The 178,765-nt window shown below is 58.8% G+C and carries 148 protein-coding genes, 3 tRNA genes, 1 rRNA gene and 4 pseudogenes; 80 read left to right on the top strand and 76 right to left on the bottom strand.

All coding sequences use genetic code 11. The features are described from left to right. Together JMA46_RS02860 and JMA46_RS02855 are read right to left on the bottom strand one after the other, a co-directional pair. Positions 1-1,123: ribosomal RNA gene (locus JMA46_RS02860) — 16S ribosomal RNA — on the bottom strand; the annotation flags it as partial. A 1,027-nt stretch (positions 1,124-2,150) separates the two neighbouring features. After that, positions 2,151-2,233 (bottom strand) — tRNA-Leu (locus JMA46_RS02855). A 406-nt stretch (positions 2,234-2,639) separates the two neighbouring features. Here JMA46_RS02855 and JMA46_RS02850 point away from each other — a divergent pair. The 7 genes from JMA46_RS02850 (at position 2,640) to pknB (ending at position 12,254) form a co-directional block, all read left to right on the top strand. Then, on the top strand, positions 2,640-3,461 hold the full coding sequence (locus tag JMA46_RS02850; protein ID WP_207343776.1) for a DUF3662 and FHA domain-containing protein: 822 nt from the start codon (positions 2,640-2,642) through the stop codon (positions 3,459-3,461). Beyond that, a complete protein-coding gene (locus JMA46_RS02845; RefSeq protein WP_207343775.1) occupies positions 3,458-3,943 on the top strand; it encodes an FHA domain-containing protein in 486 nt (161 codons plus the stop codon). Before JMA46_RS02850 ends, JMA46_RS02845 begins: the two co-directional genes overlap by 4 nt. A 2-nt stretch (positions 3,944-3,945) precedes the next feature. Next, a complete protein-coding gene (locus JMA46_RS02840) occupies positions 3,946-5,610 on the top strand; it encodes a PP2C family serine/threonine-protein phosphatase (RefSeq protein ID WP_207343774.1) in 1,665 nt (554 codons plus the stop codon). After that, positions 5,607-7,001, top strand: coding sequence for an FtsW/RodA/SpoVE family cell cycle protein (locus JMA46_RS02835; RefSeq protein ID WP_207343773.1), 1,395 nt, complete (start codon positions 5,607-5,609; stop codon positions 6,999-7,001). Before JMA46_RS02840 ends, JMA46_RS02835 begins: the two co-directional genes overlap by 4 nt. Next, positions 6,998-8,452, top strand: a complete 1,455-nt coding sequence (locus JMA46_RS02830; protein ID WP_207343772.1) for a penicillin-binding transpeptidase domain-containing protein — start codon at positions 6,998-7,000, stop codon at positions 8,450-8,452. Before JMA46_RS02835 ends, JMA46_RS02830 begins: the two co-directional genes overlap by 4 nt. Beyond that, complete coding sequence (locus JMA46_RS02825; protein WP_207343771.1) at positions 8,449-10,248, top strand: protein kinase; 1,800 nt, start codon at positions 8,449-8,451, stop codon at positions 10,246-10,248. Before JMA46_RS02830 ends, JMA46_RS02825 begins: the two co-directional genes overlap by 4 nt. A 71-nt stretch (positions 10,249-10,319) precedes the next feature. After that, positions 10,320-12,254 (top strand): Stk1 family PASTA domain-containing Ser/Thr kinase, encoded by a 1,935-nt coding sequence (pknB, locus tag JMA46_RS02820; RefSeq protein ID WP_207343770.1) that lies wholly within the window; start codon positions 10,320-10,322, stop codon positions 12,252-12,254. 29 nt (positions 12,255-12,283) lie between these two features. Here pknB and JMA46_RS02815 read toward each other — a convergent pair whose 3' ends face one another. Genes JMA46_RS02815 through JMA46_RS02805 form a run of 3 tightly spaced genes read right to left on the bottom strand, consistent with a single transcriptional unit; the run spans position 12,284 to position 13,798 of the window. Continuing rightward, a complete protein-coding gene (locus tag JMA46_RS02815; protein ID WP_207343769.1) occupies positions 12,284-12,922 on the bottom strand; it encodes a gamma-glutamyl-gamma-aminobutyrate hydrolase family protein in 639 nt (212 codons plus the stop codon). Between the two features lies 1 nt (position 12,923). Next, positions 12,924-13,088, bottom strand: coding sequence for a hypothetical protein (locus JMA46_RS02810; protein WP_207343768.1), 165 nt, complete (start codon positions 13,086-13,088; stop codon positions 12,924-12,926). Positions 13,089-13,090: 2 nt separating this feature from the next. Further along, positions 13,091-13,798, bottom strand: a complete 708-nt coding sequence (locus JMA46_RS02805; protein ID WP_247646993.1) for a class E sortase — start codon at positions 13,796-13,798, stop codon at positions 13,091-13,093. A gap of 332 nt (positions 13,799-14,130) precedes the next feature. Between JMA46_RS02805 and JMA46_RS02800 the strand changes: the two genes are divergently transcribed. Further along, positions 14,131-14,385 (top strand): cell division protein CrgA, encoded by a 255-nt coding sequence (locus JMA46_RS02800; RefSeq protein ID WP_207343791.1) that lies wholly within the window; start codon positions 14,131-14,133, stop codon positions 14,383-14,385. Between the two features lie 2 nt (positions 14,386-14,387). Here JMA46_RS02800 and JMA46_RS02795 read toward each other — a convergent pair whose 3' ends face one another. The 4 genes from JMA46_RS02795 to JMA46_RS02780 form a co-directional block, all read right to left on the bottom strand. Then, the gene (locus JMA46_RS02795; RefSeq protein WP_207343766.1) at positions 14,388-14,660 is read right to left on the bottom strand and encodes a hypothetical protein; all 273 of its coding nucleotides are present in this window, start codon (positions 14,658-14,660) and stop codon (positions 14,388-14,390) included. After that, positions 14,653-15,681 carry a DUF5979 domain-containing protein gene (locus tag JMA46_RS02790; protein WP_207343765.1) on the bottom strand — a complete coding sequence of 343 codons (1,029 nt, stop codon included), beginning with the start codon at positions 15,679-15,681 and terminating at the stop codon, positions 14,653-14,655. Before JMA46_RS02790 ends, JMA46_RS02795 begins: the two co-directional genes overlap by 8 nt. Positions 15,682-15,940: 259 nt before the next feature. Continuing rightward, entirely contained in the window at positions 15,941-18,598 is a 2,658-nt protein-coding gene (locus JMA46_RS02785; RefSeq protein WP_207343764.1) for a LuxR C-terminal-related transcriptional regulator, read from the bottom strand. Positions 18,599-18,760: 162 nt separating this feature from the next. Further along, positions 18,761-19,372, bottom strand: a complete 612-nt coding sequence (locus tag JMA46_RS02780; RefSeq protein ID WP_207343763.1) for a GrpB family protein — start codon at positions 19,370-19,372, stop codon at positions 18,761-18,763. A gap of 578 nt (positions 19,373-19,950) precedes the next feature. Here JMA46_RS02780 and JMA46_RS02775 point away from each other — a divergent pair. Further along, complete coding sequence (locus tag JMA46_RS02775; RefSeq protein WP_207343762.1) at positions 19,951-20,502, top strand: flavin reductase family protein; 552 nt, start codon at positions 19,951-19,953, stop codon at positions 20,500-20,502. Between the two features lie 84 nt (positions 20,503-20,586). Here JMA46_RS02775 and JMA46_RS02770 read toward each other — a convergent pair whose 3' ends face one another. Further along, positions 20,587-21,288, bottom strand: coding sequence for a rhomboid family intramembrane serine protease (locus tag JMA46_RS02770; RefSeq protein ID WP_348770033.1), 702 nt, complete (start codon positions 21,286-21,288; stop codon positions 20,587-20,589). Between the two features lie 254 nt (positions 21,289-21,542). Continuing rightward, entirely contained in the window at positions 21,543-22,085 is a 543-nt protein-coding gene (locus JMA46_RS02765) for a peptidylprolyl isomerase (protein WP_207343760.1), read from the bottom strand. A gap of 110 nt (positions 22,086-22,195) precedes the next feature. Between JMA46_RS02765 and JMA46_RS02760 the strand changes: the two genes are divergently transcribed. After that, the gene (locus tag JMA46_RS02760) at positions 22,196-23,251 is read left to right on the top strand and encodes a hypothetical protein (protein WP_207343759.1); all 1,056 of its coding nucleotides are present in this window, start codon (positions 22,196-22,198) and stop codon (positions 23,249-23,251) included. A gap of 111 nt (positions 23,252-23,362) precedes the next feature. Here the strand turns inward: JMA46_RS02760 and JMA46_RS02755 are convergent, their stop codons facing one another. The 12 genes from JMA46_RS02755 to dnaA all read right to left on the bottom strand — a co-directional run bounded on the left by JMA46_RS02755 (position 23,363) and on the right by dnaA (position 36,345). Then, complete coding sequence (locus JMA46_RS02755; RefSeq protein ID WP_207343758.1) at positions 23,363-24,229, bottom strand: EamA family transporter; 867 nt, start codon at positions 24,227-24,229, stop codon at positions 23,363-23,365. Positions 24,230-24,305: 76 nt separating this feature from the next. Next, positions 24,306-24,381, bottom strand: a tRNA-Ala gene (locus JMA46_RS02750). 40 nt (positions 24,382-24,421) lie between these two features. Continuing rightward, positions 24,422-24,541 carry a DLW-39 family protein gene (locus JMA46_RS17030; RefSeq protein WP_348770032.1) on the bottom strand — a complete coding sequence of 40 codons (120 nt, stop codon included), beginning with the start codon at positions 24,539-24,541 and terminating at the stop codon, positions 24,422-24,424. A gap of 36 nt (positions 24,542-24,577) precedes the next feature. Next, a tRNA-Ile gene (locus JMA46_RS02745) sits at positions 24,578-24,651 on the bottom strand. A 139-nt stretch (positions 24,652-24,790) separates the two neighbouring features. After that, positions 24,791-25,372, bottom strand: coding sequence for a DUF3566 domain-containing protein (locus JMA46_RS17025; RefSeq protein ID WP_207343757.1), 582 nt, complete (start codon positions 25,370-25,372; stop codon positions 24,791-24,793). Next, complete coding sequence (gyrA, locus tag JMA46_RS02735) at positions 25,369-28,014, bottom strand: DNA gyrase subunit A (protein WP_207343756.1); 2,646 nt, start codon at positions 28,012-28,014, stop codon at positions 25,369-25,371. The genes JMA46_RS17025 and gyrA overlap by 4 nt, the downstream gene beginning before the upstream one ends. A gap of 69 nt (positions 28,015-28,083) precedes the next feature. After that, complete coding sequence (gyrB, locus tag JMA46_RS02730) at positions 28,084-30,180, bottom strand: DNA topoisomerase (ATP-hydrolyzing) subunit B (RefSeq protein ID WP_207343755.1); 2,097 nt, start codon at positions 30,178-30,180, stop codon at positions 28,084-28,086. A gap of 327 nt (positions 30,181-30,507) precedes the next feature. Continuing rightward, the gene (locus JMA46_RS02725) at positions 30,508-31,008 is read right to left on the bottom strand and encodes a DciA family protein (RefSeq protein ID WP_348770034.1); all 501 of its coding nucleotides are present in this window, start codon (positions 31,006-31,008) and stop codon (positions 30,508-30,510) included. A gap of 82 nt (positions 31,009-31,090) precedes the next feature. Next, positions 31,091-32,320 (bottom strand): DNA replication/repair protein RecF, encoded by a 1,230-nt coding sequence (gene recF, locus JMA46_RS02720; RefSeq protein WP_207343753.1) that lies wholly within the window; start codon positions 32,318-32,320, stop codon positions 31,091-31,093. Positions 32,321-32,341: 21 nt separating this feature from the next. Then, entirely contained in the window at positions 32,342-33,229 is an 888-nt protein-coding gene (gene gnd, locus JMA46_RS02715) for a phosphogluconate dehydrogenase (NAD(+)-dependent, decarboxylating) (RefSeq protein WP_207343752.1), read from the bottom strand. Positions 33,230-33,298: 69 nt separating this feature from the next. Continuing rightward, positions 33,299-34,423 (bottom strand): DNA polymerase III subunit beta, encoded by a 1,125-nt coding sequence (gene dnaN / locus JMA46_RS02710; RefSeq protein ID WP_207343751.1) that lies wholly within the window; start codon positions 34,421-34,423, stop codon positions 33,299-33,301. A gap of 455 nt (positions 34,424-34,878) precedes the next feature. Beyond that, positions 34,879-36,345, bottom strand: a complete 1,467-nt coding sequence (gene dnaA, locus JMA46_RS02705) for a chromosomal replication initiator protein DnaA (protein ID WP_207343750.1) — start codon at positions 36,343-36,345, stop codon at positions 34,879-34,881. A gap of 563 nt (positions 36,346-36,908) precedes the next feature. On the opposite strand from dnaA, the gene rpmH reads away from it, so the two are divergent. From rpmH to istB, 10 genes are all read left to right on the top strand, one after another. Next, the gene (gene rpmH, locus JMA46_RS02700) at positions 36,909-37,046 is read left to right on the top strand and encodes a 50S ribosomal protein L34 (protein ID WP_044569795.1); all 138 of its coding nucleotides are present in this window, start codon (positions 36,909-36,911) and stop codon (positions 37,044-37,046) included. A gap of 55 nt (positions 37,047-37,101) precedes the next feature. Then, entirely contained in the window at positions 37,102-37,521 is a 420-nt protein-coding gene (rnpA, locus tag JMA46_RS02695) for a ribonuclease P protein component (RefSeq protein ID WP_207343749.1), read from the top strand. Continuing rightward, entirely contained in the window at positions 37,518-37,913 is a 396-nt protein-coding gene (gene yidD, locus JMA46_RS02690) for a membrane protein insertion efficiency factor YidD (protein ID WP_207343748.1), read from the top strand. Before rnpA ends, yidD begins: the two co-directional genes overlap by 4 nt. An 18-nt stretch (positions 37,914-37,931) precedes the next feature. After that, positions 37,932-38,897 carry a membrane protein insertase YidC gene (yidC, locus tag JMA46_RS02685; protein WP_207343747.1) on the top strand — a complete coding sequence of 322 codons (966 nt, stop codon included), beginning with the start codon at positions 37,932-37,934 and terminating at the stop codon, positions 38,895-38,897. Further along, a complete protein-coding gene (locus tag JMA46_RS02680) occupies positions 38,897-39,424 on the top strand; it encodes a R3H domain-containing nucleic acid-binding protein (protein ID WP_207343746.1) in 528 nt (175 codons plus the stop codon). Before yidC ends, JMA46_RS02680 begins: the two co-directional genes overlap by 1 nt. Before the next feature lie 85 nt (positions 39,425-39,509). Beyond that, the gene (gene rsmG / locus JMA46_RS02675) at positions 39,510-40,142 is read left to right on the top strand and encodes a 16S rRNA (guanine(527)-N(7))-methyltransferase RsmG (protein WP_207343745.1); all 633 of its coding nucleotides are present in this window, start codon (positions 39,510-39,512) and stop codon (positions 40,140-40,142) included. Positions 40,143-40,222: 80 nt separating this feature from the next. Then, entirely contained in the window at positions 40,223-41,278 is a 1,056-nt protein-coding gene (locus JMA46_RS02670; protein ID WP_348770031.1) for a ParA family protein, read from the top strand. An 88-nt stretch (positions 41,279-41,366) separates the two neighbouring features. Beyond that, positions 41,367-42,380: a ParB/RepB/Spo0J family partition protein gene (locus JMA46_RS02665; protein WP_207343744.1), complete on the top strand. Its 1,014-nt coding sequence runs from the start codon at positions 41,367-41,369 to the stop codon at positions 42,378-42,380. A gap of 4,034 nt (positions 42,381-46,414) precedes the next feature. Then, a complete protein-coding gene (istA, locus tag JMA46_RS02660; RefSeq protein ID WP_348770030.1) occupies positions 46,415-47,929 on the top strand; it encodes an IS21 family transposase in 1,515 nt (504 codons plus the stop codon). After that, positions 47,926-48,702 (top strand): IS21-like element helper ATPase IstB, encoded by a 777-nt coding sequence (gene istB, locus JMA46_RS02655; protein WP_348770029.1) that lies wholly within the window; start codon positions 47,926-47,928, stop codon positions 48,700-48,702. Before istA ends, istB begins: the two co-directional genes overlap by 4 nt. 1,677 nt (positions 48,703-50,379) lie before the next feature. Here istB and JMA46_RS17070 read toward each other — a convergent pair. The 10 genes and pseudogenes from JMA46_RS17070 to JMA46_RS02600 all read right to left on the bottom strand — a co-directional run. Further along, positions 50,380-51,113, bottom strand: a pseudogene (locus JMA46_RS17070) (transposase); the annotation flags it as partial. Between the two features lie 34 nt (positions 51,114-51,147). Then, the gene (locus tag JMA46_RS02640) at positions 51,148-53,664 is read right to left on the bottom strand and encodes a site-specific integrase (RefSeq protein ID WP_207343741.1); all 2,517 of its coding nucleotides are present in this window, start codon (positions 53,662-53,664) and stop codon (positions 51,148-51,150) included. After that, complete coding sequence (locus tag JMA46_RS02635; RefSeq protein ID WP_207343740.1) at positions 53,664-54,923, bottom strand: site-specific integrase; 1,260 nt, start codon at positions 54,921-54,923, stop codon at positions 53,664-53,666. The genes JMA46_RS02640 and JMA46_RS02635 overlap by 1 nt, the downstream gene beginning before the upstream one ends. A gap of 76 nt (positions 54,924-54,999) precedes the next feature. Next, positions 55,000-55,315 (bottom strand): annotated as a pseudogene (locus JMA46_RS02630) (transposase); the annotation flags it as partial. A gap of 724 nt (positions 55,316-56,039) precedes the next feature. Next, positions 56,040-56,318 carry a hypothetical protein gene (locus tag JMA46_RS02625; protein ID WP_207343739.1) on the bottom strand — a complete coding sequence of 93 codons (279 nt, stop codon included), beginning with the start codon at positions 56,316-56,318 and terminating at the stop codon, positions 56,040-56,042. 1,224 nt (positions 56,319-57,542) lie between these two features. Further along, on the bottom strand, positions 57,543-57,869 hold the full coding sequence (trxA, locus tag JMA46_RS02620) for a thioredoxin (RefSeq protein ID WP_207343738.1): 327 nt from the start codon (positions 57,867-57,869) through the stop codon (positions 57,543-57,545). Positions 57,870-57,885: 16 nt separating this feature from the next. Next, positions 57,886-58,842 (bottom strand): thioredoxin-disulfide reductase, encoded by a 957-nt coding sequence (trxB, locus tag JMA46_RS02615; protein ID WP_207343737.1) that lies wholly within the window; start codon positions 58,840-58,842, stop codon positions 57,886-57,888. A gap of 124 nt (positions 58,843-58,966) precedes the next feature. Beyond that, positions 58,967-60,418, bottom strand: coding sequence for a hypothetical protein (locus JMA46_RS02610; protein WP_207343736.1), 1,452 nt, complete (start codon positions 60,416-60,418; stop codon positions 58,967-58,969). A gap of 176 nt (positions 60,419-60,594) precedes the next feature. After that, positions 60,595-62,421: a lipid II flippase MurJ gene (locus tag JMA46_RS02605; protein WP_247646975.1), complete on the bottom strand. Its 1,827-nt coding sequence runs from the start codon at positions 62,419-62,421 to the stop codon at positions 60,595-60,597. A gap of 70 nt (positions 62,422-62,491) precedes the next feature. Then, positions 62,492-63,031 (bottom strand): NUDIX hydrolase, encoded by a 540-nt coding sequence (locus JMA46_RS02600; RefSeq protein ID WP_207343735.1) that lies wholly within the window; start codon positions 63,029-63,031, stop codon positions 62,492-62,494. 130 nt (positions 63,032-63,161) lie between these two features. On the opposite strand from JMA46_RS02600, the gene JMA46_RS02595 reads away from it, so the two are divergent. The 4 genes from JMA46_RS02595 (at position 63,162) to JMA46_RS02580 (ending at position 68,268) form a co-directional block, all read left to right on the top strand. Beyond that, complete coding sequence (locus JMA46_RS02595; RefSeq protein ID WP_207343734.1) at positions 63,162-64,604, top strand: CCA tRNA nucleotidyltransferase; 1,443 nt, start codon at positions 63,162-63,164, stop codon at positions 64,602-64,604. Between the two features lie 41 nt (positions 64,605-64,645). Further along, on the top strand, positions 64,646-65,269 hold the full coding sequence (locus tag JMA46_RS02590; protein ID WP_207343733.1) for a histidine phosphatase family protein: 624 nt from the start codon (positions 64,646-64,648) through the stop codon (positions 65,267-65,269). Between the two features lie 67 nt (positions 65,270-65,336). Next, positions 65,337-66,818 carry a glycosyltransferase 87 family protein gene (locus JMA46_RS02585; RefSeq protein WP_207343732.1) on the top strand — a complete coding sequence of 494 codons (1,482 nt, stop codon included), beginning with the start codon at positions 65,337-65,339 and terminating at the stop codon, positions 66,816-66,818. A 1-nt stretch (position 66,819) separates the two neighbouring features. Next, complete coding sequence (locus JMA46_RS02580; protein ID WP_207343731.1) at positions 66,820-68,268, top strand: NAD(P)/FAD-dependent oxidoreductase; 1,449 nt, start codon at positions 66,820-66,822, stop codon at positions 68,266-68,268. An 84-nt stretch (positions 68,269-68,352) separates the two neighbouring features. On the opposite strand, the gene JMA46_RS02575 is transcribed toward JMA46_RS02580, so the two are convergent. The 3 genes from JMA46_RS02575 to JMA46_RS02565 form a co-directional block, all read right to left on the bottom strand. Continuing rightward, positions 68,353-68,736, bottom strand: a complete 384-nt coding sequence (locus JMA46_RS02575) for an META domain-containing protein (RefSeq protein WP_207343730.1) — start codon at positions 68,734-68,736, stop codon at positions 68,353-68,355. 133 nt (positions 68,737-68,869) lie between these two features. Further along, positions 68,870-69,574, bottom strand: a complete 705-nt coding sequence (locus JMA46_RS02570; RefSeq protein WP_207343729.1) for an ABC transporter ATP-binding protein — start codon at positions 69,572-69,574, stop codon at positions 68,870-68,872. A gap of 69 nt (positions 69,575-69,643) precedes the next feature. Continuing rightward, complete coding sequence (locus JMA46_RS02565; RefSeq protein WP_207343728.1) at positions 69,644-70,774, bottom strand: ABC transporter permease; 1,131 nt, start codon at positions 70,772-70,774, stop codon at positions 69,644-69,646. Between the two features lie 185 nt (positions 70,775-70,959). On the opposite strand from JMA46_RS02565, the gene JMA46_RS02560 reads away from it, so the two are divergent. From JMA46_RS02560 to JMA46_RS02510, 11 genes are all read left to right on the top strand, one after another. Beyond that, on the top strand, positions 70,960-72,249 hold the full coding sequence (locus JMA46_RS02560; protein WP_207343727.1) for a sensor histidine kinase: 1,290 nt from the start codon (positions 70,960-70,962) through the stop codon (positions 72,247-72,249). After that, positions 72,246-72,896: a response regulator transcription factor gene (locus JMA46_RS02555; RefSeq protein WP_207343726.1), complete on the top strand. Its 651-nt coding sequence runs from the start codon at positions 72,246-72,248 to the stop codon at positions 72,894-72,896. The genes JMA46_RS02560 and JMA46_RS02555 overlap by 4 nt, the downstream gene beginning before the upstream one ends. Before the next feature lie 182 nt (positions 72,897-73,078). Continuing rightward, a complete protein-coding gene (locus tag JMA46_RS02550) occupies positions 73,079-74,365 on the top strand; it encodes a C40 family peptidase (protein WP_247646974.1) in 1,287 nt (428 codons plus the stop codon). Positions 74,366-74,911: 546 nt separating this feature from the next. Then, on the top strand, positions 74,912-79,786 hold the full coding sequence (locus tag JMA46_RS02545; RefSeq protein WP_207343725.1) for an NPCBM/NEW2 domain-containing protein: 4,875 nt from the start codon (positions 74,912-74,914) through the stop codon (positions 79,784-79,786). Between the two features lie 180 nt (positions 79,787-79,966). Beyond that, complete coding sequence (locus tag JMA46_RS02540) at positions 79,967-81,649, top strand: ATP-binding cassette domain-containing protein (RefSeq protein WP_207343724.1); 1,683 nt, start codon at positions 79,967-79,969, stop codon at positions 81,647-81,649. A gap of 48 nt (positions 81,650-81,697) precedes the next feature. Next, positions 81,698-82,897: an MFS transporter gene (locus JMA46_RS02535; protein WP_207343723.1), complete on the top strand. Its 1,200-nt coding sequence runs from the start codon at positions 81,698-81,700 to the stop codon at positions 82,895-82,897. Positions 82,898-83,132: 235 nt separating this feature from the next. Next, positions 83,133-84,086 (top strand): ATP-binding cassette domain-containing protein, encoded by a 954-nt coding sequence (locus JMA46_RS02530; RefSeq protein ID WP_207343722.1) that lies wholly within the window; start codon positions 83,133-83,135, stop codon positions 84,084-84,086. Further along, positions 84,083-84,994, top strand: a complete 912-nt coding sequence (locus JMA46_RS02525; RefSeq protein WP_207343721.1) for an ABC transporter permease subunit — start codon at positions 84,083-84,085, stop codon at positions 84,992-84,994. Before JMA46_RS02530 ends, JMA46_RS02525 begins: the two co-directional genes overlap by 4 nt. Positions 84,995-85,029: 35 nt before the next feature. Beyond that, the gene (locus JMA46_RS02520; RefSeq protein ID WP_207343720.1) at positions 85,030-86,334 is read left to right on the top strand and encodes a histidine kinase; all 1,305 of its coding nucleotides are present in this window, start codon (positions 85,030-85,032) and stop codon (positions 86,332-86,334) included. A gap of 22 nt (positions 86,335-86,356) precedes the next feature. Continuing rightward, positions 86,357-87,055 carry a response regulator transcription factor gene (locus JMA46_RS02515; RefSeq protein ID WP_207343719.1) on the top strand — a complete coding sequence of 233 codons (699 nt, stop codon included), beginning with the start codon at positions 86,357-86,359 and terminating at the stop codon, positions 87,053-87,055. 22 nt (positions 87,056-87,077) lie between these two features. Further along, a complete protein-coding gene (locus JMA46_RS02510; RefSeq protein ID WP_207343718.1) occupies positions 87,078-88,373 on the top strand; it encodes a M18 family aminopeptidase in 1,296 nt (431 codons plus the stop codon). 15 nt (positions 88,374-88,388) lie between these two features. On the opposite strand, the gene JMA46_RS02505 is transcribed toward JMA46_RS02510, so the two are convergent. Beyond that, complete coding sequence (locus tag JMA46_RS02505) at positions 88,389-89,039, bottom strand: DUF1345 domain-containing protein (protein ID WP_247646973.1); 651 nt, start codon at positions 89,037-89,039, stop codon at positions 88,389-88,391. Between the two features lie 7 nt (positions 89,040-89,046). Further along, positions 89,047-92,718 carry a TM0106 family RecB-like putative nuclease gene (locus tag JMA46_RS02500; RefSeq protein WP_207343717.1) on the bottom strand — a complete coding sequence of 1,224 codons (3,672 nt, stop codon included), beginning with the start codon at positions 92,716-92,718 and terminating at the stop codon, positions 89,047-89,049. A 110-nt stretch (positions 92,719-92,828) separates the two neighbouring features. Between JMA46_RS02500 and JMA46_RS02495 the strand changes: the two genes are divergently transcribed. Next, positions 92,829-94,301: a TIGR01777 family oxidoreductase gene (locus tag JMA46_RS02495; protein ID WP_207343716.1), complete on the top strand. Its 1,473-nt coding sequence runs from the start codon at positions 92,829-92,831 to the stop codon at positions 94,299-94,301. Positions 94,302-94,859: 558 nt separating this feature from the next. Here the strand turns inward: JMA46_RS02495 and JMA46_RS02490 are convergent. Together JMA46_RS02490 and JMA46_RS02485 are read right to left on the bottom strand one after the other, a co-directional pair. Next, complete coding sequence (locus JMA46_RS02490) at positions 94,860-95,168, bottom strand: hypothetical protein (RefSeq protein WP_207343715.1); 309 nt, start codon at positions 95,166-95,168, stop codon at positions 94,860-94,862. Between the two features lie 154 nt (positions 95,169-95,322). Further along, positions 95,323-96,630: an MFS transporter gene (locus tag JMA46_RS02485; protein ID WP_207343714.1), complete on the bottom strand. Its 1,308-nt coding sequence runs from the start codon at positions 96,628-96,630 to the stop codon at positions 95,323-95,325. A gap of 115 nt (positions 96,631-96,745) precedes the next feature. Here JMA46_RS02485 and JMA46_RS02480 point away from each other — a divergent pair, with 115 nt between their 5' ends. Beyond that, positions 96,746-97,951: an aminotransferase class I/II-fold pyridoxal phosphate-dependent enzyme gene (locus JMA46_RS02480; protein WP_207343713.1), complete on the top strand. Its 1,206-nt coding sequence runs from the start codon at positions 96,746-96,748 to the stop codon at positions 97,949-97,951. Positions 97,952-97,985: 34 nt separating this feature from the next. Here the strand turns inward: JMA46_RS02480 and JMA46_RS02475 are convergent, their stop codons facing one another. The 14 genes from JMA46_RS02475 to JMA46_RS02410 all read right to left on the bottom strand — a co-directional run bounded on the left by JMA46_RS02475 (position 97,986) and on the right by JMA46_RS02410 (position 110,995). Next, positions 97,986-98,288, bottom strand: a complete 303-nt coding sequence (locus tag JMA46_RS02475; protein WP_348770027.1) for a hypothetical protein — start codon at positions 98,286-98,288, stop codon at positions 97,986-97,988. 173 nt (positions 98,289-98,461) lie between these two features. After that, positions 98,462-99,511, bottom strand: a complete 1,050-nt coding sequence (locus JMA46_RS02470; protein WP_207343711.1) for a DUF1524 domain-containing protein — start codon at positions 99,509-99,511, stop codon at positions 98,462-98,464. A 257-nt stretch (positions 99,512-99,768) separates the two neighbouring features. Further along, entirely contained in the window at positions 99,769-100,575 is an 807-nt protein-coding gene (locus tag JMA46_RS02465) for an HAD family hydrolase (protein WP_207343710.1), read from the bottom strand. Beyond that, positions 100,572-101,741 (bottom strand): cysteine protease StiP family protein, encoded by a 1,170-nt coding sequence (locus JMA46_RS02460; RefSeq protein WP_207343709.1) that lies wholly within the window; start codon positions 101,739-101,741, stop codon positions 100,572-100,574. The genes JMA46_RS02465 and JMA46_RS02460 overlap by 4 nt, the downstream gene beginning before the upstream one ends. Continuing rightward, positions 101,738-103,219, bottom strand: a complete 1,482-nt coding sequence (locus tag JMA46_RS02455) for a phosphoribosyltransferase domain-containing protein (RefSeq protein ID WP_207343708.1) — start codon at positions 103,217-103,219, stop codon at positions 101,738-101,740. Before JMA46_RS02455 ends, JMA46_RS02460 begins: the two co-directional genes overlap by 4 nt. After that, positions 103,216-104,409, bottom strand: coding sequence for an HpcH/HpaI aldolase/citrate lyase family protein (locus JMA46_RS02450; protein ID WP_207343707.1), 1,194 nt, complete (start codon positions 104,407-104,409; stop codon positions 103,216-103,218). The genes JMA46_RS02455 and JMA46_RS02450 overlap by 4 nt, the downstream gene beginning before the upstream one ends. 54 nt (positions 104,410-104,463) lie before the next feature. Beyond that, positions 104,464-105,363, bottom strand: a complete 900-nt coding sequence (locus JMA46_RS02445; RefSeq protein ID WP_207343706.1) for a hypothetical protein — start codon at positions 105,361-105,363, stop codon at positions 104,464-104,466. 9 nt (positions 105,364-105,372) lie between these two features. Then, on the bottom strand, positions 105,373-105,924 hold the full coding sequence (locus JMA46_RS02440) for a TerD family protein (RefSeq protein ID WP_207343705.1): 552 nt from the start codon (positions 105,922-105,924) through the stop codon (positions 105,373-105,375). Beyond that, a complete protein-coding gene (locus tag JMA46_RS02435; RefSeq protein WP_207343704.1) occupies positions 105,912-106,469 on the bottom strand; it encodes a hypothetical protein in 558 nt (185 codons plus the stop codon). The genes JMA46_RS02440 and JMA46_RS02435 overlap by 13 nt, the downstream gene beginning before the upstream one ends. 48 nt (positions 106,470-106,517) lie before the next feature. Beyond that, a complete protein-coding gene (locus tag JMA46_RS02430; RefSeq protein WP_207343703.1) occupies positions 106,518-107,711 on the bottom strand; it encodes a toxic anion resistance protein in 1,194 nt (397 codons plus the stop codon). Positions 107,712-107,875: 164 nt separating this feature from the next. Continuing rightward, positions 107,876-108,457 (bottom strand): TerD family protein, encoded by a 582-nt coding sequence (locus JMA46_RS02425; RefSeq protein WP_207343702.1) that lies wholly within the window; start codon positions 108,455-108,457, stop codon positions 107,876-107,878. Positions 108,458-108,565: 108 nt separating this feature from the next. Next, positions 108,566-109,147 (bottom strand): TerD family protein, encoded by a 582-nt coding sequence (locus JMA46_RS02420; protein ID WP_207343701.1) that lies wholly within the window; start codon positions 109,145-109,147, stop codon positions 108,566-108,568. Positions 109,148-109,221: 74 nt separating this feature from the next. Next, positions 109,222-109,815, bottom strand: coding sequence for a TerD family protein (locus tag JMA46_RS02415; protein ID WP_207343700.1), 594 nt, complete (start codon positions 109,813-109,815; stop codon positions 109,222-109,224). Between the two features lie 61 nt (positions 109,816-109,876). Continuing rightward, positions 109,877-110,995 carry a DUF475 domain-containing protein gene (locus JMA46_RS02410; protein WP_207343699.1) on the bottom strand — a complete coding sequence of 373 codons (1,119 nt, stop codon included), beginning with the start codon at positions 110,993-110,995 and terminating at the stop codon, positions 109,877-109,879. 297 nt (positions 110,996-111,292) lie between these two features. On the opposite strand from JMA46_RS02410, the gene JMA46_RS02405 reads away from it, so the two are divergent. Continuing rightward, a complete protein-coding gene (locus JMA46_RS02405; RefSeq protein WP_207343698.1) occupies positions 111,293-112,408 on the top strand; it encodes a type I restriction enzyme HsdR N-terminal domain-containing protein in 1,116 nt (371 codons plus the stop codon). A 9-nt stretch (positions 112,409-112,417) separates the two neighbouring features. After that, positions 112,418-113,452: an adenosine deaminase gene (locus JMA46_RS02400; protein WP_207343697.1), complete on the top strand. Its 1,035-nt coding sequence runs from the start codon at positions 112,418-112,420 to the stop codon at positions 113,450-113,452. A 109-nt stretch (positions 113,453-113,561) separates the two neighbouring features. On the opposite strand, the gene JMA46_RS02395 is transcribed toward JMA46_RS02400, so the two are convergent. Beyond that, the gene (locus JMA46_RS02395; protein ID WP_207343696.1) at positions 113,562-114,320 is read right to left on the bottom strand and encodes an SDR family oxidoreductase; all 759 of its coding nucleotides are present in this window, start codon (positions 114,318-114,320) and stop codon (positions 113,562-113,564) included. Continuing rightward, positions 114,321-115,205, bottom strand: coding sequence for a fumarylacetoacetate hydrolase family protein (locus JMA46_RS02390; RefSeq protein ID WP_207343695.1), 885 nt, complete (start codon positions 115,203-115,205; stop codon positions 114,321-114,323). A gap of 208 nt (positions 115,206-115,413) precedes the next feature. Between JMA46_RS02390 and JMA46_RS02385 the strand changes: the two genes are divergently transcribed. From JMA46_RS02385 to JMA46_RS02350, 8 genes are all read left to right on the top strand, one after another. Beyond that, the gene (locus JMA46_RS02385) at positions 115,414-116,769 is read left to right on the top strand and encodes an enolase C-terminal domain-like protein (protein ID WP_207343694.1); all 1,356 of its coding nucleotides are present in this window, start codon (positions 115,414-115,416) and stop codon (positions 116,767-116,769) included. Between the two features lie 4 nt (positions 116,770-116,773). Then, positions 116,774-118,081, top strand: coding sequence for an alpha-L-fucosidase (locus tag JMA46_RS02380; protein ID WP_207343693.1), 1,308 nt, complete (start codon positions 116,774-116,776; stop codon positions 118,079-118,081). Beyond that, the gene (locus JMA46_RS02375; RefSeq protein WP_207343692.1) at positions 118,078-118,392 is read left to right on the top strand and encodes an L-rhamnose mutarotase; all 315 of its coding nucleotides are present in this window, start codon (positions 118,078-118,080) and stop codon (positions 118,390-118,392) included. Before JMA46_RS02380 ends, JMA46_RS02375 begins: the two co-directional genes overlap by 4 nt. After that, on the top strand, positions 118,389-119,357 hold the full coding sequence (locus JMA46_RS02370; protein WP_207343691.1) for an aldo/keto reductase: 969 nt from the start codon (positions 118,389-118,391) through the stop codon (positions 119,355-119,357). The genes JMA46_RS02375 and JMA46_RS02370 overlap by 4 nt, the downstream gene beginning before the upstream one ends. Further along, a complete protein-coding gene (locus JMA46_RS02365; protein ID WP_207343690.1) occupies positions 119,350-120,252 on the top strand; it encodes an amidohydrolase family protein in 903 nt (300 codons plus the stop codon). Before JMA46_RS02370 ends, JMA46_RS02365 begins: the two co-directional genes overlap by 8 nt. 218 nt (positions 120,253-120,470) lie before the next feature. Beyond that, the gene (locus JMA46_RS02360; protein ID WP_207343689.1) at positions 120,471-122,036 is read left to right on the top strand and encodes a sugar ABC transporter ATP-binding protein; all 1,566 of its coding nucleotides are present in this window, start codon (positions 120,471-120,473) and stop codon (positions 122,034-122,036) included. Beyond that, complete coding sequence (locus JMA46_RS02355; RefSeq protein ID WP_207343688.1) at positions 122,036-123,058, top strand: ABC transporter permease; 1,023 nt, start codon at positions 122,036-122,038, stop codon at positions 123,056-123,058. Before JMA46_RS02360 ends, JMA46_RS02355 begins: the two co-directional genes overlap by 1 nt. A 64-nt stretch (positions 123,059-123,122) precedes the next feature. Continuing rightward, a complete protein-coding gene (locus tag JMA46_RS02350; protein ID WP_207343687.1) occupies positions 123,123-124,106 on the top strand; it encodes an ABC transporter substrate-binding protein in 984 nt (327 codons plus the stop codon). A gap of 153 nt (positions 124,107-124,259) precedes the next feature. On the opposite strand, the gene JMA46_RS02345 is transcribed toward JMA46_RS02350, so the two are convergent. After that, positions 124,260-124,931 (bottom strand): FadR/GntR family transcriptional regulator, encoded by a 672-nt coding sequence (locus tag JMA46_RS02345; protein ID WP_207343686.1) that lies wholly within the window; start codon positions 124,929-124,931, stop codon positions 124,260-124,262. A gap of 175 nt (positions 124,932-125,106) precedes the next feature. Beyond that, entirely contained in the window at positions 125,107-129,345 is a 4,239-nt protein-coding gene (locus tag JMA46_RS02340) for an alpha-L-fucosidase (protein WP_207343685.1), read from the bottom strand. 315 nt (positions 129,346-129,660) lie between these two features. Between JMA46_RS02340 and JMA46_RS02335 the strand changes: the two genes are divergently transcribed. From JMA46_RS02335 to JMA46_RS02320, 4 genes are all read left to right on the top strand, one after another. After that, complete coding sequence (locus tag JMA46_RS02335; protein ID WP_207343684.1) at positions 129,661-130,458, top strand: (Fe-S)-binding protein; 798 nt, start codon at positions 129,661-129,663, stop codon at positions 130,456-130,458. Continuing rightward, positions 130,455-131,999: a LutB/LldF family L-lactate oxidation iron-sulfur protein gene (locus JMA46_RS02330; RefSeq protein WP_207343683.1), complete on the top strand. Its 1,545-nt coding sequence runs from the start codon at positions 130,455-130,457 to the stop codon at positions 131,997-131,999. Before JMA46_RS02335 ends, JMA46_RS02330 begins: the two co-directional genes overlap by 4 nt. After that, positions 131,996-132,631 carry an LUD domain-containing protein gene (locus JMA46_RS02325; RefSeq protein WP_207343682.1) on the top strand — a complete coding sequence of 212 codons (636 nt, stop codon included), beginning with the start codon at positions 131,996-131,998 and terminating at the stop codon, positions 132,629-132,631. Before JMA46_RS02330 ends, JMA46_RS02325 begins: the two co-directional genes overlap by 4 nt. Before the next feature lie 141 nt (positions 132,632-132,772). Further along, the gene (locus JMA46_RS02320) at positions 132,773-133,282 is read left to right on the top strand and encodes a DinB family protein (protein WP_207343681.1); all 510 of its coding nucleotides are present in this window, start codon (positions 132,773-132,775) and stop codon (positions 133,280-133,282) included. 16 nt (positions 133,283-133,298) lie between these two features. Here JMA46_RS02320 and JMA46_RS02315 read toward each other — a convergent pair whose 3' ends face one another. Beyond that, on the bottom strand, positions 133,299-134,780 hold the full coding sequence (locus JMA46_RS02315; RefSeq protein ID WP_348770026.1) for an MFS transporter: 1,482 nt from the start codon (positions 134,778-134,780) through the stop codon (positions 133,299-133,301). 73 nt (positions 134,781-134,853) lie between these two features. On the opposite strand from JMA46_RS02315, the gene JMA46_RS02310 reads away from it, so the two are divergent. Together JMA46_RS02310 and fdhA are read left to right on the top strand one after the other, a co-directional pair. Then, the gene (locus JMA46_RS02310; RefSeq protein WP_207343680.1) at positions 134,854-135,333 is read left to right on the top strand and encodes a MarR family winged helix-turn-helix transcriptional regulator; all 480 of its coding nucleotides are present in this window, start codon (positions 134,854-134,856) and stop codon (positions 135,331-135,333) included. 190 nt (positions 135,334-135,523) lie between these two features. Further along, positions 135,524-136,735 (top strand): formaldehyde dehydrogenase, glutathione-independent, encoded by a 1,212-nt coding sequence (gene fdhA / locus JMA46_RS02305; RefSeq protein WP_207343679.1) that lies wholly within the window; start codon positions 135,524-135,526, stop codon positions 136,733-136,735. Positions 136,736-136,797: 62 nt separating this feature from the next. On the opposite strand, the gene JMA46_RS02300 is transcribed toward fdhA, so the two are convergent. From JMA46_RS02300 to JMA46_RS02290, 3 genes are all read right to left on the bottom strand, one after another. Next, on the bottom strand, positions 136,798-138,210 hold the full coding sequence (locus tag JMA46_RS02300; RefSeq protein ID WP_247646972.1) for a stealth conserved region 3 domain-containing protein: 1,413 nt from the start codon (positions 138,208-138,210) through the stop codon (positions 136,798-136,800). Positions 138,211-138,497: 287 nt separating this feature from the next. Next, complete coding sequence (locus JMA46_RS02295) at positions 138,498-138,920, bottom strand: hypothetical protein (protein ID WP_207343678.1); 423 nt, start codon at positions 138,918-138,920, stop codon at positions 138,498-138,500. A gap of 64 nt (positions 138,921-138,984) precedes the next feature. Further along, complete coding sequence (locus JMA46_RS02290; RefSeq protein WP_348770025.1) at positions 138,985-139,680, bottom strand: TetR/AcrR family transcriptional regulator; 696 nt, start codon at positions 139,678-139,680, stop codon at positions 138,985-138,987. 145 nt (positions 139,681-139,825) lie between these two features. Between JMA46_RS02290 and JMA46_RS02285 the strand changes: the two genes are divergently transcribed. The 3 genes from JMA46_RS02285 (at position 139,826) to JMA46_RS02275 (ending at position 143,851) form a co-directional block, all read left to right on the top strand. Beyond that, positions 139,826-141,211 (top strand): NAD(P)/FAD-dependent oxidoreductase, encoded by a 1,386-nt coding sequence (locus JMA46_RS02285; RefSeq protein WP_207343677.1) that lies wholly within the window; start codon positions 139,826-139,828, stop codon positions 141,209-141,211. Between the two features lie 178 nt (positions 141,212-141,389). Further along, positions 141,390-142,322, top strand: coding sequence for a universal stress protein (locus JMA46_RS02280; protein WP_207343676.1), 933 nt, complete (start codon positions 141,390-141,392; stop codon positions 142,320-142,322). Beyond that, positions 142,319-143,851 carry an APC family permease gene (locus tag JMA46_RS02275; protein WP_207343675.1) on the top strand — a complete coding sequence of 511 codons (1,533 nt, stop codon included), beginning with the start codon at positions 142,319-142,321 and terminating at the stop codon, positions 143,849-143,851. The genes JMA46_RS02280 and JMA46_RS02275 overlap by 4 nt, the downstream gene beginning before the upstream one ends. 97 nt (positions 143,852-143,948) lie before the next feature. On the opposite strand, the gene JMA46_RS02270 is transcribed toward JMA46_RS02275, so the two are convergent. Next, the gene (locus JMA46_RS02270) at positions 143,949-144,311 is read right to left on the bottom strand and encodes a DUF5997 family protein (protein WP_207343780.1); all 363 of its coding nucleotides are present in this window, start codon (positions 144,309-144,311) and stop codon (positions 143,949-143,951) included. A 72-nt stretch (positions 144,312-144,383) separates the two neighbouring features. Between JMA46_RS02270 and JMA46_RS02265 the strand changes: the two genes are divergently transcribed. After that, positions 144,384-145,217: a substrate-binding domain-containing protein gene (locus JMA46_RS02265; protein WP_207343674.1), complete on the top strand. Its 834-nt coding sequence runs from the start codon at positions 144,384-144,386 to the stop codon at positions 145,215-145,217. 101 nt (positions 145,218-145,318) lie between these two features. Here the strand turns inward: JMA46_RS02265 and JMA46_RS02260 are convergent, their stop codons facing one another. Next, positions 145,319-145,585, bottom strand: coding sequence for a hypothetical protein (locus JMA46_RS02260; RefSeq protein WP_207343673.1), 267 nt, complete (start codon positions 145,583-145,585; stop codon positions 145,319-145,321). A 301-nt stretch (positions 145,586-145,886) separates the two neighbouring features. Here JMA46_RS02260 and JMA46_RS02255 point away from each other — a divergent pair, with 301 nt between their 5' ends. From JMA46_RS02255 to JMA46_RS02240, 4 genes are all read left to right on the top strand, one after another. Then, entirely contained in the window at positions 145,887-146,906 is a 1,020-nt protein-coding gene (locus JMA46_RS02255; protein WP_207343672.1) for a proline racemase family protein, read from the top strand. A gap of 250 nt (positions 146,907-147,156) precedes the next feature. After that, positions 147,157-148,272 carry a histidine kinase gene (locus JMA46_RS17565; RefSeq protein ID WP_207343671.1) on the top strand — a complete coding sequence of 372 codons (1,116 nt, stop codon included), beginning with the start codon at positions 147,157-147,159 and terminating at the stop codon, positions 148,270-148,272. A 401-nt stretch (positions 148,273-148,673) separates the two neighbouring features. Further along, positions 148,674-149,342, top strand: coding sequence for a response regulator transcription factor (locus JMA46_RS02245; protein ID WP_207343670.1), 669 nt, complete (start codon positions 148,674-148,676; stop codon positions 149,340-149,342). A gap of 154 nt (positions 149,343-149,496) precedes the next feature. After that, positions 149,497-149,694 (top strand): hypothetical protein, encoded by a 198-nt coding sequence (locus JMA46_RS02240; protein ID WP_207343669.1) that lies wholly within the window; start codon positions 149,497-149,499, stop codon positions 149,692-149,694. Between the two features lie 64 nt (positions 149,695-149,758). Here JMA46_RS02240 and JMA46_RS02235 read toward each other — a convergent pair whose 3' ends face one another. Continuing rightward, a complete protein-coding gene (locus tag JMA46_RS02235) occupies positions 149,759-150,862 on the bottom strand; it encodes a (p)ppGpp synthetase (RefSeq protein ID WP_207343668.1) in 1,104 nt (367 codons plus the stop codon). A 385-nt stretch (positions 150,863-151,247) separates the two neighbouring features. Between JMA46_RS02235 and JMA46_RS02230 the strand changes: the two genes are divergently transcribed. From JMA46_RS02230 to JMA46_RS02210, 5 genes are all read left to right on the top strand, one after another. After that, a complete protein-coding gene (locus JMA46_RS02230; RefSeq protein ID WP_207343667.1) occupies positions 151,248-152,186 on the top strand; it encodes a carbohydrate kinase in 939 nt (312 codons plus the stop codon). A 71-nt stretch (positions 152,187-152,257) separates the two neighbouring features. Continuing rightward, positions 152,258-152,797, top strand: coding sequence for a YbhB/YbcL family Raf kinase inhibitor-like protein (locus JMA46_RS02225; protein WP_207343666.1), 540 nt, complete (start codon positions 152,258-152,260; stop codon positions 152,795-152,797). A gap of 177 nt (positions 152,798-152,974) precedes the next feature. Beyond that, on the top strand, positions 152,975-153,784 hold the full coding sequence (locus JMA46_RS02220) for an HAD family hydrolase (protein WP_207343779.1): 810 nt from the start codon (positions 152,975-152,977) through the stop codon (positions 153,782-153,784). Next, positions 153,781-154,590: a glycerophosphodiester phosphodiesterase gene (locus tag JMA46_RS02215; protein ID WP_207343665.1), complete on the top strand. Its 810-nt coding sequence runs from the start codon at positions 153,781-153,783 to the stop codon at positions 154,588-154,590. The genes JMA46_RS02220 and JMA46_RS02215 overlap by 4 nt, the downstream gene beginning before the upstream one ends. 39 nt (positions 154,591-154,629) lie before the next feature. Further along, positions 154,630-155,745 carry a glycerate kinase gene (locus JMA46_RS02210; protein WP_207343664.1) on the top strand — a complete coding sequence of 372 codons (1,116 nt, stop codon included), beginning with the start codon at positions 154,630-154,632 and terminating at the stop codon, positions 155,743-155,745. A 42-nt stretch (positions 155,746-155,787) separates the two neighbouring features. Here JMA46_RS02210 and JMA46_RS02205 read toward each other — a convergent pair whose 3' ends face one another. Then, positions 155,788-157,110, bottom strand: a complete 1,323-nt coding sequence (locus JMA46_RS02205) for a solute carrier family 23 protein (RefSeq protein ID WP_207343663.1) — start codon at positions 157,108-157,110, stop codon at positions 155,788-155,790. Between the two features lie 69 nt (positions 157,111-157,179). Continuing rightward, positions 157,180-157,491, bottom strand: coding sequence for a metalloregulator ArsR/SmtB family transcription factor (locus JMA46_RS02200; RefSeq protein ID WP_207343662.1), 312 nt, complete (start codon positions 157,489-157,491; stop codon positions 157,180-157,182). Between the two features lie 53 nt (positions 157,492-157,544). Here JMA46_RS02200 and JMA46_RS02195 point away from each other — a divergent pair, with 53 nt between their 5' ends. Continuing rightward, on the top strand, positions 157,545-158,474 hold the full coding sequence (locus JMA46_RS02195) for a cation diffusion facilitator family transporter (RefSeq protein WP_207343661.1): 930 nt from the start codon (positions 157,545-157,547) through the stop codon (positions 158,472-158,474). A gap of 139 nt (positions 158,475-158,613) precedes the next feature. Here the strand turns inward: JMA46_RS02195 and pgm are convergent, their stop codons facing one another. Further along, positions 158,614-160,257, bottom strand: a complete 1,644-nt coding sequence (gene pgm, locus JMA46_RS02190) for a phosphoglucomutase (alpha-D-glucose-1,6-bisphosphate-dependent) (protein WP_207343660.1) — start codon at positions 160,255-160,257, stop codon at positions 158,614-158,616. 142 nt (positions 160,258-160,399) lie between these two features. Between pgm and JMA46_RS02185 the strand changes: the two genes are divergently transcribed. Then, the gene (locus tag JMA46_RS02185) at positions 160,400-160,957 is read left to right on the top strand and encodes a DUF4190 domain-containing protein (RefSeq protein WP_207343659.1); all 558 of its coding nucleotides are present in this window, start codon (positions 160,400-160,402) and stop codon (positions 160,955-160,957) included. A 93-nt stretch (positions 160,958-161,050) separates the two neighbouring features. Here JMA46_RS02185 and JMA46_RS02180 read toward each other — a convergent pair. Continuing rightward, positions 161,051-162,447, bottom strand: a pseudogene (locus JMA46_RS02180) (oligopeptide:H+ symporter). Between the two features lie 238 nt (positions 162,448-162,685). Between JMA46_RS02180 and JMA46_RS02175 the strand changes: the two are divergent. From JMA46_RS02175 to JMA46_RS02165, 3 genes are all read left to right on the top strand, one after another. Continuing rightward, the gene (locus tag JMA46_RS02175; protein WP_207343658.1) at positions 162,686-163,012 is read left to right on the top strand and encodes a rhodanese-like domain-containing protein; all 327 of its coding nucleotides are present in this window, start codon (positions 162,686-162,688) and stop codon (positions 163,010-163,012) included. Between the two features lie 31 nt (positions 163,013-163,043). Continuing rightward, positions 163,044-163,985 (top strand): prephenate dehydratase, encoded by a 942-nt coding sequence (gene pheA, locus JMA46_RS02170; protein ID WP_207343657.1) that lies wholly within the window; start codon positions 163,044-163,046, stop codon positions 163,983-163,985. 146 nt (positions 163,986-164,131) lie between these two features. Continuing rightward, positions 164,132-164,305, top strand: coding sequence for a hypothetical protein (locus JMA46_RS02165; RefSeq protein ID WP_207343656.1), 174 nt, complete (start codon positions 164,132-164,134; stop codon positions 164,303-164,305). A gap of 27 nt (positions 164,306-164,332) precedes the next feature. Here JMA46_RS02165 and JMA46_RS02160 read toward each other — a convergent pair whose 3' ends face one another. Beyond that, positions 164,333-165,400 (bottom strand): diacylglycerol kinase family protein, encoded by a 1,068-nt coding sequence (locus JMA46_RS02160; RefSeq protein WP_207343655.1) that lies wholly within the window; start codon positions 165,398-165,400, stop codon positions 164,333-164,335. Between the two features lie 51 nt (positions 165,401-165,451). Here JMA46_RS02160 and serS point away from each other — a divergent pair, with 51 nt between their 5' ends. Continuing rightward, positions 165,452-166,729 carry a serine--tRNA ligase gene (gene serS, locus JMA46_RS02155; RefSeq protein ID WP_207343654.1) on the top strand — a complete coding sequence of 426 codons (1,278 nt, stop codon included), beginning with the start codon at positions 165,452-165,454 and terminating at the stop codon, positions 166,727-166,729. Between the two features lie 87 nt (positions 166,730-166,816). Next, positions 166,817-167,662: an HAD family hydrolase gene (locus tag JMA46_RS02150; protein WP_207343653.1), complete on the top strand. Its 846-nt coding sequence runs from the start codon at positions 166,817-166,819 to the stop codon at positions 167,660-167,662. A 367-nt stretch (positions 167,663-168,029) separates the two neighbouring features. On the opposite strand, the gene JMA46_RS02145 is transcribed toward JMA46_RS02150, so the two are convergent. Continuing rightward, entirely contained in the window at positions 168,030-168,509 is a 480-nt protein-coding gene (locus JMA46_RS02145; RefSeq protein WP_207343652.1) for a DUF1772 domain-containing protein, read from the bottom strand. A gap of 31 nt (positions 168,510-168,540) precedes the next feature. Further along, positions 168,541-169,011 carry a helix-turn-helix domain-containing protein gene (locus JMA46_RS02140; protein WP_247646977.1) on the bottom strand — a complete coding sequence of 157 codons (471 nt, stop codon included), beginning with the start codon at positions 169,009-169,011 and terminating at the stop codon, positions 168,541-168,543. A 423-nt stretch (positions 169,012-169,434) separates the two neighbouring features. Between JMA46_RS02140 and JMA46_RS17060 the strand changes: the two are divergent. The 3 genes and pseudogenes from JMA46_RS17060 to JMA46_RS02130 all read left to right on the top strand — a co-directional run. Then, a pseudogene (locus tag JMA46_RS17060) lies at positions 169,435-169,719 on the top strand (transposase); the annotation flags it as partial. A gap of 79 nt (positions 169,720-169,798) precedes the next feature. After that, complete coding sequence (locus JMA46_RS02135) at positions 169,799-170,623, top strand: IS3 family transposase (RefSeq protein WP_348770024.1); 825 nt, start codon at positions 169,799-169,801, stop codon at positions 170,621-170,623. A 203-nt stretch (positions 170,624-170,826) separates the two neighbouring features. After that, entirely contained in the window at positions 170,827-171,132 is a 306-nt protein-coding gene (locus JMA46_RS02130) for a hypothetical protein (RefSeq protein ID WP_207343651.1), read from the top strand. A gap of 783 nt (positions 171,133-171,915) precedes the next feature. Here JMA46_RS02130 and JMA46_RS02125 read toward each other — a convergent pair. Together JMA46_RS02125 and JMA46_RS02120 are read right to left on the bottom strand one after the other, a co-directional pair. After that, positions 171,916-172,254: a hypothetical protein gene (locus tag JMA46_RS02125; RefSeq protein WP_207343650.1), complete on the bottom strand. Its 339-nt coding sequence runs from the start codon at positions 172,252-172,254 to the stop codon at positions 171,916-171,918. Positions 172,255-172,323: 69 nt separating this feature from the next. Continuing rightward, positions 172,324-172,524, bottom strand: a complete 201-nt coding sequence (locus JMA46_RS02120) for a hypothetical protein (RefSeq protein ID WP_207343649.1) — start codon at positions 172,522-172,524, stop codon at positions 172,324-172,326. A gap of 346 nt (positions 172,525-172,870) precedes the next feature. On the opposite strand from JMA46_RS02120, the gene JMA46_RS02115 reads away from it, so the two are divergent. The 3 genes from JMA46_RS02115 to JMA46_RS02105 all read left to right on the top strand — a co-directional run bounded on the left by JMA46_RS02115 (position 172,871) and on the right by JMA46_RS02105 (position 174,004). Next, positions 172,871-173,143 carry a hypothetical protein gene (locus JMA46_RS02115; protein ID WP_207343648.1) on the top strand — a complete coding sequence of 91 codons (273 nt, stop codon included), beginning with the start codon at positions 172,871-172,873 and terminating at the stop codon, positions 173,141-173,143. A 182-nt stretch (positions 173,144-173,325) separates the two neighbouring features. Next, positions 173,326-173,628 (top strand): DUF4193 family protein, encoded by a 303-nt coding sequence (locus JMA46_RS02110; protein WP_207343647.1) that lies wholly within the window; start codon positions 173,326-173,328, stop codon positions 173,626-173,628. Further along, positions 173,618-174,004 (top strand): hypothetical protein, encoded by a 387-nt coding sequence (locus JMA46_RS02105; RefSeq protein ID WP_348770023.1) that lies wholly within the window; start codon positions 173,618-173,620, stop codon positions 174,002-174,004. Before JMA46_RS02110 ends, JMA46_RS02105 begins: the two co-directional genes overlap by 11 nt. 349 nt (positions 174,005-174,353) lie before the next feature. Here JMA46_RS02105 and JMA46_RS02100 read toward each other — a convergent pair whose 3' ends face one another. After that, the gene (locus tag JMA46_RS02100) at positions 174,354-174,734 is read right to left on the bottom strand and encodes a TraR/DksA C4-type zinc finger protein (protein WP_207343646.1); all 381 of its coding nucleotides are present in this window, start codon (positions 174,732-174,734) and stop codon (positions 174,354-174,356) included. An 806-nt stretch (positions 174,735-175,540) separates the two neighbouring features. On the opposite strand from JMA46_RS02100, the gene JMA46_RS02095 reads away from it, so the two are divergent. Then, the gene (locus JMA46_RS02095) at positions 175,541-175,993 is read left to right on the top strand and encodes an SRPBCC family protein (protein WP_207343645.1); all 453 of its coding nucleotides are present in this window, start codon (positions 175,541-175,543) and stop codon (positions 175,991-175,993) included. A gap of 1,985 nt (positions 175,994-177,978) precedes the next feature. On the opposite strand, the gene JMA46_RS02090 is transcribed toward JMA46_RS02095, so the two are convergent. Next, complete coding sequence (locus tag JMA46_RS02090; RefSeq protein WP_207343644.1) at positions 177,979-178,539, bottom strand: nucleotide-binding protein; 561 nt, start codon at positions 178,537-178,539, stop codon at positions 177,979-177,981. Positions 178,540-178,765 lie beyond the last annotated feature (226 nt).

Genomic DNA, 178,765 nt, shown 5'->3' with positions numbered 1-178,765 from the left:
ACGTGCTGGCAACATAGAACGAGGGTTGCGCTCGTTGCGGGACTTAACCCAACATCTCACGACACGAGCTGACGACAACCATGCACCACCTGTAAACCGACCGCAAGCGGGGCGCTTGTTTCCAAGCGTTTCCAGTTCATGTCAAGCCTTGGTAAGGTTCTTCGCGTTGCATCGAATTAATCCGCATGCTCCGCCGCTTGTGCGGGCCCCCGTCAATTCCTTTGAGTTTTAGCCTTGCGGCCGTACTCCCCAGGCGGGGCACTTAATGCGTTAGCTACGGCGCGGAAAACGTGGAATGTCCCCCACACCTAGTGCCCAACGTTTACGGCATGGACTACCAGGGTATCTAATCCTGTTCGCTCCCCATGCTTTCGCTCCTCAGCGTCAGTTAATGCCCAGAGACCTGCCTTCGCCATCGGTGTTCCTCCTGATATCTGCGCATTTCACCGCTACACCAGGAATTCCAGTCTCCCCTACATCACTCTAGTCTGCCCGTACCCACCGCAGATCCGGGGTTGAGCCCCGGACTTTCACGGCAGACGCGACAAACCGCCTACGAGCTCTTTACGCCCAATAATTCCGGATAACGCTTGCGCCCTACGTATTACCGCGGCTGCTGGCACGTAGTTAGCCGGCGCTTCTTCTGCAAGTACCCTCAACCAGCTAAACACTGGCCTTGTTCCCTACTGAAAGAGGTTTACAACCCGAAGGCCGTCATCCCTCACGCGGCGTCGCTGCATCAGGCTTTCGCCCATTGTGCAATATTCCCCACTGCTGCCTCCCGTAGGAGTCTGGGCCGTGTCTCAGTCCCAGTGTGGCCGGTCACCCTCTCAGGCCGGCTACCCGTCGTCGCCTTGGTGAGCCATTACCTCACCAACAAGCTGATAGGCCGCGAGTCCATCCAAAACCAATAAATCTTTCAACCAACCACCATGCGGTGAAAAGTCAATATCCAGTATTAGACCCCGTTTCCAAGGCTTATCCCAGAGTTAAGGGCAGGTTACTCACGTGTTACTCACCCGTTCGCCACTAATCCCCCCACAAGTGAGGTTCATCGTTCGACTTGCATGTGTTAAGCACGCCGCCAGCGTTCATCCTGAGCCAGGATCAAACTCTCCGTTAATAACTAAACAAACAGACACACGACAACACACCGGAAAAAGATGATGAAGCCATGCACTAAATTCGAAACCAGCTAAACGATCATGCATCACCACAGGGGCGGCAACACACAACCAAATAACCAATCCATATAAATAAATTGGTATCAATAAAACTTGGCACACTATTGAGTTCTCAAACAACAACCACACCCAGCCACACACCACCAACAAACAAGCAAAACAACACTCATCCATCAACAACGATCAGCACCGGGGCAACTTCACAAGCCTAGACCAACCAGCCACACAATGCAAACCCACTCTTCAGCGAACCACACCACACAACCACCAGAAAAACAACCAAAACAACAGCCATCAATCCCGCTAAACCCGCCGCCCCTCATCAGGACAACTCGATAAACAATACACACCAAAACAACAACACCCAAATCCACAACCCCCACCATCCGAAAGCCGAATCGGGGGGTGACTATTTTTCGCGCCGTGCTAGACAGCTTCGTTAGCCACGTATTGGGTCACAGCCGCGGCGCAAAGTCCAGTAGTTGCCCAGACAAGCACTGCGGCGAAGATCCAGGTTAGGACCCATGTATTCGAATGCCTCTAGACGGCGGGTTGGCAATAACCAGCGCCAACCAGGTGGAGACGAGAAATGCTGCTCCGACCAATGCCGGTGTGTACTTGTTCGCCAGTTTGCGGACAAAACTCTCCAAAAGCATCAGCGCCATCGTGAACACAACGATCACAGTGATGAAGCCATCGAAGCCTAAACTGAACCTGGGCAGGATTTGGGCCGCCAGAATAATCGCTACGGCCGAACTAGCAAGCTGAACCCCTACACCGATCAGAATTGTTCCCCATGCTTGGATCCCATGCCGCTGAACTGTTGTATATATGGGTACGTGTAGATAGGTATGGGGAAACTGGTGTCACAACGCAATCAACCCCGTGGCGAGCCAGAGGCCTGTGACAGGAAAACAAAAGATCCCCGGCAGAACCATTGGTTCTACCGGGGATCTCTATAAAACGTGCGCGAGGGGGGATTTGAACCCCCACGCCCTTTCGGACACTGGCACCTGAAGCCAGCGCGTCTGCCGTTCCGCCACTCGCGCGTTTTCTACTCTTGACACTGAAAGGCCGAAGTAATGTCGTCTCTCAGTGGAACAGCGAGATCAAGCATATAGGACACTTGACCGAATTACCTAAACGACCTCTCCCCCTCCGCCTTTCCCAGCCCTCTTTGAGCCACCAAAGGGACCCATTCCCTTGATTTTCCGCTGATTCTGAGGTTACCAAGCCGCTCCTGTCCGTGTCCTGCCACGGTGGGAAATTTGCCACATCGAGACCATCCAACAGGTATATTCGAAGGCTGCGGCAGTAGTATCGAGCATAGGTAGAGTTGTGCGCGACGCGGACGACACTGAATCCACGCCCATTGCAGTGCAGTACTTCCATAGGTTTCGAAGGCAATCCACCAGCACCATCACCATCCGGCAGCACCTAAGGAGAGGAGAGTAGATGGGTTTGTTTGACAACGTTGAAAAAGGCATTGAAAAGGCAGTCCGTGGCGCCTTCTCGCTAGGTTCCAAAACAGTGCAGCCTGTGGAGCTCGCCAGTTCCCTGCGGAGGGAACTGGACGACAAGGCAATGACCTTGGACGCCGGACGCACTCTGGCACCTAATGTTTTCAACATTCAACTTGGCGATGCTGACTTTGAGCGTGCCGAAGCATGGGGGGTGACGTTGGCGGAAGAACTCTGCGACGTCGTCATCAACCACTCACGCAGCCAAGGCTACGTACTGCAGGGCCCTGTGCGTGTTTTCTTCAATCATCACGCAGACCTTCGCCCAGGACATTTTAACGTTCTTTCTTCCACCGAGAAAGAAAAGGGTGGAACCCCGCAGGACACCCAGAGCCCGCCGCAGACGCCAGCGCGCCCCAGCCAAAGCCCGAGCGTTGCGCAGGCACCTCCCGCCCCGCCGGCGCCTGTCTACAAACGCCAGCCCGCGCCGTCGTTTACCCCGCCTGCCCCGCAAGGCCAGCCCGTCCTGGACATAGCGGGCCAGCGCTACTCACTCAATGCCTCCTCCATCATTTTGGGAAGGTCCTCGGAAGCCGACATCTTGATCGATGACACCGGGGTTTCACGCAAACACCTGGAAATCCGCACTGAGGATGGAACTACTACCGCTATTGACCTTGGCTCCACCAACGGCAGCTACGTGGATGGGCATCGGGTGCAGGGTGCGGTCGCGCTGCATGATGGATCGAACATCACCATGGGACGCACACAGATAACCTTCCGCGTCCTCCCGGCCCGAGGCGGTGGCAGACGATGAACGATCTAAGTCTCCTGGTCACCATTTTCCGCTTCGGCTTCCTTGTCTTGATGTGGATCATGGTCTTTAGCGTTGTGGCTGCCATGCGCCGCGATCTAGTGATCGGCAGCAAGGCGAAGGTGGGAGCCCCCACTGCCCGGCAAGCGCGCAAACACCCTGAACTGGTCGAAGACGCTCCGCCAGCCAAGCAGCAGGCTCGCCAGCTGGTTGTGACAGAAGGCCCATTGGAAGGCACCACTTTGGAGCTTACTGGCACACCTATTTTGTTGGGACGCGCACAAGAAGCCACATTGGTACTCGAGGACGACTACGCTTCGGGCCGACATGCGCGGCTGTTCCCGCAAGGCACCCGTTGGTTTATTGAAGATTTGGGCTCCACAAATGGAACATTCCTCGGTGGTGCGGCGTTGACCCGTGCGCTTCCCGTGGAACTCGGGGTTCCAGTGCGGATCGGCAAAACGGTCATCGAATTGAGGCCGTAAACATGGCCGAATACCCGCTAATTCTGCGCTATGCCGCCAGATCCCATGTGGGCATGGTCAGGGCCAAAAATGACGATTCCGCCTACGCGGGGAAGTATTTGGCCGTTGTTGCCGATGGTATGGGCGGGCACGCGGGCGGGGATGTAGCAAGTGCTTCCACGGTTCTTGACTTGGTGCATTTGGACCACAACCGTCATAACGGCGACGCCGGCACGCACCTCGCGGATGAAATCCAGACGGCAAATTCACTGCTTTCCGAGCTGGTGCATGTCAACCCGAAACTAGCCGGCATGGGCACCACGGTGACAGCTCTGCTGCTCTCCGGCAGCCGTCTCGCCTACGCCCACATTGGGGATTCCCGCGCATATCGACTCAAGGACGGCGTCTTTGAGCAGATGAGCACGGACCACACTTTTGTTCAACGCATGATCGATGAGGGTCGCATGACCGAGGCTGAGGCCGAAGTTCACCCTCATAAAAACGTTCTCATGCGCGTCCTTGGCGATGTTGACGCCTCACCTGAACTTGATTTGAAGCACTTCGACGCCAGCCCTGGCGAACGTTGGTTGCTTTGCTCTGATGGGCTGAACTTTGTGCGCCATCAAATGATAGAAGAAGTCATTCGGCACACCAAGTCATTAGCCACGGCCGCGGATACACTCATTGACCTAACTCTCGCTGCAGGCTCTCCGGACAATGTGAGCGTGGTGATTTTCGACATCGTTGAAGCCAACCCTGAACATACCCGCACCGCCGCTTTGGATACCGTCCAAGTCACTCCGCCCGCAGCTGGTGATTCTGATCGGCAGGAACAGCACACCGCACCTTCTGCAGCTTCCGTCGCTCAGACTGAACACTCCGCCGGGGTGCCCTTAGGGCGGGAACCGTCGGGTGATGCGGCTGTCAGCGCCGGTGACGAAGATGTGGCCCTCGGTTCGGAGGACTCCGGCTCCGATGCTCTTGACGCCAACATCCGTGAGGCAGCAGTCCAGAAAGTATTGGCAGCACGGTCGCATGAGTTGGTGGGCGCAGCGCTCACAGCCAACGCTGAGGGCAAAATTCCGCTCTTGCCACGTCATCCCGCTGCACAGCGCGCTGCCACGGTACTCACGCACAAAACTGAAACGCCGGCAGCCCTGGCGGAGGAAACTGAAGAGTCACTTCCAAGAATGCGCCACAGGCCCCTCGTGCTTTCAATCCTTGGCGTGCTGACTGCCCTGGTGATTGTGGCGGGCTCCTGGGCCGCATACGCATGGACCCAAACTCAGTTCTTTGTGGGGGTCGCGCATGGAAATGTGACCATCTTCAAGGGAGTGTCTCAGTCACTGGGTCCCATTTCACTCTCGCATGTTTACCATGAAACCGCCGTTATGGTCTCTTCACTGCCTGACTATTCACAGCAATTGGTTACAGCAACCATGCCTGCTTCCACTCTCAGCGATGCTGAGCAGATCATCAGTGACCTGCAATTGGGTACCGGGACTAGTCTTCCCCCGTGCGATCTCGTCACAACTTCTCCGAGCAACGGCCCCACAAGCTCCAGCCCACCGACGAGTACCTCCTCGGCAGCCACAACCGCGCCCGAACCCGTATCGAGCCCCCCGGTTGGTGGCAGCACGACTAAGCAAACAGCACCGCCGACTTGCATTCCCCGAGGTGGATCTTGAGCCAGCTAATGACCATCGCCAAGCCGCGCCGTAACACTGAACTACTTCTGTTATTGTTGGCGCTGGTCATGTCCGGCATGGCAAACGCCTTGGTCAACTTGAATCTAGGCCGCAGCTTCGACAACGACTTTTACACGCAGATAGCCATTCTGACCGGGCTGTCCCTTGCTTTCCATGTAGTTTTACGTTTCAAGGCAAAGTATGCCGATCCGGTAATGTTACCGGTAGTGGTGGCCCTGAATGGTTTGGGACTCGCTGTCATCCATCGCCTCGACATCGCTTCCGGGGACAATGCCGGAACGCGGCAATGGATGTGGACGAGCCTTGCAGCCATCGCAGCCATCGCAGTGATCTGGCTCCTGCGTGACCATCGCATTCTGCGCCGCTACACCTACATCTCGCTTCTAGTATCCGTAATTTTGCTGATTCTTCCTCTTGTTCCCGGCATCAGTGCCGGCAATGTCAACGGTGCCACAGTCTGGATTGCCATAGGCCCGTTCACTTTCCAACCAGGTGAGATCGCTAAGATTACGCTCGCTATATTCTTCGCCGGGTATCTATCTTCCAACCGGGACCTGATCCTTTTGGCTGGCAAGAAGATTGGCCCACTCCAGTTGCCACGTGCCAAAGACCTTGCCCCGATGATCGTGGCGTGGCTGGCCAGCGTTGGGGTGCTGGTTTTCCAGCGGGACCTCGGCACGTCCATCCTCTTCTTTGGCTTGTTCATGGTCATGATCTACGTGGCCACTAGCCGCATCAGCTGGATCTTTATCGGTTTGGCACTTATGGCAGTCGGTGGAGTTGCTGCCTACCAGCTGTTCCCCCATGTGACCCGGCGGATCGATGTATGGGTTCACGCTTTGGATCCTGAGTACATCGGCGCCGCTGGCGGCTCCTACCAGGTCGTTGAGGGACTGTTTGGCCTTGCAAACGGCGGACTGTTGGGGACCGGTTTCGGCCAGGGGTCACCGGACAATGTGCCCCTGGCCAATAGTGACATGATCATCGCCAGCATAGGGGAGGAATTGGGCCTTGTGGGCTTGTTTGCCGTGCTGTGCCTTTACGCCCTGTTCATTGCCCGCGGTTTCCGCGCGGCTCTAGGCACGCGGGATGCCTTTGGCAAGCTGCTGGCTGTAGGACTCGCGTTCGCTTTTGCCCTGCAATGCTTTGTGATCATCGGCGGCGTCACCCGGCTCATCCCGTTGACCGGCCTCACCACCCCCTTCCTGGCTGCTGGTGGTTCGTCGCTCTTGGCGAATTGGATAATCTTGGCGTTGCTGCTAAAAATTTCCGACGCAGCGCGGCACCCCATTGATCTCTCTCCCACGTCCGTACCCCATGAAAACCCACCCAACCTAGAGTCAACGCAGAAGGAGGTGCCCGCACCATGAACCAAGCAATCCGCAATTCCTGGATCGTGGCCATCACCTTGTTTGCACTGCTCTTTGGCTCTATTTCGTATGTGCAGTTCTTTGCCGTCGATTCGCTTAACGCCAATCCCAACAACAACAGGCAATTGCAGATGAACTTCTGCAGCAACCGCGGGCCGATCCTTGTTGGCGGGCAAGCCATTGCAGAATCTGTTGCGACGAACACTGATTGCAAGTTCCAACGCAAGTACAACGAGCCACTGCTTTATGCAGGTCTGACCGGATTTTTCAGCAAGTTTTCTGGACAGTACGGCCTTGAATTCGCCATGCGCGATGAACTTACCGGCACTTCCGACGGCGCTTTGTTCGAACGGATTGCCCAAGTCTTCACCGGAACACAGCCCCAGGGCCGTTCTGTTGAACTGACAATCGATCCGGCGATTCAAAAGCTGGCCTATGACTTGATCCCGGATAATATTGGCGGCTCCATCGTGGCGATGAACCCTAAGACTGGCGCCATCATTGCCATGGTCTCAAAGCCTTCCTACGACACCAATCTGCTGGCTACCCACGACAAGACCGCCTTCGATGCCGCGATGGCCAATCTTGTGGGCGTCCCCGGCATCAATCTGTTCGGTTCCTCCGCGTACAGGAAGTCCTATGCGCCAGGCTCTGTCTTCAAAATCATTGATACGGCCGCAGCGCTGGAGTCTGGAAAATACAATAAAGACAGCATTCTGCCGAACCCGGCACAGCTTTCTTTCCCTGGCATGACCTACACCCTGCCTAACTACGCCTATGGCCAGTGCTACACGCAAGACAAGGCTTCCTTCGCCTTTGCCTTGGAAAACTCGTGCAACACTCCTTTTGCCAGCATCGCCTTGGACTTGGGGCAGGATGCCATTACAGCTACGGCGGAGAAGTTTGGATTCAATGATTCGTCGCTGACGATTCCCTCCGGAGTTGAGACCAGTCGTTTCCCCGGCAGTCAGGGTAAATTGGATGCCGCAGCCCTTGCGCAGAGTGCAATCGGCCAGCGAGATGTTCTGAGCACCCCCCTTCAAATTGCCATGATGACAGCTGCCATTGCCAACGGGGGCCAGCAAATGGCACCCAATCTGGTGAAGACCGTTCGTACTCCGGATCTCAAGACTGTCTCCAGCCTCACTCCCCGCGTCCTGCGTCAATCCACTTCGCCGGAAGTTGCGGCCCAAATTACTGATTGGATGGTCAGTGTGGTTAGCAACGGAATCGCCTCGGCCGCAGCCGTTCCAGGCGTTGATGTGGCTGGCAAAACTGGAACCGCTGAGCTGGGAGATGGATTGAACAACTCATGGTTTACCGGATTTGCGCCAGCAAACGACCCGGAGGTGGTAGTCACTATTGTTATGCCAAATGTTGATGTAGCCACCGGAGCACAACTAACAAGTCCCAATGCAAGCAAACTCTTCAAGGCGGTGTTGAAAAAGTGAGGCCTACTTCTGGTATCACCTTAGGCGGCAGGTTCCAACTCACATCACGCATTGCCATTGGCGGCATGGGTGAAGTTTGGAGGGCGCAGGACCTGATCCTGGGCCGCATAGTCGCCATCAAAATTCTCAAGGATGAATACACCGGAGATCCGGGTTTCCGGGCAAGGTTCCGGGCAGAAGCCAAGCACACGGCGCTACTCAACCATGAGGGTATCGCCAACGTGTTTGACTACGGCGAAGAAGACGGCTCCGCATACCTGGTCATGGAACTTGTCCCGGGAGAGCCGCTTTCAACGCTCATTGAGCGTGAGCATGTTCTCACTCCCGACTGGACGTTGTCCATGATCGCCCAAACAGCACGCGCCCTTGCAGTTGCCCATGCACAGGGACTTGTGCACCGTGACGTCAAACCCGGCAACCTACTCATCACCCCTGAAGACAAGGTTAAGATCACCGACTTCGGCATTGCACGCCTTGCCGACCAGGTTCCATTAACCCAAACTGGTCAAGTCATGGGCACCGCCCAATATCTGGCCCCGGAACAAGCCACGGGACAGGTAGCTACAGGATCCAGTGACATATATTCATTGGGCATCATAGGTTATGAGTGCATCACCGGACACCGCCCGTTCTCGGGTGAGTCACAGATCGCCATTGCCCTGGCCCAAGTCAATGATGCGCCGCCTCCGCTACCTGACACGTTGCCCACTCCGGTACGTGCTTTGTTGATGTCCATGTTGGCCAAGGATCCCGCGACCCGACCCGCGAATGCCATGAAGCTGGCCGAGGCCGCCGAAGCCATCCGTGCTGGTGATATCAAAACCGCCCATGCAGCAGTGCCTGGCATGCTGCTCTTTGAGGCAAGCACAGGTCCCATCACCGCACCCGTCGATGTCAACGCTACAGCGCCCACAACAGTGGTGCGCAGCATTACCGAACCTACAACCACCGCGCTCCCCACCATAGGCGACGAGGCCGAACCAGCAGTACCTACCCGCGCGGAACTATTCGGTGCAGGGCGTGGTTGGGATGCAGAAGATGACGAACAAGCATTGGCACTCGATGAGGACCCACCCGGGAATGAGGCTGCCTCTAAGGGCCGCAGCCCCTGGACTTGGCCACTTATTGCCCTGCTTGTGCTGTTGGTTTTTGCCGTAGGTGCCCTGCTGTTGCAGAACAGCGGGTTCTTTGGCGGTACACCAGCAGCCACCCAGACTCAGTCCCCAACAGTCGCCAGCGCAAGCCCTCCTCCCACGACGGCGTCCATGTCACCCACGCCTACTCCGGAACAGCCCACCTCGCAAGCCCCTACCACCGTCACGGTCAATCGCGACGGCCTGGTAGGCCAGCAATTTGCCAACGCTGAATCCGAGCTGAAGGGCTTGGGGCTTTCGGTGAACCGCATTGACGCACCTAGTGCAACAATAGCTTCGGGCATCGTTACCGAAGTCAGTCCCACAGGCACCGTGGATCTCGGGAGCACCATTAACGTCACAGTATCCTCCGGGCCCGAGAAGACGGCCGTACCGTCCTCGGCAGGCCAGGATGGCAATACCTATGATCAAGCGTTGGTGGCAGCAGGCTTCATACCAGCACGTGTCGAGGAACCCTCGATGACAGTCGCAAAGGGAACTGTCATTCGTACCGATCCAACTGCTGGGACCAAGGCTGAAACAGGCTCAGTGGTCACTTATTACGTCTCCACGGGCCCGGCAGCTGAACCAACAGCCGCAACACCACCGCCGGTGACTGTACCACCGGCAGCTGTACCTCCGGCCGCGAAACAAATCCCGTAACACCATCCTCTTCGAACCAAGCAATTCCTCCACCCGTCCCATCCCGAAACTGAAAGGACCCTTTGGTGCCAATGAGTGTTCCACGCGTCCTTAGCGACAGGTACGAAATTGGGGAGCTGCTTGGCCGCGGTGGCATGGCTGACGTCTTCAAGGGCCAGGACACGCGCCTAGGACGTGCGGTGGCCATCAAGATGCTGCGTTCCGATGTTGCCCGCGATTCACAGCTGCAGGCCCGGTTCCGTCGCGAAGCACAGGCCGTAGCCGGACTCAACAACCCGTTCATTGTGGCCGTCTATGACACCGGTGAACACGTCGTCTCAAACCAAGGCCACGACAGCGCACACATCCCTTACATCGTCATGGAATACGTCCATGGCAAGACGCTGCGGGACTTGATCCGCAGCAAGGACCTCAGTGTGGACCAAGCCATTGACTACACGTTGGGAGTGCTTTCAGCTCTCGACTACAGCCACCGTTCGGGCATTGTCCACCGCGATATTAAGCCAGCGAATGTGATGGTCACCGAGGATGACCGCGGAGTTCTGGGACAGGTCAAGGTGATGGACTTTGGCATTGCCAGGACCATTTCCGACTCAGCCGCCACCATGACGCAGACTCAGACGGTCATGGGGACGGCACAGTATCTTTCTCCGGAGCAGGCCCGTGGTGAGAGTGTTGACGCGCGCAGCGATCTGTACTCAGCCGCCTGCCTGCTGTATGAAATGCTGGCTGGCCGCCCTCCCTTCACCGGTGATTCTCCCGTTTCCGTGGCCTACCAGCATGTGCGCGAGGTCCCACTGGCACCCAGCCTCTACAACCCCGAACTTTCCCCTGCCCTTGATGCGCTCCTGCTGCGCGCACTTCAAAAGGACAGAAACCACCGTTTCCAGGACGCGTCCTCTTTCCGCCGTGCCCTGCGTGCGGCCCGCACCGGTGTCATGCCGGCGCCTTTCGAATCGGCCCCCAGCGCCTCGGCCGCCACCCCCATTCCTGCACGGCCTGCCTCATCCGGCGCGGCGGAGCCTACCGGTCATGTGCAGCTAATGCACGACGGCGGCCCTTCCACCCGCGCCATGGCGAAAGTGCTCGCAGGGGGCGCGTTGACAACCAACGACGGTGTGAGCGAGGAGGCTGAGGATCTTTCTACGTCAGTAAAGCGACGCCGCCGGGCGTGGATGGTAACTCTCTTTGTGTTGTTGGCGATCATTCTTGGCGGTGGCGCGGTGGTGGGTTACAACATGCTCAATACCCGTCCAGTGGCTGTGCAGCAAGTAGCCATCCCGTCTCTAGCCGGAGTTGGTCAGGACGAGGCAATGACTCAATTGCGCAACTTGGACTTGGAACCACATGGCACCGAGGAATACTCAAAGTCCATGGCAGCGGGTGAAGTGATCCGTACGCAGCCGGGCTCGGGCGTGTCGGTCAACCCTGGTTCAGCGATCGATGTCTTTATTTCCAAAGGACCCTCGGAAGTGACCATTCCCAAGGACCTGGCCGGAAAAACCGAAGCAGAAGTCCGGGCTGATCTGGGCAAACTGAACTTGACCGTCAATACGAATGTCATGGTCAACGACGGTTCAATTCCAGCCACCTTCGTTGTCACAACGGATCCGGCCCCTGGGAAGACCGTCGCCGTGAACTCGACCATTACATTGAAGATCTCCACCGGGCAGGTCGTGATGCCCTCCCTGTTTGACTTGAGCACCGACCCCACAAAAGTCAAGGAAGCTGTAACAGCTGAGCTCAAAAAGCATTCACCGTACTTGGAAGTGAAATTTGACGAAGTGGAGAACCCCGTCGTTACTCCTGGGATGGTGACAAACCAGTCGGTTCCTGCGGGCCAGGACGTTGCCCAGCACACGACAGTAGTAGTGACCCTGGCCAAGGCCCCGGCACCTGCTGAGCCGACACCCACCCCGACGCCGAAACCCAGCACGACACCGACTCCCATCAAGACGGCGCCTCCCTCGCCGAAGCCAACACCCGAGGCCACACCAGCGCCGTAGTCGGAGGGTTCCCCTCCGAAGTACCCGAGTCAGCTTTTGATAAGGGGACTCAACGTTGCGGCTTTGGCGGCCGCACCGGCCAGGCCCATCGATTCAAGCCAGTTCCCGAGCATGATGTAACCGCCCTCGGTGAGCACAGATTCCGGGTGGAACTGTACCCCACACAGCGGCGCAGTCTTGTGCGCCAAACCCATGATCACGCCGTCGGCCGTTTCAGCCGTCACTTCAAGGACATCAGGAATGGTTGAAGGGACGGCCGCCAGTGAGTGGTAGCGGGTGGCCGTGACCGGACTGGGCAGTCCCGCAAACACGCTGGTGCCGTGGTGCAGGACTTCGCTGGTCTTGCCGTGCATCAGCTGCTCCGCATGCGTGACGACGCCGCCATAGGCTTCAGCCAGTGCCTGATGGCCCAGACAGACACCCAGCATGGGCTTCGCGTGCTCCCCGCACCACTTGATCAACTCGATGCACACGCCAGCCTCGGCGGGGGTGCCGGGGCCGGGGGAGATGAGGACGCCGTCGCGCGCGGCAGCAAGTTCAATGGCCTCGGCCAGCGTGACGTCATCGTTGCGCACAACCGTGGTTTCGGCGCCAAGTTGCTGCAGGTAGCCCACAAGTGTGTAAACAAAGCTGTCGTAGTTGTCGATAACAAGAATCCGCACGGACATGTCAGACTCCACCGCCGATCGTCGAATCGTTCAAGGGATTGAATTGGGAGAGCCAAGGGAACACGAACTGCATCAACACCAGCACGGCTGCCACCAGAAAAAGGACGGCCATGATGATGCGGAACCACAAGGGCCCCGGGAGATTTCTAAAGATCCAGCCGTACATGCTCAGCCTTTCTGGTTTGCTGCAACTTGGGCAGCGATAGCGGCAGGTGGGCCGGCACTGGCCGGCTGCCACGACTCGAGCACGGAGTAGGCAATAATGCGTTCTTCAGCGCCAAAGCGCGGGTTGCAGCTGGTCATCGTCAGGAAGCGCTCCGTGGGGGTGGCATCGGGCTGCGTGGGAACCGGCAAGAGCACATCTGCGCGGTTGGGCAACACAATTTGGTTGTTGCGGAATACGTAGGTGTAGTAGCCGTCCTTGGTTTGGATGTAGATCTTGTCCCCCGGAACCAAGGTGTGGATGGCGTCCAAAACTGCGCCGTGGGTTTGTCTGTGGCCGGCGATGGCAAAGTTTCCAACACCACCTGGCATCGTTGAACTGTCATACCGGCCCAGTCCTAGCGTGTCCAACTGTGCTGGCCCAACACCTTCCACGAGCGGCCGGCTGTAAGTTTCGCCAAACCGGGGGATGTAGGCGACGCCGAAAACGCTGCCGGGGACCAACGGCGCAGCCATTACCAGGGGCGGACCGAAATCGCTGGGAGCATCCACAGGTGGCGGAGTCAGCGGCCCTTGAAAGTCTTGGGCAAATTGAGAGACAGCCGCTTGCTGCGCTGAATTTGCTTCAATATTTGTCCACCAGAGTTCCCACACCACAAACAGCAACAATATTACGCCGCAGGTAATGAGAAGTTCACCGACCACTTGAACCAACGTGCGGAAAACCCCCTGTTTGGGACGTTGCTCGCGTTGACGGCGTGCCTCCCGCTTGCGATGTTGGCGCACCTTCTCATTTTCGGAGAGTAACTCGTCAACACGCACAGCTGTTTCCACATGGCCGGGTGATTGAACCACGTGGGTCTCCTGACTGCCGTTGGGCGGTTGTGTCATGCAATCTGCGGCTGCACTAAATACAGCTAGAATTACGTCAACAATACCGGCAGTTCCCCACCTTGGAACAATTCCTCAGCAACACCACAGCCAATGAACTGCCGTCCCACCCATCGAGCTGGCCGTTTCCATGGCCACAACATCAAGGAGCTCCTGTGCCCGAGTCAAAATCGCGTCGTCGTCCAAACAAAGGGCCAGCGCAGACACCAACAAGCAAAACACAGCAGCCCAATGCAGTCTGGTTCTTGCCCGTCATGGTCACCTTGATGCTGCTGGGTCTGGTTTGGATCATCACCTATTACATCTCAGATGGCCGGTTCCCGATCCCCAACATCCATAACTGGAACATTGGCATTGGTTTCGGCATCGCACTGGCCGGGTTCATGATGACAACCCGCTGGCGCAGCTAGCCTCACGCGTCTTTTTCTTCCCCCGGATCACTCTGCACGTAGTTGCCTTTGGAATCTTCTGCGGCATGGCCCGGTACGTCACCGGCCGTGCCGTAGTCAGCTTCGACGAACGTTCCACTGCCTGCTTCCACGGCAGCTTCTTCCGTGCCTGCCCGCCCGTAGTCGCCTTCTACGTAGCGACCCTCCGGATCCTCGGCTTTGTGCTCATCCTCGGTGCCTGCCTTCCCGTAGGAACCCTCCACATAGCGTCCGCGGTTCTCTTGATCTTCAGACATTGTGTTCCCCTGCCTTCCACAGTGTCACGTCAGCCCCACCCGTTGGGCAACGCACTGACATGTTCTTTCCTGACTTTAGTTTAGGCTGCTGACTGCCATCTGGACAGGGCCTGGCTATACCGTGGTCAGACACGACGAAGCCCCTATCTGAGAGTGGCAGGGGTCTGGCTCGGGCAGTATTCGTGGCAGGAACGCTACTTCCATCGCTTGGAACGGTTGTCGCACATGGTGTGGGCGGTACGTCTCCAGTTCCCAAGACCATGTTGGTCAGAGTCTTGTTCACAACCGTCAGCGAGTACGTGACACTCTGACCGACTTTGAGCTGCGCACCACTGACCGGGTTGCTGCTCTTCGTTACGGCAAACTCGCCGTAGGAACGAGAGATGAGGTTGGCAGCAACGAAAAGCACCTTCGTGTCATCCGTGGGGACGGTAAACGTTGTGGAAGCGCCTTGCACGGTACCTGTGGCACCCGTGACGGTGGATTTCACCAGATCCCAGGAGTAGGCGCCGTCGATCGTGTCAGGCCGGCTTTCAGGTACTTCCACTCCGGTACAGGAGCTGCCACGGGGGATTAGTACCACTACGGGCAACTGCCATACCTCGCCATTGGCGATCCTGGCCGTTGCTGAGAGTGGTGAGGTAAACCCCGCTGACGTGCACATCCAGTTGAAGCTGTACTGTGCGTCAGCGACTGTTGCAGGAGTTTCGTTTGCAGTCACATGGATACCCGCGGGCAGATTCACCGGCAGCCAGACCATGGAAGGATTATCCTGCACTGGCGCTGCTGTTGGTGCTGTTTCCGTGATGGCACAAGTGGAGCCGACCAAAACGTCGTCGATCTTTTGGGGCGTTTCCGTGGTGGCAGTCCGTGCCTTCATAACGGGCTGATCTGATCCGTAGGTGCACACCATTTCTCCGGTGAACTCCCGATCTACCGAGACCTTGCCAGCGTCCGGTCCCGTGGCAACCTCTTCAACGGCTACGGATCCGTACACCCGTTTGATCGGGTTTTTTACCATGGCAGATCCTGTCAGGGCCGTTTCCACCCGTCAACGGAGCAACTGTAGCCGATTGCGAAGACTGGGCCGGTCCCACCGGTAAGGCCGCCCAGACTTCACCGATAACAGCTTTGACAACTTTTTAGTGGCACCCGTGTCACGGACAAGGTTGTTGGTGACAACCAGGTGCGCTGTGGTGTCAGGGGTCGTGAAGTGCAAGTGCCAACCACCGAATTTTTGCGCAGTCACCACTCGTAATTTTGCATTTGTGAGCAGTTGTTTACGAGTGGCTGACCTTGGAACGTGGTTTGGACGCTTCCCCGGTCATCAGCGCTGCTAGTTGTTCGCGCGATTGAATATCCAATTTGATGAAGGTCCTGTATAAGTGGCCTTCAATGGTGCGCAATGACACGTGCAGTCTGGTTGCAATAGAGTTATTGGATTCACCTTGCGCCACCAACAGGGCAATCTGATGCTCCCGGCGTGTCATTTTGGGCTGATCCAGTGATTGAAAGGCTGGTGAGACAACCCCAGGCAGATGTTCGCGCATAGCCACAACCCGGCTTGCGGTCTTGCGGCTTTTATGCACTTTTCCACTGTCATGAAACTTTTTGAGTGCCAGTGTTGCTAGCTCCACTGCAATGAGCTCAAAACCATAATCCATTGCCGTGACACTGGCCTGATCAAGAATTGCAGGGTCCTGGGAGCGCACCGCTTCTGCCCACTCCACAAAGAACTCTTTGGTGCTGGATTCCAGCAGACTCGCTACTTCAGTCAGCCTCCCCAACGCTTCGGAATCGCCTGCTCGCACCAACAGCGAAAGCGCGGTCAGCTCAATTCCTAGATAACCCTTGTCGTGGCATTCGCGCTGGACACTTCGCAGCCGTGCCAGCCCCAATTCAGATTGGCCGCTCATGTACTGGGCAGCAGCAGCATACGCGGCACCTTCCAATTCGTGGAACTTGCCACTTCGGCGGGACAACCCTCCCAGTTTTTTTTGATATTCCTGCGATCCCGCAAGATCACCGCGCATCATCAGACAATATGCTTTCAGCCCAAGTGCGGTACCCATTACCGACCATGGGTCATAGTCATTGAGTGCGCCTATCGCTGACTCCAGCGCGGTCAACGCCTCCTCAATATAGCCCCGCCTACTGTGCATCATGGCACCGGCCAGATCCCGCAGACCCCCCGCATACAGCAAGAGGTCAGGGTTGACGAACGTTGCGGGGTCCAGGGCTACACGCACGTGGTCCCAGGCGCCGTCGTAAATAAATGCTGCAACTGCTCGGGAATAGGCCAGAATGGCAATGTCAGGACGCGGGAAGCCTTCGGGGTTCTCCAGTGCGGCAATGACTTCCATGGCTGTGGCCACTGATTGGCTCATCTGCCCCGTAACTCGGAAAATCTCGCATAGCAGCGATTTCAGGTGGACTTGGTCGCTGACACTCCTCGTCAGCGGATGCTTCAGTAGCGCCTGTATGTTTGCTGTGGCTCGTTCCACATTGCCCAAGGAAACGTCACTCATGGTCAGAACCGTGAGCAATTCGATGTCGGCCCTGGTGGAGGATTCACTTAATGTTGTCTGTCCAAAGCGGATCTCGTAGCGAGCCAGCGCCGCCTCGAAACGAGCTTCGTAATCCATTTCCGCAAAGTGGCTCAAATGCATTGCCCTCATTGCTTTCGCGGCAGCCTCGGGGCTCTGAGCCAATTCAAGCGCTTGCAGGGAAAGTGTGCGGGCATCTTGGGGACGATTTTGATTGAGATGGGCTATGGCCCGCTCGGCAAGCAAGATTGCATAATTTTCGTCACCAACCCTGGTGCTGCTAAATTGAAGGGCTTCGTGGGGCCGCATCAACTGATTGGCCCAGCTGGTTGCTTTCAGAATCCTGTTCTCATTCACTGGCAGCCCGCAGTCGAGGAACCATCGGGTGAAGTTGATGATCGCTTCAGGATGTGTTTGCTCTTCAGGCGACAGAACCCTTGAGACTTCAGCCAATAGTCGACGGCTGCGCCCCACCGGTACCATCGCACGGATGGCAGGTGCAGTTGCCCGTCGGGCCAGCCGCATGGACATGGTAGTTCCTGGAATGATTTCAACCATTTCTCGTTGCTGGATGTCATCAACAGCTTCGGGAACAGTCAAGTCAAGAAGCAGATCCAATGGCAAGGGCCCTGCTAGTGCGAGAATTTCAATGATGCGGCGGGACTCCGCTGGCAGGTGGTCCAAGTCCATCTGCAGGAACTCCCAGGATTCCGTGCCGAGAAGGTCGGCAGGATGATCCAGCACCCATACGTTGTTGACTTTCCGTAACGAGCCTTCTTCCTGTGCACCGGCCACCAGCCCTTGAAGCACCAGAGGATTGCCGTCGGACCGGATAGCTAGGTACTCGGCAGCTGGTCCAGCTACCTTGCCTCCCAAAACGTGCTCCAGAAAGATTTGCACATCTTCGGACTGCAGAGGTGCCAGTTCAAAACGCGTCAAGTGTCCGTCGCGCCACAAATCTCTTAGGTGGTTGTTGTGACCGCCAGGCTGATCCACGAGAATCAGCTTTGCTTCTGTAGACATGACCACTTGAAGGATGATGGCTGCACTTTGGCTGTCAAGGTGATTGGCGTTGTCGACCATCAAAAAGACACGGTGTCCTGCTGATGTGGCGGCGTTGATTTGTTCCAGCAGACCATTGAGAATTTCATAGTAGTCATTGCTACGGATGAGATTCACACCGACTCTGGCATTGACAGCACCAAATGGAATCGCGCTTAAGGCCTTGCTGGCAGAAAGCCTGATAGTGACGGCGTCTGCATCCAATTCCGCGAGAATTTGGCCCAGTATCCAGGTTTTCCCCGCCCCGCGGGAACCGACAATGAGCACGCCTCTTGACGAATTGCTCGTCAACTTTTCAACTATCTCCCCAACATTCGCCCGGCGGGCCACGCTTCCCCATTTCCTAGTGCTTGCCGCCTTGATGTTGGCTGCAGTTAGCTTGCGGTATCACTTGTTGTTTGACAGGACTCCACCCGAAACCAGTAGTACTACCTTCATTCTAGTTTCGTGGCGGAGGCCGTGCCGATGGAAGTGGCATATTACGTCCATTCTTCACGTTTCATGAGGCCCAAGATGGGGTATGCTCGCTTCGCTGTACCGAACGACTGACCCAGCCTCCAGCCATCTCCGGGCTCTAGAGAGGATTTGTGTGACAACTTCAGTTTTAGCTTCCGCGTAGTCGTTCATGTCCAGCCACGGTTGCTGAGCCAGGTGCTTCTTCGTTGTGGCATAAAGATGTCGATCCGATTCGTCCTCACGAAGCCAGTCGCGAAAGTCCAGGTAGTCAGAAATCGCCGAACTTTTGGCGGAAAGAACATGAATGTGGACGTCTCTGGCTGTAGTCCTCATCATGCAGTGGCCTATTTCCCTGACACGAAGCTCAAATCCAACGGCTTCAAGCTTGCCCAGGAAGACGTTCTCATCAGCGACGTCTTCGACTATCAACAAAATATCGATAATCGGCTTCGCTGGCAGTCCAGGAACGGAAGTTGAGCCAATGTGCTCAACCGACAACGCACCCTCGCCAACCGCCACCTCAATGACTGAGGCGAGAGCGTCAAAAAGTGACGGCCATTCAAAGTCATAGTCCACGATGACTATTAGACGTTCCTCCCGACCACCGATCAAAACGGTGTCCAAATGCTCATCAGGTTCGGCTGTCATAACACCATCCTGCCACCATGCAGGAGCGGTAGGCAGTCATCTGGGTGCTGGAACGAGGGCGAGATCAAACACCAGGCCCAAGATCGATGCATCGAGTTGAGCCGCACAAATTGATCATCCAACCCCCTCATGCCAACTAGGCAACATGGGTGGGGGTCAATAAGGCGGAACTCATGCTGAACTTCTTCCTTGCCTGCGATTAAGCGCACTATCCCCAAAGTTCTCCACACTGTGGATAACTTTTTCCCACACCCCAGTGACTTATCCACTGACCTTGACAAGTCATTCGAACTATCCACAAGCTGTCTTCGAAACACAGGTTGACCCTAGTTGTTCACAAAGTTATCCACAGAAGTGGATAACTTGGCTACCTACTTCACGGTTCTGCAACGAAATCACTGGGCTGAAGTAATCCACAGCTGTGGAACTACATGTGTGTAACTTATCCACCATGTGCATAAGGCTGGGGAAAACCCTTTGTACGACTAATTTGAAACTACTAGAACTACAGCCCTGTAAGTTATGCCCATGTGTGGACATCACTGTGGACAAGTATGGATACATGCAACGATGAGCACATGGAACTAGCTGACAACCTCGATATCCACAGAGTTTTCCCACAGCATCCGGAGCAGGAAGATGTTGATGAGTACCGTCGGCTCAGTGCCGAGCAAGGCTGTGGAGTGGCCATCATCAGCACGTCCCTGCGCAACCACGACTATGCCGCAACGGTGAGTGCTTACTTGTCAGTGTCCTATGACCCTCCGACATTGCTTGTCAGCCTGTACGCAGAGTCCCGGATCGCCCTTGCTGTTGCAGAGTCGGGATCATGGGCTCTCTCATTGTTAACGGCATCCCAACGGGCGCAGGCTAATTGGCTGGCCAGCCCGGGCACACCGATTGAGGGGTTGCTCGAGCAAATTGATTTTAGGCGCGGACCAGTCACTGGAAATGCGGTGATCTCAGGGGCTCTAGCCTTCTTTGAAGTCGAAACTACAGCCATTCACGAAGCGGCAACCCACCTCTTGGTGGTGGGAAATGTGGTGTCTATGGGTGAAGACGCACCGTGGGTCAAGGACTTGTCACCCTTGATTCATTACGGTGGTGACTACCGACGACTCAAGCAGTAGCCAAGGCAGCTAATGACGTGCGTCTGCAGTTTGCGTCGCCAATGCCATCTGTAAACCGCCGGTTCACCTGCTTTAACCGATTCTTTAGCCCAGGGTAAAGAGCGGGAAAGTTGAGACTTTGTAGAGAGTAAGACCAACCATAAGCATCGCGACAGCAGCAATCCCACCCCACTGGACAATTACCCGGTTCTTAGCTGGAGCGTAGGCGATGGCAACTGTACAGAGCGCACCAGCAATCAGGCCGCCCAGATGTGCCTGCCAGGCAATGTTCGGGATAATGAAACCAATAGCGGCGTTAATCAGCAGCAACACGATGATCTGTCTAAGATCCCCACCGCGCTTCTTCTGCACCACGAAGAGTGCCCCAAAAAGACCGAATACTGCCCCCGATGCTCCCACGACGACCGTGTCGATGGGGGCCAGCAGCAAGACGCCGACGGATCCAGCAAAGGCGCTGACAAGATACACCGCAAGGAAGCGTGCACGGCCAAAGGCCGATTCAAGAGCATTGCCCAAAATCCACAGGGCGTACATATTAAAGGCGATGTGCATGATGTTGGTTGAGTGCAGGAACGCCGAGCTCACCATGCGCCACGGCTCGGTTTCTGTCAAAAACGGCGCATAAGCGAAGTTCTGAAATACGAAGTCTTTGGGTATGGCCCAATCAAGGGCAAAGGCAACAACACAGATGGCCATCATAGTTATTGTGACAACGGGGCGGCCAGCACGAGCCACCCCACCAAATATGGTGCGTCGCGAAGAAACAGCTTTGTTCGTCTCACGCACACAGTCCACGCATTGAACTCCCACGGCCGCACTGCGCTGGCAATCTGGACACGTTGGCCGACCGCACCTTTGACAGCTCACATACGAGACGCGATCTGGGTGGCGCGGACACACTGGGGCTCCTGTTGCGGATTCCCGGGCCGGGAAAGCAGAACTCATGGGTTGGTTCCTCATGCGAATGATACAAGGAAGGCTCCGGTCGCCGGATACCTGCAGTATCCGGCGACCAAAGCCATGAAAATGAAAAGCTGTTATTAGAGCTGTTCGACGGTCACGGACTTGATAACAACGTCTTCACGCGGTTTGTCGCCGGCACCTGTGGCCACGGCTTCAATTGCGTCCACAACTGCCCGCGACGCCTCATCGGAGACCTCGCCGAAGATAGTGTGCTTGCCCTGCAGCCAGCTGGTGTTCACGGTCGTGATGAAGAATTGTGAACCGTTGGTTCCACGGCCACCCTGAGTGCCGGCGTTGGCCATAGCAAACTTGTAAGGGTCGTTGAAGTTCAGGTCAGGATTGATCTCGTCATCGAACTGGTAGCCGGGGCCTCCAATTCCACGGCCCAAGGGATCGCCACCCTGAATCATGAAGTCTTTGATAATGCGGTGGAAGATAGTGCCGTTGTAGAGCGGGGCGTTCGTCTTCTCGCCGGTTCCGGGGTGCGTCCACTCAGTGGTACCGGTGGCCAGACCGACGAAGTTTGCCACAGTCTTGGGGGCGTGGTTACCGAAGAGGTCCACGACGATGTCGCCCAGGCTTGTGCTGATAGTTGCTTTTGCGGTTGGAATAGCAGTCATGGCGATATTCTGTCATGCGAACGTGGGAAATTTCTGCCTTATGTATTCATTCCGCGCCCGGCGAACTGCCAAAAGATAGCGAGAGGGCACTTGGCGACGTAGGCTGAATCATGAAACTGCTGACATTTGGAGGAAACGTGAAGAAGGTTGACCGCTTAGCCCAGGATTTGGGAGACACACTCAACACAGGGGTGGACAATGCCTTTGAGTGGGCAGCTCCCCATGTGGAAAACGCCAAGGATTGGACGGCCCCCCGCATCGAGGCGGCACTGGGCTGGGCCGTACCACGCATTGAAAAGGGCATTGAGCAGGCATCCCCTGTGGTTCAGGACGGCTTGCGCAGGGCTGCTCAGTACACGGCCGACGGCGTTGCCACTGTGACCCCGAAGATTCAGGAAGGCCTGGGACGTCTTGCACCACGCATTTCAGAGGCCGTAGACGGTGCAACACCGTATCTTCAAGATGCCCTGGACAAGACGGGGCCAGCCATCACTTCGGCAAAGGACAAGGTGGTTGATGACTACATCCCCTTGTTCGCCGGAAAGCTCGGGGACGCTGCCAGCGCTGTTGAAGCAGCCCTGGAAAAGTCCAAGGCTTCCCACCAAGTGGAAATTGCCGCAGCCAAACTGACTGGCAACAAGAAGGCCGTGGCCAAGGCCAAGAAGGCCGCCGCCGAATCAGCCAAGCAACTCTCAGCTGACTTGAAGAAGGCGTCAAAGAAAAACAAAGCGGGGAAGGGCTGGCTGGTTGTAGGCATTGTTGTGGCTGCCACTGCTGCAGGTGTGGCTGCGTGGAAGGCGTCCAAACCTGTAGCAGACCCTTGGAAGACACCCGCTCCGGTAGCGCCTGCCCCCGCGGCAACTTCGACTCCCGCCCATGATGCCAAGGTGCCCGCACCTGTTCCTGCGGACGACGGCGCACACAAGGCTGTGAAGGACGTCACCGACACTGTGGAAAAGGTCACGGACACAGTGGAAGAGAAGACACAGGAAGCGGTCAAGACCGCGAAGGCCAAAGTTGAGAGCGTAAAGGAAGGCGCCACAGAGGCAGTGGCCGAGGCAAAGGAACCTCTAGCCAAGGCGGCAGATGACGCCGCAGAGGCCAAAGAGGCCACAGTCAAGGCTGTGACGAACTCAGTGCCGAAACCGGCGGACCCCAAGAAGTAGTCTGCCAAAATAATGGGTAGACACCGCTGTTGTTAACGCCAACTACCGACCGTAGCGAGGGTCCAAGATCAACTGATCTTGGACCCTCGCTACTTTGTGTTCGATCCTAGATTATCGTTTGATTCCACTACGCCCTTGTCGAACAATCACCACAGCTAAGCCTGCAAGGATCAGAGCCAGTCCAATGTAGGTTCCGGAAGGCAGCGATTGGTGCAGGAAGATCCCAGCCAACAGGGCAGCCCCTGGAATCTCCACCAAGATCATCATCGACACCACGAGCGGGGAAATGGTGGCCAGCAGGAAATTGAAAATCGTGTGTCCAAATAGCTGGGAAGCCACAGTCACACCCAGAATCCCCCACCAAGCTTCAGGTGGGATGTTGACTAGAGGTTGGCGGAAGATGAGACACAAGGCCAGCAAAATCACGGAACACAGCGTGAAACAGACGCTTGAGTAGAGCGTTGTTGACAAACTTTTGCGCGCTTTGGCGCCAGCAAGCGTATAGATGGCGGCCAGTGCCCCACCCAGCACAGCCAGAATGTCTCCCACCAACGCTTGCGTAGAGACTCCCATATCAAAACCTGTAATCACCACGACTCCAAGCAGAGCCGTCCCCAGACCCAGCAGAACGGGCCGTGACGGCCTGGTACCCCTTATCCACTGATACATAGCTATCCATGCTGCCTGCAGGCATACAAGGGCCGTTGCGGCTGCGACGCTGGTCAATTTCACCGCTGTGACGAAGCATGCAAAATGCAACGCCAGCGCTGTTGCAGCAATGACGGTGAATTTCAGTTCCTCCCGGCTCAGGGAATTGAACTGCTTTGGGTTTCTAATGAATGCCGGAGCACCGAGGGCAAAGGCACCTAGTGCATTACGCCACAGTGCAATGGTCAACGCTGGAGCCGCAGTGGCCGCCATGATGGGGCCCGAAGCAGACACACCCAGAATGCCCACAACTGCTAGAAGAAAGATCACTGTATAAGCGTAGGACACCGATAAAAATGCTGTGTTAATCAAAACAACCCCGGTCCAAGGACCGGGGTTGTTTTCATGGTGGAGGCACGGGGACTCGAACCCCGAACCCCCTGCTTGCAAAGCAGGTGCGCTACCAATTGCGCCATGCCCCCATGAGGCTGATTCAGTATATATGAAACAATGGCTCAAGACTCATATTACTGAGTCCGTAGCCTTACTCCACGTTGTCTTCACAACTTTGGATTCCTGCCACTTCCTATTTACAAAGATGACAGCACCAAGAGCAGTTACGAATAACAGCAACTTCTTCACTGCACACCATCTTTCAACAAGAACCAGCTGGTTCCGTGGGCGTACCTGGACTTGAACCAGGGACCTCTTCGTTATCAGCGAAGCGCTCTAACCGCCTGAGCTATACGCCCTCAATGACCTCACTGGGCCGAGACAAAACTTTACCCCACAGAATCCCAAAGTCCAAAATCGGCGGGCCCTAGGGTTTCTCAGGCCCGCCGATTCAAGGAATTCTGGAGAAAAATCAAGTAAAGCCGCCGTGTTTGCTGCTTAATCGTCGGTCAAAGTGACACCAATACCGCCCACCAGTGTGGCTGAAATGTTGTACAACCAGGCAGAAAGCACCGAAAGTGTGGTTAACAACACAACATTGACGACTGCAACGATTGTTGAAAATGAAGCAACCTGTCCCAATGAGGCAATGCTGAGAAGATCGAAGGGTGCTCCACCCTCCTTGCCTTGGATCTCATTGATGAACGCGTTGACTGTGTCAAACAAGCCAATGGCATCAAGTAGTGACCACAGCACGATGGACGCAACGACCGTGACAATGCCCAAAGCTACAGACAGCAGAAAAGCCATTTTAAGGACTGACCAGGGATCAACCTTGCTAACGAGCAGGCGCGCTCGGCGAGCTTTGGCTTTAGGGGCAGGCTTAACAAGTGTCGGAGGCCCTTTGGGTGCGGGCTTAACCGGGGTCGACGTCCCGTTTGGCGCCGCCTTCTTGGCTACTGCCGGCTTCACTGCCGTCCCAGCAGTCGGGGTTGCACTGCTCGGACGTTGTGTTGGGCGCGCCGGGGCACCTACCCTGGGTGCGGAGTCAGGCCGCGGGATCGGGTTGTTGGTGCTCACTCGGTACCTCCAGTTATTCCGTCATTTCCATTTAACGGTACTTCATCAACCTGTCGGTTTGCTTCCGATTCAACCACAAGCGCTGCCTCGGGAACCTCAGTCTCATCCACTTCGTCGTCTTCTTCGAGGCCGCGTTCGCTGTTGCGGGCAATACCAATAATGCGGTCATTCTTGTCCGGCTTGGCAAAAATAACCCCCATGGTATCTCTTCCCTTTGCTGGAACCTCCGAAACGTCGGAACGCACCACCTTGCCACCGCCCATGACGACAAGAACCTCATCGTCTTCTTGGACGATCAAGGCTCCAATAAGATCGCCTCGGTCCTCAACAAGTTTGGCGACCTTGATGCCCAGTCCACCACGTCCTTGTAGTCGATATTCCCCGACAGCCGTTCGCTTGGCATAGCCTCCCTCAGTCACGATGAACACGAAGGAATCTTCGGTGACCACGTTGGCTGACAAAAGTTCATCAAAGTTCCGGAACTTCATGCCCGTTACCCCTGATGTGGCTCGTCCCATGGGCCGCAATGCATCGTTTGTGGCCGTAAATCTGATGGACTGACCCTTGCGGGAAACCAATAGCAAATCATCCGTGTCGGAGACCAACTGTGCCGAAACGAGCTCATCCCCGTCACGCAAGTTGATGGCGATGACGCCAGCAGAACGATTCGTGTCGTAGTCCTCGAGCGAAGTCTTCTTGACAAGTCCGTTCTTCGTTGCCAGCACCAGGTACGGTGACTGCTGGTAATCCCGCAGTTCCATAACCTGGGCAATCTTCTCATCAGGTTGGAAGGCTAGAAGGTTGGCGACGTGCTGTCCCTTGGCATCTCTGCCGGCCTCTGCGAGTTCGTAGGCCTTGGCCCGGTAAACCCGCCCCAAGTTCGTGAAGAATAGCAGCCAATGGTGGGTTGTGGTGACAAAAAAGTGTTCAACGACGTCGTCACCGCGCAGTGCAGCACCCTTGATTCCCTTACCACCGCGGTGTTGTGACCGGTAGTTGTCACTACGGGTACGTTTTACGTATCCTCCACGGGTAATGGTGACCACCATCTCTTCTTCAGGGATGAGGTCTTCCATGCTCATGTTCGGGTCGTAGCCCATCATGATTTCCGTACGGCGGTCGTCTCCATACCGGGCCGTAATATCCGCAAGTTCATCGCTGACTATGCCGCGCTGAACTTCCGGGTCAGCCAAAATACGGTTGAACTCGGTAATCATGGTTTCCAGCACATCATGACGATCTTGTATCTTCTGGTGTTCCAAGGCTGCCAGGCGGCGCAACTGCATGTCGAGAATGGCCTTGGCCTGAATCTCGTCGATGCTCAGCAACTGCATTAGGCCTTCCCTGGCCTCTTCGGTTGTGTTTGAGCGTCGAATTAGGGCAATAACTTCATCAAGAGCGTCCAGCGCCTTCAGCAAAGCCCGCTGAATATGCGCCTCTTCCTCTGCCTTGCGCAAGCGGAACTGGGTGCGGCGGACAATGACGTCCATCTGGTGCGTAACCCAGTGGCGAATGAAGGCATCCAACGGCAGTGTGCGTGGCACGCCGTCCACAATGGCCAGCATGTTGGCACTAAAGTTCTCTTGGAGCTGGGTGTGCTTGTAAAGGTTGTTTAGCACTACCTTTGCTACAGCGTCCCGCTTCAGGACCACTACAAGTCGCTGCCCCGTACGTCCTGACGTCTCATCTCGAAGGTCAGCAATACCGGCGATTTTACCGTCCTTGACAAGGTCAGCAATCTTGATGGCCAGGTTGTCGGGGTTTGCTTGGTAGGGCAGTTCGGTAACCACAAGGCAAGTCCGGCCTTGGATCTCCTCGACACTGACCACTGCCCGCATGGTGATGGAACCACGCCCTGTGCGGTATGCGTCTTCGATGCCTTTTCGGCCCAGGATTTGTGCACCGGTGGGAAAGTCCGGTCCCTTAATACGCTCAATGAGTGCTTCTAAAAGTTCTTCGCGCCCCACTGTGGGATTGGCCAGGTACCACTGGACACCTTCGGAGACTTCCCTCAGATTGTGCGGGGGAATATTCGTGGCCATTCCGACGGCGATTCCTGAGGACCCATTAACCAAGAGGTTGGGGAATCTTGATGGAAGGATGGTTGGTTCTTGGTTTTTACCGTCATAGTTATCCTGGAAATCAACGGTTTCCTCGTCAATGTCCCGAACCATCTCCATGGCGAGTGGCGCCATTTTGGTTTCTGTATAACGTGGTGCAGCAGCACCATCGTTTCCAGGCGAGCCGAAGTTTCCTTGTCCAAGCGCCAGCGGGTAACGCATGGTCCAGTCTTGGATCAAGCGCACCAACGCGTCATAGATGGCCGAGTCGCCGTGAGGGTGATATTGCCCCATGACCTCCCCCACCACTCGGGCACACTTGTTGAAAGAACGCTCGGGCCGGTATCCGCCGTCAAACATGGCGTAGAGCACGCGGCGGTGAACAGGTTTGAGCCCGTCCCTGACATCCGGGAGTGCTCGGCCGACAATCACCGCCATGGCGTAATCCAGGTAAGAACGCTTCATCTCCTCCTGGAGATCGATTTGCTCTACTTTGTCGTGCAGCAGGTTGCCTTCAAGAACTTCGTCACCACTGGCGACAACCGTGGGTTCTTCAGGGTTCTGTGGTGTTTCGTCACTCATAATCTTTTATATTCCATTCCCAATATATGTCAGTTTCGATCTATAACTAGTTACCCATATTTTGGTGGCCTAGATATCGAGGAACCGTACATCCTTGGCGTTTTGCTGGATGAAGTTTCGTCGTGATTCGACATCTTCACCCATGAGGATGGAGAAAATTTGGTCCGCTTCCGCGGCATCGTCCATGGTGACCTGCAGCAGAGTACGATGTGCCGGGTCCATGGTGGTGTCCCACAACTCCGTGTAGTCCATTTCACCCAGACCCTTGTACCGCTGAATACCGTTGTCCTTGGGGATTCGGCGCCCAGAAGCAGCACCGGCGGCCAATGCTGCATCACGCTCCTTGTCGCTAAAGACGTAGTCATGCGGAGCGTTGGACCACTTAATCCTGTACAGCGGCGGCTGAGCGAGATAAACATAGCCATTTTCAATCAATGGACGCATGTAGCGGAACAGCAGAGTAAGCAACAAAGTCGTGATGTGCTGACCGTCAACATCGGCATCTGCCATCAAGACAATCTTGTGGTAGCGAGCCTTGGCAACATCAAAGTCTTCACCAATGCCTGCACCAAATGCCGTGATCATGGCCTGGACTTCAGCATTTCCCAACGCGCGGTCAAGACGGGCACGTTCGACATTCAAGATCTTTCCACGCAATGGCAGAATAGCCTGTGTGGTTGGGTTCCTACCGCGGACGGCTGAACCACCGGCAGAATCACCCTCAACGATGTAGATTTCTGACAATGCCGGATCTTTGGACTGGCAGTCTTTGAGCTTGCCAGGCATGCCCCCTGATTCCAGCAGACCTTTTCGGCGGGTATTTTCGCGTGCCTTGCGAGCGGCCAGCCGAGCCATGGAGGCCTGTAAGGACTTGCGAATAATGTCCTTGGCAGGACCTGGGTTGCGTTCCAGCCAGTCGCCGAGGCCGTCAGTGACAACACGCTGAACGAAGCCCTTGACCTCCGAATTTCCGAGCTTTGTCTTCGTCTGGCCCTCAAACTGCGGGTTGGAGAGTTTCACCGAAACAACAGCTGTCAGGCCTTCACGAATGTCATCACCGGTGAGGTTGTCATCCTTCTCCCGAATAATGTTCTTCTCGCGCGCGTAGCGGTTTATCAAGGAGGTCATGGCAGCACGGAACCCCTCTTCGTGGGTTCCACCTTCATGCGTGTTTATTGTGTTCGCGTAGGTGTGGACACTCTCTGAAAATGAGGTGGTCCACTGCATGGCGATTTCCACGGCCATGCTTCGCGCAGCATCCTCGGTTTCGAAGGCAATGACGTCCTCGTGAACGGGCTCGTACTTCTTTGAAGTGTTCAGGTGCTTGACGTAGTCGAGCAGTCCATTCATGTACTGGTAAACGACAACGCGCTTACCAGTGACAACATCTTTGCCTTCGGGGATGGCATCCAAGTCGGGGTCCTCATCGGGAACCGCCAACACTTCACGCTCATCGGTAAGCGTGATCTTCAATCCCTTGTTCAGGAATGACATCTGTTGGAACCGAGCACGCAGAGTCTCAAAATCGAAATCGACTGAGTCGAAAATTTCCGGGTCCGGATAGAACGTCTGGGTGGTCCCTGTTTCGGTGGTGGCTTCACCCTTGATCAGGGTTCCCTGCGGCTTTCCTCCATCGGCAAAGCTCATGCGCCAAACGAAGCCCTTGCGCCTAATTTCTGTGTCCACTTTTCGGGACAAGGCATTGACAACTGAAATGCCGACGCCGTGTAGGCCACCGGAAACTGCATAGCCGCTGCCACCAAACTTGCCGCCGGCGTGCAGGATGGTCATTACCACTTCAACAGTGGGCTTGTGCTCGGTGGGGTGGATATCCACGGGGATGCCGCGGCCATTGTCAACAACTCGCACGCCTCCCTCGGCTGTGAGCGTGATTTCAATATGGTCGCAATAGCCGGCAAGAGCCTCGTCCACGGAGTTGTCCACAACCTCGTAGACCAAGTGGTGCAGTCCGCGGGGACCTGTGGAACCGATATACATGCCGGGGCGTTTCCGAACGGCTTCCAAGCCCTCCAAAACGGTGATGTCACTGGCATCATAGTGACTGGTGTTGGCTGGTACGGCATCTGCTTCAGAGCTTGGCGCCGCGACTGGCTGCGCGTCTTCCGGTTCTGGATTCACGGCACTATCCGAATTGTTCGTCGTCACAGGCGCGTTCGACCCCTTTTGTTGTTCAGCTCGATTGCCAGCATGGGAACGTGCACGCAATACTCACTTGCGCTGGCATCGAATCCTCTTGGATGGCAGATAAATACCGCTCTCAACGAAACTAGAAGACGTACCACAGTGCCGTTGAGAGACGGTTACGGTGCAATTCTACCCTGAGACGGGGACATATGGGGTCTTATAGTGCCCTGAAACGCGAGAGAACCGGCTCAGGACGCAATTGTTGCTCCTCCTTTAAGGGGATGTACACCAAGTACCGTTTAAATCGCCCTGCAGCGCCTCGGCCACTTTTCAGACCGGTGGCTGCAACTACCCGTAGGTGTCTCGAGGTCCGCGTCCTTTGACGTTACGAAACCCCTTGCGCCAACTCGGTGCAGTGGGGCCAAGAACCTGAATTTTCGTGACAACCCCACGCCCCAATTCCTCGTCAAATTTGGCCAACAGCGAAGATGCCAGCAACCGGAGTTGGGTGGCCCAACTAGTGGAATCACACCTAACGTGAAGTGTGGTGGCTTCAAAACTCTCGGGTTGGCAATGGGCAGCAATCTCGGGCCCCACCAAAGCGTCCCACTGGGCCATGACTGAACCGACCGCCAATGGCGAACTCCAGCCTCTTTCAGAAATCAAACGACTGACGACGTTGCCCAACCCCAGGGGATCCCTGCCGCCGCCATATTTTGCACCGATAAATGGCTGTCGCTTATTCTTGATTACGACTTTTTCACCCAACCGACTCCGTGGAATTCTCAACTCCCCACGCCCCTTGGCAATCCTGCGCATACGGTTCAGGGCAGCCTGGGCGGCATCAATCTCTGTCGTGTTGTCAGTTGCCGCAGCCCGTTTTCGGTGGTCTTCTCCCGTTGGATCATCACTTGAGAAGCGTGGCGGCTGCTCATTCATTGGGTGCAACTCCACCTGGAATAACATGGATCGTTGAACCGGAAAGCTCCTCGGGAATGTCCCCAATCACAGCTGCCGTAACTAGAACCTGCTCAGCTGAAGCAACCATCAAAGCCAGTTTCCGACGTCGCTGTGCATCCAATTCCGCGAAAACATCGTCCAGGATCAGGATCGGCTGATTGCCCTCCACATGCTTGTCCTCGTCGAGAACATGAAAAGAAGCAAGCCTTAGTGCCAACGCAATCGACCAGGATTCCCCATGAGAGGCATAGCCCCGGACAGGTGCCTCTCCCAGGAACAGCTCTAATTCGTCCCTGTGTGGTCCGGTCAGTGACATCCCCCTTTCAAGCTCGCGGATTCTTGAGCTCAACAACTCAGTTCGGTACTTTTCTGTCAATTCGGCCACAGTACACTGCAAGAAATCATCAGCATCCTGGTTCTCATCAGCACCCCCACCGGGTGGTTCGTCAGCATTGTGGGGAGAGTCGTCGTCGTGCCTGGCTATGGGTTGAAGACTACTGCGGTAAATAGCACGCAGAACCTTGGACCCGTCAGTGAGTTGGGCATAGGCCTGCGCCATGTGAGGGCGCAGACGGTTGAGCAGCTCTAACCGTGCTGCAAGTAATTGTGCAGCAGCCAACGCCATATGCTCGTCCCAAACGTCCAGTGTTGACAGATTGGACTCTGATACTCCTGAGCGTGAAAAGTGCTGCGACCGTGCGGATTTCAGAAGTGCATTGCGTTGTTTGAGCACCCTGTCGTAGTCGCTTCGGGTTCCTGCGTGCCTGGGGAGAAGAACCACCAATAGATCATCGAGGAAACGACGGCGATTCCCTGGATCTCCTTTGACAAGTGCCAGATCCTCCGGAGCAAACAGAACTGTGCGGCAAAGCCCCAAAATATCGCGCGCCCTCACAGGGTTGGCACGGTTTATGCGCGCCCTGTTGGCCCGTGAAGCGTTGATCTCAACTTCAACCATCACTTTTTGTTCGGCCCGGACCAGTTGTGCACGGATCAACGCGCGATCCGTGCCAAACCGCAGCAGAGGTCCGTCCTGGCTAACCCGGTGTGAGGACAGCGTCGACAAATAACCAATTGACTCCACAAGGTTGGTTTTGCCCAATCCATTGGAACCAACCAGTACCGTCACACCGGGTGAGAGTGTGAGGTCAACTTGTGCGTAACTGCGGAAATCAGTTAAAGATAGATGTTCAAGATACATGGAGCTACAGAGTGTCCACTGCTAGGAACCCGAAGGTTTTGTTGCATGCCCGCCAAATTGGTGGCGCAAGGCCGAAACCATCTTCATGGCCGGAGAGTTGTCCTCCCGGGAAGAGAATCGCGCAAATAGTGCAGCCGTGATGGCTGGGGCAGGAACGGCATTGGCGATGGCTTCCTCCACAGTCCATCGACCTTCCCCGGAATCTTCAACGTAATCGTCAATAGTCTCCAGCCCGGGATCCTCATCAAGTGCCTTCACCATGAGGTCAAGTAGCCAGGAACGCACAACAGTGCCCTTTTGCCAAGCCCGGAAAGTGCCGGGCAAATCTTGGATAATATCCTTTTTTGCCAAGAGTTCGTAGCCTTCTGCATAGGCCTGCATGAGGCCATATTCGATGCCATTGTGGACCATCTTGGCGTAGTGGCCCGCACCAATTCCACCAACATGGACGAAGCTGTCAGCTCGTTCACCTTCAGGCCGCAGCGCATCCAAAACAGGAAGGGCTCGGGCTATGTCCTCGGCTGCACCGCCGGCCATCAGTCCGTAGCCGTTTTCCAGCCCCCACACACCGCCTGAAACACCAACATCCACGAATGAGATGCTCTTGCCAGTGAGCATCGAGCCATGCGTTTGGTCTTCGGTGAACCGAGAGTTTCCGCCGTCAATAAGCAAGTCGCCTGGTTCAAGCAGTGTAGACAACTCAGTTATCACCGAATCGGTGATAACACCCGAAGGCACCATTACCCAGACAAGCCTGGGCGCAGGAATGGCGGCCACCAGTTCCATCAGGGAGGGAACATCGCTGACTTCGGGATTTCTATCAAATCCGGTCACTTCGATGCCAGCTGAACGGAGCCTCTCGCGCATGTTGAAGCCCATTTTTCCAAGTCCAACAAGTCCAATATGCACGTTTGGTTCTCTCTTCCATGGGTAAGTGACAGGGGCAATAACACCGGTACTAGCCGTGTGGTTGGTTGTTTATTGGCTTGGAAGCCTGACTGGCATGACCAGGTAGCGATATTCATCACGGCGTTCACCGTTGATGTCATCTTGGGCGCAAAGCATGGCCGGTTTCGGTGCTGAAGTAAAGGAGAAACGGACGTACTTGCTATCGAAGGCATTCAAACCCTCGCTGAGGTAATGGGGGTTGAACGCCACTGTTATTTCGTCGCCTACCAGGCTTGCTTCCAGGTTTTCCGATGCCTGTGCATCTTCGCCTGTGCCAGCATCGAGAGTCAGCTGACCGTCGGTGAAGATCAAACGTACTGGAGTATTCCTCTCAGCAACGAGAGAAACGCGACGTACGGCTTCAGCAAGGGTCTGGGTTTCAACTGTTGCGTGGATGGGGGTTGTATCCGGGAACAAAGAACGGATCTTGGGATAGTCACCATCAACCAAAAGTGAAGTGGTTCTGCGTCCACCACTTTCAAAGCCAATGAGCTCGTTGTTTTCAGAAAGGGCTATGTTGATGTTTCCTGAGCTACTCAATGACTTTGCTACTTCACTGAGTGTTTTAGCCTTCACCAAAGCGCCAGTGGAAATGTTTGCAACGGAAGGGTTCCACCGGATTTCGCGTAAGGCCAACCGGTACCTGTCGGTAGCAAGCAAAGTGATGAGATCACCCTCAATTTCCATCTTCACACCGGTGAGGATGGGCAGCGTGTCATCTTTGCTTGCAGCAATGATCACCTGGGAAACAGCTTGTGCAAAGGCGTCTCCGTCAACAGTTCCACTGACTTCTGGAAGGGCTGGAAGTTCCGGGTAGTCATTAACGGGCATGGTTGCCAAATGGAAACGACTGCTTCGACAAGTCAATGTGACTTTGGTTCCGTCAGTTTCAACATCAACGGGAGCGGCCGGCAAGCTGCGGCAAATATCGGCCATGAGGCGCCCGGAGACTAGCACACTGCCTTCTTCAGAAATATCAGCAGGAATTTGAAGACGAGCTGAAATCTCGTAATCGAAGCTGGAGAGACTCAACGTTCCCGCCTCGGCTTTGAACATGAGGCCTGAAAGGACTGGAACAGGTGGGCGGGGTGACAACGAACGTGCGGCCCAGCTGACTGCTTCGGTCAGAACATCCCGTTCGACTCGGAACTTCACGGAAGGGTGCCGCCTTTCATGGTGCGAAAAAATTAAGTGGTGCCTTGGTCCTTGATGTCTATGGCGACAGGAAGCAAGGATCGAATTACATGCTTGCAGACAGCTTAGCCCCTAGACAAGCCCATTAGGTCATTGAAGATGGTCGTCGAAGGGTGCAGGATGACGAGACGGAAAATGTTGTTTGAAACGCATATTTCTTGTAGTTAGTAGTGTTAATAAGTCCTGTGGATACTGTGGATAAAGCCTCTAGATCACGAGGTTGTACCAACTTTGCCTGTGCACAGTGTGTGAGGTTGGACCGCTTTGGGCTGTGAGGAGAGGTGGAGAACCTTTTTGCGCGATTTAATGATCCACAGGAACTGGGTGGGTTATCCGCAGGAAGTGTGTAGTTGTACACTCCTTTATCCACAGCATTATCCACAGCTGTTAATTTCAGGTTCGCCCCCCCATTTGGGTCAGCCTTCACGTTGTTGTTGTTTGATCTTGTTCGTCAGTTCCGTGACCTGGTTGTAGATGGCTCGGCGTTCTGCCATGAGTTCGCGGATTTTCCTGTCAGCGTGGATGACGGTTGTGTGATCCCGCCCGCCAAACTCCTGCCCAATTTTCGGCAACGACATGTCAGTCAGCTCGCGGCACAGATACATGGCGATTTGCCGGGCCGTTACCAAAGTTCGCGTACGCGACTTGCTGCAGAGCTCTTCCAACGAAATGTTGAAGTAGGCAGCGGTCTGTCCGAGGATGGCTGTGGAGGTGATCTCCTGCGCGCCATCGTCAGTGATCAGGTCCTTCAGGACAAGTTCAGCCAAACCGACGTCCACAGGTTGGCGGTTAAGGCTGGCAAAAGCCGTGACGCGAATCAAGGCACCTTCGAGCTCACGAATATTGGTGGAGATCTTCGAAGCAATGTATTCAAGGGCGTCATCAGGGGCAGAGAGCCCTTCTCCAATGGCCTTTTTGCGCAAAATAGCGATGCGTGTTTCCAGCTCTGGAGGTTGTACATCAGTGAGCAAGCCCCACTCAAAGCGTGAGCGCATACGTTCCTCAAACCCCTGCAGTCGTTTTGGGGGAAGGTCAGAAGTGATAACTACTTGCTTGTTGTGGTTGTGAAGGGCATTGAAAGTGTGGAAGAACTCTTCCTGGGTAGCGTCCTTGTTTGCCAGAAACTGGATGTCGTCAATCAGCAGGATGTCCACGTTGCGGTACAACTGCTTGAAGCTGGCCCCTTCATCGTCACGGATGGAGTTGATGAAATCATTGGTGAACTCTTCGGAATTCACATAACGCACCCGGATACCTGTGTACAGGCGGCGTGCATAGTGCCCAATCGCGTGAAGCAAGTGGGTTTTTCCCAAGCCGGAATCGCCATAGATGAACAACGGGTTATAGGCCTTTGCCGGCGCTTCAGCCACAGCGACCGCAGCAGCATGGGCAAATCGGTTGGAGGAACCAATCACGAATGAATCAAAAACGTACTTCGGGTTGAGTCGGCCAAATTCGTGGGAGGTGCTGGGCAGCATCGGTGAAGGCTTGGATGGTTGTTCTATCCTGTTGTTGTGGCCCGAACGTTCAATATGTTCGTTGCGTTCGACACGCTCAACACGCTCAGCTCGGGCGGTGGAAGGTGCCGGTTCTTCCTCTTTGATGGGAGGGACAAGATCAGCGTTGACGCTGAACGCGCAGCTGATTTCTTCCGAAAATACTTGTGCCAATGCATCGTTCAAGGCTGTGTTGAGCTGGTTTTGTAGGACTTCACGGGTGAGTTCATTGGGAACAGCAACCAGAAGGGTGTTTCCAATCAGGCCTTGGGGCTGGGTGAGGACCACGAAACCACGCTGGCGTGGGGATACTCTTTCGTCCTGTTCAAGGATCCTTATGACACGACGCCAGGAACTACCAACGTCATTGAAGTCCTCAGTGCTCATTGATTGTTCCATCCTTGTCCCCGGCTGGTTCGCCGTAATGCCGCTATTCGTGTCCATGCCGTCTGTGACTTCCCTTACACGTCCTAGGCTTCTTGCCCGGCGTGTTTCTGGGCGTCTCATCGGAGTAATCCACAGGGTTATACACATCCGTGGATAACTTGCCACGGGCCAAGCCTAAAGGATCAAAAGGTGAGAAGATAGCGAGAGAAACTGCTTGTGGATAAATGTCACAACCTTGTGCGTATCTGAACTCCATCCACAGACTTTGCACACTGGGTTGTACACAGCTGTGGATGACGGTCAACGGATCCCTGGATGGCTTCTACAGCGGGTTCAGGTGTGAAACGGACTCGATTGTCTTTCTTGCCAAAGCACGCTCGTTTGACTGTAGAGGCTTGAATGACCTAACGTTGTGAAGTCCCATGTGTCTGTTTTGCGCTCTTGCGTGCGCTTCCCTTAATTGGGAAGTGGAATGAACAGGCATCCATATACTTAGCGTCGACCCCTTCCTCACCTGTTAGCTACGGGCAAGGCGCATCTTTTATTGTCTTGGAGTAACTACCGTGAGCAAGCGGACTTTTCAGCCGAACAACCGCCGTCGTGCCAAGAAGCACGGCTTCCGTCTGCGCATGCGCACCCGTGCAGGCCGCGCCATTCTGGCAGCGCGCCGCACCAAGGGTCGCGTAGAGCTGTCGGCCTAAATAATAACTGCTTGACGATTCGTCGAGCCTTAGTGAAGTAACGGATGATCGCACGGTGCTAGCCACCAAGAATAGAATGCGGACTTCCGCCAACTTCTCACATACTGTTCGTTCCGGCGTCCGCAATGGACGCCGGAACTTAGTGTTATATGTGGTGTCCACTTCTTCGGATGAACCTAGCAAAATCGGGTTCATCGTGGCGAAGACTGTTGGGAACGCTGTAACTCGGAATCTCGTTAAAAGGAGATTGCGGGAGATTGTTGTTGAAACAATTAAGCAGCAACCCCATGGAATCAATGTTGTGGTGCGGGCTCTGCCTGTCTCTGCACGTGCTTCCTTCAGTGAATTACTCACGGACTACCGCAAGGCGTTTTCCACTGCTTCATCCCGTATGGAGAGAAAAGTGGAGGATGCTTCGCTGTTGACACCCGCAGTAGGTAAGGTTCGCGTTTCTAAAGGAGATGATGCTTTGTGAGCCCCTCACAAACCCAACGGCATGCACCCAAATGGCCTAACGTCGTCGTGCTTTTCCTTTGGCATCTTCCTCGCAACATACTTATTATCGTTTTGAAACTGTACCGGCGCGTCATCTCTCCCATATATGGACAGGTGTGCCGGTTTTTTCCGTCATGTTCGGCTTATGCTTTGGAAGCTGTGACTGTTCATGGCGCCATCAAGGGCACGTGGTTGGCTTCGCGCAGAGTTGTGCGCTGCCATCCTTGGAGCGCAGGAGGCTTGGACCCTGTTCCCACGCCGGCTGACTCCAATTGGGATGATCCTTCCACTGTGCCCCTGATTGTCCAACTGAACCACCCAGTTGTATTTCTGGCTAAGCAGCAGGAAACACAAAGTCGCGACGCGGCTTGAGGAGATAGATAAAGAAATATGGGCTTCTTCAATACAATTCTGTTCCCCTTCAAGTGGGTCGTCTCGTGGATCATGGTTACCTTCCATGATGTGCTGAGTTTCCTGGGAATGGATCCAGTTTCCGGTGTTACCTGGACCCTGTCCATCATTGGGCTGGTGCTGGTGATCCGTGCCGCTTTGATTCCTGTTTTTGTGAAGCAGATCAAGGCGCAGCGCGGTATGCAGGCACTGCAGCCGGACATGAAGAAGTTGCAAGCCAAGTACAAGGGCAAGACAGACCAGCTGTCCCGCCAGGCCATGGGCCAGGAACAGATGGCGCTTTATAAGGAACACGGCACCAACCCGTTCTCCGCTTGCTTGCCTATGCTGATTCAGATGCCGTTCTTCTTCTCCCTGTTCCAAGTGCTTTCAGGGGTTTCAAAGGCTGCCAGCACGGGCACCACCATTGGTGCCATGAGTGCCCAGCAAGTGCTTCAGTTCGACAATGCCACCATCTTCGGTGCTCAGCTCTCCGATGCACTCCTGCCCTCCTTCCAGGGTGGGAATCTGACCATTGCCATTGCGACGTTGTCGATCGTCATGATCATTGCGATGATCGCGTCGCAGTTCATCACGCAGAAACAGATTATGTCCAAGAACATGTCTGAAGAAGCCATGCAGGGCCCGTTCATGAAGCAGCAGAAGATGATGCTTTACGTACTTCCGCTCGTGTTCGGCATCGGCGGTATTAACTTCCCCATTGGTGTTCTGATCTACTGGACAACCACCAACTTGTGGACCATGGGACAGCAGTTCTTCGTAATTCGGAGGATGCCTACCCCCGGATCGCCTGCTTACAAGGAGTACCAGAAGCGTCGCGAGGCCAAGGGTCTGCCTCTTCTAGGTGCTTCAAAGAAGAAGGTCGAAGCAGAAGTGATCGAAGAGATTCCTGACCCCAAGGGCCAGCGGAGCCAGCCACAACGCAAGAACAGGAAGAAAAAATAATGCCTGAAGAAACGCCGATTGTCCCTGAAGAAGCACCCGTCCCTGCAGGCTCAGGTGCCAGCCGCTTGGAAGAAGAAGGTGACATCGCAGCTGACTACCTGGAGGAACTCCTAGACATTGCCGATATCGATGGCGATATTGACATTGAAGTACGCAATGGTCGCACCTATATTTCCATCGTTGCTGACGAGGAATCCGATGTGCTGCAAGGTCTTGTTGGCCAGGACGGCGAAGTGCTGGAAGCCCTGCAGGAGCTGACACGCTTGAGTGTCCTTTCTGCTACCGACAGCCGTTCTCGATTGGTACTGGACATTTCCGGGTACCGTGACCGCCGCAGCGTGGAGCTTGCCACCATTGCCCAAGACGCTGCAGAACAGATCAAATCAGGAAGCGAATCGGTTGCGCTTGTTCCCATGGGAGCATACGAACGCAAGATTGTGCACGACGCGATTGCTGAATTGGGACTCGAATCCGAATCAGAGGGCGAAGGCTCCAAACGCCACATTGTGGTGACCGCTGCCCACTAGGGGTGGCTGTAAAGAAGGTTTACGAATGGTGCCGGCTGCCGCCTGACGGGAGTGGCCGGAAACCGAATCTTAGAGGACATAAACAGTGGTGGAACTTACGGCGCAAGAGGCCGTTGCCGCGGCACATATTTTTGGCGATCGCCTTGATCTGGCCAAACGCTATGTGGAGCACTTGGCAACGTCGGGCATTGAACGCGGCTTGATCGGTCCTAGGGAAGTTCCACGCTTGTGGAGTCGCCACGTCTTGAACTGTGCCGTGGTTGCTGAGTTGATTGACGACGGCGTGAAGGTTGCCGATGTGGGTAGTGGAGCCGGCTTGCCGGGTCTGTGTCTGGCAATTGCTCGGCCTGATCTTTACCTGACACTCATTGAGCCTTTGGAACGCCGGGTTGTCTGGCTTGAGGAGGTGGTCATGGATCTAGGTCTTTCTAATGTGGAAATTGTGCGTTCCCGTGCGGAAGCTGCTATTGGCAAAGTCGAATGCAGCGTCGTGACAGCACGTGCAGTCTCGGCGCTGAACACCCTCGCCCCGCTCACCATTCCGCTCCTGGGGGGGCAAGGGGAACTGCTGGCAATAAAGGGGCGGAGTGCCAAGGAAGAAATTGGCAAGGCAGCGAAGACGCTGAAGAAACTTGGTGGCGTGAGCACCGAGGTGCTCACAGTTGGACAGGATGTTTTGGAGGAACCTACAACCGTGGTCCGTGTAAGGGTGAAGTAGCGCTGAGCACCACTGGTGTGGGTTTGAACCGATAGGCTAGAGGTTGGCAACCATCGCCATAGGAAAGTGAGAGTGTCAGCGTGACCAGTAGCGAAGCAGCTTCGCAACGGATACCTCCGTTCATGTCGTTGGGGTCGGCGCGTTCTAGTACCTCAAGTCAACCTAAAGTGGTTGTTCAAGCTGGTCGCACGAAAGCCAGTAATGTTTCACGTGAAACCAAGGATCCGGCTGTTGGTGCTCTAGACAATGATTTTGACACAGGCAGCCCAATTGCCAGCCAATTGGTGAGTGAAACCAAGCGACGCGAAAAGTTGCTGGGGCGAAGTCTTCCAAGCCCTATCAGGACCCGAGTGATGACAGTCGCCAATCAGAAGGGCGGCGTTGGCAAGACAACGACTACTGTAAATATTGCTGCAGCCTTAGCCTCTGCTGGACTCAACGTCTTGGTGATCGACATTGACCCCCAGGGAAATGCTTCTACAGCCCTAGGCATTCCACATCATGCTGAAATTGATAGCATCTACGATGTCCTGATTAATGATATACCGATGGCTGAAGTCGTCGCAGAATGCCCGGATATCGATAGATTGTACTGCGTTCCTGCCACTATCCATCTTGCGGGTGCAGAGATAGAACTCGTTTCTCTCGTGGCACGCGAGCAAAGGCTTCGTCGCGCCATTGATGCATATGTGAAGCATCGTGATCAGAACAACCAGGAACGGTTGGATTTCATATTCATTGATTGCCCCCCGAGTCTTGGTTTGTTGACGGTTAATGCGTTCTGTGCGGCCAATGAAGTTATGATCCCGATTCAATGTGAGTACTATGCACTAGAGGGCCTGAGTCAGCTTTTAAAGAATATCGAGATGATTCAAAAGCACTTGAATTCCGATCTGGTGATGTCAACTATTCTGTTGACCATGTACGACGGACGGACGAATCTTGCGGCTCATGTGGCTGCAGATGTCAGAGAGCATTTTCCGAAGCAAGTGCTCCAGGCGATGATTCCGCGTTCTGTCAGAATTTCCGAAGCACCGAGCTATCAGCAGACCGTTATGACGTATGACCCTTCATCTACTGGAGCCTTATCGTACCTTGAGGCAGCCGCTGAGCTTGCAGAGCGTCCCAGTACCTAGAAAGTCACGGGTAGAGTACTTTTGAAATTTACAATGATGATCAGCAGAACCCGACGTTGGTGGGGTTCATTCAACGGAGGATGTCTCAATGACTGATAAGCGCAGGGGACTTGGTCGTGGTTTGGGTGCTTTGATTCCCAATTCTTCAGGAGACGAGTCTGGTTCTTCTCAGCCAACACGACCGGTTGATTTGTTTTTTCCCGAGCCCAAAGGACGTAAGCCCAGTGTAAGCTCTGCGCAACAGGAGAAAAAGGTGGTTGTCGATGTACCACCGGAACTTGTAGAGGTACCTGGAGCGAGGTTCATGGAACTTCCTGTGGGGCAGATTCATCCAAACCGAAAACAGCCACGAACAGTTTTCGACGAAGACGAAATGGCAGAACTCGTACATTCAGTACGAGAAATCGGTATTCTGCAGCCCATCGTTGTTCGAGAATCAACGGAGATTGGCGATCAGCCTTACGAACTGGTCATGGGCGAGCGTCGATGGCGAGCAAGCCAAGCCGCCGGACTTGAGACTATCCCCGTAATTGTTCGTGAAACGACGGACGACAATCTTCTCCGCGATGCGCTATTGGAGAACTTGCACCGCAGTCAGCTGAATCCACTTGAAGAGGCTGCTGCTTACCAGCAACTGTTGGAGGATTTCGGGACAACACACGAACAGCTTGCGGACAAAATTGGACGCTCGCGGCCGCAGGTCTCCAACACACTGCGCCTTTTGAAACTGCCACCAGTCGTTCAACGAAGAGTTGCTGCCGGCGTTTTGTCGGCGGGGCACGCGCGTGCACTATTGGCATTGCCCGATTCCGATGCAATGGAGCTGCTGGCTCAGAAGATTGTTGCTGAAGGCATGTCTGTAAGAGCAACAGAGGAAGCCGTTCAGCTCTACCATATACCGGTTCCAGGGCATAAGCCTGGCAGTAAGACGCCCAGTCCCCGCCACGAAAGACTGGATTTTCTGGCTGGTACGTTGGCTGACCGATTGGATACGAATGTTAAGATCTCGCTTGGAGCTCGTAAGGGCAAGGTAAGCATCGAATTCGCGTCCGTTGAAGATCTAAATCGGATCATGGATGTTTTGAGTCCAGGCGGTAGCTAGTTTTAGTATCTTACTATCGGCTGTGTTTCACGTGAAACACAGCCGATAGTTCGTTAGAGTGTTTTCTTCAGGAATCATTGTAAGGGCAATAGTCGTGACAGAGTAAAGTCTTGACCACCCAATTTCATGTACATATTATCGGTCCCAGCATTGGTGCGTAATGTTTCACGTGAAACAAGATGGACCGATTAGGGTTCAGCGAAGCCGGCGAGTGGGTCGCACCGGAGCTCGTGATTCCTGTAAGACTTTGTATATCTACTTCCGGCACCAGCGATTCCGGATTCATGGGCAGCGAGGTCCGTACCAGGAGTAAAAGCTACCGCTGGTAGGCTAGGCGGCGTAATTCAAAAGATCCAAATAGCTCCTTGTGGAGACACCGGGCATGTATTGAGTCACTCTGGACTAGCTGCTCAGAATTGGATAGAAACTGGGCAGCAGTCCACTTCCTGATCAGTATGAAGCTGGGAACAGGGGACGTATTACTAGGACTGTCAGTCTGGAAAAAGTTCGTGGTTAAGATTCGGCGAAAACACTGGGACTAGAATACTGTGCAGTCCTCTGGGTCTGAGTCCTCCATTAGCATCAGCATGACCTCCTGTTGGGAGAACCGAGTCAGAAATTGGAACACTCCATTCTGTAGAGGAAAGCATAAGTCCGTGCGCTCACCCTAGGTCGCGTTGAGTGGCAATACTCCGTGTAAGCTTCCGGAAAAGTGTCACGATTTCGGTCAAGCGGAGAGTTGAACGAGAACAAAGGAAGAGACGTAGTCATCGTCTCTGATACAGCAAAAGTGCCATATTAGGTGTGTCACTGATTGGCCCAATTCTTCAGATATATCGCCCTGATACCGTACCGACTCATCTCAGAGGAATCATGAAGGGACTTGCGATGATCCGATATAGCAACGTTGATCCAGGCCAAATGAATCTTGTTGCTGGGTTGCCGAGCATGGAACGTCTGTGTGCTTGGTGCAGAAGTAGCTCATTCTTGGCCCAGAAGATTAGGGAGCACCTGACTCCTTAGGTGCCTGGTGCCCTCAATGTGTGGATAGCCTATTGTCTTGATTGTCTAAAGACGGTTTGCCATTAGTAGGAGGGAGTCCGTAACATCACTCGCTCATTTGTGTCCTAACAGAACCCTAAGGATTTCGCTAAGCAACTGTTTGGAAGACTATGAGCGTTGTGTTTAAGTTTGCCCCGCTGCCTGCTCAACGAGTCATATGGTATCCGGTAGGTCGATGGCCACGGGCGGGATAGGAGGCCGCGAGATGGACACACAGGGCTTGTTGATGCTGCTTAGGTTCTGGCGACCCTGGAACAGTCCAGGGTCGCCAGCTATCTGCCTAAATCAATGCCTAAATAGCGTTTGAAGTTGAACCCTTGGCGCTCCAGAGTTGCCAGCGCAGCATCATTGAAATCGAGGACGTCACATACACACCCATCCCTAGGTAGCAGAGCGAGAATGCGAAGAATGGATCCTTCTGGTGTGAGTTGCTTATCAGAATGTGGGGCGAACCGGCCGACTCGATGAATAGAATAGTCCGTCAGTGAGGAAGCTCGAGAATTTCATGGCCAGTACCAAGAAGATCAAGATTCGGTAGCGCACGGAACGACAGCGCACGGAAATACCACTGGACGATGTGCTCGAGTAGTGAAGAGTCTCTGTAATTGTCATCGAATCTGAAGATTCCATCCGTGAGACTCTATTCCGAACGTATTAGGAGGTCATACGTGTCATGTCTGAACCAGCGAAGGCGAAGATGGGGGTTTCCACGATTCAAGTGGAAGCGCAGCTTAAACAAGCGTAGGTATGACTCTGCCAGATGAGAGGTAGGCCATCCGTGTAGATGAGAGCAGGAGTAAGCACAATGGAAAACTTTGTGTTTCACGTGAAACAAGACCTCCCACAGCACTATTGATAGGCATTGGATGTTCCGTTATCGAATGGTCAAGGATCCGTGAGGGCACACATTCTGCCGTCGGCCTTGTTTTCAAGGCTGGCTGAGATCCCAGGCCTTTTCGCATCAAAGTATGGAGCACGGAAAGAGTTGTCTCCTAGTCAAATATGACGTTTCTGTCGTGACCCACCAGGGCTGCTTGAGACTTCTTCTTGTTCATGCTTGAGGATAACATCGGGACGACTATCCTTTGATCGACTACACGGATCCACCACCGATGGCCAAGCTCGCAGCGTGGCCAGCTCGAGGGTAAGCACCGAGGGGCGATCTTTTAGCCTAGCCGGGGGAAGGTTTGTCTTTGCTTGTCGGGAATACATGCAGTGCTTTTGCGTGTCTGCCCACCATCTCAGTCAGGCAGGCTAGGGCATGAGGTACAACAACGATCCAACTATTGTGCCGTCACGGGGAAACAGTCGACGGCATGCTCTTTCAGCGGATAGGACTGCAGAGAATACGGAGAGCTTTTCGGGGCGAATAAGGGCGGCCTGTCAAACGTCGCTCATAGTGGACGATGAGATTGGTGGGTTTGTTCGTCATCATGAAGATGTGATCGGTATGCTGCCGCGAACATAGGCAGCCTCGTTCCCGTCGTCATCATGGGATATCTGTTTCGGGTATGACAGGACAAGGTAGGGTACGGTCGTCTCACCCCTTGGGCGAGGAGTGGCAACCTGTGTGGTTTACCTCGCGTGAAGTGCCCCTTCGCGGCCTAAAACTTCGGATCAGTGGTCACTGGGTGCCGGTAGGTGATGCTGCATCGGCGAGAAGGGGTGCCCCAGCTCTAGAGCGACGGTGTGGTGGCTGTTGCCGGCAGCCTTGGACGCCAGTTTGGTCCGGATGAACTCCACAGCGTAGAAACTTCGCACCGACAGCGCCCTGGCAGCAGTACCTGGGTGTGACAGCAGCTGGAACTGCGGACGTGCCGTGAACGCATGTGAAACTGTGATTCGTCGAAGCCGCGCACGGTCCAGTTGCGGGCATTCCAGTGAGGGCGCAATCGCGCCTTGAACTTTGGGCATGCTGTCTGCACTGCCCGGAAGGTTACCTCGGGTTCCTCCACGGTGCCCACGATTAACAGCTTGTCCGCTCTTGTTCGCCAGATCACCGTGCATGCTAATACCTTCGTCTGTCAGGCCTGCCGGTGGGAAAGTACCACTTCGTGTGGAATCAGCAACGACAGGCAACGGATATAGTACCCACCGAGAGGGCCGTAAAAAATACGCTGCCACCCATATTGCAAAAAATCTTAGGCTTCGGCAGGAATAGTAGGTTTGGTCTTCACGCTTTCCTATCCAATGAAAACTAGACCCCAGAGCGAATATAGTCATCCAGGATGACCCCCATCACCAAATAATGCGGCGCGCGACACATATGCCCCACGGGACACCGTGTGCGACCAACATAGGGGACATGCGTAATGCGATGCGGATGCAAGCCGCCTTGGAAGACGGACAGGGGGTAGTTAGGCGCTTATGGAAAGGACATCGACCATAGCCAGAGGTTTTGCGATCACAGCCTAAACCCAACAAAGAGGGCAGCAGTTGGCACGGCGAAAAGTTCAGGCTGTAACCACCTATATATTTGTCGCTGGTGGAATGCTGACCGACTAGTCGCCACATGCAAGACAACGAACATCTATTTACCGTCTGGCGTCACACATGTTGGAGCCCCACCAATAGCGCCCAAAGGGTCTAAATGGGGACTGAGCTGCTCGCTGTAGTGCATTTTGAGTGCGATTTAGATTCAGACTGCGATTTCAGGCTCAGAATGAGGGAGCCAGGCTAAGAAAATACCTTCTTCATCGTATCCATGGAGGTGTGCTTTCGAAGCCCTAGTGGTACATCGTTTAGGAACGGTGATCTAGGATCAGCGCTAGCAGATGTTAGCGGCCATGGCAAACTGCCCATAGGCGGCCACGTAACTGCCCACTGATGGCCAGCAGAAATGCCCATTGGTGGCCATGAGATCTGCCCACTCTTATTTTCTAGCATCGCCGTGTTCTTAACGGCGGGAGCCCCTTCCTGGGGTTTGATGTCGGTGTCTAGTCGCACCAAACCAAACCAGGAAGAGGCTCTGTATGAAGTCTGACGGAGAAATCATGGAAATTCTTGAAGCGTACGATCTTACGAAGTCGTTGCGTGCCGCAGCCCAGCTGACGGGCTGTTCGCATCACACCGTGGCCAAGCACGTCGCCGCCCGCGATGCCGGGCGGCCCTTGGCGGAACCGATGTCCCGGGACAAGATCACCGATGAGTACCTGCCCAAGATCGAGGAGCTCGTGGAAAAGACACGGGGCCGGATCCGGGCCGATGTCACCCACCAAAAGCTGGTGGGCATGGGCTATACGGGGTCTGAGCGTTCCACCCGCCGCGCGATGGCCCAGGTCAAAGCCGAGTGGAAGCTCGGACGGGTGCGCGTGCACCGGCCCTGGATCACCGAGCCTGGCGGCTGGCTACAATATGATTTCGGAGACGGCCCTTACATTGACGGCGTGAAGACGGTGTTGTTCGTTGCTTGGCTGGCCTGGTCACGGTTCCGGATCGTCATCGCACTGCGGGATAGGACGGCGCCATCGGTGTTCGCGGCCCTGGATAGGTCCTTCCGCATCGCTGGCGGGGCACCGACTTACGTCCTGACAGATAACGAGAAGACGGTGACGGTCTCCCATGTGGCAGGAGTGCCCGTGCGGAACCTGCAAACCGTGGATTTTGCCCGCTACTACGGCGTGACGGTATTGACGTGTCAACCGGCGGATCCAGCCTCCAAGGGCGGGGTGGAGAACGCGGTGAAGGTCGCCAAGGCTGACATCGTGCCCAGGAATACGAACCTGCGAGAGGCGTACGGCTCCTTCGCCGAGGTGGAGGCCGCGTGTGAGGAGTTCATGACCCACATCAACACCCGTGAACACCGGGCAACGAAGCGCAAACCGGCGGCGATGCTCGCCGAGGAAGTCCTACGCCTGCACCGGGTTCCGGATGACGCCCACACGGTCTCCTTTGGGCTGGCCCGTACGGTGCCGCCGAACACGCCCATGGTCACGTTCAACAACGCCATGTACTCCGTCCCGTCCCACCTGCTGGGGCAGAAGGTGTTTGTCCGTTCCCACGGTGCTGGTCCGGATGAGAAAATCGTCATCGTTCACCACGGGCCCGCCGGCCCGGTGGAGGTCGCCCGCCACGGCAGGGCCCGGCCAGGGAGTCCGGCGATAAACGATGAGCATTTCCCTGGCTATGTGGAGAAGATCCCGGGCGATTACACGCCGCGGGCCCGCAACGGGGCCGAGGCGGAGTTCTTGGCAATCGGTGGTGGCGCCGTCACTTGGTTGAAGGAAGCCGCCGCCATCGGCACCTCACGGATGAACCAGAAAATGGCTGAGGCCGTCTCCCTGGCGAAGATCGCCGGCGTCATCGAGGTTGACCGGGCCCTGGGTACCGCGGCGATCCACGGACGCTTCGCCCACGGAGATCTCTCCTCAATCCTGCAAGCAGGCAGGGCCAGTACCCTCACCCACGCCGCCAGCGAGGACGCGTCTCTGACCCAGGGCACCAGTGCCTGGGCCGCCATCACCAGCAGCAAGGAAGTACAGCCGTGAACCCGCTCAACACCACCCCGGCACTGCCCGATGACGTAGAGGCGATGATGCGGTCTTTGAAGATGCCCCATGCCCGGGCCCTAGCACCGGAACTCATCGCGACCGCCCGCGCCCAGCGCTGGGAACCAGTCGAGATCATCAAGGCCCTCTTCACCGAGGAAATACGTGGCCGTGCCGCCTCAACGCTCGCCACCCGCCGCAAGGCCGCCGGGTTCCCGACCGGGAAAACCTTCGATGCCTGGGACCCGGAGGCATCCTCGATCCCAACCCCGACCCAGCAAGCCCTGCGAACCCTGGAATGGATCCGCCGCGGGGAAAACCTTGTCGTCTGCGGCCCCTCCGGCACCGGGAAAACATTCTTCCTCGAAGCCCTGGGCCAGCAAGCCGTCGAAGAAGGACTCAAGGTCGCGTGGTTCCGGCTCGAGGACCTCGGACAGCTCATCCGCGCCCACCGCACCGACGACAGCGTTACCCGCGCCATAACCCGGGTGCTGCGCGCTGATTTGGTGGTGATTGATGACATTGGCCTTTTACCTGTGGGAACTGACGCCGCCGAAGGACTCTACAGAGTCGTTGACGCTGCCTACGAGAAACGCTCCATCGCGATCTCCTCCAACCTGCACCCGGCCGGATTCGACGAGCTCATGCCCAAGACCCTGGCCACGGCAACCGTGGACCGACTGCTGCATCATGCACATGTCTGTCAGACCAGCGGCGACTCCGTCAGGCTGACCCAGGCCCTAGCAGGGAAGGGAGTGACCCAACTGAGCTAAAACACCGCACCGGTATGGTCAACCACGCATCTATATTTGTGGGCAGATCTCATGGCCATATCCGGGCAGTTTTGCTGGCCACCAGCGGGCAGAAGAAGTGGCCGCTGGTGGGCACAAACTCATGGCCCTTGACAAGCAGACTTGTCAGCGTTTTTACGCCGCCCTGAGTGGAAGACTGACACCCAAGCGCCGAGCCGTTCCAGACGTTCCTACACCATGCCTACTAACCACCTGCGGACGAAACCCGCCGGCAACTGGCTCCTTGGCTGGCTATGAAAAGTTCGACCTGTGGGGAGAACCTCTGGTCTCCTTTTTCCTGATGTAGCAGTGCCGGACTGTCGCAAGGGTGAACTACTCAGATGTTTGACTGGGAGAGGGCCAAATTTTGTATGCGCGCGGCTTGGGGTCTGTGGGTCTAACTAAGCAACATTCAGGATCATAAGTGGAGTCCAAGACCAGAGAATACGTCGAATACACTCCCAGAGAAGTGTGAATGGCATCCTGTGGCCGGGATTTCCTCTGCACCTTGGCTCACAGAGGAGTTGGGTTCAAGTGTGACTGACCATAGTCACGGCGGTCATGGCGGCTTCCCAAGTGAGCCGTGACACTAAATGGGGAACTCGAGATGCAGGAAAGCGAACAATGCTGCAGATCAACCTGGTCCAACACCTTAGGACGTACCAGTTGTTTCACGTGAAACGATCTGGCGTATTCGCATGGGCTCTTCTTCAGCATATTAAACAAATCGAGTAACACTTTTCGGGGCGCCAAAGCATGCTTGGGCAAGGCGAGGGTGTGGTTGTCGGTGGCTTCTGGAGGGTTGTATCCGTTCAGGGGAGTGGTCCCGGATATGCTTCTATTGTCGATGGGGATGAGTGTGCAGCCGCGTAGAGGGCCTGCTGCTCATTCTGGTGTTTGGCCCTTGGGTGTATAGTCTGCGTTGGCGGTTCTGTCGTGCTCGAGGGCTTTCACGTGGGATGTAAGTATCCACTAGGAGTATGAGCGTTTGCCACGAGTTTGCGGGTGAACTCGATAAGGATTGCTCCGGTCCCCTCCATCCAGCTAGCGCTCTAGTGGGCGCAATAGTGCCAGTTTTTGCCGCCGGTAGCAAATTTTCCTGTGGTTGGCTTAGGCCACCGCACACCACCGTTCCCTCAGCTTTCTTATTCTCGATCGGGACCCTGGCAGTGAGGCGCAGCTGAGTGCGGGTGGAGCGAAAGGTAGCAGGGTGGCAGGCTTGCCGAAGTGTTAGGGGACTTGGCACAAGAATGGACTGTCGAAGAGGGGATCTTCAACTCATGGGCACGGGTCCCCGCCGAAGTAGTATGAGCAGGCAGTGGACCCTCCGTAGACATCAGTGTTGTCGCCATGGTTATTGCTGCTGCCGATTTTACGGTGGACCTCTCCTGGTCGTTTGCCGTCGCCGTGCTGCCGTGGTGGGAGCCGTTGATTGGTGACGAGGGCGTGGGCTACAGGTTCAGTCGCGACAGTCAGACCCGGGCGGCGCCTATACTTATTTGCCGGAGGGTATTCCTATGTTCATCCTCAAGGGGTTTATCCGTTCTGCTACCTAAAATAATGAACAACTATTTTTGGTAAGGGAAAGTGGCTGCAGATGTGTGTCCGGCAGCTGCTGTCTTTGATTGGTTAGCCGGGTTGGTGGCTGGTGCGTCGTAGAGGGTCTTTCAGGGCGACAAATGCGGAGAGGAAGAACGCCCGTTTGAGTGTCTTGTTGCCCTTTCTAGAGTGGTGGTCACTGCGGGTAGAGGTTCCTGATCGCCACGTCACTGGTGCGGGTCCGGCGTAGGAGGCGAGGTGGCCGGAGGTCTTGAATTCCTTGCCCGCAACTTCGGTGAGGATGCGTGCTTCTGCGCTGACTCCGACTGCAGGCATGTAGGACTGGACGTTGGTCTTGAGGGTGGGCCTCCACCAGGGCTTCGATTTGGGTGAGCATCTGATCCCTGGAGGTGCGCAGCTGCTTGGACATCGCCGCGAGTTGCTGCAGGACCGTCCCGGCAGCGTTCGTGCCGGCAACCACGACGCTCTGTTCACCCAACGCGTTGAACACCTCTGCCACCCAGCCCTTTCCAGCCCGTGGCGCGTACCGCGACAACAGCGTCGCAAGCCTGGCCCGCTTTGCACAGATTGTCCGGAGTAGGGTATTTGATCAGCAGTTCGGCCATGGCAGGGTGCTCCACCTGCTTGCCCTCGACCCGTTCCAGGGCTGGATGGATCTGGGTGAGCAGTCCGCGGATCCTGTTCGAGGTCGAGATGGCCTGCTTGGCCAAATCGTCATCAAAGCCACACAACATGGTGAGCTCCGCAGTTAGTTTATCGGCGAGCACGATGGAGCGCAGCGTGTGCGGCAATGTGCGGGCGGCTTCGGTGACGATGGCAGCATCCCGGACATCTTCTCCGAACTAAGAATTTCAGGGCTATCCGGCGTCATTGCGAGCTTTCATCTTCATGGTTTTGCTGGATGTTGGTCCGGCCGGCAGCTTGGGTGAAAGTTGGCATGCCCAGCTGGGTGGTGGTGGTGCGGCGGGCGGTGATTTGATCCATTTCGGTCAGTTTGGCCCGGGCGCCGGCGAGACTGACTTTCAGCCCTTCGGCTTCCCCGAGCCAGCGGTGGGCCTCGGCTTCCTTGATTCGGTCGATGAGATTATCGCGGATCTGGATCAGCCGTGGCCTGGCCGTTGGATCGGGCCGCAGCAGCGGGCAGCGCAGGCAGCTGTGCTCGTGGATGCAGGGTGTGTCGTAAGAGCGGCCGCAGTCACCCAGGGCGACCTTGCGGTGTTCGAAGTGGCCGATGAACTCGGCCCATTCCGCGTCGGTAGGGGTGCGGTATTCCTGGACCGGACGTAGGGATCGGCGGCGGGCAATGAATTCCCGGTGGCCCTTGATGACTTCCTCGGGATAGACGGAGTTGTATCCCATGGTCGTGTTGATGTCGCGGTGGCCGGCGACCAGCTGGGCGATGTGTGGTGGCATGCCGTGCATGATCGCATCGGTGATGAAGAGCCGGCGGAAATCGTGGAAGGTGTAGCGCATCGGGTTCCCGCCACCGTCCTTGATGCCGATCCCGTCCAGAGCGTGGTCGAGGTAGTGGCGCAGGGCGGTTTCGGAGACGGCCCGGTTTTCCAGGCGTCGGCGCCATTGGAACAGCAGCGGCAGGGGCGCGTTGAAGACGCGTTCATTCTTGTCGTAGGAGACTACGGCTGGTACGTGGGGCTGGCCCGCGCGAATTCGGGACACGATCTGGGAAAGGACATCGGCAAGTTCGGGTGAGATGACCAGGATTCGTTCGGCGTCGGTCTTGGAGGGGGCTATCTGCAGCAGGGGAATTAGTGCACCGGTGTCGGGCAGCCGGTATTGGATCAGGCTGTGGTGCGAGAGCTCGCAAAGTTCCTCGATGCGGATGCCGGTGTGACGCAGCACTTCGACCATGGCCCAGGTCCAGAATGCGCGGTGCTCTTCAAACATGAGGTCAACTCGTTTCCCGCCGTCCGGGGGCTCGGCCCAGGTGTGCTTGCCACCGGGTGTCTTCATCTCCGAGCGGCGCATTGGTTGGCCTTCAGCGGTAAAGAGTTCGCCGGGGTCGGTGCGTTTGGCGGCCGCGAGCAGTTGGCTGGTGCGTTCCCGTTCGGAGTAGACCCACGAGACCAGTGCGGGCAACACCGGCAGGCGTTCGCGGGTCCGCTGGTCTGTCCGGGATTTGCGTGCCAACCGTGTTTTCTTGTGGGAGACATCCGTGGCATTGACCGGGCAACGCACCGCCCACGGACCCCACCGTGCAGGGTCTTCATCGGCCCACTCGGCCAGGTCCAGGTAGAAGACCCGCACCGCCGATAGCACGCTGCGGCCATCGAGCCGCTCCGTGGTCCGCTGCACCTGTTGGCCGTTGGGGGTGGTGCTGGTGCGGGTGCGGGTCATGACCCGCTTTTTCCAGGAAGACGCGACGTCGCGTGGGAGCTTCAGTGAATCGATCCCCGGGTGATGGGATTCGAGGTCGGCCCAGAACAACTTACCCACCAAATAGGCCGTGCGTTGCAATGAAGAGAAATCCATGGCGATCTGGCGTTCCCGCAAGTAATCTACGAGCACGTCCCTCACCGGATGGCACTTGATGTTGTAGCGGTCGATTAGCTGTTCGCAGGTGGGCTGGCCGTTGCCGGAGAACATTTCAATCGCGGCGGGCGCCTCCTGGCCCAAGACTCCATGCCAGCGCAGCAGCTGATAGAACAGCGGGCTGCGAATAAAACCGTTGGAACGCGTGGGGAGTCCCGCCGTGAGCTCCAGCAGCTCAACGCAATCGCCGACTTCCACGTTGGCAACAAGCCCTCCCTTCGCCGCCATGATCACCGCAATATGGGTCAGCGCCTGCTGGCCGGCTTGCAGGCCAACCTCTTCGTCGACGCACGTGCGGTTCATGGCAGAAAACGCCTGTCCATCACGCGTGCGAGCCATTTCACTGGCCAACGATCGACGGACCGGGGCGAAGAGCAAGAGCCAACCCAGACTCGGCCGGATCACGTCGGAACAAATCAGGACCAACAACCCAACACTTGGATGCGGTACCGGGGAACCGGCTGGCCCCCGGCTGACGGATTCCTCGTTGAACAGGTCCCGCCAGTCACCGGCGGCCTCGGCCCCGCTGGCTTGCCATCGCTGCTGCCAAGTCTCGCCGGGGAATGACGAGAGCCAGCCCAGCACCGACCGAACCCCAGCATCCCGGGGTCGCTGGCTGCTGGGGTTCTCCAGCCTGAACGGGGCCGCGAAGACACGTTCAAGCACCGCAACACGATCCTGACACGTCGAAAGCCACGAGGACTCGAGCTCGCGGGCGGGGAACCCGACCTTCAACTGCGCGCCCGTTAGCGCCACCATCCTGCCTGCCACTGCGTGGTCCGCAGCCGGGATGCTTACCGCCGGTGTGTCGGTCAACTGGTCGTTGCTGTTCATCAGGGGTCATTCCCGAAGAGGATCTGCATGCTCTCGGGCCGGTAATCCGGGGCGGGAGTGGGACCGGGATCCCGCAGGCGCTGCCGGGCGTGGAAGGCCAACACACCGGCAATCACCTCCTCGGTCACCGGGTTCAGATAGCGCTGGGTGGTCGACAAATACGCGTGGCCGAGAACCCATTGCACGTCGGTCAGGGGCATCAGCGGATCCCGTGCCATTCGGTACGCAGCCGTGTGCCGAAGGTCGTGCAGCGACCAATGCGTGCCCAACGCCGTATTCGCCCGGTCAAACATCGCCCGCGCCGCGTCATAGCTCAAAGCCCTGAACGGACGACGCAACGTCCACCACAACGGTTCATCCCGGCCCGCCGGAACCAGGCCCTGCACTTGCACCTGATAAAGGCGCAACCAAACAAAAGCATCCGGTGCAGCCGGCAAGGGCTGCAGCGCGCCGGTGCCCTTGCGGATCACAGTCATTAGCTGCTGCCCGGGATCAGCGTCAGCCACCGTGGCACCCAGCAATTCCGAGGCCCGGGCGCCGGTCGAGACCCAAAACGCCACCAAAGCCCGATCCCTATGGGACCCCAGCTTGGCAAACAACTGATCGAATTGCCTATCGGGAATCGCCCGTGGCGCCCGGGTGACAACCTTGGGCCGATACCGGCCCCCGCGCTTGCCACCAAATCCTTCATTAGGGTTGTGCTGCGCGCGGGCCCCGGAACCTGCCCGGGCCCGTGCTAGCGGAAAGGGGTTGAGCATCGGCCCGGAGCCCGCCTCCAAATGGAAATCGTAGAAACTGCGCAACACGCTCTCGCAATGCGCAACCGTCACCGCGGCATACCGGTCAGCGTCCGGCACCCCTCCCGGCCATGGATCCGCCATTTCAGTCCCACGCCTCGCCTCGGAAGCGGGCCCGTCACCACCTGGATATCGCCAGTGAGGCCGCACCGGTTTCCGGGCAACCTGCAACCACCGACAGAAATCACGCGCCTCGACCCGGGTCGCCTGGTCCCACTCCACCTCCAGTGCAGACAAGAACCGAAACCACCGCAACAGGTCCATGCCGTAGGAGCGCAGCGTCTTCACCGACCGACCACAGGCCAGCAACTCGGCGAGGTAGACCGCCGCCGGCCCAATGCCCTTCCCTGAAGCGTCAACCAGCCGATACGGCTCGAAGGGTTCGCCAGTCGCAACCAGGGAACCCGCCAGAGCCACCTCCAACGAGGCCAGATCCTGTGGGACGTACTCTTCGTTGTCCATGGGAACAGAACCTAGCTGACGCACTGTGGCTCCGGCTATGGTTTCCCCCGCTGGACTTGGGTAGTTCGGTTAACACGTCTGTCTTCGCCTCACCGGGGTGCAGATCAGCGATACGACGCATCGCCAGACCTAGAATGTAGCCGACCAGGATATCCTCGCCCCTGGGCCACCGCTACCGGCAAGGTGCCAATGGTCGAGGGCTGATCCACGATCAACAACACGGTGCCTTTCTTGGCAACGGAGCGGATGATTGCTTGTAGTTTTGCGTCGTCCCGGGGCAGTGCCCGGTCAAGAAGTTTCTTGCCATTGTGGTCGATGGCGACCGCATGATGATTTCACTTGCCGACATCAACACCGATGAAGATATCGACTTGGTCATGCTCCTTGATCAACGCAAACCTCCCTGAAATAGTGTTCTGTGAAACTGTGTTGGCATGTCCTACGGCGGCAAGGCTCGGCATCTTTCGTTACAGCTCACTTACACGCTCATTCGTTGTGCTGATCTGGTCCCCATCAGCGATCCCCTGGCGCCTATCGAGTTCCGGTGACAACATCCCCTCGGATCATCAATGACTGGGTGACTTAATCATCCCGGGACCGACAGGCCAACAACCCCCATTCTTTCTCGTTTTGGGGCTAGTAAAGAGGTAATGGGGGTGAAGGTTTTCAGGAGTTCGTGCAGTGATTGTCTCGGGGCATTACACCAGTATTGATGGGTCGGTAGGGCAGTCACGGCATCCGCACAACCAGCCAGCAGAACCGCAAGGTAGGGTGCGGCTCTCAGCAGTAATATCCTTTGGAATCGAAGCGCTTGGAAGGGTTTAACCGCTGCCCAGGTGGGCTACTCAGGAACGGTCGTCGGCGGGTTGATGGTCGAAATTGGACTCCTCCAAAAGGTTTGCGGCAGGGAAACTTCGCGGCCTTGATCTGCAACGCAGCACAGGAAGCTTCCCGTTCAGAGACTTCTCGGGAGAGCACGGCGGCAAGGTATTCGTCGTGGCTCCACCCGTTGTGGCGTGCGGTATCAGCTAGGTGCCGGCTGTCCCCGATACGTGGTGCCCGCAAGACGCGGGTATATTCCCTCAATGTCGTTATCATCAGTGGCTGCTACCGCGTTTACAGCACCGCCCTTGCATGATCAGCGGACTCCGCTCCAGTCTCGGCGGGGATACCGAAAGCTTCATGGTAAACACAGAGGTCGTGTTCCTCAACTACGGCCTGTCTGGGCGGTTTCGTGGTCATGGAGGTGCGGTAGTCCCTGCGTAGTTCAACGGCTCGCTTGACGGGGTCGGGGTCGGTATAGATCTGGTGTCTGGCCCAGTGGCGTTCATGCCTGGGCAGTACCGTGGGCCCGGCGGTGACCTGCACGAGCCGCCCGATTGTGGAAGGATCCACGGATTTGTCATTGGAAAGCACGCGCACGTAGGAGATAGAAGGTAGGCGAACTTTCTTCCGGAAGACAAAGTCGGGAGCTCTCGAGCCCGGCGGATGCATCGCCGCCCGGTCCGCTATGACCACATCTGCCTGCGTACCGTGGCGGGTGCATGTGTAGCGGTCATTGGCGTGCGGCAACCACGCATCGAGTTGTTGATTGAAGTCATGAGGTCAATGAAGTCGGGCCCGGGCATGGCAACGCGCTGGAAGAACCCGTTCACTGTCTCCACTCTGCCTTTTGAACCTGGATGTCACGGGGACAGCAGCTTGATTTCAGTGCTCTGTACCCTGGGGAACATATTTCAAGGCCTTGCTTGGCTCATGAACGCGCCGGGCTGTGAGTTCGTATAGGGCGTTCTCCAACCGGATCGCGGCGACCTAACCCCGGTTCAACGATGAGAAGAGGACCCGAACCAGCCCACCTGCTCGGCCATTACCGTCGGCGGCATCCGCGGCATCCTGGCTAGCAGACGCCGCACGTCATTCTTAGCACGTCGAAAGAGAATCGAGCTGGCCTGCTTTCGTTCCGTGTCATGGTCTCTTCCGACAATATCCGATCCACGGTCCCACCTAGAAGATCCAGCTGCTTCATCAGTTCCCATGTCGAAATCTGCCGTTCGCATAGCGGCAGTTCATAGTTACCCAGTCATCCATATTGATCACCATCAATGATGTCAGGCGGCACCACTCTCAGTTGGTGACCATGCATCTAGTGTTATTTGGGATTGATCAATAGTTGTAGTCGTCGCTTCCTAAGTTGGAATCCGGATCTTCACGACGGTGGGAGGTGGGTGGGGACTAAACACACCCAGGGCATTTGTTTCCTTAGCCATTCGCTACTGGTGATTCCATTGCAATTTGGGTGATGCCGAGAGAGTCCGCTCTTTGGGCTGGAGTGCGGATTTTCGATTGTGAGAACAATATCCGAAAATACAGGCTGACACACCATCTGGGTCTCTACTCACCAGGCCACCAAAATTTGTTTCACGTGAAACAAGATGCAGATCTTGAACAGCATGATTTTAACCGAAAGCGTCGGAATGGAAGCCTTTGGGGTCTGTTCTCAGAAAATGTCGCCCAGAATATTTGTGCTTAGAATCATTCTGGGAGAAGCCCTAAAGGTTGGTTAAATGGGTGTGGATCGGACTGGGTCCGATCCACACCCGAAAAATCAAAGAAAAGACCCTACTTCAGGTACTCTGCAAATTCCTTTTCAAAGTACTGCTTGGGACGTGCGCCAACAACTGTGCTCCGCACCTCGCCACCTTGGAAGAGATATACGGCAGGAATGGAGGTGATTCCATATTTGGCTGAAATGGCCGGGTTGGCGTCAACATCAACCTTGACGACGTCGACCTTGTCAGCATACTCCACAGAGATTTCATCCAGGATGGGCCCGAGCTTGCGGCAGGGGCCGCACCACTCAGCCCAGAAGTCCACAATTACAGGCTTCTCGGAGTTCAAAACTTCATCGCTGAATGTTGCATCTGTTGCGCTCTTGGCGTTGCTCATAATGAACTACTTTCTCTTAAGAATCATGGTCGGCTAGGTAGTGCTCTACATCAAGTGCAGCAACACATCCGGAACCGGCCGCGGTAATTGCCTGACGGTAGGTGGGGTCCACAACGTCTCCAGCTGCGAAGACGCCCGGAAGGGTGGTTTTGGAAGTTCTGCCTTCAACGGCAATGGTTCCTGCTGCAGTGAGGTCAAGAACCCCCTTGACCAAATCGACACGAGGATCGTTGCCTATAGCAACGAATACGCCTGTTACAGCAAGTTCGCTCTTCTCACCGGTGATGAGGTTGTTGAGCCGAACTCCACTGACCTTTGCATCACCGAGAACGGCGTCAACGGCGCTGTCCCAAACGAACTTGATCTTCGGGTGGTTCAAGGCCCGGTCAGCCATGATCTTGGAGGCGCGCAGAGTGTCCCTGCGGTGGACAACAGTGACGGTCTCCGCAAACTTCGTCAGGAAGATAGCCTCTTCCATGGCGGAATCACCACCACCAATGACGGCGATGTCGTGGCCCTTGAAGAAGAAGCCGTCACACGTGGCGCATGAGCTCACACCGTGTCCCACGAGGCGTTTTTCACCCTCGACACCCATTTCACGGTACGCGGATCCTGTGGAAATGATCACTGTGCGGGCTTTGAATTCTTGCCCGTCAGCAAGTGTCACAGTCTTGATGGCGCCTTCGAGTTCGACGGATGTAACGTCTTCGTACATCACTTCCGTGCCGAACCTCTCGGCCTGTTGGCCAAGATTTTCCATGAGATCCGGGCCCATGATGCCTTCGGGAAACCCGGGAAAGTTCTCGACATCGGTGGTGTTCATCAGTTCGCCACCAGCGGTCACGGAGCCAGCGATCATCAACGGCTTCAGATCAGCGCGGGCTGTGTAGATCGCTGCAGTGTATCCGGCAGGCCCAGAACCTACGATGATGACATCACGGACGTCGCTTGCGGGGGTTGCTTGCGTGCTCACGGGTAAGTGTTCCTCTTCCTACATTGACTGTCCGCGGCGGTGCGGCTCGTTTGGACCTTCGCTATCCACAACTGGTTCAACCATGCGGATATTCCTTCACGCAAGCGTGGAGGAATGAGACGTGTTACTTGATGCTAATCTCGGTGATCTTTAAACCATAGGGATAAGTCACGAACGGCTGAAGTTTAGGAAGCTGCGTGAAGTTGATGATCACATATTTCGCCTTTACTCCGGGGGCAGCTGTGAGTGTAAAGTCGGGGGCACTGAAAGAGCCGCTCCCAATCTTCGTGGCGCCCTGCAGCTCAGGTGCGGAGTTGGTCAAGATGTTGAACTGCCCACCCGTTCCGGCCAGCTGGCTGATACTCACGGAACTGATGGTGGACTCTTCCTTCAATGCAACAACTAAATTGATGCCGTCATTAAGACCTGCGAAGTCGGCGTTGGAATACTCCACTGTAGGCCAATATGTGCCCTTGTTCCCGTCGATGGCGTCCTTGAGGCGTGGGAAGAACGTCTCAGCGTAGTTCTGGACACCAGGGGCGAAGACTGTAGTATCTGTCAGGCCTGTGATGACGGGTGCAACAACTGCCGGCGGTGGTGGTGCATCCGTGGCGGCTGGCTTGTCACTGGCTTGCGGTGACGCAGGGGCGGAGGTAGTAGTAGCAGCCTGATTTTCACCACCGTTGAACAGTCCACTTATGTGTTGCACAGCGAAGATGAGGGCTCCAATCAGAAGGACGCCCACGATTGCCCCGGTCAGCCAGCGTCCGCCCGAACGGGGAGCGTTTCCGTCGTCCTCTTCCAGATCATCATCTGGTTCCGAGGGCCCGTCATCTTGGCCGTAAGTATCGCTGGCGCTGAGGAATTCCGCTGGAAAGGTGCCGGGGCGGCGGGCATCCGCTGCGTCCCGTTGGGAGTCTTCGTTGATGAAGCCGTAGTCCTCTTCAGCCCACAAAGTCACCTTGGATGCAGGTGCTTCCGGTTCCGTTTGCGGTGTGGGGGCCGCTTGTGGTGCAGGGGCAACTGGAATCACGACGGCGGCACCCGGGGTGGTCTTCGGTGTTGCCGGTGCTTTGGTTGGCATGGGTGGGGGCGCGAAATGGGGTGCGTCGTGCACGACCTTGGGCAGCGGGTGTGCCGGGGTTAGCGGAGAATTGTCATCGTAGACATATGCTCCGCCTGCGGGTGCGGCGTCACGTGCCCTACCAAAAATTTCGGTACCAAGCGTGTCGGTGAAGAACGGTTCCTGGTAGACATCTTCCTGGGGTTCAGTGGGGACAACAAGGTCCAGCAGATCCGCTGACGAGGTCCGAGCAGCAATGAGGTAGGTGGCATCGTCCTGAATGCCAAAATCTAGAATTGAGACGTTGGAAAGACGTGTTCCCGTCGCAACGTCTCGGGCGCTCTGGGTCAGGTTCGCTGTATTTTCAACGGCAGAAACCAAGATGCTGACAGGGCGATTCAGGATTTGGTCCAGACCATCCAGAATGATGTCATTCTCGGCGGAAGCCAAGATGCGGCCGGTCACTTTGTAGCGCCCGCCTAGGATGGAGCCCACATCGATGGGTTGTGGCACCAAATCCTCCTCTTACATGCATGGGGCCCGTGCAAGTCATACACACGAAGCCATATTTGGACTGATTCTATAGGAAAACGCTGCGAGAACCATGGTTGCCGCATCGGCCGGGTGCTGTTGGCTTCAAATTGTCTCGACCCGTGGACGTGCATTGCACCTTTCAGGCAGAATTTAGCCTAGGGGAGGCGGTTTCGGAGTCTTCCCAGCAGGGGGTTGAGAAGGGCGTCCACCTCGTCGACGCGCAGGCGCTTGAGGATCAGGATGTAGATGACCGCCATCAGCGTCCCCACCACGGCCAACGCCAGGGCGGAAGCGGCAATGGACGTCCACATGAAACCGGTACTTGAGGCACTGCCAAACAGGCGCAAGGTCAGCTCCCCGGCTATTCCGGCCACCAGGGCCGCCACTAGGAAGCGCATGTGGGCCCGCATGATCAATCCGCCGCCGTAGTTGCCGAGCTTCCGCTTGAGGAAGATGTGGCTGACTATGGGTGCCACCACGTTGCTAAGAGTGTAACTGGCTGCAAGCCCGTAAATGATCCATTCCTGCGGGAGCAGGCTTGCGAGCAGGGCGGTGGTGAGACCCAGCCCTACCATGATGCATTGGATGGTGAAGGGTGTCCGGGCGTCTTCCTGTGCGTAGAAGACCCTGTTGAGGATGAAGTTGATGCTGTAGAAAGGTGCCCCGACGGCCAGAATGGCCAGTGTGATCGCCACGTGGCGTCCCACTGTTTCCTGATTACCGCTAAAGAGCATGCCCAGCGGACCTGAAAGGACCACGAGCGCAATCCCGGCAAACACCGTGGCCATGCCCGTGGTGCGTAAGGCCCCCGCCAACGAGGTGCGCAACCCAGACATGTCCTTGCGTGCCGCAGCGTGGGCCATGGCCGTAAACATCACCGTGGCAATGGAGAGGGCAATAATTGAGTGCGGCATGATGTACAACTCGGTGGCCCGGTTCAGAACGAAAATATCCGGAATTCCCGGGTCCCCACCTGTGCTGCCGCCCAGCGGGATGGTGGCAACGCGGAGGATAACAAGGAACGTCAAATTACCGATGATCATGGTGCCCATGGTCCAGCCAGCAACCTTGGCAGTGGCCCCCAAGCCGGTGCCCTTCAATCCGAACTTGGGCCGCAGGTTCAGGCCGAGCCGGTGGACGGGAATAATGAGCACAGCCGATTGCGCCACAATGCCCAACGTGGCCGTTCCGGCAAGGATCCATGTCTGGCCGATGGTCCAATTTTCCACCGTGTGAGGTGTTGAGACGGCACTGCCGGAGATGACTATAAATACGAGCAGCCCGGCAATGGCCACCACATTGTTGACGACGGGAGCCCAGGCATAGGCCTTGAAGGCATTGTGGGCGTTCAGGACCTGGCCCAATAGCGAAAACAGCCCATAAAAGAAGATTTGGGGCAGCAGGAACAGACCAAAAGTGATAGCCAGCTGTAATTCGCTTCCCCTGAAAGAGGTGAAAAGCCCCAGGATGGGCCCCACCAGTAGCATGACCACGACTGTAATGCCCAGCAGGCCCACAACCCCCAAGGTGAGGAGCCGTGAAATGAAGTCTGTGCCCTTGTCCGGTTGTTTGCTGGCCTTGGCGATCTGCGGGATCAGCACGGCATTGAACACGCCACCGGCAAGAAGCAGGAAAATCAGGTTTGGAAGGTAGTTGGAGCCTTCAAAAATCGTGGCGATGGCGGTGCCGGCAATGGCAATACCGAGCATCATGGCTTTGATGAAACCCAAAATACGTGACGCCAGCGTGCCGATAGCCATGGTTGCACTGGACCTGGCACTGCTGGGTGCCAGTGTGCCTGCCTTGGTTCCGGTGGCTCCTGTCACATCCATGGTGGGTGTAACTGGGCCAACCACGGACGATGGCGTTTGGCCGCGGTTCGAGGTGACGGTCAAGGCGTGTGCCTTAGTACTGGGCTGGGCAGCCAAAGGTGGGGCTGCTGCGGGTTTCGGCGAGTTGCTGAGCCGTTCATCGTTAGACATTGTGTCCCATCATCTCACTGCTGGCTTAGTGACTGCTGGCAAGGGCTCACAAAGGTAGGAGGAAAGTTCCCTAGAAATATTCCGGGAGCAGTTCACGGGCCAGGTCGCTGATGCGCCGCTCGTTGGGGAAGGAGAGCTTCTTGGCCAGATCATCGATGCGCACCCAGGCGACGTCGACGGCTTCATGGTCGGGATCGTTTTCAATGGTGAGCAAACCACCGGTGGCACGCAGCAGGAAGTGGTGGACTGTCTTGTGGACCCGGTGGCCGCTGACAGTGAACCAGTAGTCAATGCTGCCAAGCGGGGCCAAAATATCCCCTGCGATGCCGGTTTCCTCTTCGATCTCACGAACAGCAGCTTCCGCATGGGTTTCCGCACCCTCTGGGTGCCCCTTGGGTAGGCACCACTCAAGCCTGCCACCGCGGTTGATGCGGGCGATGATCGCAACCCGGGGTTCGCCGTCGTGCATTTCAACGACGACGCCACCTGCGGAAATTTCCTCAATCGTGGGCAGCTGGCTTGGAACACTGGGCGCTGTAGGCGCGGAAGACTGCCCCATTGCCGACGGCAACGGGTTCCTCTTCGGCGCGCGGGGCACGGGGTGAACCATGGAGTCCACTCTAGCTATCTTTGTCCACGGATGATGACAGGTCGGAAACCGAAGTTTTTGGGGGTGTCACCGGGTGCGGCACGGCAGCGGCACTAGTCCAGCGGCAAAAGTCTGGCATTGTTAAGGAACCATGGATTTAGTGCTCGATACTTCGAAATTTGACCCAGTAGTTCTCGAACTGGGACGGCTCTTTGCCGACGCCGGCTACGAGCTTTCCCTTGTGGGCGGGCCTGTCCGTGACTTGTTCCTGGGGCGTACTTCCCCGGATCTGGATTTCACCACCAATGCCTCCCCTGAAGAAATTCTGTCAGTGGCAAAGAAGTGGGCGGATTCGCACTGGGAGATGGGCCGCGACTTTGGCACCATCGGCTTCCGTAAGCGCAACAGGAACAAGCAGGTGCTGCTCATTGAGATCACCACCTACCGTGCTGAAGCGTATGACCCTGAGTCGCGCAAGCCCGTGGTGGCCTTTGGCACCTCCCTTGTAGAGGATTTGCAGCGCCGCGACTTCAGCGTCAATGCCATGGCGCTGCGGCTGCCCGCCATGGAACTTATAGACCCCTTTGGCGGTGCAAAGGATCTGGCAGCAGGTTTGCTGCGTACCCCCGGCAAGGCCGAAGACTCCTTCTCGGACGACCCGCTGCGCATGATGCGTGCAGCACGGTTTGCTTCCCAACTTGGTTTTACGCTGGCTCCGGTCGTCGTTGCGGCGATGACTGACATGGCGGGGCGGATCAGCATCATTTCCGCTGAGCGGATCCGTGACGAACTTGTGAAACTGATTTGCGGGGCACACCCACGCGCTGGCGTGGACATTCTTGTGGAGACTGGGCTGGCCGCCCTGGTGCTGCCGGAAATACCTGCACTGCAGCTGGAAACGGATGAACACCACCGCCACAAGGACGTTTATCAGCACTCTTTGCAGGTTTTGGAGCAGGCGGCAGAATTGGAGAGCGGGCCTGATGGTCCCGTTCCAGGCCCCGACTTTGTGCTGCGTTTTGCTGCCTTGATGCACGACGTCGGCAAGCCCAAGACCCGCCGTTTTGAACCGGGCGGCGCTGTGAGCTTCAGGCACCACGACCTGGCTGGTGCGAAGCTGACGGCTAAGCGGATGCGGGCCCTGCGCTTTGACAATGATTCGATCAAGGCCGTCTCCCGCCTGGTTGAGCTGCACATGCGCTTTTATGGTTATGGCGAAGCCGGTTGGACTGATTCGGCGGTGCGCCGTTACGTAACGGATGCCGGGCCACTGCTGGAACGGTTGCACCGGCTGACGCGTTCCGATGTCACCACCCGCAACCAGCGCAAAGCCGAACGGCTTGCCTTCGCCTACGACGACCTTGAACAGCGCATTGCCGTGCTGGCCGAGCAAGAGGAACTCGATGCCATTCGCCCGGATCTAGACGGCGAAGCCATTATGGCCCTGCTGGACATCAAACCTGGCCGCGTGGTGGGGCGTGCCTATAACTTCCTGCTTGAACTGCGCATGGAACACGGGCCGCTGGGTGCTGCCAAAGCAGGGGAAGAATTGCTGAAATGGTGGGCGGAACAACCCGAATCCCAGCCCGCCTGAGAGCACATTACAAAAATATTCGTCGATTGGAATATAACACCATGAGCCAGAGCCAGACAGAGATCACCCCGGCACCACCCGTCCCGGGAGGCCCCAAGCTGTGGCTGCTGCGCCACGGTGAGACTGAATGGTCCCGCAGCGGCCAATACACGGGCTTGACGGATCTGCCGTTGACGGAGGTGGGGGAAGCTCAAGCCCGCTCGGCACGGGCTGCCTTGTCCGACGTCGACCTTGACTTGGTCCTGACCTCGCCACTGCAGCGGGCGCACGTGACAGCCACGCTGGCAGGCTTCCCCGAGGCGGAGGTTGAACCCAACGCCGTGGAATGGGACTACGGCGACTATGAAGGCATCAACAGCGGGGTGGTTCGGGCACAAAATCCCGGATACCTGATTTGGGACAACGGCGTGCCCAACGGTGAGACGCTGGAACAGGTGGAGGCGCGCGCCGACAAAATTGTTGCACGGGTGCGGGCCGTACAGCGGGCAGACGGCGAACCAGCCAACGTCCTGCTGGTGGCGCACGGCCACTTCCTGCGCATCCTCACAGCACGCTGGCTAGGACTACCGGGCGGGGAAGGCCGCCACTTTGTTTTGGGCACGGCCAAAGTGTGCACTTTGGGTTGGGACAAGAAAACTCCTGCCGTGGAGCAGTGGGGCCTGTAGTTTGAAAGCCACGGGATTCGCTGTGAGGCGATGGGCCAGGAGGCAGTGAACCGGTAGGCTCGTGTGCATGCACGAATCACAGGCCTCGGGGACCTCCACCCGGCATCCCATAGTGGTGCCCTCACGCAGTGACCCACTTTTGCGCACCATGACGGAGCCAGTGGGCGGTCCGCTGGGAAAGCACACAGCACCTGGGTCGGTGAGCCCCGGATTTTTCACTGTGGAGCGCGTGTTGGTCTTGATGGCTGCTGTTTCGGCGATCATCGCCGTCATGACGAAATCTCACTGCCGGACTTCGGGTTGGACCACGCCTGACCAGTATTCAACTGTCTGCTGGTCGGTGTTTCCCAACTCTTTTGGCGATGACAAATTAGGCAGCTTGTTCCCGTTCTTCAGCCAAGGTTCCCCCTTTGAACATTCCGTGGTTGCTGGTTGGATTGCCGGGATCACAGCAACCCTGACCCAGGGGGCCGGTGACGGAGCACTGCGTCAGCTGGCATTCTTTGACTTGAACGCAGGTTTGGTTGCAGTCGCATGGATCTTCACGGTCATCGTCGTTGCCCGCACGGCGGGGCGCCGTATCTGGGATGCCGCCATTGTGGCTGCCAGCCCCCTGCTCATCCTCGTTGCCTATGTGAGCTGGGATTTCTGGGCTGCCGCCCTGGTGAGCCTTGCGCTGTACCTTTTTGCCCGACGTCGAACACTTCTGGCGGGAGCGGTGTTGGGAGTGGCCAGCATGGCCGCACCGTACCCAATCCTGATCGTGCTGGCGCTGGTTTTTCTGGGGATTCGTGCCGGCCGGGTCACGAAAATGCTGGAGATGTTCGCAGCTTCCCTGATTGCATGGTTGCTGGTTTTGGCTCCCGTCATGGCCATTAACCCCAGGGCGTTCCCTGACCATGTGAAGAATTTGTGGGCCGCTGCACCTTCAGAATCCTCCCTGTATGGCGGCTACAACCTGGTTGCCGGGCGCTTGGGCTGGCCGGCCATGGACGTTTCCACCACCAATACTGCCGCCGCGGTCCTGCTGGTGCTGCTGATACTGGGCCTTGTGGCCCTCGCTTTGTATACGCCTCAACGGCCGCGTGTGGCACAACTGGCTTTCGTGGCAGTTGCAGGTTTTGTTGTACTGAGCAAGAACGCCGAACCATGGCATGCCGTTTGGATACTGCCGCTGGTTGCTCTCGCCCTGCCCCGCTGGCGTCCGGTGCTGCTGTGGCAGGGGGCAGTTATCGCGCACTTTATCGCCTTGATGCTCTTCCGTAGCAAAGTCCTTGGCGACATCAGCAACCAACATGCCATCGACACCCCATATTTCCTGTTCGCAGCTCTGATTGCAGGGCTGGCCACTTGTAGCCTCATCGGACTGACCATTCGCGACATGATGAATCCGGGCCATGACGTGGTGCGTAGCGGCGGTCTCGAGGATCCTCAGGGTGGGGACCTGATGGGGCCGCCCACGGACCCGCAGGGTTCGCTCGTTGACGGTAAGGCAGCGCTGGGGAACAGTGCCGATGTGAATCTGCTGAAGAGCGTGGGGCGCGGCTAACATGAGTGACGTCGCAGTGGTTGGTTCAGGCCCCAACGGACTGGCGGCCGCTGTGACCATGGCCCGTGCAGGGCTTACGGTGCAGCTTTTCGAAGCCGCCGAGTCGATAGGCGGCGGCACCCGCACTGAGGAGCTGACCCTTCCCGGCTACCTTCACGACGTTTGCGCAGCCGTGCATCCCATGGCCCTGGCATCTCCCTTTTTCAAAGCCTTCGAGCTTGAGCGCAGAATTGAGCTTTTGGTGCCGGAGATTTCCTACGGGCACCCGCTCGACGGTGGACGCGCCGGGATCGCTTATCGGGATCTGGACCGCACGGTGGCTGGACTGGGTGTGGATGGCCGTGTGTGGCGCGCCCTGATGGAACCGTTGCTGCGCCGTCTGGGGGGCGTCGTTGACTTCACCCAGAGCGGGCTCCTGCGCGTTCCCCAAGATCCGTTGGCGGCCCTGCGCTTTGGTCTGCGCACACTCGCCCAAGGATCGCCCGCCTGGAACCTCGGGTTTCGCGGTGACGTAGCACCGGCCATGCTGACAGGAGTTGGCGCGCACGCCATTGGCCGACTGCCTTCTTTGGCCACGTCCGGGGCCGGGCTGCTCCTGGGAGTGCTGGCCCATGCACAAGGATGGCCGGTGCCGCGAGGTGGATCCGCTGCGATCGCGCAGGCTCTTGGCGAGGACTTCACAGCCCATGGCGGTCGGATTGAGGTGGGTGTGCACGTACAAAGCATCGCCGAGTTGAGGTCTGCCACGGGTGCCAAGGCCATCATCTGCAATACTACACCACGAGTATTAGCTGCCATGGCTCACGAAGAATTACCGGATCGATATATACGCAAGTTAGAATCTTTTAAATACGGGGCGGGCGTGTGCAAGGTGGACTTTGCGTTGTCAGGACCCGTGCCATGGACGGCAGCAGAACTGGCCAAGGCGCCCACCCTCCACCTGGGAGGATCAAGAAAAGCAATAGCCTTGGCTGAAGCAGAAGTGCTGGCTGGACGGAACCCGCAGAATCCCTATGTGCTAGCAGTGCAGGCCAGTGTGATTGATGCCAGCCGTGCTCCGGCAGGACATCACACCCTTTGGGCATACACCCATGTTCCTGCAGGCTCCACACGGGACTGCACGGAAGACATTGTCCGCGCAGTGGAACGGCATGCCCCCGGTTTCCGGGACCTGATCTTGGCTAGCAGCGTACAAACCGCTCGTGATGTGGCTGGCTACAACGCGAACTACATTGGCGGGGATATCGCTTCAGGTGCGGTGACGCTGAAGCAGTTGCTCCAGCGGCCCGTCGTCTCGACCGACCCGTGGCGGACTCCTGCAGACGGACTGTATTTGGGGTCCGCTTCAACCCCGCCAGGCCCCGCGGTGCACGGCATGGCGGGCTGGTTTGCTGCCCGGTCTGCACTGAAGAACACTTTTACCCTGCCTGTGCCCAGCCTTGGGTTGTGAGTAAGCGTGCTAATTAGTCGTTGTGATTAAACCAAAAGCTGCCCGGTCCCTACAACAGGGCCAGGCAGCTTTTGTAGTGAAGCATTAGTTGCGGCGGTCCAGCGTGCCGATGACTGCTCCGGTGGAGTTTGTGACGGTCAGAACGTCGCCGGAAATGGTGCCGCCAGCGGCCTTGGACAGCCACGTGTCCATACCCTCGCAGTGCATCTGGGTGCCACCGAGCTGCGGGAACGTGAGTTCGCCGTCGATCATGAGCCACTGACCGGACAGGCGGTTGCATCCATCGCTGCCGGTGAGGAAACCGGCCTTGTTGGCGTCTTGTTCCTGGCCGAGAGCCAACTCAAGGTAGGGCTGCTTGTCCGTGTTGTACCCATTGCCCCATGTGCCCGCGGGGCCCGTTGCTGCGCCGCAGGAGGAGATGGTAAGGGCTAGAAGAAGGCCGCCGGCAAGGGCTGCAATGCGTTTCATGATGAGGGTGGCTCCGATCGCGCTGGTCTAGACGTGCGTTTCCCTTATGTTATTGCATGGGCAGGCATTCCCGCCCTTCGTGGCGGCAGGCTTGCCGAGACACTTGCCAAGAGCATTTGGGCACCGGCTCTTCCTATTGCGTGCCGACACCTGCCGCAGCCGGGACAGGGGCCGTCAGAACGCCGTCGCGCATGCTGGCCACGGCGTCGGTGAGGGGGACGAACTCTGTGTCATGGGTGACCATGACGGTGGCCACGTTGAACTCGTCACAAACCTCGCGCAGCAAACGGACAATCGAGTCGCTGCGAGCATGGTCCAGCGCAGCCGTGGGCTCATCAACCAGCAGGATCCTGGGCCGGGCCATGAGAGCGCGGGCAATATTCACGCGTTGCCGCTGGCCCCCGGAAAGCTGGTGTGGCCGCTTGCCAGCTGAATCGGCCAGCCCCACCAACTCCAGCAACTCGGTGGCTCTGGCGGCAGCGTTGCGGAGGGACTTTCCACGCAGATGGTCAGTAATGATGAGCTGTTCTGCGGCTGTCAGCGAGGCCAACAGATTTGGCTGCTGGAAGATGATGCCCACTTTGTCCCGGCGTAGGATGGATAGCTCCTTCTGAGACAGTGCCGTGGCGTCGACGCCGTCGATCATCACGAGTCCGCAGGTGGGCTTGATCAGGGTGGCGGCTACGGCCAGCAGGCTTGACTTGCCTGACCCTGAAGGTCCGACAAGGGAAACGAACTGACCAGGTTGGACGGCGAGGTCCACGGCGTCCAAGGCCGTCATGAGCCCCTCACCGTCAGGGTATTGCAGCGTCACGTTGATCAGGTTCAGGGCAGTCATGGTTGATTCCTTAACGATTCATATTTCAGAGTGGGAGAGTGGGGGCAGGCGGTGCTTGTGGTCCGCGGTTCAGTTCCCGCCCAGGGCGATCATGGCGTCGACTCGGGTAACTTTGCGGACGGCCAGTGCCGCCCCCGCCAGCCCCAAGACGAAGATGCCGGCAACGGGCAGGATTGTGGTTGCCGGTGTGAGCAGGAACGGGGCGGCCTGTGTGGCGAAGATTCCACCGGCCACTCCCACCAATCCGCCAATGCCGGCCCCTGCCAGCAGCACGATGGCGGCCTGCGTCAGGGCATCGCGCAGGAGGTAGTTGCCGGAAGCGCCCATGGCCTTGAGCACGGCGATATCACGGGTGCGCTGGACGGTCCAGACGGTCAGGAATGCCACGATCACCAGGGCAGAAATGCCGTAGAGGAATGCTTGCATCATCAGCAAGGAGCCGTTTTCGCTCTTGTAACCGCCCAACCCTTGGAACGAGCCGCTGCGGGTAGTGCTGGCCGTGCCCGCTGCTGCGTTGATCTGCGCCGTATCCACGGAGGTACCCTTCTCGAAAGTCACCGCGAGCACCGTTGCCAGCTGTTCCGGATCGCTGAGATGCGCTATCTTCTTCCACGTGGAAAGCGTTGTCCAGACCACGGAGCTGTGTGAATACCATTGGTCGGGCACAATAACGCCCACGCTCAGCGCGTTCCCGGCAATCGTGACAGCATCCCCGGTGGTAAGCGAAAGCTGTTTGGCTACACTTTCACCAATGACAACGGTTGAGTCACTGATGTCCGACGGCGCGATCCCGGCATGCGCGCCCTGCTCGCCGACAGCTGGTTCCCCAACGCCAAACACGGCCACATTGGTAATGCCCTTGCTGTTGCCTGCGCCTTGGAAGCGGCTTTGGCTGATGCCCAGCGGCACGGCCGAAGCAATGCCTTTTTCTCCTGCCCAGGTGTTGAGTTGTCTTTGGGTGACCTGACTCTCAGTGAAGGAGACCTTGGCATCGTTTGCTGCTGGTGCTCCGAACACCAACTGGCTCACTGGGGTGCCGGATGCCTTGCCGAGGTCAGCTACCGCCGAGGTTGATTGGTTGCCCAGCCCGGCTGTGAGTCCGGAAAGCAGCACAAGAAGCAGGCTGATCAAGGCCACAACGGCGCCCATGAGGGCAAACCGTCCTTTGGCAAAGCGGATGTCTCGGATCGCGAGGAACATGTGCAGCTACTTTCATGGGCCGAAAAGGGTTGCTTTCCGGGTGGACGAACTTGTAATTCCACGATCTCGCGAATCGCAGCCGAATCCATCGCAGGGTTGGTTGATCCGGTCGCTGCGAAAGGGTTGAGCCGCTCGTCAACCATTTGGTTGATCCGCAAGGGCATGCCACCACATAAGCTGATGGCATGTCTGCCGTGGATGCCTCGCCCGTGACGAGTGGCACTATCCTTCGATTCCTGCGCGTCACCTTGCATGTCGGCTTTGCCGGGCTGCTGGCAGTAGGGGTTCTACGCCTTCTGATCCAACCGGAAGGGCGGAACGGGCGCTACTTCTTCATTGCACTTTCCGTTCTGCTTGCCGTGGTCTACCTGGTGGGAACTGTGGCAGAGAAGCGTTTTTCAACTGGTGCCCTGGAAAGGAATCCGCGGCGCTTCGCAGTCGTGTGGCTGGCGTTGATCACACTCATATGGGCTGTTCTCATGCTCGGTTCGGTTGACTTTTCCTGGCTTGTTTTCCCGCTGTTCTTCCTGCACCTGCACCTGCTTCCGCGATGGGTGGGGCCCGGCATGGTGGTGCTTATGACCGTGGGGGTAATCCTTGCGCAGTGGATGTCCACCGGCGCGAGCGCTCCTCCGCTACCGGTCATTGTGGGTCCACTATTTGGGGCGGCCTTCGCGGTGGTTACGTCAAAGGCATACCTGTTGTTGTACCAGGAGGGTGAAGTGCAGCGCCGTGCCGCAGACGAATTGCGACGCACCCGTGCAGAACTGGCGGCCACACAACACGAGTCCGGGGTGCTGGCTGAGCGTGCCCGGCTGGCGCGGGAAATCCATGACACCTTGGCCCAAGGCTTTTCCTCCATCATTCTGGTCTCCAGGGCTGCCCTGCGCAGCCTGAACTCCGGGGATGTTGAATCGAGCAAGGAGAGCTTGGACATGATTGAGGCGACAGCCGCGGAGAACTTGGCCGAGGCCCGGAACTTCGTACGCGGACTGTCCGCCCCGGCCCTTGCCGAGGCGTCCCTGGTGGAGAGTTTGTCCCGACTATGCACCAAAACCCAGCGTGAGGCTGCCGCGCGCGGGGGCTCATTGCGTTGCAGCTTCAGGCTCGACGGCGAGCCCGTCGATTTGCCGCAACCCTACAAAGTGACGCTGCTGCGCGCTGCCCAGGCGAGCCTCGCCAATGTCTGGTTGCACGCGAAGGCGGGGTCCGCCGTAGTCAGTCTGGCGTTTTTGGGCAGCGAAGTGACCCTTGACGTGTTCGACGACGGGCGTGGCTTTGAGCCGGAAAAGCTTGCGGACACGGTGGCCGAAAGGGCGGATGGGAGCGGCTTCGGCTTGCAGTCGCTGCACGAGCGCGTCCTGGCGCAGCACGGAACGCTGGCCATTGAGTCGGCCCCAGGGGAAGGGACGGTGGTGGCCATCCGGCTACCGCTGGGGATGGGTACCAATGCAGGGCAGGGGGAAATAGCATGAGCGAAATTCGGATTCTATTGGTGGATGACCACCCCGTGGTGCGGGCTGGCCTGCGTGCCATGCTCACTGAATTTGAGGGGTTCACGGTGGTGGCCGAGGCTCCTGAAGGAGGGGCGGCCATTAAAGAGGTGCAGCGCCTGCATGCCTTGGGTGAGCCGGTGAATCTTGTCCTGATGGATCTGCAAATGGGGGATGGCATGGACGGTGTGAGTGCCACGAAGGCCATCAAGTTGCTGCCCGATGCCCCTCCCGTGCTGATTTTGACAACCTATGACACGGATGCCGACATTTTGGCGGCAGTTGAGGCTGGAGCTAGTGGCTACATGCTCAAGGATGCCCCACCTGAGCAGATCCGTGCGGCTGTGCAGTCTGCGGCTGCCGGGCAGACGGCACTGGCTCCTGAAGTGGCTGCCCGGCTTATAGGCCGGATTCGCAACCCAGCTCCTGTTTTGTCCGCCCGGGAAGTTGAACTGGTGGAGCTGCTGGCCACAGGCATGGGCAACAAGGCGATCGCGAAACAACTGTTCATCTCTGAGGCAACGGTTAAGACGCATCTGGTGCACATCTATGACAAGTTGGGCGTTGATAACAGAACAGCAGCTATTTCCGTCGCTGTTTCGCGCCGGATCATCCGCAGCGCGGGGTAGCTACAACAGCTCAGCGTCATGGAGCGTCAAGATTGTGTCATGTGGATGCGGCCAAGATCTTCTTCCCCTACACTGTGATATGGATAACATATGTCGCGTACGGGGCGATGCCGTGCGTGATTCTGAAACTTTGTGTTCGTTCGAAAAAATGCCATGAAATTTCAGGAAAATGACGTACGCTCATGATTACCGCGTGCAAGGAAGCAGGGGGAAATTCGGTGAAGGTTTCGCGAGGCAAGTCAAGGACGTACCAGTTGAGCATGGCGGTCGTTTGCACCCTGCTTGCGTCGGGTGGTTTTGTGGGGGCTGGGTACGCTGATACTTCCACGGGGGACGCTGCAGCAGCGGTCAGCTCCCAGGAGAGTCTTCGGCTCGCCGCAACTGTGGAAGTGGCCTCACCAGCTGGATTCGATTCCTTTGCCGCTCAGGGTCTTGGCGTGAAGTTGTCTTTCGCAAATACCTTGATTCAGGCCAACAAGCCGGCCGCCAAGCAGATATTCGACCTGACGGATCCCAACGGCAACACCCCCCATCTTGCGCGTTCAGTCAATGCGATGCGAGGAGCCATCCCGGAAATCTCCGCGGAACTCATCTCTCAGGTGCGCAAAGACATCCTTGCTGCTGCCTACCAAGGCCTGGGCCATCCCTACGTCTGGGGCGGCACCAGCTTTGAATACGGTTGGGACTGCTCTGGTTTTGTCCAGTGGGCCTACGCGCAGGCTGGCGTTGCGCTGCCTCGGACGGAGCAGTGGATGCCGATGGTGGAAACCTCCAATCCTCAGCCCGGGGACATTGTGGTGCAAAATCCTGACGGCCCAAACCACTGGTCGCACATTGGCATTTATATTGGCAATGGAAAAATGATCAGCGCGCTGAATCCGTCCGTAGGCACGTTCATCCACGCTCCGAGCGACGTCAGCAACTCGTCCACATATTTCACCATGCCAGGCTTTGCTTCTGCCGATGAAAATGCGAAGGCGCAGGCTGCCAAGGACAAGGCTGACAAGGTAGCGAGCGATATCAAGGCGGCAGGGAGTATTTCCTCAGCTCCCAGCCCGTCAACGAAGCCCAGCACAGTGCCGGGGACTACTCCGGGAACGACGGTGCCGGGAACTACGGCACCCGGGACGACGACGCCGGGAACTACGAAGCCTGTTGTGACGCCGTCACCGACGAAGACGCCTGCTGTGACGCCGACGCCGACGCCGACTGACCCGACGACGCCTGACGTGACGGTTGGGCCGACCATCGAACCGTCGACGCATACATCGGAACCTGGAACGACGGCACCCGTAACACCCGCCCCGGAAACTACGGAGCCCGCCGCCCCGGCGGCCATCACCGGGGCGTCGAAATCTGCCGCAGTGGAGCCTTGGACGACGGAATCGGGCACTCCTACAGGGACGGGGGACGCGTCGTGGGCTGCCACCACTACGTCGTCCGCTCTCCCCGCGTCGACAACCCCTTGAGCTAAGGCACCAATCCCCGCGACTGGCCGTGCGTGCTGATAAGTGACCTTGAGGGGGCGGTGTTGTCCTCAACGCCGACGTAGCGAGAGTGCTGCGCGGCCGCGGCAGATTTTCGGCAAGTTCTGGTGTGGCTGAACCGCTCTAAGAACAACGCAGAAGCGCCAACGCCCATAGAACAATCGAGGTGGCACCTTGCGCCCTTCTCCCAGACGCCATCCTGCGGAGACAGGCCGATCATTTCTGCCCGCAGCCGCCTGACACGCTTTAGTGTGCCGAAGACCGGGTCATTGTGATGGATAACTTCAATGGACGGAACTCGCTCCGATGACCCGCGAAAACAACTTGAAATTTTGCAGAAATATTGTGTGTTATGGATCACAACTCCTCTAGACTTGAGCCACGTCACATTTTCTGATGAACGTTAATGATCATTTCTTTGATCTTTTAGTCATATATGTTCGTCACGGTCGAAAGCGAGTTCGAATGCCGTTGCAACACATAGAGGAACCAACAGGGTCACCGGCAAAGCCGCCCAACAGCGGAAAGATGGGCAAACGTGCCGTTGCCGTTGCCCTTGCCGGGCTGCTTGCAGTAGGCGCTCTACCTGTATTGGCACTGTCCCAAGCCGCAGTGGCAGCTCCCGGAATACCCATTTCGGCGTCCAACATCACTCCGGAAGTGCTGGTGGACCAGAGCGGAACCACCCTCGGAGCCATCAGCACGTTCAGTCAGGCCGGTAATGTTGTCAGCCTGAGCCCTGCAACCGGTGCGGTTCGTGTGACTTTCCTCGATGACGGAAACTTCCGTCTGGAGGCGACCCCGACAGGAACTTTTACCGATCCGGCCAACACTCCAGCGTCTCCGGCCGACGTGCAGCGCTCTGCGAACATCGTGGTGGGCGAGGGCGACTTTGACGCCGGCACGGTCACCGTGAGCGACACTGGGGGAGTCATTACGGTGGCCACTACCAAGGTCAAGCTTGAAGTCAAGAAATCGACGGGCGCCTTTACGCTCAAGCGCGTCGATGGCTCCGTCGTGTGGCAGGAATCTTCCGCACTGAGTTTCGGTTCAGCAACAACGACACAGCACCTGAAGCCCCTCGCAGGTGAGCAGTTCCTGGGCGGCGGCATGCAGAACGGCCGTGTGGTCCACACGGGCTCCTCCATCAACATCTCCAACAACTATGACTGGGATGACGAAGGCCACCCCAACGCCGTGCCGTACTACATGACCAGCGCCGGCTATGGTGTCTTGCGCAACACGTTTGCCCAGGGTTCCTACACGTTCACCAACGATGAAACCACTACACACAAGGAAAAGCGTTTTGACGCCTACTACTTCGTCGGTGACTACAAGCAGAGCTTGGACGGTTACACCAAGCTGACCGGGCGCCCCAACCTTCCACCCATATACGGCCTGGAGTACGGCGACGCCGATTGCTACAACCGTTCCAGCCCCACATACTCTTCCTCGGGCTTCAACAACCCGGATGCACCAAAGCAGGTCACCTTTGACGCAGTAAAAACCGCAAAGGAATTCAAGGCCAACGACATGCCCGCGGGCTGGATGATCGTCAATGACGGCTACGGCTGTGAGTACACCCCGGACGCGGCTGGTTACGACAAAAACGCACCCTACGACGCAAACAGCACCGACAAGGGCCTAGGCAACACGGTCAAGGCCATCAAGGCCGAAGCCGACCTCAAAACCGGTTTGTGGACCCAACGGTCGCTGACCAAACAGGAACAGGAAGTTGGCGCCGACGGCATTGCCATGCGCAAGCTTGACGTTGCCTGGGTCGGTGAAGGCTACCGTCTGGCGCTGACGGGCTGTGAGAGTGCCAAGGGCGGTATCGAGGAGTACTCCAGCGGACGTGCCAACACCTTGATGGTTGAGGGGTGGGCCGGTGCGCAGCGCTGTGGTGTCCAGTGGACGGGCGACCACTCCGGCAACCTGGATCAGGCGCGCTGGGGAGTCCCGGCAATGGCCGGCGCAACCAACTCCGGCCAGGCCTTCACCACTTCTGACATTGATGGGATCTTCGGCGGCAGCACGGAAAGCTACGTCCGTGATCTGCAGTGGAAGGCTTTAGCCCCGGAACTATATTCCATGAGTGGCTGGGCCGCCGTGGATAAGCGCCCGTGGCTCTATGGTGACGCCGCAACGGAAATCAACCGCAAGTACCTGCAGATGCGCCAGGAACTGATGCCCTACATCTATTCCTTGTCAGTTGATGCCCACAACACCGGCGTCGGCATGATGCGAAGCATGCCGTTGGAATTCCCCAACGATCCGCTTTCCTACACCAAGGAATCCGAAACCCAGTTCATGGTCGGCGGGAACTACTTGGTGGCACCCGTTTCCACCAGCAGCGATGTGCGCAACGGAATTGTCCTACCCTCCGGCAGCCAGTGGGTGGACTACTGGACCGGCACCCTCTACGAAGGCGGCCAGGTTCTCAACGGCTACAACGCGCCGTTGGAGACGCTCCCGATGTTCGTCCGTGCCGGTGCAGTGGTGCCCAAGGGCCTCATTGAGCGCAACGCTTCCCTCGTACCGGAAAACTCCGCCCTCACGGTTGATGTTTACCCCTCGGGCGATTCCTCCTTCACATTGAACGAGGATGACAAGGTTACCCGCGAGTACCAGATTGGCAAGTCAAGCACGCAGAACTTCAACGTCACGGCCCCGGCCAAGAATGGCGGCGACGTGGTTGTCACCATTGGCAAGCGCGACGGCGACTACGCGGGCAAGGCTGGCGCCCGTCCGTACAAGCTCGAAGTCCACAGCGGCTCACAGCCCTCGGCCGTGATCGTTGGCGCCACGACCTTGGCAAAGCTTGCAGATGCGGCTGCGTTCACGACAGCCTCGACAGGCTGGTACTACGACGCCGCTGACGCTGGCGGCACGGTACATGTCAAGGCTGGAGAGGTCCCCTCGGCCGCCTCGGCCACGGTGACCTTGAAGGCCACCTCCGCCGTTGGCGGCACCGACTCCGATGCATTGGCTGCACAAGTTGCCATGACCTTGGAGGACAAGGTCTTCCAAGGTCACAAGACATCAGCTTCGGCGACATTCACGAACACCGGCAGCAATGCCAAGACCGATGTTGTCATCAGCGCTGTTGTTCCCACGGGCTGGACCGTCGGCAACGCCAAGGGTGCCACAGTGGCCTCGGTTGCTCCCGGTGCCACCGTCCAAGCAACGTTTGACCTAGTGCCCGGGGCGGACTCTGCCGCCGGCAAGCAAACGGTCGGTGCCAAGGCAAGCTACAAGGACGCCAAGGGTGCCAGCCAGGAAGTTTCCGGTGCGAACCAGATGTATGTTGCTTACGGCTCACTCGCCGGGGCGTTCAACAATATCTCGGTCACCACTGCCAACGGATCGTTTGGGGACAAGCTGGGCAACTTCGACGGTGGCAACGCGTCCTACAGCATTGAACAGCTGAAGACGGCCCCGATTCCCGCCGGTGGCGTCACACCGGGATCCACCGTCACCGTGGATGCCGGTCTGGCCACCGAGGTCAACTACACGTGGCCCGAGGTGGGAGCAGATAAAAACAATGCCGTCGTCCTGGACGGGCAGACCATTGCCCTCTCCGGTCAAGGGACAGACTTGGCGATTTTGGGGTCATCCAACAGCGGTTCGGGTGCCTCCCCCGAGTTCACCATCACGTACACGGATGGCACCGTCCAGAAGCAATCGACCTACTTCCCGAACTGGTTGCCCCAGGGCAACACTCAAGGGGCAAAGGTTGCGATCAAGTTGTTCGGACGCAACAGCCAGTCCAATGCGGCAAACCCGGAATACAAGGACTACGGATACCAGATCTATTCAGGAACCGTGCGCCTACTGCCGGCCAAGACACTGGCCTCGGTGACCATGCCCAAGGTGAACTCCGTGAAGGTGTTTGACTGGAAGGTGGCGAACTTCCCCTTGCCCGATGCACCCAGTGCCGACGCGTTTGTCTCGGACCTGGAATGGGTATCGGCCAGCAACGGCTACGGCGTCATCGGTAAAGACGTGGCGAACAAGGATGCCGCGAACTCACCCGATGCTCCGTTGACCGTTGTTGACAAGTCCGGTGCAGAGACGGTCGTCCACACGTACGAGAAGGGCCTTGGTGTGCACGCGCCATCCAATGTGAGCTACTACGTGGGTGGGCAGTGCAGCCGCTTCACCAGTGAAATTGGCCTTGAAGGCGACTTTGCCGGCAAGATCATCTTCTCCGTCGTCGGCGATGGAAAGGTCCTCTACCAGAGCCGTACGTATGTCAGTGGCTTTGCTCCCGAGTCGATTGATCTTGACCTGACGGGCGTTTCCTACCTGGAACTACGTGTTGACCCGATCTCCGAAGGTGCCATCAGCGGCGCCCACGGCGTGTGGGGCGATGCGAAGATCTCCTGCTCGGAGGCCGAGCCAGCCGACGAGATTGCCCCTGTCACCACGGCAACCGTGGATCCGGCCACTCCGGCCGCAAGCGGCTGGTACACGACGGCTCCGACCGTCACATTGAGCGCCACCGACAACGTCGGCATTGCCAAGACCGAGTACCGGATCGGTGCCGGCCCCTGGACGGAGTACACCGAAACCGTCACCCTCCCCGAGGGCGAGAACGGCTTCACGTACCGCTCCAGCGACGACGCAGGCAACATCGAAGAAGACAAGTCCACCATCGGATTCAAGGTGGATACGCAGGTGCCTGCCGTTTCGGCCAGTGTTGATGCTGATGCGCGCACCGTCACGGTGAATGCAACGGATGCCGGTTCCGGCGTTGCATCGGTGGAGTTCTCCACCGATGGTGGTGCGACGTGGCAGGCGTACACGGGTGTCGTCAAGGCAGGGGACGACGGCGTGTCGCTCGCCTACCGTGCCACAGACAAGGCCGGCTTGATGGCGGCCTCCACCGTGGATGCTGTGGTTGCTCCGGGTGAATCCCCGGAACCGGCTACCCCGAGCTTGTCGGCACCGGCTACGGCTGCTGCCGGTACGGATGTCACAGTGACGGCCAAGGGCTTGGCTGCCGGTGAAGCTTACGAGCTGTGGATCCATTCGAAACCGGTCCAACTGGCTACCGTGAAGGCAGCTGCCGACGGCACGGCCTCAGTGAAAGCCAGCATTCCGGCTGATTTTGCCACCGGTGCGCATGAGCTGACGCTGGAGCAGGTGGGCACTGTTGTGGCCCGTACCGCCATTGCGATCACGGCGGCAACGGTCGACAACAACAACGCCGACAACAACAACGCTGGCAACAACAACGCTGGCAACAACGGAAGCAATAAAGCCGGCAGCAGCAACGCCGGGCAGGGCGATGACCTTGCCAGCACCGGTGCCAAGGTCCTGCTTCCGGCAGGCATCGCCTTGCTGCTGGTGCTCGGAGGTGGTGTGGCGCTGGTAATCACCCGCCGCCGTCGGGCATAAGAAGCAGCACAGCCCGGTGTTGAGAGGCAAGTGAAGGCCGGGCGGCAAATGCCGGGTAGCAAGACCAGGGGCCCCTTCTGCAGAACGCGGAAGGGGCCCCTGGTGCTTCAACTGGAGTCGCCGTCATGCGTCCCTACACAAGCGGTGCACGTCGGCCTCCCGGGATGGGAGACTTAAAGGGTGGGACACATTGACGTTGCAAACATTGACTATTTTCTCTCCGACGGCCGCCAGCTCCTCAACGGGGTGAACTTCCGCGTCTCCGACGGCACCAAGACGGCCCTGATTGGCCCGAATGGCACGGGCAAAACAACCCTGCTGCGCATTATCTGCCAGGACATCAAGGCAGATGAGGGTGCCGTGTCGCGTTCCGGGAGCATGGGCGTCATGCGCCAGTTCGTGGGTCAGGTCCGCGATGAAAGCACGGTCCGCGACTTGCTGCTCTCTGTCGCTTCACCGAATATTGCCGCAGCGGGCAAAGCCGTTGACGACGCGGAATTGGCCATGGTGGAGCGCGACGACGAACCAACCCAAATGGCGTACGCCCAAGCCATTGCCGACTGGGGCGACGTTGGCGGCTATGAAATGGAAACGACCTGGGACGAGGTCACCATGGCTGCCATGGGCTTGGACTTCTACACGGCCCAGTTCCGCAAGGCAGCGTCCCTCAGCGGCGGGGAGCAAAAGCGCTTGGTCCTGGAAGCCTTGTTTGCTGGCCCTGACGAGGTGCTTCTGCTCGATGAGCCAGACAACTACCTTGATGTACCGGGCAAGCGCTGGCTTGAAGCAAAAATGGGCGCATCGAACAAATCGGTGTTGTTTGTCAGCCACGACCGTGAACTGCTGGCGAATGCTGCGAACAGAATTGTCACGCTGGAACCCGGCATCAACGGTGCCTCCAGCTGGACGCACGGAGGCGGTTTCGAATCCTATGTGAAGGCGCGTGAGGACCGAAATGCGCGTTTCGAGGAACTGCGCAAGCGTTGGGACGAAGAGCACATCAAGCTCAAGGAACTCGTCAACATGTACAAAAACAAGGCCGCCTTCCGCTCCGACATGGCCAACCGCTACCAAGCAGCCCAGTCGAGACTGGCACAATTTTTGGAACAGGGCCCGCCGGAGGCCCTGCCCATCGAACAAAACGTGAAGATGCGACTCAAGGGCGGACGCACCGCCAAACGCGCCATCATTGCCACCAAGCTTGAACTCACGGGGCTCATGAAGCCGTTCAGCACCGAGGTCTGGTTTGGTGACAGGGTCGGCGTGCTGGGCTCCAACGGCTCCGGAAAGTCACACTTTTTGCGCCTGTTGGCTGCGGGGGGATCCGACCCCGACAAAGAACATGAGCCGGTGTCCGACGTCGAAATTGCGCACGTGCCCCACGAAGGTTCGGTCAAACTTGGCGCCCGCATCCGCCCGGGATTCTTTGCCCAGACCCACGCCCGGCCGGACCTTTTGAGCCGGACGCTGCTGGACATCCTGCACCGCGGCGATGAACACCGTTCCGGATTGGGTCGCGAAGCTGCCGCAGGGGCCCTTGACCGCTACGGCCTGGCGTCCAGTTCCGAGCAAAAGTACGACTCCCTCTCAGGCGGACAGCAGGCAAGGTTCCAGATTCTGTTGCTGGAACTTTCCGGGGCTACACTGCTTCTGCTGGACGAACCAACCGACAACTTGGATCTGCACTCGGCCGAAGCGTTGGAAAAGGCCATCGACTCCTTCGAAGGTACAGTGTTAGCCGTGACCCACGACCGCTGGTTTGCCCGATCGTTCGACCGATTCCTGGTCTTTGGTACCGACGGCAAAGTCTACGAGTCGGAAGAGCCTGTCTGGGACGAAAAACGGGTCGAGCGCGCCCGCTAAGCCTCTGCCCTGCCACCTTGATCTCCTGAACTAAAGAGTAAGTGCACCATGACCCAGCAAATAATACGCCGAGCGACCTTTGCCACCTTTACCGTATTTGCGATCAACGGCTTCGTGTTCGCCAGTTGGGCTGCCCGAATTCCAGCTGTCACAAGGATTCTTGAGTTGACGGCCGGGGAAATGGGCCTGCTGCTGTTAACGATTGCCGCCGGATCTGTGATCGCCCTGCCGTTGGCGGGCACGGTCGTGGGGCGGATAGGAACGGCAAGCACCATCCGGGTGGGCGGCTTCACGTCCTCCTTTGGTGGGCTCATAATTGCTGCGGCACTTTCACAGCACCATGTCCCGTTCACTGCTGTGGGGCTGTTCTTCTTCGGCGTGGGCATCGGGTTGTGGGACGTCGCGCAAAATATTGAAGGTGCGGCTGTTGAACGCCAACTGGGAAAGACCATCATGCCGCAGTTCCACGGTGGCTTTAGCGGAGGCGCCCTCGTTGGGGCCCTTGTGGGTGCCGGACTGTCTGCGCTGCATGTGAGCATGTCAGTGCACTTATTGGCCATTGTCATCGCCGTGGTGGTGGCCATGATTTTTGTGCCCAGCATGTTCCTGCCGGAGGAGACCGTTGTGCATGGAGTAACCCGGACACCGGCTGGCGCATCCAAGACGCTCAGTGCCTGGCGCGAAAGCCGCACCCTTCTGGTGGGATTGGTGGTGCTCGGGGCTGCCCTGACGGAAGGGGCTGCCAATGATTGGATTGCCAAGGCGACCGTTGACGGCATGGGTGCCACAGAAGCTGGCGGGGCCATCATGTTCGCCGTGTTCGTCGCTTCCATGACCTTGTTCAGGTTCTTCGGAGGCCGCTTTGTTGACCGCTATGGCCGAGTCCGGGTGTTGTTCGGCAGCCTCGGGGCCGCATTGCTGGGCCTTGTGTTGTTTGTCGTCGCCCCGAACATGCTGTTGGCAGGTCTTGGCGCGGTTTTCTGGGGTGCCGGTGCGGCCTTGGGATTCCCACTGGGCATGTCCGCGGCTGCCGATGATCCAGCCAGAGCCGCCGCACGTGTATCCGTGGTGTCCACGGTGGGCTACGTGGCGTTTCTTGGTGGCCCGCCCCTGTTGGGCTTCCTAGGTGACCATGTGACGATCCGCTGGGCACTGCTGGCAATCGTGGTGGCGATTGTGGCATCTATTCTGACGGTTCCTGCAGCCAAGCCGCTTCCTCATCCGGGCCTGGACCGGGCTACCCGCTGAGGCGTGGAAGTATGCAGTTCAGGGTATTTACCCTGAGTGATGCCAGCAACCAGCTGCGGCAAGTGTAAAGGCCAAAACTACTGGGTCATCCGTTTGGACTACCCTGAATGAACCCTGATTCATCCCTGAGGTAGAAGAAAACAGCGCCGCTATTGCGTACCGTGGATGTAGATTCGCTACGAGGGCCACAATCATGGCCCCAAGAACCCGGCGACCGCCAAAAGGGGAAGTCCACATGATTGAGGCAACAAATCTGGCCAAGCGCTACGGGGCCGTGATGGCTGTTGGAGGTGTTTCCTTCACCGTCAAGCCGGGCATTGTGACTGGATTCCTGGGACCGAACGGCGCCGGAAAGTCCACCACGATGCGCATGATCGTGGGCTTGGACAAGCCCACCGCAGGCAGTGTCACCGTCAATGGGAAAAAATATGCCGACCACCGCAACCCATTGCACCAGGTAGGCGCGCTCCTTGACGCCAAGGCCGTGCACACCTCCAGAAGCGCCTACAACCACCTGCTGGCTCTTGCCGCGACGCACAACATCCCTACCGCACGCGTTAACGAAGTCATCGACATGACGGGGCTGGCCGCCGTCGCCAAGAAGAAGGCTGGCGGTTTCTCCCTCGGCATGGGACAGCGGCTGGGCATTGCCTCGGCACTGCTGGGCGACCCACAGACGCTGATCTTGGACGAGCCGGTTAATGGGTTGGACCCCGAGGGCGTGCTTTGGGTGCGTAATCTGGCCAAGCACTTGGCCGGGCAGGGCAAAACGGTGTTTCTGTCCTCGCACCTGATGAGTGAAATGGCGCTAACGGCAGACCATCTCATTGTGATTGGCCGGGGGCAGATCATTGCCGATGCCCCCATCGCCCAGATCCTTGCAGGCACCCAACAGGCCAAGGTCCGTGTGCGCACGCCGGAGGTGACCAAGTTGAGTCAATTGCTGGGTAACAATGGTGTCCGCGTTGAGTGCCCTGAAAATGAGACGCTTGAGGTGACGGGGCTCGACTCACGTCAGATTGCCGCTACAGCACTGGAGAACCGGGTGCTGGTCTACGAACTGACGCCACTGACAACCTCCTTGGAAGATGCGTACTTCAACCTCACCAAGGATGCGGTGGAGTACCACTCGCAGGACTTTTCCAACGACGCGTCAGCACCGGCCACCGCGAAGGAGCCCCAACGATGAGCACCACGAGAATTTCCGCACCTGCACACGTTGCCGGCGGTTCCCTGACATTCATGGGAGTGCTGCGCAGCGAGTGGATCAAGTTCCGTTCGCTGCGCAGCACGAAGCTGTTGCTGCTGTTCACTTTTGTCGCCATGGTGGGCGTGGGAGCCTTTGCCGCATGGGTGCGCGGGATGGTGGTGCAGGGCATCATGGAATTTGGTGCAGCCGGTCCGCCCGGGCGTGAGTTGCCGACCACTGGTGCTCCCAAAATGACCATTGACCAGGCCATAGCCGCAGCCAATCAGCAAGGCTTGAACATTTACGGCACGCCCATTGCCGGTTTGCAACTGGGGATCCTGGTCCTTGGCGCCCTCGCGGTGCTGTTGATCGCCTCAGAATTCGGCACGGGCATGATCCGCTCTACCATAACGGCGGTACCCAAGCGCCTGCCGGTGTTCTTTGCAAAGGCGATTGTTCTGGTGGTGGTGTCCTACATTCTGACGTTGGTGGCAGCCTTTGTCACCTTCTTGGTGTCAATGCCCATTCTGGGGATTTATGACATCAACATGTCGCTGGATATGGATGGTGTGCTGCGGAGTATTTTGCTGGGCGGGGTCTACGTCGCAGGAGTAGCTCTCATTGGCTTGTCGCTGGGCACACTTTTGCGCAGTGCAGCCGCTGGCATCGTGGTCTTGGTGGCGTTGTTTTTCCTGCTGGAAATCGCCACCTCACTGCTGGGCTTGGTCCCTGGAGACTTCTGGAAGTACGTCAGCCAGTACATACCCAGTGTGGCTGGCGGACGCATGCTGGAGATTGGTGACAAGGCTGCCTTCATCAGCCCCCTGTCAGGCGGACTGATTTTCCTCGCGTGGATTGTTGTCATCACAGTTCCGGCCATCGTCTCATTCAAGAACCGTGACATCTAAACCCAGCTTGGCGCCGAGTAACTAGGAACCGGCCCATGCGTACACAAAGCCAGGCGGGGGGCGGGCAACGAACGGCCGCGCCCCCCGTCGAATCACCATCCGTAGAACGGCGGGCCGATGAGTTCGCGGCCCGCCGCCGCGGTGTTTTCAGAACCTACTTTTACCACCATCCGCGCATCATGGATGTGCTTGTGGTGCTGGTGTATCTGTTGATCAGTTCAGCAAGCCTCATCAGCGTTGCTTGGACGGTCACCAACCTCGGCGTGCACACAGTCATCGTGCTGGCCACAGCCGTGGTGCTTATATTCCGCCGGGACAAGCCGCTGACCGTGCTGGTCATTATTTCCGTTTTTGAGCTACTCAATATTTCACTGGTGACCGGTTCGGGAAACATTGGCGTTGGCATCTGGTTTGCCCTGTACACCACAGCAGTCCACTACCGTCCGTTGCTCAGCTTTCCCATTGCGGTCGCGGCGAGCATCCCGCTGACCATTTTCACGTTCTTTTTCTACCGATTCCCCAACGACCTGCTGGTGTCCGAGGGACCCACGGCGGAGCAAACGAAGATCATTTCTGCCATTATGATGCTGCTGGCAAACATCATTGCCGCAGGAATAGGTGCTTCCGTGCGAAGCGCGCGCCAACACGATGCAGAGCTTCGCCAATGGGCTGTCAGGAACGCCCAACTTGCCTCAGTGGCCGAGCGCAACAGAATTGCCCGTGAAATGCATGACGTGGTGGCCCACTCGCTCACCGTCATGGTGGCACTTTCAGATGGGGCCGCCGTCGTTCTCAAACGTGACCCGGTCAAGGCGGGGGAGGTGCTGGGGCAGCTCTCACAAACCGGGCGCACGGCTCTAACCGACATGCGCAGGGTGCTGGGTGTGCTGCGTGCTGAAGGTGGCACCAGCTTGAGCCCACAGCCGCATCAAAGTGACATGGGAGCCTTGATTGAAGGCTTTCGGCAGGCGGGCTTGCCCCTGACCTTCAGCCAGTCCGGGCCGCCAATGCCCCATGACCCGGCACTGGCGCTGACGATCTACAGGATTGTGCAGGAATCATTGACGAACGTTCTGCGCTACGGCACCGCCGTGTCGCGGGTACGGGTGGAAATTGAGAACAACCTCAACCGTGATGAACTTTTCGTTCGGATCAACGACGACGGGCACGGGTCGTTGAGTGAGTCCATAGGCGCGAATGCTCATATGGGGACAGGCAACGGCATTGCCGGCATGCGTGAACGTGCCGGAATATACGCTGGAACTGTTGAGGCCGGCCCGATGCCGCAGGGTGGTTGGATGGTTGAGGCAGTGCTGCATCCAGGCGTTGGCACTTCATGAGTGAGCTTTTTGGGGAGGACGTATGGAACAGGATTCCGTGAACAGGAACACGATCAAGGTTCTGCTTGTCGATGACCAACCGCTGCTGCGCATGGGGTTCAAGCTGATTCTTGAGGGGGAGGAAGATCTCCACGTGGTGGGAGAGGCTTCCAACGGCCGCGAAGCCCTCGAAGCGGTGGGACGGCTGGACCCCGATGTGGTGCTCATGGACGTCCGTATGCCTATTATGAACGGCATCGCCGCGACAGAGGGCATCAGTGCATCCCGTTCTGAGGCACGGGTCATCATCTTGACCACTTTTGACCTTGATGAGTACGCCTTTGCCGGGTTGCAGGCAGGCGCCAGTGCCTTTCTACTCAAGGATGTTGCGCCCGCGGAGCTGGTTCAAGCCGTGCGGTTGGTGGCCAGCGGGGACGCCGTCGTGGCACCGCGTGTCACCCAGCGGCTGTTGGAGAACTTTGTCCGCAACCGGCCGCCCCGCCCGACGCCTCATCCCGATCCGTTGCTGGGCGAGTTGACACCGCGTGAGCTCGAGGTGGCCCAGTGCATTGCCCAAGGGCACTCCAACGCAGAAATTGCACACGAGCTCTTCCTCTCCGAGGCGACCGTGAAGACGCATGTGCGCCGGATTCTGACGAAGCTGCACCTGCGGGACAGGGTGCAGGTGGTGGTGTACGCCTATGAAACGGGCCTTGTCATCCCCAGCAACCCTGACTACTGAGGCTTCATGATTGAATCAAGTCATGACCTTCGGTGAGCACATCCTGGACCTGCGCGACTTCATTGCCGCTTCGCCTTCAAGTTTTCATGCTGCACACGAGTCCGGACGGCGCCTTGCCCTGGCCGGATTCACACAGTTGACCGAAGACGAGGCATGGCCAACGCACGGCAAGTTCTTCGTGATCCGCGACGGCGCCATCATCGCCTGGGTGGTGCCGGAAGCGGCAACGGCAACTACAGGTTTCAACATTCTTGGCGCACACACGGACTCGCCCTCCTTCAAGCTGAAGCCCAAACCCACCACAGGCCGTTTCGGTTGGTTGCAGGCGGGCGTTGAGGTGTACGGCGGGCCGCTGCTGAACTCGTGGCTGGATCGGGAACTGCAACTTGCCGGCAGGCTGGTGGATGTCGATGGCACGGAAACGCTCGTGGCTACGGGTCCCTTGTTGCGCTTCCCACAATTGGCCATCCACCTTGACCGAAGTGCCAACGACGGGCTCAAGCTCGACCGGCAGGCTCACATGAATCCGATTTGGGGACAGGGCAATCCTGCCGATGAAGACCTGCTTGGCTTGTTGGCGGGAAAAGCCGGGGTTCAGGCAGAGAACATTGGTGGCTACGACATCATGGTGGCGGACACTGCTCCCGGCCAGGTTTTCGGCGCCAACAATGAGTTCTTTGCTTCCGGACGGATGGACAACCTGACATCCGTCCATGCCGGCGTGGTGGCGCTCATTGCTGCCGCCAGCGGTGGCGCAAACAACAAAGAAGGGGCACAGGGTCCTGTGATCCCCGTCCTGGCGGCCTTCGATCATGAAGAAATTGGTTCCGGTTCCCGCTCAGGGGCGTGCGGACCCATTCTTGAAGACATTCTGGTTCGGATCTCTGACTCCCTGGGAGCCAGTGTCAGCGACCGCCGTCGTGCCTTTGCAAATTCGTTGTGCATTTCAGCCGACGCCGGCCACGCTGTCCACCCCAACTATTCGGAACGCCACGACCCCGCCAACCATCCTGTCCTGAACGGTGGCCCGTTGCTAAAAATCAACGCCAACCAGCGCTACGCCACGGATGCGGTGGGAGCCGCGGTTTGGGCCAAGCTGTGCGCGGCCGCGGGTGCTCCCTACCAGGAATTTGTCTCCAACAACGATGTCCCGTGCGGCTCCACCATTGGCCCGCTGACGGCCACCCGCCTGGGCATCCGCACCTTGGATGTTGGAACGCCGCTGCTGTCGATGCACTCCGCCAGGGAGCTGTGTGGTGTGGCCGATCCACACAACCTGGCGCGCATCGCGGAGACTTTCTTCAGCTCGGCCGTTTAGTTTCGGTGCGGGCGCCTAGGCGACGAGGCTGACCACGAGGTTGATGGTGGTGGCCAGAATGCCCGTGCCAAACACGAAGGCCAGCAGGCTGTGCCGCAGCACCGCCGAACGCATGGCCCGCGTGGTGATGTTCGTATCAGAAACCTGGTACGTCATGCCCACACTGAACGCCATATAGGCAATATCCGTGTACTGGGGCGGCTCATCCTGGTTGAAGCCAATGCCACCGGGTTCGTCACTGTAGTAAATCTCGGCGTAGCGCAGCGTGAACAAGGTGTGGACCATGAGCCAGGACATGGCGGTGCAGCCAATGGCGAGCAGGGCCAACAACAGACGCGCCGTTCCAGCCACGTCCTTGCTGCCCACCATGACGAGCGCGACGGCGGCGAGGGAACCCAGCGCTGCCAGCAGAATCAGCAGATCGGACGTTCGGCGCCCCGGGTCCTCCTGGAGGGCGTGGGCTGCAGTTTGCGCGGCATCCATGGGGGCGATCTTCAGCCATACCCAGGTGTTGTAAATCAGCGCCGCAACAGCCCAGCCCACCGCTGGTGCGTAAATCCATGCGCCCAGCAGTCCCGTCAACACCATCGCGGCGGCGCCGCACACCACCATGCCGATGAGACGAAGCTGGCGGTTCCGCGTTCGGGCGGTACTCACGTGGTCCATGGTGCGATCATGCCACGATGGCTCCCTGACCTGTGTCAGCCGCGCTTGTGCACAAACCGATGAACGCGCCCAGTTCAGCCATGCCCGACGGCTTTCCGGGCATGAAGTTCGTTAGCTGAGGGGAGCGGATGATGACAGCCCGCCACTGGCCGCGGGAAACAGCGACGTTTATCCGGTTCCGGTTCAACAGGAATTCCATGCCGCGCGGGGCTGCTGTGGGATCCGCGCACGCCATGGTCACCAGCACAACGGGAGCCTCCTGGCCCTGAAATTTGTCGACGGTGCCCACCCGGACGCCGGACAATCCGGCGCTGTCCAAAGCGCCGCGCACCAAGTGCACCTGGGCGTTATAGGCTGCGACCACCAGAAGGTCTTCCTGCCCCAATGGACGTGGTTTTTGACCGGCCCCCGGAGTCCACCGCAGGCCGAGATGGTCATTGACCTGCCTGACCACCTCGGCGGCTTCCTCGGGGGAGGACTGCTTGTTCTCCTTGTTGTCAGCCAAGTCCTGTTGAACAAAGACAGTTTTCACACCGGGCTGCCTGCCGTCGAGGTGCCGTTCGCTTGCAGCAGGCGCGGACTGCAGCTTTCCCTCGTAGCTGAGCGTGGATACGCGGGCACACAATGCTGGGTGCATGCGCCACGAGTCGGCCAAGAAGTATCCCAACTCCAGTGGCAGTGTTGCGTGGCCGGCGGAGAGCCAGCCAAGCGCGGACTCGTCCACGGGGGCCGGGTGGGAGCCCTGCGTGACCTGCGGCAATTGCTGCGGATCGCCCAGCAGCAGCAGGCGTTGGGTGGACTGCGCCACGGCCAGCGTGTTGGCCAAGGAGTACTGCCCGGCCTCATCAATCACGAGCAGGTCAAGGGACCCGGCGGGCACGTTGGCGCCCGTCATGGTCCATGCGGTTCCGCCGATCAACGCACCCTGCGTGGAGCCCAGAAGCTTGCCGAACTGCTTGTCATCGGTGATTTTCCAGGGCACGTCATGCGGGATGGCAAGCTTCTTGCCCACCCGTTCCGGATCCACGCCGGCCTTTTCGATGGTGGCTCGCAGCATGTTCTCCACGACTGCGTGCGACTGTCCCACCACTCCAATCTTCCAGCCCAGCGCTACCAGGTACGCGATGACATGCGAGCCCACATGGGTCTTCCCCGTCCCAGGCGGCCCCTGGACCGCAAGGTAGGAATGGTCCAATAGTTGCACGGCCGCAGTGATGGCGGTGATGTAGTCGTGTTCCCGCACGCTGTGCCCGTCGCCATGCACGACGGCGGAGGGCAGGGTGCCGCCGCCGGCCAGCCGCGGCTTTGCCTTGCGCAGGATCTCAATGCCCGGGTGCCGGGGCAGGTGCGGCAGATTGCTTCCCACGGTCTGCGCCAAAGTTGCGAGTGCTTCGCGGATGCTCTTGGTCGCTATGGGCTGGTTCGGGGTCAGCGCCATGGGCAACTGGTTGTAGGCGGGCACCTTCAGGGAGGACTTGTCCTTCACGATGAGGGTTGTGAGCTCGGGTGTGGCGGGGTCTGACACATCTTCTTCGACGGTGATGTTGAAGAGTCCATCACGCAGCGACGGCATCTGCGCATCTCCGCCCAGGCCCTCTGGAAGCGGGGCCCCTATCATGCCAAACCATGATGTGCCTGCCCGGAAGTCTGATCCCTCAGTTGCTGTGCCGGTGAGCCTCAGGGTTCGGGTTTCAGTTCTTGCCTTTGGCGTCGCCTTAGCCCAGTCCTGGAGCACTTCAGCTTCCTGAACGACGAGCATATTGCGTTCCTCAGCCCATGATTCCGGCCCCTTCTCCAACCGGTCAAAGTGGCCCCACCAGAACTGCTTGTCCTCACGACGGTGGTAGCTGGCGGCCGCGGACACCATGGCAATGGTGGTCTCATCATTCGTCAGTTTGTAAGAGGTGCCCTGTGCCTGGAGCCCTGCAATGTAAGCGTCCAGTTTGAGCTCGCCCTCACTGGGCTCGTGGCTACTTGGCTTGGCCGCCGAGGCTTCCGGGTTGGGCAATTTTCCGCTGCCTTCGGTCCAGCTGCCCACCACCTTTGCGGCACCGATTTTCAGCAGCCAATCACGCAGGCGCAGCGTGGAAAGGCAGTCGTATTCGTTGTAGGCGGAGATGGACGCCAAGATGGTCTCCGCCTCGGCTGCCTGAACAGCGTCCCCGGCCAGTCCGGCGTCGCGCGCCTTGCAGTAATGCGCGTAGGCCACCACTGAGGCGCCGGCATTGGTCACATCGCCCACACGGCCGGAAGGCATGTAAAACGGTTCCAGCTTCTTGATTGAATATGAGGACTCGGAGATTCGTACAGATTGGCGCACGGTGTCCAGCAGGTCCACGAGGAGGCCGCTGCGCAGCCAGTCGTCCACGGTGTCCTCGGCTGCCTTGTTGCCGTGCAGGACGGCTAGGTTGCGCAATGCCGACTTTTCGTAGGGTGCGTAGTGGTGGACATGCATGTCAGGGTGGTGGGCACGTCGGGCTTCAACGTAGGCCACAAACTTCAAGAACGCCTCGCGCTCCTGGGCCCGCGAATGCGCCCAAAATGGCATAAAATTCTCCGGCGTACCGTCGGAAGTACCCGGAGCAGGGGCCTCAATGGAGCCAAACAGGTACTCAATGCCCCACTTTGTGTCATCGTCCGGGTCCTGCCAAAGCGGGTCCCCTTCGAAGTCAAAGAATATGTCGCCTGCGCTGGGTTTGGGAATTGTGCTGACAGTGGCCAGTACCTTGTAGCTGATCTCATGCGAGTCGGGCCCCTCGCCAGCAGTGACAGTCTTGACATCAGGCTCCAACCCGAGCTGCATGCGGGCTTGGTCGCGCAATCTTGTCAGCGGCCCCGTTGCGTTGCCTGCTGGCATGGCCGCCAACGCATCGATCGTGGCGATGCCCTCAGCCATGAGCTTGCGGCGTTGGGAACCTGTCATGCCGTTGACAAGCAGCAAGTCGCCGGTGGCCTTGACCTGCTCAGTGCAATAATCGCAGCGTCCGCAGTAACTGACGCCTTCTTGCAGCCACGAGACGGGTTCTGGTTGTGCCCTATGGGCTGCCGTGAAGTCCAGGAAATTATCCCGGCGTTCACGAAAGACCGGCAGCAGATCGGTCATGGGGTGTGGGCTTTCATTGCGGTTGCCCAGGATCAGCTTGGTGACAGGTACCAGCGGAATGCCGTACTGCTGCAGCTGATCCCCATAGGCGGCCAGCTGCAGCAGGGCGCTGACTTTCGCATGCCGGGCCAGTTTCGTGTCATGGACGGCGTAGGAGCCATCTGCCGCTCTCACCAGAAAATCCGCAAACCCCACCAAGGAACCGTCAAAGAAAGTGGCCTGGAAAACGACGTCGGCCCCGGCGCGCAACGCTTCAAGGGTCTCCTCACGCTTCGACTCAAGGCCGGCCCACGTCAGATCCCCGCGCTCCACGACCTTCACACCTGTGCCCGTGGATTTGTTCCATTCACCGAACTTGGCCACATATTCATCGAGGATCTTGTGCTCAAATGCGTCGCCGAGTTCTGCAGCACGTTCCATCATCTCGTCTTGGGCGAAACCCGGCTTCGTAGTCCGCCCCAACTTCTCGTCAAGGATCCGCAGCGACCTATACTGGCACTCGCTGGCCGTCACCAGGTCCGACGCCGAGAAGATCAGCGGGGCATCGCCGCCAGCGGGGGAAACAAGGAGAAACATGGTGTTGCCTTCCATACGAATTGTGCAGCACCTTGAATCTAGCAAGCCGCACTGACACTTTGTCCCCGCGATAGGGCAGGATGGACTTCAAATCCACTTTGGAGGCTGCCATGGGCATTTTTCGCTACACCACATCCATCCCCCTTCCGCGCGAGCAGGTGTTCGCGTGGTTTACCAGACCAGGCGCCTTGGTGCGTCTCACTCCGTCGTTCTTTGGAGCGGTTTTGGCAGAACCCAGCGACGGCATCAATGTCGGCTCGACGGCGGCCATGGGTGTGGGCGCGCCAGGCGGCATTGGAATGTGGCTGGGATCGGCCGCAGGCAGCCTGCGCGGCTTGCTCCCTGCTGCGTTGGCAGGCAAGCGCTGGACGAGGCCCGAGCTGAGATGGGACGCCCTGCACACCGAGCTGGTGCCCGGGTCGAGCTTTACCGATGTCATGGACAAGGGACCGCTGTCGTCGTGGACGCACACCCATAAATTTAGTGACGGGCCGGAACCGGGCACCACAGTCATGGTTGACGAAGTGCACTATGAGCTGCCCGCCCTGGCCCGCGGCGAGTGGGCTTATAAGCGAATGAATGCGGAGCTTGAGCGCATGTTTGCGTTCCGGGAACGGCAGCTGCTCGGGGATTTGGCCTTCCACAACGCCCATTCCGCTGAGCCGTTGAAGATTGCCGTGTCCGGGGCGTCGGGGCTGATTGGCCGCCAAGTGTGCGCGCTGTTGGGCGGTGGCGGGCATAAGGTGCTGAAACTAGTGCGTAGGGTGCCACAGGCCGCTGACGAGATCTTTTGGGATCCCGATGCCGGTTTGGTTGACTCCGCGGCCCTGGCGCAATGCAACGCCGTGGTGCATCTGGCCGGCCATCCCATCGGTGGGCGGTTCACCGACGCCAATAAAGAGGCCATCCGTCAAAGCAGGATTCTCGGCACGCGGCTGCTGGCTCAAACTTTGGCAGAGCTGGCGTCCGACGGCGTGCAACTCACCATGGTGTCCGGTTCCGCCGTGGGGTACTACGGTGCCGAACCGCATGATTCTGCAGAAGATCCGCGCCCACTGGTGGAATCGGACCCGCCCGGCACTGATTTTCTGGCCACTGTTTGCCAGGACTGGGAAGCTGCCTGCGCGCCTGCTGTTCAAGCGGGTGTGCGGGTGGTGAACGTCCGCACCGGGCTGGTGCTTTCCGCGGGTGGCGGGGTCCTGCAGCGGCTGCTTCCGCTGTACTTGGCCGGGGCTGGGGGGCCGTTGGGTGAGAAGCAATGGCAGAGCTGGGTGGGGATCGATGACATTGCCGGCATCTTCGCGCACGCTGCCCTGACGGACAGTGCGGCCGGGGCGCTGAACGGCGTGGCCCCGCATCCGGTGACCGCCGGTGAATTTGCGCGTGTTCTCGGCAGTGTGCTGAAACGCCCTTCCGGGTTCAAGGTCCCGGAGCTGGGGCCAAAGCTGCTGCTGGGGGCCCAAGGCGCCGCCGAATTGGCGCTGGCCAACCAACGGGTGTCCGCGGATAAGGTCCAGGCCTCCGGCTACAGCTTCAGGCACGCGGAGTTGGAAACCGCCCTGCGCCACATCCTCGGGGAGTAGCCGATGCATCCCCAGTGCCCGGCGCCCGCCGCTGGCGCGACCTAGTGGGTCCGGACTGAATGGAACGGGTGGTTGTTCCGTGTGGGAACGGCGTGCGTGAGATCCATGCGTGCAGTCATGGTCTGCGAGGCGATCTGCAGCATCTGGGCCAACTGTCGCATTCCCAAGTGTCTGAGCACGCAGTGTCCACCGTTCCACCCGGGAACCCCTGAACGAGACGGATCGAGCTGATTGGTGGCCCCTCCAAAACCTTCCATTGGCCCACCCGATGTGCGATCCAATGGCAAATATCCAGCCCATCCCAGACGCTATGACCACCATGACGCCGAGAAGCAGACAATGGCCCAGTCCACGCGCAAAATAATGGAGGGTTTGCGCTGCTCGAGGTTATTCATCAACAGAGCCTATCCGGGGCTACCAAGAACAATTGTTAGCTCGCCTATTACCTGACTAGGGCCAAAGTACGAGGACTATCACACACGTCTCTAAAAGAGACACTAACGTCCCACAAAGGAACCTTGAACGGGCGCTGACGATGTCGTTTACAGACGCCGGCTTCTACTCGTGGTATTCCACGTCAGCGAAGGCTTTGACTTCTGCACGAAGTTGCTCGGCGATACTGGCGCCTTCCGCGTTCCAAGCTGCTTCGTTGTCAGGCGAGCTCCAACCACCGTCGTACAAGTTCTCGGCATCCCAGGCGTCGTACCATGTGCGAAGTCGGAGTGTGAGATTCTGTGACAGCCCAAAGTCCGCGGGCTCCATTGTGTATTTTGTTGGTCGCTCGGCAGTGCTGTTCTCCCACAGCGGCCACCGATGGCCGTAGTCAGGAAACAGACGGATGACGCGACGAACGGATTTCTCTGTCATGACTGAATCCTGACCTCTAACGGGCGATCGGGGAAGCTTTTGTGTCCACCCATGCCGGGTGCCGATAGGAGCAAAGCGACACGAAAATCGATACTGCGAGTGACCTGAACTGGTGCATCACAGGCGGCCAGCCTGTTTCACTGGTAACAGCGAGCTAGCCGACCGTGTCAGAAACGCTTTCAGGCATGACGTCCCTGGGTGTCGGATGTACGGCACGCAGGCCAAAGAACACCATAACGGCCAGCACGGCGAGGGCCATCATGTTCACCCAGAAGAAGCCGCCCAGCGCTAGAACCGGGCCTGCCAATGCTGCCAGGCCGGCTGCCCCGAAGTTCATCATCATGTCATTGGCGCCCTGAAGCGGAACGCGAAGGTGGTCCGGTGCCGATTCGTTGAGCAGGGACGAGCCGCCGATCAGGCACGCCGACCAGCCCAAGCCCAGCGTGGTCAAGGCAATGGACATGGGTAGGGGGTCGCTGCTATCCGAGACAATAGCGCCAATGGTGATGGCCGCCAGGAAAATTCCGTAGCCGATGAAAATGACGGGCACGCTGCCCAGTTTGTCCACCAGCCAACCAAACATCGGGCTGGCCGCGTACATACCCAGAATATGCAGGCTGATGACAATGCCGATCATCTCCAGCGCGTGACCGTGCTCATTCATGGCAACAGGGGTCATGACCATGACGCCCACCATGATGGCGTGTCCGCCGGTGACCGCCGCCAGGGCAAAAAGTGCCCGTGGATTGTGGCTGGCCAGACGCAGGGCACGCCAGGCACCATGCCGTTTGGCCGGTTTTGTAGCTTGTCTGGGAGCCTCATCGACGGTGTCACCGGAGGCTCCACCAGACAAACCGGTATTATGTGCGGGAGGGGGAGGGGTCAGGAAAAATAGCGCGATGACCAGAGCTGCGGTCAAAAATGCAACCAGGGAGAACACAAACGGGCCGGCCAACGGCACCATGTCCAGCCGAATACCCAGCAAACGGCCAGGCTCGGAGAGGTTGGGTCCAGCCACCGAGCCCACAGTCGTGGCCCAAATGACGATCGCCATGGCCCGGCCGGCCTTCTCCGGGGGTGCGCCGTCAACTGCCGCATACCTAGCTTGCAATCCGGCCGCAGTGGCCGAACCAAAAAACAGCATGCCGGCGGCCATGAGCCAGAACTGGCCAAGGCTTGCCGCCAGTAGAACCACTGCGGCTCCCATGGCGCCCAAGACCATGCCAGTGCTCAGCGCCCAGCGGCGCCCCGCCCGCACGGCAAGGTTCGCCAACGGCACGGCCACCAGCCCCGCACCCAAGGCGGACGCTGTCTGCACAAAGCCGGATGCCGCCGTCGTGCCTGCCAGTTGCGCAGCCAGGATGCCTCCCACGGCAACACCGGAGGCCACACCCACCCCCGACAACAGCTGCCCAACGACGAGTACGGCTTGGTTGCGGCGTTGGAGGGAGATGGTGCTCATCGGGAAAGTCCTAAGAGTGGCAGAGTCGTGGTGCGGGCACTGCGCCGACGGCCCTCCCATGGGGTGGCTTAAGGTGGAAGCAGACGTAACCAGTGTGACAGAGGAGGACCCGAGCATGACAATTTCAGACTTACAGACGTCCGCGGACACGTCACCCCGGCAGGGCGCTTTCGACGCCGTGAGCGAAGCGGATCTGCGTGCTGCGGGTAGTTTGAAGTGGTCCGCGTTCCCCGGGCAGCTGCCAGCCTGGGTGGCCGAAATGGACTTTGGCCTGGCCGCGCCCATCGCGGAGCGGCTTCGCGAACTGGTGTCGAGAGGGCAGGTGGGATATTTGCCGGGCCATCTGGTGGACGAACTAGGGCTGGCCTGCCGGGACTTTCTGGCTATGCGCCATGGCTGGGACGTACCCGCGGAATGGATCCGCCCCGTGGTTGACGTCCTCACCGCACTTGAAGCCACCGTCAGGCATTTCACCCCGGCGAAGGGGCGGATAGTGGTCCCGACGCCCGCGTACATGCCGTTCATCATCCTCCCGGCCATGTACGGGCGTGAACTTGTCCAGGTTCCCATGATCCGGGGCGAGGCGACGTGGGAACTCGACTTTGCTGCCCTTGGAGAGGCACTGTCCGCCGGCGACCTGTTGGTGCTCTGCAATCCGCACAACCCGATTGGAAAGGTCTATACCCGTGAGGAAATGCTGCGGCTGAGCACCATTGTGGAAGCGCGCGGGGCTCGGGTGTTCTCCGATGAGATCCATGCGCCCCTGGTGTACGACGGCGCTAGGCACGTACCGTACGCCTCGGTCAGTGACGCCGCGGCCCGCCACACGGTGACGGCCACGTCTGCGTCGAAGGCTTGGAACTTGGCCGGGCTCAAAGCTGCCCAGATCATCTTTTCCAATGCTGCCGACTATGAGCTGTGGGTCGCCGAGGAACCGTTTGCGGAACATGGTGCCAGCACCTTTGGGGTGGCGGCCAACATCGCTGCCTACACGCAGGGGATGCCATGGCTGGAAGGCGTCATTGGATACTTGGACGGCAACCGGCGCCTGCTCGAGCGCCTGTTGCAGGAGCACTTGCCGCAAGCCCGCTTTGTGGTGCCGGAAGGGACGTACTTGGCGTTCGTTGATTGCACGGAACTGGATTTCGGGGATTTTACGGGCACACCCACCGAGTTCTTTGCCGCACATGCCCGGGTGGCGCTGACCGAGGGCGGCCTGTGCGGCGATGTGGGCGCCGGCTGGATTCGGCTGAACTTTGCCACTCCCGCACCCATCTTGCGCCGGATCGTGGAACATATGGCGGCTTCGCTGGCGAAATAGCTTGTTCGCGGTGGAGCCGGTTTCGAGGCGAACCCTAGAGGAAATCCATCTCCACGTGCAGAAAGGACTCGGCGGAAACAAGGGCCGCGGCGAATGCCTCTTCCTCGGTGGGTGATTCCTTCGGGGTGCGGGTGAACCACTCGTGCGTGTTGGTGTGAACCTTGATCACGGCACCACCGCCGGCTGGGGCATAAAACAACCCAAAGCGCTGGACCGGCCATTCGGCGGACGTCTCAATGCCCACCAGCAACGCTGCGTTCAAGGCCGGATTGAACCACTGGGCAATGGGACGGCGCCGGTCCTCGAAAAAGAGCCCGCTCGCATAACGGCTTGCCACCGTCGGACCCATTTCCGCGCACAGGCGTTCGCGCCATAACGGCAAGATCTCCGTATCGTGACGCTGCCACACTGCTGGGACCAAAGGTCGGTTGCCACGGTAACCCATACTCCAATGCTAGCGACTACCAGCACAGTTGGAAGAGGTGGGATCGGTAGCAGTGAACGGCAGGGCTACTCGCAGCCGACCCCGTCGCCGTCTCGGTCGAACTTGGGCTGGAAACCAGGCTGACCCACTCGGATGGGTGCGGCCCCTGCAGCTCGCACAGCTGTGCAGTTCTGGTAGAAGACCTCGGCTACCGGCAGCTGAACCAACGGGGCTGGAGCCGGGGGTGCGGGCTGTGGGGCCGGGGGTGCGGGCGCCGGTGCTGGCTCAACGGCGGCAACAGGGGGCAGCGGGGCGATCGGCGGCAGCACAACAGCCTGCTCCGGGGCAGCCGTGGGAGCCTCGCTGCTCGGAACTTGAGCATCCGTGCACGTGCCCAACACCTTGGCCATGGCATCGTGCTCAGCCTGCGTCACCCACAGTTCGTAGCCGGCCTTGACGGAGATCTGCCGGGCCACATATTCGCAGCGATAACTTTTGTTCGGCGGCAGCCACGTGGCAGCGTCACCAGCACCCTTGCTTTGGTTGCTGGGACCGTCAACGGCCAGCAAATTCAGTGGATCGTTGGCGAACGCCCTGCGCCGATCCGCCGTCAGCTGTTGGGCTCCTTTTTGCCAGGCGTCATTGAGTGCCACAACATGGTCGATCTGCACCTTTGCGCTTTCGGGCCCGCGCACAAAGGAAATGGTGTCTGCCGTGTAGGGATCGTCCAGAATTCCCGTCAACACTAGGCAGTCGCGCGTGCCCGGCTTGAACGTCTTCGCCGTCAGGTCTCGGCTCAGAATGTCATTGCGGGTGTCGCAGCCGTTGCGGTCCACGTCTGCCCAAGCCTGCCCGAACTCTTCACGGCTGTATCCGGTCTTGGGCGCCCTGCCCTTGATGGGAAGCGTTTCCAATACGATCAGGGCCTTCGCTGCTTCGACCGACGTCGTATTTGCCGCTAGGTCGACCCCGCCCTGGCCGTCCAAGGGTGCTGCGCTAGTGGCTGTGGGGCTTGGGACGGCGCTGGTCGTTGCTGGACCCGGCGTTGCCACGTCCGACGCCGGAGCTGCCTGGGGTGCCGTTGCGCCACCGCAGGCTGTGGTGAGCACCAGGACGGAGGCAAAAATCGATCCCATGATGAAATCGGTGGCCCCAAAAGGGCGGGTATTACGGGCAGGCGACAAGACGGAGATCTCCCCCAAGATGATGATGTGTAGTGAACTTCCAGCCTACCGCGGAGCGCTGACATGCGGTGACGACGGGACAGGCTCCGCTGGGCCACCTCATTCTTCTTTTATGCGTCGGATTCACGGGCGAATGATGCGCCAGTGCGTCAGTGGCGCATCATTCGAAGAGGAATCGGACGCATAAGTTAAGTGCCCGACGGGCTTGATCAGCTGATCTCAGCCAGGATGCTGCGCAGGATCTCTTCCCCTGCCAAAATGCCGCGCACCGAGGTGAGGCGCAGGTGGGAGGCGAGGTATCCGGCGTCGTGTAGTTCCCCGTGACGGGGCCGGAAGGCAAGGTGGGCGCCTGCGAGCATGTCCTGATCCAGGAGAGAGTCCCCCGCGGCAATGACTGTTTCTGCGCCGGTGCGTCGGGAAACTTCGGCGAGGGCACCGCACTTGTTGATGGGCAACGGGACGCAGTAGAGCTTCCTGCCCTGCACCGAGACGCTCCAGCCTGCATCCGCACAGACCTGTTTCAGCTCGGTCAGGAAGGAATCCGGCATGGCGTCCCTGTCGATGATGGCGTAAACGAACAAGTCCTCGGCCCGGCGCAGGCGCAGGATCCACGGGGCAAAGTCAGAGTTGGCCAGGTGTGCTTCAATACTTTCCAGTGGCGCACACGCCGCGGCGAGTTGTGCGGTGAGCTGCTCGTTCCACGCAGCATCCGGCACGCCATGGTGCAGGAGTACGCCTCCGTTGGAGGTGATGGCATATTCGGGCACGGGGCCGGGGAGCTGCACCCGCTCATATTGGGCTTGGGTCCGTGTGGTGACAGGCACGAACGTTGCGGCGTCCTTGACGGCCAGCAGGTGTTCCTGGGCTGCGCGGGTCATGTATGACAGCGGGGCGCCGTCGTACACTTCAGCGACCACCATGGCCGGGGCATCCTTGTCCGCGCCGGTGAGCCAGAGTGCGTTCTTGGAGTAGATCAGTGTGCGGTCAAGATCGCAGGCGACGAGAGTGGGACTCATGCGTTGTGCACTGCCTTGCCGTCGGCACCCACGGCGCTCTTGTCGAATTGTGGGTGGATGAGACCCACACAGCTGTACGGCAGATCTGCAACTTCCTCCACAGGCACCCCACGTTGTTCGGCCAGCAGCAGCACATGCGCCACATCGGCCCGGGCCGCGGGGTTGACGAGCACCCGCCACGGCACGCGGCGCAGCAACACGCGGGTGGTCTCGCCCACGCCGGGTTTTACCAGGTTCACGTTGTTAATGCCGTACTCTGTGCTGATCCGTTCGACGGCCTTCCACCCCGTCCACGTGGGCGCGGGGGCGGCCGCACGATGCTTGGCCACGCGCTGGGCAACAGCCGCGCGGACATTGCCATAGTGGGCGGAAATGGCGTTCAGGAAGTCGTTGGAGACGTCGCTGGGCGCCAACTCCGCGTAGAACTTGGCGCCGTGAAAATCATGCGGGTCAATATGGTCGGTGTTGAAGACCGTCCGGGACACCAGGCCGGACACGGTGGAGTTCAAGCAGGCTGAGGGGATCAGATAGTCCTCGCGGGTGCCGAACATGGACACACAATGGCCGGGGTCCGCCAGCACGGCGAGGTCCGCCGGGAAACGCACCCCGTCACTCGCTGCAAACTTGTCCAGCGCGCTGCTCAGTTCGCCAGCAATGGCTCCCTTGCCCGTCCAACCGTCAACAAAAAGTATCCGCGCCGGATCAAAATGGGCGCCAAGGTGGCGCAGCGCTGTCTGGTCAAGGCCCACACCGCGGACAATGCTCATGGTGAAATGCGGCAGGTCAAGACCGTGGACCTGCTGGGCCCAGCGGCGCATTAAGATGCCGATGGGCGTGCCTGCACGCGCCAGCGACACCAGCACGGGCTGGTGTCCGCGGGCTGACAGGGCCAATTCGGTCACCACGCCCACCGCTGTCGCGATCCGCACGGCGGAGCGCCCCACGGCCTCCGTGTACAGGGCCTGATATTCCGTGCTGGGCGAATACTCCACCGGCAATGATTCGGCATAGTTTGCGGCCCCCGACTGGATGGCGCGTTCGCGCTCCGCGGTGGGGGCCTCCAAGGCCATGTGGCTCAGGTCCTTCAGCAGCCAGCTGACCTCATCGGGTGCGTAGGAACCAAACGCCGGACCCTTCAACGGTGTGGGAAGCGGGAACTGGCTCATGGTGCGTCCTTTGTTGAATTGCCGTCAGTGGCAGGCGGGAGATCGGCTGGCAGCAGCACCACGACGACGTCGTCGGCTGCCTTGGCCATCGCCACGGCCAGCGGGTCAAGCCCCGCCGCGGGGTTGCCTGCGAGGACGTCGTGGCGGCCGGTGCCGGGTTCTGGGAACAGCACAATGGTGCCCGGACGCCCATGCATTCCGCTGAGGTTGTAGGCAAAACGGATGCCCGGACCGTCGAGGGTGGCATCGTGGCTGGCGAAGGTCAGCGCCCCGGCAATGGCGTAGTCTGCCCTGTTGATGGGCACTATGGGGGAACGGGTTGTGGAGGAAAAACGCACTTGTTCATATGGCAGCAACCCGGCCAGCACATTGGCCACAGCCACCGGCAGGTACATGTTCTCCTCGCAGCCCAGCACTACAAAGGGGCCCCGACACTCCTGGGCTGCCAGCAGTGCCGCCACCTGCCCAGCGACCGCAGCAACGTCTTCGTCCGCTGGTGGCGCCGTGTTGCCATAGCGGTCGCTCCGTATGGGCGCAATGTCCGCATCCGTCAATTCGAGCATGGCCAGGCGGCCGCGCGCACCAGCTGGCGCAGCCTCGCCGGCAGGCGGCAGCTCCGCGATCAGCGCTGCGGCACGGTCAAGGATGTCGTCCCCCAAGCTGATCTCACCGGCTCCCAACGCCGTCACCACAATCCTGCACCCCAACTCGGCGGCCAGAGCATCAAACCGTACACGGTCGGCGGTGCTGCGTAGATCGAGCAGGGCAGCCACCACATAGAGGGAATGTGGGACCAGGGCATGCAGCTCACGGATGGTGTTGATGACGGTTGAACCGGTGCTGAACTCGTCGTCCACCAAAACCACTGGCCCATCACCGTCGAACCAGTGCGGATCAGTGGGCACCATGGCGTGAGAGGTGGCGTGCGAATGTCCCTCCTCAAAGCCGGCCACGGACTCAATTCCGGGGGTGGCATGCCGGGTGGAGTGGATGTAATAGGCACCCAGGGCATTGGCGACGAGCCGGCCCAGGCCCGTGGCAGTCTCGGCATAGCCAAGCACGACGGCGCCCGGAACCCGGGTGCGCAACCCGGCTAGTGCGTCGCCAAGGCCGGTAATGGCGTGACGGCGGTCCGCTCCGCTGGTGCGCAGGGCCGTGGTGAGCGCCGCGGAGGCCGCTGCCAGCGAGCGGCTGGTTTCGGCGTCGTGCGTTGGCAAGCACAGTTCACGGGCAACAAAGGCTCCCAGTAGCGTGCCAGCAGCCATAACAAGGGCGGGTTCAGTGGGTACATGCTTGGCGAGCACGTTCGAGACGAGCAGATGGGCGCGTTTCGGGTTGCGGCGCAGTGCCAGACCCACCAAATCCTCCACGGCGAAGGCGCTGTCCGGGGCGGTGCGGATGCGGACGTCCAGCTGGCGGGCCACAAAGTCGCCAGTCCAGTTCGAGTTCGCGGTCAGGCGGGGCTCGAAAACGCTCATCCCATGCTCGCTTCGAGGTGGTCGACGAAGGTGACACCGGCGGCGGAAACACCGTAGGCGTCGGCCCGGAGCAGAGTGCGCCGAGCCCATGCCTGGTGCGGTTTCATCTCATTCATTTTGTTCCCGTACGGGGACGCAGCGGCGCCACCGTTCGTGTTTCCAGCGATCGCCACGGCGTCAAGGTATTCCTCATGGCTGACAACGCTCATGGCATGGACCAGGGCGATGTGGCTGGGGTGGATGACAGTCTTGCCGAGCAAGCCGTTGGCCAGGTCCAGCTCTATTTCACGGATCAAGGTGTCAAGGTTCGCCGTCATGATGCGTTGACGCAGCTCCTGCTCATGGGGCCCCACAAAGGGGGTGACGCGCAGTTGCGGACGCAGCACGCGCTCTGTGTTGGAATAGTGTTCCCAGACGGGGCCGGAGATGACGAAACCGCCGTCGGGCCGGCCCAGCACGTTGACGATGTCCCCGATGACCCCTGCCACCACATTGACGTCGTAAATGGTCAGGTCGCGGGAACGTCGCAGCCCAAAGGCACTGGACATGTCGGTGGCGCCGATCCGCACCGACAAAATGTCCTCCCGATGGGCTGCCAGCAGGGCATGGATGTTTGTCAACGCTGCTGCACGCGTTTGGATATGGATGATGGGCGATGATTCCAGAATTGGCATCACACGCAGCCGATGCGAAGGTGCGCCGTCGGCTGAGGGGGTGCCGTCAAGCCCCAGCTCCTGCTGCACCACGTGGAGTGCAGACAAGAACGCCGCACCAGTGCCGTTTTCATTGTCAAACTTGGGCAGCACAAAACCCGTGAGCAGGGCCGTTGCGGCACCCGCGCGCCGGGCCACCCGGAGCATTTGCTCGGGGGTGCGGACCCGGACAAACAGCAGCGGCAGGTCGTGTTGGTGCCGTGCGAGTGAGGCCAGTGCGGCAACCACGTTTCCTTCAGCCTCTGGAACGTCGGCGTCGGGGATGGAATCCTCCAGGCAGAGCACCATGGAGACGCAGCCAAGATCGCGCTGGCGCAGCACATCCTTGACAAGATCACTGCGGTTCGCCGGGGTATAGAGGGTGCCGCCCAGGGCCACAGCCAGCAGCTCCGGGGTGCTTTCGGCAGTCAGTTCCAGGGGCAGCCGATGGAAAAGCTGCCCGGCTGCGGAGTCGGTCAGGGAACGAAAATGTCGCATTGGCCCTTTCGAGCTGTTGATGAATAGCGGAACGTGGCCCGCCGGCAAAAGACGCTAGCGCCCGTAGGAGGAGACAGGCGCCCTGTGCGTCATGGAAAAGTCGAACTCCTGCCAGATTTTTATGTCCGGCCAATCGTGGGGAACAGGCTCGGCCCGCAGTTCTAGAACATTGCCAATCCTGTGCGCCAGCAGCACCATCTGCGTTCCGTCGGCGGCAGGCGGTAGCGCCACAGTGTCGCCTGAGAACAACTGCACCCCCATGGGGGAACTGCTGCGGTTGATGAAAATAGCGCGGCGCAACTCGCGTACATGGCGCAACGAGACGAGGGCTTCGCGGCCGTTGTACCCGACCAATTCCCGGTTCCCGGAAGTCTCGACGGGGGTGCCGGCCTTGTGGCCGTCCACCGTTTTCCCGCCAGTCACCCCGCGCACACTCTCCCAGGCTATGGCCGTGCTTCCACTGACCACCATGGTGCCGACGCAGGACTGAAGCGCCGATAAGCGCAGCACCCTGTCAACCAGGTTCAGTTCGTATACGTCCGCAATTCCCGGGGCGGGGAACAACAGTTTGACCTCTTGGTCTTCCAGCGCGGCCTTTTGCCGCCGGGCGGCCAGCCTTTGCGCACGTGCGCTCGTGGACGACGGCGTGGTGCCACGTCCCAGCACCAGCCCGGCAGAGCGTGGGGTGTTGGCCGGGGGAGTTTGAGGAGTTTGAGAATTTTGGGCTTGACGTGCGGGTGCAGGACTGGTTGCTGCAGCGTTGGTTGGAGCAGGCCTTGCTGGAGCTGAGGCTGACGGACGCAGTGTCAGCGATGGTGCTGCAGGTGCGGACGCAGGTGCTGGTGCAGACGCAGTGGCTTGCCCGGATGCGGCAGCTGCAGGCTGGGTGCGCCCGGGCTTGATGCGGCGACGCAAAAAAACCAGGTCGGTGCGTGGATTTGAGGGAGCAGTCATGTCAGGGCCTTACAGGCTAATTCCGTAGTCCTTGGCGACGCCGGCCAAGCCCGTGCTGTAGCCCTGGCCCAAGGCGCGGAACTTCCAGTCGGTTCTGTGCCTGTACAGCTCACCAAAGATCATGGCCGTGACGGACTCAAGCTTGAGAACTGACATGTTGAAACGCACCAGCTCCCTGTTTTCATCCGTCGCCACCCGAATGTGGGCGCTTCGCACAGAGGCAAAGCTGCCGTGGCCGCGGAGTTCCGGATCTACATAAGCCAGGAAAATGATCTTCGAAACGTCCTCGGGGACCAGCTTCAATTGGACATCGATCTGCTCCTGGTCGCCGTCACCAATGAAAGTGACGGAGGAGTCAGCGCTGACCAACTGGTTGAAGAACACAAGGTGGTCATTGGAAACAGCCTTGCCGTCGCCGTCGCACATGACAACAAACGGAACCAGCTCCGCCTGTGGGCCATTGCTGGGGATGGTGTCCCAGCCCATGCCAACCACCACGTGGTCAAGGCCGGGATTCTCTACCGTGAGGGCCGCATTGGCCCCTGCCACTAGTGCTGCCAAGGTTGGCCCTCCAGACGCAATGGGTCTCTTTCTGAAACAGGTTGTTGAAGTTGCAAGGCGGCGTCCTGTGCTGAGAATTTGTCCGCCAGGAAACGCCCATGCGTGGAGAGCTCCTCGACGGCACCAATGCGAATCTGGTTCAACAGGTCCGCAAGGGTTAGTTCCAGGGTGGCCAACTGCTCGGCAAACAAAAATGTGGCAGCGGACTCCTCGCCATGGTGTGCTGGCGGCAACCCGAGATAGGCCTGCAGGGGCGTGGGCACGTAGCTGCAGATCATTGCGTTGAGCAGCACCCTTTGCTCCGTGGAGCAGCCGCGGATGCTGATGTCGGCGACGGTGTCACGCATGAGGTCGCCCAAATGGCGCAACTGGGACGTTAGCAGGGGCGGGAGCTTGCTTCCCGACCTGCGCACGGCAGCACGCAAATTGTCCACGGAGGCACCCATCTGGGCGATTTCCTCCGCCACCGGATCAACACTCGGGAATGCAGGGGCTTGAGGAGCGGGTGCTCCACCAAACCTGCCCCCCAAGAAACGGCCAATCATTGCCCTACCCTTGTCCTGTCGTCAGCTTCGTCGTAAGTACTTGTCAGACTACTCGCGTTCAGACTGGCGTGAACGTTCCAGATACGGCTTGGCTTTGGCGAGTCCGGCTTCCAGGGCGTGCACGGTGCTTTCCATGTTCTTGGCGGCCGAAGCCCTGAAGGTGTCGATGGCGTCCATGGTCTCAAAGACGTTGTCGAAGGCTTTCTGCAGGGTTTCCACACTCACGCCGGAGCTGGCGGCCTGCTGGTGGATGCGGACGGTCTGATCCTTGAGCATCTCAGAGGTCTTCAAGATCATGTTGTTAGTGGTGGTATTGATGGCATCGATCTGGTCCAAAACCATCTTCTGGTTGGCCAATGCCTGGGCCACGATAACTGCCGTGCGCAGGGCCGAAATGGTGGTGGTCCGGGCCCTGTCGACACCCTTGATCAGTTCAACGTTGTTCTTGCGGATCAAGTCCATGGCCAGGTAGCCCTGCACCGACACTGCCAACTGGGTCAGGATGTCCTGATGGCGCTGGCGGATGGGGAAAAGCACATCCGCCTCGAGCTTCTGGGCCTGCTCAATCTGGCCGGAGGCGCGGGTAGCGTCGATCTTTTCAACACAGGCAGCGTCCAAAGCCTTCGCGAAAACGGCGTATTCACTCAGGCTTTGCATGGCTTCCCACATCTTGACCTTTTCCCCAGCAAGGGAGGCGTTGTCCTTGAGGAGTTCGTCCTGGCCGGCCATGAGGGACTTGATGATGGCGTCGAGCTGAACCTGGGCCGACTCGTACCTTTGGAAGTACTTGGCCAGTTTGTTGCCGCCGGGAATGAAGCCGAGGATCTTGCGCCCAACGCCTAAATCGGCGTTGTTGGGTGTGAGGTCTTCAACGGTGCTGCGCAGGTCGTTCAACGTGCCGGCCACCTGTGCCTGGGCGCTGTTACCGCTTTTCTTGGCACCGGACACCGACGTGGAGGAACGCTCCAACATGCGGCTGGAGGCATCCGAGGAGGAGGTCATTTCAGTTCCAGCAAGCTTGGAGATCCCATCAACCTTTGTGGTGAATTCGGGGCTGCGGGCGTCGAAAGTGGCGATCTCGGCAATGAATTCCCTGGCCTGGACGTTGATCTGGGCCTGGCGCTCCGCCGGTACTGGAACCATGCCGGGAGCTTCGTCCGCCGCAACAATTTCCGGTGCGTCGGGAGCCTTGAGGACAAGGGCTGTTTCGGCTTCTGTGGGAGGTGTCAAAGGTGAAGTCATTGTGAGATCCAATTTTCGAATAGCAGGAAACAGGAAACAGGAAACGTAGCCGTGGGCGGGTCGGGCCCCACATCCGCCAGGAAGGAGCGGGTGGGTGGGCCCACACCTCCGAGGGGCCCCAATTCTAGACGCGGCAGCGGCTGGAACTGGTCAGGAGGTGGGGACTAGCCCAGGGGAACACCAAAGTCGGTGGCAATGCCAGCCAAGCCCGAGGCGTAGCCCTGACCCACTGCCTTGAACTTCCACTCTGCACCGTTGCGGTAGATTTCGGCAAACAGCATGGACGTTTCCGGTGCTGCGTCCTCGCTCAGGTCGAAGCGCACCACTTCTGCATCGCTGCTTTGGTTGACCACGCGGCAGTACGCTCCGCGAACCTGGCCAAAGTTCTGGCCGCGAGCATCGGCCTGGTCGATGGAGACCACGATGACGACGCGTTCGACGTCGGCCGCCACCTTGGTCAGGTCGATCAGGATTTGTTCGTCGTCGCCTTCACCTTCACCGGAGCGGTTGTCGCCAAGGTGGGTGACCGAACCGTCTTTGGTTGCTGGCTGGTTGTAAAAAATGAAGTCCTCGCCGGACCGGACCTTGCCGTTGGACGCCACCAGTAGTGCGGAGGCATCAAGGTCAAATGCGTCGCCGGTGGTGGTGCGGGGATCCCAGCCCAAGCCAACCAGCGCCTTCTGCAGGCCCGGGTCGGTTTTGGTCAAAGAGAGGTTGTTGCCTTTTGCAAGTGTCAATCCAGCCATGAAGTCTTGTCCTTACCTAGTGAAACGGTCAGCGGGGTGAATACCCTATCGGTGCCGATACGCAGTTGAGTCCGCGCACCGGCACCTCAGGGAGGCCAGTCGGGGAGTTTAGTCCAGAACGATGCCGTAGTCGGTGGCGATGCCGTGCAAGCCACTTGCATAGCCCTGGCCAACCGCGCGGAATTTCCATTCGGCACCGTTGCGGTAAATCTCGGCGAACACCATGGTTGTCTCCGACGCGGCATCTTCGGAGAGGTCGTAACGGACAATCTCCTGTTCGTTTTGCTGGTTCACCACACGGCAGTAGGCGTCCCGGACTTGTCCAAAGTTCTGGCGGCGGGCTTCGGCCTGATCAATCGAGACAACGATGACAACACGTTCGATGTCGGGTGAGACCGTGGCGAGATTGATCAGGACCTGCTCGTCGTCACCATCGCCTTCACCTGTGCGGTTGTCGCCCTGGTGAACGACCGAACCGTCCTTGGATTCCAGCTGGTTGTAAAAGATGAAATCGTCATTGTTGCGGACCTTGCCGCTGCTGGTGACAAGGATGGCTGATGCATCCAAGTCGAACTGGTCGCCACTGGTGGTGCGCGGGTCCCAGCCCAAGCCGACCATGGCCATTTGCAGGCCGGGATCGGCCTTGGTCAGGGAAAGGTTGCTGCCCTTGGAAAGTGTCAAAGATGCCATGGAAAGATAACTCCTCTAATTCTTCGAAGCGTCGTTAAATTCAGCTCATACGAACAAATGCTTGTGGCGAAACCCTACAGTGCGTTGGCTGCCGGTTGGATCAAGTCCATCACAGTGCGGCCGTTGGCGCGGTCACCGATGGCCGTGAACTTCCAGCCGTTTCCATCACGGGACACCTTCGACATGATCATGGCGGTGTGCGTTCCGGCTTCAGTCAACTGGAAACGGGCCACTTCGGGGGAGCCAGCCGTTGAATCGTCGAGCAGGCGGCAGAACGCGTTCTCAATGGTGTCGAAAGTCTGGCGGCTGTAGCTGCTGATGACGAACACGATCTGTGAGACTGCGGGGGAAACCTTGGCCAGGTCCACCAAAATCGTCTCATCGTCGCCTTCACCTTCACCGGTGAGGTTGTCACCGGTGTGCTGGGTGGAGCCGTCCTTGCTTTGGAGCTGGTTGAAGAACACCGTATCGACAGCCTTGCCTGCTCCATCGAAGAAGATGGCCGAGGCATCCAAGTCAACTTCCGCTGCCTTTTTTACACCGCCAAAGAAGCCGCGCTTTACTGGGGCTGCGGAGTCCCAGCCCAAGCCCATGCGCACCCGGGTGAGGGCGGCGCCGTCGTTTTTCTTCAGTGAAAGGGCCTGGCCCTTTTGCAAACTAAGTCCCATGTCAGTGGTTCTCCCTTGAATTGGATAACAAAATATTTGGTGGCTGTGGGTTATTTGTTAATTAATGCGAAAGTTGGTCAACTTTTGACTCTTCCACTGCCGATAATCGTTTATTGCGAACGATCGATGACAGGAAGGCTGCGCCGATGAAGAACACGCCGATCAGGCCTGTCACCACCTCGTTGACTTCCAAGCTGATGGTCAGCAGCAGTATGACGGCCAAGGCACCAATGGCCCAGTGTGCGCCGTGGTCAAGGTATTCGTAGTCGTCCAAAGTGCCTTCTCGGACAAGGAACACGGTGAGCGAGCGGACGAACAGTGCACCGATGAGGCCCAGGCCCAGGGCGATGATGATCGGGTCCGAGGTGATGGCGAAGGCGCCGATGACGCCGTCGAACGAGAAGGATGCGTCAATGACCTCGAGGTAGATGAACAGCATGAACGCTGCCCGGCCCACCGCTTTGCCCACGCCCTGGTTGTTCTTCTTGGCAATTTTTGCCGCCTGGGCGTCGGTGTCCTGGGCATCGGTGTCGCCGTCTCCGTCAACGTCGAACATCTCGCCCAGCCCATTGACGAGCATGTAAGTGACCATGCCGAGAATGCCGGCAATCAGGACGTCAACTTCCTTGCCCGGACGGACCATGGCGGCGGCTGCGAGCAAAATGATGAGTGAAACGGCCATGGAAGCCCCATGCAGTCGGCCAATGAAGGCCATGGGCTTTTCCAGAAAGCTGAGCCAGTGCAGTTCACGTTCTTCAAACATGAAGTCCAGGAAGAGCATCAGCAGGAAGACGCCGCCGAAGGCTGCAATCTGTGGGTGTGCATCGTGGAGCAGGTAGGCGTAGCTGCCGGGGGTGTGGATGTCACCCTTTTCCAGGGCCAGCTGGATCGCCTCGACCGGGTTGAGGTTGGCAGTGACGCCAACAATCAACAAGGGGAAGGCGACGCGCATGCCCACCACGGCGATCAAGATGCCCACAGTAAGGAAGATCTTCTGCCAGAAGGCGCTCATTTTTTCCAGGATGCGGGCGTTGACCACGGCATTGTCGAAGCTGAGGCTGACTTCCAACACGCCAAGAATTGCACAGAGGATCAGCGCCTGAACACCGCCGTAGAAGTACGCGACCACAAGGGCCACGGCGGTGATCCCGAAGGACCAGCCAAAAGTTTTAAAGAACACGCGCTGACAAACTCCTCGAAAGTTCCCTGCGATGTGTGGGCAGGGTTTGCGGTTGTTGCAGGTGGAACTTCACGCGATCCGACGACCCACGCAGTGAACCTGCAAATTCAATTGTCTCCAATCACGCTACACATTCCTAACGGCTGGACCGAACGAAGGGTTCCAACTTGTCACGCAATGTGGTGAAACTTGGGTACACGAACGTCTCGGCGCAGTAGAGTCGCGGAGCAGGACATCGCTTCACAGTGCCAAGCGGGTGACGAATAGCCAATTTCCAGCGATTTAAGGAGCCGAACCATGAACGAGATTTCGCTTGACGCCAAGGGCCAAAACAGACTCAATATCTTGGTGGGTTGGGCAGCTGAAGTTGCCCGCACGGGGCAGCAGGTGCCTGACCACTGTCACTTGGAAATGATTGCCCACACGAAAATCGTCGAGGTGGACGGTCCGGGGGCAAAAGTCGTGGAGCTGTGGGAACCCACCATCAGCTGGATGTTGAAGCAAGCCGCGTTTGGCGTCGCGGAACCATACCGGCACCTTCCGGATGAACTGCTCAACCCCGTGGGTGGCGAAACCCGGGCACACAGCGAAACCCAGGCTCCCGCCGTCGTGCTTGTGGAAAAGCAGGTCCCTGCTGAACCGCCACTGGCACCACGGGCGAGAGCGGCTGCAGTGTCGCGCACCCCCAAGTGGGAGCTTGCGGCCATTGAGCAGGTGCACGACGCCATCCAACGCTACATCAAGCCGCTTGAAGCCCTGCGTGCCCGGGACGCCAAAGAAGGCGACACCCGCATGGTGGTCACCGACATGCTGTGCGAAGGACTGGACTACGACAAGTTCACGGACCTCACCACCGAATACATGGTGAAACAGGACTTCGCGGATTACGGGGTGCGGATCGACAAGCAGATGGTGGCCTTCATCGAGGTGAAGCGGATCAGCCAGAAACTCAATGAACGCCACCTGCGCCAAGTGCTGATGTACGCGGTCAACGAGGGTGTGGAGTGGATGGTACTCACCAACGGTGCCGTGTGGCAGGCCTATCACCTCACTGGTGGTCTACCGGTAGTGGTGGACATGGCCTTCGAGGTGGACTTGCTGGGGCCGGCCTCATTGGCGGAGAAAACCGAGCTGATGTTCCTGCTGCACCGGGAAGCGCTCAAACGCCGGCGCATCGACGAAGTGTGGCGTCACCGGGCAGCCATCGAGCCAGGGGCGGTGCTGGATATGCTCCTGTCGGAGCCGATGCTTGACCAGCTGCGCAAGGAAGTGAAGCGCAGAACGGGAACGGCCACCACCGTGGAGGCACTGAGCGAGGTGATCCGCACCGAAATTGTGGACCCGAAGCTGATTGCCAAGCTGTTCAAGGCCGATCGCGGGCCTGCTCCCGCCTCCGGTCCGTTGCGAAAGTAGACTGGCCCCATGACCACAGCACCTGAAAATCCCGTTGATCCCGCCGCGCTGGCCACACTGCCCAAGGCCGAGCTGCACCTGCATATTGAAGGCACGCTTGAGCCAGAGCTGATTCTGGAACTGGCTGCCCGAAACGGCCTGACCCTACCGTTTCCCACATTGGATTCCCTGCGGGCGCAGTATGAGTTCAGCGACCTGCAATCCTTCTTGGACCTGTACTACGCCAACATGGCCGTGCTTATCACCGAGGCCGACTTTGCTGACATGACCCGGGCCTACTTGGCCCGTGCACAAGAGGCGGGGGTGCAGCACGCCGAGATCATGTTTGATCCGCAGGCCCATGTGGCCCGCGGCGTGGAACTTTCGACGGCGGTCAACGGCATTGCGGCCGCCCTGGCTTCCAGCGTGGCTGACTTTGGCATCACGACCGAACTGATTGCTGCTTTCCTGCGCGACCAGCCGGAGGCTTCCGCACTGGAAGTTCTTGAGCAGCTGCTGGACATGGAGGCGCCCATCATCGGCATTGGGTTGGACTCCGCAGAGGTGGGCAACCCGCCGTCGAAGTTCATTCGGCTCTACCGGCGCGCCAAGGAAGCTGGACTGCGGCTGGTGGCCCACGCGGGAGAAGAGGGGCCGGCCAGCTATGTTGAGGACGCCTTGAACCTGCTCGGTGTTGAGCGGATCGACCACGGCATCAGGGCTGTTGAGGACAGGATTCTGGTCAAGCGGCTTGTGGCGGAGCAGGTGCCGCTGACGGTCTGCCCGCTGTCCAACGTGCGGTTGCGCGCCGTGGATACCCTCGCCGCACACCCGCTGCCGCAGATGATCTCCGCCGGCCTAAACGTGTGCGTCAACTCTGATGATCCGGCATATTTTGGCGGTTATGTGCATGCCAACTTTGCAGCGCTGGTGGCGGAGTTTGCTTGGGATGCAGACACCGTGGAGAAGCTGGCGGGCAACTCCGTACGGTCTTCGTTTGCCTCAGAGGGGCGAAAAGCTGAGATGCTAGCGGACATTCGGGCATGGCGGGCCGCACAGAGCTGATTTCGCGGCTGATTGAGCGGCGAAGAAGGGGCCAGCCTGCGAGAAAGGCGTGTCTTCCGCACCATCTCGCAAGCTGGCCCCTGTCTCGATGAATCCGTGCAGGGCAGGGCTACTGACCGGCTGGACGCAGGCGCAGTGCCTGCATGCCGCCGTCGACCGCGATGGAGGTGCCCGTGGTGGAGCCGGACAACGGGCTGGCTAGGTAGGCCACGGCGCCTGCCACTTCGTCCGCTGTCACGAGACGGCCGTGCGGCTGGCGGGCGTTCAGTGCTTCGCGTTCGGCAGCGGGATCGTCAGCCGAGCTGAGCAGGCGCCCAATCCACGGGGTGTCGGCTGTGCCGGGGTTGACGCAGTTGACGCGAATGCCTTCACGCAAGTGGTCCGCGGCCATGGCCTGGGTCAGAGAGAGTACTGCGCCCTTGGTGGCCGAGTACAGGGCACGCTGGGGGAGGCCGGCGGTGGCTGCGATGGAGCAGGTGTTCACAATGGCTGCCGACGGGGACTTTCGCATGTGCGGCAGGGCTGCCCGTGAAACGCGGACCATCCCGACGACGTTGATGTTCCACACCAGCGCCCACTCGGCGTCGTCGTTGTCTTCAACGGTGCCCTGGGCGCCAATTCCTGCGTTGTTCACGACAATGTCAATGCGTCCCAGTGCTGCCACGGTACCCTCAATTGCGGCTTTGACGGAGGCGTCGTCGGATACATCGCAAACAAAGCCCAGCTGGCCCTCGGGGAGGTCTTTGGGATTCAAGTCCAGCACGGAGACGTTCGCCCCCATGGCCTGCAATTTGGCTGCAATGGCTGCGCCGATTCCTGATGCGCCGCCTGTGACGACGGCTGTAAGGGTTGAAAGTTCCTGGCTCATTTATGCCTCCTGGGTGGTTGTGTCTGCGCGGAAGAATGTTTGGCGCTGGCGGCCGAGGCCACCGATTTCCATTTCGACGACGTCGCCGTCCTGAATGTAGGGGAAACGCCCTGAGAGGGCTACGCCCTCGGGGGTGCCGGTGAGGATCACGTCCCCTGGTTCCAGCACCATGTACTGGCTCAGGTGGTAGATGATCGTGGGGACGTCAAAGATCAGGTCTGAAGTGTTTGAATCCTGACGGAGCTCGCCGTTGACCCAGCTCTTCAACGACATGTTCTTGGGGTCGACCTCATCGGCTGGCACAAACCACGGGCCCAGGGGTGTGGACTTGGGCAGTGACTTGCCCTTGGTCCACTGGCCTGCTTCGCCGGGGAGCTGGTATTCCCGTTCGGAAAGATCGTTGGCCACGACGTAGCCGGCCACGGCGCGGGCTGCTTCCTCGGTGCTAGAGAGGTAGCTGACTTCTTGGCCGATGACGATGCCCAGTTCCACTTCCCAGTCGTACTTGGCTGCTGCCGGGGGGATGGGGGAGTCGTCAAAGGGGCCGGCAACGGTGTTGTTCGGCTTGAGGAACACGACGGGGATTGCGGGGGGCTGTGCCCCTGATTCTGCTGCGTGGGCGGCGTAGTTCATGCCGATGCAGACCACGCTGTTGGGGCGGGCCAGCGGGGTGCCGATGCGCAGTTCAGCAGCGTTTTCAAGGATCGGCAGGGTGCCGTTTTCCAGCGCTACCCGCAGGGCGGCCACGCCTCCGTTGGCCAGGAATGCGCCGTCGATGGTGTCAGTGAGCGGACGTGCGTCGTAGCTTTGCTCGGTTCCGGATGAGTCGGCGGCAATGACCACGGGAATTTCCCGGCCAAGCTCACCAAGGCGTGCAATCTTCATGAAATTTATGTCCTCTGCAACCGCCAAAAGTGCGGTTCTTGTTCTCGAAGGCCCATGGCAGGGCCTTAACATCTGAGCTTTTAGGCAACTTTACTCACATTATGCGGTAATTTCAGCATATCTCCTAGTATTGACATGTGAAACATCGGATGTTTAGCTGGTAGTGACTTTTCTAGCTTTTCGAAACTTTTCTACAGGGAGCAGCACCGTGAGCACAATCATTGCCGTAGAGACCAGCGACGTCCGTTTTCCAACGTCACGTGATCTGGATGGCTCTGATGCCATGAACCCGGATCCCGACTACTCGGCGGCGTACCTGCGCATCGTCACGGACAGCAGCGACGGACATGAGGGGCATGGCTTTGTCTTCACGATTGGCCGTGGCAACGACGTTGAAACGGCTGCCATCAAGGCGCTGACCCCGTACCTGATGGGCCGCAATGCCGAGGAACTCCTGCAGGACATGGGTGCCACCTATAAGGAGTTCATCAACGATTCCCAACTGCGCTGGCTTGGCCCGGAAAAGGGTGTCATGCACATGGCCATCGGTGCCGTGACCAACGCACTGTGGGACCTGAAGGCAAAGCGTGCGGGCCTGCCGCTGTGGCAGCTGCTGGGCAGCATGAGCCCCGAAGAACTCGTTAACCTGGTCGACTTCCGCTACCTGAGCGACGCCCTGACCCGCGAGGAGGCGCTGGAAATTCTGCGCAACGCGGAAGCGGGACGCGAAGAGCGTACGGCGACGCTGCTGGCTGAAGGCTACCCGGGCTATACCACCACGCCGGGCTGGTTGGGGTACTCCGATGAGAAGCTGACCCGTCTGGCACATGAGGCAGTGGCGGACGGCTTCAAGCAGATCAAGCTCAAGGTCGGTGCCGACCTCGAAGATGACGTGCGCAGGCTGCGTGCCGCACGTGCCGCCGTCGGACCTGACATTAAAATTGCGGTGGATGCGAACCAGCGCTGGGACGTGGCCCAGGCCATCGAATGGATGAAGCACCTGGCTCCGTTCGACATCGCCTGGATCGAGGAACCGACAAGCCCGGATGACATCCTGGGACACGCTGCCATTTCCCGCGGGGTCGCCCCGATTCCGGTAGCTACCGGCGAACATGTCCAGAACCGTGTTGTCTTCAAGCAGATGCTGCAGGCCAACTCCCTGCAGGTCCTGCAGATTGATGCAGCCCGCGTGGCCGGTGTCAACGAGAACGTTGCCATTTTGCTGCTGGCAGCCAAGTTCGGTGTTCGCGTCTGCCCCCACGCCGGTGGTGTGGGCCTGTGCGAGGCGGTCCAGCACTTGTCGATGTTTGACTTCGTTGCCGTTTCGGGCCAAAAGGAAGACCGGATGATCGAGTTCGTCGATCACCTCCACGAGCACTTCATCACCCCGATTGACGTGCATGACGGCTGCTACTGGCCGCCGCTGACTCCAGGCGGCGGCAGCGAAATGCATGCAGCCTCGGTTGCCGAATACACGTTCCCGGACGGTGCGTTCTGGGTCGCTGACGCGGCTGAGAGTGGCAATTCCACAGCCAACCTAACCCTGGCAACGGAAGCAGTCTAAATAAATGCCATCCCAGGTACATGTTGACCATGCTCCGTGGTTCACGGAGTCCAGGCTTGGAATGTTTGTGCATTGGGGACTTTATGCATTGCCGGCCAGGCATGAATGGGTCATGAGCTTCGAGCGCACCAGTGTGGAGGACTACGCTGCGTACTTTGAGCGCTTTGACCCTGATCTTTACGATCCACGCGAGTGGGCCAAGTCCGCCAAGGCCGCTGGGATGGAATACGTGGTGCTGACCACCAAGCACCACGAGGGGTTTTGCCTGTGGGATTCGGCGTTGACGGACTACAAAGCCACCAATACCCCAGCTGGCCGGGACTTGCTGGTTCCGTACGTTCAGGCTCTTCGTGAAGCCGGACTCAAGGTTGGCTTCTACCATTCCCTCATTGACTGGCACCACCCGGACTTCACTATCGATGACATCCATCCGCTGCGGGACGCACCCAACGTGGAGGAGCTCAACGCCAGCCGTGACATGAACGTCTACCGGGAGTACCTGCATGGGCAAGTTCGGGAACTGCTGACCAACTACGGCAAGATCGACTACCTGTTCTTTGACTTCTCATATCCTGAGGGGCCCATGGCCGTCAGGTACCCGGGCAAGGGTAAGGAAGCCTGGGGCTCGGTGGAGCTCGTGGACATGATTCGAGAACTGCAGCCCGGCATCATCATCAACGACCGGCTGGATGTTCCCGGCGACTTTGTCACCCCTGAGCAGTACCAGCCAACCGGCGCCATGATGAGCGGTGGCAAGGAAGTGCCATGGGAGGCGTGCCAGACTCTCAATGGCAGCTGGGGCTATGACCGTGACAACATGGATTACAAGTCCGTGGAGTTGTTGGTGCGCATGCTCATCGACGGCGTCGCAAAGGACGGGAACCTGCTGCTGAACGTGGGGCCCACGGCCCGCGGCGAGATTGATCCGCGTGCCTCCGCCACCCTGACTGGCTTGGGGGAGTGGATGCGCGCCCATGGACGGTCAATCCGCGGGGCGCACAGCACAAGCCTCGTGCCGCCAGCGGACTGCCGCTTTACCCGCTCCGGGAACCGGCTCTACCTTCATCTTTTCGCCTGGCCACTGAAAGTGGTGCACCTGCCCGGGCTGGCCGAGCACGTCAGCTATGCCCAGTTGCTCAATGACGCCTCTGAGATTGTGATTGAAAAACTGGATCCCGCACAGCTTGCCATCAATACGCGGCCGGGTGGCCAGCCCGCAGACACCTTGACACTTGTGCTCCCTGTCCAGCGCCCCAACGTGACGGTACCCGTCATCGAACTGTTCCTCAACGATGAAAGTGAGTTGGCATGAGCCAGAAAATTGCCCTGCACACACGTCTGAAAGCTGGCAAGGAGGCGGAGTACGACTCCGTCCATGCCCGCATCAGCGATGAGCTGGATGCCGCCCTGCGCGCCGCAGGCGTTACCGGATGGAACATTTGGCGCAGCGGACGCGAACTTTTCCACGTGGTGGAGGTGGCCGACTACCAAGCCATGCGCAAGGAACTTGCCACCAATCCGGTCAACATCGCCTGGCAGGCCGTCATGGCCGAACTGCTCGAAGTTGAAGACGACTACTCTGGTGACGACATGGGCCTGGCGAAAGTGTGGGAACTGCCATGAGCCTTCCTGAACTGGGCCGGTTGGGCTTCGGTGCCGCAGGCATCGGCAACCTGTACCGCGCCATGGACGACGACGTTGCTGCCGCCACCTTGGCAGCAGCCTGGGACGCAGGCCTGCGCTATTTCGACACCGCACCTCACTACGGGCTGGGTTTGTCGGAGCGCCGCCTCGGTGCATTCCTCGCCACCAAGCCCCGTGACGAATTTGTGATTTCCACAAAGGTTGGCAGGCTCTTGGAGCCGGCGGAGAACGTCGAAGGTGCCCGGGATTCGCAGGGCTTTGATGTGCCGGCAGACACCGTGCGGCACTGGGACCCCTCCGAAGCTGGGATTCGCCGCAGCATTGAGGACTCCCTTGAGCGCACAGGCCTGGACCGCATCGACATCGTCTACCTGCACGACCCCGATGTTTACGACCTCGAAGCAGGCATCAACCAGGCACTGCCCGCGCTTGAAAAGCTGCGCGAAGAAGGTCTGGTCAAGGCAATTGGCGTGGGCTCGAACTCCGCGGACGCCCTGGCAGAATGTGTGGCGCGTGCCGACATTGACGTGATTATGCTGGCTGGCCGCTACTCACTGTTGGAACAGCCGGCTGCCGCAGATCTGCTGCCGCTGTGCCTGGAACGCAATGTTCAGGTGGCCAACTGTGGTGTCTACAACTCAGGCCTGCTGGCCCGGCCGGTGGTGCCAGATGACGCCCACTACAACTATGAGCCCGCCCCGGCGCACGTTCTGGCCCGCGCCAAGGCACTCGCTGCCTGCTGCGATGAATTCGGCGTGGAGTTACCCGCGGCTGCCCTGCAGTTTGCGGTGAGCCACCCGGCGGTCTGCACTGTGGTGGTGGGCGCCTCCAACGCAAAGCAGATCAAGCAGACGGCTGAACGCATGGCCGCCGTTATTCCAGCAGGCTTGTGGCCGGCATTGGTTGAGCGTGGCCTTTTGGATGAAAGCCTCCTTCATGTCTAGCTGCGCGTCCGACGCCGGTCGGGACGATGACGCTGTTGCCGAGAGGTTGGGAGCAGCAACGTTGCGCATCGACTCGCATCTGCATGTGTGGAAGCCCGCTCCAGGTCAATATTCGTGGCTGACACCGGCCCATGGGGTCCTCTACGACACGTTTACACCGGAACAGGCCCGGCAGGCACTTTCGGTGGCCGGGGTGAGCCAGGCGATCCTGGTGCAGGCAGATGACACGGCCGCCGACACTGAAGCGATGCTGCACGCGGCCGCAGCCAATGACTGGATTGTTGGAGTGGTGGGTTGGCTGCCGTTGGAAGATCCAGCTGCCACTGCGGATTTGTTGGAAAAGTGGACGGCCAGCCGGGCGTTTTGCGGGGTGCGCACCTTGATCCATGACAATCCACGGCCCGACATTTTGGAGTTGGAGTCCGTCAGGAAGTCTCTGACCCTGGTAGCGCAGGCCGGGCTCCCGTTTGATGTTCCTGACGCTTTTCCCCGTCACCTCGGGCAGGTGGCCGACCTGGCCCGTGCGCTGCCGGAACTTACAGTGGTTGTTGACCATCTCGGCAAGCCACCGCGAGGCGGTGCACCGGAGTCGATGAAACTCTGGGCGCAACAGCTGCGCGACGTGGCTTCGCTGCCCAACACGGTGGCAAAAGTATCCGGGCTGCATACCGACGCGGCAGAATTTTCAACAGCAGCACTGAACAAGGTCTGGGAGACTGCGCTGGAGGCGTTTGGCCCGGCACGGCTGATGTTTGGCGGAGACTGGCCGGTGAGCCTGCTTGGTGCCAGCTACGGGGATACCGTGGGCGTCCTGTCCGCCTTGATCAACTCGCTGGAGTCCACGGATGCACAAATGGTTTGGGCTGGAACGGCGCAGCGTACGTACCGTCGGTAACGGTTTCGTAAACATCGGATGTATTGGCACCAAACAAGTGTGTTTGTGTTTTAAATAAAATAACATGATGGAAGTCACGTTCGCCGGAAGCCCCGATGTACATGGCTAATGCCGGATATTTCACGAATTAGTAGAAGTATGCAGTTTTCGGTCAATGGCGAATGGCTTCAAAAGAGGTCTGATGTCGGATCATTTTGAATGAGGCTTGGAAGGACAGCATGAGTAAGAAACTTCTTCGGATATCCGGGGTGAACAAGAGCTTTCCGGGGGTCAAGGCGCTCTCCGAGATGCAGTTGGATCTCGGTCACAACGAGGTTTTGGCACTAGTTGGCGAAAATGGCGCCGGCAAATCCACGCTCATGAAGCTGCTTTCAGGTATTTACGTGCCGGATTCGGGCACCTTTGAAATCGACGGTGACCAAGTGGTCATCAACGGCACCAAGCACGCCCAGGAACTGGGCATCAGCATCATCCACCAGGAATTCAACCTGATGCAGGATCTGACCGTGGCCCAAAACATCTACATTGGCCGCGAGCCCCGCATTGGCGGGGTCTTCCTGAGTGAGCGCGCGCTGAACCGCAAGGCCCGCCTGCTGTTCAACCAGATCAACATTGATCTTGATCCCAAGGCGCGCGTCGGCGATTTGACGGTTGCCAAACAGCAGATGGTGGAAATTGCCAAGGCGCTCTCCTACAAATCACGCATTCTGATCATGGATGAGCCCACCGCTGCTTTGAACGACGCTGAAGTGGCCACCCTCCATGATTTGATCCGCAACTTCACGAATGAAGACACCGGTGTCATTTACATCTCGCACCGCATGGATGAGCTCAAGGCCATCTCAGACCGCATCACAGTGATTCGCGACGGTCAGTACATCGACACCGTCGACACGGCCAGCACCACCATGCGCGAAGTCATCAACTTGATGGTGGGCCGCGAAATTTCCGGCAACCAGCGTCCGGAAACCCATGCGCCAACGGATGAAGTTGTCCTGAAGGTCACCGGGCTGGAGACGAAGGACTTCCTGCGCAACATCAACTTCGACCTGCACAAGGGCGAAATCCTTGGTTTCGCCGGGCTCATGGGAGCAGGACGCACCGAGATCGCACGTGCCATTGTGGGGGCCGACCGCATCTCGGCCGGTTCCATTGAGCTCAATGGCAAGGTCGTGACCATCAGCAACCCTGCAGTGGCAGCCAGCATGGGCTTGGGCTATCTGTCCGAAGACCGGAAGCATTTGGGCCTCTTGCTGGAGCGTGACGTCAAAGACAACATCGCACTGAGCTCCTTGAAGATGTTCTCGCGCATGGGTGTGATCAATGACAAGGCCATGAAGTCAACGGCCACCACCTACATCGACAAACTGCGCATCAAGACCCCGTCCAGCGCACAAATCGCCAAGAACCTCTCCGGAGGTAACCAGCAAAAGATCGTCATTGCCAAATGGCTGGTCAAGGACTGCGACATCCTGATCTTTGACGAGCCGACCCGGGGAATTGACGTTGGCGCCAAGGAAGAGATCTACGCGCTGCTCAATGACTTGGTGGCACAAGGCAAGTCCATCATCATGATCTCTTCGGAGTTGCCGGAAGTGCTGCGGCTCTCGCACCGGATTGCCGTGATGAGCGAGGGCAGGCTCACCGGCTTCCTGTCCAATGAGGATGCCAACCAGGAAAACATTATGGAATTGGCTACTCAGAACATTGAAAGTGCCGTCTTGACACCCCTCCCACCGTCCAGCGCGCAGAGCGCCTCAAAGCAAGAAAGCACGGCAAACTGATGACACTGACCAAGGAAGATGCGCAATCCGCCACGGTTGCCAGCTACAAAAAATCAGAACTCAACACCCGGATTCGGGCCAGTTTCCAGCAGTTACTTGCGTTTGCAAGCCTGTTGGCGTTGGTGCTCTTCTTCTCCGTGGCCAGCTCAAACTTTTACCAAGCGGCTAACCTGTCCAATATTCTGCTGTCCACAGTGGTAACGGGACTTTTGGCATTGGGAACCACCTTTGTCATCATCACCGGCGGCATCGACCTGTCCATCGGAACGGGCATGACCTTGTGCTCGGTCATGACGGCCTACTTTATGACCCAGTTGGGCCTGCCCATGATTGTGGGCGTGCTCGGCGGCGTGCTGTTCGGTGTCCTCATTGGTTGTACCAACGGCTTCTTCGTTGCGGTGCTGAAGATCCCCTCATTCATCGCCACACTGGCCATGATGATGGTAGCTGCCGGCCTGGCCCTGGTCATCTCCGGCACGAAGCCGATCTACACCAACGAAGTTGAGGGCTTCCAGTCGATCTTTGCCCTGGGCAAGTCGATCCCGGGCCTGGTCGTCCCCAATGCCGTCTTCATCTTGTTCGCTGCCGCCATCGTGGCGGGAGTGGTGCTGTCCAAGACCGTCCTTGGCCGCTACACGTACTCCATCGGCAGCAACGAACAGGCAACGGCCCTCTCCGGTGTCAACGTGACCAAGTGGACCGTCATGATCTACACATTTGCCGGCGCCTTCACCGGGCTGGCCGGCGTCATTGCCGCAGCCCGCCTCAACTCGGCACAGCCCGCAGGTGGCATGGGCTTGGAGCTTCAGGCGATTGCCGCCGTCGTCATTGGCGGAACGTCACTGGCTGGCGGCAAGGGCTCCATCATCGGCACCGTCATTGGTGCGCTGATCATGTCGGTGCTGACCAACGGCCTGTCCATCATGTCGATCCCGCAGGAATGGCAGCAAGTTGCCGTCGGCGTGGTCATTATCCTCGCCGTCTACCTGGACATGGTGCGACGCAAAAAAACCGTCAAATAGTTTTTCAAAAACCGCGGTCCCCGCAACAGATTTGTCCAATTGTTTATACAAAGGAGTAAGACCCATGCAAAGAAGAAAATTTCTCGCCCTGGCTTCGGTGGCTGCAGTATCCCTGGGCCTTGCAGCCTGTGACACGGAGGCCGCTGCGCCTGCCGGTGGTGGCGCCAGCGCCGGCGGCAAGCCGTATATCGCCATTGTCTCCAAGGGCTTCCAGCACCAGTTCTGGCAGTCAGTGAAGCAAGGCGCGGAAAAGGCAGCCAAGGAATTCGATGTTGAGATTTCCTTCGAAGGCCCTGACAAGGAAACCAACGTTCAGCAGCAGATGGACCAGCTGAACAACGCCATGGCCAAGAACCCCCAGGCACTGGCCTTGGCAGCTTTGGATTCCAAAGCCGCAGAAGGCGTACTGCAGGATGCCAAGGCGAAGAACATCCCCGTCATTGCCTTCGACTCCGGTGTTGATTCCGACATCCCCATTGCCACTGCGTCCACTGACAACAAGGCTGCTGCCGCTGAAGCTGCAAAGCACATGGCGGAACTGCTCGGTAACAAGGGCGCGATTGGCATCATCAGCCACTCCCAGACGGCCACCTCAGGCACCGACCGTCGCGATGGCTTCGTGGACTACATGAAGGCCAACGCACCGGACATCAAGATCGTTGACGTGCAGTACGCGGACGGCGACCAGGCCAAGTCCACCGATGCCGCCAAGGCCATGATGACTGCCAACCCGGACTTGGCAGGCATGTACGGCACCAACGAAGGCGCAGCCATCGGCATTGTCAATGCTGTCAAGGAGATGAGCAAGACCGGCAAGCTGGTCATCGTCGGCTTCGACTCCGGTAAGGCCCAGATGGACGCCATCAAGGACGGCCTCATGGCTGGTGCAGTCACCCAGAACCCCGTGGGCATCGGCTACGAGACGGTCAAGGCCGCCGTTGCCGCCATCAAGGGCGAAAAGGTTGAGAAAGTCATCGACACCGGCTTCTACTGGTACGACAAGACCAACATCGCCGATCCCAAGATCGCCGCGAACCTGTACGAGTAGGCTTCACTGGACCGGCCCGCACCGATGGCAGGAGAACACGTTCGCGTGTTCTCCTGCCATCGGTGCGGGCCGGTTTCGTTTAAGCACTAGCCTGCTAAGGATTATCCCAAGCACGACGGCGCCCAGCGCGCCTGTTGCTGCGTGTGGCGGGGCCTAGAGCGCCTGCCGCAGCCAGTGCTCTACGCCACTGATGTGAACAGTCACCAGGGCCCTGGTGAGTTCAATGTCGCCGCGCTCCAGCGCTTCGATGATGGCCGCATGCTCCGAGAGAGTGCGGTCCACAGCTTTTTCCTGGGTGAGGCCACGCCAAATACGGGCACGGACAGTGCTGCTTGACAGTGAGTCCAGCACACTCTCCAAGTAGGAGTTGTTTGCGGCTGCCGTGATCAGTCCGTGGAACACAAGATCGTGCTCAACCAGGGATTCAACGCTGGTTTGCTCATCAATGTTGTCCATCGTGGCACGCAGGGTGGCGATTTGTTCCGCGGTGATGAGCCTTGCGGCTGTGGCTGCAGCCGCAGGTTCAAGCATGCGGCGGACCTCAAAGATCTCCAGGATGGTTTCATCCTGATGCAGGTCCACAATGAACGTCATGGCCTCCGTAAGCAGCTTCGGCTCCAAACTGGTCACGTAGGTGCCATCGCCGCGACGCACATCCAGGACACGTATGATCTCTAACGCTTTGACGGCTTCCCGCAGTGAACTCCGGGAAAGGCCCAGCTTCTCGCTGAGTTCCTTCTCGGGAGGCAGCCTATCTCCTGCGGCGAGCTCTCCGGAAATGATCATGTCCTTGATCTTGGTGATTGCTTCGTCTGTTACGGCCATACCAACAGTCTAATGGTCTGATGTTTGCTTTGCTGGGTGTGGCGCTCCGGCAGCAACGGTCCATCCCGTGAATCATGTCGACGGCGGCGTCTCGGCTACGGCGTTAAACAACTGTGCCCGGCACCTCAGAGGCACCGGGCACGGCCTTTATTCAGTTACTCATTTTGCAGTCGAACTAGGCGCGCTTGCCACGGCGGCGGACCACCACGACGAAGACCCCGCCGGCGATCAACAATGCCAAAGCCAAGAAGAGGCTTGATGTGGCATTGGCTCCCGTGTGGGCTAGATCGTCCTTCGTTGTTCCGGCCCCTGCAGCAGCCCCGGACTTGGTTGTTGCAGACGCAGTTGCGGAGTTGCTTGCAGTTGCGCTGGTCGTTGCCGTGCTTGTGGCATTTGCGGCAGCGGTCACCGTCAGCGAGATGCTGACTGTGGCACTCTCCCCAGCGTTGTCAGTGCCGGTGATGATCACTGCGTGCGCACCAGCCGGAACCGTTTCAGGCACCTTCGTGGTGAGGGCTACGCTCCCGTCCGTCGCGACAGTGGAGGTACCCAGCACAACGGGATCTGAATGCAACGTGAACGTCGCAGTGCTGCCCGACTTGAAGTTCTCGCCGGTGATTGTCAGATCAGCACCTGCTGCCACTGTTGTCGAGCTCAGCGTACCTGAAGGCTCCTCCGCCGCCGGAGGGGTGGTGGCATCAGGAGTAACCGTAGCAGTAGCAGTGGGCGTCTCCGTGGGTGTTGCCGTAGCCGTAGCCGTAGCCGTAGCCGTAGCAGTCGCTGTGGGCGTCACTACGGCCGCGTTGACTTTGAGGGAAGCTAAAGCTGAACTTGCTCTCTGAGTGGCAACGATGGTGAAGTCTCCTGCCGAGGTATCGGCCGGAATCGTGACGGTCAAAGTGGCGCTGCCCTGGGCATCGGCGGTTGCCTTGCCCAAGTTGATTGCACCAGGGCGCAATTCAACAGTGACGTCCTGACCGGGAGTGAAGCCAGTCAACGTGAGTTTGTTGGTTTCTCCGGCAGTTACGGTACCAGTCTCCACTGTGACGGTGGGAGTGGCAGGTGCCATGCCCTCGTCAACTACCCAGCCCTGATCAGCGCGCTTGGCGAAGTTGTCCGCCAAGGACTTTCCGCCGATCAATGCAGGTGTGCCGGCGCCATAGGTGGTGACAGTGATGGGTGCAGCAGCGGTGCCGTAACCCCAGAATGGGGTGTCGGACGCTGCACAGTCAGTGCCAGCCTTGAAATGAATGGCTGCACTTGTGGCGATTTCAGTCTGACGGAATTGTTCCATCGAGTTGAAAGGCCTGGCCTCTGTGCCGATCCCTGCCACAGGGGCCTTACAGTCAACGTAGAGGTCCATGAGGGGGGCCGGAGCCGCTGCCAAGGTTTCATACAGGGAAACGTTGGCGAAGAACGCGGGCGTCCGCGTGCCCTTCACTGTGACACGGAATTCCTGTGCAGTGGTGGTGTTGAACTTCAGGATGCGCAGTACGCCGACGGTGCCGGCTTCGGTGACCTTCGTCCACACTCCATTGACCTTTGCTTCAACAAGAAAGCCATCCACGTTCTGTCCGTGATTCAAAACATCTTCAGACAAGGCGATCCGGTCAACAGCCTTTGCCGAGCCCAAATTGATTTCGAAGCTCTGGCCAGCAGCCAGACCCTGCGTTGCAGAAGAACGGAAGTTCCCATCGGTGAGCAGTGCCGAAGCCTCGCCGTTGACGGAAACCGGCTGGCCCAAGGCGTGGTCCTGGCTAAATGCCTTTGCCCGTTCGGTGGTGAAGCCAGCCAAAGCCGTATTGGAGGATTCCGCGAACTTGCCCGTTGTGGTGGGCGGAACGTTGAGCAGCAGCACCGCGTTGCGTCCAGCCGAGTCGTGGTACTTGCCAAGCATCTCGGTCGGTGACTTTGGTGCATCATTCGGGTGAGCGAACCAGCCCTGGGTCAGCTTCATATCTGCTTCGCCCGGCCACCAGTGCAGGCTGTTGGCCGCGCCGGTCTTGACAGCTGTAAGCATCGACTTGGTGGAACCAAGGCTCGCATTGCCGTCCGGGGTGATGGCTGAAATCTTGCCGCCGTCGTCCGGTGTTTTGACAGGAAGCACGCCCCACTCGTTGTCGCGGGCGGTTCCCTGCTCATTGCCGATCCACTTGATGTCATTGCCGCCCACAGCCACTAGGGCGTGCGGCTGCAGCTTGGAGATCATGTCGTAGAAGGCGGGGTAGTCGTAGGTTTCGTGCTTTGCCGTGTTGCCTTGGGCACCGTCAAACCACACCTCGTCAACCTGGCCGTACTGGGTGAGAATTTCATAGAGCGTGTTCAGGAAGAAGGAACCGTAGTCGGTTGCCTGGTACTTGAACTGGGGAAGGTCCTTGCCTGCGCGGTCGTCGCCGGCAACGAGGGTTGGGATGGTGCGCTCGCTCTTGGCGCTGCCGTTGCCGAAAACACCGTCAACCTCCTGGTTGGAGTCGGCGGGGGACATGTACAGGCCAACCTTCATGCCGTACTTGTGCGCTGCCGTGGTAAATTCCTTCACCACATCGCCCTTGCCGCCCTTCCAGGGGGAGGAAGCCACCGTGTAGTCGGTGTAGCGCGAAGGGAAGGACATGAAGCCGTCGTGGTGCTTGACGGTCAGGACTGCGTAGCGGAATCCATTGTCGCGCAGGGTTTTGACCCAGCTGTCGGCATCAAAGTCAGTGGGATTGAAGCGAGCAGGATCCTCGGTGCCGTGGCCCCATTCCTGGTTGTAGAACGTGTTGATGCCAAAGTGGACGAAGGCCGTTTGGCGGGCTTCCTGCCATTCGAGCTGGGGCACTGTGGGGCGGACCAAGGCGGACTTGGCCAGTACGTTGGCCTCGCAGTCGCCTGTGCTGACCGAAACGTAGTTGGCCGGATCAATCAGGAGTGGCTCACAAACTTCAGGTTCGGCCTCGACCAGTTCCTGGTACTTGATTGCTGCGGCGTCGTAGCCGGCGGTCAGGGCGGCAAAACGGGTCTTGTCCAGCGTGCCCTTGAACGTGCGGGTGTTGCTGGCTTCCTTGACTTCTGCGCCGAAGCTGACGGTGGAGGTTGCGCTCTGGTTTTTGACGGCCTGAGCGCCCTTGAGGGGGGTCAGGAGTTTCCCGTCCATGCCGGCGATGAGCTCGGCAGTACCGTCGCTCTTGGGCACATACACCATGGAGAAGGTGTGGGCCTTGTTGACCTCGGGAACCGGAATGGTTTCAGCGACGGTCACCCATTTGCCGCTGGCGTTGGAGCTGAAACCGTACTCGAACCCGGTGGCACTGTTGGTGTAGCGGGCAAACAAGTTGCCGCCCACGGCAATGACCGTTCCTTGGGCTACCTGGGTTCCCGACGGCGTGAAGACAGCTTCGGCCACGAATCCCTTGTTCAGAGCCGCTGTGCCCAGCGGGAAGTCGCCCGCCGTGAAATCGAGTCCTTGCCCGGCTGGTGTCAGCGTGGCCACGCCGTTGGCGATGGTTTCTGTGCCGGCGCGCCGGGCCAGTGTCCCGGCCATAACCTCGCTGCTGGACGGGGTGTATTGGTTGGCGTTGAGCGTGCCGTCGTAGGTGACGTCCAGCAGGTCAGTCGACGCTGGACGCGGCTGGAATTCAAAGTCTGCGGCGTTGAAGGCAGTTGCTGCCTTGGCGAGACGGACCTCGTGGAGGGTGCCGCTAAAGCCGCGGGTGGTTGCCTGGGCGTTCACTTCATAACCAAAGCCAAAGACCGAGCCCAGATTGGCTCCGTTCTTCGCTGGAGAAGCGCTTGTCACGGTAGGCAACGCAACGCCGTCGAGCATTACCGTGAGCGTGGCGCCGGAGGCTGTGGGCAGGTAGTGGAAGGAGAGAGCATGCTCATTGTTCAAGGCAGGGTATGCCACTGATGCCTTGTTTGACGTCCACTTCGCACCGGCAAGGGAGTCGAAACCATAGCGAAGCTCGTCTGCCTGTGCACGGATGTAGAAGTTGCCACCGGCAGAGAAGATCGTGGACATGTCAGCTGCGCCCGTGGGTGTGAACTTTACTTCGCCCATGAATCCCTGGTCGGCCGTGTCGGCCCCGGTGGTCATGTCCGTGGGTGCATAGCGGAGACCTTGGGTGCCCCCGGCGAGCTTGACGCCTGAAAGGGGCACCTGCTCTTCGGCCCCGCTGACGCGCTGGAGCACGCCGTGCATGATTTCATCGCCCGTGGTGGTGTAAGCGCTGGTGCCGACCAGTGAGCCATTGAACCCCACGTTCAACGAGTCGCTGGTTGCGGCCTGAGCGGCCAGTGCCGGCACCAAAAGTGTGCCGATAAGGCCCGCTGCCGCCAGGCTGGCGAGTGCCGTGGTTTTGAGGCGCTTCTGTGGCGAGGCTGGGCGCCGTCGCCGGCCTTCGCCTCGCGATTCAACGCCAATACTGGGTAAGACCATGAAATGAATACTCCCTTGTAGTCGTAACTTCCCCGAAGTCGCAGCCCGCCCATAACGGGAGGCAGCCATCTCCCCATGAAACATCGGATGATTAGAGTCCAATTTAGTGGTACGAAGTGAGATAACCCACTATTTATTGAATGTTACGGCGAACAACAGCATCTTTCTGCGTGTTGTCAGCTCCACGGCAGCCCTTGTTTGAGTAAACATCTGATGTAAGAGCGTTGGTCAATAACAAGAGCGCGCGGCCCAAGAACCTTCGTTCAGTGGTGTGGTCAGTCCACACAGGAGCGTTTTTGCTCTACAGTGGGAAGCATGAAAATTGCGCTCTTTGCCACGTGCATCGTCGATGCCATGTATCCGCGCACTGCCCAAGCGACAGTGGCCCTCTTGGAGCGGCTCGGTCACGAGGTTGTCTTCCCTGCCGGACAGGCGTGCTGCGGGCAGATGCATGTGAATTCCGGCTATTTCAAGGAAGCCCACACGGTGGTGGCCAACCACGTGAAGGCCTTTGACACCGACGACTACGACGTCGCCGTGGCACCTTCGGGCTCCTGTGTTGCCAGTGTGAAGCATCAGCATGAACTGGTGGCGCGTCGCTGCGGGGATGCTCCCCTTGAAGAGCGGGCTGCGTCCGTGGGAGCTAGAACATATGAACTGTCCCAACTTTTGACCGATGTTCTGGGAATTACGGACGCGGCTGCTCAGCTCGGCTCCTACTTCCCGCACAAGGTCACGTACCACCCCAGCTGTCACGGTATGCGCCTGCTGCGACTTGAGGACAGGCAGCTGAATCTGCTCAAAAGTGTCGGTGGCATTGAAATGGTGGAACTGCCCGAGGCTGACCAGTGCTGCGGCTTCGGTGGCACCTTCTCCATGAAAAATGCAGACGTTTCGGCGGCCATGAACCAGGACAAGGCAGCAAACATTTGTGGCACTGGCGCTGAGCTGTGCTCGGGAGGGGACGCCAGTTGCCTCATGCACATAGGCGGTGGGCTCTCCAGACAGGGCAGTGATGTAGGTACGCTGCATTTCGCGGAGATTCTTGCCAGCACGTTGGAAAACCCCGTAACGGTCACCGGCGGCGTCACATTGGCAGGGAGCAAGCGATGAGCAACACTTTTCTGGGCATGCCCGCACTTCCCGTTTTTGGCCACGGCAACCTCAACGCTACCGAACCATTTCCCCAGGCCGCGCGCAGGGAATTGGCCAATACCCAGCTTCGCGCCAATTTGGGCCACGCAACCCACACCATCAGGGACAAACGCCTGAAGGTGGTGGCGGAACTTCCTGACTGGGAACAGATGCGCGACTCCGGCAGTGCCATCAAGGACGCCACCATGGCAAACCTGCCTGGCATGCTGGAGGCTTTCGAGGCCAATTTCACCCAACGCGGCGGCATCATCCACTGGGCCCGGGATGCCCAGGAGGCCAACGAGATTGTCACGGCGTTGATCCGCGAAACCGGTGAAACTGAAGTGGTCAAGGTCAAGTCCATGGCCACCCAGGAAATCGGTCTCAATGAATACCTTGAAGAGCAGGGCATTGCCGCCTATGAAACCGACTTGGCCGAACTCATTGTGCAGCTGGACCATGACAAGCCCAGCCATATTCTGGTCCCCGCCATTCACAAAAACCGCAGCCAGGTCCGCGAGATTTTCCTGCGTGAAATGCCGGGCGTGGACCCGCTCCTCACGGATGAGCCGGCACGTTTGGCCGAGGCCGCCCGCAAGCACCTGCGCAAGAAATTCCTCACAGCAAAGGTGGCTATCTCCGGCGCCAATTTTGGTTTGGCGGACACCGGCACCCTGACCGTGGTGGAATCCGAAGGCAACGGGCGCATGTGCCTGACGCTGCCGGAAACGCTGATCACCGTCATGGGGATTGAAAAACTTCTGCCCAGCTGGAGTGACCTTGAAGTGTTCATGCAGTTGCTGCCCCGGTCCTCCACCGGTGAACGCATGAACCCCTACACGTCCTTGTGGACCGGGGTAACCCCCGGTGACGGCCCACAAAACGTCCACTTGGTCATGCTGGACAATGGCCGCACCGCCGCCTTGGCTGACAAAATGGGCCGCACGGCGCTGAACTGCATCCGCTGTTCGGCGTGCATGAACGTCTGTCCTGTCTACGAACGCACCGGTGGACACGCCTATGGATCCACTTACCCCGGTCCCATCGGTGCCATTCTTTCCCCGCTGATGACGGGCATCAAGAGCGAGGAAAACAACTCGCTACCGTATGCCTCCTCATTGTGTGGAGCGTGCTTTGACGCCTGCCCAGTGAAAATCAATATCCCGGAAATCCTTGTGCACCTGCGCGGTGAGGACATTGATTCCCAGCGTGCAAAAATCAAGGTCCCTACCCAGATGGACTTGCTGATGAAGGGTGCCGAGTGGGCTTTCTCCAGCGGCACAAAGCTGAACCTGCTGGAACGCGGACTGCCGTTGGGCAAGCTCGCTGCAGGACGCGACAAAGTCATCAAGAAACTCCCCGGCATCGCTGGCGGTTGGACAAAAACCCGGGACATTCCAGCCCCGCCAAGCCAGTCCTTCCGGCAGTGGTGGGACAAGGAGCACACGCCGGGCACCGCCGTCGTGCCTGGAATGACGCCGGGGAACAGTGCCGAAAACAGCGAAGGGGAGCAGGCATGAGCGCCCGCGAAGACATCATGGGCCGGATCAAGTCGGCCCTGCGAGATGCCCCGGAAACTCCGGTGGTGCCGCGCGAATATCGGCGCAGCTCGAACATGAGCGCTGAGCAGCGTTTGGAGCAGCTGGTTGACCGGCTAGAGGACTACAAGGCCAACGTGTTTGTGACGCCGGCCGCAAAGGCTCCGGCGAAGCTGGCCGAACTACTCGCTGGCAGTTCCTCGATTGTGGTCCCGCACGGCTTGCCGAAGGAATGGCTTGCCGAACTGACGGACGACGCCGGGTCGTTGGCGGTCCACGTTGACTCGCCTGAGCGTCGCCTCACCGTGGCGGAACTGGACGCTGTGGACGCAGTGGTGACAGCTGCCGCAACAGCTGTTTCCGAGACGGGAACCATCATGCTTGACGGCAGTGAGGACCAAGGGCGGCGCATTATCTCGCTGGTTCCCGACCGACACATCTGCCTGCTGCGCGCTGGTGACATTGTGGAGGTGCTGCCCGAGGCGATCGCCCGTCTGGAAGCAACCCGGCCGCAGACGTGGATCAGCGGGCCGAGCGCCACGAGTGACATTGAGCTGGAACGTGTCGAAGGTGTCCACGGCCCGCGCATCCTTGATGTCATCATCTTGACGTAGCCCGGCGGCGCGAACCACCGGTGTTCGCGAATCCATACTGCAGCTCCTGCGCGTGTTTCACTCGGGCACCCGCAGGAGCTGCACTATGAACGCCGGTGTGCGGGGTTCCCAAGCCGAGGTCATAGTGGAAGCATGGCCAACATGAAAACTTCAGAGTTGTGGGAAGATTCGTTTGGCCGGATCGGCACCATCGTTGCGGCCGTCTTGGATGGGTTGGAGCCGGAAAAGCTGAATTGGCGCCCGGCAGAGACGGGGAACTCCATCGCGTGGCTGCTGTGGCACCTGTGCCGTGCCCAGGATGAGCAGGTCGCGGACGTTGCCGGTACTGAATCCGTGTGGACAGCACAGGGTTACGCCGAACGGTTCGGGTTCGATTTAGACCCTGCAGATACTGGCTATGGGCACTCTCACGCGCAGGTTTCCGCGGTGCAGCTGGATTCCACTGAACTGCTGCGTGAATATCACGAGGCCGTGCTGGATCGGAGCCTGAAATTTGTGCGCCAGCTAGACGGCGCAGCACTCGACAGAATCGTGGATAAGCGCTGGAACCCGCCCGTCACACTGGGTGTGCGGCTCGTCAGCATAGTTGATGACTGTATCCAGCACGGCGGGCAGGCCGCCTATGTGAAGGGCCTGCCCGCCGTGAAATAACTCGAGACGCCAAGCGTCAGGCGACGGGCATGCGCTCCTTGACGGCCGGCGTCGTGCTGACGGCATGTGCCTTCATGGAAGACGCGCCGTGGACTGGTGCCGCTCCGCCGGTGGGGATGAAGGCGGCCAGCGCGGCCGATGCCACAGCGGCACCGATCGCGATGATGAACGTTATCCGGAAAGCGTCCATGGTGGGAAGCTCGTAAGGGCCCAGCTGCATGGTCATCGAGGCCAGCACCACACTGATGACGGCGGCCGAGCTTGAGGTTCCGATGGAACGCATCAAGGAGTTCAATCCGTTGGCTGCGGCGGTCTCGGTGATCGGCACGGCGCCCATGATCAATGCGGGCATGGCGGCAAAGGCCAAGCCCAGGCCGCCGCTAATGATCATGGAGGCGAGGATGATTTCCCACACGCTGCCATTGAGCAGCAATGCCACCACATAACCGGCGGCAATGACGAGTGCGCCGCAGGTCAGGGTCACCTTGGGGCCACGGCGAGCCGAGAGCTTGGCGGAGACGGGGGAGAGCACCATCATGACGAAGCCGCCCGGTGCCAAGGCAAGGCCGGCCTGAATCATAGTGAGCTCGAGACCGTACCCGGTTGCCGCTGGTGCCATAAGCAGCTGGATGAAGATCAAGGACATGCCATACATGGCGAAGCCGATCATCACGGAGGAGAGGTTCGTCAGCAGCACCTTGGGACGTGCGGAAACGCGAAGGTCAACCAAGGCTTCCTTGGTCCGCAACTGGTAGGTGCCCCAGATCAGGAGTACCACCACTGACGTGGCGAACATGCCGATGGTCAAGGGGCTGCCCCATCCCCATTCCGAGCCCTTGGTCACCGGGACCAACAGCGCGACAAGGCCCACGGCCAATCCGGCTGCACCTAAACCGTCGAAGCGGCCCGGCGTGCAAACTGGGGATTCAGGCAGGACGAACGCGACGAGCAGTGCGCATGCCAAACCCAGCGCGGCGGCAACCCAGAAGAGCATGTGCCAGTCAGCCGTTTGCGCAATGAAGGCTGAAAGCGGAATTCCGATGGCCCCGCCAACACCCATCGTGGCACTCATGGTGGCGATGGCCGGGCCCACCTTCATGGGCGGAAGCTCGTCGCGCATGATGCTGATGCCCAGCGGTATGGCACCCATTGCCAAGCCCTGCAATGCGCGGCCAACCACGACTATGGTCAGCGAGTCGCTGAGCGCGCACAGCACTGACCCGACCACCATGGCCAGCAAACTCAGGATGAGGATGCGGCGCTTGCCGAACATGTCGCCGAGCCGTCCGCTGATGGGCGTGACAACGGCTCCCGCCACCAAGGTCGCTGTAATGGCCCATGACGCGTCGGTGGTCGAGGCGTTCAGGAACTTGGGCAGTTCCGGGATCAAGGGGATGATCAAGGTTTGCATGAGCGAGACGACTATGCCACAAAACGCCAAGGTGGTGACAACCATCCTTGGTGTGGGCGTGCGGGTTGGATTTTTACTACTGAACACCGGGCTCCTGATGACGTCAAAACATTTCTTATGTATGATGCAATATATATGTATCATACATAAGAATGGTGGAATGGGAACTGTGCTACACGAAACGAACGTGCTTGGGCAACTCGAATATGAACTCATGTTGCTGGCTCGCTATGCCCTTCGCCCACAGCACCGGCAAGACGAGGTGCTGGACCGTTCCGCCATGGTCCTGCTGAGTCGGCTGGAAAATGTGCCGCCCATGACGCTGAAGGAACTCTCGTGTGCGCTAAGACTCGATGGGTCCACCGTGCATCGCCAGTCCGCGGCACTCTTGCGCGCCGGATTGTTGGATTATGCCCCGCGTGACGGCGGTGAGGTGGCACGCCGAGTCATGCCCACCTTGGCCGGAACCGCAGCCCTGGCCAACACTCGCAGCATCTACGAGCAAGGGCTGGAGGGTGTTGTTCGCGATTGGCCCGCTGAGCGGCGTTCGCAGCTTGTGGGCATGCTCCAAGCCTTCAACAAGGAAGTGGAGCGGCTTGAAGGCGCCCTCTGGCCGCGGTCCGAGGAAACTGCAGGGTAGGGCCTTATGGCCCCTTACATATCAATTCTTCCCAATCTAGACTTGCCTTAACCCCACTTTGTGGCACCATCATCCGGTGGAGCCGCGCTCTACGGAGAATTCCGCGGCAGACGGGCGGGGTGTTTTCTCGTTGCAATTGAGTGCGCCAACTGACGCTCTCTGAACTGACTGGAAAGGCTGCAAATAAATTATGTCCGGAAACAAGGCAGTTGCATACAAGAGCCCCGGTGTTGTTGAAGTCATCGACATCGACTATCCAACCTTTGAACTCAAGGATGGGCCGGGTGTCAACCCCGCCAACGTGGGGCGCAAGGTGCCCCACGGCGTCATTCTGAAGACCGTAGCCACCAATATCTGCGGATCAGACCAACACATGGTGCGAGGCCGCACCACAGCACCGGCGAATCTGGTCCTGGGTCATGAAATCACTGGAGAAGTGGTTGAAGTGGGCCCGGATGTTGAATTCATCAAGGTCGGCGACATTTGCTCGGTCCCTTTCAATATTGCTTGCGGACGCTGTCGCAACTGCAAGGAGCGGAAAACCGGCATTTGCCTGAACGTGAACCCCGACCGCCCCGGAAGCGCATACGGCTACGTTGACATGGGTGGCTGGGTTGGCGGTCAGGCGGAATACGTGCTGGTTCCGTACGCCGACTGGAACCTGCTGAAGTTCCCGGACCGGGACCAGGCGCTGGAGAAGATCATGGACTTGACCATGCTCTCCGATATCTTCCCCACTGGCTTCCATGGAGCGGTCTCGGCAGGAGTGACCGTGGGCTCCACGGTGTATATTGCCGGGGCCGGACCCGTGGGGCTGGCCGCAGCCACATCGGCGCACCTGCTCGGTGCAGCCGTGGTCATTGTTGGTGACATGAACGCCGACCGTTTGGCTGCGGCCCGTGCGTTTGGTTGCGAGACGATCGACCTGTCGGATGGCGAGCCGGGTCCGCAGATTGAGCAGCTGCTCGGCATTCCCGAGGTCGACTGTGCCGTCGATGCTGTGGGCTTTGAGGCCAAGGGGCACGGCCACGGTGCCAGCGAGGCACCGGCAACCGTGCTCAACTCGCTCATGGACATCACGGCGGCCGGTGGTTCCCTGGGTATCCCAGGACTCTACGTCACCGGTGACCCGGGCGGCATTGATGCGGCTGCGCAGAAGGGTTCGCTGTCGCTGAGCCTGGGCACTGGCTGGGCGAAGTCGCTTGCCTTCACCACGGGGCAGTGTCCGGTCATGAAGTACAACCGGGGCTTGATGATGGCGATCCTGCACGACAAGGTGCAGATCGCCAAGAACGTCAACGCCCAGGCCATTACCTTGGCTGACGCACCGCGTGGCTATGCCGAGTTCGACGCCGGGGCGGCCACGAAGTACGTGCTGAACCCCAACGGCTATCTGGACTAGCTGAAAGAGCCTCGACTGGCTCGACCACCTGAGGGACGGCGGTCGAGCCAGTCGTGCGCTGCCTACTTTTCCCAAGGCGCCTTGAAAGGAAAGTACTTTTCGAGGAACTCCGTGACTTGCTCGCGCCGTTGCTCCGCCGTAGCATCACCGGCGCTGCCGTCATTCAAGCACAGGAAGTCTGCATTCCTCCGGGCCAGCACCGGGGCCAAGGAAGCCAGACCGTCCGTGCTGGTCGTGTCGACATATACACCCTTGCCGTCGGCATGCACGGCCGCGCGCCCGGTCAACAGCGCGTAGTAGTGGTAGAGGGAGTTGGTGACGGAAATATTTCCGGCTGCCCGGAACGTGCTGGCTGCTGTGGCGGCGAAATCAGCGGCAAATTCCTGTTCCAGCTCAGCCAGGACGGACCGCCGCAGTGGTGCGGCGCTGTGCTCGAGGTGGCGGGTGGTGAACACGCCGAAATGATCCCACAATAGGCGACGGTTGACGCGGGCCGAGTTTTCAAAGCCGCTGCGTTCAACATCGCTTTCCCCCAAGCCAATGCGGTTGGGGGAGAGCATGAAGCGGGTGATGCCCCCTGGCGTGAAGAACAGGTCCGGCGACAGTGGCCGAGCAAAAAACATGTCGTCGTTGGAATATAAGAAGTGCTCGGCGAGTCCGTCGATGTGGTGAAGCTGTGATTCCACCGCCATGGAGTTGTGCGTGGGCAGCACCGACGGATCGGCGAAGTGCTCATCGCTGCGCACAAGAGTGACCTGGGGATGCTCTGCCAGCCAAGGGGGAGCTGTCGAGTCGGTGGCAATAAAGATGCGCCGGACCCACGGGGCAAACAAGTGCACTGAGCGCAATGCGTATTTCAGTTCGTCCAGATGCCGGAAGCGGGAGTCATGGTCATCGCCATCACCCAGGACCGCCCCGGCTTCAAGCTCACGACGCGCCGTTTGGTAGGACACGCCGCTACCGTCAATCCAGGAAAAAACCATGTCAATGTCGAAACGGATGTCAAAGACATGATCTACGAACATGCTCTCGATGCTTGGCCAGCTGTGTCCATATAACTCCACGGTGCGCGGCGCTGCCAAGCGTGGGTCGATGCTGCGTCGGGTAAGTGAGTTCTCGATCGGTAGGTCGATGCGTTCAGGGGTAAATATCCACAACTCAATTTGGACACCCCACGCTGCGCCGTAATATAACCCACCAAGAGGTTCCACGCGCGGTCGGAAGAGTCTGAAGATCCGAGTGGAAGATGACTTGCTCAGACTGCCATCAGCCAAAAGAATGGTGGACTTCGTCGTATCAATGCTCCTTGCGTAGAAAGGCTCGTGGGCAAAAGCTGTAGTCAGAGCCAGTTCGAGCTTCCCTCGCAGGGCTGCGTCGACGGCAAGGACCGGGCGTGCATCATTGCCACGGACAAGAAGATACTCAATGGAGTACGAATCCAAGACGTCACGAACAGCCAGCAGATCAGCAAGCATTGCCCCATGCGGCGTGACGGGGTTCTTGCTCGAAGCATTGTTGAGAAGTGCTAGCCGCCCGCGGCGCATGACCACATCGTTTCGCGAAAAGATGGCTGCCCCACGAGACGAAAGGGACTCGGTTCGGGGCACGGATGGCGGCACGAGGGACTCCTACGGGCTGGGGGCGAAGGTGACTGATTTTCCAGCACTGCAGTGAGCCTATCGCGTGGGAACTTGTCCGAGCTTGAAGGGGGTCTGGGCCAAAAAGGTGCAGACCAAAATACAAGGTTACGACGGGCCTGGCGTCAGTTGCTGCGTGAGCGGCGCTTCCGGTTGAAGATCAGCGATACGGCAATGCCGGCTAGCCAAAAATCCTTCGCCATGGCTGTGCCTGCCGGCGTGGGTCGGATGCTGTCGGGTTCGGTCATGCCGGGCGACTTGATGTAGGTGGCCAACAGGCCGCTGGAAAATACGGCCAAACCCATTCCAGCCATTCTCGTGGGGATGAAGGGCGCCAAAATAAGGCAGCCTAGGGCAATCTCCGAGTAGCTCAAGTATTTGCCGAATTGTTCCGCCTTCAGGTCTGCAAATTGAGGGATCACTCGTTGCGCCGCGCTTTGCAGACCACCGGCCTGCTCCGGGGTCAGGCTGAGCTTGCCAATGCCTGAGTTGAGGATGAAGGCTCCGGAGACAAGGCGAAGTGATGCGTTGCTGATGCTGAATCCCATGGTGAATCTCCTGCTGGTTCTGAGGACGTTTGTGCTTCAGCCTAGGGTTGTCAGCCCTGTGTGGCTAGTGCAGACCAGCGGTGGCTGCGCCCATCTCGGCACTGACTCCTGCCGCAAGGCCCTGGATCAGCGCCTTGAGTCCCATGTCAAAGGCGGCGTCGGCGTTGTTCGCGCCCGCAAGGTTGCCGCGGCGGGCGACGGCGGCGCTGAAGTTGGGTGAATGCGGCACCTGGGTTCCGGCGTCGAAAATATTTGTGGGCGCATTGACGTCATAGGCCGACCCATAGATGAATGATTCAAGAGCGACGATCGCATCGATGATGCGTTCCGCTGGCCAGCCGGCTGTCAGAAAACCTTGAGTGACGGCCTCATACATGGTGATGGTCCTAGGCGCATCCGTCACCGGCAACAAGGCAATGACAGGGATGAGCGGCAGATGAGAGGCAAAAACTTGCCGGTAGGAGTGCGCCCACATACTGACCGCTGTTTCCCAGGGTTGGTTGGAAAACGCTGAAACATCCACCCGCCCCATGAGGTGGTCCTCCACGAGCAGCAACACATCCTGTTTGGAATTCACGTGGTTGTACAGGGCGGAAGTCGCCACGTTCAAGGATTTAGCCAGCGCTGCCATGGTCAATCCCCTGTAGCCGGAACGCCCAATCAGCTTCAGTGCAGCCGACGTGATCCTTGCCGAGCTGAGGAGCGGCTGCGGCGGCCGGCCGGCCGGGCGACGCAGTTGGCGCATTGAAGACTCGGTCAAGCGTGTTCCCTCCCTCAGCGCTGCCAACGCAACAATTTTCGTCTCGCCTCTTTACATAGGGCTGTGATGCCAGTTACAGTCTATTCTAAATGAACGTCATTCATTTAGTGAAGCATGTCACTTTTGCTTTCCGGGAAAGGGAAACATGACAACGGTCGAAAATTCTTCCGTCATCGAACGCGATGTGGTCATCATTGGTGCTGGCCCGTCAGGTTTGACTGCCGCCCGCGAGCTGAAAGCAGCCGGGCTGAGCGTGGCGGTTCTTGAAGCCCGTGATCGCGTGGGAGGCCGCACATGGTCCAATACGGTCGACGGCGCATGGCTGGAAATAGGCGGCCAGTGGGTTTCACCTGACCAGACAGCACTCATTGACCTGCTGGGCGAACTTGGCTTGGAGACCTACTCCCGCTACCGTGACGGCGACAGCGTCTACATCGGTCCTGACAGCAACCGGACCCGCTACACCGGGGAAATGTTCCCTGTCGACGCGGACACTGAAGCAGAGATGAACAAGCTCATCGAAACCTTGGATGCGCTCGCCGCAGCCATGGACCCGGCAAGCCCCTGGGAGCACCCCAACGCCCGCGAACTGGACATCATCTCCTTCCATCACTGGTTGCGCAGCCAGTCGGACAACGAAGAAGCCTGCAACAACATTGGCCTTTTCATCGCCGGCGGCATGCTCACCAAGCCGGCCCACGCGTTCTCCGCCCTTCAAGCGGTGCTGATGGCCTCCTCAGCAGGATCGTTCACCAACCTCGTTGATGACAACTTCATCCTCGACAAGCGTGTGGTCGGCGGCATGCAAGGCCTGTCTCTGGCCATTGCTGCCGAGCTGGGCGGGGACATCATCCTGAACTCCCCGGCCCGCACCATCCGCTGGGAGGAGCATGACGGCGACTTCCGGGCCACCGTCATTGCCGACGGCGCCACGGTCAGTGCCAAGCGTGTAGTCATGGCAGTTCCGCCGAACCTCTACAGCCGGGTTTCCTTCGACCCGCCGCTGCCGCGCCGCCAGCATCAGATGCACCAGCACCAATCGCTTGGCTTTGTCATCAAGGTCCATGCCGTCTACGACACCCCGTTCTGGCGCGAAGACGGCCTTTCAGGCACAGGCTTCAGCGCTTCCTCGCTGGTGCAGGAAGTTTATGACAACACCAACCACGAAGACACACGCGGCACCCTCGTGGGCTTTGTCTCCGATGAAAAAGCTGACTACGTCTTCACACTCAGCGCAGAGCAGCGCAAAAAAGAGATCACGTCTGCACTCGCCGAATTCCTTGGCGATGCAGCCGCAGAGCCGGTCGTGTACTACGAATCCGACTGGGGTTCGGAGGAGTGGACCCGTGGAGCCTACGCCACCAGCTATGACTTGGGCGGGCTTCACCGCTATGGTCCCGACCAGCTCACCCCCGTGGGTCCCATCCACTGGTCCTGCTCAGACCTCGCCGCCGAAGGCTACCAGCACGTTGATGGAGCGGTCCGCATGGGCCAGGACACTGCGGCCAAATTGGTGGCAGAACTGAAGTAGAAACTCACTGGAGGGCTTTCAGCGCCCCGGACCGGCATTTTTCCGGCGACTATCCGACGCGTCGGCCGCAAGCGGCCTTTGGCGCCTCCTTTACGTCACCTACAAAAAATGGCGGTCCGGGCCTCGGCCTCTCCGCAGCAGCATCACGAGTGACAATGACGTCCCTAGGAGGAACCATTTGCGGTATGTAGCTGGATATACAGCGGACCCCCGTGGCAGCGATGCCGTCAACTTGGCAGTGGCCATGGCCCGGCGGCAGGGAGCCACCTTGGACCTTGTCATGGTGATGCCACAGAACTCCCAATATAACGGGGTCTATCCGCATGAAGCGGGCTTTGAGACCATCCTGGCCGAGCAAGTCAGCCAGTGGCTCGATGAAGGGCTCGCCTTGATTCCGGAAGACATTCAGGCACAGGCGCACATACGCAGCGGGGAGTCCGAAGCAGAGGAACTCATCGCTGCGGCCGAGGAACTGGGTGCCTCTCTGCTGATCATTGGGGGCAGCAACACCGGCATCTTCAAGCGGTTCTCCATCGGCGCCGTCGCCAACTCGCTGCTACATGCGTCCACGATCCCCGTGGTGCTGGCGCCCGCCGGATACAGCCGAACGGAGCCGATTACGCGTCTGACCTGCGCCCTCGGCACCAGGGCTGGGGCGGAGGGGGTGCTGCAATCCGGAATCGCGATGGCCAAGCGCAGGTCACTGCCATTGCGGTTGGTGTCCTTGGTGGCCGTGGGCCCCGGTGAATCGACCGCCACCGTGGAAGATGCGAAAAAGCATCTTCTTCAGGTCGCGGCCACTGGGGACGGGGCAAGCGCCGACGTCCTGGACACTCTGGACATGGAAATTGTGGTGGGAACAGGGCGTTCCATTGAAGACGCCGTCGACAACCTCAAGTGGAAAAAGGGGGAGATTCTGCTGATCGGTTCCAGCCGTTTGGCGCAGAACAATTCCATCTTCCTGGGTTCCACCGCCAACCGAATTCTGCGTGCACTTCCGGTTCCCATGATCGTGGTTCCACGCAACTACGTACTGCAAGCCAAAGAACTCTTCCCTACAACTGAGATCCCCGTCATCGACGCCGAGGAAATCGCAGAGGCGGAAAAATGAGCAGTCCAGACATTGTTAGAAACGCCACTGGAGACCACGGCCTCAGCGAAAAAGGCCTCAAGGCCGGTTCCGTGGGACTCATTGGCGCCGTCGTGATTGGTATTTCATGTATTGCCCCGGCCTACACGCTGACCGCAGCACTGGGCCCGACCGTCTCCGAAGTGGGCGTGCACCTGCCTGCCATCTTCCTCGTCGGATTCATCCCCATGCTCCTTGTGGCGTTGGGATACCGGGAACTAAACAATGCCATGCCCGACGCCGGCACCTCCTTCACGTGGGCCACGCGCGCCTTCGGTCCGTGGCTGGGATGGATGGGTGGTTGGGGCTTGATTGCGGCAACCATCATTGTGCTTTCCAACCTGGCAGCAGTGGCGGTGGACTTCTTTTATCTCATGCTGGCCCAGATTTTCTCCAACCCGTCCCTTGCCGATCTGACTCGGAACCTGCCGCTGAACCTCGCCACCACCATGGTGTTCATAGCAGGAGCCTGTTGGATTTCCTACCGGGGCATGGAGACCACCAAGTCATTCCAGTACATTCTGGTGGCGTTCCAGCTGCTGGTATTGGGATGGTTCGCCGTGGCGGCCTTTACCCACGTGGCCAACGGCAGCGCGTTTGACGCCACTACCATCCAGGCTGACTGGTTCAACCCCTTCGCCGTGGAGTCCTTCTCCCAATTCGCAGCCGGAGTGTCCCTTTCCATCTTCATTTTCTGGGGCTGGGATGTCACGTTGACCATGAATGAAGAAACTAAGAACCCGAAGAAGACCCCGGGCCGTGCAGCCACCGTCACGATCATTGTCATTGTGCTGATCTACATGACGGTTTCCTTGGCCACGCTGTCCTTTGCCGGCATCGGCACCACCGGCTTGGGTGCTGGAAACCCGGAGAACCAGGGAAGCATCTTCGCTGTCCTGGCCGGACCGGTCATGGGACCGTTTGCGATCCTGATGTCACTGGCCATCCTGAGCTCCTCGGCCGCTTCGCTGCAGTCGACGTTTGTCTCCCCGGCCAGGACCCTGCTGTCCATGGGCCACTACCGCGCGCTGCCCAAGAGCTTCGGAAAGATCAGCCCCACGCACAAGTCCCCTGGCTACGCGACCATTGCGGCAGCCATTGCTGCAGCCGGCTTCTACATCATTACCAGGACCCTGTCGGAGAACGCACTGTGGGACACCATCACCGCTCTGGGCATGATGATCTGCTTCTACTACGGCATCACGGCGCTGGCCTGTGTTTGGTACTTCCGGGCGCAGGCATTCCGCGGGGTGCAGAACTTCCTGTTCAAGTTCCTTGCCCCGCTGGTGGGTGGTGTGATCCTGCTGGTCATGTTCTTCAAGACCGCTTACGACTCCATGGATCCCAGCTACGGCTCCGGCTCCAACATTGGCGGGCTGGGCCTGGTGTTCATCCTCGGTGCCGGTGTCATTGCACTGGGTGTGGTGCTCATGTTCTTCATGTACCGGCGCAACCCCGAGTTCTTCAAGGGCCAAGTCCTCAGCCGCGCCAGCGAGCCTTACAACCCCTGATCCGCACTTAAACAACCGACGGCGTGCCATGCCGGCGGGGGGCGTGAAATTTCACCAGCCCCCGCCCGCATGGCACGCCGCTGGCATTGCAGCGGTCCTAGCTCTTGGGCCGGCGCTCAGCTTGGCGTTCCTTGGCGAGTTTGGCTTCGGCACGGGCCTTCGCGTGGACGGCACGCTCCTCAACCAGCCACGCGGGGGGAGCCTGCAGCAATGCGGTGATGTCCGCCGTCGTCAGCGCCTCGGTGATGTTTGAACGGTTCAGCCCGCCGATGGAGATGTTCAGTTTCTGCGCGATGACAGGGCGCGGGTGGGGCCCGTTGCGGCGCAAGTCAGCCAACCAGGCTGGCGGGTTTTCCTGCAGAACCTTGAATTCCTCCCGGCTGAGTGCATTCTCTTGGAATTCTGCGGGGGCGGAGGGCAGGTGAATGCCCAGTTTCTTGGCCGCAGTGGCGGATTTCATGGCTTGAGGGGAAGGTTTAATGCTCATACTCTCAAGGGTACCGGTGGCGGTGCGGTGAGTTAGGGTAAATAGGTGCTTGAATCCCGCGAACTTACAGTGACCTTTGTCCCGGGCGTGACCCCCGGAAAGTGGATCCACCGCTGGCAGGAGCGCATGCCCGACGTCCCGCTCGTGTCCAAACCCGTGACCGAGGAGAATCAACTGGGGGCTGTGCGTGCCGGTGAGGCTGACATGGCGTTTGTCCGGCTGCCCGTGGACAAGACCGGGTTGCACGTCATTCCGCTCTACGAAGAGCTCTCTGTTGTGGTGGCGCCCAAGGACCACCCGATTGCCGCTTTCGAGGAACTCGACGTGGCTGATCTGGCCGACGAGTACCTGCTGGCCGACCCCGACGACTTCCCCGCCTGGCGGGACATCTCCTCCGAAATAGCGGCGGGCACCCGTAAACCACTGCCGCCCATGGCAGGGATTGAAGCAGCCCTTGACCTGGTCGAGGCCGGGCTGGGCATCCTGATCCTTCCCATGTCCGTGGCCAGGCAGCTTAGCCGCAAGACGCTGCGCTCGCGGCTGCTGCACGGCGTGCCTGATTCCGGCATAGCCCTGGCCTGGCCTGATTCAAAGATCCCGCTGCCTGACGAGGACGAAGCCGTGATTCAGGAATTCATCGGCGTGGTGCGCGGTCGCAGCGCGCAAAGTTCCCGTCAGCCTTCGGTGCAGGCCAAGCAGGATGCGACGCCCAAGAAGGGCTCCAAAGCTGCCAAAAGCGCGACGTCGGCAGGCGGGAAGACGGTCCCCGGCAAGTCGGGTGCTGGAAAGTCTGGCGCCGGAAAGGCGGCTGGGCCGAACCTGCGCGGCGGCGGGCGGCCCGGCGGCAAGGCCCGGGCGCAAAAACGCGGGCGTCGCTGAGGGCAATCTTTGGTCGAAAACAAAAAGATGCAGGTTTCCGCCCCCAAGGTGGAAACCTGCATCTTCTTTGCTGATCCAGCGCGTTGATCCAGCGAGCGGATCTAGCGTGAAGCGGTGATCTGCTCGTTCATCTGCTTGTTCACAACGGTCTTCACGTTGCCCAGGTCGGCGATGACGCGAGCCAGTGCCTTCTTGGACATCGGCCATTCGGTGCCCTTGAAGCGCTTGGCGTCAGGACCTTCCCAGAGAACCGAGCTGGCCTTGCTGTCAAGGGTTGACATGACCTGGGTGATCTGGTCAATGGCATTGCCAAGTTTTGAAGCCAAATCGGCCATGTCCTGGGGATCGCTACCGAGCATACCGGCCATGATGCACATCCTTAATTCGTAGAAATTTGCGGGCTTTGCCGCTCTTGTTTCGCCGTGTCCGGGAAGTTCCGGCCAAGCGACTGATAAGAATCTATCGCGGCTTTGCCAAGACCGTCGATGGGGTGGGCTCCCCATGTAGTCCTCCCCATGCGGCCCAACCCCACAGGACCCGCACCGTGGCCTCTTGGGAAGAGCGATCTGCCTGAATCGTTGACAGGCCATATTCGCCGTGCCATATTGACAAACAACGGCCCAAGGGTTCGCCTCGGGGAAGGGTTGCCAGCTCAAAGGAGAGACGTCCATGAAAGCCGCATTGTGGGAAATTGAAACCTTTGACTATCACACGGCCGGGGAGCCGTTTCGGATCGTGCCAGCCCTGCCGTTTCTGATCGAAGGCGAAACAGCCATTGAACGGCGTGAGAACGCCAAGGCTGGGGACGCCAACAATATTCGCAAGCTCCTCGTCAATGAACCCCGCGGGCATGCTGACATGTATGGCGGATTTGTAATCCCCCCGAATGACTCGGGGGCTCACTTTGGGGCCTTGTTCTGGCACCGTGAGGGATTCTCCACCGTTTGCGGCCACGGAACCATGGCCTTGGGTACGTGGGCAGTGCGCAGTGGCTTGGTGCGTGCCCCCGAAGACGGGGAGACAGACGTTGTCATTGATATACCTTCTGGTCGGGTCACAGCCCGCGTCAGGATGGTTTCAGGCAAGGTCAGTGACGTGGCGTTCCACAATGTCCCGTCGTATGTGGTGGATCGGGGCGTAGAGGTGAAGACGGCGGACTTTGGCCGGCTAAGAGTGGACTTGGCTTGGAGTGGGGCACTGTACGCTTCACTGCCTGCCGCATCAGCGGGGCTGGAGGTCACGCCGTCGAACTTGGCAAAAGTAGTGGCAGCGGGACATCAGGTGGCGGCGGGACTGGCGAACCATGCTGCAGCACACCACCCCTCGGACACACGGCTTGAAGGCGTGTTCGGCACTATTTTCCATGAGCCCATGAATCATGCCGGAGCAGGTTTGGCGCAGCGCAATGTCAGCGTTTTTGCTGATGGGCAGGTGGACAGATCGCCCAGTGGCTCGGGAACGGCAGCCCGGGTGGCGCTCCTGACCGATTCCGGGGAGTTGGCCGAAAGTGAGGTGCTGGAACATTACTCGATGATTGACTCGCATTTCAGCGCACGCGTTGTTGACAACGTTTCAGGGCCTGAGGGCGGGTTGGTGGTGGAGGTCAGTGGGCGATCGTTTCCCATGGGGGAAGGAAAGTTCACGTTGGATGCCGACGACGAACTTGGCTTGGGATTCGTGCTGCGGTGAGGCGTGCGCGTGAGTAGGCGAGCAGGCCGTTGCTTAAGCTGGCACGATTGGTCTATGACTGAATTCAGCTGCACCATGCATACTCCGCGCACTGCCAGCTGCGGTGGGCGTTCCTTGTCACCCTCGAACGGGTTTTTCTAAGGTGCGCATTAAGACGCGCGGCCAGGGGACATCGTTCACACTTGCAAATGTCTTGAAGGTTGGCAGCTCGCCGATTCCTCCGTGGGTTTCCTTTGCGATGGCACTTGTCGTGACGGTTTCTGCGTTCGATGATGTACGAGTGTTCTTCCAGACGGATCACGGCGGGGAACCGCCTTGGTGGAAGTTGGCCTCCTTCGTGACCTACTGGGCCGTATGGATGGCGCTCGCGTTCCGACCGAAGTATACTGCCATCACCTTTGTGCTGATGCTGGGAGCGCTGTACCCCAACCCGCATCCGGGCGGTACCTTGCTTCTGGCTTTTACAGCTGTGGCGGTGGCCGGTTACCGGGTGTCAACCCGCGGCTTGATGGTGGTCGTTGGCAGCTTTCTTCTGTGGCAGCTTGCTTGGTCCCTTTCCGTCACCGGCCCGAGCCCTGCACAGTTGTGGGGCTCAATCCCTTTCACATTGCTACTCGTCACCCCTGGGTTGGGAGTAAAGCTGTTGCGTGAAAGGAACCTCCACACCGAGCGTGCCCGGCAGATGTCTGCGCAAGCGGTGGCAAAAGCCGCGTTGGAGGAACGAACCGAACTGGCCAGGGAACTGCACGACGTGGTGACGCATGGTCTGACAATGATTGCCGTGCAGGCAAATCTGGGTACGCTTTCCAAGGACGCCGAGGTTCAACAACATGCCTTGTCCGAGATTGGCTCGATGGCCAGAAGGTCCCTCGATGACCTCAGACGCCTGCTCCAAACCATGCGCGGTGACGAACCTGCGGCGGGTGCGGTTGAACTGGATGCGAGCGTCTCGACTAGCTCTGCATGTATCGATTTGGCCCAGAGCGTAGGGGATGCCCAAAAGCGGCTCAACAACCTGGGCGTACCCACCCGCGTGACCACGTCGGGGGATCTGACTGAGACGCCCAACGGCCTCCGCTCCACGGTGGAGAGAATCCTGCAGGAGGGTGCCACCAATGTGGTCAGGCACACAGGTGGAAACAGTGAATGCGAGATCTCCATGGATGTCAGGGGCTACAAGATTGAGGTAGCGATTCGTAACCGTATGACCACCGGGACGCCGCGTCTGCCCGTCTCAGGTACAGGGCTGGTTGGTTTGCGGGAACGGGTATCCAGGCTCGGCGGAACAATTTACACCGGGCCGGTAGACGGGTGGTGGGTCATCCGTGCGGTCCTGCCATTCCAAGGGCGGCAAACTCTCCAGTAAAGAACCCCTCTCGCGCGTCGTGCAGCTGGGCTGGAGCACTGACCAATTGGATAGTATTTCCCCATTCGGAGCCCATTTCATGGTCCCATCGGACAGACCCGGACCAACCTTATTGCGAGCCGCTAATCGGCTGCGTAGCGTCAAGGGATGAAGGGTCGGGAAACCGTCCGTACACCGGAAAGTCCGAAGTGTGCGTGCCCCTTCTAAACGCTAGGAGTCCGCCATGAACGAACTGCACTTGCTTGGTTACGCCTCGGCGAAGCAGACCAAGACAAAGCCTGCCGGCATCTGGCCCTCAGGATCCTCGCCCGCACCTGCCCACTAAAGTTCTGCGCAATTCTGGCCGCAGCGACGCCATGGTGATGCCCGGCAGCATGATTCCGGGTACGTAGACTGTCCTCATGAATGCGAATGAGGCGGCAACCGAAACAATCAGCGTCATTATCGTTGACGACGAAAAATTCGTTCGGGGGGCATTGCGAACCTACCTTTCGCAAGCGTGGGATATCTCGGTGGTGGCTGAGGGCGAGAATGGTGCGGACGCAGTGCGCTTGGCACACGAAGTCCACCCTGACGTCATACTTATCGACATCCAGATGCCTGTTATGGACGGTATTGCTGCAATTCGTCAAATTGTGGTAGAGCTGCCGGAAATTCGTATTCTTGTGGTTACTGGACACATTTCTGATATTTACCTCAAGGCGGCGCTCATTGCTGGAGCCAGCGGATATGTTGTTAAGGACGCCGAACCTGAACGGATAGTGACGGCAGTCCGTGAGGTGCATGCAGGGGACTGCCCCATAGACCCAGCCGTTACTCACGTGCTTGTGGATGACATCCGGAAAACACTTCCGGAGTCGCGGAAGCCTGCGGCCATCGAGCTTTCGGACCGGGAAGCAGATGTGCTGAAGCTGCTGTGTGACGGCCAGAGCAACAGCGAGATCGCCTCCGCCCTGTATCTGTCGGAGTCGACGGTTAAATACCATTTGGTCCGCTTGGGCCGGAAATTCTCCGCCAGGGACCGTCTGCAGCTCGTCATTATCGCCCTGCGGACAGGAGTGGTGAAATAGAACAAGTTGAACGCAAAGGTCAAGCTTCAAAAAAAAGACTGTCCAAAAAGACAGGCAAGGACTGTCTTTAAGTCTATCCTCTCGGGCTTCGCCGACATATGCTTAGGGTATCCATGCCATCGTGATGGCGAAACCCCTGCGAGAGGCTCTTTTCGTGAAATCACCCTTAGTTTCCATCGGTGCTGCAACAGTCTTGGCTGCCAGTCTTGTCTTGGCTCCGGGCCTTTCCCCAGCCCAAGCCAGTACCGGCGTCACCAGCAGCACCACCTCCTCGGTGGCACAGGCCCCCGTGGCCAGCACATATGGAATAGGTTATCTACCGTGCAACTTCTTCGGGTTCATCTGGTGCTAATGCGCCGTTAGTGTGCCTCCAGGTACTTGCTGACGGTGTCCCGCAAGGCGTAGGCGCGAGCAGTCTACAGCCCCTGCGCCTTGCGGTAGCGCTGCATTTGCTGATGCCGGCGGTTCAGGCTGTCGCGGCGTGGCGTTTGTTCCGCCCCCGCGTCCTCAGCAGTTAGCTCAATATGGCTCTGGCCGAACTGCCACAACAACAGGTCATCTAGCAACCTGTCTGGGCCAGGGGAATACCTGTGGTCCAGTGCCTTTCGCACGTTGGAGATGATCTTCGGTTGCAGCAGCGCAGCGAGATCTACAGTCTTTCCCAGACCGTGCGCGGCGACCAGCTCCGCTGCCCAGCCCCAATCGTCGTCGGCTTTCCTGTCAACATGGGGGAGCAGTGTCTGCCACACCGCCTTGATGCGATTGGGCGTCAATGACACTTTTCCCTCGCCCTCGGCATCCCAATAGCTCGTGACGGTTTCATACCGGTCGTGCAGCTCGGAGAACGCCGACTCGACAGTCTCAAGCATTGCCGCGGTTGCGGTGAACTGTCTGTCAAAGTACGGGCTCCAAGCACGCGGGTCCTGGGACTTGAAGCGAATGTCATGCTCAATCTCGCTCCATGCGTGGGCGAAAATTGTACGGATCTGACACTCAAAGAAATAGCTGCCATTGGCCTTGGCTTCGGGGTCAAGAAGTTCCTGGTAGCTGCGCACAACATCATTTTGGATGGTGCGCAGGATCAAGTGCCGGCTGGAATACCCGTACGTGCCGGATTCGATGGAGCCAATATCCTTTTCTGTGTCGCCGCGGCAGTCAAAAATACTTCGTTGCCGTTTGATCAAGTTCGCTGCTTGGGCATTTTCTCCCGGCAGTGTCGTAATGACGCGAACACCGACCATGTCAGTGAGATTCCGTAGTGGTTCGAGGAACTGCAAAGCCGGGGCCGCATCCGGCTCGGCAACCATGCGGGATGCTTTTTCCCGGAACGAATCCACGGACTTGGTGCGGCTCGTGACAAAGAGCGGCTTGTCCTCGGCCTCGGTCAGCACCTTGCGGACAAGTGATTCAAGTTCCGCTGTGAGCTTTTCCAATGCCGGAAGTGTTCGCTCATAGTCAGCGACAGAAGCGCTGACTGAGGGCCTTAGCGATTCATCGAGTCGATCCCAGTTAGTACCCATGTCCATGAGCCTAAACTCCCGGGCAGCGCTCAAGCGAGTCGCAGCGCCGGGAGCGGTAAGTTTCTAAGCACTTATTTCGACGAGGTCAGTAAAGGATTCGTCATGAACGTTGAACCCTTCGACTGATATGTTCCCGCGATTGCGCAGGAGCACTGTGAATCATTTTCACCTAAAAAAGTGCTAAAAGGTGTGTATTTGATGTAAATGATACGGATAACGTGATTGATCATAGGCACCTAATGTCATAAAAAGATAGCTTTTTTTCGAAAACGACACCATCAGATCTTTCCTCGACTTTGCCGGGACTGCTTCGTGTGTACCAGGTGCACCGTTTCACGCGCGACGCCGGTGGGTTTCCCGCGCTGCCGCACCGTAGGCTGGAGCCATGCTGACTGTTATTGGTGAAGCCCTGGTTGACGAAGTCGTGCTTCCCGGCAAGGATCCCGTCCCCCACGTGGGCGGCAGCCCCATGAATGTCGCTGTGGGGTTGGCGCGGCTGGGACACCCCGTGCAGTTCCTCGGGAGATTTGGTCGGGACGCCTATGGCGACATGGTGGCCGGGCACCTGCGCATCAACGACGTCATGGTGCCACTTCCACCGGACTCGCAGCCAACCTCCGTGGCCCGGGCAGTGCTGGATTCCGACGGTGCTGCGAGATACGAGTTCGCTCTGAGCTGGTCCCTGCCCGACCTTCGTCCAGATGACGGCGCGGTTAACTTCATGGTCGCGGCCACCACCCTTCTGCACACCGGCTCCATTGCCAGCATGATGGATCCCGGTGCTGAGCAGGTCCTGGACGCAGTCATTGACGCGCACCCCCGCGCCACCATCAGCTATGACCCCAACTGCCGTCCGAGCATCATCACCAACGTTGATCATGCGCGGGCCCAGGCGGAAAAGTTTGTTGCCCTCTCCGACGTCGTCAAGGCCTCGGATGAGGATCTTGAATGGCTCTATCCCGGTGTGGACCCGAAGGAATCGGCCCGCAAGTGGCTTGCCCTCGGCGGCGCGGAAGGCCCCGCCGTCGTCGTTGTGACACAGGGGAGTGCAGGGCCGTGGGCTGTATGTGCCGCTGGCGAAATATCCTGTGCCGCGCCACTGGTTGACGTCGCGGACACCGTGGGTGCGGGGGATTCCTTCATGGCTGCATTGCTCTCGGCTCTGGTGGACAGGGAACTGGATGGTGCTCAGCGCCGCACCGACCTGCGCGCCATGAACACATCAATGTTGGCGGACGTGATTGGCTACGCAGCCAGGGCAGCGGCGATCACCGTGTCCCGTGCCGGAGCCAACCCGCCCACCCGCGCAGAACTTCAAAAATGATCTAGGGATTAGAGTGATTCCGAGATACGAGCGACCTCAGTGACAGGACCGCCGCAGTGAAAGGTGACGCCATGTTTGACTATGACCCCTATTCGTTTCTGGAGACCGTCCCCGCATTCGAGCTGACCAGCAGGTCGTTTGTTGATGGCGCAGTTTTCGCGCCGGCTCAAGTCAATGCCGACGCGCATCCCGGCGGTCTGGACCTGTCCCCACAACTGTCGTGGAGCGGTTTCCCGGCCGGGACGCGCAGCTTCGCCGTCACGATGTTTGATCCGGATGCTCCAACCGCCAGTGGATATTGGCATTGGGCGGTGGCTGACCTGCCTGCTTCGCTGACGGCGTTGGCTGAAGGGGCCGGGACGTTCAGCGATTCCGCCACGACAACTCTGCCTGATGTGGCCCTGGTCTTGAAGAACGACGGCGGGCTCCCCGGCTACATGGGATCCGCACCTCCGGCCGGGCACGGTCCGCACAGGTACATGGTGGTGGTGCATGCCGTGGACGTGGAGTCCCTGGGGCTGTCTGCTGATGCGAGCGTGGCCACCCTCGGTTTCAACCTGCACTTCCACACACTCGCCAGGGCTCGTTTGACGGGCTTGTACGAGGTCTAGCAACCCAGGTGACCGTTCAGACCTTCGCGGACCCTGCAAGGCCCGCCTATGGCCTGCATGCCTGCGCCTGAGCCGCGAGACCGCTGCTGAGCAACAGCTGTTTTGCGGGCTGGGTGCGGCCGGGCGGGCCAGCGGCGGTTTCAACCCACATCTGCGCGAAGTTGGATAGCCTTGAGTATGCGTTTAATTGCCAGTGACATTGACGGAACCATTCTGGGCCACGATGGAAAAATAAGCACCCGCACCGTGGAAGCCTTTGCCGCGGCAGCGCAAGCAGGCATCGACGTTGTGTTTGTGACTGGACGCCCGCCACGCTGGCTGGATCCCATCCGTGAGCAAATCGGCCACAAGGGCACCGTGATTTGCTCCAACGGTGCGGTGAGCTACGATCTTGGGCACGAAAAAGTGCTTGATTCCCATGTATTGAGCTGGGAGACCGTTCACGAAGTCCGTCACATCATCAGCGACCTGGCCCCGGAGCCGTACTTCGCGCTGGAGTCCCTTACCGGCTTCCACGTGGAAAGAGGTTTCTTTGGCTCACGTGCCCCAGCTGGCGCCGCAGACGTTGTGCCCGCCGTGCTGACTCGTGACATGGCTGACGGCGGGATCGTGAAAATGCTTGCCGTGCTGCACTCCGGAAATGCCGATGAATTCCTTCAGCTGGTTGGCCCCAGTGTGGGCTCGCTGATTGCCGTGACTCATTCGGCGCCTGACCTGGCACTGCTGGAGATGGGCCCGCATGGGGTGAACAAGGCTGTGACACTGGCACAGTACGCCGCGGCACGGGGGATCGATGCCGCTGATGTTGTGGCTTTTGGTGACATGCCCAATGACATTGAAATGCTGGGCTGGGCCGGGGCGGGCTACGCCATGGCCAGCGGCCACCCCGAGGCACTAGCAGCCGCTGCGTTGCGGGCGCCAGCATTCGAGGCGGACGGCGTTGCCCAAGTCATCGAATCCCGTCTGGCAGCGCTGCACTTGGCATGAATGCCAAACCGTCCAAGGCGTCGGCACCTGTGCCCAAAGCCGCCAAACCATACCTGGCTGCTGATTTCCCGCTGGCCATCGCACACAGGGGGTTTTCCCAAGTTGGTTTGGAAAACTCCCTGGTTGCCTTCAAAGCCGCCAGTGAAATGGGGTTTCAATATGTCGAAACGGACATCAATGCTACGGCTGACGGGGTCGCCACGGTCTGCCATGACCCCACGCTGGGCCGCACCACGGATCAGAACGGCATCATCGCTGAACTGCCATACTCCGTTGTGCGCACAGCACGCATCGGAGGCCGGGAGCCCATTGTCACACTTAACGAGTTCTTTGCTGCGTTGCCCACAACGAGCTTCAACATTGATGTGAAGGACGCCGGTTCTGTGGGGCCGTTGGTGGCCGCCATCGAGGAACTGGGCCTGCACGAGCGCGTTTGCATTGCCTCCTTCTCGGAAAGACGCCGCCGTCGTGTGCTGGCAGGGTTGAGCCAGCCGGTTGCGAGCTCACCAGGGCAATGGCTGTTGGTGACTTATTTTCTGCTCAGCCCGTGGCTGCCCAATGGATTTGTGCGGTCCCTGATGCGCACCGTGGATGTGTTGCAGATTCCGGTCAGCTTCAAGGGCCTCGCCCTTGTCACTGCGGCCAAGGTGCGCCGTGCACACGGCCTGGGGCTGAAAGTCCATGTGTGGACCATTGACGATCCCGCACAAATGCATGAATTGTTTGATCTGGGCGTTGACGGGATCATGACTGACAGGGCAGATATTCTGGCCGAAGTGATGCGACAACGCGGCTATTGGGCGTAATGATTCATCCCAATCGGCGCGCAATGGCAGGATGGACTTATGCGAATCTTGATAGCCCCCGATAAATTCAAGGGAACCCTGACCGGTCAGGAGGCCGCTGCTGCCATGGCAGAGGGTGCCTTGCGGGTTTATCCCGAGGCCGTGGTGACGGCCCTCCCTATTGCCGACGGCGGGGAGGGAACGGTAGAGGCCGCCGTGGCTGCTGGTTTTTCAGAGCGGCTGGACTCGGTGGTCGGCCCCATTCTCAAGCCTGTTGGCGCCGTTTGGGGGTTCAACGAAGACAGCAAAGTAGCTGTCATTGAAACCGCCCAGGCCAGCGGATACCTGCTCAGTGAACCAACTGTGGAGAATTCCCTGCGAGCACATTCCTACGGTTCAGGCCAATTGGTGGCCGCTGCGCTGGACGCCGGCGCAGTGGAAATCATTATCGGCTTGGGTGGATCCGCCATGACCGACGGCGGAACGGGCGCCTTGCGTGCGCTGGGGCTCAAGCTGCTCGACGCCCAAGGCAACCTTGTCCCGCTGGGCGGTGGATCCCTGGTGGATGTGGTGTCCGTGGACGTCACCGGCCTGGACCCGCGCCTAGCGGGCGTGAAAGTTCGCATGGCAGTGGATGTGGACAATGTGCTCCATGGACCGTATGGCGCCGCACACGTGTTTGGCCCGCAGAAGGGTGCCGATGCAGAGGCCGTCGAGTTGCTCGACGCAGGCCTTCGCAACCTTGCGGCAGTGGTGCAGACATCCATGGGGATCGACATCAATATTCCGGGCGCAGGAGCTGCGGGCGGTTTCCCGTCAATGTTTGTGGCCTGTGCCGATGCCACCGTCGAGCGTGGTTTTGATCTTGTGGCCGCACTGATCGATCTGGAGACCCATCTGGACGATGCGGACCTCGTCATCACCGGCGAGGGCTCACTCGATGTGCAGTCGCTATCTGGCAAGGGCCCCCTCGGGGTGGCTGACGCCGCCCACGTGCGTGGCATTCCAGTAGTTGTCGTAGCGGGGCGAATCACGGTGACAGCCGAGCAACTGGCTGAGCACGGCGTGGTAGCTTCCGTCAGCGCCACCGACGTTGCTGGATCGGGCGAGGCAGCGTTGGCCGAGGCGGCTAAGTACACGACCCTGGCAACAGCAGAGGCGCTCAACGGCATCTAGCCCCTTTGGAAGGTGCGCTTGCGAACCTTCCAAAGGGTGCGGTTAGTTGCCTTTTGCCAGGTGTGGTTCCGGCTGGGCTGTTTCAGGATCCAGCGGATTGGGGGCCGTACCGCGCCACTTCGCGAGAGCACTCATGCCGTGGTACACAATCAGTGCTGCCGCGGTGCCCAAAGCGATGCCTTCAAAGGTGAGGTTTCCCGTGGTCCAGGTGAAGTTGCCGATGCCCACAATGAGGGCCACCGCGGCGGTTGTCAGGTTGATGTTGTTGGAGAAGCTGACCTTGTTCTGCACCCAGATCCGCACACCCAGCACACCGATCATGCCGTAAAGAAGGGTTGCAGCGCCGCCGAGCACGCCGACGGGCACAGTGGCGATGAGCTCGCCAAACTTGGGGGAGAAGCTCAGCAGCAGCGCTGCCATGCCAGCCACCCAGTACGCGGCGGTCGAGTACACCTTGGTGGCGGCCATGACACCAATGTTTTCCGCATAGGTGGTGGTGCCGGAACCTCCACCAAAACCTGCCAAGGTGGTGGCTACGCCGTCGGCAATGATGGCACGCCCGGCGTAGGGGTCAAGGTCCTCGCCCGTCATGAGCGCAACCGACTTCACGTGCCCAATATTCTCAGCAATCAGCACCAGCACCACGGGAACAAAGAGTCCCAGCACGGCTAGGTGGAACGTGGGGGTCTGGAAGTGCGGCAGACCGATCCAAGCGGCGTCGTTGACCTGGGAGAAGTCGACTTCATGGCGCAGCACCGCGACGAGGTAGCCAGCAAGTACGCCGACCAAAATGGCCAAGCGGCCCAGAATTCCACGAAACAGCACGCTGACCAGAATGATCACAAGCAGGGTGGCGAGCGCCGTGATGGGGGCTTTTTCAAAGTTGTCGCGTGCTGCCGGAGCCAGATTCAAGCCGATGAGGGCAACGATGGTTCCGGTCACGGGGGCTGGCATGAGTCGGTTGATCCAAGAAGCGCCAAATTTTTGCACAATCAAGCCCAAAATGGCCAGTGTCACACCTGCAACGACAACGCCGCCGAGTGCACCGGATACACCAAATTGTTGCTGTGAGGCCATGATGGGTGCGATGAAGGCGAAGCTTGAGCCGAGGTAGCTGGGGACGCGCCCGCGGGTAAGGATCAGGAAAAACAAGGTGCCGATGCCGGAGAAGAACAACGTGGTTGCCGGCGGCATGCCCGTGATCAGTGGGACCAGGAACGTGGCGCCAAACATGGCAACCACGTGCTGCAGGCCAATGCCAATGGTTCGCGGCCAGCTCAGCCGTTCATCCGGGGTGACCACTTGTCCGGGGGTGATGCTCTTGCCATCCCCGTGAACTGTCCATTTTGTGCCCAGCAAACTCATCTACGTCTCTTCCGCTCTCGCCCAGGGCCTGTAAGTGGCCCGCGGATAAGAATATAGGAGCATGCGGGTCTACGGGTGCGGCACATGGCCTTCGCTGGCTAGAAGTACGACGCCGAGGAGGTCGTTGAGTGCGTGGGCCAAGTCCGGATGGGCCAGCTCATACCGGGATCGGCGGCCTTCAGGCACGGCGACGGCGAGCCCGCATTCGCGCAGGCACGAGAGGTGATTGGACATGCTCTGCCGGGAGACGCCCAGCTCGGTTGCAAGTTCTCCCGGGTATTGCGGCTGTGCAGCCAGTTTCATGAGTATCTCGGCACGGGTGGGGTCCGAGAGTGCGTAGCCAAAGCGGGCAAGCACCGCTGCATTGCTAATGGGCTTCATTCTCAATACCATACAGCATTTGATGAATTCAGTCTTCAATGTACTATTGAACCATGTCCGGTCATAACCACAGCCATTCCCATGCAGGTGCTCCTGGCGAGAGTCACCAGGGGCGCATTGCCGTAGCGCTGGGCATCACCCTTCTCGTTTTCGTGTTCCAGATCATCGGTTCAATCCTGACTGGTTCGTTGGCGTTGCTCTTTGACTCGGCCCACGTGCTGACTGACGCCGGCGGGCTTGCCATGGCTCTGCTGGCAGCGCGATTGATGGTCCTCCCCGCAACCAGCAAGCGCACGTGGGGCTTTGCCCGCGCCGAGGTGCTGGCCGCAACAGGGCAGGCCGCAGTGCTTCTCGCCGTGGGACTGGTGGTTTTGGTGGAAGGAGTTCAGCGGCTGTTCAATCCGACGGAGATCGCCTCCAACGAGATGATCGTCTTCGGAGCGATCGGGCTGGCCGGCAATATCATTTCGATGTTCGTCTTGATGGGCGGTCGCAGCAAGAACTTCAACATGCGGGCTGCGTTCCTGGAAGTCGTCAACGACGCGCTGGGCTCCGTGGCCGTCATTGTGGCGGCGATCGTGATCTCCACAACGGGCTGGGTGCAGGCAGACGCCGTCGTGGCCATGCTCATTGGCGTGCTGATCCTGCCGCGTACCGTCAGGTTGTTGCTCGAGACCATCAGCGTGCTGCTTGAGTCAACGCCGTCGGGGCTGGACCTGGACGAGGTTCGCGAGCACATCATGGAGCTTGACCATGTGCGCGACGTCCACGACCTGCACGCCAGCCAAATTGCCACGGGCCTGCCGATCCTCTCTGCCCACGTGGTGGTGGACGCGGGATGCTTCTACGACGGTCATGCACCGCAAATGCTCGACGCACTCCAAAGCTGCGTGGCCGATCACTTCGAGATCAGCATCGAACACTCAACGTTTCAGCTTGAACCGGTGGGGCACGCCGACCACGAACTCGGCGCCCACCACTAATCTCCCGTCAGTGTTGCGCTGGACGGGCCCAACATTTTTCCGGCGACTATCCGACGCGTCGGCCGCGAGCGGCCTTGGGCGTCTCCTTTACGTCGCCTACAAAAAATGCTGGCTCCCGCCCAGCCAGAACACGCCGAGCTTAGGAGATGACGCCGTCCACGAGGGCCTTCGCCTCTGCCTGGACCTGGGCCAGATGCTCCGGGCCCTTGAAGGACTCGGCGTAAATCTTGTACACGTCCTCGGTGCCGGAAGGGCGGGCTGCGAACCAGGCGTTTTCGGTGGTGACCTTCAGCCCGCCAATTGCGGCACCGTTGCCGGGGGCTTCGGTCAGCTTGGCGGTGATCTCTTCGCCGGCCAGCGTGGTGGCGGTGACGTCGGCGGCGGAGAGCTTGCCCAGCGCAGCCTTCTGCTCGCGGGTCGCAGCGGCGTCAATGCGCGCGTACGACGGCGCCCCGAAGCGGACGGTCAGCTCACCGTAGTGCACCGAGGGTGACTTGCCCGTCACGGCGGTGATTTCCGAGGCCAGCAGTGCCAGCAGGATGCCGTCCTTGTCGGTGGTCCAGACGGAGCCGTCCTTCTTCACGAAGGAGGCACCTGCGGATTCCTCCCCGCCGAACACGCCCTCACCGGAGAGTAGGCCCGGAACAAACCACTTGAATCCGACCGGCACTTCGACGAGTTTGCGGCCAAGATCTGCGGCAACCCTGTCAATGATGGAGGAAGAGACAAGAGTTTTGCCCACTCCGGCAGTGGCAGGCCACTGCGAGCGGTGCGTGTACAAGTACTGGATCGCCACGGCAAGGTAGTGGTTGGGGTTCATCAACCCGCCGTCCGGGGTGACAATGCCGTGCCTGTCGGCGTCGGCGTCGTTGCCCGTGGCAATGTCATACGGTGCCCCCGCGCTGAGCTTGCCAATCAGGGAAGCCATGGCTGAGGGAGAGGAACAGTCCATGCGGATCTTCTCATCCCAGTCAAGGGTCATGAATGACCATTGCGGGTCAACCGTGGGGTTGACCACTGTCAGGTCAAGGTGGTGGCGTTCACGAATTTCGCCCCAGTAGTCAACCGAAGCCCCACCCATGGGATCGGCGCCGATGCGCACCCCTGCGGAACGGATGGCGTCCAGGTCAAGGACGGAGGGGAGGTCGTCAACATAGCTGGAGAGGAAATCAAACTTCCCTGTCGTGGATGCGGCCATGGCCTCGGGCAGCTGCACGCGGCGCACACCGCGCAAGCCCGCTTCCAACAGCTCATTGGCACGGTTGGCGATCCATCCCGTTGCGTCGGAATCGGCCGGGCCGCCATGCGGGGGGTTGTACTTGAAGCCGCCGTCACCGGGTGGGTTGTGCGAAGGGGTGACGACAATGCCGTCCGCCAATGCATCGGTGCGGCCCTTGTTGTGGGTGAGGATGGCGTGTGAGACGGCCGGGGTGGGCGTGTAACCGTGGCGCGCGTCAATCAACACTTCAACCCCATTGCCGGCAAGCACCTCTAGGGCAGTGTTCTGTGCAGGCTCGCTGAGTGCGTGGGTATCTTTGCCCATGTACAGCGGCCCCGTGATGCCTTGGCCGGCCCTGTATTCAACGATGGCCTGCGTAATGGCGGCAATGTGGCCTTCATTGAAGGATGACTTCAATGAACTGCCTCGGTGCCCCGACGTGCCGAAGGCTACACGTTGTGCGGGGTCACCCATATCCGGGGACAGATCATAGTAAGCATCCATCAATGCAGAAAGATCAACAAGGTCCTGGGGAAGGGCAACAGTGCCCGCGCGACTAGCCATGATCACAGCATGCCAGAGCAAGGGGCAGATTGGCACCCATTGCCCAAACTGTGAACCCTTCAGGGCCCTGCATTACGATGGAAGACAGCCCAAGCCATTCTTTCCCCGCGCGTAGGGGCACAAATTTTTGCAGGAGCCAGGAGTGTCGAATCATCCGGACCAGCCACAGCCCTACAGCGGGGAGCCTTCCGGCAGCACGCCTCCGGGCTATAACGCGCCCGCCGTGCCGCCCTTGTACCCGGCCAAAGCGCCGCAGGATGTGTACAGCGGAGGAAACCCACCGCATCAAAACCAGCCGTACCAAAACCCGCAGTTCCAGAATCCGCAGTTCCAGAATCCGCCGCTTCCCCCGTACGGGCAGCCATACCAGCAATCCCAGTACCCGGCACCCACTTATTATCAGGGTGGACAAGGCTATGTGATGCCCATCAGCGGCCCGCGCGGGCTGAGCCTTGCGAGCATGATCATTGGCCTGACCTCACTGTTTTTGCTCGGGTGGATGATCGCACCCCAGATTGTGGGGATCGTGCTGGGACACTTGGGCCTGAAAAAAGAAAGTCCACAAGGCCGGGCATTTTCGATCACCGGGCTCGTCACCAACTACCTGGCTTTGCTGGTGTGGGGTGGCATTTACCTGTTTTACATCTTCATCTTCGCTGTTTTGGCGGGTAGCTCCGGAAGCGACTTCAGCCAGCTTTAGAACACCCGCCTTAGGCGTCCGCAAACGACGGCGGCACCTGTCCTTTTCGATCAAGCGAAAGGACAGGTGCCGCCGTCGTTCTTGGAGAAAGAACTACATCACGCCGGCCATCAACGTCTTGATGGGCTTCTTCGCCAGGAACAGCAGCACGCCAAAGCCAATGGAGACCAGGCCGACGACCAGGAAGTACGGGGTCTCGTGCTCAGGGTTGTACCACTGGGCCAACACGCCTGACATGGCCGTGCCGAGGGAGACCGACAGGAAGAACAAGGCCACCATCTGCGTCTGGAACGCGGCCGGGGCCAGTTTGGTGGCCAAGGAGAGCCCCACGGGGGAGAGCATCAGTTCGGCGACGGTGAACAGCATCAAAATGAACACGATGGCCAACATGGGCACCGCTGCCATCCCGGCGAACGGAATGAAGGACAGGTACGCCAATCCCATGACGACCAAGGCCACGGAGAACTTCACCGGCGTGCCCGGCTGACGCGGTCCCCACTTGGTCCACACCGCGGCGAACACGCCAGCCAAAATGATGATGAACACCGGGTTGATCGAGGAAACCCAGCTGGCGGGAATTTCCCAGCCAAGGATGGTGCGGTCAAGACGCTTGTCCGAATACAAGGCAATTACGGTGAACTGCTGCTGGAAAAGCGACCAGAACACGGCGCTGGCCAGGAACAGCGGCATGAAGGAGTACACGCGGCTGCGTTCCTCGCCAGTGACCGTCTTGTTCGCCAGAATCACGGCAAAGTAGGCGACAGTTGCAATGATGACGACGGCGACGATGACCCACTTGAGGTTCTCGGCGGTGATGAGCTTGAATGCCACGGCCGCCACGATCAGGGCGATTGCTGCTGCAGCCGCCCCCGCGAACTTGCCACACTCTGACTTGGGCAGCGGGTTGGCGATGCGGTGTGCGGACTCCGGCAGGTTCTTTCGGGTCAACCCGTACTGCAGCAGGCCGAAGGCCATGCCGACGGCGGCTGCACCGAATCCAACATGGAAACCCCACGTGACCTGCAGCCATCCGGTGGCCAACGGGCCAATCAAGCCGCCAATGTTGATACCCATGTAGAAGATGGAGAAACCGGCGTCGCGTCGCTCGTCGTCCTTGGCGTACAGCGTTCCGACCAGCGATGTGGCGTTGGCCTTCAACCCGCCTGAGCCCACCCCAATGAGGATCAGACCGGTTGCCAGGCCTGCCGCACCGGGCAGAAACGCCAGTGACAGGTGGCCCGCCATGATCAAGATGGCGCTGTAGAACAAGACTTTTTCCGAGCCGAGAAGGCGGTCGGCAACCCATGCACCCAAGATGGTGGAAAGATACACGCCACCGCCGTACGCTCCAACGATCCCCAAGGCTGTGCCCTCGTCAATTCCAAGGCCCCCTTGGTGACGGAGTAGTACATGTAGTAGGCAAGGATGCCCTGCATGCCATAGAAGGAGAACCGTTCCCACAGCTCGACACTGAAGAGGTTCAGCAGCATCTTGGGTTGTCCGAAGAATGCTGTATCGCGGGTCATTTGAGGTGCCTTGGCCTGTTCGGCGGGGCTTTTTTGTGAGCTCACAGGGTCAATTTTTGCACTGTTGCAACGGTTCGTCATATTTGGGCTGCTTGGACAAGGCTGCCGCGCATTCCTCTCCCAACCCTCGCTTCGCTCGCGCCGGGCCCCGCGAGGGATACGCTTGAACTCAATACGTCTTTTTGTTGCGAGGAGAAAACACATGTCAGAAGTCATGAATGCCACGGTTGCCGAGTTGTCCGGAACCGCTGTGATTTTGGATGTCCGCGAAGACTACGAGTGGGAGGCCGGGCATGTGGACGGGGCCATCCATATTCCGTTGGAGCAGCTCCCGGAACGCCTGGAGGAGCTGGACCCCGACACCGACTTGTACGTCATTTGCCGCACCGGTGGGCGCTCCTTCCGCGCCGCCACGTGGCTTACCCAAAACGGCTACAGCTCGTTCAACGTGGTTGGCGGCATGGGGGCATGGTTTGAAGCAGACAAGCCGATGATTTCCTCAAACGGTGAAACCCCGCGCGTTCTCTAGCCCTTCGCCCATTTCAACTGACAGGCCACCCATGACTTCTGTGCCCCTTGACTCCGCCCTGCCCCTGACTTTCCTCGGGCCGGAGGGGACGTTCACGGAGTCTGCCCTGTTGCAGGTCCCCGGTGCCGCCGGCGCTCAGCGGATTCCTTCAACTAGTGCGGCGGCTGCCCTCGCCAGAGTCCGCAACGGGGAAGCGTTTGCGGCCATGCTGCCGATCGAGAACTCCATTGAAGGTGGGGTTCCTGCAACGTTGGACGCCATTTCCAACGGTGTGGAACTGCGGATCCTCCATGAAGTTGTGGTGCCGGTGAGCTTCGTGCTGGTGGCCAAGGCGGGGGTAGGTCTTGCAGACATCACTGCCGTGGGCACGCATCCGCATGCATGGGCACAAACTCGCGACTGGTTCGGCGAACACCTGCCACTGGCCGCACATGTTCCGGCAAATTCGACGGCGGCTGCCGCCCACCAGCTGTTGACCGGCACCCCCACTTTCCAGGCTGCAGTGTGTGCGCCACTTGTGGCCCAGCAGACGGGGCTCAGCATCCTTGCCGCCGGCATTGAGGACAATATTGGTGCAGTCACCCGGTTTGTGCTGGTGGGCCAGCCCGGCTTACTGCCCGAGCCGACAGGGGCGGACAAGACCACGTTGGCGATTCCGTTGCCAGAGGACCATCCCGGCGCGTTGATGGCCATTCTGGAACAATTTGCCAGCCGTGGGGTGAACTTGAGCCGGATCGAGTCCCGGCCCACGGGCCAGTTCCTGGGCCACTACACGTTCAGTGTCGACGTGGATGGGCATATCCGTGACGCCCGGGTTGCTGATGCGCTGCGCGGACTGCATCGGGTGAGCCCGGGCATCCGCTTCTTGGGCTCTTACCCCCGCGCTGACCAGCAACCGCCCTTGATCCGCTCTTACAACTCGGACACCGCCTTCGCCGACGCCACAGCATGGGTTGACGGCCTGACCGGCTAAGTACCGGATCGTCCAATCCAGGAGTGCATTCTCATCTGGAGAATCCCTTTCGCTTGGGCACATGCGAGCCTATGCTTTGCATAACTCCACAAAACATTCGGTTGGAGAGATGAAAACTGCCCCAGCAAGGAAGAGGCGAGGCAACCATGGATGTGAACGCAGGCAAGAATGAACGCCAAGAGGGAACCATCGTGAACCCCGGAACGGGAGATGACAAGGACACCTCTGTGGGGGACGAGGGCGACGACGCCAATGACTTGCGCTTTGACGAAGAGGAACGCCTCATTCAGGAGCAGTCGAAACGCCCCGAAACGGACTAATCCTCTTCCGGCGCAGCCCTCTGGTTTCTACAGGAGGGCGTCTGGCGAGGCCACGCGCACCAGCACGGCCTTGTTCTCCACGCTTACCTTGACACACGTGGCAGGTCCCGTTGGGTCTCCGTCAATCTGTGTCTCCACCGGCATAACCGTGCGGATGATGAGTTTCTTGGAACGGTAAAAGTCAATGACCGGCAGATGGTTCTTGTGCTGAAAAACTACCTTTCCGGCCATTGCCATCCAGCCAAAGGCGCTGCGGGGGCTGATCACCACAACGTCCAGCACGCCGTCGTCAATCAAGGCGCCGGGCACAAAGTCAATGCCACCCGGTAGCAGACCGCAGTTGGCGAACAGCACTGATCGGACCTTGCGCTGCTGGGTCGGCTCGTCGTCGAGCGCTATGCTGACCTTTTTGCGCGGCCCGGCAAGATGACGCAGCCCCGCTTCGCTGTAGGCCAGCCACCCCACGTGTTCCTTGAGCTTGGACCTGGTGTCGTTCATGACGTCTGCGTCCATGCCGAGCCCGGCGATGACCATGAATGAATGTTTTGAAGTGGAACCGGTGACCCCGTCCTCAATTTCCATCAAACCTGCATCGATGTGGCGCTGATGTCCAAACAAGGCGGTCTGGACGCAGCCGGCAATGTCAGTGATGTCAAGCTTGAGGTTGCGGGCCAGCAGGTTTCCAGTGCCCAGGGGGATGATGGCAAGCGGCACTTCGGTGTGTCGCAGGACCTGGCCCACAGCGCGCACTGCGCCATCGCCTCCGCCAACAATGACGACGTCGGCCTTGGCCTCCAGCGCAGCGGCAGCCATGGAGTAGCCCGGGTCCTCAACGCTGGTTTCCATGAAGATGGGCGCGGGCCAATCCGCTTTGGAGACCGATCGCGTTATGAGGGTCTTGGCGGCCTCGGCCCCACTTTTCGTGGGGTTGTAAATAAACACCACCTGCTGTTTTGCCAGATGTATTTTGTGCGGGGAATCGGCCACGGCGCTGCGGGTGTGCTTCTGCGCGAGCTTGCGCACACCCAGCCAGCTGAAGGCAACGGCCAGCACAATAACGACCACAATGATGATGACGAGAATTTCAGTTGGCATGATTCTCCAACCTTAGCTCGTGAACTTGTTTTGATTGGATAGGCTTAGGTGGTGATCGATGTACGAGACCTCTGCGAAAATCCCGAAAACTACCGTGCCAGCCAGCGTGCCCGTGGTGCCGATGCGTCCCTGGTGGACTCCATCATCGCAGCCGACGCCGCCCGCAAGTCTGCGATCAGCTCCTTTGAAGCGCTGCGCGCCGAGCAAAAAGCCTTCGGCAAGAAGGTAGCTGCGGCCAAGGGCGAGGAAAAGCAGGCCCTGCTGGCAGAAGTGAAAGAACTGGCTGCCGCAGTCAAGGCAGCGTCAACGGCATCGGATGAGGCTGCCGGGATCCAGGACGCCTTGGTGCGGGCCCTGCCCAACCTGGTGTCTAAGGGTGTCCCGGTAGGCGGCGAGGAAGACTTCGTCGTGGTCAAGACCGTCGGCACGCCACGCGAATTCCCAGACTTCACCCCACGCGACCACCTGGAAATCGGTGAGCTCATCGGCGCCATCGACATGGAACGCGGCGCCAAGGTTTCCGGTTCACGTTTCTACTTCCTGAAGGGTGTTGGCGCACGACTGGAGATGGCACTGCTGCAAATGGCCATGGACCAGGCCATAGAGGCTGGCTTCATCCCCATGATCACGCCCACCCTGGTGCGTCCGGAGACCATGGCCGGCACCGGCTTTGACGTGGCGCATGACGCCGAAATTTACCGCCTTGCAGAGGACGACCTCTACCTGGTGGGCACCTCCGAGGTGGCCTTGGCCGGCTACCATGCGGATGAGATCATCAACGTGGGGGAGCCGGTACGCTACGCGGGCTGGTCCTCCTGCTACCGCCGCGAGGCCGGCGCCTCGGGCAAGGATACACGCGGGATCATCCGCGTCCACCAGTTCAACAAGGTGGAAATGTTTGTGTACACCACGGTGGAAAAGGCAGCCGAGGAGCACGCCCGCCTGCTCGCCTGGGAAGAGGAAATGCTGGCGAAGGTGGAACTTCCATACCGAGTCATCGACACGGCGGCTGGCGATCTGGGCATGTCAGCGGCCCGCAAGTTCGACTGCGAGGCGTGGGTTCCCACCCAAGACGCCTATCGCGAGCTGACCTCCACTTCCAACTGCACCACGTTCCAAGCCCGCCGCCTGAACATCCGTGAGCGTCAGCAGGCGGACGACGGCGGCAAAGGCACCACACGCGCCGTGGCAACGCTGAATGGGACGCTCGCCACGACTCGCTGGATCGTTGCCATTCTGGAGCAACACCAGAATGCGGACGGTTCCGTGACGGTCCCGGCAGCCCTGCGCAAGTACCTCGGCGGCATGGAAGTATTCCCGGTTCTGTAGCTTCCAAACACAGATGTTTATCCTGCGTTCACTGTATTAACAGCCAACACTTGGGCCTTTGTTGGGCACATCTGTTTGACTAGAGGTATGACAATTACAGTAAATAGTGCAATCCCCGGCATCGATGACCGGGTTAATGAAACAACCAAATACCTTGTTGCCCTCGATGTTGACGGGACACTGGTGGACCACGACGGCATCATGAGCGACGCCGTGCGTGTTGCAGCCCGCGCGGTTGTTGACGCCGGCCACGAGGTCATCATTGCCACGGGCCGCTCGTTGGGTGCGCTGGTTCCCATTGTGGAAGCCATTGGACTGCGCCAAGGCTATGGCGTGTGCTCCAACGGTGGCGTGACGATCCGCCTGGACCCGTCACTGGCCAACGGATGGGAGATTATTGACCGAGTCACGTTTGACCCGGCGCCGGCTCTGACAGCCCTGCAGGAGCGAGTTCCCGGCGCCCGGTTTGCTTTGGAGGACGCGGAGGGGAACTTCCTGTCCACTTCCCGCTTCCAAGACGACAGTTTTGGCATTGAGGCTCGTGGCGTCGACTTCCACCACCTGCTCAGCGCTAAGGCGGTGCGCGTTGTGGTCAACAGCACCGAGGCCAGCACGCAGGAATTCGCGGCCGCCATCGCCGAAGTCGGGCTCAGCGGCGTCACGTACGCCATTGGCTGGAGTGCCTGGCTGGACATTGCCGCAGCCGGGGTGACCAAGGCTTCCGCTTTGGAATCACTGCGTGTGGCGTTGGGCATCGACCTGTCGCTGACGGTGGCCGTTGGCGATGGCAGCAACGACATTGAAATGCTGCGCTGGGCCAACCGTGGCGTGGCCATGGGGCAGGCCGAAGACCATGTGAAGGCCGCCGCCGATGAGGTGACAGCCTCCGTGTACGACGACGGCGTTGCCACAGTGCTGCGCAGTTTGGTGTAGCTGAGGCGGGTTTGTCTTGGCTGGCCTTGGCCGGTCAACTGGCGAAGGGTGCCCGAGCCTGAAGCGGTGCGTGAGCGACGGTAAATCCGGAACCCAAGGCACGGCGTTCGCGAAGCGTCCGCTTGTCTAGGTAGGTACGGCGTTGAAATTTTGAGCATCACATCTGGCTTAGCTGATGAAATGGCAGATCGTTCAGCGGCTACAAGAGCTAATGGGCGGTCGGAGGAATCAGCCAAGGCAACAGCATCGGTCTTGAACTCGCCGGAATGAGTGGGTTGAAAAGATACGGAAACAATTCTTTCAGGAACGTCCCCCATCAGTAATACAACTCAGGAAGTTGTCACCGTAGTGCGGATCACCCGGGGCATCAGCTCAGCTCTGTCGCGCTGGCGAGAGCCGCAACCACAGTCGCGATTAGGGCCAGGCAGGTGGCTCCGGTTCGTAGAGCGAAGAATCGCTCCCAGCGGGTACGTACAGCGCGCCAGTTTTCCGGTGGTTCCTCAGCTGACCAGTTGGCCATGGTTTGGTTGATAGGCAGATCGCCCCGCACAACGGCAAGAAGGGCTATGACGAGGGCGCTGAGGGACAGTGCGCTAGCGCCGATGACCATCATCGAACTGCTCACCAAGGCGGTGACGAGGGTGGCCAAGGCGGCTGCAAGACACAACAGCATCACTGGCTTGGCGATTCTTGGCGCAGTGATGTCGAAGGACTGCTTTATCTGGATGTAGACGGTGGCGTCGACCGCCCGAAGCGCCGGATTAAAGGCGACTTGGCCGAAGAGTTGGATGCCTAGTAGGACAGCGATCAAGACCAGCGCATTGAGGGAAAGCACGAAGATCACCATGACACAGCCCCTCCTTAGAAGCAGTTAGTTTCTATCTAATCCAGAGGATGGACCACATGAACACACCTGTTAAGGGTGCCCCTGGGAGGTTTTCCGCGAATCGTGGGTGGTTGGTGAGGCGGCTTTTACCGGCCGAAGTTGGTCGAGCTTGAGTTTGTGTTCGAAGTCTAGCTGGCTCAGGTAGTTCAGGGCGCAGAGGAGCCGTTTCTGTTTGTAGAAATCCACAATCCAGCATCCTGTAGCTCTCGTGGCTTCCTGGAAGATGGGCCAGGTGCTGCGGTTGGAGAACTCCGTCTCGAGTATGGATCAGAACGGGGCCTTGGGGTCTGGTGTGTAGTGGAACGGTGATTGGCGCTAAGGAATCTGTTTGGTGGGATGGTTCAGGTAGTGCTGATGGGAAGTGACGGTAGATGGATGCTCGGGAGATGCCAAGTGCTTTGGCGATCTGGGTGTCGCTTTCTCCTTTGGCTCGTCTGGTATGGGCGGCTGCGAGGCCGGCCATGGTCCGTCGACGAATCATGTAGCGCTCGAGTTCGGCCAACGCGGCCCGCAATGTTTGAAGCGTGCTGTAAATGGGTAGGAGACGAGGGGTGGTACACAGCGGATAGGGTGAAGCTGCAGCAAACCACCGCGCTCCGGAACATATTGCGACAACCAAGGACGTTCATTGAGCTTCAACTATTTGCAATCATCAACCCCTCAACGGTCACTTCAATATTGGCTTGAGTCGGATGTGGCCAAGTTCTCCCCCCGAGACACTCCTTCAGCCCTCCGTGACATGGCCTGGAGTTTTGGACAGTGGCGCGGTTTCGCTGCAGCGTGCGCCGGCGTGGGCGTCGTTGGACTTGGCATCTGGACTGCTGTGGATATTTAGGACAGTGGGCCCTCTTAAAATGGGGGTTCTACTGAAAGAGAGACCAGCAGCATGTCTGCATCAAGATCGCGTCGTTCCTATACCCAGGACTTCAAGGATGAGCTTTGCCGTGAAGTCATCAGTACCTCCAAGCCCGTGGTGGATGTTGCCAAGTCCTATGGGGTCGGCGCCGAGACCCTGCGCCGGTGGCTGATCAAATACCGTGAAACCCATGCCGATCCTGACACCGCGGCCACCGGTGCCGAGCTGGCCAGGTTGAAGGAGCTTGAGCGGGAAAATCAGGAGTTGCGGGCAGAGAATCTTTTCTTGAAAAAAGCCAGCGCTTACTTCGCGAGGGAGCAGCGATAGTGAGCAAGTATGAATACATTGAATCCCAACGAAACGACCCCGCTGAGACGAACTCCTTGGTGAAGATGTGCGCCTGGCTGGCCGTCTCCACCTCCGGCTTCTACCACTGGCTCAAACGCCCACAATCGGCCACAGCAGCCCGCAGGGACGCGCTTGCAGCCCGTATCAGGGCTTCTTCAAGGATTCCGACGGCACGTACGGTTACCAGCGCATTCACGCCGACCTGGCAGCTGCCGGCATCGAGTGTTCCCCCGAGCTGGTCCGCAAAATCATGCGCGATCAAAAGCTGGTCCCGTGTCAGCCGCGGCCCTTCAGAAAGACCACAGAAGCCGATGCCGAAGCCGCTTCGTTGATCCCGGATCTGGTCAAGCGCGACTTCACCGCGACCGCTCCCGGACTCAAATTTATTGGCGATATTACCTACATCCACACGTGGCAGGGATTCGTATATCTGGCCACCGTCATTGACTGCTATTCCAAACGTGTCGTCGGCTGGGCCATCGCCGATCACATGCGCGCCGAGCTCGTCGAGACCGCGTTGCGCAACGCGGCAGCAACCACCCTGATCACCCCCGGCGCGACCTGGCACTCAGATCGCGGCAGCGTCTATACCTCCGCCTCATTCCGGACCCTTGTCAAGGACTTGAACATGCTTTCTTCCATGGGCCGGACCGGGGTTTGCTGGGACAACGCCGCCGCGGAATCCTTCTTTTCAGCCCTGAAAAACGAGCGTGTCTACCGCACCGTGTATGCCACGAAAGAGCAGGCCCGCAAGGACGTTATCCGCTACATTGAAGGGTTCTACAACAGCCGGCGACGCCATTCGGCCCTCGATTACCAATACCCCAACGATGTCCACTACAGTTACCAACAGCCGCACCAGGCAGCGTAAGAGAAAACACTAACTCCGCTGTCCGAAATTCACGCAGCAGCCCAATCGCCTTGTTGCTCGCAGTGTGGCAGCCCCAGATCATCTGGCTATGGGCGCTCCTGATCGTTGTTGCCATTTTGCTCATGGTGCTGTGCCCACTGGTTTCAAAGCTCAAAATTTCAAAGGTTGCCAGCGGAAAATCGCCCATGCTCTCGCGTGCTGCAGTGACCATTTCTGCCGGCGTAGGTGCGGCAATTTTTCTTTCAGCAATTTTCATCGCTCTTGCCAGCTTTGCGCTGGATCCCTGGTTTCATATGGGCGCCAAAGGAATTGCCAGCGCCGCAGCCGTTTATGTGTTGGTTCTTATCCTCATGACCAGCGTCTTTGTGCTTCCTGGATATTTTTCCCACTATGCACGCCGAGATTTCCGCCACCACATTGACCGGCCTCCATCCCTGCGGGCACAACTCGAATACATGTCACAGAGCTGGGTTGATCCGGTGGGGAATCGAAGTTTTGGCCCGTTGTAGCGCACTGAACTGATGCCCGTGCCGTGAAGAGCTTCATTATGACGAAGAAAAGGGTCGCCTACGGACGAAATCTTAAGGTAAGGGTGTGTGTATCCGGTAGACCCTGACCTGCGGCTTGTTGATTGGATCTAGTCAAAGTCTGTCCGCATGGGGAACGCTTTGCGGGACAGTGCAAGTTCTTGTGCCACCTATGGGGTGTCGACGTGCGAAAAGCTGTGCTCAAACTGGAGATAGTCGCGTTGTAGGCTTTGCGGAACCATGTTTTACGTTAACCGAGGTAGTTGGGGGAGCAATTGCATACTTCAGAATTTGATCTAGAGCTACTCTCTCGAGGTTGGAGAGACTGGATCCGCTTCGCAGAGGTTATGCAACTATTTCGTGAAGCAGGCTCGGCGGCGCCCCGAGAAGACTCAATTCTGTGGGTGCTCAGATTTTGCAGCGAAGGCGTTCTAGAAGTAGGCAACTACGATATTCAGGGGCTCAACAAGTGGCCGGAACGCGGTCGCGAATTGGAGAGCAGGATGCGTGAATGGCTTGTCCCTGACCCGCGTGATCCGTTGGGCGAAGTCGTGAATCTCATGTTCGATCTCACGGCCATCGGGAGACGATTGATTCCAGGAAAACTGCAATTCTGACACCTGGTCCGTCCAGCAGGACTATTTGCGGTATCGCGAGAATTCCCGCAGGGGAAGCATAACCGGGACAGAGCTGCGCCCCCAGGACGACCCACCCGCCGCAGCATCCTGTTGGGCCGGCAGTTTCTGCGATGTAGTGACAGACATATCACGCCGTTCGTCGAGCGGACACGCCGCCTTCAACGAGAACGAGCATGCGCTGGTTTGTGTCTGCCGTTTCGATAGCCTCTTTGATGTGAGCGGCGAACAACCTCCAGCGACCGTCGTCCTCAGTATCAACCTTGGGATCCCACAACGGTACGTGTTCGAATGCCAGGACGTGATCAACGATTTGGGCCGGAGTATCCATAAACACGAACTGCTCACTGCTGTCGCAGGGGGAGATGAGCAGCCGGGAGACATCTAGACGATCCTCACCAGATACAACCGCATAGTCGTCCAGAACCTGTGCCAATCTGCCAAGTAGAAGCACCAAACTATTAGTCAACGAAATGTCGCCTTCCGCACTTGGGGATAACCCAACTCTATGACTTTTGGCGGAACGGTCTGCGGGACACTACCCGCGAAGCTCTCCCCAACCAAACCCACTCTCCGCAACGAAATCCTGCAATTCTCTACGCAAACGGGCTATGAATCCGTTGGTATCTTCGGGCGGATAGAGCCAGAACCCAATTTGCTCGTCGTACACGAAGACTCGCAGAAGCAAGTCCTCGCTGATGATCGTTGACGGCGTGGCCGGTTCGCCCTTGGTCGTCACCACATCCATACTGGGCCCAGTACTCCTATAGCTGCTATGAGGGGCGATGCTGTGAAAAACTCCGCTTACTTCAAGGGATTTTTCGGGTCTGTCATTGCGTCAGGTTGAGTTCTTAGATTCGTGGGCTACGGTGTCCAGAAAACGAGATATGGAGTCTAACCTGACGGATTTTGGCACCATATTGGACCTCTGGTTGGGGTGAACCCCAACCAGACGCGTGATTGCCCCTGGCGACACGTTCAGGAGTACTGGGCCAAAAGTGTCTGGACGACGGTAGGGGAGTGGTGGAAATGAAAGACCCGAAAGCCAAAGCTGAAATTCAGCTTCTCACCCAGGAGGTCATGGGATGGTAAAGCCCCGCCCTCGCCCAACACAAGCAACCGAGCAGGAAATTGAAGCATTCGGCAACATGGCAGAACAACCACGCGAGACGGCGGCAACACCACCTGCCCGAGTCGTCCGCAAGCACAAAGAACCTAAAGTTACCGGATACAACTTCCGAATGACGGCTAGCCAGCAGCAACTCCTTAGCCAAGCAGCCGAAGTCGAAGACATCAGCCAGCAGAAGCTCTTGGAAAGTATCATCTGGCCGGCACTCACCGAACGCTACGGCGAGTAAGACACGCATGAACGCAAAACTCGAATAAGAGTCTGATTGAGCAAGCGCGTCTCCTTTTGATGCCGGGTTCGGTGGCGCGTATCTTGGTGGTGGGTTGACAGCCCGCTGGTGGCTAGGGAATGCGGCCAACATCATGTATCGTTCCCTCGACTAATAGTGTGTGAGAAATGAGATGGGCTGCTGTGGCTACTGATTACGATGAATTACGATCTGACGTTAAGGAATCTCAGGAGCGTTCCCTTGCAGTCCTCCACTCTGCTAAAGCTCCGGATGCCCATAGTGCTGTTCGGGAACTTGATGAAACCGATGACCTCGAGGAAGGCCAAGGCCCTGGAGGGGAGTTCATTGATGAAGAACTTATCGTTGAGGTTGTTCCATTAGCTGGTGACGAGTTCACGTGTTCATCTTGTTTCTTGGTCCACCACCGCTCACAGCTGGCTCGCCGAAAAGACGGTGCAAGTTACTGTGCCGATTGTGAAGGCTGAGCAGCCACGAACACCGGTGATGGGCGGGCTGATCGATGCATCGATCTGGCACCGGATTGATGTGGAGTTCTCATTGCCGTCCTTGGTGCAGGTCACGCGTAGGTATGAAGGTAGGGCAGCGGACTGGGAATTGGTGCTGCGGAAACTGGTGCGTGTTTTCATCGAGGGGGAGACCTATTGTCCTGGGTTTCAATTCGTGCCTGGTGGCTCGCTGCATCCGGTAGTTGTTGGTTTGTTTGGCCATGCCATGACACTGAGGGTCCCTCACAATTATTTCACTGCTTGGATGCTCACTCCATCGACGGATCTTGCGGGCTCGCGTCCAGTGGACCTGCTCCACGAAGCGGGTCATCTCTATGCTGCTCTGAAGGTCTGATTATGGCAGTTTGATTGGGGCTGGGGTGCTTGTGTGTGGTTTTTGTTTAAGAGTGGTGGTGTTCTTTCGCCGCTGGAGGGCGGTATCGCCGCCGGTGGGTGGGGCCAGTTTCGAGAAGGGGCGTTGCTAGCGTCATCTCTGGCTCAAATAGTCCCAGGTGGGGTTGGGCGAGCATAGAAAAGTCTTGTCGATAGGTACAGGCTGCAAACTTATCGTTTCCTGATGTTATGGCAGAGCTGTCGGGGACAAAGACGACCTGAACGTAAGTGATGGCTCGGGGTGCAAGGGGTCAGGATGGATCGTTCATGTCTGGGCGTTGGGCTGCCCGATCGTGTACTTTGAGTTGGTTTCACTCTCTGCGTGTTCGGGCGGTGGTGGGTGTTGAGTTTGTGCAGGGCACGCAGCGTTCTCTAAAGGGGCGTACTTCGAGTTGGCCGATGGGGATGGGCTCGAGGCAGGAGATGCAGATGCCGTAGGTGCCTGCCTCGAGGCGCTGCATTGCGTCTTTGGCCTGACTGGCATCTGCGCGTGCGGCTTCAAGGAGGCCTGCCTGCATGGACCACAGGGAAGAAAGGGTTTCACCTTCGGGATCGTGTTCATCATCGTCGGACTGGTTGCGGCGGGTATGAACCACAGCGATGAGGTCAGCTTCGAGTTTGTCCACGCGGGCTTGTACTCGCTCTAGGTGATCGTTCAGAAGTGCTCGCTGTTGTTGCTCGTCTTGGGTCATGGATTTATCTCCTTGATGATCTTTTGAATCTTGCGCAGAGGCTCCCGCACGGTATGGCCGGTCGGCTGGCCGGCCGGGAGTAGACGTAGCGACGGGGTTCGTCTGGAAAATTTTGCTGAAGAACCACCCCGGGAGAATCTGCCACCACATCTCCCATCTTAGGAACTTGGCCCTGCGCCTGTGCTGTTCGTACCGGATTCCCAACACGAACAGCACAGCACTCAGCGGTGGGGGTTCACGCGAGAGCTGGGCCGCTGCCAGAGGGGGCCTGTGAAAAAGTGGAATATCCGGCGTTAGCGCGAATATGCCACCAGAAGTTAGCCGTGGGCCGCGGTGATCGGGTCCGCTCATAGGTAAGAAGCGCTGCCCTCCGGGGGGATGCCTCAGGGTCGTGTATCGCGAAGGTAGGCATGCGTTGCGTTGGTGCGTCCACGGCAACCGTTACATGGTGGGCCCTTGTATTTGCTGACCTGGGTGAGATCTCAGCCAATGTTTTGCGAACGATCGTACCGGACGCCGCGTAGGCTTAGCGTCGGATATTTCACTTTTCACACGCCACCCTAACCTGACCCGACGGAGGGAACTTCCACCGACAAGTGCGTCGGAAGGTGACACGACCGGTAAGTATCGGGTCGGACTTTTCAGCAAGGTAGCGAGGGCACCGGGGCACCCGGGGAATCATCACCGTCAAGATGCTCGCTTAGGGCACCCGGGGCATTGACAAGCCGTCGGCCTGGGAAGATAATGACGCCATACCTGGCCACCGGCCGAGCCGAGCCAGCGGCAGGCGCTCCCAAGGAGTTCCCATGCCTGTGATCGAAGAGAACGTATTCATCGCCCGGCCGCAGCAGGAGGTCTTCGACTTTATTACTGCCACCAAAAACACCCCCGTGTGGGACTCCTCCGTCGCTCAAGCGGCCCAGATCGGGAGCGAGCCGATGGGTATGGGGGTTCGTTCCAGCGGTACCAGCAAAATCATGGGCCGCTCCTTTGACTGGACTACCGAAGTGACCGAATTTGAAGCGCCCCGTCGGGTCGTCAACCGGTCCGTTGAAGGTAAACTTTCCTTCACGATCACGAACTCCTTTGAGGCGGTGGAGGGTGGGACCCGGTTCACCTACCGCATCGACGCGGCGTCGGGCTTAGGTGGCGTCTTCGGTCGACTGGCAGACCCCTTTGTGCAGCGGGCCCAGGCACGGAGTGTCCGGGCAAATCTGGAATCGCTGGCGGAACTACTGACGGAACATCACGGGGCGTAGCCGCGCTTCACCCGCGCAGCCGGGGATTCCGCAGTGATGCTGCGATGCTGGCATGCGGTGCTGCAGCAGTGACGGCGCACTGCCAGGGGTAGGAGGAAGAACACTGCTGAAATTCATGCTAAGTAGTTCCTCTGCGACCGAACCCACCCTGATGGGGGCGGAACTAGCCCCGCAAGTGAACGCTTTGCGGGAGGGGTGGTAACGGGGCAGGTAACTCTGGTGTTGGTTGAAGCCGTCCGGGAGACCAGAGGCTTTAGTAGAACGCGGCCGAAGAGAACGGGTTGATGCGAAGTGCTGCGTGATGAGGCTGGCCTCAAGTATGACCTGGCCGTGCGAGGTGAAGGGGTGGCTGCCTGTTTTGACGGCGTGGCCTTTGGGGAGGCTGCGCAGGAAGCGGTTGAGTGCCGATCAAGGCCCGGGAATCTTGCCTAGCGCGGTGGTGGTCAAGGTCTCCGGGAAGACGTCCAGGGCACGCAAGTCGTGCGGGAGAACCGGTGCGGTGAAAACCCCTGCATAAGGGCCGGAGCCGCTAGTAGCTCAGGAACGAGGGAGGGGTCGGGGTCAACCGGTAAGGTAGGGGTCTTTGATGACGTGCTGCCCAGCGGCTGGGAGCTACCAGGTAGGTCTCGTGCCAAGGGTAGAGGCGTCTTAACTTAGACCGCCCCATGTTGACTTGACGAGATTTCAGAGAGTGGCTATATTTTTTCTCGTAAGAAAATAGTGAACGGAAGTTCCCCCGCCCACAGTGGTTGTAGTTGTTTTTTGTAGAGGGGGAAGTACCGTTGCAGTAATATCTGGTCGTCGACAGCTTGAGAGGGCCAGAGCTACACCAGCAGTACCAGTAATTCCTAGCCGTTGACAGCTTGAGACGGCTAGAGCAGCACCAGCAGTAGCAGTACCAGTAGTACCGGACCGTCAAGCAGGAGGAGGCGGACACAGCAATACCAGTAACACCTGGTTCTCGGACAGCTTGAGAGGGCCAGAGCAATACCAGCAGTAGCAGCACCAGTAGTACCGGACCGTCAAGCAGGAGGAGGCGGACACAGCAACACCTGGTCCTCGGACAGCTTGAGAGGACCAGAGCAACACCAGCAGTAGCAGTAGTACCGGACCGTCAAGTAGGAGGAGACGGACACAGCAATACCAGTAACACGGGGCGGGCAAGTTGAGAGCATATTGATGCACTCCTTGTCCGCCCCCCGAGCTTTCGGGTCTGCTGGCCGGCGCAAAACTGGGATCCGCGGACAGCCACAGGCTGCTACTCATCTAATGTCACATAACCGTCTCACAACATCGGGGTTTGCTCGGTCTGTTGTGAGACGGGTTGTGGACGGTTTTTGATCGGCGCGCCGCCGGGCACTTGACTCGTCTCAGAATCGACCGATAATGGACAGTCTTTTGTGTGTCGTTTAGCGGCGTCTGCGGATCACGCAGCAACCCGTCCCTCTGTTAGGGGGCAGCGCTTATCCGAGATCACTGGACTATTGAAAACGGTCTCCCTGCACAACATCGCGATCACGATCCTGCGACTCCAAGCAGAAACTAACCGAGCCAAGCCACCCGAGCAGCCCAAAACCACCCAGCTCTCACTCACGCCGAAACGATGTTTCCGCCCCAGAATTCTCACGCGGCAGCCCCAGGACTCTGGATATGGTGAGATTTTACATGTGGGGTAAATTGCGGTTTGAGACCAAATTGGCAGCGCGATTCCGCGTAAATCCGCGGATCGTTGCTCACAACGACGACTTTCAACCAACATTTATTTTCTCACAAAGAGGCTTTGATTCCGCGCACTCTTGATGACAAATTCCCCGAAAAATCAACGAACCAGCAAACCACGCCCCCTCCCATATCCAGAGCCCTGAGCCCTGACTACACTCTGGATTCGGAAGAGCCAGGAAACCCCGACTCATGGTGTTGACTCGGGGGTTTCGTTTCCTGGCTAGTGCTTCAGCTCGGGTAGGTTCCATCGATGGGCTGGACTGCTACCGCTTCAAAGCCCTCCACTCGACAGGAATCCCTGCTTCGTCGATCTCTGTGGCAAGTGCTGATTTCCATGCACCAGCGGCGTCAAGTGGCGTATACACCAACCCTGTAACGTCGCCCGGTTCTTCGACGCCAGGCTCCATTAGAACGGCAACGTTGGAACGACCCAGGGCAGCTATGAAGAATCCCAACTCAAATACAACGTTCTGTCGCCCGCGAGGTTTGTATTTCTCTTCTCTGTTTGCTTTGCCTGTGTCGTCGGCGGTCAGGAGTACAACGGCGAATCCAGTCACTTCAGCGCTTGCTTCCAGCTTCTCGATAAGGACTGCACCCTTATTAGGCTGTTCGTGAAGGATCACGGGTTCGTGGCCTGTAAGGTCTTTCAGGAAACGCGCGAGCTGAAATTTCTTTGCATCATCGTGGCCATGAACAATGAAAATCCGACCAGTCGAGCCGGTACCTTTGTCGCTTACCTCGATGATTTCCTCGACGACGTTGAAGAGTTTTGACTTCTTAGTTTCCTCAGCGAGTTCCAGCTCTCGCTTCGCTGCCTTCAGCAATGAGACGGCTTGCTGTAAGCCCGTTTCTTCATACAGAATGAAATCAGTATTTTCCGAGATAACAGTCGGAGTGTAGTTGACTCTCCGGAAGCGCTTGTACGGAATTTTTCAAGTCGGGCGGTACCAGCGGGAGTTAGGCTGCTTGTTTTTCGGGTGTTTCCTTGGGTTGGTTTATCCAGGCAGGGCCGGGTAGGTCAAGAATTTTGGGGTCGGCGTTTTTGTTGAA

This window comes from Arthrobacter sp. E3 (assembly GCF_017353415.1).
In the GTDB taxonomy this organism is placed as follows: domain Bacteria; phylum Actinomycetota; class Actinomycetes; order Actinomycetales; family Micrococcaceae; genus Specibacter.
Note: the sequence above shows the minus strand (reverse complement) of the source record. Positions and strands in the feature narration are given on the sequence as shown.

Bases quoted from the DNA above. Each gene is read 5' to 3' on its own strand.
- JMA46_RS02850 (WP_207343776.1), top strand. From the start codon at position 2,640: ATGGGTTTGTTTGACAACGTTGAAAAAGGCATTGAAAAGGCAGTCCGT.
- JMA46_RS02845 (WP_207343775.1), top strand. From the start codon at position 3,458: ATGAACGATCTAAGTCTCCTGGTCACCATTTTCCGCTTCGGCTTCCTT.
- JMA46_RS02840 (WP_207343774.1), top strand. From the start codon at position 3,946: ATGGCCGAATACCCGCTAATTCTGCGCTATGCCGCCAGATCCCATGTG.
- JMA46_RS02830 (WP_207343772.1), top strand. From the start codon at position 6,998: ATGAACCAAGCAATCCGCAATTCCTGGATCGTGGCCATCACCTTGTTT.
- pknB (WP_207343770.1), top strand. From the start codon at position 10,320: ATGAGTGTTCCACGCGTCCTTAGCGACAGGTACGAAATTGGGGAGCTG.
- JMA46_RS02815 (WP_207343769.1), bottom strand. From the start codon at position 12,922: ATGTCCGTGCGGATTCTTGTTATCGACAACTACGACAGCTTTGTTTAC.
- JMA46_RS02810 (WP_207343768.1), bottom strand. From the start codon at position 13,088: ATGTACGGCTGGATCTTTAGAAATCTCCCGGGGCCCTTGTGGTTCCGC.
- JMA46_RS02795 (WP_207343766.1), bottom strand. From the start codon at position 14,660: ATGTCTGAAGATCAAGAGAACCGCGGACGCTATGTGGAGGGTTCCTAC.
- JMA46_RS02790 (WP_207343765.1), bottom strand. From the start codon at position 15,681: ATGGTAAAAAACCCGATCAAACGGGTGTACGGATCCGTAGCCGTTGAA.
- JMA46_RS02780 (WP_207343763.1), bottom strand. From the start codon at position 19,372: ATGACAGCCGAACCTGATGAGCATTTGGACACCGTTTTGATCGGTGGT.
- JMA46_RS02775 (WP_207343762.1), top strand. From the start codon at position 19,951: ATGGAACTAGCTGACAACCTCGATATCCACAGAGTTTTCCCACAGCAT.
- JMA46_RS02765 (WP_207343760.1), bottom strand. From the start codon at position 22,085: ATGACTGCTATTCCAACCGCAAAAGCAACTATCAGCACAAGCCTGGGC.
- JMA46_RS02760 (WP_207343759.1), top strand. From the start codon at position 22,196: ATGAAACTGCTGACATTTGGAGGAAACGTGAAGAAGGTTGACCGCTTA.
- gyrA (WP_207343756.1), bottom strand. From the start codon at position 28,014: ATGAGTGACGAAACACCACAGAACCCTGAAGAACCCACGGTTGTCGCC.
- recF (WP_207343753.1), bottom strand. From the start codon at position 32,320: ATGTATCTTGAACATCTATCTTTAACTGATTTCCGCAGTTACGCACAA.
- dnaA (WP_207343750.1), bottom strand. From the start codon at position 36,345: ATGAGCACTGAGGACTTCAATGACGTTGGTAGTTCCTGGCGTCGTGTC.
- yidC (WP_207343747.1), top strand. From the start codon at position 37,932: ATGGGCTTCTTCAATACAATTCTGTTCCCCTTCAAGTGGGTCGTCTCG.
- JMA46_RS02680 (WP_207343746.1), top strand. From the start codon at position 38,897: ATGCCTGAAGAAACGCCGATTGTCCCTGAAGAAGCACCCGTCCCTGCA.
- JMA46_RS02665 (WP_207343744.1), top strand. From the start codon at position 41,367: ATGACTGATAAGCGCAGGGGACTTGGTCGTGGTTTGGGTGCTTTGATT.
- istA (WP_348770030.1), top strand. From the start codon at position 46,415: ATGAAGTCTGACGGAGAAATCATGGAAATTCTTGAAGCGTACGATCTT.
- JMA46_RS02640 (WP_207343741.1), bottom strand. From the start codon at position 53,664: ATGAACAGCAACGACCAGTTGACCGACACACCGGCGGTAAGCATCCCG.
- JMA46_RS02635 (WP_207343740.1), bottom strand. From the start codon at position 54,923: ATGGACAACGAAGAGTACGTCCCACAGGATCTGGCCTCGTTGGAGGTG.
- trxA (WP_207343738.1), bottom strand. From the start codon at position 57,869: ATGAGCAACGCCAAGAGCGCAACAGATGCAACATTCAGCGATGAAGTT.
- JMA46_RS02605 (WP_247646975.1), bottom strand. From the start codon at position 62,421: ATGTCTAACGATGAACGGCTCAGCAACTCGCCGAAACCCGCAGCAGCC.
- JMA46_RS02600 (WP_207343735.1), bottom strand. From the start codon at position 63,031: ATGGTTCACCCCGTGCCCCGCGCGCCGAAGAGGAACCCGTTGCCGTCG.
- JMA46_RS02595 (WP_207343734.1), top strand. From the start codon at position 63,162: ATGGATTTAGTGCTCGATACTTCGAAATTTGACCCAGTAGTTCTCGAA.
- JMA46_RS02590 (WP_207343733.1), top strand. From the start codon at position 64,646: ATGAGCCAGAGCCAGACAGAGATCACCCCGGCACCACCCGTCCCGGGA.
- JMA46_RS02585 (WP_207343732.1), top strand. From the start codon at position 65,337: ATGCACGAATCACAGGCCTCGGGGACCTCCACCCGGCATCCCATAGTG.
- JMA46_RS02580 (WP_207343731.1), top strand. From the start codon at position 66,820: ATGAGTGACGTCGCAGTGGTTGGTTCAGGCCCCAACGGACTGGCGGCC.
- JMA46_RS02575 (WP_207343730.1), bottom strand. From the start codon at position 68,736: ATGAAACGCATTGCAGCCCTTGCCGGCGGCCTTCTTCTAGCCCTTACC.
- JMA46_RS02570 (WP_207343729.1), bottom strand. From the start codon at position 69,574: ATGACTGCCCTGAACCTGATCAACGTGACGCTGCAATACCCTGACGGT.
- JMA46_RS02565 (WP_207343728.1), bottom strand. From the start codon at position 70,774: ATGTTCCTCGCGATCCGAGACATCCGCTTTGCCAAAGGACGGTTTGCC.
- JMA46_RS02560 (WP_207343727.1), top strand. From the start codon at position 70,960: ATGTCTGCCGTGGATGCCTCGCCCGTGACGAGTGGCACTATCCTTCGA.
- JMA46_RS02555 (WP_207343726.1), top strand. From the start codon at position 72,246: ATGAGCGAAATTCGGATTCTATTGGTGGATGACCACCCCGTGGTGCGG.
- JMA46_RS02550 (WP_247646974.1), top strand. From the start codon at position 73,079: ATGATTACCGCGTGCAAGGAAGCAGGGGGAAATTCGGTGAAGGTTTCG.
- JMA46_RS02545 (WP_207343725.1), top strand. From the start codon at position 74,912: ATGGGCAAACGTGCCGTTGCCGTTGCCCTTGCCGGGCTGCTTGCAGTA.
- JMA46_RS02535 (WP_207343723.1), top strand. From the start codon at position 81,698: ATGACCCAGCAAATAATACGCCGAGCGACCTTTGCCACCTTTACCGTA.
- JMA46_RS02530 (WP_207343722.1), top strand. From the start codon at position 83,133: ATGATTGAGGCAACAAATCTGGCCAAGCGCTACGGGGCCGTGATGGCT.
- JMA46_RS02525 (WP_207343721.1), top strand. From the start codon at position 84,083: ATGAGCACCACGAGAATTTCCGCACCTGCACACGTTGCCGGCGGTTCC.
- JMA46_RS02520 (WP_207343720.1), top strand. From the start codon at position 85,030: ATGCGTACACAAAGCCAGGCGGGGGGCGGGCAACGAACGGCCGCGCCC.
- JMA46_RS02515 (WP_207343719.1), top strand. From the start codon at position 86,357: ATGGAACAGGATTCCGTGAACAGGAACACGATCAAGGTTCTGCTTGTC.
- JMA46_RS02510 (WP_207343718.1), top strand. From the start codon at position 87,078: ATGACCTTCGGTGAGCACATCCTGGACCTGCGCGACTTCATTGCCGCT.
- JMA46_RS02505 (WP_247646973.1), bottom strand. From the start codon at position 89,039: ATGGACCACGTGAGTACCGCCCGAACGCGGAACCGCCAGCTTCGTCTC.
- JMA46_RS02500 (WP_207343717.1), bottom strand. From the start codon at position 92,718: ATGTTTCTCCTTGTTTCCCCCGCTGGCGGCGATGCCCCGCTGATCTTC.
- JMA46_RS02495 (WP_207343716.1), top strand. From the start codon at position 92,829: ATGGGCATTTTTCGCTACACCACATCCATCCCCCTTCCGCGCGAGCAG.
- JMA46_RS02490 (WP_207343715.1), bottom strand. From the start codon at position 95,168: ATGACAGAGAAATCCGTTCGTCGCGTCATCCGTCTGTTTCCTGACTAC.
- JMA46_RS02485 (WP_207343714.1), bottom strand. From the start codon at position 96,630: ATGAGCACCATCTCCCTCCAACGCCGCAACCAAGCCGTACTCGTCGTT.
- JMA46_RS02480 (WP_207343713.1), top strand. From the start codon at position 96,746: ATGACAATTTCAGACTTACAGACGTCCGCGGACACGTCACCCCGGCAG.
- JMA46_RS02470 (WP_207343711.1), bottom strand. From the start codon at position 99,511: ATGGGATCGATTTTTGCCTCCGTCCTGGTGCTCACCACAGCCTGCGGT.
- JMA46_RS02465 (WP_207343710.1), bottom strand. From the start codon at position 100,575: ATGAGTCCCACTCTCGTCGCCTGCGATCTTGACCGCACACTGATCTAC.
- JMA46_RS02460 (WP_207343709.1), bottom strand. From the start codon at position 101,741: ATGAGCCAGTTCCCGCTTCCCACACCGTTGAAGGGTCCGGCGTTTGGT.
- JMA46_RS02455 (WP_207343708.1), bottom strand. From the start codon at position 103,219: ATGAGCGTTTTCGAGCCCCGCCTGACCGCGAACTCGAACTGGACTGGC.
- JMA46_RS02450 (WP_207343707.1), bottom strand. From the start codon at position 104,409: ATGCGACATTTTCGTTCCCTGACCGACTCCGCAGCCGGGCAGCTTTTC.
- JMA46_RS02445 (WP_207343706.1), bottom strand. From the start codon at position 105,363: ATGACTGCTCCCTCAAATCCACGCACCGACCTGGTTTTTTTGCGTCGC.
- JMA46_RS02435 (WP_207343704.1), bottom strand. From the start codon at position 106,469: ATGATTGGCCGTTTCTTGGGGGGCAGGTTTGGTGGAGCACCCGCTCCT.
- JMA46_RS02430 (WP_207343703.1), bottom strand. From the start codon at position 107,711: ATGACTTCACCTTTGACACCTCCCACAGAAGCCGAAACAGCCCTTGTC.
- JMA46_RS02425 (WP_207343702.1), bottom strand. From the start codon at position 108,457: ATGGCTGGATTGACACTTGCAAAAGGCAACAACCTCTCTTTGACCAAA.
- JMA46_RS02420 (WP_207343701.1), bottom strand. From the start codon at position 109,147: ATGGCATCTTTGACACTTTCCAAGGGCAGCAACCTTTCCCTGACCAAG.
- JMA46_RS02415 (WP_207343700.1), bottom strand. From the start codon at position 109,815: ATGGGACTTAGTTTGCAAAAGGGCCAGGCCCTTTCACTGAAGAAAAAC.
- JMA46_RS02405 (WP_207343698.1), top strand. From the start codon at position 111,293: ATGAACGAGATTTCGCTTGACGCCAAGGGCCAAAACAGACTCAATATC.
- JMA46_RS02400 (WP_207343697.1), top strand. From the start codon at position 112,418: ATGACCACAGCACCTGAAAATCCCGTTGATCCCGCCGCGCTGGCCACA.
- JMA46_RS02395 (WP_207343696.1), bottom strand. From the start codon at position 114,320: ATGAGCCAGGAACTTTCAACCCTTACAGCCGTCGTCACAGGCGGCGCA.
- JMA46_RS02390 (WP_207343695.1), bottom strand. From the start codon at position 115,205: ATGAAGATTGCACGCCTTGGTGAGCTTGGCCGGGAAATTCCCGTGGTC.
- JMA46_RS02380 (WP_207343693.1), top strand. From the start codon at position 116,774: ATGCCATCCCAGGTACATGTTGACCATGCTCCGTGGTTCACGGAGTCC.
- JMA46_RS02375 (WP_207343692.1), top strand. From the start codon at position 118,078: ATGAGCCAGAAAATTGCCCTGCACACACGTCTGAAAGCTGGCAAGGAG.
- JMA46_RS02370 (WP_207343691.1), top strand. From the start codon at position 118,389: ATGAGCCTTCCTGAACTGGGCCGGTTGGGCTTCGGTGCCGCAGGCATC.
- JMA46_RS02365 (WP_207343690.1), top strand. From the start codon at position 119,350: ATGTCTAGCTGCGCGTCCGACGCCGGTCGGGACGATGACGCTGTTGCC.
- JMA46_RS02360 (WP_207343689.1), top strand. From the start codon at position 120,471: ATGAGTAAGAAACTTCTTCGGATATCCGGGGTGAACAAGAGCTTTCCG.
- JMA46_RS02355 (WP_207343688.1), top strand. From the start codon at position 122,036: ATGACACTGACCAAGGAAGATGCGCAATCCGCCACGGTTGCCAGCTAC.
- JMA46_RS02350 (WP_207343687.1), top strand. From the start codon at position 123,123: ATGCAAAGAAGAAAATTTCTCGCCCTGGCTTCGGTGGCTGCAGTATCC.
- JMA46_RS02345 (WP_207343686.1), bottom strand. From the start codon at position 124,931: ATGGCCGTAACAGACGAAGCAATCACCAAGATCAAGGACATGATCATT.
- JMA46_RS02340 (WP_207343685.1), bottom strand. From the start codon at position 129,345: ATGGTCTTACCCAGTATTGGCGTTGAATCGCGAGGCGAAGGCCGGCGA.
- JMA46_RS02335 (WP_207343684.1), top strand. From the start codon at position 129,661: ATGAAAATTGCGCTCTTTGCCACGTGCATCGTCGATGCCATGTATCCG.
- JMA46_RS02330 (WP_207343683.1), top strand. From the start codon at position 130,455: ATGAGCAACACTTTTCTGGGCATGCCCGCACTTCCCGTTTTTGGCCAC.
- JMA46_RS02325 (WP_207343682.1), top strand. From the start codon at position 131,996: ATGAGCGCCCGCGAAGACATCATGGGCCGGATCAAGTCGGCCCTGCGA.
- JMA46_RS02320 (WP_207343681.1), top strand. From the start codon at position 132,773: ATGAAAACTTCAGAGTTGTGGGAAGATTCGTTTGGCCGGATCGGCACC.
- JMA46_RS02310 (WP_207343680.1), top strand. From the start codon at position 134,854: ATGGGAACTGTGCTACACGAAACGAACGTGCTTGGGCAACTCGAATAT.
- fdhA (WP_207343679.1), top strand. From the start codon at position 135,524: ATGTCCGGAAACAAGGCAGTTGCATACAAGAGCCCCGGTGTTGTTGAA.
- JMA46_RS02300 (WP_247646972.1), bottom strand. From the start codon at position 138,210: ATGCTTGCTGATCTGCTGGCTGTTCGTGACGTCTTGGATTCGTACTCC.
- JMA46_RS02295 (WP_207343678.1), bottom strand. From the start codon at position 138,920: ATGGGATTCAGCATCAGCAACGCATCACTTCGCCTTGTCTCCGGAGCC.
- JMA46_RS02285 (WP_207343677.1), top strand. From the start codon at position 139,826: ATGACAACGGTCGAAAATTCTTCCGTCATCGAACGCGATGTGGTCATC.
- JMA46_RS02275 (WP_207343675.1), top strand. From the start codon at position 142,319: ATGAGCAGTCCAGACATTGTTAGAAACGCCACTGGAGACCACGGCCTC.
- JMA46_RS02270 (WP_207343780.1), bottom strand. From the start codon at position 144,311: ATGAAATCCGCCACTGCGGCCAAGAAACTGGGCATTCACCTGCCCTCC.
- JMA46_RS02260 (WP_207343673.1), bottom strand. From the start codon at position 145,585: ATGGCCGGTATGCTCGGTAGCGATCCCCAGGACATGGCCGATTTGGCT.
- JMA46_RS02255 (WP_207343672.1), top strand. From the start codon at position 145,887: ATGAAAGCCGCATTGTGGGAAATTGAAACCTTTGACTATCACACGGCC.
- JMA46_RS02245 (WP_207343670.1), top strand. From the start codon at position 148,674: ATGAATGCGAATGAGGCGGCAACCGAAACAATCAGCGTCATTATCGTT.
- JMA46_RS02235 (WP_207343668.1), bottom strand. From the start codon at position 150,862: ATGGGTACTAACTGGGATCGACTCGATGAATCGCTAAGGCCCTCAGTC.
- JMA46_RS02230 (WP_207343667.1), top strand. From the start codon at position 151,248: ATGCTGACTGTTATTGGTGAAGCCCTGGTTGACGAAGTCGTGCTTCCC.
- JMA46_RS02225 (WP_207343666.1), top strand. From the start codon at position 152,258: ATGTTTGACTATGACCCCTATTCGTTTCTGGAGACCGTCCCCGCATTC.
- JMA46_RS02220 (WP_207343779.1), top strand. From the start codon at position 152,975: ATGCGTTTAATTGCCAGTGACATTGACGGAACCATTCTGGGCCACGAT.
- JMA46_RS02215 (WP_207343665.1), top strand. From the start codon at position 153,781: ATGAATGCCAAACCGTCCAAGGCGTCGGCACCTGTGCCCAAAGCCGCC.
- JMA46_RS02210 (WP_207343664.1), top strand. From the start codon at position 154,630: ATGCGAATCTTGATAGCCCCCGATAAATTCAAGGGAACCCTGACCGGT.
- JMA46_RS02205 (WP_207343663.1), bottom strand. From the start codon at position 157,110: ATGAGTTTGCTGGGCACAAAATGGACAGTTCACGGGGATGGCAAGAGC.
- JMA46_RS02200 (WP_207343662.1), bottom strand. From the start codon at position 157,491: ATGAAGCCCATTAGCAATGCAGCGGTGCTTGCCCGCTTTGGCTACGCA.
- JMA46_RS02195 (WP_207343661.1), top strand. From the start codon at position 157,545: ATGTCCGGTCATAACCACAGCCATTCCCATGCAGGTGCTCCTGGCGAG.
- pgm (WP_207343660.1), bottom strand. From the start codon at position 160,257: ATGGCTAGTCGCGCGGGCACTGTTGCCCTTCCCCAGGACCTTGTTGAT.
- JMA46_RS02175 (WP_207343658.1), top strand. From the start codon at position 162,686: ATGTCAGAAGTCATGAATGCCACGGTTGCCGAGTTGTCCGGAACCGCT.
- pheA (WP_207343657.1), top strand. From the start codon at position 163,044: ATGACTTCTGTGCCCCTTGACTCCGCCCTGCCCCTGACTTTCCTCGGG.
- JMA46_RS02165 (WP_207343656.1), top strand. From the start codon at position 164,132: ATGGATGTGAACGCAGGCAAGAATGAACGCCAAGAGGGAACCATCGTG.
- JMA46_RS02160 (WP_207343655.1), bottom strand. From the start codon at position 165,400: ATGCCAACTGAAATTCTCGTCATCATCATTGTGGTCGTTATTGTGCTG.
- JMA46_RS02150 (WP_207343653.1), top strand. From the start codon at position 166,817: ATGACAATTACAGTAAATAGTGCAATCCCCGGCATCGATGACCGGGTT.
- JMA46_RS02145 (WP_207343652.1), bottom strand. From the start codon at position 168,509: ATGGTGATCTTCGTGCTTTCCCTCAATGCGCTGGTCTTGATCGCTGTC.
- JMA46_RS02140 (WP_247646977.1), bottom strand. From the start codon at position 169,011: ATGGCCGGCCTCGCAGCCGCCCATACCAGACGAGCCAAAGGAGAAAGC.
- JMA46_RS02115 (WP_207343648.1), top strand. From the start codon at position 172,871: ATGGTAAAGCCCCGCCCTCGCCCAACACAAGCAACCGAGCAGGAAATT.
- JMA46_RS02100 (WP_207343646.1), bottom strand. From the start codon at position 174,734: ATGACCCAAGACGAGCAACAACAGCGAGCACTTCTGAACGATCACCTA.
- JMA46_RS02095 (WP_207343645.1), top strand. From the start codon at position 175,541: ATGCCTGTGATCGAAGAGAACGTATTCATCGCCCGGCCGCAGCAGGAG.